The sequence below is a fragment of the Paenibacillus sp. FSL R5-0912 genome, assembly GCF_000758605.1.
GTDB lineage: Bacteria > Bacillota > Bacilli > Paenibacillales > Paenibacillaceae > Paenibacillus_AQ.
Map to the genome: position 1 here is coordinate 173,015 of NZ_CP009282.1, position 230,686 is coordinate 403,700.

178 protein-coding genes, 2 tRNA genes, 1 other RNA gene, 4 pseudogenes and 1 riboswitch (2 of these 186 cut by a window edge) are annotated in these 230,686 nt (G+C 51.2%); of the genes and pseudogenes, 123 read left to right on the top strand and 62 right to left on the bottom strand.

The window, feature by feature from the left end; all coding sequences use genetic code 11:
• Both clpP and R50912_RS00865 read right to left on the bottom strand, forming a co-directional pair.
• Positions 1-593, bottom strand: the 5' portion of a protein-coding gene (gene clpP, locus R50912_RS00860; protein WP_042132753.1) for an ATP-dependent Clp endopeptidase proteolytic subunit ClpP. Its footprint begins 4 nt before the window's first position; only the first 593 of its 597 coding nucleotides appear in the window; the start codon lies at positions 591-593; its stop codon lies beyond the left edge, outside the window.
• 193 nt (positions 594-786) lie between these two features.
• Positions 787-861: transfer RNA gene (locus R50912_RS00865), tRNA-Arg, on the bottom strand.
• Between the two features lie 333 nt (positions 862-1,194).
• Between R50912_RS00865 and R50912_RS00870 the strand changes: the two genes are divergently transcribed.
• The 15 genes from R50912_RS00870 to R50912_RS00935 all read left to right on the top strand — a co-directional run bounded on the left by R50912_RS00870 (position 1,195) and on the right by R50912_RS00935 (position 20,899).
• Positions 1,195-2,247 carry a sugar-binding transcriptional regulator gene (locus tag R50912_RS00870; protein ID WP_042231592.1) on the top strand — a complete coding sequence of 351 codons (1,053 nt, stop codon included), beginning with the start codon at positions 1,195-1,197 and terminating at the stop codon, positions 2,245-2,247.
• A 116-nt stretch (positions 2,248-2,363) separates the two neighbouring features.
• On the top strand, positions 2,364-3,374 hold the full coding sequence (gene gap / locus R50912_RS00875) for a type I glyceraldehyde-3-phosphate dehydrogenase (RefSeq protein WP_042231594.1): 1,011 nt from the start codon (positions 2,364-2,366) through the stop codon (positions 3,372-3,374).
• Between the two features lie 117 nt (positions 3,375-3,491).
• On the top strand, positions 3,492-4,673 hold the full coding sequence (locus R50912_RS00880; protein WP_042231596.1) for a phosphoglycerate kinase: 1,182 nt from the start codon (positions 3,492-3,494) through the stop codon (positions 4,671-4,673).
• 33 nt (positions 4,674-4,706) lie between these two features.
• Positions 4,707-5,462 carry a triose-phosphate isomerase gene (gene tpiA / locus R50912_RS00885; RefSeq protein ID WP_039302428.1) on the top strand — a complete coding sequence of 252 codons (756 nt, stop codon included), beginning with the start codon at positions 4,707-4,709 and terminating at the stop codon, positions 5,460-5,462.
• A gap of 2 nt (positions 5,463-5,464) precedes the next feature.
• Positions 5,465-7,009 (top strand): 2,3-bisphosphoglycerate-independent phosphoglycerate mutase, encoded by a 1,545-nt coding sequence (gpmI, locus tag R50912_RS00890; RefSeq protein ID WP_042231600.1) that lies wholly within the window; start codon positions 5,465-5,467, stop codon positions 7,007-7,009.
• 58 nt (positions 7,010-7,067) lie between these two features.
• Positions 7,068-8,354: a phosphopyruvate hydratase gene (eno, locus tag R50912_RS00895; protein ID WP_039302434.1), complete on the top strand. Its 1,287-nt coding sequence runs from the start codon at positions 7,068-7,070 to the stop codon at positions 8,352-8,354.
• Positions 8,355-8,507: 153 nt separating this feature from the next.
• Positions 8,508-8,771 carry a YesK family protein gene (locus R50912_RS00900; RefSeq protein WP_042231601.1) on the top strand — a complete coding sequence of 88 codons (264 nt, stop codon included), beginning with the start codon at positions 8,508-8,510 and terminating at the stop codon, positions 8,769-8,771.
• A gap of 145 nt (positions 8,772-8,916) precedes the next feature.
• Positions 8,917-9,150: a preprotein translocase subunit SecG gene (secG, locus tag R50912_RS00905; RefSeq protein ID WP_039302440.1), complete on the top strand. Its 234-nt coding sequence runs from the start codon at positions 8,917-8,919 to the stop codon at positions 9,148-9,150.
• Positions 9,151-9,381: 231 nt separating this feature from the next.
• Positions 9,382-12,390, top strand: a complete 3,009-nt coding sequence (rnr, locus tag R50912_RS00910; RefSeq protein WP_042241269.1) for a ribonuclease R — start codon at positions 9,382-9,384, stop codon at positions 12,388-12,390.
• A 225-nt stretch (positions 12,391-12,615) separates the two neighbouring features.
• Positions 12,616-13,095: an SsrA-binding protein SmpB gene (gene smpB, locus R50912_RS00915; protein WP_039296783.1), complete on the top strand. Its 480-nt coding sequence runs from the start codon at positions 12,616-12,618 to the stop codon at positions 13,093-13,095.
• A 202-nt stretch (positions 13,096-13,297) separates the two neighbouring features.
• Positions 13,298-13,662, top strand: a transfer-messenger RNA (tmRNA) gene (gene ssrA, locus R50912_RS33795).
• A gap of 415 nt (positions 13,663-14,077) precedes the next feature.
• A riboswitch (cyclic di-GMP riboswitch) is annotated at positions 14,078-14,173 on the top strand.
• A gap of 71 nt (positions 14,174-14,244) precedes the next feature.
• Positions 14,245-17,115 (top strand): bifunctional diguanylate cyclase/phosphodiesterase, encoded by a 2,871-nt coding sequence (locus R50912_RS32950; protein ID WP_052415854.1) that lies wholly within the window; start codon positions 14,245-14,247, stop codon positions 17,113-17,115.
• Between the two features lie 298 nt (positions 17,116-17,413).
• On the top strand, positions 17,414-18,667 hold the full coding sequence (locus tag R50912_RS00925; protein ID WP_042231604.1) for a mechanosensitive ion channel family protein: 1,254 nt from the start codon (positions 17,414-17,416) through the stop codon (positions 18,665-18,667).
• Positions 18,668-18,855: 188 nt separating this feature from the next.
• Complete coding sequence (locus tag R50912_RS00930) at positions 18,856-19,698, top strand: IS91 family transposase (protein ID WP_081956331.1); 843 nt, start codon at positions 18,856-18,858, stop codon at positions 19,696-19,698.
• A 316-nt stretch (positions 19,699-20,014) separates the two neighbouring features.
• Positions 20,015-20,899 (top strand): M23 family metallopeptidase, encoded by an 885-nt coding sequence (locus R50912_RS00935; RefSeq protein WP_042231610.1) that lies wholly within the window; start codon positions 20,015-20,017, stop codon positions 20,897-20,899.
• 376 nt (positions 20,900-21,275) lie between these two features.
• Here R50912_RS00935 and R50912_RS00940 read toward each other — a convergent pair.
• Together R50912_RS00940 and R50912_RS00945 are read right to left on the bottom strand one after the other, a co-directional pair.
• A pseudogene (locus tag R50912_RS00940) lies at positions 21,276-21,587 on the bottom strand (VOC family protein); the annotation flags it as partial.
• A gap of 58 nt (positions 21,588-21,645) precedes the next feature.
• Complete coding sequence (locus R50912_RS00945) at positions 21,646-23,976, bottom strand: AraC family transcriptional regulator (protein ID WP_042231612.1); 2,331 nt, start codon at positions 23,974-23,976, stop codon at positions 21,646-21,648.
• A gap of 253 nt (positions 23,977-24,229) precedes the next feature.
• Here R50912_RS00945 and R50912_RS00950 point away from each other — a divergent pair, with 253 nt between their 5' ends.
• The 7 genes from R50912_RS00950 (at position 24,230) to R50912_RS00975 (ending at position 35,821) form a co-directional block, all read left to right on the top strand.
• A complete protein-coding gene (locus R50912_RS00950; RefSeq protein WP_042231615.1) occupies positions 24,230-25,168 on the top strand; it encodes an ABC transporter permease in 939 nt (312 codons plus the stop codon).
• 10 nt (positions 25,169-25,178) lie between these two features.
• The gene (locus tag R50912_RS00955) at positions 25,179-26,063 is read left to right on the top strand and encodes a carbohydrate ABC transporter permease (RefSeq protein WP_042231617.1); all 885 of its coding nucleotides are present in this window, start codon (positions 25,179-25,181) and stop codon (positions 26,061-26,063) included.
• Between the two features lie 78 nt (positions 26,064-26,141).
• Positions 26,142-27,674 (top strand): extracellular solute-binding protein, encoded by a 1,533-nt coding sequence (locus tag R50912_RS00960; RefSeq protein WP_042231619.1) that lies wholly within the window; start codon positions 26,142-26,144, stop codon positions 27,672-27,674.
• Positions 27,675-27,705: 31 nt separating this feature from the next.
• Positions 27,706-28,752, top strand: a complete 1,047-nt coding sequence (locus tag R50912_RS00965) for a glycoside hydrolase family 130 protein (RefSeq protein ID WP_042231622.1) — start codon at positions 27,706-27,708, stop codon at positions 28,750-28,752.
• 246 nt (positions 28,753-28,998) lie between these two features.
• Positions 28,999-33,699 carry a polysaccharide lyase family 8 super-sandwich domain-containing protein gene (locus tag R50912_RS32955; RefSeq protein ID WP_052415856.1) on the top strand — a complete coding sequence of 1,567 codons (4,701 nt, stop codon included), beginning with the start codon at positions 28,999-29,001 and terminating at the stop codon, positions 33,697-33,699.
• 570 nt (positions 33,700-34,269) lie between these two features.
• Positions 34,270-34,467, top strand: coding sequence for a hypothetical protein (locus R50912_RS34650; RefSeq protein ID WP_156122895.1), 198 nt, complete (start codon positions 34,270-34,272; stop codon positions 34,465-34,467).
• 100 nt (positions 34,468-34,567) lie between these two features.
• Positions 34,568-35,821, top strand: coding sequence for a mechanosensitive ion channel family protein (locus R50912_RS00975; RefSeq protein ID WP_042231624.1), 1,254 nt, complete (start codon positions 34,568-34,570; stop codon positions 35,819-35,821).
• 265 nt (positions 35,822-36,086) lie between these two features.
• Here the strand turns inward: R50912_RS00975 and R50912_RS00980 are convergent, their stop codons facing one another.
• Entirely contained in the window at positions 36,087-36,581 is a 495-nt protein-coding gene (locus R50912_RS00980; RefSeq protein ID WP_042231626.1) for a TOTE conflict system archaeo-eukaryotic primase domain-containing protein, read from the bottom strand.
• A gap of 532 nt (positions 36,582-37,113) precedes the next feature.
• Between R50912_RS00980 and R50912_RS00990 the strand changes: the two genes are divergently transcribed.
• The 11 genes from R50912_RS00990 (at position 37,114) to R50912_RS32965 (ending at position 51,399) form a co-directional block, all read left to right on the top strand.
• Entirely contained in the window at positions 37,114-38,073 is a 960-nt protein-coding gene (locus R50912_RS00990; protein ID WP_042231631.1) for an ABC transporter permease, read from the top strand.
• A gap of 25 nt (positions 38,074-38,098) precedes the next feature.
• Positions 38,099-38,986, top strand: coding sequence for a carbohydrate ABC transporter permease (locus tag R50912_RS00995; RefSeq protein WP_042231634.1), 888 nt, complete (start codon positions 38,099-38,101; stop codon positions 38,984-38,986).
• 37 nt (positions 38,987-39,023) lie between these two features.
• The gene (locus tag R50912_RS01000; protein ID WP_042231635.1) at positions 39,024-40,673 is read left to right on the top strand and encodes a type 2 periplasmic-binding domain-containing protein; all 1,650 of its coding nucleotides are present in this window, start codon (positions 39,024-39,026) and stop codon (positions 40,671-40,673) included.
• A 176-nt stretch (positions 40,674-40,849) separates the two neighbouring features.
• A complete protein-coding gene (locus R50912_RS01005) occupies positions 40,850-42,688 on the top strand; it encodes a sensor histidine kinase (protein WP_052415858.1) in 1,839 nt (612 codons plus the stop codon).
• Positions 42,685-44,289, top strand: coding sequence for a response regulator transcription factor (locus R50912_RS01010; protein WP_052415860.1), 1,605 nt, complete (start codon positions 42,685-42,687; stop codon positions 44,287-44,289). The genes R50912_RS01005 and R50912_RS01010 overlap by 4 nt, the downstream gene beginning before the upstream one ends.
• Positions 44,286-45,872: a glycoside hydrolase family 3 protein gene (locus R50912_RS32960; protein ID WP_052415862.1), complete on the top strand. Its 1,587-nt coding sequence runs from the start codon at positions 44,286-44,288 to the stop codon at positions 45,870-45,872. The genes R50912_RS01010 and R50912_RS32960 overlap by 4 nt, the downstream gene beginning before the upstream one ends.
• A gap of 67 nt (positions 45,873-45,939) precedes the next feature.
• A complete protein-coding gene (locus R50912_RS01020; RefSeq protein ID WP_231637871.1) occupies positions 45,940-46,212 on the top strand; it encodes a class I SAM-dependent methyltransferase in 273 nt (90 codons plus the stop codon).
• A 63-nt stretch (positions 46,213-46,275) separates the two neighbouring features.
• Positions 46,276-46,527 (top strand): VOC family protein, encoded by a 252-nt coding sequence (locus R50912_RS01025; protein ID WP_331281923.1) that lies wholly within the window; start codon positions 46,276-46,278, stop codon positions 46,525-46,527.
• A 151-nt stretch (positions 46,528-46,678) separates the two neighbouring features.
• Entirely contained in the window at positions 46,679-47,752 is a 1,074-nt protein-coding gene (locus tag R50912_RS01030; RefSeq protein WP_042231641.1) for an SGNH/GDSL hydrolase family protein, read from the top strand.
• Positions 47,753-48,303: 551 nt separating this feature from the next.
• On the top strand, positions 48,304-50,442 hold the full coding sequence (locus tag R50912_RS01040; RefSeq protein WP_042231645.1) for a pectate lyase family protein: 2,139 nt from the start codon (positions 48,304-48,306) through the stop codon (positions 50,440-50,442).
• Positions 50,443-51,024: 582 nt separating this feature from the next.
• Positions 51,025-51,399: a VOC family protein gene (locus tag R50912_RS32965; RefSeq protein ID WP_197073022.1), complete on the top strand. Its 375-nt coding sequence runs from the start codon at positions 51,025-51,027 to the stop codon at positions 51,397-51,399.
• Between the two features lie 18 nt (positions 51,400-51,417).
• Here R50912_RS32965 and R50912_RS01050 read toward each other — a convergent pair whose 3' ends face one another.
• Together R50912_RS01050 and R50912_RS01055 are read right to left on the bottom strand one after the other, a co-directional pair.
• Positions 51,418-52,254 carry a WYL domain-containing protein gene (locus tag R50912_RS01050; RefSeq protein ID WP_042231646.1) on the bottom strand — a complete coding sequence of 279 codons (837 nt, stop codon included), beginning with the start codon at positions 52,252-52,254 and terminating at the stop codon, positions 51,418-51,420.
• Positions 52,241-53,554, bottom strand: a complete 1,314-nt coding sequence (locus R50912_RS01055) for a helix-turn-helix transcriptional regulator (protein ID WP_042231648.1) — start codon at positions 53,552-53,554, stop codon at positions 52,241-52,243. Before R50912_RS01055 ends, R50912_RS01050 begins: the two co-directional genes overlap by 14 nt.
• A gap of 178 nt (positions 53,555-53,732) precedes the next feature.
• On the opposite strand from R50912_RS01055, the gene R50912_RS01060 reads away from it, so the two are divergent.
• The 5 genes from R50912_RS01060 to R50912_RS01080 all read left to right on the top strand — a co-directional run bounded on the left by R50912_RS01060 (position 53,733) and on the right by R50912_RS01080 (position 59,446).
• A complete protein-coding gene (locus R50912_RS01060) occupies positions 53,733-54,524 on the top strand; it encodes a nucleotidyltransferase domain-containing protein (protein ID WP_042231650.1) in 792 nt (263 codons plus the stop codon).
• A gap of 30 nt (positions 54,525-54,554) precedes the next feature.
• Positions 54,555-55,820 (top strand): class I SAM-dependent methyltransferase, encoded by a 1,266-nt coding sequence (locus R50912_RS01065; RefSeq protein ID WP_042231653.1) that lies wholly within the window; start codon positions 54,555-54,557, stop codon positions 55,818-55,820.
• A 3-nt stretch (positions 55,821-55,823) separates the two neighbouring features.
• Positions 55,824-58,421, top strand: a complete 2,598-nt coding sequence (locus R50912_RS01070) for a metallophosphoesterase (protein WP_042231656.1) — start codon at positions 55,824-55,826, stop codon at positions 58,419-58,421.
• Between the two features lie 172 nt (positions 58,422-58,593).
• Entirely contained in the window at positions 58,594-59,043 is a 450-nt protein-coding gene (locus tag R50912_RS01075) for a LytTR family DNA-binding domain-containing protein (RefSeq protein ID WP_042231660.1), read from the top strand.
• Positions 59,036-59,446 (top strand): hypothetical protein, encoded by a 411-nt coding sequence (locus R50912_RS01080; protein WP_042231662.1) that lies wholly within the window; start codon positions 59,036-59,038, stop codon positions 59,444-59,446. Before R50912_RS01075 ends, R50912_RS01080 begins: the two co-directional genes overlap by 8 nt.
• Before the next feature lie 114 nt (positions 59,447-59,560).
• Here R50912_RS01080 and R50912_RS01085 read toward each other — a convergent pair whose 3' ends face one another.
• Positions 59,561-61,942, bottom strand: coding sequence for a glycoside hydrolase family 94 protein (locus R50912_RS01085; protein ID WP_042231665.1), 2,382 nt, complete (start codon positions 61,940-61,942; stop codon positions 59,561-59,563).
• A 251-nt stretch (positions 61,943-62,193) separates the two neighbouring features.
• On the opposite strand from R50912_RS01085, the gene R50912_RS01090 reads away from it, so the two are divergent.
• From R50912_RS01090 to R50912_RS01100, 3 genes are all read left to right on the top strand, one after another.
• Complete coding sequence (locus tag R50912_RS01090; RefSeq protein ID WP_042231667.1) at positions 62,194-66,387, top strand: S-layer homology domain-containing protein; 4,194 nt, start codon at positions 62,194-62,196, stop codon at positions 66,385-66,387.
• Positions 66,388-66,549: 162 nt separating this feature from the next.
• On the top strand, positions 66,550-67,272 hold the full coding sequence (locus tag R50912_RS01095; RefSeq protein WP_042231671.1) for a GntR family transcriptional regulator: 723 nt from the start codon (positions 66,550-66,552) through the stop codon (positions 67,270-67,272).
• A gap of 310 nt (positions 67,273-67,582) precedes the next feature.
• A complete protein-coding gene (locus R50912_RS01100; protein ID WP_042231674.1) occupies positions 67,583-69,967 on the top strand; it encodes a phosphoketolase family protein in 2,385 nt (794 codons plus the stop codon).
• A 119-nt stretch (positions 69,968-70,086) separates the two neighbouring features.
• Here R50912_RS01100 and R50912_RS01105 read toward each other — a convergent pair whose 3' ends face one another.
• Both R50912_RS01105 and R50912_RS01110 read right to left on the bottom strand, forming a co-directional pair.
• On the bottom strand, positions 70,087-70,950 hold the full coding sequence (locus tag R50912_RS01105) for a TIGR03915 family putative DNA repair protein (RefSeq protein WP_081956335.1): 864 nt from the start codon (positions 70,948-70,950) through the stop codon (positions 70,087-70,089).
• Complete coding sequence (locus tag R50912_RS01110; RefSeq protein WP_231637872.1) at positions 70,950-72,263, bottom strand: putative DNA modification/repair radical SAM protein; 1,314 nt, start codon at positions 72,261-72,263, stop codon at positions 70,950-70,952. Before R50912_RS01110 ends, R50912_RS01105 begins: the two co-directional genes overlap by 1 nt.
• Positions 72,264-72,487: 224 nt before the next feature.
• On the opposite strand from R50912_RS01110, the gene R50912_RS01115 reads away from it, so the two are divergent.
• The 3 genes from R50912_RS01115 (at position 72,488) to R50912_RS01125 (ending at position 77,124) form a co-directional block, all read left to right on the top strand.
• Positions 72,488-72,649, top strand: coding sequence for a hypothetical protein (locus tag R50912_RS01115; protein ID WP_231637753.1), 162 nt, complete (start codon positions 72,488-72,490; stop codon positions 72,647-72,649).
• 289 nt (positions 72,650-72,938) lie between these two features.
• Positions 72,939-75,725, top strand: coding sequence for a glycoside hydrolase family 3 C-terminal domain-containing protein (locus R50912_RS01120; RefSeq protein WP_042231680.1), 2,787 nt, complete (start codon positions 72,939-72,941; stop codon positions 75,723-75,725).
• 112 nt (positions 75,726-75,837) lie between these two features.
• Positions 75,838-77,124 (top strand): glycoside hydrolase family 18 protein, encoded by a 1,287-nt coding sequence (locus R50912_RS01125; RefSeq protein WP_042231682.1) that lies wholly within the window; start codon positions 75,838-75,840, stop codon positions 77,122-77,124.
• Between the two features lie 102 nt (positions 77,125-77,226).
• Here R50912_RS01125 and R50912_RS01130 read toward each other — a convergent pair whose 3' ends face one another.
• Positions 77,227-77,610, bottom strand: a complete 384-nt coding sequence (locus R50912_RS01130; RefSeq protein ID WP_042231686.1) for a hypothetical protein — start codon at positions 77,608-77,610, stop codon at positions 77,227-77,229.
• A 189-nt stretch (positions 77,611-77,799) separates the two neighbouring features.
• On the opposite strand from R50912_RS01130, the gene R50912_RS32970 reads away from it, so the two are divergent.
• Both R50912_RS32970 and R50912_RS01140 read left to right on the top strand, forming a co-directional pair.
• Complete coding sequence (locus R50912_RS32970; protein WP_052415875.1) at positions 77,800-78,696, top strand: GNAT family N-acetyltransferase; 897 nt, start codon at positions 77,800-77,802, stop codon at positions 78,694-78,696.
• Positions 78,697-78,769: 73 nt separating this feature from the next.
• Positions 78,770-79,675: an AraC family transcriptional regulator gene (locus tag R50912_RS01140; protein ID WP_042231689.1), complete on the top strand. Its 906-nt coding sequence runs from the start codon at positions 78,770-78,772 to the stop codon at positions 79,673-79,675.
• 62 nt (positions 79,676-79,737) lie between these two features.
• Here R50912_RS01140 and R50912_RS32975 read toward each other — a convergent pair whose 3' ends face one another.
• The 3 genes from R50912_RS32975 to R50912_RS01155 all read right to left on the bottom strand — a co-directional run bounded on the left by R50912_RS32975 (position 79,738) and on the right by R50912_RS01155 (position 82,714).
• Positions 79,738-81,534 carry a helix-turn-helix domain-containing protein gene (locus tag R50912_RS32975; protein ID WP_052415878.1) on the bottom strand — a complete coding sequence of 599 codons (1,797 nt, stop codon included), beginning with the start codon at positions 81,532-81,534 and terminating at the stop codon, positions 79,738-79,740.
• A gap of 154 nt (positions 81,535-81,688) precedes the next feature.
• Entirely contained in the window at positions 81,689-82,342 is a 654-nt protein-coding gene (locus tag R50912_RS01150) for a hypothetical protein (protein WP_042231690.1), read from the bottom strand.
• A 48-nt stretch (positions 82,343-82,390) separates the two neighbouring features.
• On the bottom strand, positions 82,391-82,714 hold the full coding sequence (locus R50912_RS01155; RefSeq protein ID WP_042231693.1) for a hypothetical protein: 324 nt from the start codon (positions 82,712-82,714) through the stop codon (positions 82,391-82,393).
• 426 nt (positions 82,715-83,140) lie between these two features.
• On the opposite strand from R50912_RS01155, the gene R50912_RS01160 reads away from it, so the two are divergent.
• Positions 83,141-83,224 (top strand) — tRNA-Leu (locus R50912_RS01160).
• A gap of 109 nt (positions 83,225-83,333) precedes the next feature.
• Positions 83,334-84,722, top strand: coding sequence for an MATE family efflux transporter (locus R50912_RS01165; RefSeq protein ID WP_042241298.1), 1,389 nt, complete (start codon positions 83,334-83,336; stop codon positions 84,720-84,722).
• 111 nt (positions 84,723-84,833) lie between these two features.
• Here R50912_RS01165 and R50912_RS01170 read toward each other — a convergent pair whose 3' ends face one another.
• Positions 84,834-86,120 (bottom strand): Gfo/Idh/MocA family oxidoreductase, encoded by a 1,287-nt coding sequence (locus R50912_RS01170; RefSeq protein ID WP_042231696.1) that lies wholly within the window; start codon positions 86,118-86,120, stop codon positions 84,834-84,836.
• A 127-nt stretch (positions 86,121-86,247) separates the two neighbouring features.
• Between R50912_RS01170 and R50912_RS01175 the strand changes: the two genes are divergently transcribed.
• Together R50912_RS01175 and R50912_RS01180 are read left to right on the top strand one after the other, a co-directional pair.
• The gene (locus tag R50912_RS01175) at positions 86,248-87,063 is read left to right on the top strand and encodes a helix-turn-helix domain-containing protein (RefSeq protein ID WP_231637754.1); all 816 of its coding nucleotides are present in this window, start codon (positions 86,248-86,250) and stop codon (positions 87,061-87,063) included.
• Between the two features lie 120 nt (positions 87,064-87,183).
• Positions 87,184-87,609 (top strand): HIT family protein, encoded by a 426-nt coding sequence (locus R50912_RS01180; protein ID WP_042231700.1) that lies wholly within the window; start codon positions 87,184-87,186, stop codon positions 87,607-87,609.
• A 105-nt stretch (positions 87,610-87,714) separates the two neighbouring features.
• On the opposite strand, the gene R50912_RS01185 is transcribed toward R50912_RS01180, so the two are convergent.
• The 7 genes from R50912_RS01185 to udk form a co-directional block, all read right to left on the bottom strand.
• On the bottom strand, positions 87,715-89,049 hold the full coding sequence (locus R50912_RS01185) for a 6-phospho-beta-glucosidase (RefSeq protein WP_042231702.1): 1,335 nt from the start codon (positions 89,047-89,049) through the stop codon (positions 87,715-87,717).
• Between the two features lie 6 nt (positions 89,050-89,055).
• Positions 89,056-90,051, bottom strand: a complete 996-nt coding sequence (locus tag R50912_RS01190; protein ID WP_042231706.1) for an N-acetylglucosamine kinase — start codon at positions 90,049-90,051, stop codon at positions 89,056-89,058.
• Positions 90,052-90,151: 100 nt separating this feature from the next.
• A complete protein-coding gene (locus tag R50912_RS01195; protein ID WP_042231710.1) occupies positions 90,152-91,141 on the bottom strand; it encodes a LacI family DNA-binding transcriptional regulator in 990 nt (329 codons plus the stop codon).
• Between the two features lie 108 nt (positions 91,142-91,249).
• On the bottom strand, positions 91,250-92,638 hold the full coding sequence (locus R50912_RS01200; protein ID WP_052415881.1) for an ABC transporter substrate-binding protein: 1,389 nt from the start codon (positions 92,636-92,638) through the stop codon (positions 91,250-91,252).
• Positions 92,639-92,678: 40 nt separating this feature from the next.
• Positions 92,679-93,557, bottom strand: coding sequence for a carbohydrate ABC transporter permease (locus R50912_RS01205; protein WP_052415883.1), 879 nt, complete (start codon positions 93,555-93,557; stop codon positions 92,679-92,681).
• Positions 93,554-94,411, bottom strand: a complete 858-nt coding sequence (locus R50912_RS01210; protein WP_042241310.1) for a carbohydrate ABC transporter permease — start codon at positions 94,409-94,411, stop codon at positions 93,554-93,556. Before R50912_RS01210 ends, R50912_RS01205 begins: the two co-directional genes overlap by 4 nt.
• Positions 94,412-94,939: 528 nt before the next feature.
• The gene (udk, locus tag R50912_RS01215; protein WP_039296931.1) at positions 94,940-95,569 is read right to left on the bottom strand and encodes a uridine kinase; all 630 of its coding nucleotides are present in this window, start codon (positions 95,567-95,569) and stop codon (positions 94,940-94,942) included.
• Between the two features lie 192 nt (positions 95,570-95,761).
• Between udk and R50912_RS01220 the strand changes: the two genes are divergently transcribed.
• On the top strand, positions 95,762-96,853 hold the full coding sequence (locus R50912_RS01220; RefSeq protein ID WP_042231713.1) for a threonine aldolase family protein: 1,092 nt from the start codon (positions 95,762-95,764) through the stop codon (positions 96,851-96,853).
• Positions 96,854-96,941: 88 nt separating this feature from the next.
• Here the strand turns inward: R50912_RS01220 and R50912_RS32980 are convergent, their stop codons facing one another.
• The 6 genes from R50912_RS32980 to R50912_RS01250 all read right to left on the bottom strand — a co-directional run bounded on the left by R50912_RS32980 (position 96,942) and on the right by R50912_RS01250 (position 104,380).
• On the bottom strand, positions 96,942-98,261 hold the full coding sequence (locus R50912_RS32980) for a glycosyltransferase family 2 protein (protein WP_052415885.1): 1,320 nt from the start codon (positions 98,259-98,261) through the stop codon (positions 96,942-96,944).
• A gap of 368 nt (positions 98,262-98,629) precedes the next feature.
• Positions 98,630-100,168, bottom strand: a complete 1,539-nt coding sequence (locus tag R50912_RS01230) for a lipopolysaccharide biosynthesis protein (protein ID WP_042231716.1) — start codon at positions 100,166-100,168, stop codon at positions 98,630-98,632.
• Positions 100,158-101,291, bottom strand: a complete 1,134-nt coding sequence (locus R50912_RS01235; protein WP_042231719.1) for a polysaccharide pyruvyl transferase family protein — start codon at positions 101,289-101,291, stop codon at positions 100,158-100,160. Before R50912_RS01235 ends, R50912_RS01230 begins: the two co-directional genes overlap by 11 nt.
• Positions 101,288-102,343: a glycosyltransferase family 2 protein gene (locus tag R50912_RS01240; RefSeq protein ID WP_042231722.1), complete on the bottom strand. Its 1,056-nt coding sequence runs from the start codon at positions 102,341-102,343 to the stop codon at positions 101,288-101,290. Before R50912_RS01240 ends, R50912_RS01235 begins: the two co-directional genes overlap by 4 nt.
• A 30-nt stretch (positions 102,344-102,373) precedes the next feature.
• Complete coding sequence (locus tag R50912_RS01245) at positions 102,374-103,309, bottom strand: glycosyltransferase family A protein (protein ID WP_331281891.1); 936 nt, start codon at positions 103,307-103,309, stop codon at positions 102,374-102,376.
• 195 nt (positions 103,310-103,504) lie between these two features.
• Positions 103,505-104,380: an aldose 1-epimerase family protein gene (locus tag R50912_RS01250; protein ID WP_042231726.1), complete on the bottom strand. Its 876-nt coding sequence runs from the start codon at positions 104,378-104,380 to the stop codon at positions 103,505-103,507.
• Positions 104,381-104,671: 291 nt separating this feature from the next.
• Between R50912_RS01250 and R50912_RS01255 the strand changes: the two genes are divergently transcribed.
• On the top strand, positions 104,672-105,901 hold the full coding sequence (locus R50912_RS01255) for a Zn-dependent hydrolase (protein WP_042231729.1): 1,230 nt from the start codon (positions 104,672-104,674) through the stop codon (positions 105,899-105,901).
• A 393-nt stretch (positions 105,902-106,294) separates the two neighbouring features.
• On the opposite strand, the gene R50912_RS34655 is transcribed toward R50912_RS01255, so the two are convergent.
• A complete protein-coding gene (locus R50912_RS34655; protein WP_156122898.1) occupies positions 106,295-106,795 on the bottom strand; it encodes a hypothetical protein in 501 nt (166 codons plus the stop codon).
• A gap of 193 nt (positions 106,796-106,988) precedes the next feature.
• On the bottom strand, positions 106,989-107,438 hold the full coding sequence (locus R50912_RS34660; protein WP_156122899.1) for a hypothetical protein: 450 nt from the start codon (positions 107,436-107,438) through the stop codon (positions 106,989-106,991).
• 430 nt (positions 107,439-107,868) lie between these two features.
• On the opposite strand from R50912_RS34660, the pseudogene R50912_RS01260 reads away from it, so the two are divergent.
• Together R50912_RS01260 and R50912_RS01265 are read left to right on the top strand one after the other, a co-directional pair.
• A pseudogene (locus tag R50912_RS01260) lies at positions 107,869-109,019 on the top strand (IS110 family transposase).
• Between the two features lie 469 nt (positions 109,020-109,488).
• The gene (locus R50912_RS01265) at positions 109,489-110,232 is read left to right on the top strand and encodes a class I SAM-dependent methyltransferase (protein WP_052415892.1); all 744 of its coding nucleotides are present in this window, start codon (positions 109,489-109,491) and stop codon (positions 110,230-110,232) included.
• 68 nt (positions 110,233-110,300) lie between these two features.
• On the opposite strand, the gene sigJ is transcribed toward R50912_RS01265, so the two are convergent.
• The gene (sigJ, locus tag R50912_RS01270) at positions 110,301-111,164 is read right to left on the bottom strand and encodes an RNA polymerase sigma factor SigJ (protein ID WP_042231733.1); all 864 of its coding nucleotides are present in this window, start codon (positions 111,162-111,164) and stop codon (positions 110,301-110,303) included.
• A 290-nt stretch (positions 111,165-111,454) separates the two neighbouring features.
• Between sigJ and R50912_RS01275 the strand changes: the two genes are divergently transcribed.
• A complete protein-coding gene (locus tag R50912_RS01275) occupies positions 111,455-111,934 on the top strand; it encodes a carboxymuconolactone decarboxylase family protein (RefSeq protein ID WP_039296948.1) in 480 nt (159 codons plus the stop codon).
• Positions 111,935-112,061: 127 nt separating this feature from the next.
• Here R50912_RS01275 and R50912_RS01280 read toward each other — a convergent pair whose 3' ends face one another.
• The 5 genes from R50912_RS01280 to R50912_RS01300 form a co-directional block, all read right to left on the bottom strand.
• Complete coding sequence (locus R50912_RS01280) at positions 112,062-112,889, bottom strand: carbohydrate ABC transporter permease (protein WP_042231737.1); 828 nt, start codon at positions 112,887-112,889, stop codon at positions 112,062-112,064.
• A 12-nt stretch (positions 112,890-112,901) separates the two neighbouring features.
• Positions 112,902-113,783: a carbohydrate ABC transporter permease gene (locus tag R50912_RS01285; RefSeq protein ID WP_042231742.1), complete on the bottom strand. Its 882-nt coding sequence runs from the start codon at positions 113,781-113,783 to the stop codon at positions 112,902-112,904.
• 235 nt (positions 113,784-114,018) lie between these two features.
• Positions 114,019-114,822, bottom strand: a complete 804-nt coding sequence (locus R50912_RS01290) for a response regulator (protein ID WP_042231745.1) — start codon at positions 114,820-114,822, stop codon at positions 114,019-114,021.
• Between the two features lie 27 nt (positions 114,823-114,849).
• Positions 114,850-116,622: a sensor histidine kinase gene (locus R50912_RS01295; protein WP_156122900.1), complete on the bottom strand. Its 1,773-nt coding sequence runs from the start codon at positions 116,620-116,622 to the stop codon at positions 114,850-114,852.
• A gap of 274 nt (positions 116,623-116,896) precedes the next feature.
• On the bottom strand, positions 116,897-118,228 hold the full coding sequence (locus tag R50912_RS01300) for an ABC transporter substrate-binding protein (RefSeq protein ID WP_231637756.1): 1,332 nt from the start codon (positions 118,226-118,228) through the stop codon (positions 116,897-116,899).
• 289 nt (positions 118,229-118,517) lie between these two features.
• On the opposite strand from R50912_RS01300, the gene ald reads away from it, so the two are divergent.
• From ald to R50912_RS35780, 3 genes are all read left to right on the top strand, one after another.
• Positions 118,518-119,651, top strand: a complete 1,134-nt coding sequence (gene ald, locus R50912_RS01305) for an alanine dehydrogenase (protein ID WP_042231749.1) — start codon at positions 118,518-118,520, stop codon at positions 119,649-119,651.
• 223 nt (positions 119,652-119,874) lie between these two features.
• Positions 119,875-121,143 carry a PucR family transcriptional regulator gene (locus tag R50912_RS01310; RefSeq protein ID WP_052415894.1) on the top strand — a complete coding sequence of 423 codons (1,269 nt, stop codon included), beginning with the start codon at positions 119,875-119,877 and terminating at the stop codon, positions 121,141-121,143.
• A 1,158-nt stretch (positions 121,144-122,301) separates the two neighbouring features.
• Positions 122,302-122,643 (top strand): PucR family transcriptional regulator, encoded by a 342-nt coding sequence (locus R50912_RS35780; protein WP_042231754.1) that lies wholly within the window; start codon positions 122,302-122,304, stop codon positions 122,641-122,643.
• On the opposite strand, the pseudogene R50912_RS36375 reads toward R50912_RS35780, so the two are convergent.
• A pseudogene (locus tag R50912_RS36375) lies at positions 122,601-122,702 on the bottom strand (sigma-70 family RNA polymerase sigma factor); the annotation flags it as partial. The gene R50912_RS35780 and the pseudogene R50912_RS36375 overlap by 43 nt on opposite strands.
• Before the next feature lie 258 nt (positions 122,703-122,960).
• Here R50912_RS36375 and R50912_RS01325 point away from each other — a divergent pair.
• Both R50912_RS01325 and R50912_RS01330 read left to right on the top strand, forming a co-directional pair.
• On the top strand, positions 122,961-124,670 hold the full coding sequence (locus R50912_RS01325; RefSeq protein ID WP_042231757.1) for a DUF4127 family protein: 1,710 nt from the start codon (positions 122,961-122,963) through the stop codon (positions 124,668-124,670).
• A gap of 84 nt (positions 124,671-124,754) precedes the next feature.
• Complete coding sequence (locus R50912_RS01330; protein ID WP_052415896.1) at positions 124,755-125,480, top strand: hypothetical protein; 726 nt, start codon at positions 124,755-124,757, stop codon at positions 125,478-125,480.
• 9 nt (positions 125,481-125,489) lie between these two features.
• Here the strand turns inward: R50912_RS01330 and R50912_RS01335 are convergent, their stop codons facing one another.
• Both R50912_RS01335 and R50912_RS01340 read right to left on the bottom strand, forming a co-directional pair.
• Positions 125,490-127,109, bottom strand: coding sequence for a response regulator (locus R50912_RS01335; RefSeq protein ID WP_042231762.1), 1,620 nt, complete (start codon positions 127,107-127,109; stop codon positions 125,490-125,492).
• Positions 127,084-128,940, bottom strand: coding sequence for a cache domain-containing sensor histidine kinase (locus R50912_RS01340; RefSeq protein ID WP_042231765.1), 1,857 nt, complete (start codon positions 128,938-128,940; stop codon positions 127,084-127,086). The genes R50912_RS01335 and R50912_RS01340 overlap by 26 nt, the downstream gene beginning before the upstream one ends.
• 128 nt (positions 128,941-129,068) lie before the next feature.
• Between R50912_RS01340 and R50912_RS01345 the strand changes: the two genes are divergently transcribed.
• From R50912_RS01345 to R50912_RS01380, 8 genes are all read left to right on the top strand, one after another.
• The gene (locus tag R50912_RS01345; protein ID WP_042231768.1) at positions 129,069-130,541 is read left to right on the top strand and encodes an ABC transporter substrate-binding protein; all 1,473 of its coding nucleotides are present in this window, start codon (positions 129,069-129,071) and stop codon (positions 130,539-130,541) included.
• 204 nt (positions 130,542-130,745) lie between these two features.
• Positions 130,746-131,732, top strand: a complete 987-nt coding sequence (locus R50912_RS01350; RefSeq protein WP_042231770.1) for an ABC transporter permease — start codon at positions 130,746-130,748, stop codon at positions 131,730-131,732.
• Between the two features lie 16 nt (positions 131,733-131,748).
• A complete protein-coding gene (locus R50912_RS01355) occupies positions 131,749-132,642 on the top strand; it encodes a carbohydrate ABC transporter permease (RefSeq protein WP_042231772.1) in 894 nt (297 codons plus the stop codon).
• 54 nt (positions 132,643-132,696) lie between these two features.
• Positions 132,697-134,250: an ABC transporter substrate-binding protein gene (locus R50912_RS01360; protein ID WP_042231774.1), complete on the top strand. Its 1,554-nt coding sequence runs from the start codon at positions 132,697-132,699 to the stop codon at positions 134,248-134,250.
• Positions 134,251-134,384: 134 nt separating this feature from the next.
• Complete coding sequence (locus tag R50912_RS01365) at positions 134,385-137,891, top strand: carbohydrate-binding domain-containing protein (protein ID WP_042231776.1); 3,507 nt, start codon at positions 134,385-134,387, stop codon at positions 137,889-137,891.
• Positions 137,892-138,885: 994 nt separating this feature from the next.
• A complete protein-coding gene (locus R50912_RS01370) occupies positions 138,886-140,604 on the top strand; it encodes a glycoside hydrolase family 3 protein (RefSeq protein ID WP_042231778.1) in 1,719 nt (572 codons plus the stop codon).
• Positions 140,601-141,704, top strand: coding sequence for a glycoside hydrolase family 88 protein (locus R50912_RS01375; RefSeq protein ID WP_231637757.1), 1,104 nt, complete (start codon positions 140,601-140,603; stop codon positions 141,702-141,704). Before R50912_RS01370 ends, R50912_RS01375 begins: the two co-directional genes overlap by 4 nt.
• Before the next feature lie 2 nt (positions 141,705-141,706).
• On the top strand, positions 141,707-143,443 hold the full coding sequence (locus R50912_RS01380; RefSeq protein ID WP_042231780.1) for a DUF8769 domain-containing protein: 1,737 nt from the start codon (positions 141,707-141,709) through the stop codon (positions 143,441-143,443).
• Between the two features lie 140 nt (positions 143,444-143,583).
• Here R50912_RS01380 and hflX read toward each other — a convergent pair whose 3' ends face one another.
• Positions 143,584-144,861, bottom strand: a complete 1,278-nt coding sequence (hflX, locus tag R50912_RS01385; protein WP_042231784.1) for a GTPase HflX — start codon at positions 144,859-144,861, stop codon at positions 143,584-143,586.
• A gap of 837 nt (positions 144,862-145,698) precedes the next feature.
• Between hflX and R50912_RS01390 the strand changes: the two genes are divergently transcribed.
• Positions 145,699-146,019 (top strand): hypothetical protein, encoded by a 321-nt coding sequence (locus R50912_RS01390; RefSeq protein ID WP_042231786.1) that lies wholly within the window; start codon positions 145,699-145,701, stop codon positions 146,017-146,019.
• Positions 146,020-146,053: 34 nt separating this feature from the next.
• A complete protein-coding gene (locus tag R50912_RS01395) occupies positions 146,054-146,320 on the top strand; it encodes a hypothetical protein (protein WP_197073023.1) in 267 nt (88 codons plus the stop codon).
• A 6-nt stretch (positions 146,321-146,326) separates the two neighbouring features.
• On the opposite strand, the gene R50912_RS01400 is transcribed toward R50912_RS01395, so the two are convergent.
• Positions 146,327-149,359: a DEAD/DEAH box helicase gene (locus R50912_RS01400; RefSeq protein ID WP_042231790.1), complete on the bottom strand. Its 3,033-nt coding sequence runs from the start codon at positions 149,357-149,359 to the stop codon at positions 146,327-146,329.
• Positions 149,356-150,993, bottom strand: a complete 1,638-nt coding sequence (locus R50912_RS01405) for an SWIM zinc finger family protein (protein ID WP_042231792.1) — start codon at positions 150,991-150,993, stop codon at positions 149,356-149,358. Before R50912_RS01405 ends, R50912_RS01400 begins: the two co-directional genes overlap by 4 nt.
• Before the next feature lie 231 nt (positions 150,994-151,224).
• On the opposite strand from R50912_RS01405, the gene R50912_RS01410 reads away from it, so the two are divergent.
• The 4 genes from R50912_RS01410 to R50912_RS01425 all read left to right on the top strand — a co-directional run bounded on the left by R50912_RS01410 (position 151,225) and on the right by R50912_RS01425 (position 156,780).
• On the top strand, positions 151,225-153,543 hold the full coding sequence (locus R50912_RS01410; RefSeq protein WP_042231794.1) for a helix-turn-helix domain-containing protein: 2,319 nt from the start codon (positions 151,225-151,227) through the stop codon (positions 153,541-153,543).
• A gap of 171 nt (positions 153,544-153,714) precedes the next feature.
• A complete protein-coding gene (locus R50912_RS01415; RefSeq protein WP_042231796.1) occupies positions 153,715-154,728 on the top strand; it encodes a tripartite tricarboxylate transporter substrate binding protein in 1,014 nt (337 codons plus the stop codon).
• 183 nt (positions 154,729-154,911) lie between these two features.
• Entirely contained in the window at positions 154,912-155,916 is a 1,005-nt protein-coding gene (kdgT, locus tag R50912_RS01420) for a 2-keto-3-deoxygluconate transporter (RefSeq protein ID WP_042231799.1), read from the top strand.
• Between the two features lie 231 nt (positions 155,917-156,147).
• The gene (locus R50912_RS01425) at positions 156,148-156,780 is read left to right on the top strand and encodes a stalk domain-containing protein (protein WP_042231801.1); all 633 of its coding nucleotides are present in this window, start codon (positions 156,148-156,150) and stop codon (positions 156,778-156,780) included.
• Positions 156,781-156,785: 5 nt separating this feature from the next.
• Here the strand turns inward: R50912_RS01425 and R50912_RS32985 are convergent, their stop codons facing one another.
• The 3 genes from R50912_RS32985 to R50912_RS01440 all read right to left on the bottom strand — a co-directional run bounded on the left by R50912_RS32985 (position 156,786) and on the right by R50912_RS01440 (position 159,192).
• Positions 156,786-157,679: a copper amine oxidase N-terminal domain-containing protein gene (locus R50912_RS32985; RefSeq protein ID WP_081956338.1), complete on the bottom strand. Its 894-nt coding sequence runs from the start codon at positions 157,677-157,679 to the stop codon at positions 156,786-156,788.
• Positions 157,680-157,826: 147 nt separating this feature from the next.
• Complete coding sequence (locus tag R50912_RS01435) at positions 157,827-158,705, bottom strand: AraC family transcriptional regulator (RefSeq protein WP_042231803.1); 879 nt, start codon at positions 158,703-158,705, stop codon at positions 157,827-157,829.
• 91 nt (positions 158,706-158,796) lie between these two features.
• Positions 158,797-159,192 (bottom strand): VOC family protein, encoded by a 396-nt coding sequence (locus tag R50912_RS01440; RefSeq protein WP_042231804.1) that lies wholly within the window; start codon positions 159,190-159,192, stop codon positions 158,797-158,799.
• An 894-nt stretch (positions 159,193-160,086) separates the two neighbouring features.
• Here R50912_RS01440 and R50912_RS01445 point away from each other — a divergent pair.
• Genes R50912_RS01445 through R50912_RS01455 form a run of 3 tightly spaced genes read left to right on the top strand, consistent with a single transcriptional unit; the run spans position 160,087 to position 162,116 of the window.
• Positions 160,087-160,656 (top strand): bifunctional transcriptional activator/DNA repair enzyme AdaA, encoded by a 570-nt coding sequence (locus R50912_RS01445; RefSeq protein WP_042231806.1) that lies wholly within the window; start codon positions 160,087-160,089, stop codon positions 160,654-160,656.
• A gap of 1 nt (position 160,657) precedes the next feature.
• A complete protein-coding gene (locus R50912_RS01450; protein ID WP_042231808.1) occupies positions 160,658-161,236 on the top strand; it encodes a methylated-DNA--[protein]-cysteine S-methyltransferase in 579 nt (192 codons plus the stop codon).
• Entirely contained in the window at positions 161,217-162,116 is a 900-nt protein-coding gene (locus R50912_RS01455) for a DNA-3-methyladenine glycosylase family protein (RefSeq protein WP_042231810.1), read from the top strand. Before R50912_RS01450 ends, R50912_RS01455 begins: the two co-directional genes overlap by 20 nt.
• A gap of 113 nt (positions 162,117-162,229) precedes the next feature.
• On the opposite strand, the gene R50912_RS01460 is transcribed toward R50912_RS01455, so the two are convergent.
• On the bottom strand, positions 162,230-162,655 hold the full coding sequence (locus R50912_RS01460) for a VOC family protein (RefSeq protein ID WP_042231812.1): 426 nt from the start codon (positions 162,653-162,655) through the stop codon (positions 162,230-162,232).
• A gap of 115 nt (positions 162,656-162,770) precedes the next feature.
• Here R50912_RS01460 and R50912_RS01465 point away from each other — a divergent pair, with 115 nt between their 5' ends.
• Positions 162,771-163,730: a helix-turn-helix transcriptional regulator gene (locus tag R50912_RS01465; RefSeq protein WP_042231814.1), complete on the top strand. Its 960-nt coding sequence runs from the start codon at positions 162,771-162,773 to the stop codon at positions 163,728-163,730.
• 74 nt (positions 163,731-163,804) lie between these two features.
• Here the strand turns inward: R50912_RS01465 and R50912_RS01470 are convergent, their stop codons facing one another.
• Together R50912_RS01470 and pdxR are read right to left on the bottom strand one after the other, a co-directional pair.
• Positions 163,805-164,341, bottom strand: a complete 537-nt coding sequence (locus tag R50912_RS01470) for a hypothetical protein (protein WP_042132872.1) — start codon at positions 164,339-164,341, stop codon at positions 163,805-163,807.
• Positions 164,342-164,384: 43 nt separating this feature from the next.
• On the bottom strand, positions 164,385-165,806 hold the full coding sequence (pdxR, locus tag R50912_RS01475) for a MocR-like pyridoxine biosynthesis transcription factor PdxR (protein WP_331281892.1): 1,422 nt from the start codon (positions 165,804-165,806) through the stop codon (positions 164,385-164,387).
• A gap of 104 nt (positions 165,807-165,910) precedes the next feature.
• Here pdxR and R50912_RS01480 point away from each other — a divergent pair, with 104 nt between their 5' ends.
• Positions 165,911-166,465 carry a GNAT family N-acetyltransferase gene (locus tag R50912_RS01480; protein WP_042231819.1) on the top strand — a complete coding sequence of 185 codons (555 nt, stop codon included), beginning with the start codon at positions 165,911-165,913 and terminating at the stop codon, positions 166,463-166,465.
• Between the two features lie 80 nt (positions 166,466-166,545).
• Here R50912_RS01480 and R50912_RS01485 read toward each other — a convergent pair whose 3' ends face one another.
• A complete protein-coding gene (locus R50912_RS01485) occupies positions 166,546-167,253 on the bottom strand; it encodes a DUF2569 domain-containing protein (RefSeq protein WP_042132875.1) in 708 nt (235 codons plus the stop codon).
• 364 nt (positions 167,254-167,617) lie between these two features.
• Between R50912_RS01485 and R50912_RS01490 the strand changes: the two genes are divergently transcribed.
• From R50912_RS01490 to clpB, 4 genes are all read left to right on the top strand, one after another.
• The gene (locus R50912_RS01490; protein WP_042231820.1) at positions 167,618-168,088 is read left to right on the top strand and encodes an Hsp20/alpha crystallin family protein; all 471 of its coding nucleotides are present in this window, start codon (positions 167,618-167,620) and stop codon (positions 168,086-168,088) included.
• Positions 168,054-168,299, top strand: coding sequence for a hypothetical protein (locus R50912_RS01495; RefSeq protein ID WP_042231823.1), 246 nt, complete (start codon positions 168,054-168,056; stop codon positions 168,297-168,299). Before R50912_RS01490 ends, R50912_RS01495 begins: the two co-directional genes overlap by 35 nt.
• Before the next feature lie 162 nt (positions 168,300-168,461).
• Positions 168,462-169,469, top strand: coding sequence for a DnaJ C-terminal domain-containing protein (locus tag R50912_RS01500; protein WP_052415900.1), 1,008 nt, complete (start codon positions 168,462-168,464; stop codon positions 169,467-169,469).
• A gap of 96 nt (positions 169,470-169,565) precedes the next feature.
• Positions 169,566-172,202 carry an ATP-dependent chaperone ClpB gene (gene clpB, locus R50912_RS01505; protein WP_042231826.1) on the top strand — a complete coding sequence of 879 codons (2,637 nt, stop codon included), beginning with the start codon at positions 169,566-169,568 and terminating at the stop codon, positions 172,200-172,202.
• Between the two features lie 249 nt (positions 172,203-172,451).
• On the opposite strand, the gene R50912_RS01510 is transcribed toward clpB, so the two are convergent.
• Together R50912_RS01510 and R50912_RS33800 are read right to left on the bottom strand one after the other, a co-directional pair.
• Complete coding sequence (locus R50912_RS01510) at positions 172,452-174,017, bottom strand: transposase (protein ID WP_052416668.1); 1,566 nt, start codon at positions 174,015-174,017, stop codon at positions 172,452-172,454.
• A 319-nt stretch (positions 174,018-174,336) separates the two neighbouring features.
• Positions 174,337-176,463, bottom strand: a complete 2,127-nt coding sequence (locus R50912_RS33800; protein WP_063840057.1) for a glycosyltransferase family 2 protein — start codon at positions 176,461-176,463, stop codon at positions 174,337-174,339.
• A 235-nt stretch (positions 176,464-176,698) separates the two neighbouring features.
• Between R50912_RS33800 and R50912_RS01525 the strand changes: the two genes are divergently transcribed.
• The 9 genes from R50912_RS01525 (at position 176,699) to R50912_RS01565 (ending at position 183,755) form a co-directional block, all read left to right on the top strand.
• Positions 176,699-176,917: a hypothetical protein gene (locus R50912_RS01525; RefSeq protein WP_042231828.1), complete on the top strand. Its 219-nt coding sequence runs from the start codon at positions 176,699-176,701 to the stop codon at positions 176,915-176,917.
• Complete coding sequence (locus tag R50912_RS01530) at positions 176,914-177,360, top strand: peptidylprolyl isomerase (RefSeq protein WP_042231830.1); 447 nt, start codon at positions 176,914-176,916, stop codon at positions 177,358-177,360. Before R50912_RS01525 ends, R50912_RS01530 begins: the two co-directional genes overlap by 4 nt.
• Before the next feature lie 121 nt (positions 177,361-177,481).
• The gene (locus tag R50912_RS01535; protein WP_042231834.1) at positions 177,482-179,101 is read left to right on the top strand and encodes an ABC transporter substrate-binding protein; all 1,620 of its coding nucleotides are present in this window, start codon (positions 177,482-177,484) and stop codon (positions 179,099-179,101) included.
• An 87-nt stretch (positions 179,102-179,188) separates the two neighbouring features.
• On the top strand, positions 179,189-180,139 hold the full coding sequence (locus R50912_RS01540; protein ID WP_039300002.1) for an ABC transporter permease: 951 nt from the start codon (positions 179,189-179,191) through the stop codon (positions 180,137-180,139).
• A gap of 4 nt (positions 180,140-180,143) precedes the next feature.
• Positions 180,144-180,989, top strand: a complete 846-nt coding sequence (locus tag R50912_RS01545) for an ABC transporter permease (RefSeq protein WP_039300005.1) — start codon at positions 180,144-180,146, stop codon at positions 180,987-180,989.
• Positions 180,990-181,003: 14 nt separating this feature from the next.
• On the top strand, positions 181,004-182,017 hold the full coding sequence (locus tag R50912_RS01550) for an ABC transporter ATP-binding protein (protein ID WP_042231835.1): 1,014 nt from the start codon (positions 181,004-181,006) through the stop codon (positions 182,015-182,017).
• On the top strand, positions 182,010-182,927 hold the full coding sequence (locus tag R50912_RS01555) for an ABC transporter ATP-binding protein (protein WP_042231837.1): 918 nt from the start codon (positions 182,010-182,012) through the stop codon (positions 182,925-182,927). Before R50912_RS01550 ends, R50912_RS01555 begins: the two co-directional genes overlap by 8 nt.
• A 71-nt stretch (positions 182,928-182,998) precedes the next feature.
• A complete protein-coding gene (locus tag R50912_RS01560) occupies positions 182,999-183,448 on the top strand; it encodes a hypothetical protein (protein WP_042231839.1) in 450 nt (149 codons plus the stop codon).
• Positions 183,449-183,533: 85 nt separating this feature from the next.
• A complete protein-coding gene (locus R50912_RS01565) occupies positions 183,534-183,755 on the top strand; it encodes a hypothetical protein (protein WP_042231840.1) in 222 nt (73 codons plus the stop codon).
• On the opposite strand, the gene R50912_RS01570 is transcribed toward R50912_RS01565, so the two are convergent.
• The gene (locus R50912_RS01570; RefSeq protein WP_042241342.1) at positions 183,734-184,090 is read right to left on the bottom strand and encodes a hypothetical protein; all 357 of its coding nucleotides are present in this window, start codon (positions 184,088-184,090) and stop codon (positions 183,734-183,736) included. The two genes, R50912_RS01565 and R50912_RS01570, sit on opposite strands and share 22 nt — an antisense overlap.
• Positions 184,091-184,241: 151 nt before the next feature.
• On the opposite strand from R50912_RS01570, the gene R50912_RS36380 reads away from it, so the two are divergent.
• A complete protein-coding gene (locus R50912_RS36380) occupies positions 184,242-184,454 on the top strand; it encodes a transposase (RefSeq protein WP_081956339.1) in 213 nt (70 codons plus the stop codon).
• A gap of 573 nt (positions 184,455-185,027) precedes the next feature.
• Here the strand turns inward: R50912_RS36380 and R50912_RS01580 are convergent.
• Positions 185,028-185,819 (bottom strand): hypothetical protein, encoded by a 792-nt coding sequence (locus R50912_RS01580; protein WP_042231843.1) that lies wholly within the window; start codon positions 185,817-185,819, stop codon positions 185,028-185,030.
• 255 nt (positions 185,820-186,074) lie between these two features.
• On the opposite strand from R50912_RS01580, the gene R50912_RS36385 reads away from it, so the two are divergent.
• Positions 186,075-186,317, top strand: a complete 243-nt coding sequence (locus R50912_RS36385) for a transposase (RefSeq protein ID WP_081956340.1) — start codon at positions 186,075-186,077, stop codon at positions 186,315-186,317.
• Positions 186,318-186,386: 69 nt separating this feature from the next.
• On the top strand, positions 186,387-187,220 hold the full coding sequence (locus R50912_RS01585) for an MBL fold metallo-hydrolase (protein ID WP_042231845.1): 834 nt from the start codon (positions 186,387-186,389) through the stop codon (positions 187,218-187,220).
• 8 nt (positions 187,221-187,228) lie between these two features.
• Here the strand turns inward: R50912_RS01585 and R50912_RS01590 are convergent, their stop codons facing one another.
• A complete protein-coding gene (locus tag R50912_RS01590) occupies positions 187,229-188,068 on the bottom strand; it encodes an SDR family oxidoreductase (RefSeq protein WP_042231847.1) in 840 nt (279 codons plus the stop codon).
• 217 nt (positions 188,069-188,285) lie between these two features.
• Here R50912_RS01590 and R50912_RS01595 point away from each other — a divergent pair, with 217 nt between their 5' ends.
• Positions 188,286-189,314 (top strand): AI-2E family transporter, encoded by a 1,029-nt coding sequence (locus R50912_RS01595; protein ID WP_042231849.1) that lies wholly within the window; start codon positions 188,286-188,288, stop codon positions 189,312-189,314.
• Positions 189,315-189,477: 163 nt separating this feature from the next.
• On the top strand, positions 189,478-190,494 hold the full coding sequence (locus tag R50912_RS01600; RefSeq protein ID WP_042231851.1) for a S66 family peptidase: 1,017 nt from the start codon (positions 189,478-189,480) through the stop codon (positions 190,492-190,494).
• Between the two features lie 608 nt (positions 190,495-191,102).
• Here the strand turns inward: R50912_RS01600 and pyk are convergent.
• The gene (gene pyk, locus R50912_RS01610) at positions 191,103-192,533 is read right to left on the bottom strand and encodes a pyruvate kinase (protein WP_042231856.1); all 1,431 of its coding nucleotides are present in this window, start codon (positions 192,531-192,533) and stop codon (positions 191,103-191,105) included.
• Between the two features lie 611 nt (positions 192,534-193,144).
• Here pyk and R50912_RS01615 point away from each other — a divergent pair.
• The 5 genes from R50912_RS01615 (at position 193,145) to R50912_RS01635 (ending at position 198,785) form a co-directional block, all read left to right on the top strand.
• Positions 193,145-194,191: a LacI family DNA-binding transcriptional regulator gene (locus tag R50912_RS01615; protein ID WP_042231858.1), complete on the top strand. Its 1,047-nt coding sequence runs from the start codon at positions 193,145-193,147 to the stop codon at positions 194,189-194,191.
• Complete coding sequence (locus R50912_RS01620) at positions 194,188-195,633, top strand: extracellular solute-binding protein (protein WP_042231859.1); 1,446 nt, start codon at positions 194,188-194,190, stop codon at positions 195,631-195,633. Before R50912_RS01615 ends, R50912_RS01620 begins: the two co-directional genes overlap by 4 nt.
• 93 nt (positions 195,634-195,726) lie before the next feature.
• Complete coding sequence (locus tag R50912_RS01625; RefSeq protein ID WP_042231861.1) at positions 195,727-196,602, top strand: ABC transporter permease subunit; 876 nt, start codon at positions 195,727-195,729, stop codon at positions 196,600-196,602.
• 2 nt (positions 196,603-196,604) lie between these two features.
• The gene (locus tag R50912_RS01630) at positions 196,605-197,477 is read left to right on the top strand and encodes a carbohydrate ABC transporter permease (protein WP_231637758.1); all 873 of its coding nucleotides are present in this window, start codon (positions 196,605-196,607) and stop codon (positions 197,475-197,477) included.
• A 15-nt stretch (positions 197,478-197,492) separates the two neighbouring features.
• Complete coding sequence (locus R50912_RS01635; RefSeq protein WP_042231863.1) at positions 197,493-198,785, top strand: CehA/McbA family metallohydrolase; 1,293 nt, start codon at positions 197,493-197,495, stop codon at positions 198,783-198,785.
• A gap of 494 nt (positions 198,786-199,279) precedes the next feature.
• On the opposite strand, the gene R50912_RS01645 is transcribed toward R50912_RS01635, so the two are convergent.
• Complete coding sequence (locus tag R50912_RS01645) at positions 199,280-199,690, bottom strand: hypothetical protein (protein ID WP_231637759.1); 411 nt, start codon at positions 199,688-199,690, stop codon at positions 199,280-199,282.
• A gap of 246 nt (positions 199,691-199,936) precedes the next feature.
• On the opposite strand from R50912_RS01645, the gene R50912_RS01650 reads away from it, so the two are divergent.
• From R50912_RS01650 to R50912_RS01725, 16 genes are all read left to right on the top strand, one after another.
• The gene (locus tag R50912_RS01650; RefSeq protein WP_052415911.1) at positions 199,937-205,786 is read left to right on the top strand and encodes an S-layer homology domain-containing protein; all 5,850 of its coding nucleotides are present in this window, start codon (positions 199,937-199,939) and stop codon (positions 205,784-205,786) included.
• A gap of 256 nt (positions 205,787-206,042) precedes the next feature.
• The gene (locus tag R50912_RS01655; protein WP_042231867.1) at positions 206,043-206,738 is read left to right on the top strand and encodes a response regulator transcription factor; all 696 of its coding nucleotides are present in this window, start codon (positions 206,043-206,045) and stop codon (positions 206,736-206,738) included.
• Positions 206,735-208,201, top strand: a complete 1,467-nt coding sequence (locus tag R50912_RS01660) for a sensor histidine kinase (protein WP_042231870.1) — start codon at positions 206,735-206,737, stop codon at positions 208,199-208,201. The genes R50912_RS01655 and R50912_RS01660 overlap by 4 nt, the downstream gene beginning before the upstream one ends.
• Before the next feature lie 95 nt (positions 208,202-208,296).
• On the top strand, positions 208,297-209,418 hold the full coding sequence (locus tag R50912_RS01665; RefSeq protein ID WP_042231873.1) for a TolB family protein: 1,122 nt from the start codon (positions 208,297-208,299) through the stop codon (positions 209,416-209,418).
• A 222-nt stretch (positions 209,419-209,640) separates the two neighbouring features.
• Complete coding sequence (locus R50912_RS01670; RefSeq protein ID WP_042231874.1) at positions 209,641-210,183, top strand: MarR family winged helix-turn-helix transcriptional regulator; 543 nt, start codon at positions 209,641-209,643, stop codon at positions 210,181-210,183.
• A gap of 101 nt (positions 210,184-210,284) precedes the next feature.
• Positions 210,285-211,739 carry an aryl-sulfate sulfotransferase gene (locus R50912_RS01675; protein ID WP_042231877.1) on the top strand — a complete coding sequence of 485 codons (1,455 nt, stop codon included), beginning with the start codon at positions 210,285-210,287 and terminating at the stop codon, positions 211,737-211,739.
• A 49-nt stretch (positions 211,740-211,788) separates the two neighbouring features.
• On the top strand, positions 211,789-212,817 hold the full coding sequence (locus R50912_RS01680; RefSeq protein WP_042231880.1) for an ABC transporter substrate-binding protein: 1,029 nt from the start codon (positions 211,789-211,791) through the stop codon (positions 212,815-212,817).
• 22 nt (positions 212,818-212,839) lie between these two features.
• Positions 212,840-213,616: an ABC transporter ATP-binding protein gene (locus R50912_RS01685; protein ID WP_042231883.1), complete on the top strand. Its 777-nt coding sequence runs from the start codon at positions 212,840-212,842 to the stop codon at positions 213,614-213,616.
• 16 nt (positions 213,617-213,632) lie between these two features.
• The gene (locus R50912_RS01690) at positions 213,633-214,412 is read left to right on the top strand and encodes an ABC transporter permease (protein WP_042231884.1); all 780 of its coding nucleotides are present in this window, start codon (positions 213,633-213,635) and stop codon (positions 214,410-214,412) included.
• A gap of 106 nt (positions 214,413-214,518) precedes the next feature.
• On the top strand, positions 214,519-214,956 hold the full coding sequence (locus R50912_RS01695) for a MarR family winged helix-turn-helix transcriptional regulator (RefSeq protein WP_042231887.1): 438 nt from the start codon (positions 214,519-214,521) through the stop codon (positions 214,954-214,956).
• A 168-nt stretch (positions 214,957-215,124) separates the two neighbouring features.
• A complete protein-coding gene (locus tag R50912_RS01700) occupies positions 215,125-216,129 on the top strand; it encodes an alpha/beta hydrolase family protein (RefSeq protein ID WP_231637760.1) in 1,005 nt (334 codons plus the stop codon).
• A gap of 288 nt (positions 216,130-216,417) precedes the next feature.
• Positions 216,418-217,524 carry an ABC transporter substrate-binding protein gene (locus R50912_RS01705; protein WP_042231895.1) on the top strand — a complete coding sequence of 369 codons (1,107 nt, stop codon included), beginning with the start codon at positions 216,418-216,420 and terminating at the stop codon, positions 217,522-217,524.
• A gap of 89 nt (positions 217,525-217,613) precedes the next feature.
• The gene (locus R50912_RS01710; protein WP_042231898.1) at positions 217,614-218,537 is read left to right on the top strand and encodes an ABC transporter permease; all 924 of its coding nucleotides are present in this window, start codon (positions 217,614-217,616) and stop codon (positions 218,535-218,537) included.
• Positions 218,534-219,334 carry an ABC transporter permease gene (locus R50912_RS01715; RefSeq protein WP_042231900.1) on the top strand — a complete coding sequence of 267 codons (801 nt, stop codon included), beginning with the start codon at positions 218,534-218,536 and terminating at the stop codon, positions 219,332-219,334. The genes R50912_RS01710 and R50912_RS01715 overlap by 4 nt, the downstream gene beginning before the upstream one ends.
• A gap of 20 nt (positions 219,335-219,354) precedes the next feature.
• Positions 219,355-220,398, top strand: coding sequence for an ABC transporter ATP-binding protein (locus R50912_RS01720; protein ID WP_042231902.1), 1,044 nt, complete (start codon positions 219,355-219,357; stop codon positions 220,396-220,398).
• A gap of 135 nt (positions 220,399-220,533) precedes the next feature.
• Positions 220,534-220,770, top strand: a complete 237-nt coding sequence (locus tag R50912_RS01725; protein ID WP_042231904.1) for a DUF6953 family protein — start codon at positions 220,534-220,536, stop codon at positions 220,768-220,770.
• Between the two features lie 194 nt (positions 220,771-220,964).
• On the opposite strand, the gene R50912_RS01730 is transcribed toward R50912_RS01725, so the two are convergent.
• Genes R50912_RS01730 through R50912_RS01740 form a run of 3 tightly spaced genes read right to left on the bottom strand, consistent with a single transcriptional unit; the run spans position 220,965 to position 224,327 of the window.
• Positions 220,965-222,047 (bottom strand): mannose-1-phosphate guanylyltransferase, encoded by a 1,083-nt coding sequence (locus R50912_RS01730; protein WP_042231906.1) that lies wholly within the window; start codon positions 222,045-222,047, stop codon positions 220,965-220,967.
• Positions 222,040-223,146, bottom strand: coding sequence for a hypothetical protein (locus tag R50912_RS01735; RefSeq protein ID WP_042231908.1), 1,107 nt, complete (start codon positions 223,144-223,146; stop codon positions 222,040-222,042). Before R50912_RS01735 ends, R50912_RS01730 begins: the two co-directional genes overlap by 8 nt.
• The gene (locus tag R50912_RS01740) at positions 223,146-224,327 is read right to left on the bottom strand and encodes a glycosyltransferase family 4 protein (RefSeq protein WP_042231910.1); all 1,182 of its coding nucleotides are present in this window, start codon (positions 224,325-224,327) and stop codon (positions 223,146-223,148) included. Before R50912_RS01740 ends, R50912_RS01735 begins: the two co-directional genes overlap by 1 nt.
• A gap of 199 nt (positions 224,328-224,526) precedes the next feature.
• Between R50912_RS01740 and R50912_RS34665 the strand changes: the two genes are divergently transcribed.
• The 3 genes from R50912_RS34665 (at position 224,527) to R50912_RS01755 (ending at position 226,402) form a co-directional block, all read left to right on the top strand.
• Positions 224,527-224,823, top strand: a complete 297-nt coding sequence (locus R50912_RS34665) for a helix-turn-helix domain-containing protein (RefSeq protein ID WP_042231912.1) — start codon at positions 224,527-224,529, stop codon at positions 224,821-224,823.
• Positions 224,789-225,736 carry a DUF1861 family protein gene (locus R50912_RS01750; protein ID WP_042231914.1) on the top strand — a complete coding sequence of 316 codons (948 nt, stop codon included), beginning with the start codon at positions 224,789-224,791 and terminating at the stop codon, positions 225,734-225,736. Before R50912_RS34665 ends, R50912_RS01750 begins: the two co-directional genes overlap by 35 nt.
• Before the next feature lie 84 nt (positions 225,737-225,820).
• Positions 225,821-226,402 (top strand): 50S ribosomal protein L25, encoded by a 582-nt coding sequence (locus R50912_RS01755; protein ID WP_042231916.1) that lies wholly within the window; start codon positions 225,821-225,823, stop codon positions 226,400-226,402.
• Between the two features lie 127 nt (positions 226,403-226,529).
• Here the strand turns inward: R50912_RS01755 and R50912_RS01760 are convergent, their stop codons facing one another.
• Together R50912_RS01760 and R50912_RS01765 are read right to left on the bottom strand one after the other, a co-directional pair.
• Positions 226,530-227,408, bottom strand: coding sequence for a carbohydrate ABC transporter permease (locus tag R50912_RS01760; RefSeq protein WP_052416817.1), 879 nt, complete (start codon positions 227,406-227,408; stop codon positions 226,530-226,532).
• 206 nt (positions 227,409-227,614) lie between these two features.
• Positions 227,615-228,499: a carbohydrate ABC transporter permease gene (locus tag R50912_RS01765; RefSeq protein ID WP_042231917.1), complete on the bottom strand. Its 885-nt coding sequence runs from the start codon at positions 228,497-228,499 to the stop codon at positions 227,615-227,617.
• A 93-nt stretch (positions 228,500-228,592) separates the two neighbouring features.
• Here R50912_RS01765 and R50912_RS01770 point away from each other — a divergent pair.
• A pseudogene (locus tag R50912_RS01770) lies at positions 228,593-229,237 on the top strand (BadF/BadG/BcrA/BcrD ATPase family protein); the annotation flags it as partial.
• Entirely contained in the window at positions 229,234-230,562 is a 1,329-nt protein-coding gene (locus R50912_RS01775; protein WP_042231919.1) for a 6-phospho-beta-glucosidase, read from the top strand. The pseudogene R50912_RS01770 and the gene R50912_RS01775, both read left to right, overlap by 4 nt.
• Before the next feature lie 87 nt (positions 230,563-230,649).
• On the opposite strand, the gene R50912_RS01780 is transcribed toward R50912_RS01775, so the two are convergent.
• A protein-coding gene (locus R50912_RS01780) for a UvrD-helicase domain-containing protein (RefSeq protein ID WP_042231921.1) crosses the window boundary here: on the bottom strand, positions 230,650-230,686 show its 3' end. 2,300 nt of this gene lie beyond the right edge of the window; the window shows 37 of its 2,337 coding nt (coding positions 2,301-2,337); its start codon lies beyond the right edge, outside the window — the gene reads right to left on this strand; it ends in the stop codon at positions 230,650-230,652.

Genomic DNA, 230,686 nt, shown 5'->3' on the forward strand with positions numbered 1-230,686 from the left:
ACGCCAGTCGGCAATGTCTTCTCAATGACTTTATCGACAATACCATATTCAGCTGCATCGGCAGCACTCATGAAGTAGTCACGGTCGGTATCCTTCTCGATCTTCTCGATCGGCTGGCCCGTACGTTCGGACAGGATACGGTTCAGCTTCTCGCGCAGCTTGATGATGCGGCGGGCGCGGATTTCGATATCTGAAGCCTGACCCTGGGCACCGCCGAGTGGCTGGTGAATCATAATTTCGCTGTTCGGCAAGGCAAAGCGTTTGCCCTTGGCGCCGGCGTTCAGCAGGAAGGCTCCCATGGAAGCGGCCATCCCTACACAGATGGTGGATACATCCGGTTTAATGTACTGCATTGTATCAAATATAGCCATACCCGCTGTAATGGAACCGCCAGGGCTGTTCACATACAGGTGAATATCCTTATCCGGATCCTCGGCAGCCAGGAAGAGCATTTGTGCGATGATGGAATTGGCTACCACGTCATTAACCTCCGTTCCAAGGAAAATGATGCGGTCCTTCAGCAGGCGGGAATAGATGTCATAAGCGCGCTCACCGCGGTTGCTCTGTTCTACTACCATAGGAATATAACTCACGTGGAAAACCTCCTTGAAATTGGTGCTTCGAATGTGTTCATTTTTTACTGTTACCGTATTAACCACATGATAAACAAATTCAAACAAAAAGTCAAAGAAAGTCAAACTTAGTTTCAAAAAAAAGAGCCATCAATTGGCTCTTTGGTTAAATGTAGTATAAGCATTGCTAAATTATGTACAAAAGTGAACATAATGGCGCGCCCGCCAAGAATCGAACTTGGATCTCAGGCTTCGGAGGCCTACGTCATATCCATTGGACCACGGGCGCAACAGAAATTATTATAATACACTTCTCGCATAAAAGCAATGTGTAAAACCCATCGTTCAAAAAATAGTTTTTTCCGACCTTCACAGGCAGATACTAGCTTCCAACCTGACAGTCAGGTGCTGGAGGTTATCAGTCATGCAATTAAGGTCATGGTTACCTCTTACAGACCGGCAGATGTATAAGATGAAACCAGTCTGAGAATTATAGTCTCGGAACACTTGCACTCCGCGTCAGTTTTGGGTAGAATATGGGTGGGACTTAAAAAGTTAACCCGGGACATTTTGAGACCACGAACAAGGGAAAAGAGAAAGACGAAGTTGCAGGAGTGAAAGCATGCGTAATTTATTGGAAATCCAAAAGCAGCTTCTGCCTGATCTCATGGAAACCCTTAAGAGACGGTATACGATTCTACATCAGATCATGCTGTCCGATATTATTGGGCGCAGAACGCTTGCCGCCTCGCTTGATATGACCGAGCGGGTGCTGCGCGCCGAGACGGATCTTCTGAAATCGCAAGGGCTCATTGAGATCGAGAGCGTCGGCATGCGCGTTAGCGAAGCCGGGCGCAGACTGCTTGACCTGATGGAGCCGATCGCCAAGAGCCTCTTCGGCCTGGATGATCTGGAAGAGAAAATTCGTACTACGTACGGTCTCAGTAAAGTAGTTGTTGTACCTGGCGACTGCGAGACCTCACTGTTCACCAAACGTGAACTGGGGCGTGCAGGTTCGAAGGCACTGCTCAGTGTACTGCGCAGTGACGACACGATTGCTGTCACAGGCGGATCGACCCTGGCCGAAATGGCCGATCAGTTGACCCCGCCGCTATCCCTTTCCTATAAGAACGCCTGGGTAGTTCCGGCGCGTGGAGGATTGGGAGAGAGCATGGAGATCCAAGCCAACACCATTGCTTCGACCATGGCTAAACGGATTGGTGCCAATTACCGTTTGCTGCATGTGCCTGATCTACTCAGCGGCGATGCCTATCAGTCGCTCGCACTGGACTCCAATATTGGAGAGATTGTGGAGATTATCCGCAGATCGCGTATTATTGTGCATGGAATTGGCGATGCCATTGAAATGACTCACCGCCGCAAGCTGGACCCCGCTACAATCTCAGAGATTCAGGACGAGGGTGCGGTAGCCGAATCGTTCGGATATTATTTCAATGAGAATGGTGAGGTGGTTCATACCATGATGACCATGGGGCTGCGCCTGGAAGACATTATGCGTACAGAAGTCGTTATCGGTATTGCCGGCGGCAAACGCAAGGCTAAGGCCATTCATGCGATGCTGCGGTTCGGCCAAGAGGATATTCTCGTAACAGACGAGGCGGCGGCTGTCGAAATTGGCAAAGAAATCGACAAACAGTTGCAGCAAGTCCTATAGCTTCCATTTTATGGGGCGCGCGCAAAGGTATTATGCATTATACTTAACCTTGTTGTCTTGACGAGCCTCACGGCTTGTCTTGAATAAATAAAACGAAATCTAGGAGGAACTATTCAATGAGTGTAAAAGTTGGTATTAACGGTTTTGGACGTATTGGACGCCTTGCATTCCGCCGTATTCAAAATGTAGAAGGTATCGAAGTGGTAGCAATCAATGACTTGACTGACGCTAAGATGCTTGCTCATTTGCTTAAATATGATACAACTCAAGGTAAATTCCAAGGCGATGTTGAAGTTCACGACGGCTTCTTCAAAGTTAACGGCAAAGATGTTAAGGTTCTTGCTAACCGCAACCCTGAAGAACTTCCTTGGGGAGAGCTTGGCGTTGATATCGTTCTGGAATGCACAGGGTTCTTCACAACTAAAGAAGCCGCTGAAAAGCACCTTAAAGGCGGAGCTAAGAAAGTAGTTATTTCTGCTCCAGCTACAGGCGACATGAAGACTGTTGTTTACAACGTTAACGATGACATCCTTGACGGAAGCGAAACAGTAATCTCCGGCGCATCTTGCACAACGAACTGCCTGGCTCCTATGGCCAAAGTTCTGAACGACAAATTCGGTATCATCGAAGGCTTGATGACTACTATCCACGCTTACACAGGTGACCAGAATACACTTGATGCTCCACACGCTAAAGGTGACTTCAGACGTGCCCGCGCTGCTGCTGAGAACATCATTCCTAACACTACCGGTGCTGCTAAAGCAATCGGCCTGGTAATTCCAGAACTTAAAGGCAAACTTGACGGTGCAGCACAACGTGTGCCTGTAGCTACTGGTTCCCTGACTGAGCTGGTTACTGTTCTGGATAAGAGCGTAACTGTTGAAGAAATCAACGCAGCAATGAAAGCTGCTTCCGATCCGGAAACTTATGGCTACACTGAAGATGAAATCGTATCTTCCGACATCAAGGGTATGACTTTCGGTTCCCTGTTCGATGCTACACAAACTAAAGTTCTGACTGTTGGCGACAAACAACTGGTTAAAACCGTTGCTTGGTATGACAATGAAATGTCCTACACTGCACAGCTTGTTCGTACTTTGGAGAAATTCGCTAAACTTGCTCAATAATACCGATTTCATATAAGCAGTACAATTGAGCGGAAACAATGAAAGTCTGTTTCCGCTCTTTCTAAATGAAATGGATTCGTGAATGAACCAATTTTGGGTGTGGAGGAAATGTTAATCATGAACAAAAAAAGTGTCCGTGATGTAGAAGTAAAAGGCAAACGCGTCTTCGTGCGTGTGGATTTCAACGTGCCAGTGGAAGACGGTAAGATCACTGATGATACCCGTATCCGCGAAACCCTTCCAACAATTAAATACCTGATTGAGAACGGTGCAAAGGTCATTCTGGCCAGCCATATGGGCCGTCCTAAAGGTGAATTCGTCGATTCCATGCGGTTGACTTCCGCAGCTGTACGTCTGTCCGAATTGCTCGGCAAACCGGTAGCCAAAGCAGATGAAGCGATTGGCGAAGCGGTAAAAGCACAAATTGCTGAACTGAACGAAGGCGACGTGCTTGTGCTTGAGAATGTCCGTTTCTATAAAGGGGAAGAAAAGAACGACCCTGAACTGGCTAAGCAGTTCGCTGAACTGGCAGACCTGTTCGTCAATGACGCATTCGGCGCGGCTCACCGTGCCCATGCTTCGACAGAAGGTATCGCTCACTTCCTGCCTGCCGTATCCGGCCTTCTGATGGAGAAGGAATTGTCCGTTCTGGGCAAAGCCCTGTCGAATCCGGAACGTCCCTTCACTGCCATCATCGGCGGTTCCAAAGTTAAAGACAAGATCGACGTGATTGACAACCTGCTGACTCTGGCTGACAACGTATTGATTGGCGGCGGCCTTTCTTACACCTTCACCAAAGCTCAAGGCTTCGAAATCGGCGAATCTCTGGTAGATAATGAAAAGCTCGAAGCTTCGCTCGGATTTATCGAAAAAGCTAAAAAGCTCGGTAAAAACTTCCTGCTTCCTGTAGACGTTGTTGTCGCTGACAAGTTCGGTGCAGACGCTAATACCAAAGTGGTAGACATTAACGAAATCCCTGAAGGCTGGATGGGTCTGGACATTGGTCCTAAGACTCGTGAAATCTATGCTGATGTGATCAAGAGCTCCAAGCTGGTTGTATGGAACGGACCTATGGGCGTGTTCGAAATCGACATCTTTGCTGAAGGAACCAAGGCTGTAGCTCAAGCTTGCGCAACTACCGAAGGTTACACAGTAATCGGCGGCGGTGATTCCGCAGCAGCAGCAGAGAAATTCCACCTCGCAGACCAAATGGATCATATCTCCACTGGCGGCGGCGCATCACTCGAGTTCATGGAAGGCAAGGCACTTCCAGGCGTAGAAGCACTGAACGACAAGTAAGACGTAGAAGGTAGAAGGAGGCAATCCATTACTATGAGTAGAACACCTATCATTGCCGGCAACTGGAAAATGTTCAAAACCGTTCCGGAAGCCGAAGGCTTCATCGCTGAAATCAAAGGTCAGGCGGAAGTTGAAGGCGTAGAGACTGTAATCTGCGCACCATTCACTAACCTGCCTGCACTTGTTGCAGCGGTACAAGGCACCAGCATCAAAATTGGTGCTCAGAATCTTCACTTCGAAGATAACGGTGCTTACACAGGCGAGATCAGCGGCGTAATGCTGAAGGATCTCGGTGTGGAATACGTGATTATCGGTCACTCCGAACGCCGTGCATACTTCGGTGAGACGGACGAAATCGTCAACAAAAAAATGCATGCGGCATTCCGCCACGGCATTACACCAATTGTCTGTGTAGGCGAAAAGCTCGAAGAGCGCGAAGCAGACCAGACTAAAGATGTATGCAAAGTGCAGACTGAAGCGGCATTTGCCGGTCTTAGCGCGGAACAGGCAGCAAGCGTAGTTATCGCTTATGAGCCTATCTGGGCTATTGGTACAGGTAAATCCTCTACTTCCCAGGATGCTAATGAAGTTATTGCTTACATCCGTACCCTTGTAAAAGGCCTGTACGATGAAGCAACTGCTGAAGCTGTCCGTATCCAATACGGCGGCAGCGTGAAGCCTGAGAATGTAACGGAGTACATGAGTCAAAGCGACATCGACGGCGCTCTAGTCGGCGGTGCCAGCCTGCAGCCTGCTTCCTTCGTTTCACTCGTTGAGGGGGCGAAATAAGAATGTCAGCACCAAAACCTGTAGCTCTAATCATCATGGACGGTTTCGGTTTGCGTAATACGGATGAAGGCAACGCAGTTGCCCAAGCCAACAAACCGAACTACGATCGTTACCTGAAACAATATCCGAATACTACACTTACCGCTTGCGGTGAAGCTGTAGGTCTGCCGGAAGGACAAATGGGTAACTCTGAAGTAGGGCACCTTAACATCGGCGCAGGCCGGATCGTATACCAGGATCTGACCCGCATCGATAAGTCGATCCGTGATGGGGAATTCTTCGAGAACGAAACGCTGGTTGCTGCGGTGAGAAGCGCCAAAACAACCGGCAAAAAGCTTCACCTCTATGCACTTGTATCTGATGGCGGCGTACACAGTCACATTAACCACCTGTTCGCGATGCTCGATCTGGCCAAAAAAGAAGATTTGCATGAAGTTTATATTCATGCCTTCATGGATGGCCGCGACGTACCACCCGACAGTGGACAGAAGTTCATTCAGGACCTGGTAGCCAAGATCGAAGAGGTTGGCGTAGGTACGATTGCTACGGTATCCGGACGTTATTATGCCATGGACCGTGACAAACGCTGGGAACGTGTAGAGAAAGCTTATCGTGCAATGGTTTACGGCGAAGGCCCTAAATATACCGATGCACTTCAGGCAATCACTGGATCTTACCAGAATTCTGTGTATGATGAATTTGTAGAGCCAAGTGTGATTGTAGATAGTCTTGGCAACCCGGTTGCGACAGTGGAAAGCGGCGATTCCGTCATTTTCCTGAACTTCCGTCCTGACCGTGCGATCCAGCTGTCGCAAGTATTCACGAACTCCGATTTCCGCGGCTTCGACCGTGGTCCTAAGTTCCCGGAGAACCTGCATTTCGTATGTCTGACTACCTTCAGCGAGACGGTTCAAGGCTACGTGGCTTATTCCCCGAAGAACCTGGACAACACCCTCGGTGAAGTGCTTGTTCAGCAGAACAAGAAGCAGCTGCGTATCGCGGAAACTGAGAAGTATCCGCATGTTACCTTCTTCTTCAGCGGCGGACGCGATGAGGAGCTTCCTGGCGAAACCCGTATCCTGATCAACTCACCGAAAGTGGCAACCTATGATCTGCAGCCTGAGATGAGCGCATACGAAGTGGCGGCGGCCTGCGTAGCGGAGATCGAAGCAGACAGACAAGATGCCATTATCCTGAACTTTGCTAACCCTGATATGGTTGGACACTCCGGGATGCTGGAGCCTACCATCAAGGCAGTTGAAGTAACGGACGAATGCGTAGGTAAAGTTGTGGATGCAGTAGTTGCCAAAGGCGGCGTTGCGATCATCATTGCCGACCACGGTAATGCGGATATGGTATTCGATGAGAATGGTCGTCCATTCACAGCCCATACCACCAACCCGGTTCCTTTCATCGTTACAACTGAGAATGTTGTATTGCGCGAAGCTGGTATCCTCGCAGATGTGGCACCGACAATCCTGGATCTGATGGGACTTCCGCAGCCTGCGGAAATGACCGGACAATCCATGATTGCCAGCCGCAAATAGGCAGACCCCAAGTTTCATTGTTACACTAAACTTAAAGTTAAAAGGAGATTAAACTTACATGACTATTATTTCTGATGTGTACGCTCGCGAAGTCCTCGACTCCCGCGGTAACCCTACGGTAGAGGTTGATGTTTATCTGGAATCCGGCGCTAAAGGCCGCGCGATCGTTCCTTCCGGCGCTTCCACTGGTGCTCATGAAGCTGTAGAGCTTCGTGACGGCGACAAATCCCGTTACATGGGTAAAGGCGTTCTGAAAGCTGTTGAGAACGTAAACGAAATTATCGCTCCAGAAGTAATCGGTATGGATGCTCTTGACCAAGTGGGCATCGACAAATTGATGATCACTTTGGACGGAACTCCTAACAAAGGCAAGCTGGGCGCTAACGCGATCCTGGCAGTATCCATGGCCGTAGCTCGTGCAGCTGCAGCAGCTCTGGATATTCCTTTGTACGTATACCTGGGCGGATTCAACGCCAAAACTCTTCCAGTACCAATGATGAACATCATCAACGGTGGTGAGCATGCCGATAACAACATCGACGTTCAAGAGTTCATGGTTCTTCCTGTAGGCGCTACAAGCTTCAAAGAAGCTCTTCGTACAGGCGCAGAAATCTTCCACAACCTGAAATCCGTACTTCAGTCCAAAGGCCTTAACACAGCTGTAGGCGACGAAGGCGGCTTCGCACCGAACCTTGGTTCGAACGAAGAAGCAATCACTACAATCATCGAAGCGATCGAAAAAGCCGGTTACAAACCAGGCGTTGACGTATTCCTCGGTATGGACGTTGCTTCCACTGAGTTCTACAAAGACGGTAAATACACACTTGCTGGCGAAGGTAAATCTTACACTTCCGCTGAGTATGTTGACCTTCTTGCTTCTTGGGTTGAGAAGTACCCAATCATCACAATCGAAGACGGTATGTCTGAAGACGACTGGGATGGCTGGAAATTGCTTACTGAAAAATTGGGCGACAAAGTCCAATTGGTTGGTGACGACTTGTTCGTTACGAACACTGAGCGCCTTGCTACAGGTATTGAAAAAGGTATCGGTAACTCCATCCTGGTTAAGGTTAACCAGATTGGTACACTGACTGAAACTTTCGATGCTATCGAAATGGCTAAACGCGCTGGTTACACAGCAGTTATCTCCCACCGTTCCGGTGAATCCGAAGACAGCACAATCGCTGACATCGCTGTTGCGACTAACGCTGGTCAGATCAAAACGGGTGCTCCTTCCCGTACAGACCGTGTTGCTAAATACAACCAGTTGCTTCGCATCGAAGATGAACTGGGTGAACTCGCTCAATACAACGGCCTGAAATCCTTCTACAACCTCAAAAGATAATTTCTTTTGACTCTATATTTAAAAGGCCTGCCGAACTTCGGCAGGCCTTTTTTTGGATGATAGACCCACAAAGTGCAATGCGAACAGCGAGGTTGCCTCTGATGCTTCTAGTGGGTTATTCTATAATTGTAGATAACTGGAAGGAGTGTGGGCATGAACGCTATTGTTGCGGGTATAGGTGTGGGAATATTTTTAATCATTCTCAGCTGGGTGCTGTCGCGGACCGGGCGCATGCGGAGCAGAGCTGTTTTTTATCCGGGGATCACTGGTTTACTGGGCAGTCTGATATTACTGGTTCTAAGTTTCACTGTAATTGGAGGCTGGGAGGGGATCGGGTATGCCTTCTTCTCTGTGCCTATATTATTAATCTCTGGTCTGCTGCTGCTCGTTCTTGTTTCCTATAGAAAACAAACCTGAGAATATTAATAGTAGGATATTGATAGAATGCAGTTTGTAAGGTTGTATTCAATCTATGGCTATGATAAAATAAGAATGCTGTTTATGAAACGGAAATTCCAATTTAGCATAGATAGTGATGCTTGGACGTAGGAGGTGGAAGTGAATGGATATCTTTTTGAAAGTGGTGCTTCTGATTTTTGCCGTAGGTCTGATTGCGGTCGTTCTTCTGCAAAAAGGGAAAAGCGCGGGTCTTTCCGGTGCCATCTCCGGCGGTGCTGAGCATCTCTTCGGTAAAACAAAAGCACGCGGTATGGAGCTTGTATTGCAGCGTGTAACGGTTGGATTGGCAGCCGGATTCTTCATTATGTCAATCGTTGTAGCCATTGTTATTGAGTAGTTTGCCTACTGTAAGCCTTCGCTCTGTTCTGAATGGAATAGGCGGGGGCTTTTTTGTATGCAGATTTGAGTGTTTGCACATCATAACAGGGATGCCCGGGATTGATTTCGTGTATACTAGGGTATGAAGTATATAAAGGTAAATTTTACTTGGATTTATTTGATGTGGGATAGGACAAGACATACATATATGCCAGCGGCATGAATGCTGCGGAGGGCCGAGGTGACGAAGATGATAACACAAGAAATTCTACTTGATTACATGCGGGAAACCGCTTATAAACCGCTAACGTATGAAGAACTGGTGAGCCATTTCGCAATTGAGGATAGCGAGGCGTTCAAAGCCTTTGAGCGTCTGCTGATTGAACTGGAAAAGGACGGCCGGATTATTCTGACCCGGGGTAGCCGTTATGGCGTACCGGAACGTATGGATCTGCTGCGCGGACGGCTGCAAGCCCATGCGAAGGGGTTCGCTTTTCTGATACCCGATGACCGTGATCATCCCGATGTATACATCCATGCCAATGATCTGAAGGGTGCAATGAACGGTGACATCGTACTGATCCGCATTACCTCGAAGAGCCCGTCTGGCGGGCGTATGGAAGGCGAAGTAGAGCGGATCCTGATCAGAGGCGTATCGCAGACGGTTGGCGTATTCCAGAGCCTGGAGACGTATGGCTTCGTGCTGCCGGATGATAAGCGGATTAACCGGGATATTTTCATTCCGAAGCAGTCCTTCAAGGGAGCGGTTGACGGGGAAAAGGTCGTTGTCCGCATTGTGAACTATCCGGAAGGCCGTGCTGCGGCTGAAGGTGAAATTATTGAGATCCTCGGCCATAAGGATGACCCGGGCGTGGATATTCTGTCGGTTATCCGCAAGCATCAGCTGCCGGAGGCTTTCCCTGCTGAGGTGATGAAGGAAGCGGAGCAGGCACCCGATTCCATTACCGACGAGGAGATTATCCAGCAAGGCCGCCGCGATCTGCGCGGACTGAACATTGTCACCATTGACGGCGCGGATGCCAAGGACCTGGATGATGCGGTGAATGTGGAGCGTCTGGAGAACGGTCATTATAAGCTGGGCGTTCATATCGCCGATGTAGGCTATTATGTGCGTGAGGGCTCTGAGCTGGATAAAGAAGCCTATGACCGCGGCTGCAGCGTGTATCTGGTTGACCGGGTCATTCCCATGCTGCCGCACCGGCTGTCGAATGGGATCTGCAGCTTGAACCCGCAGGTAGACCGGCTGACCATGTCCTGTGAAATGGAATTCGACGAGCACATGAAGGTTGTGAAGCATGATGTGTTCACGAGTGTAATCCGTACTAAGGAGAGAATGACTTACTCCGATGTACGCAAAATTGTTGAGGATGAAGACCCTGAGCTGCTGGAGCGCTATGCTCCCCTGATCGGTGATTTCCGCCTGATGAAGGAACTCGCGATGAAGCTGCGCGATGCCCGGATGCGGCGCGGAGCCGTTGACTTCGACTTTGAAGAAAGCAAAATCATCGTAGATGAAGCAGGTAAGGCTATCGATATTGTGAAGCGTGAGCGTTCCGTGGCCGAGCAGATTATTGAGGAATTCATGCTCGCGGCTAATGAGACTGTAGCGGAGCACTTCCACTGGCTGAAGGTGCCATTCCTGTACCGGATTCATGAAGATCCGGATCCGGAGAAGCTGCAGAATTTCATGGCCTTCGCCGCTAACTTCGGTTACCACGTCAAGGGTCGCGGCAATTCCGTTCATCCGCGTGCGCTGCAGGATCTGCTGGAGCAGATTCAGGGAACCAAAGAGCAGACGGTCATTAGCACGATGATGCTGCGCTCCATGAAGCAGGCGAAATACGATGCCGAGAGTACGGGTCACTTCGGACTGGCTGCAGAATTCTATTCCCACTTCACCTCGCCGATCCGCCGTTATCCCGACCTTGTCATTCACCGCGTCATGCGTGAGGTGGTGGAGAATGGAGGAGCTCTGACGGAGAAACGTCATGAGTATCTGGCTTCGCGGATGCCGGATATCGCCCAGCAGTCCTCCGAACGCGAGCGTGTAGCGGTAGAGGCTGAACGTGACACTGAGCAGCTGAAGAAAGCGGAGTTCATGCAGGATAAGGTAGGCGAAGAATTCGATGCCATGATCAGCAGCGTGACCAGCTTCGGAATGTTCATCGAGCTGGATAACACGGTAGAAGGTCTGATCCGGCTCAGCGCACTGAGCGATGATTATTACCACTTCGATGAAGCCCACATGGCCCTCATCGGTGAGCGTACCTCCAAAGTGTTCCGCATCGGAGACGAGGTGAAGATCCGTGTGGCCAAGGTCAACATGGACGATCATACGATTGACTTCGAACTGGTTGATATGAAGCCGCGCGCGGCTGGCGACCACCGGAACTACGGCGGACGCGGCGGCAAGGCCGGACGCCCTGGTGCCGGCGGCTCCGGCAAGCCATTTGCGGGTAAGGCTGGCGGCGTTGGCAAGGGCCGCGGAGGTAAGGGTAAGCCTGGCCGCGCAGCGGCTGGTGCGGCTAAAGGCGCCGGGAAGGGCAAGAACGGCGGTGCAGCTGCCGGTGCGGCTGGATTCGGCGCCAAAGGTAAAGGCAAGAGCGGCAGCGCTGGCGCCGGTGTCTTTGGCGGTGCAGTTAAGGGCGGCGGCGCTGAGGCTGGCGCTGGTGAAGAGCCGCGCGCAGGTGTAGCGCCGGCTGAAGACGGCGGCGCAGCAGGCGGCCGTAAGCGCGGCCGCGGGCCGGAAGCGGCCGCGCGGCGTGCACTTGCAGCCGCCTCCGCAGCGGGCAGCGCGGCGAAGGCGGACCGCCGGGGCGAAGCCGGCGGATCAGGTGCTCCGCGCGAGCGTGAGCGCGGCAGAGGCCGCGGCGGAGACGGCGGAGGCAGTGCCGGGGGACGCGGCATTGCCTTCGGCTTCGGCTCCGGCAAGGGCGGCTACGGCGCGCCAAGCGGGGGCGGAGCCGAGCAGGCGGGCGGTGAGCTGCGCGGCGTGGACGCGAGCACACGGTTCCGCAGCCGCGAAGACCTCGGCAGCGGCCTCGGAAGCGAAGGCAACGGCGCAGCGCCGGAGGGCAAGAGCCGCCGCAAGAAGAAGAAAGGCGGCGTCTTCATCGGCACTTCTGTGACTCCAGGCAACGTGGAGACCACTAATCCGGCACCGGCAGGCGCTGGCGACAAGAGCGGCAATCCGGAGGGCGGCGGCCGCAGAAAGCGGAAGAAGAAACCTCAGGCCTAGGCAGAATTAATAGAAGGCACTGTTCCTTTAGGGGGACAGTGCTTTTTTAGAATATAAGGGGACTTCTATTTCACCTGAAACGTAGCACTTCCTGACACCCATATGTCAAAATGATTGCTCGGGATAGGGTGATCCTTCCTTGCACTGCCTGCTTGGCTTTTGATACAATATAGACCTGGTGTCCGTTCATAACGGGCCGGGAATTCAATTCAAGGAGTGACTTTCATGGGTAAAAAAGCAGACGGGAAAGTGCTTGCCCAGAACAAAAAAGCTTCCCATGATTATTTTATTGAGGATACGTATGAAGCGGGTTTGGTTCTGACGGGTACAGAGATCAAATCGCTGCGTAACGGCCGCGCTAACATCGGGGACGCTTTTGCTACCATCCGGAACGGTGAGATTCATATTCACAATATGCATATCAGCCCTTTTGAACAAGGGAACCGCGCCAACCCTACCGATCCAACGCGTACACGTAAGCTGCTCATGCATAAGGAACAGATTCACAAGCTGCTCGGTTCCTCGAAGCGGGATGGCTTCACGATTGTGCCGCTGAAGATTTATGTGCGCAATGGCTACGCCAAGCTGCTGATCGGCCTTGGTAAAGGTAAGAAGGAATACGACAAGCGCGACTCCGCCGCGAAGCGCGATGCTCAGCGTGATATCCAGCGTGTGCTGCGCGACAAACAGAAGATCGCCCGCTAGACTGGTAACCACCTGGCGCCCAATTGTTCCAGATTCGACCTTCAATTCCTTTAACCTACGTGTTAAAGTGTTGATAAATGTGCTATACTGTGTAAGTAAAACTTATTGCTTCTGAACAGCCATCTTGATCAAGATAGCTGTGAACCGGATCAGCATGTATGCTTGTCATTGATCCGTTAATCCGAAGCGCCCTTTCTAATGAGGGGCCGTTCTTGGATTCGACGGGGATAGTTCGAGCATGAGTAGCGAGTAGTGGGGACGCGTCCGCTTCATCAACGCTAAAGCCTATTAAACGGCAAACAACAAAACAACTACGCTTTCGCAGCCTAAGAAACTGTGCGCGTGCTTCTACCCTGCATCGCCCATGTGACAGGGATAGGGGCTAACAAGTAGTGGGATACGCTGTCTCATCTCCGCCTGCGGTGAGCTGAAGAAGACAATCAGGCTGACCCAACGTATAGCCGGTTACGGGGCGATACTCGGGTGACATCAAATCCGTGACTACACTCGTAGAAGCTTATGTGCCGTTATCTTCGGACAGGGGTTCGACTCCCCTCGGCTCCATATGGAGTATCAGTGAAGACACCTTTAGGGGTGTCTTTTTTCATTTCGGCGGCTGTTTTGGACTATACGTGGTGGTTAAAAGGCTTGCTGTGACGCGGTTTCGGGGGCTTGCTGTTAATGGATACAGTGAGTTTCACTGAGGCTATACGGAGACCGGTGGCTTTGGCCTCCACGTAACCCGTGATAAATATGCTCCCCCTTCGGCGTGTGTTTTCGCCTTCCATACCCATCATCCGCCCTTCGATTTTGACCAAAGAAGAGATCGTTGCAGTCTGAGCACTCCTACCTGCTATAAGTTGATATGAACGGTGCCATACGGAAATGTAGAAATTGGTTGTAACACCCAGCAGTATCAACTATAATTAGTGTCAGCTTGTAGATTAATGTCGAATAATGTATTGTCTTTCAGATAATCTCAATAATAATAGGGCACACTCGTTGAAAAACGGGGTCGCAAAACTACAGGGGCTATCACATGTCCAATTTGGATATGTTATGCCAGCCAGTTACCGAAGGCAAGGAAACCTCTCCTTTTCGGGAGAGTTTTTTTGTTGCAATGGGCCTGATTCATAAGGTGGGAGAACAGTGAGTATATTTAATAAGTCGATTGTATTTATCATAGCTCTGATTATTTTTGGACTACTAGGTAATATGCTCAGCCTATCCCTATTGCTGGGGGTCAATTTTATCTTCGGTAGTATATTCACCTTTTTGATATTGCGGATATATGGTCTTAAATGGGCTTTAGTGGCATCGGTTATTGTAAATGGTTACACGTTGTTTCTTTGGAATCATCCTTACGCTATGCTTGTTTTTGTGCTGGAAACTTTATTTGTCGGCGTCTTCTACAGAGGGAAAAGGATTGTTCTTTTTGATAGCCTATATTGGATGATTTTAGGGATGCCTCTCATATGGGTATTCTATCGTTATGCCCTGGATATGAATTTTACCGCTTCCCTGCTGGTTGTGCTTAAGGATGCCGTGAATGGTATTTTAAATGTATTGATTTCCAGTTTAATCTTTACTTATCTGCCTCTTCTTAAATGGCCATCATTCCAAAAACGCAAGATGTCGAGCTCTCTTCATGATGTGCTTTTCAACATATTTGTCACGTTTACCTTTATAACTTTGCTTCTGGTGACGGTGATGATCGGTCATGAACAGTATCACAACATGAATGAAAAAATAAAGTCAGAGACTGAACGAGATTCCGCTATCATCCGCAATGATCTTACAGAGTGGGGAGAAGTTCATGTTGCCGCAGTGAATACTTTATCGATGGCGGCGGCTGAGAATAGGATGGAAGAGATCGATTCCTTGCAGCGCCAAATGGCTTATCTACTGGCGTTATATCCGGATTTTACTACTTCATACATTGCTGATCGCAACGGAGTTACAAAGCTGTTCTCTCCATTACTAAATAACAAAGGAAAGTCAACGATTGGCTTAAACTTCTCGGATCGGCCTTACTTTGAATATATGAGAGAAAAACACCAATTCGTTGTTTCCGATGTGTTTCTTGGAAGAGGTTGCGTTAACGAACCCATTGTCGTTGTGGGCTCCCCTATTATGATTAGCGGCGAATTTACAGGGGCGGCCGTAGGTGTGCTCAATCTTAACTATGTTACAACGGAGTTAAAAAAGCTGGCGAATAATAGACTAATGAATGTCACAATCGTAGACCGGAATGACAGGGTTATTGCGAGTACTCGTGATGATCTGGCCGTTATGAACCCGTATAACTGGGCAGAAAGGGGCGAAGCAAGTGAAATAATTGGCGGTTTGTATCACTGGTTCCCGGATGCTATCAGAAATCCAATGAACAGATGGGGAGAATCCTCCTATTTCAAGATCATGACAATTCCGGAACTGGGTGATTGGAGTGTTATTGTCGAGGCACCAATTGCCCCCTATCGTGACCGCTTGTATAGCTACTACATAAAAATATTCAGTGTTTTATTGGCCTGTGGATTGATATTTATTTTTATTTCTAATGTGATCAGTGAAATCATTGTTCGACCGATTAAGCTTTTAACCCACACAACCACTAATTTACCTGAGAAAATAGCCGAGAACCAGAGCGTGAACTGGAAAGGCAGCTTTATACAAGAAATTAATACGCTTATATCTAACAGCAAGGATACGGCCACCAGACTTCAAAGCATGTTTGCTGAGATTCAACTCCTCGCCTATTACGACTGCTTGACCGGTTTACCCAATAGAGTCAACTTTAATCAACGGTTACAAGCTTACTTGAAGGAAGCCGACGACCATGGTCACACAGCCGCAATCCTGTTCATCGATGTCGATCGGTTTAAGATGGTAAATGATACGTTCGGTCATACAAAGGGCGATCAGTTATTAAAGCTGGTAGTTGTGAGGGTTCAAGAATGTCTTGGTCAGGATGCGATCCTCTCAAGAATGGGTGGAGATGAATTCATCGCCTTACTTCCCAATGTGACCCGTGAACAATCGGAACAAATTGCCCAAGCTGTTCTTGCGGCATTTAAGATACCCATTTCGCTAAGTGATCACGAGGTGTATACTACACCAAGTATTGGTATCAGCCTCTTTCCAACGGATGGAGACAGTGAGATGGAACTTATTAAGAATGCAGATCAAGCGATGTATATGGTTAAAAAGACAGGGCGTAATGGTTACAGTTTCTATGAGGGGAAGCTTAATACGTCATTGTCAAACCAAATGAGCTTGGAGACGATGCTTCATAAAGCTTTAGATAATCATGAGTTTGAACTATTCTATCAGCCCCGGATGGAATTGAAGACAGGCCAAATTATCGGACTAGAGGCTCTGATTCGATGGCGCCATCCAGTTCAGGGCATGATTAGCCCCGCGGAATTTATACCGATTGCCGAAGAAAGCGGACTGATTAGCCCCATTGGAGAATGGGTGTTACGGACAGCTTGTTCGCAAAACAAAGCTTGGCAGAATGAGGGCTACAAGCCAGTCTGTGTCTCCGTTAATCTATCCGTAAGGCAATTTAAGGATAAGGATCTGGTTCGGAACATCTCTGGCATCTTGAACGAGACCCAGCTTGATCCACGATACTTGGAGCTGGAGATTACTGAAAATATAAGTATGAACAATGAAGAACAGGTACTCTCCACTTTACAGGAGATAAGAAAGTTAGGCGTTAAGATCTCCATTGATGATTTTGGCACTGGGTATTCTTCATTGAACTATCTTGTGAACTACCCAATCGATTTCCTTAAAATTGATCAGTCCTTCGTTCGTAACATTCAGAGCCAATCCAACGATGTGTCCATTGTGAAAGCTATCATTTTCATCGCTCATAGCATCGGTTTAAAAGTTGTCGCGGAAGGCGTCGAAACGGAGGAACAATTGAACTTGCTGCGTGAATTGGAGTGTGATGATGTCCAGGGATATTTAATAAGCAAACCGGTACAATGTGAAGAGGTAAGGAATTTCTTATAAGGGAGTGCCGATAAGCTGCCTTTCTATGTATTATGGTGTCGTACGGGGGGCTTCTAGGGTGACATCAAAACTGTAACTACACTCGTAGAAGCTTATGTGCCGTTATCTTCGGACAGGGGTTCGACTCCCCTCGGCTCCATCTTATTATCAGTGAGATCACCTTCTTATGGTGGTCTTTTTATTTTTAGCAGAACTGCTTGCTCTATCGTCTAACCAGATTGTTTTTGTTTTAATTTTGCTTAATCCCTGACAATAATCTATAATTGTAGGCTAATATGCACTCTGTCAGGAGGAAATGATGAATTTTATTAGAGAGCACCTAGCAGGATATGGAGCGAGCGACCAAATGGTTGTGTATCTCTCGAACATCATCATGGTCTTATGTATTGCTGTACTCTCTGTAACGGCCAATCTTGTAGCCAAAAGAATCGTACTTAAGATCATTATTCATATTATCAATAACAACCGGTATACGTGGGATAATATTTTTTTGGAGAAAAAAGTATTTCACAAGCTGTCGCATCTCGCTCCAGCCTTTATCATCTATTACGCTGCGCCTATTTTTCCGCTGTATCAATCTTTTATTGTAAAGGTTGCCTTAGCTTATATGATTATTGTAACGATCAGGGTACTCAATGCACTTCTTGATGCCATTGATACTATTTATCGTACGTATGAAGTGTCCAAGATTAGGCCGATCAAGGGCTACATCCAGGTTGCGAAGATTTTTCTGTATATTATTGGTGCGATTGTGGTGATTTCTAACCTCATGGGTCAGAATCCGCTGATTCTTCTTAGTGGACTGGGAGCGTTATCCGCTGTTCTTATGCTAGTCTTCAAAGATTCGATACTGGGCTTGGTGGCAGGTGTTCAATTATCCTCTAACGATATGGTTCGTGTAGGGGACTGGATTGAAATGCCTAAATATAATGCCGACGGTAATGTCATAGATATTACGCTAAATACGGTAAAGGTGATGAATTTCGATAAAACCATTACCATGATTCCAAGTTATGCCCTGATATCAGACTCTTTTAAAAATTGGCGGGGCATGGAAGCCTCTGGGGGCAGAAGGATGAAACGAAGTGTCTGTATTGATACTAGCAGCATATGTTTCTGTACAAAAGAAATGATTGAGGAGTTCCGTAAGGTTCACTACCTTAGCGATTACATCACTACAAGAATCGATGAAATTAACGCCTATAATATCGAACATCATATCAATATGGAGAGCAAGGTTAATGGGAGACAGCTAACGAATATCGGGGTGTTCAGAGAATATGTCCAAGAATATCTGCGCAATCATCCTAAAATCCATAAGAATATGACGCTCATTGTCAGACAGCTGGAAGCAGGAGACAGCGGACTGCCCTTAGAAATTTATGCGTTCAGCAATGAGACTACCTGGGGTGTGTATGAGGCGGTCCAGTCTGATATCTTTGATCACATTTTTGCGATTATCCCTTTGTTTGGACTTCGTATTTTTCAGAACCCGACGGGCCAAGATATCCTTAACTTAAAAGAAAGAAGAGAGTATTCGATAGGATACTGAAGATATGATTGCATCCGTAAAGGCTTGTGTGCCTTTATCTTCGGGCAGGGCGGCGATTCCCTACGGCTCCGTCTGAAGGTGGGCTGATCAACTGCCGGGATTATTGAGGGTAAGCTTCATCAACGCTACGCTAAAGCCTATTAAACGGCAAACAACAAAACAACTACGCTTTCGCAGCCTAAGAAACTGTGCGCGTGCTTCTACCCTGCATCGCTTTAAAGTTTAACCCGCACATCCATTCACTCATTACAGAAGGTGCGCTGGACCGGAACAAGGAGTGGAAAAAGGCAGAGTTTATCTCGTATGAGTACTTACGAAAGTCGTGGCAAAAGCTACTGCTGGATCTCATGATGAAATGGTATCCGGAGGACGAACGGGTAAGAAGACTGGTGAATCAGTTGTACCAGCGTTACCCGAAGGGGTTTTGCGTGAATGCGGAGCAACGGATGATAGATGCGCGGGGAGCCGCAAAATATATAGGACGATATTTAGCACGTCCAGCGATCGCGGAGTACCGGGTCGTCAGCTATGATTACCATAAAGTCCATTATTGGTATGCAGATCACCGAACGGGTAAACGGGTATGTGTGGTCTCGCCCGTGATGAAATTTACTTACGACCTGGTGCAGCACATCCCGCCGAAGCATATACGGATGGTAGGGCGCTACGGTCTATACAGCCGTGGAAAAAACAAAGAGTCGCAGAAGGTCATAAATCTGTGGCGGTTCATGGTACATAAACAAATGGAGATGATCTTTCCAGCCAAAGAACGGAGGAAGAAGAGTTACCGTGAGCGAATGCTGGAGAGTTATGGTCAAGATCCGCTGATCTGTCCCTGCTGCAAGCACCGGATGTTGCTTGTGGTGATTTGGCATGCAGAATATGGCCGAATTTATTATTATGACGAAGAGCGAGAATATGCAGACCAAAAGAAATGGGGGATAAGGAAACATGGGAAAGGCGAAGAGAACAAACCGGATAAAATGAAGGATGGGGACTTATGGGAACCGTGGGCAGAAGAAGAGCCATAGATATGGATTGATTATGTCTGTGTGGAATGTGGGGAGTTAGACCCGGTGCCTGAGTTTATCGTGGTCGAGTGTTCGTATGGACTGGAGGTCGGAGAATCGCCGGAGTTTTTCTGTCCTTCTTGTAATGGAACCTTGGTAAGAAAAGAAGAGCCAACGGACAAATGACCGCTGGCTAGTAAGTCTATTCACCTGCTAGGGTGATTTTGTTCTGCTACTTCCTCCGCACCCGGAATGCAGTGTTCCTACTGTAGACGTCGTCTAACGTAGAAATTGCAAATTTCATTTTTTAATTCTTAGGAGATGAAGCTAAATTTTCATGAAAAAAACTAATTCTGTTTCGATGTTATTATTGCTGCTGACGTTAGGGGGATGGGCCGGTGCGCTGTGGATTCATGGCATGATCGGTGTGTATGCGTGGTTGGTGCTGAAGTTCATTTTGCCGGCTGCCGGAGCCGTATGGGCTGTAATGAATCTGATTTGGCTGGCCGTAAAACTTGTGAAGCGAGCACCCCTAAATAAACTGTTGCTGAATTTGGGGGTGTCGGCTGTACTAATTGGCCATTTTCTTTTGACGGTCAATGTAATCCCATTAGCATACCCAGTTGCCATTGTAGATACTAAGCCAGGGCTTACCGTGAAAATGCCGCTTCATACAGCAGCAGTCGTCGGCTGGGGTGGAGATTCCGCCGAAGATAACGCACCGCATGCGGTATGGTCCTCCGAACGCTGGGCTTATGATCTGGTAATGGAACCCTATAACACCGGAAGCAGCCATGCGGAGGATTACGGCATATGGAATCAGGAAGTGTACGCACCGCTGGATGCCGTTGTCATTGCTGCTTATGACGAGGAGGCTGACCTTACGCCCGGATCGGAGGAAGTTCTCTCTATGGAAGGCAATTATGTCTACCTGAAGGTTCCGGATACAGGCACCTACCTGCTTTTGAATCACCTGAAGCAGCACAGTATTACTGTAGCTGTTGGAGACAAGGTACAAGCAGGTGATCTGTTGGGACACGTAGGCAACAGCGGCTCGAGTTCCGAGCCTCATCTGCATGTTCACCATCAGCGACAGGATCCTACTCAAACATGGCTGCCCATCTTGGCCGAGGGGTTGCCGCTTTACTTCGGGGATATAGATAGTGCCACTATGCCTGTTAAAGGCGATCTGATTACCCCAACTGTTGTACATCAACCTTAGGGTAAAGGGGAAATTCTGAATATTACTTATAGGTAGCTTGCATGGCTTGAGAAAATTGATCGGAACTATGCTGTTTGTAGTGTCATGTGCGTGGAACTCTGCAATTGATAAGGTCTTAGCGCCGCCTGATTTCCGCTCAAGGGAGCAGCGTTCGTGACTGACTCTTATATGAAGGAGTAAAGGTGAGTTATTTCGGACTGTTTTTGTTTAGGTCAGGTTTGGACCAATATACTCTAGCCCGACAAGATCAGAACGATAGGTCGGTTCAGATTGCCATTCATCCTACAGAAGAGGCAGACGCACGGGAGATTTTTGCTGCACTGGAAGACGGCGGAGGGCGTATCTAAGTCCTTTGTTTCTGCCTGATTGAGTGAACTTATTTGGCCTGCTTATCAGGCTGATGAATCCCAAATAGATTACCTTCTGTATCATGGTAATATCCCTGCCAGGCCATTCCCGGCAGAGCATACTTCGGCATTGCGAGCTTGCCCCCAAGTTGCAGAATCAGAGCTTCAGTAGCGTCGTAATCCCCCACGCCCAGGGTACAAGCGTATCCATTCAGAGCTTGTCCGGGCCCTGGAGCAGCGCCTTGGCGTTTAATTAAGGCCCCATCGATTCCGGGCTGACTTGGATCCCCCGTAGTAGCTCCGAAATAGGGCATTCCGGCATACTCGCTCCAATCCTCGAAATACATTTTTATTAAATATATAAAATTTGATCAGGAATCAAGACTTTACAGAGATTCTTTATAGCTTCTCAATAGTATTGCCACCTCTATACTTCTTCCGATATTGGGCCGGTGTCATTGCGTACACCTTTTTGAAGCTGGAATAAAACGTGTTAAGCGACGAGAATCCGAAATTTTGGACGATGGGCTCAATCGGAGAGTCGGAGGCAATGAGCTCCTGACAGATGAAGCTTAGGCGCTTCTCCGAGATTTTGTCCGTAATGGACTGGTTTGTCTCCGCTTTATATAAACTGCGGAAATAATTAACGGATAACCCCAAATGATCAGCGAGCATTTTTGCGGACAAGTTCGGATCGGTTAATTGTGCTTCAATGAACCGGTCCGCCTGCTCGATCAGTGTCACATTCTTGGACAGCCCGCGGGCAGCTGCTATGTCTTCGAGTGTCTTAGTGACCAAGGCTTCCATCCATGGCACCACTTTGTCCATCGTCTCCTGCTGAATAATCTGTTTCTCAATAGAAGTCAGCCCCCATGAACTGGGCAGAGGCTGAGCGGAATGCTCCTGCATGAGCCGGCGTATATCCATAAACAAGGTAATTAACGACATTTTACATTCAAAATAGGGCATTTCCCGCAGCTTGACTACGGCTGAGCGTATGACTTCCAGAACCGTCTCTGCATTCCCCTTGGGAAGAGCCTGAGCGATATGCCGCTCTTTGTTCACAGGCAGGTGGTACAGCTCTCCGGGCGCACCTGGCAGCCATGCTTTTACGATGAGCGCCCTGTGTCCGAAGCGGAACCGTTCCTGCGTCAACTCATACGTCTCCATATATATCTCATGCATGTCGGTCAGGCTGGGCAGCGTCCTGCCCCAAGCGACAGTCGTTCCAACTGACAAATACTGCTCTATTAACTGTTGGGAGCCTTGCAGCTTCCGTGCATATTCTTCGGACAAGGGGGCGGATAGGACAACGGCCACGTGATCGTCACCCATATCCACCGTTTGCAGCTTGTGCTTGGACGATTGCAGCGACTCTTGAATAATATTGGACATGGCGAACCGGAGCAGACGCCGGTCCTTCTCCGGGTAGGTCTCCGAGAATTCCGAGAAATGGTCAATCCGGAAGATGGCCACCGACAGCTGATCTATCGGCAGGTCAATGCCCCACTCCAGAAATTGAGAACCTATCTCCTCTGCTGAATGGTAAGTCTCCCCCAGGAAATCTCGCAGGAACCTTTCTCTGCCCAAAAATTTATTAAGCCGCCATTGCTCGGTCAGTTCGTTGATCTGATTGTGCTGGGCTATAAACACATTGGATAAGTAGTCAAGTTCATTGGTGCTGTATCCGAGACCGGGCTTTTCCGCTTGATGCTGCCGCATTACTCTGGTAATCAGTTCTTGAATGGGCGAGTATACCCGTTTGGAGATCAGCACGATCACGGTCCAGGAGGCCCCGAACAAGGCAATGAACAGGACCAGGCTGGTGTTACGCAGAACCGTTATTTTCTCCAGAATGACAGACTTCGGTATCGTTTCGATGAAGGTCCAATCCTGAATTCCTTTGATGGAGATGTCTGCGTAAACCATTAGCTGCTCTCCCTGAGTTCGGGGATGAAAGAGCTTCCATCCGCTTTCGCCCTTAATCACGTGATTCCTGAGGTCCGCAGTTTGTTCCTGATTCAGAGAAGTGCTGCTAAAAACCGTCTCCTCCCGGTCATTCAGAACCGCAACCGATCTGTCGGCATCATTCGAATTGTCCTGAAGCAGGGTCATGAGATTATCCGTATCTATATTCATAACGAAAGCGGAGATGGAGCTGCCTCTTTCGTAAAATCTGATGATGGTCATCACCTCTTTGGGCGTATTCCCGGTAAGAGGGAGAGGCAGGGTTCTTGGAATGAGCACGCTGTGATTCGCGGTAACCGGGTCCTGTAAGCGCTTAATGATATCTTGGTCGTAGAACGTATCCGCATCATTCAATCCCAGTCTGGAATCAACAACTGTATCCGTGTAATCGTTAATGAGGTATACCGAATCGATCGACGGATTGGCGTTCTTGATGTCCATAAGCCGGCTCCATACCTCGAAAGTTTCAAAATCGCTGTAATGATCTGAAAGGGCATATACCTTGAGGGCGCTGTCATCACTGGAGGAGAAGCTAAATTCCAGCGCCCATTCCATCAGCCGTGCGGTGTTCTGGGCGCTGTTCACCAGCAGGGATTCGGAATGATCGCCGATCTCTTCCAGAAGCGTCTTGGATGACTGCCAATAGAGCAGCGCAAAGGATATACCCAGCACCAGAACGTTTGCACTGACAAAATAAAAAATAAGCTTCATATAAGTAGGATGCTGCTTCAGCGATGCGAGGAGTGGACGTCTGATTTTCATTGCTGGAACCTCCGTAATCATAACTGCCGGGCTCATAAATTGTAGATTAATTATAGCATACCGATTATTTTCGTCTTCAGAATCGTTTGTTTTCGCAATAGTGTTGTTTTTGGGAAGTTTGTAAATCTGCGCTTGCAGGAAGGATTAGAGCTTTTCGGAATTGCCGTAGCAGTGAGGGCTTGATAAGGTGACGGCATAGATAACGGCGTGCTCATGCAATTGCCGGTCTCGATGAAAGGGGGGATATAAACAGATGCAATACCCAATTAACACCAGTAAAAAGTCTAAAATGAACCATATTGTCCAAAATCCATTTCTTTATGTTATGGCCGTGCCGGGGTTGTTGTTTTTTCTAGTGTTCAGTTATTTTCCCATATACGGGATTATGATTGCCTTCAAAGACTATAATTTTGCCAAGGGAATCACAGGAAGTGATTGGGTCGGTTTTAAAAATTTCGATTACTTTTTTACTTCAGGTGATTTCTGGACCATTCTGCGCAATACGCTGGTACTGAACATACTGTTCATTGTGTTTACTACGGTGGCTGCGGTTATGATTGCTCTTATGTTTAATGAGATTCGTAATAAGTATTTCAAGCGAATATCGCAGTCTTTCATTTTTCTTCCTTATTTTATGTCTTGGATTGTAATAGGAATGATTGTCCAATCCTTATTCGGCGGGGAAGAGCCGATGATCAATAACTGGCTGCAAAATATCGGTATGGAGCCGGTGAACTGGATGTTTGAGTCGAAGCTTTGGCCCTACATTCTGACGGTAATCCGTGTATGGCAGGGAGCCGGTTATCTTTCGATTATTTTCCTGGCCGCGATTACCGGGATATCGGAGGATTTGTACGAGGCTGCCCGGATTGACGGGGCGTCCAAAGTGCAGATTGTGCTGCGCATTACGCTGCCACTGCTCGTTCCTACCATCATGATTATGACTTTGCTGGCCGTAGGCAAGATTTTCAATGGTGACTTTGCCATGATCTATGCCATCATTGGAGATAATTCATCGCTCTATCCGACTACCGATGTCATTGACACCTTCGTGTTCCGCTCTATGAGACAGCTGCATGACTTCGGCATGTCCTCGGCGGTTGGCCTGTTCCAGTCGGTGATGGGTCTAATCTTCGTCATTACCGCCAACTGGATAACCCGAAGGGTGTCCAAAGAATCTGCTTTATTCTAGGAGAAGAACTATGAGACAGAAACAGAGTGCTGCGGATCGAACGTTTACGATATTTGCCCATACGTTCATTTTGTTGTTTACCTTATTTTGTGTGTTTCCTTTTCTGCTGATGATTATCGGCTCTTTTACGGATGAACAGGAACTGATTGCGCACGGCTATACTTTATTTCCGCAAGCATTATCCCTGGATGCGTATAAGGCGGTTTTGCAATCGGATGTACTGTTCAATGGCTATGCGGTTACGATCTTTATCACTGTCGTAGGCGCATTAACCGCACTGTGCATTTCCGCAATGCTCGGCTATTCGCTGGCTAACAAACGGAATGTCCTGCAAACACCGTTTCTGTTTTTTTGCTATCTGCCAATGCTGTTTTCCGGAGGCATCATTCCATTTTATATTGTGGTCAGTCAGTGGCTGCATTTGCAGAATACCATCTGGGTGCTCATTTTGACGATGTTATGCCAGCCGTTCCTCGTCTTTTTGTTGGTCAGTTTCTTCCGTACCATTCCCGAGGAATTGGAGGAAGCTGCAAGAATAGACGGAGCGAATGAAATGAGGGTCTTCTTTCAAATTATGATTCCGATCTCGACGCCGATTCTGGCCTCCGTCGGTCTCTTCTATGCCCTGAGCTACTGGAATGACTGGTTCATGGGACTGATGTTCGTGGATAATGAGAAGTTGTTCCCGCTGCAGCTGATTCTGCGCCGGATGGTCTCCAATATGGAAGCGGCCAAGAATCTCATTCCCGCTTCAGCAGCCATTGCCGTGACGCCGCCGACCTATGGCGTGCGGATGGCGACAACCGTGCTGACGATCGGCCCGATTGTCTTGCTGTATCCCATGCTTCAGAAGTATTTCGTCAAAGGGCTAACGGTAGGAGCAGTAAAAGGATAAACGAAGAATATCCGGCATTAACCGGATTAGTCCGGGGGAAACATAGATTGTTAGCCATAGATATGGGAGGGTTAAGGAATGAGATTAAAAAAATGGGTTGGCACGACAACAGCAACGGTATTGGTATCTTCACTGATCCTGGCAGGCTGCGGAGGTAATACAAAGACTGGCGGCAATGAAGCGAATTCTCCAAAGAATACGGAAAGTGCTGCACCCGCATCTAAGGAAACGGTGACATTGAAAGCTTATTTTCCGGGGGATAAGCCGGTGGGCTTTGACGATGTGCTACAGGCGGTCAACGACAAATTGAAAGCGGATAACGTCGGAGCGGCCTTGAACATCAATTTCTTGCCGTGGACCGATTACGGGAATGCGGTATCCGTGAAGATGTCTGCCGGGGAAGATTTCGATATGTATTTGGATGCCCCATGGATATCCATGAATCAGATGATCGAGGGCAATTCATTAATGGAACTGGATGCCGCGGTGGCCGAACGTCCGGAGCTCAAAGCATCCATTCCCGAGGAAATGTGGGAGTACAACAAATTCGGCGGAAAAATTATGGGGATTCCGCTCGGTACCACCCAGGGCCAGCTATATGGCCTTCTAATCCGCAAAGATTTGCGCGAGAAGTATGGACTTCCCGAGTTAAAAACCTTGGATGATTTAGAGAAATTCTTGTATATGGTCAAGGAACAAGAGAAGGATGTCAAGCCCTTCGTCATTAACGGCATCAAAGCGGATAAACTTCCGTTTATCTTGAGCGAATCCGCTAATCAGGCGCTGGATGAAGTGCTCGAAATCGGTGTCAACATGTTCGCCTATTCCATCAAGGACAAGAAAGTAATCGGCCAATGGACCAGCCCGGTGATTGCCGATGGTTACGATCGTGTCACCCAATACTACAAGGACGGCATCATTTCCAAAAATATCGCCCAGGAGCAAAATGCAGAAACACTGTTCAAGCAGGGGAAATATGCGGCCACTTATTATGCGGCGGATGGTGTGGAGGGATTGAAATATTCGGAAATGCTACAGGACGGCAGCGACAAGCTTGAGATTTTCATTCCGAACGGGGATAAAGCCAAGCCGTATACCGCTTTTCAGCAATGGAATTTCCTGTGTATCCCGGCGGCTTCCAAGCACGCTGATTTGGCAATGGATGTAGCCAATTGGTTGTCCATTAAGGAAAACCACGATCTGATGGAATACGGCATTCAAGGGAAGGACTGGGAACCGGTCGGGGATTCGAGCTATAAGGTGCTGTCCAGCTATTCATTCCCGGGGTACGTGCTAACCTGGCGGCCAACGCTGAACCGCACGCCGGACACGATGATGAAGGATGACAAGAAGTGGTTCGACTTCTCTACCAACCCGGCCAATTTCACACTTAGTCCAACGGCGGGCTTCAACTTTAACGCTGAAAAGGTGAAGACGGAATATGCCAAAATCACTCCGCTTCACGATTCGACCTTCCTGCCGTTTAGCCAGGGCCTGGTGCCTGCTGCTGAAGGCAAGGAGATGATGGAGAAAAAAATGGCGAGCCTCGGCGGACAAAAAGTGATCGAGGAAATTCAGGCGCAAATCGACGCTGTCACATCCGGTAAATAACGGCCTAAAAATACTGAAAGAGGTACTTCACATGAACATACAACGCAGCGCGCACAATCCTGTTATACGAGTCCGGGACGTTGTCCCTTCCCGCCCCGATTTTCGGGTGCTGGGGGCGTTTAATGCAGGGGTGGCGCAGTTAGGGGATGAAACGATCCTTTTACTGCGCATTGCGGAGGCGCCGATATCGGACCGGGCGGATGAAGTGCTGGTCCCCCGGCTGAATGAAGCGGGTACCGATGTCCTTGTAGAGCGCTACGACAAGGCTGATCCGGACTATGATTTCTCCGATTCGCGCTTCATCGCAAGGAACGGACGAACGGTCATGCTCACCTCCTTATCCCATCTGCGGGTGGCGCGAAGCACAGACGGCATTCATTTCGAGATTGAGCCGCAGCCGGCCCTGTTCCCGGAGCACGCTCTGGAGGCGTGGGGAATTGAAGATCCGCGCGTGACCCAAATCGGAGATATCTATTATATTACCTACAGCTCCGCTTCCGCTCACGGCGTTGGCGCCGGCCTGGCGGAGACCCGGGATTTCCGGACCTTCAAGCGCCGCGGGCTGATGCTGGCTCCTGAGAATAAGGACGTCATCTTATTCCCGGATACAATTAATGGCAAATACTATGCGCTGCACCGTCCGGTACCGAACTCGTTCGGCTCTCCCGAGATGTGGATCGCCGAATCGCCCGATCTCGACCATTGGGGGAATCACCGCTTCCTGATGGGGCTTAGCGAGCAAGGCTGGGATTCGGCCCGTATGGGCGGCGGGGCGGTTCCGATTCGAACCGAACGCGGCTGGCTGGCGCTGTACCACGGAGCGGACAGCAAGCACCGCTATTGTATGGGCGCGGTGCTGCTTGATCTGGAGAACCCGGCCAAGGTCATCGCGAGATCCCGTGTACCGATTTTGGAGCCGGAAGCTGTCTATGAGGTGAATGGATTCTTCGGCAAGGTCGTGTTCTCGTGCGGAGCCTTGCTTCTGGATCAGACGGTCCGCATGTATTACGGTGCCGCAGACGAAGTGATGGCAGTGGCGGACATACCACTGGAGGATATATATAATACGCTAGTGTAGAAGGCTGAAGGCAGTGCAAGCTGCCTTCTTCAACCCATATTTAGGAAAGCGCTATCATAAACGATTGAATTTAGATAGACAAAGGAGCGCATGTACATGACTGACAAAAGGCAAAGGGTTGTAAAGAGGTGGACATGTCTTGTTATTGTTTGTTTGTTGATATCCTCCATAGGGTTATATTCGCCCGTATCTGCGAGCACGCCCGGGGCGACCAACGTTTCTCCAGAGATCGCTGAAATAAAATTGATGAAAAGCCGGACGGCGGCATTTTATGTCTCCAAAGATATCATCAACGATGGAACGAACGGCCGGGTCGAATGGACCTACAAATCTCAGGCCGGCACGTACTTATCCAATCAAAATTCCAATGGAAGCTGGGGGGATGTAGATTATGCGAGTACAGCCTCCAGTGCCAATGGGAGGGCCTGGTCGCCTTATCTCGCCTTAGACCGGCTGCAGTCAATGGCTCAGGCGTTTGCTGATCCGAAGGGTCCATACTATCATAATGAAACCCTGTTAGGAGGCATTCAAAAAGGGCTGGACTATTGGTTTACGGTGAAGCCGACATCCACCAACTGGTGGGAGACCGGAATCGGCAAGCAATTAAGGCTGGGGAAAATCGCGCTTTTATGTGAAGGCTATTTAACTGAAGCGCAAGCTTCCAATATAATCGGTACGCTGGACAGCAGCCCGAACACTGTCGATGGTGCCAATTCGTCCTGGTACAACCAGAATTATATGATCCGCGGCTTATTGCTGGAGGATGCCCAGATTGTCCGGAATGCTGTGGAAGCGTTTAACGTGCTGTCTAATGTGACGGCGACAGTGACGGGGATCCAGTCGGACATGTCATTTTTCATGCATGGCAAAACAAATTATACGACGGGATATGGAAGAAGCTTCGCCAGAGATATGTCATTCTGGGCGTATGTAACTTCGGATACCTCATTCTCGTACAGCAAGGCGGCGATTGATTCGTTATCGTCCTACCTGCTGGACGGCACCAGGTACCTCGTGAGAGGCGATGTTGCCGATCTGGGGATGGGGATGAATGGACCGGAGTGGCCAGATTATGCGAGTGCAGCTTTGACCTTCTATGAAGATCCGCTGCAGTGGATGCAGGCGGCCAATCCGAAGCGCGCAGCCGAGTTTGCGGGTTTTCTTGAGAACATCCGCAGCATTGGTACGAGCACGAGCAACGGACTGGACGTTAACAATATGACACAATGGCAGACGCTGGTCTCCTCCCATATGCGGAATGATTATGGAATTACGGTCAAGATGTCTTCCAGCACGGTCAAAGGCGGTGAATGGAGAACCATTAATCCTAGCGGATATAACCTGCTCTACTGGACGCCGCAAGGAGCCACTGCCATTCAGAGAACCGGAGATGAATACAGGACTGTTTACCCGCTGATGGACTGGGCTCATGTTCCAGGTTCGACGGCTCCGTATGTACTCACGAAAGATGGGAATTTCAACAATCCCAAAACATTTGTAGGCGGTGTGACCAACGAGCGTTATGGAGCCACAGCGTTTGATTTCAACAAGCTGAGTACCAGCGGCAAAAAAGGCTACTTCTTTTTCGATGATGAAATGGTGGCGCTGGGAACAGGTATCGCTTCAACTAATGCTGCGCCGGTCCATACGACATTGAACCAAAGTCTGGCGGCAGGAGATGTGCTCGTAGACGGCGAGATCATGGCGGACGGAACGAAGCAAGTTAACGGGCGCTGGGCATATAACGATAAGATCGGCTATGTTTTCCCGAATCCTACCGGCTTTCAAGTGAATCGGGAGACGAAGACGGGAAAATGGGGCGACGTTATCACCGGAAGCTCAACGGAGCCGATCACCAAGCCGGTTTTTTCAATATGGCTCGATCATGGCGTGAAACCGACTAACGCTTCCTATGAATACATCGTATTGCCGAATAAAACCCCTGAAGAGGTCAGCAGCTACGCAAGCGCAAGCCCGGTCAGTATTCTTGCGAATACACCGTCGGTTCAGGCAGTCCGGCACAATCCCCTTGGCATTGCAGAATTGCTGTTCTATCAACCCGGGACGGTGACGCTAAGAGACGGTTTGACGGTCACAGCTGACAAACCATCCATGGTGATCATTGACGAATCCGTGACACCTGTCCGCATCTCGGTGGCGAATCCCGAAACACCGGGGATTACAGTGAACGTAACGCTGAACCGTAACGGAGAAAAAACCACAACAACCTATAGACTCGGCAAGGATACGTTTACCGGCCGGAGCATGACCCTAACCGAGGGGACGGCTCTTGACGACAGCGGATTCGATCTCGCTTACAGTAAAGGAGCGACTGCTTCCTCCAGCCAAGGCAAGCAATTTGCCTCGAATGCTACGGATCTGTACAGAAGCTCCTCTTGGAGTTCAAATGCTTCGGACAACGAGTGGATCTATGTCGATCTGCAGAATTCCTATATGATCAATAAAGTAAGGCTAAACTGGCAAAAGGCCTATGGGAAAAGCTATAAAATTCAAGTGTCGGAGGACGCTGTCACCTGGACGGATGTTTATACAACTTCCATGGGGGATGGCGGAATCGACGAACTTTCCTTCGGTAAAGTTCCTGCCAGGTTTGTGCGGATGCAGGGCGTTCAGCAGGGCACCGGAGACGGCTACTCGCTTGCTGAATTTAACGTATTTGAGGCGGTGGCGCCTAATCTCGCCGAAGGCATGCAAGCAAAGGCGAACTCATCCAGAGCCGCCGATGTGTCTCCTGGAAATGCGGTTGACGGGTCATTGACGACCCGCTGGGGATCTAACTATGCTGATCCGCAGTGGATTTACGCCGATCTTGGCTCCAGCCAACCCATCGCGAAGGTCATGCTGCATTGGGAAAGTGCGTATGGGAAGGAGTATCAAATCCAGGTTTCCGACAACACGGCGGACTGGACGACAGTATACAGTACCACCACCGGAGACGGAGAAATTGATGAGATCTCCTTCGAACCGGTGAATGCAAGATATGTTCGGATGTATGGAACGAAAAGAGCGACCACGTACGGCTACTCGCTCTGGGAATTCAAAGTGTATGGTCCAGAGAACGTACAAAAGGTTCCGGCCCGGGTTGAACTAGAAGCAACGCCATCTTCCGTGGCGGCTGGAGGCAAAGTGTCCGTTACGGGAGCCGTCTACGATGGCGACGATCTTCCGGTCCCGGGCGTGGAGGTCGAAATTGTGTCTGCATCGGGCAGCATCGAAACGGCTAAAGCAGTAACGGACGTTAACGGCCGGTTCAACACGGTCTATACGGCGCCGTCTGCAGCCGGAGACGTGACGATCGCGGTTGTCCTGCCTGCAAGTCCGACCGTGACGGATACGGTTACCGTATCCGTGAACAAGGACGTACAAGTACCCGCCCGAATCGAACTCCAAGCAACGCCGTCTTCCGTGACATCCGGAGGCATCGTGTCCGTTACGGGAGCTGTCTACGACAGTGACGATCTTCCGGTATCCGGCGTAGAGGTCGAAATCGCGTCTGCATCGGGCAGTGTCAATGACGCCAGTGTGGTAACGGATGCGAACGGCCGGTTCAGCACGGTCTTTACAGCGTCGTCTGCAGCCGGAGAAGTGACGATTACAGCAGTCTTGACCGCGAATCCGTCCGTGAGAGGGACGACTGCCGTTTACGTAGAAGGGGTCGTACAAGTGCCCGCCAGGATCGAACTCCAGGAGGCACCGTCTTCCGTGATGGTTGGAGGCAAAATGTCCGTTACGGGAGTCGTCTACGACGGCGACAATCTTCCGGTCCCGGGCGTGGAGGTCGAAATCGCGGCTTCGTCAGGCAGCATCAAAATGGCTAAAGCAGTAACGGACGCGAACGGCCGGTTCAGTACGGTCTTTACGGCGCCTTCTGCAGCTGGAGAAGTGACGATTACAGCCGTTTTGACTGCGAGTCCGGCCGTGACGGATAAGATTACCGTCTCCGTAATTAAGGCCGCACAAGTACCCGTTCTAATCGAACTCCAGGCGACGCCGTCTGCTGTGACGGTGGGAGACGATGTATCTGTTGCGGGAATCGTCTACGACAGTGACAATCTTCCGGTCTCCGGGGTGGAGGCCGAAGTCGCGGCTTCGTCGGGCAGCTTCAACACTGCTAAAGCAGTAACAGATGCGAACGGCCGGTTCAGCATGGTCTTTACGGCGCCTTCCGCAGCCGGAGAAGTGACGATTACAGCCGTCTTGACCGCAAATCCGTCCGTTACGGGGAAAATAAACGTTTCCGTAAACGAGCGTTCAAACGGCGGAAGCGGAGGCAATTCGGGAGGAGGAGCTCCGGTGAGTCCGCCGGTAACTCCTAATAATCCTAATGTTAATCCAAGCGATGATCCAAACGATGGTCCTGACACGCCGGACGTACCGGTACCCGGTCATGCCTTCGCGGATATTGGCGGTCATTGGGCCGAATCCAATATCCTGGAAGCAGAACAGAGGGGAATGATCACAGGTTATCCGGACGGCTCGTTCCGGCCCGATCGCACGGTAACGCGCGCTGAATTCGCGGTAATGCTGGCGAAAGCGCTGAAGCTTCAGAACAAAGAAGCTGTCCTGTCCTTCAAGGACGCGGACCGGATCGGGCAGTGGGCCAAGGCAGCTGTTGCGCGAGCCGTAAGCTTGGGTCTTATTCAGGGCGATAAGAACAGTAACTTCCGTCCAGATGCGTCCTTGACGAGATCGGAAATGGCCGTGCTGCTGGCGAGAGCCTTAAACCTGGCACCCGAAGCTCGTTCCGCCGGATTCGCGGATGACCGCGACATACCGGTCTGGGCTGCCGGAGCGGCAGCAGAGATGAAGAAGCTGGGGATTATGCAGGGTAAGGGTAACAACAGCTTCTTCCCGAAAAATGCCGCGACAAGGGCGGAAACGGTCACGGTTCTGCTCAGAATGCTCACAGCGAAGGAGCAGGAATAATAAACAGGGGGATTGTTCATTCCCGGATACTTATACAATTCCAGCAGCAACCCCCGCCGGATTGTGGCTCTGCATGTCCACGCTTCGGCTCTATTCTAAAACCCGCTCCCAGAGCGGGTTTTTTACGTATGGCGTGCCCAGAGGCACGCATTATCTGGTTGGTGCAAGCCCAACCCAAGGAGGGGCCAAGCCACCTTGGTAGCCAGGATGCTTGCACATGGCGAAATCTGTGTGTAAAAGTGCATCGACAAAAGTACCTGTCAGAGACAGGGCGAGCGACAATCCAGGCTGCAACATGAAAGGCCGGTTATTTGGGACTTAGACGTAAAGAGATTGTAGGTGCAATGACGAAATAAATGCAGGCGGTGTTTGAGAAATAATTGGTGGCGTAGCTGAGGTAATTAGTGGTATGACTGTAGTAGTTGGAGGAGGTATTGCGAGTATTCCGACAAACTAGCTTTCTGATCTGTTTGTGTGCAAGAAGGTAATTATGCCTTCATGCACAATTTTTTGAACATTAAAAAGACTTTGAGTGATTGAAATCCTAAGTTTTGAGAGGTGATGAAAATAATGGAGAAAAAAGTTAAAACTTTAAGAGTTTCTCTTTTCTTTTCTATACTATGTGTTATTACATCGGGAATCAACTACTTAAATAATAAATTGCCTGTAGTTGGAGTATTGCTTATTGTAGTTATAGTTGCGTTTCTAATTCAAGTTGTGGCTTATACAATAGAAATGAAAAACATTAATAATAATAGTGTGAGATAAAAGTTGGCGGGGCTTTGGAGATGGGATCCCGGCTCTATCCTATTATCAGTGAGACCACCTTCTTATTGTAGGCTAATATGTACCTTGCCAGGAGGAAATCATGAATTTTATAAAAGAGCATCTAGCAGGGTATGGCGTGAGCGAACAAATGATTGTTTATCTCTCGAACATGATCATGGTCATATTTATTGCTTTACTCTCTATTGTGGCCAATTTCATCGCCAAAAAAATCGTGCTGAAAATAATTATTCATATCATCAATAACAACCGGTATACGTGGGATAATATCTTTTTGGAGACAAAAGTATTCCACAAGCTGTCGCATCTCGCTCCAGCCTTTATCATCTATTACTCTGCGTCTATTTTTCCGTTGTATCAGTCTTTCATTGTAAAAGTCGCCTTAACTTATATGATTATCGTAGCGATCACGGTGTTTAATGCGTTACTTGATGCCACCAATGCTATTTATCGTAAGTATGAAGTGTCCAAGATTAGGCCGATCAAAGGCTACATTCAGGTTGCGAAAATTATTCTGTTTATTATTGGTGCGATTGTGGTGATTTCTAACCTCATGGGTCAGAATCCACTGATTATTCTTAGTGGACTGGGAGCGATATCAGCTGTTCTTATGCTAGTTTTCAAAGATTCTATATTGGGCTTGGTGGCAGGTGTTCAATTATCATCTAATGATATGGTTCGTGTAGGTGACTGGATTGAAATGCCTAAATATAATGCTGACGGTAATGTAATTGACATTACTCTTAATACGGTTAAGGTTATGAATTTCGATAAAACAATTACCATGATTCCAAGCTATGCCCTGATATCAGATTCTTTCAAAAATTGGAGAGGCATGGAAGCCTCTGGTGGCAGAAGGATTAAACGAAGTGTCAGTATCGATACAAGCAGCATATGTTTCTGTACAAAAGAAATGATTGAGGAGTTCCAAAAGGTTCATTACCTTAGTGATTATGTCACGACAAGATTAGATGAGATTAGCACCTATAATATCGAACATCATATCAATATGGATAGTAAAGTTAATGGAAGACAACTCACGAATATTGGCGTGTTCAGAGAATATATCCATGAATATCTGCGGAATCATCCTAAAATCCATAAGGATATGGCGTTGATCGTCAGACAGTTAGAACCAGGAGATAGTGGACTGCCTTTAGAAATTTATGCGTTCAGCAATGATACGACCTGGGGTGTGTACGAGTCGGTCCAGTCTGATATCTTTGATCACATTTTTGCAATTATACCTGTGTTCGGGCTTCGCGTTTTTCAAAACCCAACGGGCCAAGACATCGTTAACTTAAAAGAAAGAAAAGAGTATTCGACGGGACACTGAAGATATGACTGCACTCGTAGAAGTTTATGTGCTGTTATCTTCGGACAGCAATTCGACTCCCCTCGGCTCGATATGGAGTATCAGAAAAGAGACCCTTCGGGGTCTTTTTTATGTAGCGTTATGCGTTGTGGTTAGAGAAACTGTGAAGTATCGGATTTTTGTATTCCTGCACGCTGTTATTAATCATGGCATCAAAGGATAACAAGTCCGGAATGCGCTTTCCGCCTGGAAGGTATGGGTTGGTGCTCTTGTTTTCTTTGTGTGTTCACAGGTGCAGAATCCCTCTGCCTCTGGGTCTAATCCAATCGTGTTTGTCAAAATCCAAGGCCAAAAACCAGCAGGTCTCGTCCTGCAGCATGGGATGGATCCCAATTGTGCGGTCTTGCCGTGCATCTAAATGGGCTGACAGCACTTCGCTTGTAAGGGGCAGGAAGTTCTGGTGTTTGCAAACGGAGCATTTCACCCTAGGTTTCTCGCAAACGCAAGTCCATTCATTAGCGCAAGCGGACGAGTATCCGGACTTGCCTTGCTTGTTGCTCCAGCGAATCGGATAAACATCGTCTCTGCCGCGAAAATAACTTTTATACAGGGCGAGCTTATCCTCTACGGTAGAGTACTGGTGGGCAGCGGATTCTACAACAGTTATTCCTGGGTTCTCTTGTTCCAAAGCCCCCAGCACACCTCTCAACCGGCTGATTTCAAGTTTAAGTTCCTCAATATGAGCCAGAGCCGCGTTATATTTGTCCTCGATATTGTCCATCTATAAGCCCTCATGTTTCAACCAATAAGGGGCAAATTGCCGAGCTGATGATTTTTACAGTGGAATGTGGAGTAGACTTTACGCTCTCATACGGAGACATAGACGAAAGATTCTATCTTACGATTTTAAGCATATTTGAACAAGCTTTAATATATATTGTGGACAATCAGTTAGAAGAAGAGTTTGTAGATTTATGCAGCGAATCGGCCAAAAGCGATGAACAAGACCTTGAATAGTGTAGCGAATATTTGCTACTCGTATAGTTCCAGTATCCATTCCCACCGCATAGTGGCTCTGCACGTCAACGCCGCGGCTCCATTTAAAAAAAACCGCTATTCTATTAGCGGTTTTTTTGCTTTGTCTGGCAGAATTGTAGACCTCATCTACAAGCTGCCATACAGTGGTCTGCTGCAACGTCCAAAAAAAAGAAACCAAACGTAAAATATGATACCTACTGTCAAATTGAGGCATGACCTATAATGGGTTAACAGCAGGAAACAAACAAACAAACATAATAGGAGGGTATGATTGAATGAAGGCTGGAGTGGTGGAACCCATAGCAAACCCCGAGATAAACCAGAAAAAACGGGGAATCCTGCGCAGAATGTATAAACAACGTTATTTACAGATTATGGCCTTGCTTGGCGTGATCTGGATGCTTGTATTCAACTATTTTCCAATGTATGGAATTGTGATCGCTTTCAAAGATTACGATATTATCGGATCAATAGGCAGTGCCCCTTGGGCGGGGCTGGAGCATTTTCGGGAGTTCTTTGAAGATGAGAATATGGGGTACGTGGTCAAGAACACGCTGGGTATCAGCGCGTTACGCCTTTTGATCGGGTTTCCTTTACCGATTCTGTTTGCCATTGTACTTAATGAGATGCGATCCGTTCGTTTTAAGAAGAGTGTTCAGACGATTTCCTATTTACCGTATTTTTTATCCTGGGTCATTCTGGGGGGGATTTTGACAACCTGGTTGTCGGATGTAGGGATTATTAACCACCTGCTGTCCAAACTGCATCTTATTCAAGAGCCAGTGAACTTTCTTGCGGAACCCAAATATTTCTGGGGCATTGCCGTAATTTCAGGTATTTGGAAGGAGCTGGGCTGGTCAGCAATTATCTATCTGGCGGCGATCTCAGGAGTCTCACCCGAGCTTTATGAAGCAGCAAAGATTGATGGCGCCGGACGCTTTCAGCGGATCAGAAGCATTACGCTTCCTTCTATCGCCGGAACGATATCCATCCTGTTCATTCTGGCAGTCAGCGGAATTCTTAATTCCAACTTTGATCAGATTATGGTTCTCCGCAACTCACTCAATGAAAGTGCAAGTAGTGTTATTGATATTTATATTTATCAGACCGGTCTGCAAAATGCCCGTTTCTCTTACTCTACAGCGGTGAGTCTCGTTAAGTCTGTCATTGCATTATTACTCCTGCTGGCAAGCAACAGCTTCACCAAGCGGGTCAATAATACATCGCTGTTCTAATATGAAGAAAAGGGGAGATTCAAGTATGTTCCGACTAAGCCGGAGAACGGGCAGCGAAATCGTGTTTGATATATGCAATAACCTGCTGATGCTGTTAGTCTGCTTTGCCACGCTGTATCCCGTGTGGTATGTACTGGTCAATTCGTTCAATGAGGGCATGGATGCCATGCTGGGCAATATTTACTGGTGGCCGAGGGTCTTCATTCTCGACAACTACAAGGCGGTTTTTAACAATAATGGAATCATGACGGCTATGGGAATCACCGTGGCCAAAACTGTGGTGGGAACGGTTATTCATGTATTCTTCACCGCCATGGTCGCGTATGCCTTATGCAGTCAAGAGCTGATCGGGCGGAAGCTGTACATGATCATGGGAACCATTACGCTGTTCTTTGGAGGAGGCCTCATTCCGACCTATTTGTTGATCCGTGATCTTGGATTGCTGGACAATTTCTGGGTATACATTTTACCCGCCGCGTTCAGTTTCTATGATCTGATCATTTTCATGTCCTTTTTCCGGGAGATTCCGAAAGGGCTGGAGGAGGCGGCTAAAATTGACGGGGCGAATGAGCTTACGATTTTCCTCCGGGTGATCATTCCCGTCTCTATGCCGGTTATCGCTACAATCGCTTTGTTCCACGGTGTTTATCAATGGAATGATTATTTTGCCGGCGTAATCTATATCAACAATTCCAATCTACAGCCGATACAGACGTACTTATACAGGGTGGTTGCGGAATCCAGCTCCAATCAGATGGTGTCGGCGATGGCTGGCTCGGTGCAGAAGTCGGTTACCTCCCAGTCAGTCAAGCTGGCAACTATGGTGGTCACGACTGTTCCGATCGTTATGGTATATCCGTTCCTGCAGAAGTATTTTGTCAAGGGTATGATGATCGGTTCAATCAAGGGCTAAGCTCTTCTATAAAACTTACGAAAAGGGGAATTCATTTATGATTTATTCAAAAAAATGGCTGCCATCCATACTGGCACTTGCACTTACAGCCAGCCTGACTGCTTGTGGGGGCGACGGGAATAACAAAGACAATACAGCAAAGACCGATAATAATACTGCCGCACCTGCTGTCAACGCGGATGAGCCGGGGTGGAAGAGCTCTACAGATCCGATTACATTCGATTGGTATTTGAATTACTCCTGGTTTGCCGACAAGTGGGGTACTGACAAAACCACTCAATATATCACGAAAAAAACCGGTGTTGACATCAACTTTATCGTTCCAGCCGGAAACGAGAATGAAAAGCTGAATACGATGATCGCTTCCAACAATCTGCCTGACTTTATTACGCTGGACTGGAACTCCGATGCCATTGATAAAATGGTTCAAGGCGGCTTGGTATTGCCACTCAATGAGCTTGCCGATCAATATGATCCTTATTTCTTCAAAATTGCTGATCCGGACAAGCTGAAATGGTACACGGAGAAAGATGGAAATGTATATGGATATCCGAACCAGTCCAGTTCTCCGGCCAATTTCAAAGAAAATGGCGATAATTTCACCTCTTCCAATACCTTTCTTGTGCGTAAAGACATTTATGAGGCCATTGGCAAACCGGATATGAGAACACCGGAAGGCTTCCTGAATGCGCTCAAAGCCGCCAAAGAGAAATTCCCAGAGGTAAACGGACAACCGCTTATTCCCTTCGGGACACAGGAGTTTACGGATATGGGAAATGGCTCGTTTGGAGCAAATCTGATGGATTTCCTAGCTATTCCGTATGAAAAAGACGGTAAGCTATATGATCGCTCTACGGATCCGGAATACATCCGCTGGCTGAAAGCGTTCCGTCAGGCCAACGAACAGGGGCTGATTGCGAAGGATATTTTCATTGACAAGCGTCCGCAAATGGAAGAGAAAATTGTGCAAGGCCGTTACTTCTCTATGATGTTCCCGCGTTCCGATCTTCAGAACCAGAACATTACCCGTTATCAGCAAGACCCGAATTCGGTCTATATTGCTGTTGACGGGCCGGCGAATTCCAAGCAGGAGCAGCCGAAGCTGAGCGGACCGTCCATTGCGGGCTGGGCGCTCACCCTGATCTCCAAGAAAGTGAAGGATAAAGAAAGAGCGATCGAATTCTTGACTTATATAATCAGTGAAGAGGGCAACAAGGATTTGTTCTTTGGTGAAAAGGGCACCACGTATGATACTATTGATGGAAAAGAGCAATTTTTGCCGGAAGTTCTGAACATGTATAACAATGACCGTTCCACCTTTGCCAAAACATATGGAGCCTCCTACACATTCTGGATGATGATGGACCCTGCACTCAACTTAAAATGGGCTCCGGCATCGGTAGAACCGATTAAACAGCCGGAGGACTGGACCCGCGGCAAAGTGGTCGATAACTCCATCTATGCGAATCTGGACCCGGCCGTTTCCTCTCCGGAGGGAATTGCACTTGGAAAGATTAATACCCAATGGGGAAAGACATTGCCTAAGCTCATTCTGGCTGTGTCAGAGGCTGATTTCGATAAGGCATGGAATGAATTCCTGCAATACCGCAAGGAACATGATTGGGACAAAATTCAAGCCTATCAGCAGGATGCATTTGAACAAAATGCTGCTAAGCTCCAGAACTGACAGGCCTGAGCAGATAGCTGATTAAAACTGGGGGAGATCGGCATTAAGCCGGCTCCCCGAGTTTCGTCCAAACCATCGGGAAACGGAAGTGAAGACAACTGGGGAATTACATCAAAGTAAGGTTTCGTTTTCTCTCCGGTTCTATAGGGCGTCTTTCTATTCAGGCTAAGCTGATTTTGACTTATATTATTGTTATTCTGATTCCGACAACGATATTCTCCGGTTATATTCTTGACGTCAACTACCAAAACAGCATCACAAGTATCATCACCAAGAATGAGTATTTACTTAATATGGAGAAGAAAAATATCCAGAATCACATGGAGGCCATGGAACTAACTTCGCAACTCGCGCTGTCTGACCGTGATGTGCTGGATTACATGCTCAGCAACCGGGAGTTTTCGGCTGAGGAACTGATTAAATTTAACAACTACTCATATCATAACCTGCAATATATTATGTCCAACAATCCTAATATCAGTAATTTGCGGTTCTTCACCGGCAATGAATATGCCCGGGAAATCTGGCCGATTATCTATAACGAGCGCCGAATCTCCGGCGAGGTCTGGGCCAAAGAGTTCTACGAACAACCGGAAGAGGTATGGTGGACGATCTATAGCGGCCCCGAAGAGCTGCGCAGCAGGGTGGGAGCGGGGAGCCAGGATTACTTGAACTTTGCCAGTCTGGTCCGGGAAATCAAATATCCGCTGGAACAGCATTTAGCATTAATGCAGGTTAATATGCGGCTGGACGTGTTATTCTCGAATATTTACAGCAACCTGCAGGAAGCTTCTACGCAGCTGCTTGCGATGGATCGGAACTCCCGGCTGTACTTCAACGATACCTCCGTCTTTTATACAAAAATTCCCACTAAGGAAATCAGAAATGAATTTATGCTTAAATCCAGAGGAGATGAGGGGGACTTTCAGTTTACCTATGGGGGAGTTCCATATTTGTGTGTCTATATCGGCATAGACAGGCTGGATAGTAAGCTGCTGAGCGTCGTTTCATTGGAAACGTCCTACAATGATATGAATAAAACCAGGCTGTCCATCGGCGGGGCCACCCTGCTGCTGGTGCTGATTCTCTCGCTGATTACATATAAGCTGCTGTCTGTGATTCTGAAGAGGCTGCATCTTTTGCGTGATTCCATGAAGAAGGTCCGTCAGGGTGATTTTAATGTAGAGATTCCTCAGCTTGGCGGCGATGAAGTGGGAGAACTCGGCAATCATATCCGCCAAATGCTGAATAAAATCAATGAACTGATTGCAGAAGCGGTTATCAAGCAAGCTTCTTCAAAAGAGGCCGAGCTAAACTCTCTCAAAAACCAGATCGATGCCCACTTTCTGTATAATACTCTGGAAAATTTGAAGATGCTGGCGGAAATAGAGGGACAGCTGGTCATTTCCGATACGCTAACCTCCCTTGGATCAATGCTGCGCTATAATTTGCACTGGACGACGCACTATGTGCGTTTATATGAAGAGATTCAGCATATTCAGAATTATATTGCGGTTATGAATATTCGTTACGGCGGCAGATTACAGCTGCAGCTTGATCATCATCAGCCACACCGGCAACAGGAGATCCTCAAGATGTCGCTCCAGCCTATAGTGGAAAATGCGCTCAAATACGGAATGAATGCCCCCGGAATGCGAAAACGCGGGCTGATTATTTCGATTCACACGTATAAGCAGGGAGATTTCATGTATATTGAAATCCGGGATAACGGGGCGGGGATCTCCGCTGAACGCCTGGATCATATTAATTCAACGCTTAAGTGGGAATCCGGTGTTCAAGCGGTGTACACGACCAACGGCAATGCTGCCCGCTCGGGTAAGGAGTCCGCCTTTGATGCTTCAGGGGGCGGTATCGGTCTGCGAAATGTTCATTTGCGTATTCAATTGCATTACGGAAAGACCAGCGGTCTATGGCTAGAGAGTGTCGAAGGTGAATATACAAAGATTATGATTAAAATTCCTTATTTAATTCTCTCGGGGGGACTGGCGGAATGAAGCGCAACTTGCTCATCGTAGATGACGAGGAGAATATCCGTATTGGCATTCGGGCCATGCTGGAGCGGGAGTATCCAGGAGACTATAACTATTTCTTTGCCGAGGACGGGGAGGAAGCGCTGCAGCAGTTAAACCGGGAGGCCTTTGACATCCTGATGACTGATATTCGGATGCCGGTCATGGACGGTCTCTCCCTGATCGAGCGCATCCAACAACTCGAGCATCATCCTGCCGTGGTCATTATCAGCGGTTACGACGACTTCGAATACGCAAAGCAAGCCATACGGTTTGAAGTCAGGGATTATTTATTGAAGCCCATTGTGCGCAGTGAGCTGCGCCAAACCTTTTCCCGGCTGGAGCAGACCCTGCAACGGGAGCAAGAAATCAGCGGCATGCTGAGTAAGGCAACGCAGAGAGAGCAGGATTACCGGCAGAATGAAATGTACTATATTCTGATGAATCCGGAAATTGATGGGGAGGAATTAAGTAAACGGCTGGGTTTCGCGGGGCTTGAGAATCTGCAGGCAGGATGCTTCGTAGTCCTGATCCAGGAAGCCGAGGCGAGTGGCGGAACAAAGGGAAGCGGCATGCTGTATGCACGCGTTGAGGAATTTATTCGTACGGGACCATCGGCAGACGATCGCCATTTTCTGGACAAGGAGGGCAGGTCTCTGGCTATTATTCATGATGAGTTACGGTTAGCGGAGCTATCGGAGCTTCTTCGTCAAGACCGCCTGATTTCTTGTCAGATCGCTATCAGTGACCGGATGTACCAGCCGGAACAGTTCAAGACAGCCTATGCTCAGGCATTGAAAACACTGAGATACTTTTTTCTTAAATCGGCAGCAGGCATTCTTCATTACGGGCAGCTCAAGGATAAGTCCGGAGACTTTGTAATTCCGACGGAGGATATTATCAAGGTCGGCAATATGATTGGTACCGGCCGTGAACAGGAAATGCAGCGGCTGCTGTCTCAGGTACTGGATTATCACACAATACTGGACAATGACATTTCCTACCTGGAGAGAATTAGCACTGCAATTAATGAATTGATTTTCGACAAGGTCTTTAATGATTACGGCAAGGAAGCGGTTGATATTATTAAAGTGTACCGGCGGATTGGCTACTTGTACAACTCCCGGAATTTTCAGGATTATTATCATGGAGTAGAGAATCTCCTGAATCAAATGAATGATTTTATCATGGGAATCAAATCGGCCCATCTGAACCGGAAAGAAATGGAAAAGGCGCTGCATTTCATTGAACAGAACTTTAGCCGCAGTGATTTCAATCTGGCGCTGGTCTCCAACCATGTTTCATTCAATTATTCGTATTTCAGTTCAGCGTTCAAGGATTATATGGGGATGAGCTTCAGCCAGTATCTGAAGAAGGTAAGACTAGTCAGGGCAAAGGAACTGCTGGAGAGCAGTACTTATAAAGTATACGAGGTCAGCGCAAAGGTGGGTTTCGAGAATCCAAAGCATTTCAATAAGGTATTCCGGGAAGCTGAAGGGATATCTCCGCTGGAGTTCCGCTTGACTGCCGGCTTAAAGAACCACTCGATCTTGCCGGAAAATATGAAGGAGGATAAGCAGGAATGAAATACATTATTGAGCCTTCCCGGAAAATGCGTGAATTGGCAGAAGGATGGGACTTTCGCAGGCTGCTGAATCAGGTGTGTTGTCCCACTAACGCCCGGATCGGGAAGCAGATGTCTGAATTTGGCGCGATGTTCTTTTTTGCCGGAGATAAAGATGCCTTAAATGAAGAAATCGCATCCTTCCGTGCGAGTTGCGAAATCCCGCCGTTTATTGTAACGGACTTGGAAAATGGTCCCGGCGAAATGATACAAGGCTCGCAGCGCTTTCCTCATATGATGGGGATAAGCCAGACGGATTCGCCTGAACTGGCATATGAAATTGGCCGTGCAGCCGCTCTGGAAGCCGGACAAATCGGCTATAACTGGACCTTCTCCCCTGTGGTGGATCAGGCAATGGTTCCGGATAGTCCGGTGGTTTCCAGCCGCAGCGCCGGGCAAAGACCTGAGCAGATTATCAAGATGGCCGGAGCCTATATGCGGGGACTGCAGGACAACGGAATGATGGCTACGATCAAGCATTTTCCGGGAGACGGGTATGATACAGTGGACCAGCATTTAACAACACCGGTGAATCATCTGTCGCGGGAGGCATGGCTCCAGGGACCTGGACGTGTTTTTAGGGAGCTGATTGAATCTGGTGCTATGGCTGTGATGCCGGGACATATCGCCTTGCCGGCGTTTGACAGTCCTGATGAGCGGGGAATGTATCCTCCGGCCACAGTATCCCGTGCTTTGCTTCAGGACCTGCTGCGCGGAGAACTTGGTTTCAAGGGGCTGATTGTGACTGATGCGATGGAAATGGGCGGGATTGCCGGATTCATGAATTACTATGATGCCTGTGCGGCAGCGCTTGAAGGCGGCTGTGACATGCTATTGTTCCCCCGGATTGAGGAGCGGTTCTACCTTGAAATGGAACGCCGCTACAATGAGGGCAAGCTGACACGGAGTACATTAATCGAGCGCGCTTGCCGTGTGCTATCGTTGAAGGAACAACTGGGATTGATTGCGGCGGATTCTTCGCAGGTGCGTGATCGGGAGCAGCCCGACCGTAAAGCGATCTCGCGCTTAGCTGAACGGGCGGTTGCAGAGAGTCTGACACTGGTGAGAGACCGCCCTGCTCTGATTCCATTTCCGCTGAATCCTGGGACACGGATATTGCATGTGGTCATCATGAACTATCATAATCGTTATACTGAACTATATGAGCGGATCAAATATGAGCTTGAACAGTACTCGGATCATGTAGATCAGTGGATAGACCCCGGCCCGGGAGAATTATTCACCGCAGCGCTGCCCGGAACCTATGACCTCATTCTCTGTTCAATCGGCAGTCGGCAGGATTACGGTCTAAATGTCACCCGTCTGCACGGGGAGGTTGCCCGCAATATGATGGGGGGATGGACCAAGCTCGGTACCCCGGTTGTTTTTATATCCCATTTCCATCCGTTTGTTCATAAAGAATTCAACGCGTCCATAGATACAATCATTAATACTTATGGAGATATTGAGTGCACCGCTTCCATGGTGGTCGCCGCCATTGCAGGGGAGAGGCCCTTCCGCCGGGAGCTCGCCGTCCACGACTGAGAGGAATATCCCAACCCATACCGGGTTGGGAATTTTTCAAATTATAGTATAATAGACTTTGCTGATGATGCTTCCTCTTATAGGGATTGACCGCGACGCTGCTTTTATTGAATACGCCAGACAAGAAGCTCAAGAGCAAGGCATGAATCATATTACATACATACAAGGCGATATTCTACAAATCCCGCTTTATGATTATGGGGTTCCGGTGACGTTGAATACTCATGATTTGCTGATCTTTAATCAGAGTGTCTCACAGGAATATATGAATCTGTATAAAGCGAGGCTAATGACTGCAGAAGAGCTGAACGAGATTCGGCTGGGAGGACTTGGTAGATAAAAGGATCATAGGTTCGCAAAACCGATTCTTACCAATGCGGAAGGTGAAGAGCGGCCTGCTATAATCCCGTCGTTTCAGCAAGGAACTCTTGCCCGCTATCCCAAAGGCCCGGGGCCTGACCAGGAAGGAACCATTATGTTCGCTGATTTCATGCTTGAGAATCAGTGGTTCTCCGCAATGGATAGTGCACATGATCATCAATTCAGCTTCAATGAGGCTATCTCCTTTATGGCGAAGTGCGACTTGCAGGAGGCGATTGATTACTACTGGATAAGCTTTCTGCGGTTCCCGAAGCCGAGCAGTGCGGCTGCCTGACAGATAAGCATGGATTATCATGGCAGATTGTTCCGGGTGAGATGGGCGAGATGATGGCTTAGGATACTCCGGAGCAGCTTACGCGAGTTACAGAGGCTTTTCTTAAGTTACTGTTCCTGGTAGATAAGTAAAGTAGAAGGAAGGTTATAGTGTGTCAGAGGCAGTTCAAGTTTTCCCGGCAACGGACAGGTATGTGAAAATCATCGGGCGGACCCACTTTTACAATGAAGTATTGTGGCTGGCGCTGTCCGGTGGAGGCGTGGAATTTGTATTCTATGGTACAAAAGCGGAAATTACAGTAAGGGGAGATCAGATAGCTTCCACACTTACGAATCAGGCCAGAATCAGCATTTACGTAAACGGAAAACAGATCATTGATGATCTGGTAGACCAGCCAACGAAAACCTATACGGTTTTCGAAAGTGATACCGAAGAGAATGTCACTGTAAGAATCATCAAATTATCGGAGGCGCCTATGTCAACGGTTGGGATTCAGAAGATTACCGTCGATGCCGTTCAGGGAATCAAGCCTACCCCGGTGAACGTACATAGGATTGAATTCATCGGCGATTCCATTACCTGCGGTTATGGGGTTGACGATGAGGATGCATTACATTCTTTTTCCACGGCTACGGAAGATGTCACGAAAGCTTATGCTTATCTAACGGCTCAAGAGCTTCAGGCTGACTACAGCATGGTGGCGTACAGCGGTTATGGCATCATTAGCGGCTACACGGAGAACGACCGGAAGCTCACTTCGCATCTTGTTCCAGATTATTACGAAAAAGTGGGCAAATCGGAAGGGAGGTTTGACGATACGCTGGACCCTCAATCCGTAAGCTGGGATTTCAGCAAATTTGTGCCCGATCTGATTGTCATTAATCTGGGGACGAATGATGATTCCTATACCCGGGAGGATGCTGACAGACAGGCAGAATATGCCGGACAGTATGTTGAGTTTCTAAAATTGGTCAGACGAAATAATACACACGCCCCGCTCCTGTGCACCTTGGGCATTATGGGAGACAGACTGTACCCTTTGGTTGAACAAGCGGTCAGCAGCTATATACAGGAAACAGGTGATTCCAATATCACTTCAATGCGGTTTGCCGTCCAACTGGAAGAAGATGGTTATGCAGCGGATTGGCATCCGTCGAAGCTCACTCATTACAAAGCGGCGAAGCAGCTGGTTGCTCAGATTAAGGAGCTTATGAAGTGGGAATAACTAATTCAGGAGAGGACAAGATCAGATGGCGGCGAATTGGTGGTTGGCACTCATAATAATGGTTGTGTTAAACGGAATTCTGGTTTGGACTTTGTTGGTGGATGGAGAGTCCACAAGCCGCAGGGCCAAAAAGTGGTTTTTTATCATAGTCAATGCCATCGGGCTTGTCCTTGCAGTCTCTCAATTTTTCTGGATGAAGTTTTAGCTCCATATAGAGCATCAGTGAAGACACCTTAACGGGTGTCTTTTTTTGTTCTGCGCGTACCAGACATACCTGACTTATACAGTCCGGCACGGATTACACAGAGTATCACTTCCCTGCAAAATAATCATTAACCCATAATAACGCATCAACTCTACTGATATGAGCAAATGATTGTTTCTGCACCCTTTTCACATTTGATATGCTCGGGTTGTCCGAGAGGGTTCATCTCATCCTACTTCAGCGGTTCGGATTAGCCGGTACAAGAGGAGGTGCAGAAGGAGCATCACAGATTATTGCAAGCGGTTACAGAAGGAGCTGCAACAAATTAAAATTAGGAGGCAATGAAATGAAAAGGACAGTTGCAAAGGTAACCAGTATAGTTTTGCTATTTTCTCTTGCACTATCTCTGATCGCCGGCGGATGGGGAACTACGGTAGCACACGCTGCGGGTCTTACGATAACGGGCAGTGGAGGCGGAAATGAAGCCGCTTATGTGGAGTGGTCACCAGTAAGCAATGCATCGGGATATAATGTATATGTTAAAGCAGCGGGCGCAGCGGACTCCCAGTATCAGCAGATTAATAACGAGTTGATCCGCAAGTATTCTTCCTATTGGAGAGCTGATGCGGTAGGGCTTGCAGCCGGAAGTTATGTGTTGAAGGTTGAGGCCGTATCGTCAGGCGCAGTGACGGCAAATGCTGTCTCAGGAACGCTGGCGGTAGCGGCGTATGACCGGTCTGGATTTGCTTTTTCAGCCCATTCGCAATTTGGTACAGGCTCAGGTGCTTATAATGATAATGGGACGCTCAAAAGCGGGGCACAGGTGCTGTATATCACTTCCCAGAATGCGCAAACCGTAACGCTCGATGTGAAAACCAGCAGCTCGGGTACCGTACAGACCGGGGTGGGTCTTGGCGGAATTCTGACACTGAGACAAAAAGGCTATGATACATCGCCGCTGGCCATCCGGATTATCGGAAAAGTAACAGCATCTGATCTGAGCGGACAGCTCAACAGCAGCGGTTATCTTGAAGTCAAAGGTAAAAACAATTATACGGAAATGAATATTACCATTGAGGGTATCGGGAAAGATGCTTACGCCTATGGCTGGGGAATGCTGCTTAGATATACCGGGAATGTGGAAGTAAGAAACCTGGGCGTGATGTTATTCCCTGACGACGGTATTTCCATGGATACAGGCAATGCGAATGTATGGGTGCATAATAACGATATTTTCTACGGATCTGCAGGGGGTGATGCGGACCAGGCTAAGGGTGACGGTTCTACAGACCTCAAGAAGGGCTCAACGTATATCACTATCTCCTACAACCACTATTTTGATTCCGGAAAAGCGGCTCTAGTCGGACTTAGTGAGTCGGCAGAATTCTTTGTTACCTTCCATCACAACTGGTTCGATCATTCGGACTCCCGTCATCCGCGGATCAGAGTGGCATCAGTTCATGTCTACAACAACTTCTATGATGGAGTCTCGAAATATGGTGTGGGCGTTACAACCGGAGCTTCGGCTTTTGTAGAATCCAATGTGTTCAGAAATACTAAAGATCCAATGCTGAGTTCCTTACAGGGTACGGATGCTATAGGGGAGGAAGGCACATTCTCTGGCGAAAATGGAGGGATGATCAAAGCCTACAACAATAGCATTGTTGGTGCGGCAAGTCTGATCTATGCCAACTCCAGTACCGGAACTGCTCCGGCAAATGCTACCTCGTTTGATGCCTACTTAGCTTCTTCGAGAAATGAGACCGTCCCAAGCTCATACAAAGCTCTAGTCGGCGGAACGGCTTATAACAACTTTGATACTAGCGTCGATACTGGTGTCAGTGCATCTGATGTTGATAACGTAAGCACAGTTGAACAGGTCGTTACGGCAAAAGCCGGACGCCAGGGCGGTGGAGACTTCATATGGGCTTTTAATGACGCTGTGGATGACGCATCGTACGCGCTGAATGCAGCACTGATGTCCGCAATCAGAAATTATACTACGGGTCTTGTATCGGTAGGCGGCAATTCCAGTCCGGTTGGACCGACTCCGACTCCATCAGCAACACCTGTACCAACGGCAACGCCTGCTCCGACGGCAACACCTGCGCCAACGGCAACTCCGGTGCCGACTGCAACACCAACGCCCACTACCGGGGCAATTGTTCATAACTTCACTACATCCGGAACAACCAGCAGCTTCTTCTCTATTTCGGGGAATCTCTCCACGAGCAAGGGAACTGTGGTGTATAGCGGTCTGACCCTAAGCCAATGTCTGAAAATCGAGAGCGCAACCAGCATTGGGTTCACAGCAGCCCAAGCTTCAACCTTAACGTTAGTGTTCAACTCGGAAGGAACGAAGGTCAAAGTGGATGGAACCAGCTATCCGATCACGAATGGTATTGCTACAGTCTCGCTCGCAGCGGGTGCGCATACAATTACGAAGGATAGTACTGCGAATTTGTATTATATGGAGCTGAAATAGAGAGGCGATCCCTTTCGCTTTATATGGGGAACATAGTTCAAATAATGAGAAAAATGAGTGGGCTATCCTAAAAAGGGTGGCCTTAAAATTTACCGTTACAGACGATGCGGGGATGCGTATCGTGCACGCTGGTACAGCAAAAAGTTGAGTTAAAAGTATTGATGGTTCTGAATCAATAAGTGAGATGTGGCAGTATCGCTCAAATGCATTGATTTTAATGTCTCTGTACGTTTAGGTGTATTATTAGTCTAACAGCATTAAGTTTCAAGGGGGCATCCAATGAACAAAAAAGACCGATTATTAGCCATCGTGCTGGAGCTGCAAAGCAGAGAAGTGGCCTAGTTAACCTCTTCGAGCCGATGACCGAGGAAGCGATCAAACGGTTTAGCGGTAGGGGTTGACGGACAGTTAAAGTGAGTGATGCCTCAGTTCCGTACATTCGACACATGTGGAGTGTACAGTAAGATTTGAAAGAAAAGACACAGCCGATTAAACTGTATCTTTGTTTTGTGGAAGAGGGTTGGAAAGATGGTATATTAGAGCATATGGAGATCTTGCGAATATATGAAAGGGGACGGGCTTATGGTTTGCATGGGATTCGGCTTGATTACCGAGGATGTGCGCCGTCTGCGGGAATTTTATACAAAGGTGCTGGGTTGCCCTGCAGAGGGCGATGATATCCACACCGAGATGCAGTGCGAGGGCCTGCCATTTGTACTGTACGATAAGGCGGCCTCCATCGCAGATATGGCATTTTCTTATGATGACTCCATGGGGCATGGGCACACCACCATCTCCTTCCGCGTGGAGGATGTGGACACCGAATACGCCCGGCTGCAACAGATGGGCGTTGCCTTCATGACGCAGCCATATACCTACCCATGGGGTGCGCGCAGCGTGCATTTCAGGGACCCGGACGGAAATATCGTGACCTTGGTTACTCCGCCGAAACGGTAGGCATTCGTGGATATCGATTTAATCAAGCTCTCGCTGCTGCGTGAATTCCTGTTTCCCCGCCTCCCCATACCGCTCAACCGCCATCTCCGCCGACATCAGCATACGCCGCTTAAGCTGCCCGCCCTCCACGATTTTAACCCGCAGGCCCAGGAAGCGGATTCGGGATAACAGGAACTCGCTGTCGTCTCTCATGTAGTTGACATGAATCTGGTAGATGCCGTTAGCCTCATCGAAGGACACGGATTTATCGAAGCAGGAGAAGGCGGATAGTATCCGTGACAGCTCCGCATTATAGGTAGGAATGACTTGGATGCAGGCCGATTCCTTGAGACCTTCTAATAAGCGCGCTATCCGTGCCTTCAGGTCATCCATCCGTTTGGCAGGAATGGGGAATACTTCGACCGAAACAATATTTCTTAGTTTGGTAGACATGAGCGAACGCTGCCGGGTGCTGTACCATTGCAGATACCACTCCCGCTTGTACATGTTGTACTCCAGCTTGTGAGGGAAGCCGGCCTGATCCGCTCGTTCGCCGCCATGCTTAATCTGATAAGTAATCAGAATGCCTTGATTCTGCATAATCATGCGGCGGAGTGTGCGGAGCAGCGGATGATAGACCTGGCGCTCTTTACTGCGGGCTTTCTCCATAATAATCTCCCGCACTTCTATGGATGCTTCAGCCTCCAGTATAGAATCCAGTTTCATTAAAGTTTCCGGTGTAAAAGCCGCCTCTGAAGCCGGGTGTATTAACATCGTTTTCAGCCATGAACGTTCCTGCGAGGTCAACGCAAGTGACCCCGCTTCATCGAGGCGTGAGATGATCTGGAAATTGAATATTTTCTCAAATGGATTCATAGTAGCTCCGGAGCTCCTTCCATTCCGCAATAAATTGCTTACGAAGCCAACGGGGTCCTAAGATCTCACAGCTCGAACCGAAGCTCCGTAGCCAAGGCTTGATTTCATAAATCTCGTTCACTTCGATCTCGTACAGGAACGTTGTATCGGACTCCTCTGTAATCACGCCCCATTGTCCCTGCGCCTCAACCCGCTCCCGGATGAAATTAGCACCGGACCCGCTGGGATTATAGAATCTGACAGCTACCTTAACCGTACGATTGGTATCTGTGACCCAGCTGTTCTTCAGCTGCGCTTCCAGAGCTTTAAGCTTCTCCGCATATTCTTCTTCTTCCACGGGTTCGCCCTCTTCAATCTGCGTAAGGCCCTCCATCCGGAATTTCTTGATCTCCATCCGGGCATGATGTCCGATTAAATACCACCGCCCATACTGATGGTCGTAAACGACGCGTAGCGGAAGGATACTATCTGTAATACCCGCAGACTCCCGCTCAAAGAGAGGGTTCGTGTTCTGGGAGGTGTAGTTCATTCCTTTTTTCGGGGACAGATAGAGAAACCGGATTCTCCGGCGCTGTTGAATAGCACCGAATATCGTGTAGAGATGAGCCTCATCAAGAATACGTGAATGGTAATTGTATTTATATCTATGGGTCTCTGTAGCTTCGGGGTTAAAGCCCCGCTTCCGCAGAACCTTCTTCAGGGTGTCGCGCAGCAGGTAGCCCTGTACAGACGGAATCTGTGTATTAGCGATGACATCCACGTAGTCATAGAGGTCCAAAAGCTGATCATCTGTTAGCTGGTCAATCAGGTCGTTGGCAGCCTTGTACCGGTAAGGACGCCGCTCATTGACACGGAGAATGACACCAACTTCCTCCAGGTATTTCAGATCTCCCCGGATGGTCTTCTCATCAGGCAGCGGCGAATCGGCGGGCATCTGCTCACTGCATAGATCCTGCAGATCCTTGGCAGTCCGCTCCTGGGTCTGGAGTGCTGTTAAGAGTAGGGTAAGCCGGATGCTCTCCGTTTCCTTAAGCGACTTCGCCCGGAACAGGAACAGTAGCAGCGGATCGGCAGATTCATAGTAGTTGTAACGGAGCCACTCGGAGAGCTCGGTTCCTTGCTCAGCAGGCAGATCCTGCTGCAGGACAGTAACCATTTCCTTCAGGTTGCGCAGCGTTTTGTCATAGGTATGTACGGAAATGCCGAGCCGGTCGGCGAATTGTTGTCTGCTGTAGGCTCCCCCGGCTAAAGACAGCATGCGAAGAAACTGAATTTCTTTATCAAAGCTTTCCTTGGCCATTTGTAATCCTCCAGCCTGTAACGAATTCATTAGAAGTGATAGTACCTATTTATATTAAGCACCAGAGTTGAAGAAAATGGAAGGTTTTTTGCCTGCCGCCATACTTCCGCCCTGTTCGTGAATGGGAAAATGAGGGAAGATAGGTTTCATGAAGCCGAGTTGAACTGGAGTGATAACAATGACCTTTATAAACAAACTTATCCTGGAGCAGCTGGAACAGATTGAACAGGAAGAGCAGGTTACCATCCTCTATGCCTGTGAATCAGGCAGCCGGGCGTGGGGTTTCCCCTCTCAGGACAGTGATTATGATGTGCGGTTCATTTACCTACATAAGCCGGAATGGTATTTGTCTATCTACGATAAACGGGATGTCATAGAGCGTCCGATTAACAATAGGCTGGATATCAATGGGTGGGATTTACGTAAGGCGCTTAATTTATTCCGTAAGTCCAATCCGCCGCTGCTGGAGTGGCTGCAATCGCCGATTCAGTATGCAGAGAAGTTCAGTGTAGCCGGGCAGCTTAGAGGAATATCGCCATATACTTTTTCACCTAAATCCTGTATGTACCATTACTTGAATATGGCTAAAGGCAATTACCGTGATTACCTGCTGGGCGAGCAGGTCAAGATCAAGAAATACTTTTATGTGCTGCGCCCGGTTCTGGCCTGTGAATGGATTAACCGGTATGAAGAGATGCCGCCGATGGAGTTCGATGTGCTGGTAGACCGGCTGATTCCGCAGGATGGAGAGCTATGGCAGGCAGTGCAGCAATTACTGGCACGGAAGAAATCCGGTGAAGAGCTGGATGTTGAGCCGCGGTTAAGCGCGATTAACGATTATTTGGAAGAGCAGCTTGGGGTGCTGGAGAAGGTGGCAGCGGCGGCCTTGAGTATCAAAGAGGATAACCGGGACCAGCAGCTGGATGCCCTTTTCCGGGAGGCGCTGCAGGAAGTATGGGAAAGTGACTAAGACAGGAAGACTGACAGGAGGAAGATCGTAGTGGCTATTGTACAACTGAAATCAACAAACCCGAAGTTCACCTTTTTGATCAAAAAAAATCCGCAGAGCGGCATGCAGCTTCGCCCGGTCCGCAAAGGGATAGCCTACGGCTGGTATTCGGATGATGCTACCTATAACGTTTTTTTCAAGGATGCAGATAATGAACTCTCCTATAAGCAGAGCGACAGTGACAGCTTTGAGTATCTCAATGTCTCCCGGTATAACACCCCGCTGTTTCCGCTGAATGCGGTGAATGAGTTCTTCTCCACGCCTGTTAAGGCGCAGGATGAGCGGGACATTGAAGGCTATGAGCATACCTTTTATATCCATATGGTTCAGGTGGAGCGGCTGCATTATATTGAATTTTTCAACAAGCATCTGAAGGATTATACCTTCTCCCTGCAGCATCAGGCGCATAAGAGCTATTCACTAACCATTACCACACATAAAAGCCTGTATCACCTCCTGCATGTGACTCAGGTGCTGTCCCTGTTCTTATCCATTTTTGGTGATGAGTATATTGATATTTCAGACCGTATTCTGGATAAATATATCCGCAGCCTGAATGTGATTGATGCACCGTTCTACATCCGCAGTCTGTTTGCACGGAGCTTCCTTACTACCCGGGAACTGTTCAAGCGCTACAAAGCCTCCATTGAACAAACGGAGCAGGCCTCCATCGGGCTGGAGTATGGCGGTACGGCGATGCAGCGGCGTACGTTTATCTCAAGTGTGCTTCCATTTAACAAGCCGATTCTGGATATCGGTTGCGGGGAGGGCTTCTATGCCATTCCGTTTGCCGGGAAAATAGAGAGTACCTATTACGCGGTGGATATCAATGCAGAGCTGCTGGAGGTTGTGAACCGGAAGGCAAAGGCCAAGCAAATCGATAACATCGCCACCTTCGGCTCGCTGGATCATTTTCTGGAGTCGTATAACGGGGAGCAGGTCGATGTGATTCTGACCGAAGTGGTAGAGCATATGAGCGAGGATGAAGCGGCTGCGCTGATCCGGCAAATTATCGGAAGTGTAGATTTCGCACAGCTGATTGTGACCACGCCGAATGCCGACTTCAACCGGTATTATGAGCTGGAGGGATTCCGGCATGAGGATCATAAGTGGGAAATGGGTATTGATGCGTTCCGCGAGTGGTTCACAGATACGATTCAAGGCCTGGCCGTTGAGGCGGAGTACGGGATGGTCGGTGACCGGGTAGATGAGATCCGGACGACGCAAAGCGCGATTGTGCGCAGAAAGGAGGAATAGACAGTGGACATTGGAACCCGGGTACACACGATATTCATGCTGGTGGGGGCAACGGAATGCGGAAAAACGACATTTGCCAAGGAAGTCCTGATCCCGCAGCTGAAGCTTGCGGATAACTCCAAAGGGCTGCGCACGAATGTGCAGTACCTGTCCTCGGATAGCATCCGGCAGGACATCTTAGGCTACGATTACGACAAATATGATCAGGTGATGCTGGAGGCGAGCTCGCATACGTTTCAATTGCTGTTTGAGCGGCTGAAGCTGGTGACCTCCTGGCCGATTAATGCGGAGTTTGTGATTATGGATACGATTGGACTGGCTGAAGATTACCGCAGTAAAGTCCGCGCTATTGCCCAGGAGAACAATTACAATCTCGAGGTTATACTGTTCGATTACCGCAAACGGGAGGATTATTACGCCTCGGAGCGGTCGAAGAAGCTGATCTCGGGTCATCTGAACCGGCTGAGAAAAGAAGTGCTGCCTGTACTGTCCCGCGAAGGCTACAACAAGATCCATAAGGTGCGCGCCAAAGATTTCCTCCTGGAAGGGGAGGCTGAAGGTCAAGGGCTGCCTAATCCGGACTACCGGGTGATCATTCAGGATTGGGAGACTTACGCAGCCTCGGTACTCCCACAGGATCAAGAGTATATTGTGGTCGGCGATGTCCATGAGTGTGTTCAAGAGCTTCAGGGGCTGCTGCGCAGCTATGGATATAAAATAGAAGAAGGTATGTTAAGCGCTACAGATAAGCTGGGCAACACAAAGGTCATTCTTGTAGGTGACTGGATAGATAAAGGCAAGCAGACCCGGGAAATCATAGAGTTTCTATATGACTACCGTGAGCATTTCCTGTTCGTGATCGGCAATCATGAGAACTTTGTCTATAAGTATATAAAGGGTGAAATTCAAGGAACCGATCCGGAGCTGCTAAGAACATATTTCGATTCAACCCAGGTGCTGCAAGAGGACGCTGAGCTCTTCAGTAAATTCTCGTTACTGGTAGAGGATTCTAAGCCCTTTTACCGTTATATCGGTATGCAGGGTCCTTCCTTCTATGTTACGCACGCGCCTTGCCGCAATAAGTACATTGGGAAGCTGGATACGAATTCGCTGCGCCATCAGCGTAACTTCCGGCTGGACCGTGAAGCTGCATACGAGCAGCAGCTTGATTTCCTGAAGCAGGAGGCGGTGAGTAATCACCCGTTCCATCTCTTTGGTCATATTGCCGCCAAGCAGACGTTCCGGATCAAGAACAAGCTCCACCTCGACACGGGAGCCGTACAGGGAAATGGGCTGACGTCTGTCCGCATGTCGTTCAAGCCGTTCTACAAAAGCCATAAATCTCATCAGATTGTGCTGCAGGAAGAGCTGCCAATGTTGTTCCAGGAAGAGCAGCCCGTATCGCTGCAGGAGCTGGACTACGAAGCTGTGCGCAGACTGCAATATTCTTCACGGAACCGGGTGAACTTTATCTCCGGGACGATGTCACCTGCCGATAAGGATGTGGCTGCGGGTGAGCTGGAGTCGCTGCGCAAGGGTCAGGATTATTTCGCTGACCGGCGCGCTTCTGAGGTTGTCCTGCAGCCCAAGTACATGGGATCACGCTGTAGTGTATACCTCTACCGGGAGATAGAGCAGTGTTATGCGGTCAGCCGTAACGGCTATAAGGTCAAGGCGGTTGACTTGGCTCCCATCTACGAAGGTTTGCTGCAGAAATTCGGACCGTATATGGCTGAGCAAGGCATTCGTGTGCTTCTGCTGGACGGGGAGCTGCTGCCGTGGAAGGCGCTGGGGGACGGGCTGATTGAACGCCAGTTCAAGCCGATCGGGAAGGCGCTGGAGACAGAGCTTGAATTCCTCAGACAACACGGGTTCGAAGAGTCGCTGGGTAAGCTGATTCAGGATTATGAGGCGAGCGGATTTGAGCAGGATCAGCATCATCTGACCAAAGAAGCACTTAATAGCAGCTATGGATCTCATGTGTATCAGACGTATAAGAATGTCCGTGACATAAGGGATTCCTACGTGGACCTGGACCAGCGGGACGAAGCTTACCGGGTATATCAGCAGCAGCTGGAGCTGTATGCGGGTGACGCGGAGCTGGACTACAAACCTTTTGCCATCCTGAAGGAAGTGCTAGAAAGTGGAGATGAACGGATGCCTGACGGCCTGACTTCGGAACAATACCGTTTCCTAAATGTCGACGAAATTCTGGTGCTCGACTTGAATGAGCCGGATGCCTACAGTAAGGCAGAGGCGTATTTCGCAAAAGTAACAGTGGAGAAAGGTATGGAAGGTATCGTCATTAAGCCGGAGCAGGAGCAGCAGGGGGTGGTCCCTTACCTGAAGGTCCGTAATCCGGGCTACCTGTCGATCATCTACGGATATGACTACAAGTTCCCCCATAAGTATGCCAAGCTGATGAAGCAGAAGAATATCGCTCCCAAGCTGCGCACGTCCTTAGCCGAGCACCGGCTGGGCCGGCAACTGCTGGAGGTAAAGCTGGAGGAGATTTCGGCCGATAACGCGGTTTATAAGCAGCTTGCGGCCAACCTCTTGTTTGAGGTAACGAAGGAGAAGGAGATGGACCCGCGGTTGTAGCGGGGAGGTTAGGGCAGACTGCCGGGAACTTCCCGGCGGTCTTATTTGTGTCTGGGGAGCAGGAGGAATGTCTCTCCTGAAACAAACAGACGAATATATGCAAGAAAACGTAGAATGGTGGTCATTGCTCCTTTTTGATACTAATATGAAATCTGAGAGGAGGCAGCGCAGCTTGGATATTATTTTTGAAGCGGAATCAGGTATGGGGCAAGGAATTGCGAAAATAGTCACCCACCCGGCTGAACAGGGGCTTTGGGGGAATATCGAAGCAGCCATTCAGGCGGCGGAGAGACGGATCGTGGTAATCAACGCCAAGAACGACCGGAATGTTACGATTGTGACCAGCACCATTGCAGTTATAGAGCCGGAAGGCCGGATGTGCAGTGTACGTGTTATTACCGGAGAAATGTTTCTGCTGAATACACGGTTGAAATTCGCATTGGAAGTGCTGGATTCACCCCGGTTCATGAAAATCAATAATCAGACCATCATCAACACCAGCTACATTAAAGAATTCTCAGCGACAGATAATGCCCGGATAAAAGTGAATTTGACAGATGGTTCATATTATTATGTCAGCCGTTACTATATGAATAATTTCAGGAGGAGTTATCATGGCTAATCAATTGAAACAGTCGTTTTTTCAGGTGTTCACCTTAACTTCGTTATGGATCACGCTGCTGCTTACGGTCTTCTTCAGGGAGCAATCACTGGACATGCTGTATCTCTGGCGGCTTGCGGGTATCGCTGTTATTGCTGCGGGGATCTTCGGAGTTATGTACAATGTGCTGTGGAATCATTTCACGCTACGGCCGCTGTGGAACATTCTTATTTCTTCGACCCTCAGTATAACAGGCGGAATGGGTATGGTGTGGCTGTTCTCTGTAGATATGTTCAACCATATCAGACCATGGCTGCCTGCAATGCTGCTGTTATCCGTTGTCCTGCATACAATTGCGTTCTACTTCTATGCCAGAGTGAACAGTAAGAAGCAAGCTGCGGAGTTAAATAAGATATTGAAGTAGACCGGAGCCTACGGGGGGCACAGAGAAAATGTCTGCTATACCGCAAAAAGAAAGAGAGCGTCCGTAACCGGTCCGCTCTCCTTGTCGATCCCTAACGTTATTCCATAACAAACGTTACCCCATAACAACCAGGACATCGTTCTCTGCCGCCAATTGGGAAGCCGGAATCAGGTCGCCCTGAATTTCTACGCCGTTAATGACGATATGCGATACCCCTTTTTGCACGCCGTTCTTGTTCTCAACCTGGATGTTCAGCTTCTTGCCGCGGAATTCCCGTACCATAGAGAATTCTGTCCAGTCGGAAGGGACGCACGGATTCAGGCGGAGGCCATCCTTCTGCGGTTGAACCCCCATAATGCCTTCTGCCAGAGCGACCATCACGGTTGAGGCGGTGCCGGTGAGCCAGTGCACATGCGCCCGTCCTTGGTACGGGCTGTCTTTGGATTCAACGAACTGGCCATGTACGTAAGGCTCCAGCTTGCGGATTTCGGCCTGATCGTTCATGCTGGCCGGACTGCAGTTCAGGAAATACTCGAACGCGCGTTCACCGTTGCCGATCATCGTCTCCGCCAGAATGAGCCAGCCCTGCGGTTGGCTGAAGATGCCGCCGTTTTCCTTAGTTGAGGCGTTGAACAAGGCCATCAATGCTACCGGCAGACCATATTTCCGGAACGGTGGATAGAACAGCATTGTGCCGTAATCTGTCCGTAGATTCTCGTACACTTTATCCATGGAGAGCTTCGCCTGTTCAGGGCGGGCTGCACCGCTTAATACAGACCAGCTTTGCGGATTCAGCCAAATTTTACCTTCATCGTTCTCCCAGGAACCGATAGTATAGTTATCTTCAGTGAAGCCGCGGACGAACTGATCGTTCTCCCAGGCATGCTTTTGAATATTCCCGTCCAGTTCGTCGAGCAGGCCTTGTGCCCACTCTACATCTTCAGGTTTGTTCTTATTCTGCGCGATGTCCATGAATATTTTGAAGCCCATGTACAGCTGGAAGGCGACGAACAGCGATTCACCCTTGGCGCCGAGACGCAGACAGTCGTTCCAGTCGGCATGCAACCCAACCGGCATACCATGTGCTCCCATACGGTCCAGACTGAACTGAAGGGCCTGGCGGAGATGTCCGTAGACCGTATCCTCGCCTTTATCCGAATAAGGCACCACTTCATCCGTAAAGTCCCAGTTACCGCTTTCGTTTAAGTATTTGATAACCGTCGGGAACAGCCACAGGGCATCATCGGCGCGATAATGGGGATGACCGGTCTCCCGCACGTATTCCGGATCTTCCGGGGTGCCTTCATGGCCCGGATTGTGATCAAATTTAACGAGTGGCAGGCCGCCGCCGTTGGAGACCTGGGCAGAAATCATCAGTCTCAGGCGCACAAGCGCCATCTCATGGTCCAGATGGATGATGCCTTGAATATCCTGCACGGTATCCCGGTAACCGAGCCCGTTACGCAGACCGGAGTACTGGAAGGAGGCTGCACGCGACCAGATGAAGGTAATGAAGCACTGGTAAGCATTCCAGGTGTTGATCATATGGTTCAGATTGTCGCTCGGGGTCTGGACCTGGAAACGGTTAAGCTTGCTGTGCCAGAACGCCTTCAGTTCTTCGAGCTCCTTCTCTACCACAGACAGATCCTTATAGTGGCTGAGAATTTCAGCCGCACCCTGCTCATCATACTGTCCCAGCAGGAAGGCGACTTCCTTCTCTTCTCCCGGCTGCAGCTCCACATTGATCTGCAGGGCGCCGCAGGCATTGGCGTTGTAGTTCAGCGAGTTCGAGCATTGACCGTTCTCCACGGAGACCGGATTCCCGTAACTGTGGTAATCACCCAGGAACGTGTCTCTGTCTCCGTCGTAACCGGCAACCTCCGCACCGGCAGCGCCGAAGAATCTCCAGCTCTGCTCTCCCTGTATATTCTCATTGATTACCTGGAGGATCTTATTGTTCTTGTAATAGGTCCGGGAAATAAACAGAGTGTACTGCAGGTTGACGGTATCCTGCTCATAGTTGTTATCGTTAGTGAATTCAGCGAAGCCGAAGAGGGCCAGCTTCCGGGCAGCGGGGCCATCATTGCGGATCTTCATACGCCATACTTCATAGGTTTTGTTCAGCGGTACATAGTATAAGGACTCTGTATGAATGTTATCGTAGTCTGAGACGATGTTCGTGTATCCGGTTCCATGATGGCATACGGACTTATACTGGTCCAGGTCTTTACCCACCGGCTGCCAGGAACCGGACCAATAGTCCCCGTTCTCTAAATCTTTGACGTAAATGTAGCGTCCCGGCTCGTCCTTCGAGTTGAAATGGTAGCGGAGATGCCGTCCGTTGGCCCCGGATTTCACGAAGCTGTAGCCTCCGGCATTTCCCGAGATAATCGCGCCGTATTCTGGCGAGCCAAGATAGTTGGCCCAAGGTGCAGGTGTATTAGGCTTCGTAATGAGATACTCTTTGTTTTTTTCGTCAAAATGACCGTATTGCATAACCATTCCTCCTACAAAGTGGATGACAGGCAGGAGTATGAACGCGCGTTCACAAACAGCCGAAGAACCCCGCCTTATTCCATTATAATACAATTCTTGCTCGCCTATGAATCTTTTTATAGCTGTTTAGTATGTTGGAGCTGGGTAAGCTCAAGGTTATGATTACATGGAGATTAAGCATAGAAAATATTGGTGTTATATCGTATGATCAAATTTGGTGAATAACCAAAAATGTGTAAGGGGCGTCGTTCATGAAAAAAGGAAAGAATGTTTTGGTTTTACTGCTAGTATTGCTAGTAATGGTTAACACACTGGGGGTTGGGGCTCCAGCAGCCAGTGCAGATTCATCAACGGCGTCCCTGGAACTTTCCCTTCCTGCTAATTTGACAGACTGGATTTTGGACGAAGATGCGGGTTATATCTATGCGATTTCCAGCACCGAGAACACTCTTTATTTTATCCGGCTCAGTGATCTCAAGATCGAGAAAACGCTGAACGTAGGTTCTAACCCGTCCTATATTGCAAGGGATGGACATTCTTTGCAGGTTGTACTTTCCGGAGCAACGCTGATCAAGACAGTTGACCTCTCCACGCAACAAGTTTCGGATACGATTATTACCACCGGAATGCCTGATTCGGTAGCGGCCACTTCCAATTATCTGTTCTATAGTACTAATTCAGGGCAAATATATAAATATGATAAAACTACAAAAGAAAACTGCTTACTATTGTTTGATCCTTCTATGTACTCTGATAATTTGGCTTTAGCAGTTGATGAGGTGTCTAGCACCTTATATGTGGGACAGTTAACGTCATATGCAGGGATAACAGCGATTAACGCCGAGACGGGTGCAAAGCTAAGTGAAGACATTGATGATGATATGGAGATCGGAGGGTCCGCTTACTCTATCAAACATATTTTTATGGATGAGCACTCTGTATATTTTGGGGGCCATCAGTTTAATAAACAGAATTTGACTGAGACGACCGGCACCTATATTAGAGCAAATGACGATTATACTTATCTCGAATCGGTTATATTGGGTATTTCAGATGCCTACGTCCTCACCACACAAGGGGTCTATGATAAAAAGACGTATATGCCGCTGTCTTTATTTCCAACGAATCAAAAGTTTGCCTTGCTCGATTCAAAAGGACATGCGTATATTGCAGGGGAAGCCAACTGGTATGATAATGCCAAAAAAATCACACGGATGGATATAACACTACCGCAAAGCACCACCGCACTCTTTACATCAGATGCTTACTCCATCGGAAGCGATCAAGCCATTACAGATTGGGCCACTACGGATAATTCTCCTTATATTTATGCTATTGTGGCAAGCACCAATGAACTTGTAGTTATCAATAAGAGCAATATGAGTGTAGTACAGAAGATATTCATTGGTTCTAATCCAACTGCTATTAAAATCTTCGAGAACAAAGCTTATATCATCTTTAAAGGTGAGAACCACATAACTATCGTAGATTTACAGGAGGGTATTCTCTCGCAAGCGGCGATTGCTAAAATTACTACAAAGCACTATCCGCTGGATGTCCTCCCTGATCACAAGAATCGAATTCTGTATGATGGTGGAATATTTGCCGGTGGTGTCAGTGTGACGTCAACTGTTTACACCTCGGTTATGGATGCAGTTTACAACGAAAAGAATGCAGGAATTAGGAATCCGGACAGCTATATATTGGATCCGGATCAAGAGATTCTCTATGGAGCAGATAGCTTCTCTCTCTATAAATTTGACAGTCAGAATTTTGAGATGAGTGAAAGAAATGACATACAAAGCGGATATTATGAATCGAAGCTCCTTCTTGATGACAATAATCTTTATTTGGGCGGTAGAAGGTACGATGCTAGCAAACCTTCCGTACTACACGGGACCTACCCGGAAAGAGTTATTTACGCGCGTGGTAACCTTGTATTCAGTCATAGTTCTGTTTACGACAGGGATAGTTTTGTAAAAATGTCTGATTTATTAATGTTTGTCCAGCACGCATATGTTGATGACGATCATACCCTTTTCGTATCAACGGGTAACCGGTTGTACAAATTTCATAGCTTAGAAGAACTGCAGACAGTCATGAACGAGACACGTTCGCCTTCCAATGCCGTTTTCGTGGATGAAGATTTGACCGCTGGAAGGGTTAAAGGGTATTTGTACATTGAACCACCGGTTAATCAGGATGGCATTACAGGTTATGCTGCTTACTATCTTGACCAGAATGGCACACGGCTTAATCGACTAGGGATTTATAAGAAAGAGAACTTATCAAATGACTCCCTTTTTGTTTTTGAAGTAAGTAATTCATACCTGCCCGCAGAAGCAGCAGGCATCGGAGTATATCCTGTTATCCGTAGCGACAATTACGGAAGTGACGGTACGCTTGGTGTTCATGCAATGACTCCGATCTATGATGCGCCGAGTTATCTGCCTGTAGACTTTTCAGTTACAGATACGAATCCGGATAACAGTATATTCTCGGGTACAGTCACATGGAAGTCCGGAATAGCAGAGCTGCCGGGTGTCCGATATTCGTTGTATTTTATTGGTGAAAAAGGTGCGATTGGAGAGGGGCTTGCCTTGGTGAACGGGGGGGAGAAGAGTTACTCCCTTACGATTCCCGCAACGAATGTACCGGAGGAAGCTTTGGCGCTTGGTATTTTCATTGAGAATGATGAGTTCAAATCACCATTCTATAGCATTGGAATACTGGAAGATAAAGTGACAGCGGATATTCCTGTATCGTCTATTACTGTACACAAATATCAGGTGAAGTCGGATGAGATCGTTGTGAATAACCTGGCTGCCGGAGATATTATTCGTGTATACAATGAGCAGCTAACCAACTTGCTGGGTTACGGTATCGTTGAACCGAATAAGACTACTGTTACAATTACTATTGTGAACCTTGGAAATCCCGGGCAGAAGCTCCGTATAACCCGGCAAACACTCGATCGCATTGAAAGTATGGGAACTTTAGTCGTTATACCTGCTGTTATTGATGACAGCAAAGGAGAAACTGGCGGCGGTGGAGGAACTGGCGGTGGTGGAGGAACTGGCGGTGGTGGAGGAACTGGCGGCGGTGGAGGAACTGGCGGCGGTGGAGAAACTGGCGGCGGTGGAGAAACTGGCGGCGGCGGAGGAACTGGCGGTGGCGGAGGAACTGGCGGTGGTGGTGTCAGCACAGCCCCTGTCTCTGCGGATGACGCCAAGATCGTGACCACAGTTAAAGAAAATACTGATGGAACCCGTTCATCTATGACAGAAGTGACAGAGGCAATGATCTCTAAGGCATTGGACGATCCGGAATTTAAGAAGAATCCAGTAATCACTATTAAGGCAGATGAAAAAACGGCAACTCAAAGCAGTCGATTCCAGATAGATTTGAGTTCATTAACAAGCATTAATAATAACTCTAAGGAAGCTATACTTATAATAGAATCTTCATCCGGCAAGCTTCAGATTCCTGTGAATTCCTTATTTTCGGCTGTTGCCGGAACGATTAGTCCTGATCAGAAGGTCATCATTACGGTTGCACAAGCGGCAAGCGAATACCAGGCCAAATGGACAGCTCAACTGGGCGGCTCTAGCAGTGTTATGTTGGGGAGACCTGTGGACTATGAGGTTAAACTGGTTGGGGGCGGCCCGGATCGTGTTATTTCCAGTTTCTCTGACTACGTAGGTCATATGATGAGTTTCAAGGTAGCCCAAGATGCAAACGCCGTTTATTCAGGCTTAACCTATGATCCGTTGACCCAGGTCTACGTTCCGGTTCCGACCACCTGGGAGTGGAAGGATGGAATTCTTCAGGTGACAATGAAGCGCAAAGGGAATTCTGTATATACCGTTGTCCAGAATCATGCCCAGTTTAATGATTTGAATAACAGCAATCCTTACAAAGACAGTATTTTAGCCTTAGCGAACCGGAGCGTAATTAACGGTTATGCCGATGGGAGCTTCAAAGCGGAATCGGTTGTAACACGTGCTGAATTCGCCGCCATGCTTAATCGTGCTTTAGGTATTTTACCGAAACAGCAGGCTGCAAAAAGCTTCAAAGATGTTAAGGCTGAAGCCTGGTATGCATCGCAGGTAAATGCAGCTGTCGATGCTGCCCTGATTAACGGCTTTACGGATGGTACTTTCCGGCCAACTCAAGAAATTACGCATCAAGAGATGATTGTTATGCTGGTCAACGCATTGAAAAATGGTGAAATAAGCACAGGTGTAAATAAGTCCGCTAAGGCATCAGTTCCCGGGAATGTACCGGATTGGGCAAAACCTTATTATGTTATTGCCTTGGACCATGGGTTACTGCCGGCAAACGGTCCATTCCAATTCCAGACCGGGAAGAAAACGGAGCGCCAGGAAAGTGCATTGTTACTCTACAATTTGATGAAGGTATTGAAGCTTACGAATGAATTGTAAATTCGGTGAATTGAAATTTTTTAAGCTTCCGCGCTTTATGGAGATCATAAAAAGGCACCTTTAGGGGTGTCTTTTTAATTTCAAGTTTGAACGCCATCATTCTCCCTAATATGATATATTTAATATTGAACTTTAATGCAGGGTCCGACGAAGGAGTACTACATGACACAATTTGTCTACAAGCAAATTATTGATGACCTCAAGATGAAGATTTTTGCGGGACGGTTTGCTGATATGAGATTGCCGGATGAGCGCAGCCTTAGTGAAACGTATCAGGTTAGCCGCAGTACCATTAAACGTGCGCTAACCAAGATGGAGAGTTACGGCATTATTTTCAAGAAACGCGGATCGGGAACCTTTATTAACCCGCTGTACATAAAAAATGATTCGATTTTTAATTACGAAGGCTCTAATCTCGGGGTCTCCGACAACTTTCAAATGCATGGCAAGAAGCCGGAGATCAAGGTACTGAACTTCGAGGTTATCCGGCCCACGGAAGAGCTTCAGCGTGATTTGTTCCTGCAGCCTCATGATTTCGTATATAAGATTGTCCGCCTGCGCCTGTTTGATGAGGAGCCCTTTATGATTGAGACCGGATATATTCCGATTAAAATCGTACAGGATCTCGATATGGCGATTATCGAAGGATCGATCTTTCATTATCTGGAGGAGTCGCGCAATCTGGCGGTTACCAAATCCTTTTTATCTATTTTTGCCGAGCCGTCATTGCCTAATGATCAGGAATTGCTCCACTTGAAGGAGAATGAGCCTGTTGGAATCATGGAAGGGATCTTCTTCCTGGATAACGGGACCCCGTTTGAATTCTCGCATATGCGGTTCCACTACAAATATCTGAAGTTCAATACGTTCGTATCGGTTCAATAAGGGAACAACTGAATAATGTCGCGAAAGGCCGGGATTGTATCCCGGTCTTTTGCGTCTGCTCCCGGAGAAAGAGCCGGCAACGAAGCTAGTGAATTCCGCCCCTGAAAACAAATAACAAATACATACATAATTATAATAATAATGCTTATTTTATAATTAATTAGCTACGAATTTCATACTATGTTCAAAATTTCACAATATTGGACCGTATCAATTGTTAAAAAGATTGAATTTATTAAATGCAGGAGTATGATGTAACTGTAGAAGTGATACATTCAAAATACAAAGAAAAGATTAGGGAGTGGAAGACATGGGATTATCAATCGCACAGGTGGATTATTCTTCTAAAACTTATTTGGCCAAGCTTGACGCCTACTGGCGCGCAACGAACTACATCTCCGTGGGTCAGCTCTATTTGAAGGATAACCCGTTGTTAAGAGAACCTTTGAAGGATGCAGACGTAAAAGTGAAGCCGATCGGACACTGGGGTACCATCCCTGGGCAGAACTTTATCTATGCGCATCTGAACCGCGTAATTACTAAATATGATTTGGATATGTTCTATATTGAAGGTCCGGGCCACGGCGGTCAGGTTATGGTATCGAACTCCTATCTGGACGGAAGCTACACTGAGATCTACCCGCAGATCACTCAAGATATCCCTGGACTGAAGAAATTGTTCAAACAGTTCTCATTCCCGGGTGGAGTTGCTTCCCATGCTGCTCCAGAAACACCAGGATCGATTCATGAAGGCGGCGAACTGGGTTACTCCTTGTCTCACAGTGTGGGTGCAATTCTGGATAATCCGAACCTGATCTCGGCAGTTGTTGTAGGTGATGGCGAAGCGGAAACCGGCCCGCTGGCGGCTTCCTGGTTCTCCAACCGGTTCATTAACCCGATTACAGATGGTGCGGTGCTGCCGATTCTGCATTTGAACGGCTTCAAGATCAGCAACCCGACCATTCTGTCCCGGATGTCCAGAGAAGAGTTAACGGCTTATTTTGCAGGAAATGGCTGGGAACCGTTCTTCGTGGAAGGTGAGAATCCTGATCTGATGCACCCGGAAATGGCTAAGGTTCTGGACACCATCATTGAGAAGATCGCAGCGATTCAGAAGAATGCCCGTGAAAATAACGACACCACACGCCCTGCATGGCCAATGCTGGTCTTCCGTACACCTAAAGGCTGGACTGGTCCGAAAGCGTGGGACGGCGTGCCAAATGAAGGCTCCTTCCGTGCTCATCAGGTGCCGATTCCGGTAGATCAGAAGAATATGAAGCATGCACCCGCATTGCTCGAATGGCTGAACAGCTACAGACCTGAAGAATTATTTGATAAGAACGGCCGTTTGAACGCTGATCTGGCTGAGATCCTGCCTACTGGCGACAGACGTATGGGAATGAACCCTGTAACCAATGCCGGTAACCTGATCAAAGATCTGCACAAGCCGAATTTCCGCAACTATGCGCTGGATAATTCCGTACCAGGTCAAGTGGTTGCGCAAGATATGGCAGTACTGGGCAAATACCTGAAAGAGGTTGTAATGCTCAATGAAGAGAACCGCAACTTCAGAATTTTCGGACCGGATGAAACGATGTCAAACCGTCTGGGACCTGTTTTTGAAGTAACAAAACGCCAATGGATGGATTCCATCCAGGAACCTCAGGATGAATTCCTGGCTCCTTATGGCCGTGTAATTGATTCCCAACTATCCGAGCATCAGGCTGAAGGGTTGCTGGAAGGGTATGTATTAACTGGACGCCACGGTTTCTTTGCAAGCTATGAAGCTTTCCTGCGCGTTGTCGATTCAATGATTACCCAGCACTTCAAATGGCTGCGCAAGGCTACGGATCAGACCTGGCGCGCAGATATCCCATCCTTGAACGTTATTGCCACATCAACCGTGTTCCAGCAGGATCATAACGGTTATACTCACCAGGATCCGGGTCTGCTGGGTCACCTGGCTGATAAGAAGCCTGAATTTATCCGTGAATATTTGCCAGCCGATGCCAACTCCTTGCTGGCAGTCTTCGATACCATTCTGAACGACCGTCAGAAGATCAACCTGATTGTATCGTCCAAGCACCCGCGTCCGCAGTGGTTCTCGGCAGATGAAGCTCAGGAACTGGTGGACAAAGGCCTCAAAATCATTGACTGGGCAAGCACCGACAAGGGCGGAGAGCCGGATGTGGTTATTGCTTCGTCGGGTACAGAACCAACGATGGAGAGCCTTGCTGCGATCTCGATCCTGCATGAGAAATTGCCTGAGCTGAAAATCCGCTATATCAACGTGGTAGACCTGCTGAAGCTGAGAAGCCAAAAGCTCGATCCGCGCGGCTTATCTGACGAGGAGTTTGATCAATTTTTCACAAAGGATAAACCGGTGATCTTCGCATTCCACGGCTATGAAGGCCTGATCAAAGACCTGTTCTTCGACCGCCACAACCATAACCTGCATGTACATGGATACCGCGAGAATGGCGACATCACTACACCATTCGATATGCGTGTGCTTAATCAGATGGACCGCTTCGACCTTACGAAGGAAGCCGTGCTGAGCTTGCCGGATGCCGGCCAATATCAGGCGATTGCTGATGAAATGGATGCCATGGTGAAGAAACATAACCAGTACATCCGTGAAGAAGGTATCGATCTTCCAGAGGTTGAGAACTGGGTATGGAAGGCTTTGAACTAACTGTTATCTGATGTAAATATATTATAGTAGGCTTTTACAAGGGAGTGCTCCGCAGGGTCATGCAAAATGGCTACGGGGCACTCCTTTTGCGCTGGGTAATGTGAAGCTGCCGACTATGCTTAAGTATGAGTATTTGTTTGTCTGAGTGAGGCCGGGAGAGAGTCGATTGTCTTCGGCGGCTCCGGCTGTAACGCCTTCTTCCGCTGCGGAGCAGCGAGTGCAGGGACGCCATTGCTGCCGTTCATCTCTAGCATGTGCTTCCAGTACCGCTTGGGCATCAGCGAGGAGCGCAGGCGGTCGTTGCGGCGTTCTTTGATCCCGATCGCATGATAAAAGCCTGTCCATAAGCGGCGATAGGCTTCTTCTGCTTCATCCGGCTCGGGTGCAAGCCATCCGCTAAGCGGTATGATAGCCTCCCGTCCGGGTTCGTGAATCAGCGCCGCCTCGTGGGTCTGATCGTAGATCATGAAGCTCTCATTCTGAAACCGGTCGCAGAAATGCTCCTGAATCACAGGGAGGATGTATCCCTGCGGCTCAATGACAGCAGCCATGACCGGACCGTACACGGAGAAGCGGACAAATCCCAGATACAGGTGACCTTCCCGCCGAAGCTGCTGAACGGCCTTCATTAGAGCATTAACCGTGTCATCGGCAAGCATGTTCATTACCTTGCGGCCATGCTTGAAGCCGAGATACAGGAAGTTCAGCAGCAGCAGCTCCTTCTCCGGCGTACATGACCAGAACCCCAGACGGACCAGTTCCTCGGCTTCAGGGCTGATCCGGAGCGGGATAGACTTCAGTACTCTCCCCGCTTTGGCGTGGTCGGTTTCGATCCACTTCGATTCCAGCAGCAGGCCTTGCTCCTGACCTTCTGAATGAACAGCAAGCGGAATCTCCCTCCAGGTATAGCTCTCAAAAACACAGCATAGTAAACCTTCAAAGCTGCCATCATAGGTATAAGCCAGAGCGGACGGCTTGAACATCAGGCTTCCGCTCCTTTCTTGAACCCGGCCCATCTTTCTGCTGCCGGCAGGGCTGCCAGGTTATGGTCCTCGAACAGCGTCATCTGCTCGTATTGCGGGGGCTGAAAAGGGGCCAGCTGTTGGCCGGACATTAGTGAACGAAGCAGCGTATGTTCACTGACTTTCAGCCCTTCCAACGGTCTGCCTTTGCAGGTGATGAAGAATTGGGCACGCTTGAGCACGACACCCAGCTTCTTGAGTGCCTGGAAATCCAGTGTTCCTGCCCGTCTTGCCTTGACTATCCGCTGTGCGCTCCTTACGCCGATACCGGGTACACGCAGCAGCATTTCATATGGTGCGCGGTTGATCTCAACCGGGAACTGCTCCCGGTGGTTAACGGCCCAGCTACATTTCGGATCAAGCAGCGGATTGAAGTTGGGGACTGCTTCATCCAATAATTCGTTCGCCTGGAAGCCGTAGAAGCGCAGCAGCCAATCGGCCTGATAGAGCCGGTGCTCGCGCAGCAGCGGGGGTTTGGTGTCCAGCGAAGGCAGCAGCGAATCCTCGATCACCGGGGTGTAGGCAGAGAAGAACACGCGTTTCAGTGCGTACTTCCGGTATAGGCCTTCCGTCAGATTTAGAATCTGGTAATCCGTATCGGGCGAGGCGCCAACAATCATCTGCGTGCTCTGGCCGGCGGGAGCGAAGCGGGGAGCGTGATTATATTTGACGATATCTGAGCGGTTCTCCTTGATCTTATCTTTAATCAGTCCCATCGGCTTCAGGATGGAAATCTTGCTCTTATCGGGAGCGAGTACCCCAAGACTCTCCTGCGAGGGCAGCTCGATATTGACGCTCATGCGGTCAGCAAGCAGTCCGAGTCTGGACAGCAGGGCGTCGTCAGCTCCAGGAATCGCTTTTACATGAATATAGCCGTTGAAATGGTACACATTCCGCAGCAGCTCCAGCGCTGCTATCAGTTGCTCGGTTGTATAATCCGGATTGCGCATAATCCCTGAGCTGAGGAATAGTCCTTCTATATAGTTGCGGCGGTAGAATTGCATGGTAAGGTCCGCGATCTCTTCGGGTGTAAAAGCCGCTCGGCGGACGGGATTGGATTTGCGGTTAATGCAGTAGGCACAATCATATACACAGGCATTGGTCATAAGTACCTTCAGCAGCGAAATGCAGCGTCCGTCCGCCGCGAAGCTGTGGCAGATGCCCACTGCAGCAGTACTGCCCAAACTTCCGGCCTGGCCTTTGCGGTCTGAACCGCTTGAAGTGCAGGCTACATCATATTTGGCTGAAGCGGTTAGAATCTCAAGTTTCTCCATAACATCCACGATCACAAACCCCCTCATAGAGGAAGTATATACCGAACACGTGTTCTTGTCAAAAGGCTTCGCTATGTACGTGTTACCCGGTCAGAATGTATGCGTATTCCTTAATATGCTATAATAGTTTTTAATGGTTCATAGCATTTAGAACTGTACTGTTTCTGAAAATAGGGTTAGGGGTGTTGCTGGGAATGAGAGGATACAACATTTGGCGGCCAATCATGCTGATTGCAGTTGCGTTGCTTACGAGAACCTTGGTTTCAAGTATTTGTCTGATGTTTGGGATGTCGCAGGAATCGGCAAGCAGCGTCGCCATGCTTGGTATGGTTGTTGCCGCTCTTGTGATGTATAACCGTATGATGAAGAGCCGCCGCCGCAAATAAATAGAAGATCCGTAAGTTCCCCGGGTGAAACGAATCGTATGCGAGAACATTTGAAGACACCCGTATGGTGTCTTTTTTATTTAAGAGGGGTTCCGGGCGAAGAGAATAAGGCTGCCCGGTTTTGCTTTTTAAGCTGCAGAGCTTGTATATTAGGGCTGTAGCTTTTATTCTTAGAAGGTTATGTTATATAAATAACAACAAAGGTTCAAGATATCGTGAATCCCGTAAGGGAGGATGCTATCTATAGAATCAATACACGTTGGGAAACGAACAAACAGGAGGAAGCCAATTGAGTACACAGAATATCGGAGTGCCATTAGAGGGTTTTGCAGAATTTAGCCGGGTAGTAGCCGCAGAGGGCACGGTGTTGCTTAAGAATGAGGGGCAGGTGCTTCCGCTTAGAAACGGCGAGAGCGTTGCCATTTTTGGCAGAATACAAGTGAATTACTACCGCAGCGGTACAGGATCAGGCGGAAGTGTTCATGTTGCATATACGACTAATCTGCTGGACGGCCTGCGCAGCAAGAAGAACATTAGCGTCAATGAAGAGCTGGCAACAGCATACGAGGACTGGATTGGACTTAACCCGTTTGATGACGGCGGAAAGGTATGGGCGGCTGAGCCGTGGAACCAGAAGGAAATGCCGCTTACGGATGAGCTGGTGAAGAAAGCAAGAAGCCAGTCGGGCAAGGCCGTTGTGGTGATTGGACGTACCGCCGGTGAGGATCAGGACAACGCCGATGCACCGGGAAGCTACCGGTTGACAGAAGATGAGAAGGCTATGCTTACGCAGGTTACGGCTCACTTTGAACAAACTGTTGTTGTGCTCAATGTCTCCAATATTATGGATATGAGCTGGGTTAACGATGCCGGATATGTACATCCCATCTCTGCTGTGATCTATTCCTGGCATGGCGGTATGGAAGGCGGCAATGCGATTGCCGATGTACTGGCCGGAGAGGTGACGCCAAGCGGCAAGCTGACAGATACGATCGCGTATTCCATTGAGGATTACCCGTCCACAAGCAACTACGGCAATGAGTTCAAGAACTTGTATGAGGAAGATATCTATGTAGGATACCGTTATTTCGAGACCTTCTGTCCGGATAAGGTTCAGTATGAATTCGGCTATGGCATATCCTACACAACCTTCAAGCTGGAGCCGGAGGAAGCGAAGCTGGTGGACCAGGCGGGTGAACCACAGATTCAGATCGGTGTAACTGTAACCAATACAGGAGATACCTATTCCGGTAAAGAAGTGGTGCAGGTGTATTATGAAGCGCCGCAGGGACAGCTGGGCAAACCGGCCAAAGCGCTGGCGGCATTCGGGAAGACCAAGCTGCTTGAGCCTGGAGAGTCCCAGCAGGTTACGGTAAGCTTCCCGCTCCATTCTCTGGCTTCGTATGATGACGCCGGAGTGACAGGGCATCCCTCCGCTTATGTACTGGAAGCTGGAACCTACCGCTTCTACGTAGGAACCAGTGTTAAAGCTGTAGCAGAAGTTAGCGTAGATGGACAAGCAGGTTATGTTCTGGATGAGCTTAAGGTTGTAGAGCAGCTGCAAGAGGCGATGGCGCCGACCGAAAGCTTCAAGAGAATGAAACCGGGGGTCCGGAAGGAAGACGGTTCTTATGAACTGATCTCTGCTGAGGTGCCGGTACGCAAGGTAGATATGGCAGCGCGGATTGAAAGCAATCTTCCGGAAACGCTGGTACAGACCGGCAATCAGGGCCATACGTTGAGAGATGTCCATGAAGGTAAAGTCAGCATGAATACGTTCATTGCCCAGCTCAGCGACCAGGATCTGGCGGCCATTGTCAGAGGCGAAGGGATGAGCAGTCCGCTGGTTACGCCGGGTACGGCTTCGGCCTTCGGCGGAGTCAGCGACAGCCTGTTCAGTTACGGCATTCCGGTTGCCGCTACAGCAGACGGCCCATCCGGTATCCGTATGGACAGCGGACAGAAGGCGACCCAGGTGTCGATTGGAACCCTGCTTGCCGCTACCTGGAACGCAGAGCTGGTTGAAGAGCTGTATGTTATGGAAGGTCAGGAATTGTTACGCAACCAGGTGGATGCATTGCTGGGACCGGGTCTTAATATCCGCCGCAGTCCGCTGAACGGGCGTAACTTCGAATATTTCTCTGAAGATCCGCTGATCTCCGGGATCTTCGCTGCCGCATGCACGCGCGGTATTATGAAGGGCGGCTCCAATGCCACGCTGAAGCATTTCGCCTGCAATAACCAGGAGAAGCACCGCAGCAAGGTGAACGCTGTCGTATCCGAACGCGCGCTGCGCGAGATTTACCTGAAGGGCTTCGAAATCGCTGTGAAGCAGGGCGGCGCGAATTCGATCATGACCTCCTACAATCCGGTCAACGGACATTGGGCGGCTTCCAACTATGATCTGAATACCACGCTGCTTCGCGGTGAATGGGGCTTCCGGGGAATTGTAATGACTGACTGGTGGGCAATCATGAATGATGTCGTGAATGGAGGCACTGCGGACCGCAAGAACACGAACTGGATGGTCCGGGCACAGAACGATCTGTACATGGTAGTATCCAATTATGGTGCGGAAGTCAACGCCTATGATGACAATACGCTCGAATCCTTGGAGAATGGGACGCTCACCCGTGGCGAGCTTCAGCGCTCGGCCATCAACATTTGCGAATTCATCATGCAGGCACCGGTCTTCTCCAGAAAGCATGAGATTGTAGAAGCTGTTGAGACCTTTAAGGCAGACTCTTCCCTGGTGGCTGAGCAGGTTCAGGTGTTGGGCCAGAACGCCCAGGTTGCACCAAGTGTGTCTGGACCAACCTATATCCAGGCGGATGAAGCCGGTGAGTACCGGATCTTTGTCAGCATCATGTCTCCGGAACCTGAGCTTGCCCAAAGCGCCTGCAACGTGACCCTGAACGGACAGCCAGTGACCACCATTCAGACGAACGGGACAGAAGGCAAATGGATCAGACAGAAGCTGGTCAAGATCGGACTTGAAGCCGGTCTGTATGAAATGAAGCTGGACTTCGTCAAACCCGGCCTGGAGATTGAGTGGATTGAATTCAAGCAGGTGTAACAGCTTTTAATATCAGGACACCCTCCGGGGTGTCTTTTTGCATCCGCATACCTGCAGCACTCCCGAATAAAATAAGGTATAACTGCTACTATGAAGGGGTGAGCATGAAAGGATGCAAATACATGTGGTGCAGCCGAAACAGACGCTGTATGGGATTGCTGATGCTTATGGCGTGAACATGGATACGATAACTGAGGCGAATCAGTTGTCTGCGCCAGGGAGGCTGGTCATTGGACAAACGCTGGTGATTCCGGTCGTAGGCCAGTATTATTGGGTTCAGCAGGGGGATAGCTTCTATAGTATCGCGAAGAGGTTCGGCCTGAAGGCCAGCTCGCTGGCGGAAGTGAACGGGCTGACGCTGAACCAGCCGCTGCAGACCGGGTTCCGCCTGTACATACCTCCTGTGCCAAGGCGGCAGGCAGAAGTGAATGCCTATATTGAGCCGAGAGGGGAAGCGGTCTCCCAGGCGCTGCAGAATGCTGCCGCAGAAGCTGCCCCTGAGCTTACGTATCTGGCTCCGTTTAGTTTTCGGATTAAGCGGGACGGTTCGCTGCAGGCACCGCCGCTGGATAATCTGGCTTCAATCGCGGCGCAGAACCGGGTCACGCTGATGCTGGTCGTCACGAATCTGGAGGATGCCCAGTTCAGCTCGGAGCTGGGACGGATTATACTGAATGATGTAGCGGTGCAGGACCGGCTGCTGGAGAACATTGTGACAGAGGCGAAGCGGCTGAATTTCAGAGATATCCACTTTGACCTGGAATTCCTCCGGCCGGAGGACCGCGAAGCGTATAATGCCTTTTTGCGCAAGGCAGCGGACATCATTCACAGGGAGGGGTTCCTGCTGTCTACTGCACTTGCACCCAAAACCAGTGCCTCCCAAACCGGGGCCTGGTATACGGCGCATGACTATAAAGTGCACGGCCAGGTTGCTGATTTTGTCATTATTATGACTTACGAATGGGGATACAGCGGAGGTCCGCCGATGGCTGTTTCGCCTATAGGACCGGTGCGTCAGGTGCTGACGTATGCGGCAAGTGAAATTCCCCCCGGCAAAATTATGATGGGCCAGAATCTGTACGGGTACGATTGGACTTTGCCTTATACGGCTGGCGGAGAGTATGCCAAAGCACTTAGCCCGCAGGCGGCAATTGATCTGGCGCGGAATAGGAATGCCGCCATTCAGTACGACTATAAAGCCCAGGCTCCGCACTTCGATTACACCGATGACGCAGGCCGGCAGCATAAGGTATGGTTCGAAGATGCCCGCTCGATTCAGGCCAAGTTCGATTTGATCAAGGAGCTCGATCTCCGGGGCATCAGCTATTGGAAGCTTGGGCTGCCTTTTCCGCAGAATTGGCTGTTAATCGAAGATAACTTCAATGTGGTCAAAAAATAAACCGGCTATGTCCCCTTTTTTGGGCAGAAAAGCTGCTGCAAAAAAACGGCTGTACGCCCCCAAAAGGAGTGCACAGCCGTTTCTGCTTATACCGTTACAGCGTTAGCCCATTAAGCCCTTGAGGCCGCCAAGGAAGGGCCGGATCGACTTAATCATATTGTAGCCCATCTTCATGACAGGCATCGCCTTCTGCACTATTCCGAACATCCCCATGAATTTCCCCAGACCTCCGATACCGGCAGCTCCGCCTGCCCCGCCCATGAACGATCCTAGTAAAGGCATGAAGCCGGAGACCTCTGCCTTCCGGGCACCTGAAGACGATTTCCGTTTAGATTTATGAAGCGTGCTTGTTCTGGAGAGGATTACTGCTTCTTTATTAAGGTCTGTTATCCAGCCTACATATGAACGTCCATCGTGTAAAGTAATGCAGACCGGCCGGCCCTTCAACTGCTGTGCCCGCTTGCGGATTTTTGTTGAATTTGCCATTCGTCACTCACCTCATTGTTCTATTTACTATATTTTACTCAGAACCCGGGAGGCGGCTTGTGCAGGTATGGAGTTTCCCGGAAATAAATTGAACAACCATGTGCTGTATTTTCCATAAAAATATCGTAATATCAATATAGGGTGGTATAATATTCCATTTCTATATTCTAATCCAAGGGGGAGAGCCGTTTGACAAACATCCGGAATCTGGCGGCATTTATCTGTGCCCGTAATTCGGAAAGCCAGCAATGCGGGTACGTGGGCAGCACACTTGATGATATTATTCATGACCTGAGTGATGGTATGGCAGAAGCAAGCTTCGTGTTGTATGAGGGAGAGGAAATCAGGGGTGCAATTATATTGGACACCTATGACGTAGGCGGTGGACAAGAGGATATAGAAGTGTGGGGACCTTATTATTCCGCCCGCCCTGAGGATGAACTCCAGCTGTTATTCAGGTATCTCAGCGAAGCCGCCGGCTCAGCGGCGATCCGGTATATCCATTTGTTCACCCGTGCGGATAATGTTCCGCTGATTGAATATGCCGCCCGCTATCGTACCGAGAAGGTTAGAACACACTATCATTATTCGATGGATACTGCATTACCGCTTAGTAACAGCAGTTATGCGGATCTGTCCATTGTGCCCGTCACAGAGCCTGAGTCAGAGTGGCTGAAACAGATTATTGAACTACATAATCAAGGTTTCCAGGGGGCTACATTGACACAAGAGGATATCACAGCGGATATAGAGGATAGCGGCAACAGTGATTATGATATCTACGCCGTCCTTAACGAGGGTTCTTTCATAGGATACATAATTGTTAGAAGAAACGTCCTGACCGGCATCCTCCATCTGGAGTACATCTGTATCCGCCCTGATGAGAGAAGCAGGGGAACGGGCAGGAAGTTGATTGCCTATCTGGCGGAGACCTATAGAGGTCTGGGTTATACGCGCATTGGACTGGATGTCAGCGAGGAGAATGAAGCTGCAGTCCGGTTCTATGACAAGAACGGGTTCAACAGGGATAGTGTAATGAAGCATATCATTATTGGCGGGAGGATGGAGCCGGCGGTGCTGGCGTAAGGACAGTGCAATTCAGATCAAATATGGGGAAATGCTCTTTGTTATGATTCTTGATGAAAGGAGGAGAACCTCATTGTACGAATGGAACGAGATGGTTCAGCTCATGATTGACTGGATCGAAGAAGACCTTGCGGCTTCGCCTACGCTGCTGAAGATGTCCGAACAGCTGGGATATTCGCCGTATTATTGCACCAAGCAGTTTCATGCTTTGACCGGGATGACGCTGCGGGATTACATCTGGCAGCGCAGAATCGGCCGGGCGGCCCTGGAGCTGAGGGATACGGATACGCGGATTCTCGATATTGCCGTGAAGTTCGGCTTTTCTTCACAGGAGGCATTCTCGCGGGCGTTTCTTAGAGCCTTCAAGGTTACTCCCCATGCCTACCGCAAAGCCCCGCGGCCGATTCCGCTCGCCATTCGTGCCGAGGTGTTCTCCCCTTATCAATATCTGATCAGGGAGCGGGATAGAATGAGACAAGTGCATTTGCAGGAAGCACAGATCAAGCTTGAATTCATACCGGCGCATAAATTCATCGGCATCCGGGATATCGGCTCGAACAATTACGGCGGGTTCTGGGAGAACGGGCATGACTGCGATGAGGTCTCCGGAACGCTGGAGAGCATGTCGCATCATACACTTCCAGGGCAGCTGGGCCAGACTGCAGGCTGGTTCTATCAGGATGGGCGCAAGGGTTACCTGTACGGCATTCCTGTTGCAGCAGACTATGATGGTGAAATACCGGAGGGCATGGAGTGCCGTGATGTGCCGGAATCGGAGTATCTGGTCTTTTTTCACCCGCCGTTTGATTATTTGCAGGACAACGGGCAGGTGATGCGTATCGTAGAGGAAGTGGCCTGGAATTATGATCCGGCGGCGATGGGCTATGCGTGGGACGAAGAGGTCAAGCAGGACTATCAGCGCCATTTCCCCGAAGGGTACGGCTATGCGGTGCTACGGCCGGTCCGTAAATTGGGTTAGTTCGCGGGCTGCCGCCCAAACAAGGAGAAGCGCCCAGCGCTTCTCCTTGAGCCATTTTCAGTTCAATTCTCTGTTAAGCCAAGCACTGTCTCTGCAAGTGTATCTCCCCGGCGCTCCAACGACGCTACCAGCGTCAGTAGCTCTGCCTGCTTTTCCCGCTGCCGGGCCGTCCAGCTAAGTCGGGGTGAGGCTCCTGTCTTCCGGACTACAGCAGGATCGGCAAGATTCTTATAAAAGTCTTCGAGCAGAGCAGCCATTTCAGCATATACCCCGGCCATTTCCGACAAGGCTGTCAGCTTACGCTGATCCTGCACCAGCGGCAGAGATTCCTGCAAATAGGCGGCGGCGCTTCTTCTGGCATCGGCCAGCGCCATCATGCAGAAGTGGTTGACTGAAAGCCTGCGGTTGTACGCTTCATCCTCCGCTGCAGCATACCACTGATGGTCCAGCAGTCCCTCGCTCCATACTTCTAGAGCCTTGTAGCCGGCTGTATAACAGCTGCTGCCTTCGGTCTCCATATGCATAGAATCCAGCTTAATCCGAAGGGAAGCATACAGATTATCCAATGCAGAAGGGGGCGCCGTCTGTTCGCCAAGACGGATAACCCTATAGGGCCAATGGTCGACATGGAGGTAACCCTTGCTTACTTCCATATGCATCTGGAATTCGGAGTCTGCTTCAAGCGCTTCAAAGGTCTCATCGTCAAAATAACTCCGGCACAGCAGGGTCAGGCCATCCTCCAAATATCCGGTAATCACTCCCCATTCAGGTGCCACCCGGAGATTAATGGCTATAGGCAGCCTGCCTGCACGAATATCCTCCAGAATCGCCAGCTTCTCGGCTGTGCGCTGCTGCGGTTCCAGCCGGTTGGCCTGAATGGCGTGTATTCCATAAGCCGTGCAGGCTGGCACGGAGTAGTCATAGACGACTAGCGCATCCGCAGAGCTGTAATCCCACACCGGTTCAAAGGCGGCCCTCCAGCATGCTCCTGAATAACCCATAACCCGCTCATAGGTTGTCTCTATCCCTCTGGCGGCAAGTGAGAGCGTCATTGCTCCTGCCCAGGAGCAGTCCATCCCCCGGCCGAATCCCAGCCGGCTGATTCCCTCTACAATGCACTGCTGATCGGCAGGATCACTTTGGCAGAGAGAGGCCCGGTCCGGACTGTAATGAATCTGTTCGCCTTCTGCACAGCTAATAGCATGAATGCCATGACCATTCAGATACACCAGCAGCAGGTAGTCATTGCCTTCATTGTCAATCAGACTCGGAAACAGCTCATGCGAGGCGGTGAAAGAATTCCACCGGAAATGCTCATAATGCTTCATTTTCTGTAAGACGCTGCGGTTCGCCTGTTCATTACCGTAATTGGCTTCGAGAATCTGCAGCTCATTGCCGCCGGAGACATAGCCGGTAGAATGAACATCTATCACCAAAAGCTGGTCCTTCAGCACATACGTAGAATAGATTCCCGCTGGGGTCTCATAGGTAACGAGCAGCAGCTTTAGACGGTCACCCTCTAAAGATTGGGGAAAGACCTGATCCCCGGCCATTAAGCTTAGGCGATTCGAGGTAACAAATTGATTCACGAAATGAGTAACATCCAGCTCCTGCCGGCCATCCGTGTAGATGGCTGAGAGCACCACAAGCTCTTGAGGCAGCAGAATGCTGTCGATCGAGTGGCTTAATGCAGCGGATAGCAGGGGGAGGGTCGCGGTCTCCGGCAGGGATTTACCGGTTTCCCATTTGGATACCGCCTGGGTGCTGACATGCAGCTGCTGCGCTAATTGCTCCTGTGACAGGCCTTTTGTTTTGCGAAGTGTGGCTATCCTTTGTCCAACCTTTTCGCTACTAACCATACAAAGTACAACTCCTATAATGGATTTCGACGTCGTAACTCTATTATAATCTGAACTCCTGAAATGACCATTTATTGGAGTATAGGTTCGGAGATGGGAAAATCAACTGTAGGTTGAAGCACGGGTTTTTTCGGATGCCCGCCGGATGCCGCTGTTATAGTCCTTTGTTCCTGATTTCCGCTAATAACTGCTTTACAATGGCCGAGTGCCAGGAATAGAGTTCCTCCGGGTTTAAGATTAGGAGCTTTTCCTTGTCTACTATTATGTGTTCCTGTTGAACCGAAGCGAACCGGATAAACGGTTCACCTGAGAGAACGGATAGGCTCATGCGCTTCGTCCATTCTTGGACAGGGAGCGGATTCTCCGAGAGCAGCAGCTTCAGCAGATCATAGAAGGTCACATGCATCACATTAAGCTGATACTCCGGGCGCTCCATGCTGATGATATAAGCATCGACTTCTTCCCACACATGATCAATGGCAGCTTGCCGCGTGATCAGGCTCTGCCGGGAGAAGTCCCCGGTGCCCATGATGGCAAGGAGACGTGCTTCCCAGTCCGGCGGTGTCCAGGCCAGCGATCTGCTGAAATGGATAAGCCATTTCTCATGGGGCACATGTTCACAATTGGCAGAGAATAAGGCTTCAATCAAATGGGTTGCCGCTTTATTCAGTATGGCATGGCCCTGGACAGTATCACCTCTGTGGATCCAAATATCACCGGCAAGCCGGAAATACCACCAGCATTGAAATAACGGACCTTCTGCCTGCAGGCGCCGGGGCGGATCAGCCAGCTTCATCTCCATGAACAAAGCGATTTTTCCACTCGGGTCGTATAGGATGCGGGCATAAGATAAATCCTAGAGCGCCACGCTATCCCATTGCTTCTGCTGCTCCTCCTTGAGATCGAGGATCTTGATGTCATACAGGTAGTCTCCAATCCGGGTAATCCCAAGGGGAAGCGGCGATTGTCCGCCAGACCACAGCTGATAGCTGCCTGTCTCCAGATAGAATACCAGATCAATCTCGGATAACTCATCACCGTAGCCGCGGGATAACCCGCCGTTCAGAGTGATACCGGTGACTCCGTCCAGTGATGAGAAGTAGTCCAGCCTGCGGCTGATCTCGTTCTGGAAATCTTGAATCCGGTTCTTGCTTGTCAGATTTACATAGGGTCTTGTCATATCGATCACCTCATAAATAGTATGGGCAGCCGTACCATTTCCGTTCATAGTCAACACAAAAAGCCGCAGATTTACTCTGCGGCCCCGCTAGAAGAAGAGAAGACAGCCAGAGAGTAAAATAAAATCACATTTCTGCAAAAAGGCAACTCAAAATCACCTGGTGTTATGACAGGCTTGCCAATTTACACAAACAATTGATTTTATTCTAACTCTCCGCGTTAAATGATCCCTCGGATTACCGGGTATCCATCTAACCGAAATAGCAGTCCGCCCTTCAGAATGAAATGATAAGGTTACTCCACTAATATATAGATGGATAGGTTTTCTTCCTATGATAAATATCTTGAACAAAAAAATAAAAAAACTCTTGTTCTTCCAGCGAAATCATGATATATTAATTCTTGCATTGCATTGAATCTTTTCTTTGCGGTCATGGCGGAATTGGCAGACGCGCTGGCTTCAGGTGCCAGTGATAGCAATATCGTGGAGGTTCGAGTCCTCTTGACCGCATACAGCTTTATACGTAGTGCAAGCGAAAGCTCTTCTTCCTGAAGGGCCTTTTTTTATTTTTGCGGAAGTTTCCCGCAACAAGTCTAAACATAAGAGAAGTGAATTTGTAATGGAGCCCAGCAGCAGTATGAAGCCAAGCCAGCGATTCCTTGAGAAGCATTTCTCCGGAGAATCCATTGACTATCGCCAGATCATAGCGTTATTCCTCCCTGTACTGGTGGACCAGGCCTTCGTGGTCGGGCTGAACCTCGTCAATACAGCGATGATCAGTTCCTCAGGGCTAGCAGCAATCAGTGCGGTGAATATGATAGATTCGCTGAATATTTTTCTGATCAGTGTGTTCATCGCCGTATCCACAGGGGGCACGGTCGTTGTAGCCCAGTACAAGGGGAGCGGCAACGAGCTTATGGTCTCCAAGGCGACCGCCGGAGCGGTATCTTCCGTTTCTTTGATGGCTTTGTGCATCGGCTTATTCGGAATTGTGTTCCATGGTCCACTGCTGCATTTATTGTTCGGTGCGGCTTCGCCTGAGGTGATGGCCAATGCCCGGACGTATCTGATCGGCAGCAGCTTATCCTATCTGGGGATTGCTGTGATGGAGGCAGTATGCGGCGCGCTGCGCGGCATCGGGCGGACGAGGGCATCGCTCGTACTGTCACTGATTATGAATTTCTCCTATGTACTGCTGAACTTTGTCTTCATTAACGGGATGCATATGGGTGTGTTCGGAATGACCATTGCCATTAATATATCGCGGTATCTTGCGGCCGCCTGCTCGCTGATCTATCTCTTCCGGCTGGACAGCAGTCTGCATGTGAAGATCCGTGATCTGCTGGTGCTGAACTGGACGATGCTCCGGAGAATCATGTCAATCGGCCTGCCGTTTGCGGCGGAGCAGATGTTCTTCAACGGCGGGAAGATTCTCACGCAGATCTTCATCGTCAGCCTGGGCACCTATGCGATTGCTACCAATGCGATCAGTTCTACGCTGGCGGGAGTGATGCAGATTCCGGCGAATGCCCTGTCCCTGACGCTGATTACGGTGGTCGGTCAATGCATAGGGAGCCGCAATGTCAAAGATGCACGCAAATTCGTGAAGTCCTTCCTGTGGCTGTCTTCGGCCTCTTTTATCCTGATGGGACTGCTGATCTTCCCGTTATTCCATCCGCTGGTATCGATGTTCCATCCGCCGCAGGAGATTGTCCGGGATATCTTCATCGTCTTCCTGATCAACTCGCTGGCCCAGATTCCATTATGGTCGATCAGCTTCATTACCCCTTCGGCGCTTAGAGCGGCGGGGGATTCCAAGTTCACCTCGATTGTGTCTATGCTCTCAATGTGGCTGTTCCGCGTAGTGCTCGGATATATTCTGGGGATTGTGCTGAACATGGGAATAATCGGGGTGTGGCTGGCAATGAACTGTGAATGGGGGATACGCGGCTTCATCTTCATGCGGCGTTTCCTCGGCGAGAAGTGGCTGCAGCACAAGGTCATATAAGCCAAACCTGTCCCGAGCATCAGCTGAAAATAAACAAGAACCCAATCTCCGCGTTCAGGCGGAGGATGGGTTCTTTGGTCTGCTGCATATTAACGGATGCCGGCCGGTGAACTAAGCCTTCCAGATATCGTCAACCTTCACCGGCTGGCCGGTCTTGATGGAACGGTTGGCGGCTATGCCGGTCATGATCGACATCGCGCCGTCCTTGTGCGAGGCTGCGCGGTTAAAGCGGTCTTCCTGCTTCTTGTCAAAAATATCGCGCAGCAGCACCGGATCACCGCCGCCATGACCGCCTGCGCTGCTCTCGAACTCCACGCGGTAAGGCTCTTTGAAGTGCGGATAGATCATGATATTCACGCCTTCCAGGGCACCTTCGTTCTCTTTTTTGCCGCCGGAATTGACGTAGGATTGCTCGGTAATCCGCACCTCCATCCGTCCCTGCGTGCCGTTGAAGACGATGATGAAGCCTTCCCAAGGCATATAGGCATTAAGCGAATAGTTCATCACCGTCTTATTCTTATATTTGACCATAACATTCATCGTATCCTCGATGCTGATATTGTCCCCGAATACGCTCTGGTCGCGCTGGTAGCCGTCTTCATGCTCGGCATCCAGGTACATGCTCTTCAGGTGCTCGTTGCGGTCCAGATGGAGCGCGAACGGGTCGTTCTCGGCAGCCTTGCTGCCGTAGGCACGCTGGTAGAACTCGGTGATGCCGCGTTTCTCGGCATTCTCCTTGCCGTAGAAGCGCAGATCGCCCATGGCGAACACTGTATCCGGCTGTGAAGCCAGCCAGAAGTTCATCAGGTCGAAGTGATGTGTCGATTTATGCACCAGCAGGCCGCCGCTGTTCCGCTTATCGCGGTGCCATCTGCGGAAATAGTCCGCTCCATGCTGGGTGTTCAGCAGCCATTCGAAATTGACGGACAGAATTTCGCCCAGCACACCGTCCATAATGACCTCACGGATCTTCGTGTTATGCGGCGCGTAGCGGTAGTTGAAGGTTACACGGAGATTCTTGCCGGTGCGCCGGATGGCATCGAAGATCTCCTGGCATTTCTCTTCGTCAATCGTCATCGGCTTCTCAGAAATGACGTCACAGCCAAGCTCCATTGCGCGGATAATATACTTGTGATGCGTGCGGTCAATCGTGGTTACCAGTACATAGTCAGGCTTGGTTTCGGCAATCATCCGGTCGAAATTTTCGGCTTTGTAGGTAGGCACCTCATGATAGCCGTATTTGTCAGTCAGCATCTGATTAGCGAAATTCATCCGCGTCTGATTGACATCACAGATAGCGACCAGCTCGGACGTTTCGTTGTAAACGGTAACAAGAGCGCCATAGAAAAATTCGGCCCGGCCACCGGTGCCGACGATTACATATTTCTTTTTGGACAAGGGGATCACTCCATTTACTTGGATTTGATTCTATTTTATAGTATAGGAAATGCAGAAAGTGAACGGTATTTAGTCTATTTAACCCGAAAATATGCGTATCTTATCCTGGTAGGAGGCCTGATGCAGAGTGGAGCCCATCTTTCAGATTGAGCAGCTTAAGCGGAGCGGATATTTCAATATGGACATCGACCACTTCCATGATTTCTACGAAATCTACTATCTGTTGTCCGGAGAACGGCACTACTATATCGGCAACCGTATTTACGCGCTGGAAGCCGGAGACCTGGTGTTTATTAACAAAAATCATCTGCACCGTACAACGGGCGGAAACCACCAGCCGCATGAGCGGGTCCTGGTCAGCTTCGATGATTCGTATCTGGAACCGGCTGCACCCGGGCCGAACTGGATGAATGTCTTTGCGGGGGAGAGCTTTCTGCTGCGGCCTACGGCGCATGAGCAGGGAGTGATTGCGGATTTGCTCCATGCCATGCTGGGGGAACAGAAGGAGGCTAAGCTGTGGGGCAGTGAATATACCAGGACGCTGCTGCTGCAGCTGCTGATTCAGCTGGAGCGGATACGCAAGGCGAAGCCCGCCCTGGTCTCTCCCGAACAAAGCGAGGGGCAGCGCCGGGTGTACGGCATCATTGAATTTCTGGATGCCCACTACGGCGAGAAGCTTACCCTTGGCGGGATTGCCGAGCAGTTCTTCATCAGCTCCACGTATTTGTGCCGGACGTTTAAGCAGACGACAGGCTTTACGATTATCGAGTACCTGAATTATGTCCGTATCCGCGAGACGAAGACGCTGCTGACGGATACAGATTGGCCGATCACCCGGGTCGCAGAAGCGGCAGGCTTCGACAGCATCGCTCATTTCGGGCGGATGTTCAAGGGAATTACGGGGCGCTCTCCGCTGCAGTACCGCAAGCAGCACCGGGCGTAACCAGGAGCTTCGAATTTGATAGAGTGTAACCGTTTTAATAGTCGGCAGCGGATTTGTGGAGCAGTATAGAGCGTGTACTAAGATAACGCAGTGTATCCAGAGGCGAAAGGATCTGAAGGCATGGAGAAGAATCAGGAGTGTATGTACTGTATGGAGGATGAACGGCGGGACAACCTGATGATTGAAATCTGCGAGCTGGGGGTTTCGACAGTTTTTCTGTTCAAGGAGCAGACGTATAAGGGAAGGTGCAATGTGGCCTACCGCGATCATGTAAAAGAGCTGTTCCAGCTAACCGCAGACGAATTGTCCGCATTCATGAAGGATGTCGCACAGGTAGCGGAAGCGGTGGACAAGGCCTTTGGGCCGGATAAAATAAACTATGGCGCTTACGGCGACAAGCTGCATCATCTTCATATGCACATCGTTCCGAAGTATGACGGGCAGGCGGACTTTGGCTCCACGTTCCAGATGAATCCGGGCCAGACCTATTTGACGGATGAAGAGGTTCAGGAGATGGTCGGGAAGATTAGAGCTTATCTTCAATAAACTGGTAAAGCTACCGCTATATCATTGTAAAATAATGCAAAAGCCCGTTCCAGCCGCAAGGGCTCATTTGCGGTCAGCACGGGCTTTTTATATGACTTGATACTTTTATAAGACAGAAGCAGCGGGGACCTCATGCCCGAAGAATGTCGGCAAATACTCCTTATTCGCTTCAAGCATCTCATCCAGCATAGCGATAGCCACTTCGACAGAAGGGACAAGCGGATGATGCGCCAAGGCTTGAATAGCCAGGCTGCGGTCTCCGGTGACGGCGGCGTCGATGGCGAGCTGTTCGTAGGTCTTGACCGCATGGATCAGCCCTTTGGCCATCGGCGGAATCTTGGTCAGCGGCAGCGGCAACGGGCCGGTCTTCGTAACGACACAGTTGACCTCGATGCTGGCATCATCCGGCAGGAAGTCCAGGATGCCGCGGTTCGCAACATTCAGCGTCTGAATGTCATTGGTACCGTTATACAGCGAGCGCATCAGGTTGACGGCAGCCTCTGAATAGAAAGCTCCGCCGCGCTGCTCCAGCTGCTTCGGTTTCTCGCTAAGCTCCAGGTTGCCGTAGATTTCGAACAGCTCTTCTTCCACACGCTTAACGACTTCTGCGCGGTTCTCGCCTTTTGAGGCCGAGGCCTGCTGCTCTTCAAGCATCGCATCGGTCATATAGAAATATTTCAAATAATAGGAAGGCAGGGCGTGCAGCGATTGCAGGAACTCCGGATTCCACTCGCGCGCCGGAACATTTTTCGCGCTGTAGCCGGCGGTATCCTCCAGCATGTCATCCAGCTTGTCTTCACCTTCGACATCAATGCGGGTGATCCAGTGCAGGTGGTTGAGGCCGACGAACTCGGCATAGATCCGGTCTGGGGCCGCATTATATTTGGCTGATACCTGCTTAATCAATCCAATAGGGGCATTGCAGAGGCCAATGCTCTTCACCTTCGAATACCTCAGTACCGCTTCGGTCACCATACCTGCCGGATTAGTGAAGTTGAGCAGCCAGGCGTCCGGAGCCAGCTCCTCGATATCACGGCAGATGCCGAGGATGACGGGGATCGTGCGCAGCGCTTTCAGCATTCCGCCGGGCCCGGTCGTTTCCTGGCCGATCACACCGTATTTCAGCGGAATCGACTCGTCGCGGGCGCGGGCATCCAGCATCCCGACGCGGATCTGGGTGCTGACGAAGTCTGCACCGGCAATGGCCTCGCGGCGGTCGGTGGTGAGGCGGACCTCTATAGGGAGGCCGGATTTCTCGACCATCCGCTTGGCCAGAGCGCCCACGATGTTCAGTTTATGCAGGCCGGCTTCAATATCCACAAGCCATAGCTCGCGGACCGGAAGCTCCTTATAATGCAGAATGAAGCCTTCTACCAGTTCCGGGGTATAGGAAGAACCCCCGCCGATAACGGCGATCTTAAGACCTTGGTTAGCTGCCAAGATGAATCACTCCTGTCTTGTTGTGATAGGGATATATTCAAACTCTTCAAAGGGGCGCATTTTCTTATAGAGTTCATCGCTTATCGTGATGCCGTCACTCTCCAGCGCAGACCAGAGGGCGCCGACGACTGGCTCCGTAGACAAAGTAACTACAGCTGCGGCCGGTGCGGCTTCCCGCACAGCCCGTTCGATCGGGCCGCGGATCCAGCCGCGGTCGCCCCGGGTCAGCAGGCTTCCGGCCAGCACTACATCAAAACCATCGTTCTCCATGCCTAATCTATGGATAACGGCGGCTGCCGCCTTGCCCAGTTCCACGCCCTGACGGTGCAGGATGGCGAGCGCCGCAGCATCGCCTGCGGCCGCCGCCGGGAAGAGCAGGCGGGCGGCATCCAGCGGCACATGCTTACCGTGATCCAGGAAATCATCGTACATGTCGTCTACCCGTTCATAGCCGAGCAGCTTCAAGAGCGGCCCGGTCATGAGGGTTGCGGCCTCCCGGCCGTCCCAGGCGCGGATGACCGTACGGAAGACCTCGATATTCAGCGCTCCGCCGCCGCCGAAATCGCCGTACATATAATCGAAGCCGCCGCACTGGAAGTGCTGGCCCTGCGGGTTGCGGCCGGCTGCGTTGGTGCCGGTGCCGCAGATCAGGGCTACCCCGTAAGGGCGGTCCGTACCCGCCCGCAGGCCGATCATCGGGTCACCGCTGATCGTATATTCTGTGAATCCGATTCCGCGTATCATCGGATGAAGGATGTCATAATCCGTCTTGCGGTCGGCCCCGGCAAGCCCCAGATAGGTATGCCGGATCTGATCCAGCCGGAGTCCGGCTTCAGCCAGTGCGGCAGAGGCGGCTTCGCGGATACTTACCGCCGCCAGCTGCGCTCCGGTCTGGTGATTGCCGTTGCCGCTCCTGCCTTTGCCGAGGATATGGCCATGTTCATCGCTTAGCAGGGCGTAGGTTTTGCTGCCTCCCCCATCGATCCCCAAGTAGTAAGCCAATGGTCGTCACTCCTAAAGTTTTATAGCCTAACCTTCTTCGATGTTCACTTCGCAAAACTCGCCTCGGAAGCATATGCATAGTTTTGATAGTATCCCATCATCAGGATTTCAGCGTAGATTCCCGTACGATCAGCTCCGGATCGATCCGGATGTTCGAGCCGCGCTTCATCTCGCCGCTCAGTCTGCGCAGCAGCATATCAGCTGCCGCCACACCGATCTTGTCCGCCGGCTGGCGCAGGGTGGTCAGATGCGGGCGGAGCTGGGAAGCAATATAGTGGTCGTCATAGCCGACCACTGCGACTTCCTCAGGCACCCGCACCCCCGCTTCCATCAGGGCGTTGATGACGCCAAGAGCGATATTGTCATCTCCGGCGAATACAGCCGTGGGGAGTGTGCCCGCTTGCAGCCAGCGTCTCGCCGTGCTGTAACCCATCTCGATCTCGAATTCGCCGGAGACGATTTCGAACGGGGTAATCCCCCGGTCCTGCAGTGCCTGCTGGAAGCCGGCGCGCCGTTCCCGCGTGCTGCGGAACATTTCCTGCCCGCAGATATGGGCGATGGAGGTATGCCCCAGCTCCAGCAGGTGGCTGGCCGCGGCATATCCGCCTTTGAAGTTATCGATGGTAATCGAGTAGGTATCGTTCTCCGGCAACTGATTGTCAATCAGTACATAGGGGATACCCCGCCGTTTCAGCTCCATGATATAATTGTCTTCTTTCATCGGCGAGAGCAGGATAAGCCCGTCTACACGGTCTTCCTGAATCAGATAGTGATTCTCGTCCGAGCCGATGCCCGTAGAGATGGAGATGGCCAGGAAATAACCATGCAGGGCCAGCGTCTCATTCAGCTCTTTGACCACCGCATCGAAGAAGGAATCCTGAAGTGTCGTTACAATCAGGCCGATGATGCCGGTCTTGCCGCTGGCCAGACTGCGTGCAGCTGCATTAGGGCGGTAATCCAGCTCTTTGATCGCATCAAGCACCTTCTGGCGGTTGTTCTCCCGCACAGATCCGGCACCATTTAATACCCGCGATACGGTGACCACGGACAGCCCTGATTTTTTGGCTACATCAAAAATACTTACTTTCATCTCAAACGCTCCTTGCGGCGGATTTTCCGGTGCTAGTATCTATCTTCAGTATACAGGGAGCGCCGGTGTTCCGCTAAACGTATAATTGCCACAGCGGCTGAAGCCGCCTTATCTTTTGATAATCTCCGTTACTTTCTTCTGAATCACCGGCATAACCTCTTCCAGCGTCTTGTGTCCGGTCTCGACAGGCTGCAGCTCATTAATGAACATGTCGTTGATCTGCGAGTAGTTGGTGATCAGATGGTTATAGGATTCATAGCCGTATTTGACTGCACCCTCGTAGACCTTCTTCACATCCGCCGGATCAATGCCGTCAAAATGCTTGTAGTAAACCTCAGCAGCTTCAGTGTTGACCGGCGGATTGCCGCCGCTAAGCTCAATGGACTTCTCCTGGACCTCGGTGGTCATCAGGTATTTGATCCATTCAAAAGCCTCCTTCGGATGCTTCGAATCCTTCAGAATCAGCAGCGGATCGACGAACAGTGTGCTGCGCACCTGCTCATTGCCGCCCCACGGCACTGCGGCTACGCCGATTTTGAACGGAAAATCGTTAGCCCCAGCGAGGTTCCAGGAACCGCCGATCGACATCCCGATCTTGCCTGCAACGAACGGGTCACCGTTCTGTCCGGCTACGCTTTTACTCCACTCGGAAGTGGGGGACACCTTATCCTTGAACACAAGGTCGAACAGCTTCTGGTAAGCGGCAATGACCTCAGGGGAGTCGAAATGTGTCTCGGAAGGAACACCGCCGTTGGTCCAGGTATCCGCGGAGTAAGGCTCTGCCCCGAAGTACAGCGGCCGCATATCCCGTTCCGCCCAGGTGAAGTCTACGCCGTATTGCGTTTTGGCGATATCCTCGGAGACGAGGGTCATCTTCTTGGCATCCTCAACCATCCGCTCAAACGTCCAGCTCTTATCTTCATAATCGCTTGGCGGATAGGCGACACCTGCCGCATCGAACATATCCTTGTTGTAGAGCATCAGGGTGACATACATATTGACCGGTATACCGTAGGTGCGGTCGTTCACCGTGTAGATTTTCATCAGATTCTCAGGGATATTGTAGTCCTCCGCCTTGAAGCCGTCTTCCTGAATAAGGTCGGTCAGATCAAGCAGCATGCCCTTGTTGTAATACTCGGCGAAACCGCCGTATCCGTAGTGGCTCGTAACATCCGGAGAATTACCGCCGGCAATCAGTGTCTGCAGCTTGCTGTCGAATTGCTCATAAGGTGCTTTCTCTACCTTGACCTTGATATTCGGGTGCTCTTTCTCGAAGTCTGGAATCAGCTTCTCAATGAACGTGCGGTCCTCCGAGTCAATCGTATAATGGGATATGGTCACCTGTTCACTTGACCCGCCGGAGTTCCCGGCTCCGCTGTCCCCTGCTGTGACATTCCCTGCTGATTTGCCGCCGCCGCAGCCCGATATAGCTACCATTGCTGTCAGGGCTGTTGTAAGCAGGACGGCCGACCTCTTGCTCTTCATGATCTTGTTCATTGTTCATTCCCTCCATGATTTCAAGTATTGTGGACCCGGATTACTTAATGCCTGTCAGCACAATGCCCTCCACAAACTGCTTCTGGGCGATAGCGAACAGAGTGACAATCGGAACCATAGCCAGGACAGAGGCGACCATCAGCAGATGCCACGGCGGTATGCGGAAACGTGATGAGGTGAGCGAGGCCATGCCGACCGGAAGCGTGAATTTGTCCGAAGAGCTTAAGTAGAGCACAGGAGTCAGCAGATCATTCCAGCTGTAGATAAAAGCAAAGATCGCCACGGTCGCCAGCGCCGGTGCAGACAGCGGAAGCGCGATGGTCCGCCACATCCGCAGCTCGCCGCAGCCGTCAATCCGTCCGGCGTCGAACAATTCCTCGGGCAATGTAGAGAAGAACTGCCGCAGCAGGAAGATGTTATACGCCGAGCCGAAGAAGGCGGGGACGATCAGCGGCAGGAAGGTGTCGATCCACTGCATTTTGGAGAACAGCACGAACTGCGGAATCATAATCGCCGGATAAGGCAGCATCATGGTGCTCAGCAGCAGGATGAACCAGAAGTTGTTGCCGCGTCCCCGGTATCTGGCGAACCCGTAAGCGACCAGCGCCGAAGAGAGCAGGGTGCCGAAGACGGAGAGGCCGGCGATAATCAGGCTGTTCTTGTACAGTGTGCCGAACTGTAGAGTCTCGAAGATTTCGGTATAGTTGCTCCAGGCCCAGCTCTCCGGCAGGAAGGTCGGCGGGAACTTCAGCATTTCCCGTTTCGACTTCAGCGAGGTGGAGACCATGAAGAACAGCGGCAGCAGCATGAGGAATGTGGTGATTATCAGTGTGATGAAGCTGGCGATCTTCACGGGATCCGCCCTCCGGCGCAGCCGGGAAGGCGGGCCGAGCGGGCTCGCGGCCTTAACGGTACTCATCGGCGGCTGCCTCCTTCATAGTGGACATAACGGTTAGACAGCTTCATAATAATGGCCGTGAACAGCATGACGACAATCAGCAGGACCCAGGCGAGCGCGGAAGAGTAACCGGCCCGGTATTCCTTGAAGGCACTGGTATACAGATTGTAGACGTAGAACCAGGTGGAGTAGTTAGGCCCCCCTTGGGTCATGACGAAGGCTTGCGTGAACACCTGGAAGGAGTCGATCAGACCCATAATCAGCTGGAACAACAGGACTGGTGAGATCATCGGCAGAGTGATATTCATGAAAATGCGGAAGCGTCCTGCCCCGTCCAGGTTAGCGGCTTCAATCAGGCTGGCCGGGACCCCCTGCAGACCAGCGAGGAAGAGAATCATGCCCGAGCCCGCTGTCCAGAAGGACATGATAATCAGGGCGTAGAGCGCCGTATCGGGATTCATCAGCCAGGCCGGGCCGTGGATGCCGAACCAGGAGAGCATATAGTTGAAGAGGCCGATCTGCGGGTTGAAGATCCAGTACCAGAGGAGCGACATCGCAACGCCGGAGACCATGCTCGGGAAATACATCGCTGTCCGGAAGAAACCACGCCAGGGGATGGTCTGATGCAGCAGCAGAGCGAACCCGAGACCGAGCAGCAATTGCACCGGCACGCTGATGAAGGTATATCTTAGCGTGACTGTTACGGACCGCCAGAACAGCTCGTTATGGAACATTTCCGTGTAATTGGCGAGACCGATGAACTTGGGCGGATGAATAATGTCATAATCGGTGAAACTGTAGTACAGCGACGACAAGATAGGATAGAGGGCGAAGATAAGGAAGCCAATCAGCCATGGGGAAATGAACAGATACATGTAGAACGTCTGCCGCCGGCTCTCACTCTTAATCACGAACACACCAGCCTTTCTTTCTTAAAAGTATAAGCGCTTTAACTTTAATGATAAATGAAAGTAGAAATTCGCCCATTTAATAGAGATAAATAATAATAAGTTTAACCGCTTTAACTTTTAGGCCGCCCTGTTGCACTAATCATAGTGGATGGAACGGAAATAATCAACAGTTATTTCGTTAATAAAGCGCTACCAGTCAATAAATATAACAAGATAAAGGAATGTGTTGCTGAAAATGCAGAAAATTTCATTGCGTGCATGAAAATTATGTAAGGTAATATAACATAGATAAAGGGTTTGAGGTTTGCATCTGAGCCTGTTGGCTCTATATTTCATAAGTCTGCTGGAAGTGATGTTATGTATTCTTCGTATGGAAGAATCGTTGGTGACTCCGGAGAGCCACTGCATCCAGCCACCAGCCACAGCAAAAAGCCGCCCGGCACGGCCGGACAGCTCTCATTCAACTAAGGTATAGGCAGATTGCTGCTCTGCTTACGTCCACTGATGATCGCCGGACAGATATTTCTCGGTCAATACGGACAGCAGCTGAATCCCTACTTCATTCTGTCCGCCTTCCGGAATAATCAGGTCAGCGTATTTCTTGGACGGCTCAATAAAAGCTTCGTGCATCGGCTTAACCGTGGTCAGATATTGGGTGTGGATCGAACGGATCGTCCGGCCGCGTTCCTCGATATCGCGCAGTACCCGGCGAAGGATACGCACATCGGGGTCGGTATCCACGAATACCTTAATGTTCAGCTGCTCGCGCAGCTTCTCGTCGGAGAGGACATGAAGCCCTTCAAGGATGACGATATTGTTCGGTGCAAGCCGAACGGTCTTCTCGGTAGAGCGGGCATGCACGGTGAAATCATACACTGGGGCAAATGCGGCTTGTCCGGCTTTCAGACAATCTAAATGCTCTATCAGCAGTTCCGTATCAAAGGCCAGCGGGTGATCGTAATTAATCGCACCGCGTTCAGCCATGCTGAGGTAAGAATGGTCTTTATAGTAGTTATCCTGAGATATGAACGTCACTTTGTCAGATCCAAGACGGTCAATAACGGAGCGCGCTACCGTCGTTTTGCCGGAACCGGTCCCGCCGGCGATACCAATAATAAGCATGGTGTTTTTATAAACCTCCCTAAGCGATTGCCTTTGCAATTCCAATATTGTAGCACAGCGGTCAACTTATTTCACCTTGGATCAGGGGAATATCATGTGAACTTTCAAATAAATCGGGTATTTTAGCGGAAAATGATATAATTTCAAGTATTCGTACAGATCGAGCATATTTAAAGGGAGCGGATTAGCGGAATGAATGAGCAGAATGCTTTACTGGAAGCTTATAACGGGACAGAAGTGCAGCTGGCAGGCCATGGAAAAAGAGGGATATCCGTGCTGAAAGAAGCGCTGGCCGGAGTGGAGGAGCATCTCGCTGCCGACTTGTATGGGTCAGGCGCAGTAATAGAGGATTTCCAGGCGGAGATGGCCGGGGTGCTCGGCAAGGAAAGCAGTGTATTCTTCCCCAGCGGCACGATGGCCCAACAGATCGCCCTGCGGATCTGGAGTGACCGTAAGGGCAGCAGAAGAGTGGCCTACCACCCGCTCTGCCACCTGGAGATTCATGAGCAGGACGGGCTGAAGGAGCTGCATCATCTGGAGCCGCTGCTGCTGGCAGATAAAGACCGCCTGATCACAATGGATGATGTGAAGAATATGGGGCCGGGTATTGCTTGTCTGCTGCTTGAGCTTCCCCAGCGGGAGATCGGCGGGCAGCTGCCGGAATATGCTGAGCTGGAAGCTATTTCGGCCTATTGCCGGGAGCAGGGAATCATACTTCATTTGGATGGGGCGCGGCTGTTCGAAGTGCTGCCATACTACGGCAAGACAGCTGCCGAGGTCTGCGGGTTGTTCGACAGCGTATATATTTCCTTCTACAAAGGCATCGGCGGAATTGCCGGAGCGATCCTGGCCGGAAGCCGGGAATTCACGGAGGCGTCGAAGATCTGGAAACGGCGCCATGGCGGTGACCTGATCAGTCTCTATCCGTATATCCTGACAGCTAAGTATTATTACGGGCAGCGGATCGGCCGGATGGCCGGGTATTATGAGCAGGCCAAGGAGCTGGCTGCCTTATTCAACAGCTGCCATAAGGTGTCTACGCTGCCGGAGGTGCCGGTCTCGAATATGTTCCATGTACATTTCGCGTTATCCAGGGAGCAGGTTGCTCCGGTATTGATTCAGGTGTACACAGAGACGGGAATCGGGCTGACCCCGCGGTTGAAAGAAACAGGGGAAGCTTCATGCTCGTATGAGCTGAACATCGGGGATCTTTACAGCGGAGTGTCCAAGCCTGCGCTGGAAGAAGCCTTCCGGCTGCTGGATACGCTGCTGCAGGAAGGCTAAGGCGGGCAGAACAAAAAGCAGCTTCCTTATAAGGGGAAGCTGCTTTTTGTGTGGAGAGTTACACCTTCCATCTAGCCGGTCTGTCCCGTCACCGGTTCATCAGCGCCCGTACGAAGGAAACGCGGAGCAGCTGTTTTTTCATCAGCTTGGTGCGGAACTGGCGCTTCAATTGATTGTAGGCCTGAGGAGAGTGATTGCTCGCCCAGCTGTACATGAACTTGAAGTCGCTGTGGCTTTTGGCGGAGTTCATCAGGTAGTAAGAGATCGTATCATAGACGTTATGGTTGAACCACTCATTCATTTCCGCCTTGCTGTAGCCGAAGCGCTCGACGGCCATATTGCGGATGTTGCGCTTCTCCTCCAGATTCTCGATCAGGAACGACTGGCTGAGATTGAAGGTGATATTGTTGCCGTGAATCCGGTACACGCCCGCCAGCGTATCAATAAACCCGGCATCGCCGATCAGCAGCGCCCGCAGGTATATGGAAGCATCGTTGACCATACTCATATTCAGAATATCCATGCTCATCAGTGCCTCACGCTTGAATATGGCGGTTAAAGTTGATGCCGGCTTGGGATAGTTCTTCCGCTCGAAGTTCATGAAATAGTCGTGTTTGTCCGTGACGGGACTCAGCTCCAGACTGGAGATAGTGAGCTTCTGCGACTGGGAATACTCCAGGAATACGTTTGCGGCGACAAAAGACAGCTCCGGATGCAGCCGGTGAACCTTCACGGCTTTGGTGAAATAGCTGCGGTCAATAAGATAGTCATCATCGTCCAGGAACAGGATGAATTCCCCGTCGCCATGTGCGGCCAGCGCTCTGCGGCGGTTATTTCCGGGTCCGCTGTTGGTCTCATTCTGCATGAAGATGACGCGCGGCTCTGCTCCGAAGGTGGCGTTCATCATCTCCTGCGTACCGTCGCTGGAGCAATCGTCAATGACGATAATTTCGGTATGCGGATAATCCTGCCGCAGAATGCTGTTCACTGCCTGCTGCAGGAAATCTTTTCTATTATAAGTAGTAATAATTACACTGACCTTCGGATGGCTTGCGGAACCGGCGTCCAGGTTGAGTGTAGACTCCTGCGTATCAGGCACGCTGCTGCTGAGTGCGGAAAGCGCCTGCATGAACCCGTTAATTTCATCGATCTGAATATTAAATTGAGTGCTGACATAATACTGGAGCGCGTCATCCGAAGCCCGGCCTGCCAGAAAGGCATCCAGGACACCGTTCAGCGTCTCCAGATGTTCTTTGATTCCGGCATCACTCTCGCTGCTGCTGATATTCCTGGCCTGGCGGATCAGCTCCTCACGGGTCAGACCCCCGGCGGGCGGATGATGAATATCGTCACTCAGCTGATGCAGCAGATGCAGTCCTGCTTCATGTAAGTCCCCGCGGTGATCCATAATCAGTCCTCCTAAAAGTTTTATGGAGCAATGCTTCCTGGTTCGCTTCGCAATAAAACTCGCTTCGGAAGCATAGGCTAAATGTTGTGAAAATCATCAGCGTAATTTAAATAGTTGGATTTTCTCCATTTATGTTCCCGATTGTGAGGATCATTCTAAAGTTAGTTGGAAAAACTCCACTTAAAAATGCACATTTCGCGGGAAGAGGGCTGGAGGGCAGCAAGTAAATGCCTTTTTTCCAACTATTCGCGTACAGAGTGCGAAAAACGGTAAATTAAGCTACGTTTTTCCACTTAAAAAACTGGGGGAGGTGTTCTGGCAGCTTGCATGCGGCTGGAATGGGAATCTGCACTACCCCATTTCCAGCATTACAGCGTCTGCCCGGCCGCAACCTTCCGCTTAAGCTTGAGCTTCGTTCTGAATTTCTTGGCGTAGCTCCAGGTGTAGAGGAAGACCTCGCGTTCCATCAGAGAGCCCACCAGGAAATAGATCGGCAGGATAATCACACCCAGCAGCGCGCCCCAGAGGATTACGCCGGTGTAGGAGGTGATGCTCAGATTCAGCTTGGTCGTAATGAACACGATTGCCGCGAAGACGGCGACGTTCGTAAGCCATCTGCGAAAGGTGATCCACGGGCTGCGCTCCAGCAGCACTCTGCTGGCGTAGACCACAATATCGATCGAACGGTAGAGCAGAGCGACAATAGTTCCCATCAGCACACCGTAGATTCCGAAGAAGATTACGAACACAATCGAAGCTCCGAGGTTGATCGCTGACTCCAGAATCGAACGGAACTGTGTGTTGCGGAAATGTCCGGCAATGGTGATCAGATTGTTCGACGACGTGCGGGCATTGGTCAGAAGCTTGATCGCCACGAACAGAACCGGCAGCCAGACATTGATATAATTCACATCGTTGACCCCGGCGGTGTACAGCCGCATGAATGGCAGGATCAGAATGTAGACCACCGTCAGGATGGAGAAGATCAGGCCCATAAAGTAGACCTCGTAAGCATCATAGAATTTGATGAAGGCCTCCTTGCCCTCATGATAGCTCTGCCCCAGCGCCGATTTGACGCTGCCGTTGACGGTCTGGACGATGTTGTCGACGATGGTGAAGATCATATTGTACATGACATAGATGCTGACAATCTTCAGGTTGGTGAAGATCGTCAGGATCAGCACGTCCGTATTACGGAAGACGAGATAAGAAATCTCATGCACCATAACGGAATTCTTCTGCCCGATCGCAGTGAAATCCGGCTTCATGCTGAGGTCCATCCATTTGTAATGCCGTTTCGCATAAATGTAGAACGCAACAATCTGCAGCAGGGTCAGCACGAAGAACGAGGCCTGGACGGCGATGATGTTCACGCCCTGCAGCAGCAGGATGATCCGCACCACGTTGTTCAGAATGTTCGCTACTGTGACGATAGAGGTCTCAATATAGCTTTTACCCTCAGCAATCAGGAGGACCCTGAATTTGCCCTGGAAGTAATAATTGATTGCTCCGCCGAGGCCGGAGAACAGGATAATCGCTGCAATGCTAATGCTGCTGATCTCCGAATGGATAACCAGCGGATAGATGACCGACAGCAGCACGACCGAGATGAAATAGTAGATCCCGGTTTTTTTGTAGTAGCTGGAGGTAGCGGCCAGGATGGAGTTGATATGGCCCCGGTCGTTGCCGGCCACCGGCTTATAGAGTGCCTGCAGCGATGCCGCACCAACCCCTGCCTCAAGCAGGGCGAAATAACTGATAATCTGCACAATCGAGGCAATCAGTCCGTTCGCTTCCGAGCCGTAGTTAACCATGATCAGGCGGGGGATGAAGAAACCGAGGATAATGGTAATCACCTGGCTGGTAAGCCCGAAGCCCAGGTTCAGCATGCTCCGTTTAGCTTTCATAGCTTCTTCTCCCTTCCAGCAGCGGTTCGGGTGTCAGATAAGCATCCAATTGCTTGAAATGCTTCTCCGCCTGGTTCGCCTGCAGCGTTACATCGAGCGTACCCGCAGCCATACTCTCATAGACCTGCTCGGGTGTAAGCTCAGCCAGATGGGCGAAGTCCGTATACGCTCCCCCGAAATAAGCATCCTGCATCACGTTGATCATCTTGTTGCTGTAAGCTACGGGAAACACCGGTTTGCCGAATACCCAGCCTAGGATCATTGCATGGAATCTGGAGGCGACGATGCAGCTTGCCCCGGACAGCACGGCGAGAATCTCATCCATATCTGTTTTGTAGAGATGAGCGTGGGTGTGGGCCTGAAGCTCCGCCGGAATCAGATTCAGGATCAGACTGATCGCTTCCTGGTCCCCTTCATGCTGGCAGAAGGACATGAAATGCACATCATACCCCTGCTGAATGAAATAGATTGCAACATCTTTCATTTTTTCATAATAGAGGTTGTCAAAACCGTCTAAAGCTTTGGACGAAGGCTTGATCACGGAAATGGCAAGGGTCTTACCCGTCACGACCGGAGCTTTTCCGCCGCTGTATTTCAACTGAAAAATAATATCCGGCGCAAGCCGCACATTGTCCAGATCCTTAAACAGGTCATAGGAATATTGCTCCCGGAAAGAGACATCGGCATAATTCTGGAAGATTTCCCTATATTGCTGGTAGTAGGCCTCATCCTTATACGGACCAAAGTTCGCGCCCATCAGGTAGTAGGGTTTGCTTTTATTGCGGAGGGCTTCAGCACCAGCCACATATTCTTCCCACTGTTCACCCTGCATAAAAATAGACCCGCCGATATGCACGGTTCCGTCGCCCTGATCCGTCAGCAGCTTCTGTACGAAGTTCGGATGAAGCTTTAGTTTGCGGAAAATATAGTTGATCCCCCGCAGCAGCACGGAGTCCGAGGCATACACCTTGAGGTTGTGGAGATCTTTGAAGACGAGCTTATATTGCTGCGGGGCAATCAGCATAAACCGGGTACCGGGGTATCGCTCACATAACACTTTTATGAACAAATCATCGCCCAAATTGAACTCTGTATATGCATTGATCATCATCGTCTTCTTCATATCTTGATTTCCTTTCTGCCCATCACGGTTTTGAGCTTATGTTTGAACTGGACCCAGTTTCTATCAATAACAATCAGCGCTCCGTACAAGGACGGGGAGATTAAGAAGGCTCTGATCTGCAGCGCGAGCTGGCGGTCGTCCCCCTGGTATTGACGTATGATCGGCCGCATCTCCTGGGGAAGTCCGGGATAACGGGCATCTATATCCTGAAGCAGACGCCTCACATCCATCCCCGCAGTGCCGTTCAGACAGGTCTTCAGATTGTAAAAGTAGTTCTCGGTCAGCTCCCGGTTCAGCAGTAATTCGGATATCTCAGATGTCCCGTCAAAGGGATGGGCTCTGAAATAATCAGCCACCCGCTTGAATGCATCGACCATGTCGAATTTATTCACGTTATACGTATTGGAGATGGAGGAGGTTCTCTGCAGATAGAAGGACAGCACATCCGGGATGGATATGGTCCGCGAGGCCCGCGACAGCGCTTTGTAGATGAATTCCTGATCTTCCCCGTTCACGCAGCGTTCGGTGTAGCGGATGCCGTTCTCCAGCAGAAAGGTCCGTTTGAAGGCGATGCTGCCGGTCCAGATTCTGAGGCTTCGATGCACAAAAATATTCTTCAGCGCTTCGCTCCCCGTAGTGTCGCTTGCCGCTGAAGTGAAGTTTACAATGGTGGACTTGTCTTCGCGGACCAGACTGTACCCCCAGCAGAGAATATCCGGAGCGGCGCTCCAGGTATGGGCTTCAATGCTCTGCACCAGTCCGCTGGCGATATAATCATCCCCGTCCAGGAACAGCACATAGTCGCCGCTGGCCGCTGCAAGCCCGGTGTTTCTGGCCGCGCTCACTCCGGCATTGGCCGTGCGGATCAGCTGGGCTCTCAATATGGGATGCCGCGCCAGAATGGCTTCGGCCACTTCGTACGTACGGTCTGTAGAACCGTCGTCGACCATAATCACTTCGAACCGCTTCTCGCTCTGGTCCAGGAGTGAATCCAGCAATGGAGCCACATAACGCTCTAAATTGTACATGGGAACTACAATGCTTACACTCATAACTCCACTCCCTTCCTGAGTTTTGACGGGTTACCCGGCGGTCTGTCTGTTAAAAATCTCCTTCAGCCCCTTCTTATATCCTTTGATCGCGGCGACATTCTTCTTGGGCTGCTCGCGGAGAATGAGGTAGAGCGTGGTCCACATCAGGGCGAGATAGCCGATGGGGCCCGACCGTTTATCCTTGAGCAGATGCACATGATTGAGCACACGGGTATAGGCGACATCCTCGAGATTGTCCCTGGAGGCCGGAGATTCATGATGCAGCAGCTTGAGTTCAGGATTGATATACAAAGGTCCGGAGCTCCGGGCGATGCGGGACATGAGAATATCTTCACCTACGCTGTAGCTGGTAAGCCAGGGAACGGGCTTCAGGTCCTGAATTGCCGCTTTTTTGAAGGACATGTTGCAGCCATGCTGGAATTCAGTCTTGAAGATCTTCCGGGCTTTATGCCAGTTGTACATGGACCCGGCTTGACCGCTTAAGGAGAGCTTGCCGCTCGACAGGGATTGCTGGAAGGACAGCAGGCAGCGGATGGTTCCAAGGAAGCTGTTCCGCATCCCGATGGCGATACCGCCGACTCCTGCGCAGTTAGGATAATCATCGTAGGTTTGAATCAAGGTAGACAGGTAATGGGCGGGGATTTCGACGTCATCATCCAGGAAGAGGATCTTGTCCATAGTGGACAGCTCCACGGCTTTGATCCGGGACAGCCACAATCCCCGGTCCGTCTTCTTGAAATAAGTTAAAGGATAACCGTATCCGGTAAGTAAAGCTTCAAATTCAGTAAGTACACGGGCTGGTATTTCGCCGTCATCTATAAGTATGACCTCAATGGGGTATGTCCTGCCTATGTCTTGTTTAGTTATAGAATGAATGCACCGTGTCAGGTCCTGTACCCGATTCCTCGTGCAGATAGCCACTGACAATCCTTGCATATACTCCACTCCCTTATCCATTTCTCCCATTCTATGTGTAGTGAATTAACTACCTTAAGCTTACTATTGGCAGCAAAAGGTTGTATATACTACTTTAGTTTACTTATTGGACGGCCTGCTTCCGTAAGCGTAGGATATGGATTCTAATTTGACACAAAAAGCCGCACCCACCGTAAGGTGGCTGCGGCCTTTTTGTTCTTCAGGAAGCGGTGGAGCAACAACCGGTTAGTTGAACGTAATCGTAAGCGAGCTTGTAGACTGGCCGCCCGGCGGCAGGGAGATGACTCCCGATTTGTCCCGGATTTCTCCGGTGAAGCCTTCACTGTCTGCTACACCATGCCAAGGCTCGATGCACAGGAACGGTGCGTTCTTCGGCTGCCAGATCCCAAGATCGGGGAAGTTGTGGTAAGCCACGCTTACGCTTTTGGCAGAGAGCTTGCTCTTCAGCGCTACGGACTGCGAGCTTACATTCTTGAAGACGAGTGCGTCATGCTCAAACATCTCATGGTTTAGCGGCAGAATGTTCTCATTCTGTAGAAGCGGGTCAGTCTGCCCGTTAATGAGCTGGCCGGTTTTGTTCAGGAACAAGCGCTCCAGATTCTCCGGCTGCGCGAATTCAAGATAATAGTCGCTGAATGCTCCGCTGCCGTCAATCGGGCAATTAAATGCAGGATGGGTGCCAAGCTGGAAGAAGATCTCCTGTTCATCTGTATTTTCCACACGGTAGCTGATCTCAAGGGTGCTTCCGCTCAGGATATAGGTGAGGAACAGGTTGAATTTGTACGGGTAGACCGCCAACGTGCTCTCACTATGGGAGAGAAGGAAGACTGCCTGGGTATCGCTTGCCTCCTGCAGCGTGAATTCACTGCGTCTGGCGAAGCCGTGATTGGCAATCTTATAAGCCTGCCCGTCCGCTTTGATCTCGCCTTGGATGGCTGCGCCGATAATCGGGAAAAGTACCGGTGAACGGCCTGTCCAATAGGCGGCATCCCCGCTCCACATATATTCGGTCTCCGTATCCGTTCTTCTGAAGCTGATCAGCTCGGCTCCGAGTGAACTGATCACAGCTTCGGCTGTGCCGCTGCGCAAAAGGGTATTCATATGCTTAGCTCCTCTCAAATTATGCTTCCTACCAGCTCATATTCTATCAGACTTCCCCAATCGCGTTATAACATAACGTGAACAAAACCAAAAAAAATTATTACAGTCTGTAAAATGAAAATAATACGGAATGGTATAACATATATAGAAAGCAATAATTCTATATAAAACGAACTAAACTTGCGAATGGGTGAGAGTGACGGAGGGCTACCGCAGTCGCGAACAACACCCAAATCGGGGACTTCAAGTTCGTTTCATATAAATGAGCGTTCGAAACGGAGGAATAGGGCCATGCAGCTGCAGCAGATATTCGTGAACGGTGAGAGATTGAAGAATACGATCGAGACCTTCGCCGATTTCGGGCGGACGGACAACAACGGGGTCACCCGGTTATCGCTGTCGGAGCAGGATGTGCAGGTGCGCGGCTATTTCACTTCCTGTTGTGTTGAGTTAGGAATGGCTGTGAAAGTAGATGACATGGGAAATATGTATGCCACACTTGCGGGAAGCGAAGAAGGTCCGCCTGTAGTGATCGGATCGCATCTGGATACCGTCAAGAAAGGTGGCAGATTCGATGGGGTGCTCGGCGTAATCACCGGTCTGGAAGTGGTAAGAGCCCTGGTTGACCATGGCATTAAGCCGCGCTTGCCAATAACAGTGATGAACTTCACCAACGAGGAAGGTGCCCGCTTCGAGCCGTCGATGATGGCTTCGGGTGTCTTGGCGGGCAAGTTCGACAAGGCAGAGATGCTGAAGAAGAAGGACCCGGAGGGTACGACCTTCGGTGAAGCGCTGCAGGCCAGCGGCTATGCGGGCGATGCGGAGAACCGGATCAGCGAAGCAACGGCTTATCTGGAGCTGCATATCGAGCAGGGTCCTGTGCTGGAGAGAGAGAATCTCAAGATCGGCCTGGTCGACTGTGTAGTCGGGATGGCCTGCTATGAGATTGAAGTGACAGGCGAATCGGATCACGCCGGTACTACGCCGATGGATATGCGGAGGGATGCGCTTTTTGCCGCTACAGATATTATTACGGAGCTGCGGCGGAAGCTGGCTGTACTGGACTCCGAACTGGTCTATACCATGGGCAGAATGAACGTGCTGCCTAATATTCATACCGTTATTCCGAACAAGGTGATCTTCACCGTGGAAGCCCGGCATAAGGACATGGATATTGTCCGTGAAGTAGAGGCAATTATTAATGGTCTGCCTGAAGAACTGCTGGAGTGTAGTGTATCGAAGACGAAGCTGTGGGGACGCGATACCGTATGGTTCGATCCGGAGGTCTGTGCCCTGGTGGAGCAAGCAGCGCAGAAGCTGGGTTACAGCAGCAAGAAGATGGCCAGCGGAGCGGGGCATGATGCCCAGTTCGTGGCCGGCTTCCTGCCGTCGGCGATGATTTTTGTACCCAGTGTGAAGGGGAAAAGCCACTGCGAGGAAGAGCTCACTTCTTATGATGAGTGCGAGATGGGCGTGAATGTAGTGCTGGAGACGGTGCTGGCGGTGTTGGCAGGCTCCTGACAGATGGCTTGCAGGCTGGGCGAATTGCATAGATTGATGTCAAAGACTTTAAGACACTTAACCGGTGTCTTTTTTTATTTATGTAGGAAATTTATGGTGCTCGATGAAACCCTCTAATTCCGCTGAAAGTGGGAGGTACGGGGATGCGCCGAATGTACACGAAAAACCGAGTACATTGTGCCAACGATAGGCTAGATGAGCCAATGTATGCGAAAAACATAATACAATGTGCCAACGATAAGCTAGACGAGCCCAATGTATGCGAATAACCGAATACAATGTGCCAATGATAGGGTAAACGAGCCGAATGTATGCGAAAACAAACATGTCTTTCAAGGCACAACTCCAGCATGAAAATGAGCATGGCTAAAAAACAGAATATCGTCTTTTCATTTATTTAACATATTTTAACGAAAAACCGAACACAATTGGACTGGGTGCACCGCGTAGGCCGAATGTAATCGAAAAACCGAACACAATTGGACTGGGTAAGCCACGTAAGCCACGTAAGCCAAATGTAATCGAAAAACCGAACACAATTGGACTGGGTGCACCGCGTAGGCCAAATGTAATCGAAAAACCGAACACAATTGGACTGGGTGCACCGCGTAGGCCAAATGTAATCGAAAAACCGAACACAATTGGACTGGGTGCACCGCGTAGGCCAAATGTAATCGAAAAACCGAACACAATTGGACTGGGTACGCCGCTTAAGCCGAATGTAATCGAAAAACCGAACACAATTGGACTGGGTAAGCCACGTAAGCCAAATGTAATCGAAAAACCGAACACAATTGGACTGGGTGCACCACGTAAGCCAAATGTAATCGAAAAACCGAACACAATTGGACTGGGTGCACCGCGTAGGCCAAATGTAATCGAAAAACCGAACACAATTGGACTGGGTGCGCCGCGTAGGCCGTGCGTTTATCGCAGTGCCAGACGTATTTTCACAGAAAACCGAGTACATTGTGCCAACGATAGGCTAGATGAGCCAATGTATGCGAAAAACAAACATGTCTTTCAAGGCACAACTCCAGCATGAAAATGAGCAGCGTGGCTAAAAAACAGAACATCGTCTTTTCATTTATTTAACATATTTTAACGGAAAACCGAACACAATTGGACTGGGTAAGCCACGTAAGCCACGTAAGCCAAATGTAATCGAAAAACCAAACACAATTGGACTGGGTGCACCGCGTAGGCCAAATGTAATCGAAAAACCGAACACAATTGGACTGGGTGCACCGCGTAGGCCAAATGTAATCGAAAAACCGAACACAATTGGACTGGGTGCACCGCGTAGGCCAAATGTAATCGAAAAACCGAACACAATTGGACTGGGTACGCCGCTTAAGCCGAATGTAATCGAAAAACCGAACACAATTGGACTGGGTAAGCCACGTAAGCCAAATGTAATCGAAAAACCGAACACAATTGGACTGGGTGCACCACGTAAGCCAAATGTAATCGAAAAACCGAACACAATTGGACTGGGTGCACCGCGTAGGCCAAATGTAATCGAAAAACCGAACACAATTGGACTGGGTGCGCCGCGTAGGCCGTGCGTTTATCGCAGTGCCAGACGTATTTTCACAGAAAAACATAATACAATGTGCCAATGATAAGCTAGACGAGAATGTATGCGAATAACCGAATACAATGTGCCAATGATAGGGTAAACGAGCCGAATGTATGCGAAAACAATCATGTCTTCCAAGGCACAACTCCAGCATGAAAATGAGCAGCGTGCGTTTATCGCAGGTTGTGCCATCCCATACTTTTAGTACCATGGTGAACACTACGCTACGGTTAATGGTGGTTTACCCCTGTGCGAAAACTGTAAGGATCGAACTCTGTGTACAACTCCTTGCTAGCTTCAAATCGCCCGTTTGGAGAACTGCGAACAGAAAAATGGTTAAGCTCGAGTTCATCCTCACCATGGAATTTAGGTTGGAGCTGATGATATGGAAGTCATGTATTCACGATGCGCCGGAATGGACGTCCATCAAGAAACCATCGTAGTATGCGTCCTCACGCCCGGTGAAGAGGATCAAGTCGAGAAGGAAACACGTACGTTTGGCACGATGACGAAACATTTGTTTGAGCTCTTAAAATGGCTTGAACACAAGGCGGTCACCCATATTGCCATGGAAAGCACGGGGGTGTATTGGAAGCCGGTGTATAACATCTTAGAAGGTTACTTTGATGTTACGGTGGCTAATGCACAACGAATCAAGAATGTCCCGGGCCGGAAAACGGATGTATGCGATGCCGAATGGATTGCCAAATTGCTTCGTGTAGGATTAATCGAGCGGAGTTTCATTCCTTCCGAGGATGTGCGGGAACTCCGTGATTTATGCCGGCTTCGTAAGAAACGCCTGGGCCAACTCACGGCGGAAAAGAATCGTATCCAGAAATACCTCGAATGCTCGAATGTGAAATTGGGAACGGTGGTTTCGGATGTATTTGGGGTGTCCGGCCGGAACCTGCTGGAAACCTTGATTACGAAAGGCTATGTCGATGCGGAGGATGTGGAGGAAAGTGTAAAAGGCAAACTTCGAAGCAAGAAGGAAGCCATTAGAGACTCCATGCTCGGCACGATCACTCGCCACCAAATGGATTTGATCCGCGACTGCTGGGACCACATCGAATACCTGGAGAAGTCGCTCAGCCAGTTAGAAGAAAAAATCGATGCTCATCTAGAACCGTACCGGGAAGAATACGAGCTGCTTCAGACGATCCCCGGGGTGAGCGAGGCCACAGCAGCTGTTCTTATTGCAGAGATTGGAGTCAATATGGATCAATTCCCATCGTCCGATCATCTCTCTTCATGGGCAGGGTTGGCCCCCGGTAACCACGAAAGCGCTGGTAAAAAAAAAGTACAAAGAGCTTAAAAGGAAATTCACATACAAAAGTAGCATTATGCGAAGCGGCTTGGGCAATCGCTCGTACAAGAAACAACGGTTTATCCACAAAATTTTGGAAGATCGCCTCTCGGCGGGGAAAGAAGAAAGCTTGCATTGCGATGGCACGAACGATACTGGTCATAGCCTATAGCATGCTAAAAAACAAACAAGCTTACCTCGAAGGCGGACCCCAAAAACGAGCAAGTTAATTCGTGTTACCAACTCATTGATCGTCTAAACACGGACTCATGGAAATGGAGATCCCGGGCATTGTATTGCCCAAAAACAGAAATTCGTTCATTCGCCTGGTTACCTTTATTTTCACAGAAAACCAAATACAATGTGCTAACGAGCTGTATGAGAAAAACTAAAGGGATAGATCCCTGTAATTTCACCGGATGCGGGGCAAAGGAGGGAATGAGGAGTATTAGTCCGCTTGGAGCAAGGTGAGGTCGTCTTAAAGTAACATAAGCTCCAAAGCTTCAGCTTGATTCGCCCGTTACATAGAGTGAACTTAATAATCTAACTCGGCATTCCAGGGTATTGGTATGAGCGGCCCTGACAAATCCCAGCTATGTGGGATGGCGGTTCCGGGGTGCAGCCCTGATAATGAACCATATTCATTATCGGGGTTGACCGGCAGGTTCCGCTCAACCAACCGATTCCGGAGGGGATGTAATGAAAGACAGCATAAGCAGTACAGGCAGCTCAGCTAGCTCAGGCAGTCTCTGGGAGCAGGCGGACGCAGATCAATACGTTCAGAATATAAGCCGCAAAATCCCCGGCTATCAGCTGCAGTATGATCTGATGGATACGCTGATAACGGCGCTGATGGATAAGCTGAACCATCCCGAACTGCTGATCGTCGGAGCAGGCGGAGGACAGGAAATTCTGCAGCTCGGCCGTTCCCATCCTGATTGGATCTTCAGTGGGCTGGATACTTCGCAGGGAATGCTCCTGGCTGCTGAACAGCGGCTTGGCGCAGCAGGTATGGTGGACAGAGTACGACTGCATCATACGGAGATAAGTTCCTGGAATTGTAGCAGACAGTACGATGCTGCGACCTGCATGCTGGTGCTGCATTTTGTGAAAGGGTGGGAGAACAAGCTGGCGCTGCTCCGTTCCATTGCCGGGCGGCTTAAGCCGGGAGCGCCGCTGTGTCTTTCCGCAATCAACGGGGAGCCGGCTTCCCCCGCATGGCGGATTCAGATGGCCGGCTGGAGGCTGCATATGCTGGGTAACGGCATTGAACAAGACCAGTGGCAGGCCTTCGAGCAATCGTTCGGCGTGACCTCGCACCCGCTTCCGGCCGAAGAGATGGAACGGCTGCTGCGGGAGGCCGGGTTCACGGGGATGTCACGATTCTTCGGCTCCTATCTGATTGACGGCTGGGTGGCCGTGAAGGTGCCGGACAATGCGTGACCTGAACGGGGTTCGTTACTAGTTGGAGTCTACAGGGGGCGGGGGCTTGCGGAAACCCGTTACCCGCCCTAACTCCCCGCATAATGCAGCTTATCCGGATTGCGGACAATGTATAAATTCCGGATCAGATTGTCCCGGATATGCAAAAGTCCTATGGTATGAACACCCTCGTCCGAGCGGAGGATCAGGCCGGGCTGTCCGTTAATCCGGCCGGTTTCAATAGTCACCTCACCGTGAATTGTAGCTGCCCTGCGGAAAGGCCCCAGCAGGAAGCTTGCTACAAGCTCGCGGGTGATTACCGGTTCGGCAGCAGCGCGTACTTTGCCTCCGCCGTCAGAGATCAGCTCGACTGCCGGATCAAGCATCGTCAGAATCTGGTTCATGTTGCCCTGCTTCAGGGCGGCCAGGAACCCGTTCACCCATTCCTCTGTAGCCGCCTCCGGCTGGACAGGCTCCCCGGAGATGAGGCCCATCTTGGCACTGGCCCGGCTGAAGAGCTTGCGGCAGTTCGGTTCACTTTTGTCGACCAGTCCGGCAATCTCCTGATATTCAAAGCCCAGCGCCTCACGCAGCACAAACACGGCCCGCTCCGCAGGGGTCAGCCGCTCCAGCAGGACAAGCATGGCATAGGATAAGAGATCATCCTGAACTACGGAGTCCATGGAATCCCCGGCTGTACCGGCAAGAGGCTCGGGCAGCCATTCGCCGAAATATTCCTCCCGCTGTCTGCGCGCAGATTTGTGCAGATCCCGGCAGCGGTTCGTGACCATTTTACACAGATAGGCTTTCGGTTCGGCCAGCCGCTCCGGCGGCACATCATACACCTTCAGGAATACGTCCTGAACCGCATCCTCGGCATCGGCGGCTGATCCGGTTAACTGGTAGGCAAGTTTAAACAATAGGTTCTTATACTGGGCATACAGCTCCTGCATAACGCCACTTCCAATCCTTATATATAGTCAATCTAACTCCGCTATAATGTAGACAATATAAAGAGGAGAGGTGTGACAGGAGAGAGCGGGGATGCGTGAAGTTGCCTATCATTCATGGGGGGTACGTTCGAAAACTGGACCGGACAAAAAATCTGCTGCTGTATTGTCACAGAACGAATAGCTGTCTCGTTATATGTCCGAAGGGCGGAGCAAGGCCGGAAAACGCCAGGCGGAAGACAATGTCTGGACCGGACCTTAATTACAACCAGCCCAATAGGAGGAGTATAGTTATGGCACAACGTGTGAATTATATGCAGCAGTCCCCGGAGCTTTTCAAGAAATTTCTCGATTTCAGCATGGCCTTGAAGAACAGCTCTATTGAGGAGAAAATTGAAGATCTGGTGTCCATCCGGGCTTCCCAGATGAACGGCTGCGGCTTCTGCCTGGACATGCATGTGAAGCAGGCCAAGATTAACGGCGAGAGTGAACTGCGTCTCTATCACATCTCTATCTGGCGGGAATCAACACTGTTCTCTCCGCGTGAACGGGCTGCACTCGCCTGGACGGAGGTACTGACCAAGCTGCCGGAGCATGGCGTGCCTGATGAGCTGTATGACCGTGTCCGTGGACAGCTGTCCGAGCAGGAAATCTCTGATCTGTCCTTCTCGGTTATGGCGATTAACGCCTGGAACCGGGTGAACGTGGGCTTCACAACCGTGCCGGGTTCATCTGATGCGGCCTATGGCTTGACTAAGGCTGGATTGTCGTAACTCAGGGGCCAGAATTGACGGCAGCTTAACGCGATAAGCCTCAATCTTGAATCGAGATCCACATGTATTTAAAAGGAGCTATGCCACCGTACGTTCTGTGGCATAGCTCCTTTACTTATAGGTGGGGTCAGCCCTTGACCGCTGAGCTGGCTACACCTTCAATAATGTATTTCTGGCCGAGCAGGAAGACGAGGATCATGGGCATGATTCCGGCTGTTGCAGCGGCCATCATGCCGTTGTAGTCGACATTGTTCTCCAGGATGAAATTCTGCAGCCCGAGCGGGACGGTGAACAGATCATGGTCAATCAGGAAGACGAGGGCATTCTCATAATCATTCCAGTGCCAGGAGAAGTCGATGATGGCCAGTGTGGCCAGTGACGGCTTAGCCATCGGCAGGATAATGCGCGAGAAGATACGGAAATGCCCTGCGCCGTCGATGAAGGCGGCCTCCGAAATTTCATGAGGCACTGAGAGGAAGAACTGCCGCATCATGAACACGCCGAAGATGGTGAACATTCCCGGCAGGATCAGCGCCCAATGGGTGTTGTAGATGCCGGCCCAGTCGAACATGATGAATTTGGGCACGAACAGCACCTGCGGGGGAACCATCATCATGGACAGATAGACCATGAACATGGTGTTCCGCCCTTTGAACTCAATTCTGGCAAACCCATAAGCAGCTAAGGCGGATAAGGAAACGGCACCTATAGTGCTCAGAATAGCCACCTTAAGGGAATTCAGATAGTAAGGCACGAAGCTGCCCTGACCGGTCCAGACCTTAACATGATGGTTCCAGTTGAAATGGCTTGGAATCCACTGGACCGGATATTGAAAGACCTCTGCTGGTGTCTTAAATGAAGTGCTGATCATCCAGATGAAGGGTACAATCATGACGATGCTGAAGAACAGCATGATGAGGGTGGCAATGCTTTTGGTAACTACGGCTTTATTCATGTTCTCAGCTCCTTAGTAGTGAACCCAGCGTTTCTGGCCCAGCCATTGAATCACGGTGACAATCAGAATGATCAGGAACAGGGCCCAGGAGACCGCTGAAGCATAGCCCATTTCGTAATAGCGGAAGGCATTCTGATAGATGAACAAAGATAACACGGTGGTGCTGTTCCCCGGTCCGCCTTGCGTGATCGCCTGAATGATCCCGAACTGCTTGATCGACATAATCAGTCCGGTAATCAGCAGCAGGAAGGTGGTCGGACTAACCAGCGGCCACAGGATACTGCGGACGGTCTGCCAGGTGCGGGCGCCGTCGATTTTGGCGGCTTCCAGCAGCTCGCCGGACACTTCCTGCAGGGCGGCCAGATAGATAATCATGTTATAGCCGAGCATGAACCAGATCCAGATGATGTCAATCGCATACATGGAGGTTTCCATGGTTGACAGCCAGCCGGGTGGATTCGCGATGCCGACCGAGCGGAGAATACCGTTAATCGGCCCGTTGTTCGGATGAAACAGCAGCATCCAGACAAAGGCTACAGCGACGCCGCTTGTAATATAAGGCATGAAGTACAGGGCGCGGAGCAGCTTTTTCAAATACACGGATCGGTTCAGCACAACGGCAACGATGAACGCGAGGCCGATCGATACCGGGACGGAGACCAGGAACAGCAGTGTGTTCTTGATGGCGATATAGAATACCTCATCCCCCAGCATCCGCTGAATGTTGGCCAGCCCGATGAATTTGGTATGGGTACTCATAAACTTATAGTCTGTAAACATGAGATAGAAAGAATAGACGGCAGGTATGATGAAAAATAAAATCACGCCAATCATATTTGGCCCGATAAACAGATAGCCCAGGTACTGCTGCCGCTTCATCCAGGATGCCTTCACATAGCCCCACTCCTTTTAGGTCTTTTGATTACTTTGATCACACTACAAGCATAACAAGCGGCCTCAGGGGGGTTAAGGAACAAAACCAACGACTTCATGCTACAGAAATATACATTTGCTGAGCGGCGGCGGGCGGTGCTATCTTAGTTTTGTTCTATTCCTGTCCACAGCAAGCAGCGGCATTCCCGGAAGGAAGGCCGCTGTATAGGAGAGCTAAGCATTTATTGGAGCCAAGCTATATGCTTACGGATTCTGTATTATGCCGCTGAGTATGCCGGTACTGGCTCGGCGTCTGCGCAGTGAGGCGTTTGAAAATTTTGATGAAATAGTTATCGTTAACGAAGCCGACCCGGTTGCCAATCTCGTATACCGGCAGATCGGAGTGGATCAGGAGCTGGATGGCCTGGTCCACCCTGATCTGATGCAGATAATGGATCAGGGTCTGGCCGGTTTTCTTTTTGAACAGGGTGCTGACATAATTCTCGGCCATCATGACATACTGGGACATCGACTTGACGGTAATATCCTCATCATAATGGGCGTGCAGATACTGGAGGATCTTCTGAATCTCGGGATGGCTGGTAAGCTCCTCATGAGGCAACGGCGGCAGGGGAACAGCAGAATTGGACGGGCCGGCACTTACCTTGCGGTTCTCCTGGCTCTTCACCAATTCATTATTGATCTTGCGCAGTGTGTCACGGAGTGAATTCACACTCATGGACAGCTTCAGGATATAATTGGAGGCCCCGTATTCCATCGCCTGCCGTACATTCTCGAAATCGCTCATGCAGGTAAGCATCACGAAGCGGGAATCGAATCCTTCTTCACGGGTTCTGCGCAGCAGCTCGACACCATCCATCTCCGGCATGACAATATCCGAAATCACCAGATCGGGAGCATCCTGCCGGATCATCTCCAGCGCTTCTGCACCATTGCCCGCTTCTCCGCTGACGATGAACCCCAGCTCTTCCCAGGCAATGATCTCACGGACGCTTTCCCGTACAAAAACCTCATCCTCAACCAGCAGAACTTTCCACATGTGTGATTCCCTCCCGTATAAATGCGCTTAAGCCGGATGTCCGTTGCCGTAAGGTGCAGACAATAGAAGCGGTATAGTGAAGCGGACAGTGACACCTTCCCCGGTGGAGAGAACCTCCAGCGTCCCTTCTTCCCTGAACAGCAGCCGCAGCCGCTCCTGAATATTACTCAACCCGATGCCCGGACGCTTGCGCGGGGCTTTGTTCAAACCTGCCTGCTCCATGCCTACGCCGTTGTCCCTGATCTCTACACTCAGCCGGTTCTCTTCGCGGTGTACGATCAGCTCGATCAGGCCGTTGCCGGGCAGTCTGCTGATCCCGTGAATAATGGCGTTCTCGACCAGCGGCTGGAGGCTGAGCTTGGGAACCAGCGCATATAGAACATCCTCGTCATAGCGGCAGGTTAATTCGAATTTGTGGGCGTAGCGGACCTGCTGGATATGAACATAGGCTTCAACAAGCTCTATCTCATCCTTCAGATGGATCAGATCCTTATCGGTATTCAGACTGGCCTCCAGCAGCTTGCCGAGCGACAGGGTCATGTTCGTAATATCCTCATTGTGCTCACGGATGGCAATCCATTTAATTGTATTCAGCGTGTTCAGCAGGAAGTGGGGATTCGTCTGGGCCAGCAGCATCTGGAAATGGACAGCCTCCTTCTGGCGCTCCTCGGCCTTCAGCTTCTGGATCAGCAGGTGAGTATCGTCAAGCATGGTATTGAAGGTCCGGGTCAGATCCAGGATCTCCCCGCTGAATTTATGCTCCGGCAGGCGGATCTTGAGACTCTTCTGCACGGCCGCCTTCATCTTGTTCTGCAAATGGGACAACGGGCGTGTGATGGTCGTAGCGATCACGAAGGTCATCATCAGGAAGATGCTCGTCAGGACAAAGAACGTAATAAAGTACTGCTGCTTCAGCCCTTCGATCTCCACGAACAGCACAGACAGCGGAATCCGGTTGACGATATACCAGTCCAGCGATTCGACATAAATATAATTAATCAGCGAATTCGAATCCTTGTCGATAAAATACTGCTGTCCGGGCTGCCCGGCGAATCCCGCCTTAACCTTCGCAGATAAAAGACTGCCCGGAACGGACTGTGAGATATCTTCTCCCGAGCGGGTAATCAGGAAATACTGCTGCTCCAGATCCGACTGCTTATGAATGGAGCGCAGCCAGTACGTATAGTCAATGCTGATCCGGGCCATCCCGTAAGGTTTGTTCCGGGCATCCTCCAGATAAGCGTACAAGGATAGAAGATAGGCACTGGTGGAGACATCGCGCAGCACGTAGTTAGTATCATTGGGTACCCAGTGATAAGAGCTGGTATTCATCTGGCCCCGGTCGAACCCGGGATTGGCCTTTAGATCCGAGTAGATCAGCGAATCCTTAGGCGGATAAGAGGTGTATGCGCTTTCAGTTAAGTCCAGAATCATGAAATAGACCGAAGGATTGTACAGGAAGAAGCTGTTGTTCAGGTTCTTGAAAATATTCTCCATCAGCCGTTTATTCTCCAGCTCATTACGCTGTCCGGGATGGAGCAGCACGGACTTGACGGTGTCATCCTGCTTCAGGAACAGCAGCGTCTTGAAGGCGATGCTGATCTGATCCTCCAGCGTGCGGTACATCTGCTCCAGCTGGTAATGGCTTTGCTGGCTGATTTTCTTCTGGACCAGTGTCTCAATGCGCTGGTAGTTATACATATTCAATGCGCCGAAGGGCAGCAGAATCAGGCATACAAAGGCGGTAAACAAGCGGTATTTCAATTTCTGGGGAATCAGAATTCGCATGAGCTTTGACACACGGCTGCACCTCCAAACACAATTGCACCTGCCCGGTCCGGGAGGATAAGGGTCTCTATGGTTTAGATTATAGCATAATAAAAAAGCAGCACAGCCAATACCTTAAATTGCATGGTTTTGTTCCAGCGGGCGCTGGTTGAAGGCTGCAAATGCGTAGTTTTGTTCTATTGCTGTTGCTTGACAAAAAGAAAAGGAGGCGCCATTGATCCTATGGCAATCCCCCCTGGTTATACATGTGCTTTCTCAATTTTAACTTCTATTTCTTTTTCTAATTTTACTTATTCTGCTTCAGATACTCGTTATGCCGGGTTACCATCGCCTGCACCGTCTGATCCAGCGACTGTGAATCAAGGAAGTATTTCTCGTATTCCTGTGAGCGCAGATCCATAACCTCCTGAGGCAGGCTGCGTACATAGGTCGGCGTCTGATTGTCGAACATGACATACATCAGGGAATCCAGATCGTAGGAATCGCTTTTGTCGCCAATGAGACTTTTCAACGCATCATCCTGATTGGCATCCTTCGAAGCCGGCAGTCTTCCGCCTGCTGCCATCGGCGACATGCCGCCATCGGAATACCATTTCAGGAATTCCCAAGCCGCTTCCTGCTTCTTGGACTTGGCATTAATGGAGATATAATCGCCTAATCCCCCGCGGGACACATAATCATCCGCAGCTTCGGTGAGCCGGGGTACCGGCGCGAAGGCGATGGTGAAATCACGCGGGAAATCCGTGAAGTTATTCGAGCTGCGCAGCAGCCACGCCCCGATATTGAGCATCGGTACCTCTCCGCTGAGGAACACCTGCTCGACCGGCATTTTGGACGTCAATTGCTCGCCAAGCGGCGGTGTGGTCTTATCGTCCTTCATCATTCCGTTCAGGGTTTCCAGCCACTGCTTGACGAGCGGATGATCCAGATTGGAGGTGCCGTCCGCCTTAGTGTAGCCCTCCTGGGAGAGCACGGAGTCGATAGGGTCCACGAACGGCTCCATATTCTGAATGAATCCGTACTGGTCGCCGGTCTTCAGCTTCTTCGCGTATTCACGCAGCTCATTCCAGGTCCATTCCTTCGGAACCGGCAGGTTAGCCGCGTCAAGAGCCTCTTTGTTCAACGCGATGAAGAACGGGCTTTTGGTAGTGGGAACGCCGTAATACTTGCCGTCAATCTTCCAGCTCTCCGCGTCAACGCCCATTTTCTCGTCGATATTGTAATCGGTAAAGGTACTTAGATCCAGCGCCAGGCCCGATTCTACCCGTTTGGAGGCATGGGAGATCGTGTAATTCACGAATAAATCTACATCCTGCCCGGTAATCATGGCTGTATCCAGCTTGAGGTTCCCGTCGTCGTCATTAACATAGCGTACATATTCTACCTGGATTTCGGGATGCTCCTTGTTCCAGTTATCAATGACCTCCTGCGGGCCGGATTCCGGCGGAACGCCGCCCCACATTTTGAGGGTTACCGGGCTTGCAGATGTTGCCCCATTGCCTTTGGCAGGGCTTTCATTATTGGCTGCAGATGAATTGCTGCTGTTACCGCAGCCTGTAGCCAGGCCCATTATAAGAACGAGTGATGTAATTCCGGCGATCCAGCGTGTTTTTTTCAAAAGCGACAACCTCCCTGTATAACTGTATAGGCTTGCAAATCAAGAATAGCAGATCGCAAAATGCCTCAGAAGTAACAAAAAACCTGAGAATATGGAACATAACTTTACATTTCACCGGCCGGATTCTGCTCCTGTGCAAGGAAACGTTCTATCTCACGGTTATATCATCCCATTGTGTAAAAACACAATCATGGCAGATATAGTTTTTCTTTTTACCCAAAATGCGGCAGGAACTCGTATGTTATGATTCTTTACATAAGAGATCCACACAAGACGGGAGCGAATAACAATGATTATTGGTGTACCTAAAGAAATTAAGAATAATGAAAACCGTGTAGCGATTACCCCTGCTGGAGTGGTAAGTCTGGTAGCCGATGGACATAAAGTACTGGTTGAAGCCGGAGCCGGTGCAGGCAGCGGATTCCTGAATGAGGAATATGCCGCAGCCGGAGCAGAACTGATCGCAGAAGCCGCAGCTGTCTGGGCGGCTGCTGAAATGGTAATGAAAGTTAAAGAGCCGCTCGAAAGTGAATATGGTTACTTCCGTCCGGCCCTTATTCTTTTCACCTATCTCCACCTTGCTCCAGAACCAGCCCTGGCAACTGCCCTCAAAGACAAAGGCGTATTCGCCATCGGCTATGAAACAGTAGTAGATGGACGTACACTGCCGCTGCTCACACCCATGAGCGAAGTCGCCGGACGCATGTCTGTACAGCTCGGTGCACAGTTCCTGCAGAAGAATTACGGCGGACAAGGCATTCTGCTCTCCGGTGTTCCCGGTGTAAGCCGCGGCAAGGTTAGTATTATCGGCGGTGGTGTAGTAGGTACTAACGCAGCTAAGATGGCGATCGGCCTTGGCGCAGAGGTTACTATTGTCGACCTGAGCGCGGACAGACTCCGCCAGCTGGATGATATCTTCGGTTCACAGATCAGCACCCTGATTTCGAATCCGTATAATATTGCCAAAGCGGTAGCTGAAGCAGACCTGCTGGTAGGCGCAGTGCTGATTCCGGGCGCTAAAGCTCCTAAGCTGGTTACTGAGGAAATGGTCAAAGCCATGAAGCCGGGCTCCGTCATTGTAGACGTGGCCATTGACCAGGGCGGTATCGTAGAAACGATTGACCGTGTAACTACACATGATCATCCTGTATTCGAGAAACATGGCGTACTGCACTACTCGGTAGCGAATATGCCGGGTGCCGTGGCCAAAACCTCGACCATTGCTTTAACCAACGTTACGGTTCCATATGCGCTGCAAATTGCAAATAAAGGCGTGTTCCAGGCGATCGAAGACAATGCCGGCCTGAAGAGCGGTGTTAACGTAGCCAATGGAAAGATCACCTGCCAAGCCGTGGCAGAAGCTCTTGGGGAAGAGTACTTCACGGTAGAGAAAGCAGTAGAACAAGAGTTCACTCTGATCTAGCATATAGAGCTTACAGACTTACACAAGAGTAGAGGGGTACCACCTTACAGTCCGGCGGGCAATCGCCGGGCTATTTTTATGCAGGCTGAATGTTCATGTTAGGTTTCCTCCGCATTTCTTGGATATTCCTATAGGCAACTGCCAAGCGGTGTAATATAATGTAATCACTTCTACAGCGAAATTGATTAAAGCTTCTGTTATTCTTCAGGTTGGGGTGGGCACATTGACAGAATCAGAGCAAACATTTGACCGTTTTTTTGACAGCATGGAATCCCTGGCGGATACCATCAGCGAATCGCTTCAGTCGCAGGTGACGATTGAGGACAGCAACCATCATGTGATCGGGTACAGCTCCCATCAGTTTGAGAGCGACCCGGCGCGTATCTCGACCATTATCGGCAAAAGAGTTCCGAATACGGTGATTATAGGCCTCCGCAAGAAAGGGGTCATGCATGATCTGGAGAATACCAGCCATCCCATCCGCATTCCCGCAGTCATGGAGGTGGGTCTGGGCCCCCGCTTAGCCATGTGCATCAAACACCAGCAGGAGATTCTCGGCTACATCTGGGTGGTCGACCGCGGGAATCTCACCGAAGGCCATGCCGAACGAATTGTCGAAAAAGCCGCAGGCATTGCCGGGCGTTATCTGCTGAAGCAGCGGGGCTGGAAGATGAAGCAGGAGAAGACGTTCGAGGATTTCTTCTGGAAGCTGCTGACCTCGCATTATGAGAGTGAGCTGCGCATCCGCCAGGAGGCGGAGGCTGGTTCCATTCTGCTGCCGGAGAGCTATTATATCGGGGTACTGGAGAGCGACAAGCCGGTGGATGAGCATTTCCTGCAGAATTTCCGCCGGATTATGGATGCCTATGCCGGACAGCGGCTGCTGTTCCAGACTGCTGAGCAGAACCGGCTGATTATTCTGTTCTCGTTTGTATTTCCGGTGGAAGGGACGGAGCGGCTGTCCTCGTTCGTGCAGAAGCTGCTCCGCGATATGGGCACAAGCGAAGGCTGCAGGCTTACAGCCGGCTGCAGTCCGGGCTACCGCGAATATACTTCTGCGGCGGCGGCTTACCGCGAAGCGCTGCAGATTCTGGAGATCAAGAAGCTGCTGCCTTATCACGCCCGTGAGCTGCTGCTCTATGAAGAGATTGGCTTCTGGGCCTACCTTCCGGCCATTCTGGAGCAGAAACGCAGCCGGACACGGCGCAGCGCTCTGCTCTACCCGCTGAAGGAGCATGACCGCGAGCATAAGAGCGATTTCCTCAAGACCCTAGCCGTCTACCTGACGCTGAACGGGAATCTGAAGGAATCGGCCGCCTTTCTGCATATCCATACCAACACATTAATGTACCGGCTGAACCGGATCGCCGAGATTACAGGCAGGAGCCTGAAGGAAACGGATTACCGTACATCCATTTATCTCGATATTCTGACCGAGGAGACCGCGCAGGTGAATGGCTGGTTCCAGGAGGCCCCTGGGTTCAAGGAGTAATGGCCTCTGCTTCCCATTTTCACAAATATAGATTGAACTATAGAACATATTATCTAAGAAAATATAAAAAAAACCAATCCATTCCGCCTGTTTTCTGTCAGTTGCTTCTGTGATGTTAAGGTTCTCGAATGCATGAATGGTATGAGCGGCTGGGCTGTCTTCGCAGTCAGAGCTTATTTCATCGCTGCTCAAGTAGCCGGTGCCTGCTCATAATAGCTCTATATAACTAGAGAAGCAAGGACCAGGATGTATTATCATCCTATCCTTGCTTCTTTGTGCTTACAGTCAGGGGCCGAGCAATAGAGTACCGATAAACATAAAGGCGAAATAGATAAACAGGGCAGATATGTTGGCAAATATAAGTAAACCGTCAATTCTTGATTCAGTTTTCCGGTAAGCTAGCACAGCAGACAATATCCCCACAGGAGGTAGTACAAAAGTGGATATTATACCAGTTCCGTTGAACCAGGGATAATCAAAAACAAAAACCGTATCGATGATGAACAGGAGAACGGCCACACAAAATGTAATTACCGCTATATTTCGGAATAATCTGGCGTTCATCAAGCTTCAACCCTCTCTTTAAATTCCTAATTATGTAAAATCATAACATTAATCACTCCAGCAGTCTATTCTGAGTAGGGATTCAAGCAATACAAAGCAGCCTGATCATTGAAGTCCGATATCGAACATCATGGAACAGGCTGGCTCTTTATTGAATGACGACTATGCTTAATCCTTAATCTTCTTGAATGTTTCATTAAGTTCATTGACAGAACGATCTAGTTTATCAAGCTTTTCACCTAGGTTCTGCAGAATATATCATTGAAGGCAATGGTCTGCTGAATTTATCCAAAAGCTTTGGATAATGCTTTAAGTGTTCCCAAGCATATATGCACAAAAATATCCTATACTATAACTTGGAAACGTCTTTACTCATGCGGCATTCCTCATATCCACCAAACAGCGCATGATCAGCCCGCTCCCTCAGCTCAATGGTAAAAGTCTTGACCAATGCATTCGCGGCCCAAGCCTCTATTCCTCTTCCGCTAAATTAAACCTTTTAGGATCAGTTGGCGAATCTTTCGCATATGTATGTAATCTCAATATCACATACAAATTTGATAGTGCTAAGAATGAATTCATTTCCAGGAATTGTTGAAGTTATTCGAACTCCGCGAGTATAAGAGCGATTTCCTCAAGACCATTGCCGTCTACCTAACGCTGAACGGCAATCTGAAGGAATCGGCCGCCTTTCTGCATATCCATACCAACACATTAAAGTACCGGCTGAACCGGATCGCCGAGATTACAGGCAAGAGCCTGAAGGAAACAGATTACCGCACCTCCATTTATCTCGAAATTCTGACTGAGGAGACCGCGCAGGTGAATGGCTGGTTCCAGGAGGCGTGGATGATCTTCTTTTTCCATTTGCTCACCGCCTGTTGGCTCATATTGAATTGCTTGGCGACCTCCGCTTCGCTGTACCCTTTCAGATAGAGGTTATATAAGATTGATTTTTCAAAAGCAGGCAGGCCTTCTGTGAGCTGCTCAATCATTATTTTGTTCTCGGAAGCCTGAGTAAGGTTTGTTCCAGCCTGTATGTTGTCAAAAAGCGGAGATTCCAGCCTTAGATGGATGCCAATAATGGGAAATTTAATATTTTTTTATTTTTTGGTTGTATTTTATCTGACTAAATTACCTTATAAGTGAAGGCTCTAAACAAAGAAAAACGAAATGGATGTGGGAAGAGATCCATTTGTTTCTCTTCCCCTTCTGCCCGGGCCTATCTGCAACTCAGAGGGAGCTGGATACAAATGAAGAAGGTGCTGTACGTACCATTGGATGATAGACCCGTCAATCTGGACGATGTTATTACTCAAGGGAAATCGGCAGGAATTCATGTAATCACCCCGCATGTAACCGATCTTAGAAATCGTCTGGATTCGCACAAGACTTCATCGGGGACAACGTTATTAACGACATCTTCACCGGTATATGGGGACACCGCCCGTATCCGGAAATTTATTCTTCATCATGCAGCGTCTGCAGACGGCTTTATCATCTCTACTGATATGCTTGCCTACGGGGGCCTGATCGGAAGCCGCCGTCTCCGGGCGGACGCAGGGGGAGCTTATCCGGCCTACGATCCTGAGATCACGAACCTGCTGGAAGTGATCCGTTTAGTGAAGCAGACTTATCCGGACAAGCCGGTGTATGTGCTGGATACGATTATGAGGCTGGCTACAACGTCTTTTGCAGAAGGTCTGAACTTGGCGGCCTATACAGAATCACGCAATTTCATGCTTCAGCCGCGAAGAAGCTTTACGCAGTTTGCCGAGATTCTCAGCGGATATAACCTGTCTCCAGCAGGTTCCTATGGCAGCACGGCCACTTTCGATAAAGAACAGTATTACAATACGAGACGGCATAAGTTCAAAACGAACCATTACATTCTGGAAAAGCTCGCGCAGGAGGGAGCTATTGATTTTCTCGTGGTAGGTGTGGATGATGCCAATACTCAGGGAGTGCAGATTAACGAGATTCACTTTGTAGAAGAGTGCATTAATCGCTGGCTCGGCGGCATGAATGGTCAAAATCCGGAGCGTGCAATCATTCTGCCGGATGCAGACGGACTGGGACAGGCGTTATTGGCACGTATGGCGAATCAGCTCTATCGTAACGGGGCGAAGACGGAGTGTGCCGTTCAATACTTCGGACCCCATGGCTCTACCATTACGAGTCCGTATGAATATATGGACGTACATCAGAACATTCTGCGTCATGTGGACATTGTGGGTGCAGCGTCTGAGTCTGAGAGCGGTTCAGCAGCCTTGGAGATTATCGCAGTTACCGCTGCGGATCAGACGCCGGCTGCGGTCAACCGCCTTGCAGCTAACCACGCCAATGGTGTTCTGTCTGTAGTGATTGATTTTGTCGGCAGCGGTGCAGCGGATGTAACTGTAACTGAAAGCCTGCTGGGCAGCCGGCATACCGGAAGTATATTAGGATATAGCGGCTGGAATACGCCGGGTAACAAAATCGGGATAGCGCTGGGCATGGGCCAGGCCCGGTATGCATTTTTGGTTACGGAGACAGATGCGGCGGCGCTCAGCTCTGCTGTTAACGCTCACGGGTCGCTTTTATTCAAACGCTTCTTGAAAGATTACTATTACAAAAGACTGGCTATAGGTGAAATCCGGGAATATTCAAGATCCCATTCGTTATATGATAATGTTGCTGCGATTGCAGATCAAAATATGCGTTTGTTTAATAGTGCGAAAGATTACTCACATTTACAAGCCCTGCTGAGAGAGCGGATGCAGACACATACAGCCACCCTTGCCGGGACGAATGCATTCCTTATCGGCAGTCCTGAACCGGCCTGCAGTATCCGTCAGATTAACGGAGCAGCCTGGTTATTTGCGGAATATGCCAGTGCAACACTTCATTACCATGATCCCGCTTATATTTGGGGTCGTGCTTTTGAAATTACTTTGAAGCCTACCGTAACCTTTTTGTGCTGAGCGCAAACTCCCACGCACCAATATGCGGCCCGACACGTACAATAACCTATATTTCATGACAAGAAGATGAAGGGGGGAAGCAGGATGGGGTATGGATACACGGCTCCTGCGAATCCGGCATTCGAGATTAAAATGCGTGGGGAGATTATCGCGGCAGCCAGATCAATGAACGCCGGGGGGACGGACTTCTCGACATTCAAGAACTCCCGCTGCAATCCAAGATATTGGAATCGTACGGCGGGCGGCGGTTTTGAATTGAAGGCAGGGGTTAGTCCTTCTGCAGCAATCAATGATATTTTTGTAAATGGACAGCTGTATGCTTTTGAATGCGCAATGGCGATGGTAATGATTCTATATAGAGCGACCATCAGTATGATCGGGGAGAATGCCTTCGACCGTTATTTCACCGATCTGTACCTGTGGGACTGGAACTATGACAGCAATCTGAAGATGATCACCACCTTCAATCTAGCAGAATTACAGCCGGGGGATGTAGTCTATTTCAAGAATCCCGATCATGATCCGGATAAGCCGGAGTGGCAGGGAGAGAATGCGATTATGCTGTCGAATGACCGCTTCTACGGGCACGGGCTGGGTATTAAGAGCGCCTCCGAGATGATCGCTTCGCTCAACAAGGAAAGAGTACCGGGCAGCCGGACTTCGGCCTACCTGGCGGATGAGGGGCTTCACCCTGACTTTGCCTATATAGCTACATTAACAACGCGCTCTAACCTGCCGGTATCCGGGAATCGCAAAGCCAACACGGCCATCTACTCCAGAATAGGCGTCAGATCCTATATCATCAGATAGAGATCAGCATCACTGATTTTGTTCAGAGCGGTATTTAAGCGGGTGCAGGCCAACGGTTTTTTTGAAAACCGTACTGAAGTAATGGGGATTCTCATAGCCCACGAGTTCGGAAATCTCCATTACTTTCAGGTCTGTGCTTGTCAGCAGCTCCTTCGCTTTACCTATACGGATCCGGGTAATGTAGTCGGTAATCGTCTCGCCGGTCTCCTTCTTGAAGATCAGACTGATATAGTTAGGCGTCAGGAATACCTCCTCGGCAATTCTGGAAATGGAGAGCTCAGAGGCGTAGCCTTCCTGGATAATAGAATGGATTCTGGTGATGATCCGGCTGTTCTTGGAGGTGTTCTTGCCTGCTACATATGCACTTAAGTCATGAAAAAGCGACAGCATATACGCCTTCAAGCCGGTAATATTCTTATGAAGGTACAGCTTATCCATAATTGTAATTCGGTCACTCAGTACCAGCCGGGTATCCTTATCAATCTCATACAGGGCCCTGGCGGAGGTGAAGATCATCTCGGCACAGATACTCTGCACATACTCAATCTGCAGCTTGGGCCCGGCCAGTCTGGTGAACAGCTGCTCCATCAGCTCCATGACGGTGCCCGTATGGCCTGCCTTCAGTTCATTCATGAGCTTGGCCTGGAATTTATAGAAGTAAGTGCTCTCCAGTGTCTCCGTTTCCGGCTGGATATCCTTAATGTAGAGGACAGAGCCGTGCCCGGTATAGAATGTGTACACCAGCGCGGCCAGCGCATCCTTGTATGAGTCCTCCAGCTGGCCGGCCAGGGGACAAGCTCTGCCAATGCCGGCCGAGGCATCCAGCCGCAGATACTTGCGGATATTACTGATGATCTGCCCGCATACTTCTGAGATGGAAGAGGGCGAGGGAACGTCTGCCGGGCAGAAAAGCATAATGAACTCGTTCTCGCTGGCGACGAAGCTGATAGAGCACGGGTGGCTGACCAGACACTCGTTGATAATATTTTGAATGGAAAAGTAAAGCAGCTGCTTGTATTCCTCCGAGAATTTGTCCACTGCGCTCTGGTATTCATCCAGCTGCAGTACACAGGCAGTCAAAGCTGTCCCCCGCTTGAAGGGAAGGGCGAAATAATTGATTTTCTGCCAAATTTCATCCTCGTTCCGGTATAGGCCGGCAATCAGATTCTGCAGGAACTTGTCGCGGATCACCGGCATGCTGTCCTGCAGCTGCTTCCTCAGCTGCTCCACATCCATCTGATGCTCACGTTCTCCCTTAAGCTTAGCGACAACCTGATGGAAGACCTCACGGACCTCGGTTAATTTCACCGGCTTCAGAATATATCCCTCGGCACTCACCTTCAGCGCGTCCCGGGCATAGGAGAAGTCCTGGGCGCCGCTGATAATAATGATCCGGGTAGGACTGCCTGCTGCCCGCAGCTTCTCCGCCACCTGCAGACCGCCCATCAGCGGCATCATAATATCGGTGAACAGAATATCCGGCGTAAGCTTCAGGCATAATTCATAGGCCTCCAGTCCGTCAGATGCCTCCCCTATAATCTCAATTCCGAATTCTTCCTGCCATTTGAATACGTGGATCAGGCTGCTGCGGATAAACGGCTCATCATCCGCTACGATCATCGTTAACATCTTCACTCACCTCATCCCATGTAGTCACCACCGGAAACCGGATCACCGCCAGCAGGCCGCAGCCATCCTCGGTATTAGCGTAATAGCGGATTCCGTAAGACTCTCCAAAAAACTGCTGAATTCTCATATGCACATTGCGGATACCATAGGACTGGTTGCCCGGCTGCGGATGGGTTAGCAGCAGGTTCAGCCGCTCCGGGTCTGCCCCCACGCCGTCGTCAAACACCGAGACGCTGAGAATCTCCTGTGAAGTCTCGACTCTGATGCGGATTCTGCCTTGACCCCGCCGCTGCTGAATGCCATGAATCAGGGCATTCTCAACCAGCGGCTGCAGGCTGAGCTTGACCACCAGGCATTCCTCCAGCAGCTTGGGGTCCGTCTCCTCGAGTTCATATTCCAGCCTATCCCGGAAACGGAACTGCTGAATCTCCAGATAGCTCTCCACCTGCCGCAGCTCATCGCGGAGCGGGATGATATTCCGTCCCTTGCTCAGGCTGTACCTGAAGAAATCCGAGAGGGAGGTAACCATATTGCTGATCTCTGGAATATCGTGATTGATGGCGATCCAGTTGATCGAATCCAGGGTGTTGTAGAGAAAATGCGGGTTGATCTGGGCCTGCAGGGATTGGAGCTCGGCTTCTTTCTTGCGCAGCTCGGTCACATAGAGCTTGTCAATCAGCGCCTTAATCTGCTGGAGCAGCTTGTTATAGCGGTTGAACAAGTAGGCGAATTCATCCTTGCGCCTGTAGCGGATGGTAATGTTGAAATTTCCACTTTCGGCATGCGACATCGACTGGATGAACTTACGGATCGGCGCTGAGATATTCTCTGACAGCAGCAGGGCCATCATGAGCGAGACCAGCATACAGATGCCGATCACGATATACATCACCCGGCGGAAGGCGGCTAATTCTCCGTTAAGCTCACGGACAGGAGAGAACGAGAGAATGGTCCAGCCGGTGTTGTCGATGGTCCGGTAGGAGACAAGCATATTCTCGCCGCCGATCATCTGGTGAAAAGAATGCAGACCCGCTGAACCGGCAGCCGGAGCGTTCATCTTGCTGTAGTAGTCCTGTGTGTTGATGTTCTGCCCGATCAAGGCCGGCTCCGGACTGATGGCGATCGTGCCGGTTCCGTCTGCGATATAGACCTTGCTGCCGGGCGTAGGCTTGTAATGCTCCAGCAGTGTGCCGAATTCAGCTACAGGAATGTCGATGGTCAGAAGTCCGACAAAGGGCAGCTGGGCATGCCGGATGCCGAACAGACGCCTTGCGAATTTGAGGGTGTACTTGGAATCCAGAGAGCTGAGTCCGACGACAGTGAAATCGGATTGGGCCGGAATGCCCAGATACCAGGGCTTCAGAGAGATGAGATCGATATTGAATACGCGTCTGGAGAAGTTATATTGGGTATATTCCGGGCGGTTCAGCATATAGAGCATAGGGACAAAGCTGCTTCCAGACGTACCGTTCGCGGGGAAGTTCTCGAGAATTTTGCTTAGGGCAGCCAGCTCATTAATGATTCCGCTGCTGTCTGTGGGCCGGTTAGAGGAGATGAGGTCAGCGAATTCTGAATTAAGATAGAGCGATACCATGGATTTATTGGCGGCCTCGAACCGCTGGGCCAGATTGTCCTGAACGAGATTGAAGTTGTTCTCAATGGATGTATTAACATTGCGGGTGATAATATCGGCTGATTTGTTATATACCGTCACCGATATAATGGTTGTCGGAAGCAGGACGAGGAACAGGAAGTAGAGAATCAGCCGGCTGCGGATGCTGAAATTATACAAGAAGAGGGTCCGCGACAACGTATCATACAGCTTCCTCATTGGAGCCCTCCCCGGCGTCCCGATATTTGCGGCTTGCCATTTATCGGGTATTGGTGGAAAATACCAATCAATAGCTGGTATACATTGTAAAACGCAACGAGTCTTGATGTCAACGCAGGAGGTGCAAGATGAAACGGTTCCTGTTCTATATCCTTGCCTTACTATTATGCGGGACTGCAGCGTATGCCATTGCTTATGACCGTCCGCTGCTGGTGGACTTCCGCCCGGATCCTGCGGAAGCACCGGTGCAGCCCATCCGGATAAAGATTGCCCTGTATGACTGGACGGAGAACCTGGAAGTGAAGAATGCCATCAGTCAATATAACAAAACCAATCCCGATCATATCGAGATTAACGTTATGGATATCGCTGCAGATGTCTACGATGACACCTTAAATATGCTGATGACCTCGGGACAGGGTCCGGATGTGTTCAGTGTGGATAATACCTGGCTGGCTACCTATGTGAACAAAGGGTATTTGGCTAATCTGTCCGCAGAGCTGAACACTGCTGACTTAAGCAGATTCCCGGCATGGGCCAGGAATTATGCACACAGTTCTTTGTTCAGAGGGGGGATCTACTTCATGCCCTCCAGTGTCGATACCGTGCGTCTCCTCTACAACAAGCAGCTGTTCCGCGATGCGGGACTTGACCCGGAGCCGCCGCCGCTTACCTTCGAAGCGGTGAAAGAGGCTGCCGCCCGGATCAGCCAGGCAGGAGAGGGCGTGAATAAATATGGCTTCGCGCTTCCTGCAGGAGACAGCCAGGATAGCCTGCAGACCGGTCTTGAAATCTCCAATACCTCTAGCGGTTACTATCTTTATAATTACCAGACCGGGCGTTATGAGCTGAGTGTATACAGATTCTGGCTGCAAATGGTGCTGGACATGAAGCGTGAGGGGAGTCTGTATCCGGGTGAGGCACTGCTTAAGCGTGATAGTGCCCTGCGGCAGTTCGCGGACGGCAATATCGGCATGATGTACGCCACCAGCAAAGATTATGTAAAGCTGCAGGAATATATGCCGAAGGACGATTGGGGAGTTGCAATGCCTCCCGTGGCGGACGCCTCCAAGCGGGACGGCGGAGCGCTCATGATGATCCCGCACTCTCCGCTGGTAGTGAATGATTCAGCGCCAAGCCGGGAGGCGGCGGTTAAAGTGTGGAAATTCCTGCAGTCCGGGGAATTCCTGACCATTCTGTTCCAGCAGGCGCTGGCCCTGCCGGTGGTGGATGGTATTCTCGATGTTCCGGGTCTTGCGCCGGGGCTGGGGCACTTCAAGGAATTTATTCCGACTGCTGCTGAGTCTATATATCCGCTCTCGCCGCAGATTATGGATCAATATGATCCGAGCACGGTATCCATGGAACCGCGTGATTCCGGGGACCGTCCGAGGATGCAGCTGTATCTGCAGATTCTCTCGGGAGAGAGGCCGCTTGACGAGGGGCTGCGCAGCGAAACGGAGCGGCTGAATCAGATGCTCGACATTGCGGATACGGGGTACTCTTTTCAGCGCGAGGAGTATATCTATCCTGACTTTGATCCGCATCATCCCCTAAAGGCAGAGAGTCTGGAGAGCCAGCTGAGTAAGGGACAGGAATAGAATAGCCCGTTTAGGATTAGGGACTTGCCCGGGCCGTGGCGGCTTCGGGGGAGTCCTTTTTGTGCTGGCGGGTACCTCACAATCCCAAACTCCGTAGGATTTTGAACTTTTATTATAGATGGCCTTATTTAGCATCAGCCGTTCTCCGGCTACACTTAAGTCATGGAAGAGAGAGACTGCTGAAGGAATCAGGAGGCGGAAGGAATGATTACAGAGGAGAAGAGAAGCGTAGCCGATGCAGGCAGCGGCCTGCCGGTACACAGGAGCACGAAGCGGGGCACCATGCTGAGACATCTGCTGAAGCACAAAGTTCTGCTGCTGATGCTGCTGCCGGGTGTGCTTTTTTTGCTGGTCAATAATTATCTGCCGATGTTCGGGATCATTATTGCCTTCAAGAATATTAACTATGTCGACGGCATTCTCGGCAGTCCGTGGGTGGGGCTGGATAACTTCAGATTCCTGTTCGCAACCTCGGATGCCTGGATTATAACCCGCAATACGGTGCTCTACAACTTTGTGTTTATTATTCTCAACCTGGTGATTGCCGTGTCCATCGCGATTGCCCTGAATGAGCTGAAGAATAAGCTGGCCGCCAAATTTTATCAGAGCATCATGTTCTTCCCGTACTTCTTGTCGATGGTTGTGGTGAGTTATCTGGTGTTCGCCTTTCTGAATGTTGAATACGGTTTCATTAATAAAGGGATCTTCGCCCTGTTCGGGCTGGATGAGCTGAACTGGTATTCCGAGCCGAAATATTGGCCGTTCATTCTGCCGCTGATCAACCTCTGGAAAGGGGTGGGCTATGGTTGTGTCATCTATCTGGCGGCCATCATCGGCATTGACAACGAATACTATGAAGCGGCCCTGATCGACGGCGCCAGCAAGTGGAAGCAGATCCTGCATATCACGATTCCGCTGATCCGTCCGGTCATTATCATCACAACGATTCTGGCCATCGGCGGGATCTTCCGCTCCGACTTCGGGCTGTTCTACCAGACCACGCTGAATTCCGGAGCACTGTACCCGACCACGCTGGTCATCGACACCTACGTCTATAACGCACTGATTAATATGGGGAACCTGGGCATGTCCGCAGCAGCGGGATTGTATCAATCGGTGGTCGGCTTCTTCCTGGTCCTCGGCTCGAACTGGATCGTGCGCAAGGTCGACAAGGACCAGGCGGTATTCTAAAAAGGAGTGGAAATCCGTGGCTAATAACGAAATATCCAGATTTACCAACCTCATTCTCCATGTTATTTTTATCATCCTGTCCATTACCTGCCTGCTGCCGATTGTGCTCGTCTTCATGATTTCCATTACCGACTATGATTACATTGTGCTGAATGGCTATCAATTTATCCCGGAGAAGCTCAGCCTGGAAGCCTATGCGTATATCTTCAAGGATTACAGCGTTGTGTTAAAAGCGTACGGCGTATCCTTCTTCGTCACCATCACCGGAACGCTGGTCAGTGTGTTCATCTCTTCACTGTATGCTTATCCGATCTCACGGACCGATTTCAGATACCGCGGCTTTTTCGCCTTCCTGATCTTCTTCACCATGCTGTTCGGCGGCGGGCTGGTGCCCTGGTATATGGTCTATACGCAAGTGCTGGATCTCAAGAACTCCATCTGGGCGCTCATCGTGCCGATGCTGCTGTCGCCGTTCAATGTGCTGATCATGAAAACATATTTCCAGATGAGTGTACCGCCTGCGCTGATCGAAGCCTCCACCATCGACGGGGCCGGGGAGCTGCGGACGTTCTTCCAGATTGTGTTTCCGCTGTCCCTGCCGGTATTCGCCACGATTGGGCTGTTCAATACACTGCATTACTGGAATGACTGGTTCAACAGCATGATCTTCATCACCGATACAGACCTCTATTCCCTGCAATATCTGATGTACAAAATGATCTCCCAGGCGGATTACCTGAGCCGCAACGGCGCACTCATTCAGGGCTCGGCCACCGAGCTGGCCAAATTACCGGGGGAAACGATCCGCATGGCGATGGCGCTGATTGGCATTGGTCCGATTGTGCTCGCGTATCCGTTCTTCCAGCGGTATTTCATCAAAGGCTTGACGCTTGGCTCGATTAAAGGCTAACCTCGGAATCAACCGATTAGCATATATTGTTCCATCAAGGGGAGGAAACAAAGTATGGCAGGTAAAAAAGTCACGGGTCTGCTGCTGTCGCTTGTACTTATGGTTGGGTTCACCCTAGCCGGCTGCTCCGGAAATAACAACAATACCGCTGCTCCTTCGGAGAAGGCAGGGGAGAGCACCGCGGCTCCGGCTGCCACTAAGGAAGCCACTGCAACGGATGCGGCCGGGACGGAAACGCCAGATGCGCTGGAACCGGTGGAGCTGTCGCTCTATCTGCCCGGCGGGCCGGATAAGGATGTGGCTTCTGTAGAGCAGGAGATCAATGCGTATCTGAAGGATAAAATAAATGCCACGATCAAGATTAACCAGCTGAGCTGGGATAAACCGGCCGATAAGGTCAACCTGATGATCCAGTCCGGCGAAGTGTTCGATATGGTCTATACCTGGAACTTCATGACCAATGCCGCCAAGGGAGCGTATCTGCCGCTGGAAGAGCTGATCGAGGAATACGCTAAGGAAACGAAGGCACAAATCAATCCTGCATACCTGCAGGCGGCTACTGTTAACGGACATTTGTATGCGATTCCCACAGAGAAGGAGCTGGGGCAGTCTGTCGGGTTTGCTTTTGACAAAGCGATTGTCGATAAATACGGCTTCGATGTGAACAGCATCAAGAAGCTGGAGGATATTGAACCGATGCTGAAGACGATTAAGGAGAAAGAACCGACTCTCTCCCCGCTGTTCATGAATCATACCGACAGTCTGAACTGGTTCACCGCATATCCGGAAAGTGAAGACCTCGACGGCAGTAATGAAATTCCGACACTGCTCGATTACAAAACGATGAAGGTATTCAACGAATATGATACGCCGGAAATGGTGGAACGGCTGAAGCTGATCCGCAGCTGGTATGAAGCGGGCTATATTAACAAGAACGGTGCCACAGACAAGACCGAGCTGAAGGATGCGGTCAAAAGCGGCAAGGCCTGGTTCGTCTACGGCAATATGAATCCGACCTCCACCAATGACTGGACCCGGCTCGCCGAGAAGCCGATGATCATCAAGACACTGCTGCCGGTTGGCGTCAGCACCAAGAGCCTGCAGGGCTCCATGCTCGCCATCTCCAGAACCTCCAAAAACCCTGAACGGGCCATGATGTTCATGAACCTGATCCATACCGATCCGGTGCTCTACAACCTGCTGACCTTCGGAATTGAGGGCAAGCATTATAAGAAGCTGGAGAACAACACGGTGGAGTTCATTCCGGACAGCGGCTACAACTCCGTATCTTCCTGGATGATCGGCAATGTTCTGCTGAACTACCTGAACAAAGACGAAGATCCTAACCGCGTACAGCTGTACACCGACTGGAACAAGAACTCTGCCGTTTCACCGGTCATCGGCTTTGTCTTCGATTCGACCAAGGTGCAGTCGCAGATCGGCGCACTGATCAATATTACGAAGCAATATAAGAACACCCTGTACTCCGGGGAAAAGGACCCTGAACCGGTCCTGAAGGAAATGAACAGCAAGCTGAAGGCCGCAGGCCTGGATGCTGTGATTACAGAAATTCAAACGCAACTGGATGCTTTCCTGGCCGCCAAATAAGCAGCTAAGGCCATAGCACGCCCGGTATTCATAGCAGGCAGTCCCAGCGGCCGCTTGCCGGATACCGGGTATTCTCATTCGCTGAACCAGCATTTGGGGAGCCCTTATCTTATTCTCAAGAAGAGGGTGTTAATGTGCGAAAACAGAAGATAACAGGCAAGTTGCTCATTACTGTTCTGGTGCTGATGTCCGTTCTGGCGCCTGGCGGGCGAATTCTGTCCGCCGGACCGCCAGCGGCACTGACTGCTGTACAAGAAATGAAGTCACCTGCGGTGCTGTCGCTGCCTGCCGCTGAATCGTCCTATGACAGGACGGTCACAGAGGATACCTATCAGCCGCCCACGCTGCTCTGGCAGGTTGGGGAGCAGGATAACAGCTCGGCAGAATTTACGGTATTTCAAGATGTGTACAGTGAGAATATTACCCTCCCCGCAAATCCCATGAGCTGGAATACCCTCTCCAAGGGCATGAAAGCAGACCACAACGGTACCATGAATCTCACCTTTAATTTAACCGAAATCCCTCTCTACGGCGTGGAGTTCAGCTTCAAGGTTATAGATGCAAGCACCGCTATTCCGCAGCTGGCCGTATTCGCAAACGGCAGCTTCAGCGGGCTTATTCAGATTACCGGCTTGAATGATGGAGAGACTCCGCTTACGCGCACATGGAAGCAGACCTATAAGCTCTACATTCCCAAAGAACAGCTGAAGATAGGGCAGAATGAGCTTAAGCTCACCGTTGACCGGGGGTTATACGCAGATCCGCAGTCTCCCGGTTATGACGGGGACAGGTATCTGTGGTTTGAGTGGGATTATTTCAGGCTGGATGCGCTGGAGGAGCAGGCCGCCGAGCCTATACACGGGCGGTATATTCATCTGGGAAGCACAATTGCCGCATCCACCTTCAGGTATGACGAGAATGCAATCCGCCATCTGGCGCCAATGACCAAGTGGTTGGGCATAGCCTACAGCGGCAACTGGATGCGCACCTCCTTCTGGTCCGATACCAGCGCAGGCTGGGACCCGCTGGGGCGGACTTATCTGGAGACGCTGCGCGATCTTAATCTGGAGCCGATGGTCAATATCATCGGCGGGAACTGGAAGAGCAATAGTGAACTGGCCGCCGGAACCATCAGCTCAGCGCTGCGGAGCTATTATGCCGGGTTCGTCAGCAAATTCGGCGATCTGTACCAGTATGCGGAAACGGGCAATGAGCCGGGATTATTCGGCTGGGCACAGAAGGCGGTGCTTGCGCTTCATGAGCTGATGGATGAGGAAAGGCAGACCAATAGCCAGCCGTACCTGAAGATTGTTGCCCCCGGCTGGGCGTACTGGCCGTATAACGGAATTCCCGACGGCTGGGAGCGGGATGCCAGCCAGCGGGCAGCGATTGAAGCGCTGTCGGATGTGACCAACGGCCACAGCTATGGCGGCACCGGGGTTCAACCCTTGCCGGGCGGAAGCCTGTATGAGAATTTGCGTGTTTATGGCGAAGCGGATGAGGGTTTTGGCAAAGAAATGGCGATGAGTGAGACCGGCAGCAATGACAATCATTCCGACAATACGAAATATGGAACGTATGCGTACAGGTTCGCCTCAGCTTTTGACCGGGAGCTGCGGGGGGATATCGGCTATGTAGATCATATTATGCAGCACGCCGCCTTCTTCAATGACGGGACGGAGTTTGGGCTGTTCGATTCCGCGATTAACTGGAATACGCACCGCTATGAGGATACGGCAGCAGTGCCGGCCAATATCAATGAATCCGGGGAGACCCGGCTGAAGACGTTCCGCAGACTGGCCGCCGCTTATGCGACCCATGGAAGCCCGCTCAGCTACGAAGTTCTCAATGCGGCTGCATTAACCGGGCAAAAGGCTTATTTCCGCGCAGTGGATACCTCGGCGCTGGGGGTTACAGCCATAGGCGCTTCGTCCGATAAAATTCTGCTGAACTTCGTCAACTTTGAGAAATCGCCGGTAACCATGCAGGTACGGGTTGCGATGCCGTCCAGCGGAACGTATACGGGGGAACGCTTCGGTGCAGGAGATACCTATGCTGAAGCACATTCGAAGGTCCAGCTAACAGCAACGCCTTATATTATGCAAACGGTTACATTAGAGGCGGGCGAAACTGTCCAGTATATTCTGGATGAGAAGGAGAACACCCTGCCATCTGCTCCGGCCAGTCCGGCGGCAGTAGCAGTAAGTCATGAACAAATCAAGCTAACCTGGAATGCCTCCTCGGACAACGATGCGGTAGTCAGCTATAATGTGTACCGTGACGGCGGAGCGGTCCCGGTAATCAATGTTCCTGGACGCCTTACCTTCTGGAGTGACTATACCGTTAACCCCCAGACCACTTATAGCTACACGGTTCAAGCGGTGGATGACTCCGGCAATGTATCGCCGCTCAGCACGGCTGTATCCGCCACCACACCGGTAATGCCGGTTACGCCGCATGTCACGGGAGATCCGGCCAAATTCGAGGCGGAAGCTACCTCCTTTACCCTGCCGCTGAAGACCAGCAATAACAGCAGCGCCTCGGGAGGGAAGGTGGTCGAGCAGACACATGGCGGGGGACTCGCCATTCAGGGCTTCTATTCCGCGAACGGCGGCAGCTACACCTTAACTATTGCATACGCTTCCAATCAGGAATCGAAGAAGAATATTCTCGTTAACGGAGTGAAACAGTCCACAGTTACGCTGCCCTCAACAGGAAGCTGGACTGCCAATATAACCGCACGGCAGTATGGGATTACACTCCAGGCAGGCTATAACACAATCAGCTTCACCTCGGCAGGGAACGGGGCCAATATCGATTATTTCAGGCTGGAAGAGGGGCTGTATGTTCCGGTCTCCGCGTGGTACCCTGTTGCGCATAATCATACTTACATCGACTATACCGGGTTCGAGACCGCGCCGAATGGGGTCTCCCATGTGACCTATGGAACGGATGCTTTGGCAGGGTTTAGCTTTAACGGCACCGGCGTCCGCTGGAGATCGGATATCAAAAGCGATATGGGCAGTGCTGACGTCTATGTCGACGGCGAATATATGGAGACGATAGTGATTCCGCAGGCCGGACTTGAGGGGGATCATAAAATCGTCTATGAGCTGACGGGCCTGGAGTATGGTCTGCACCGGATTGAAATTTCAGGCACTCAGGGAAAAGTCATGGTGAGCGGACTGGAGTTCCAGAGCTATGAATCGGTATTGCCGGCTCCGGGGCCGGATCTGACCGTGACGGATATCGGCTGGGATATCGTGAACAGCGACGGCAGCCCTTCGGCGCACAGCACTCCGCAGCTGGGGGATTCGCTGATTTTCTGGGCCAAAGTGAAGAACATTGGCGTCCGCCCTACACCGCTGAACACATCAACCGGAGTCGGACAGATCACCGGCGGCGCCTTCTCGGTGAATGGCGGGGTTGTATCCTGGTCGGACACGAACACCAGCGTGATCCAGCCGGGCGAAGAGATCACATTAACAGCCAACAGCAGCGCCCAGGGAACGCCCCGCTGGACAGTGCCGACCATTGGCAGCTTCACCATCAGCTTCTTTGTGAATGATATCTGGCGGTATGTCGAGATGAACAAGGAGAATAACAAATTAAGTGAGGCCCTGCTCATCAGTCTGCCCTGACGGGCGGAGTGGGGCACAGGCTTGCGTTTACTGAGGGGCGGATTAATGCAGACCTGGGCTCATGAATGAAGGCTTATACTCCCCGTGTGCTTTGAAGTGTGAAGCGGCGGGGAGTTTCTATTTCAGGGTAATCATGGTATCCGTCTGGAGGACGAATGTGTCCTGTGTCAGGGATCCCTCTGAATCCGCCGAAAATGGGCGACAGGAGAAAATGAGGAGCAGAAGTGCCCTTGAATCCGCCGAAAATGGGCAGCAGAAGGAAATGAGGGGCATAAGTGCCCCTGAATACACCAAAAGTGGGCAGTAGAAGGAAATGAGGGGCATTAGTGCCCCTGAATCCGCTGAAAGTGGGCAGCAGAAGGAAATGAGGGGCAGAAGTGCCCCTGAATACACCAAAAGTGGGCAGTAGAAGGAAATGAGGGGCATTAGTGCCCCTGAATCCGCTGAAAGTGGGCAGCAGAAGGAAATGAGGGGCAGAAGTGCCCCTGAATACACCAAAAGTGGGCAGTAGAAGGAAATGAGGGGCAGAAGTGCCCCTGAATACACCAAAAGTGGGCAGTAGAAGGAAATGAGGGGCATTAGTGCCCCTGAATATGCCGAAAGTAGGCAGCAGAAGGAAATGAGGGGCATTAGTGCCCTTGAATATGTCGAAAGTAGGCAGGGGGACGGAATGAGTAGCATTAGTGCCATAATTTCACCGGGGCAGCCCGGGAAGTAGTCTGAATGAAGTTATGTGAAGTGGACTTACAATCTGCACAAGCTGCACAAGCCGCAAAGCTGTATAAGTTCCAGCATGAATCACCCGTTAGGGTGATTTTGTTTTTGTATAAGTATTTATTTAGGGTCCCGGCCGAAAGCTGAGTAATCACCGAAGCTAAGACCCGCTTTGTGAGGTGATTATAGAATTTTGAACTTATATTATAGTTGGCTTTATTTAGAGCGGTCCCGCTTTTCGGTACACTTGGAATAGAAATTACCGGGAGGAATCGGGACTATGCAGAGGCCGCTAAGCAAGGAAGAGCAGGACTGGGTAGAGCGCACGCTGGAGGCTATGAGCTTGCGGGAGCTCATCGGGCAAACTATGCAGGATCATGCAGGCAGACTGCCGTTCAAGGGGGATGACGAGGCCGCTCTTCGCGGGTATCTGGCACAATATCCGGTGGGCAGCTTCTTTATCGGCGGAGAGGTCATTCAGAAGGCTGCGGGTAAAGCGGAGGATTACCGGGACTGGACCGTGATGCTGCAGAGAATCAGCAAGTTCCCGCTGCTGTTCTCCGGTGATCTGGAATTCGGGGCCGGCTCTGCAGTCAAAAGCCTCACAGCCTTCCCGCCCCTTCTTGCCCTTGCTGCAGCCGATGATGAAGCGCTGGCTTATGAATACGGTAAATATACAGCGTTGGAAGGCCGGGCAGCCGGTTTCACCTGGGCGCTGGCACCGGGGGTTGATCTTCTGCTGAACTGGATGAATCCCGTCATTACTACCCGCTGTCTCGGGGATGATGCCGGGCGGGCGGCACGCCTGTCTGCAGCCGTCATGCGCGGGATGCAGGATTATGGCATCGCGGCTTGCGCCAAGCATTTTCCCGGAGACGGGGTGGATTACAGGGATCAGCATATCATTACTACGATTAACAGCTTATCTGAAGAGGAATGGTTCTCCACTTATGGACATGTGGCTCAGAGAATCATCGATCAGGGGGTGATGTCCTATATGACCGGCCATATTTCCCTTCCCTGGATTGAAGACGAGGATGCTGCCGTGAAGCCTGTGCCTGCAACCGTATCGGAGCATATCACTACGGAGCTGCTCCGGGAACGAATGGGCTTCGATGGGGTGGTGCTGTCGGATGCGCTGGATATGGGCGGGTTTCTGGCCTGGGGAGATTATGAGAAGCGTATGATCGATTGTTTCAATTGCGGCACGGATGTGCTGCTCTGGCCGGGCGTGAGATATTTTGCGGTGATGGATCAGGCGGTGGCAGACGGGCGGGTAAGCCGGGAACGGCTGAAGGCCAGCGTCCGGCGGATTCTGGAGATGAAGGCCCGGCTTGGAATGCAGTTTACCGGCGCTGCGGGAGAAGACGGGCTGGCATTGCCGCTGCTGGAGGATAAGCTGCCGCCCGGGCTGGACCGGCAGGTTAGACAATTCAGCCGGGCGCTGGCCGGGCGCTGCATTACGCTGGTCCGCAACCGGACCGGCCAGCTGCCTCTGAATCCGCAGACAGTGCGCCGAGTGCTGGTGATCATGCTGAACAAGGTGACGGAGGGGCGCAAATATGAGCGGATGAATCTTTTCGTTGAACAGCTTAAGGCAAGAGGGCTGCAGGTCGATATCCTCGATGAATTCGAACCGCTAACTACACTGCGGCAATGGGAGCTGTCCGGGGTGGCCTGGGACGCTGCTTTTGCCCCTTATTTCCTGCCGCTGCACGGCATGATGAATACGGCCCGTCCGGTAGGTGAAGCGGCCAAAGCCATCTGGGCCATGCAGCATGCAGAGACGATCAAGCCGGTCGGCATTTCATTTGCGTCGCCGTATTTGCTGCAGGATATTCCATTCCTCGATACGCTGGTGAATGCTTATTCGCTGCATGAGGATACGGTAGAGCTTACGGTCAAAGCGCTGTTTGGCGAAATTCCGTTTCAGGGCAACTCTCCGGTCAAAGCGGATTTCGAGGATTATCACGGTTCAAGGAGGCTTCGGACGTTTTGAATACAAAACAGGAGTTAGAAGAGAAGCTGGATCTTATCTTCAAATATATGAGTTCCGTCCGGCATCAGGGCAATTGGGGGATGGATATTCATCACTGGGACTGGGTGCCCGGCGTTGGTGTAATCTCCTTGATGGCATACGGAACTGCCACCGGCGCAGACAAGGTAATTGATTATCTGCTGCTCTGGGTGAACCGGAATAAGCGTAAGGCAGAGGGGGTTCGGGTCATCAACTCCCTGGCTCCATATGCTCTGTTTCCTGGGCTGTACCGGCTGACCGGGGACACCTGGTTTCTAAGCAGGTCTCAGGAAATTGCCTCTTGGATGCTGGAGACTGCGCCGCGAACCCGGGAAGGGGCGCTGGAGCATACTGTGACGGAGGCTGTAGACTTCCCGGAGCAGGTGTGGGCGGATACGGTGTATATGGCCGTGCTGTTCCTGGCACGGCTTACCGGGCTGACCGGCGACCGCGGGCTTGCAGAGGCCGCCCTGCAGCAGACCCTGCTGCATCTGCGCCTGCTGCAGGACCCGGTGACGGGACTGTTGTTCCACGGCTGGAACTGCCGGGACGGCAGCCATATGTCGGCTGCCCGCTGGGCCCGGGCCAACGCCTGGGTTACGCTGGCCGTTCCGGAGATTGCGGCGGAGACCCGGCACACCGTTGCCGTTCCGGAAGAACTCTACAGCCGCTACCGTACGCTCGCCTCCGCCCTGCGGCAGGTTCAGGGAGAGAATGGACTCTGGCATACTGTGCTCGACAGGCCGGATTATTACCAGGAGACGTCGGCCAGCGCGGGCATCGCCTGCGGTTTCCTCAAGGCGGTTAAGGGCGGCCTGCTGGATGATTCTTATCTGGAGAGTGCCGGAAAGGCGCTTGAAGGAATCCTGCCGCTTATCCGTGAAGACGGCGAGGTGCAGGGAGTCTCGGGAGGCACCCCGGTAATGCCTTCAATAGAAGCGTACAACGCCATTGAGAGGTATCCGGCGCTGTACGGTCAGGGACTGGTGATGCAGCTGTTGACAGAGGCGCTGAATCACCAGCACCCGCAACACCTGCCGCAGGCGGTTCCGCTGAACTCTGAAGGTAAGGGAGGAAGATGACCGTGAAGGAAACCGCAGAGCCTGTAAATAAAGAGATGAACCATCAGCAGCTGCTGATTCATAAAATGTCCGGACTGGAGTCCCGCTATGATCCGGGCATCTGCATGCTGCGTTCCCCGTTCAGCAGCCCGGGTTATCATACAACCCTGAAGCAGGCGGAGTTCATCCATTCCACCAGAGATTCCCTCTCCTATGCACTCGGACTGCTTGATACGGAGCTGGCCCGTTATGAACAGCGGGCATTCGATATCATCCGGCAGGTGATCTCCCTGCAGGATACCGACCGGAGCCATGCTACCTTCGGGATCTGGTCCTGGTTCTATGAGGAGCCGCTGCACCAGATGGCCCCTCCGGACTGGAACTGGGCCGATTTCTGCGGCAGCCGGCTGGTTCAGGCGATCGCACGCCACGGCCACCGCTTCCCGGACGATCTGAGGGAAGATGTGCTCCGGTCCATCGATTATGCCTGCGAGGCGATTATCAGGCGGAATGTGGGTCCGGACTATACCAATATTGCGATTATTGGAGCTTTTGTTACGAGAATTGCCGGGGAGCAATTGGGGCGTGAGGATTATGCGGCATACGGTCTGGAGCGGCTTCGGAAGCTGCACGCCCATACCATGCAGCATGGGGCTTTTCAGGAATACAACAGTCCGGTCTATACCTATATTGCCATTCTGGAGCTGTCGAAGCTTCAGTCCGAGACCACGGACAGCGCGGTCAAAGCACTGACCAGAGAACTGCTTGAGCTGACCTGGAAGACCGTCGCGGGTTATTATCACCCGGTCACGGCCCAGTGGTCCGGGCCGCATTCCCGCAGTTACGGGGCGCTGCTGAATGAGCAGAGCAAGGCTTTTCTGCAAATGGCGACGGGAGGAGCGGTGAGGTTCTTCCCCCGGGAGGAGCTGCCCTACGAGGAAGAATGGTATAGGAGCGGCATCCACTGCCCGCCTGCTTATCTGGCTGGCTTCACGGTTCCTGAGACGAAGGAAGTAAGACAGCTCTTGGATGGGCAAGGGGAGGGGGAGGGGCAAATGGACGGCGGCAAATGGGCGGTCACTTATATGACCCCGCAGTTTAGTATCGGTTCCTTCACACATAGTGATCTGTGGAATCAAAGACGGCCGCTGGTGGTCTATGTTGACAATCATGGCCAGCCGGCCTATATTCGGCTCCGCTGCCTGCATGACGGCTATGACTACTGCTCTGCACGCTTCAAATCGCTGCAGGAAGCAGGACATTTGCTGTTCGGTGTAGATTTCATTACGGACGGCGGCGATACTCATCCGAATCTCGACCGGACCGGGGGCATCATTGAGGCCGCTGATCTACGGCTGCGGCTGGAGATTGGCGGGTGCCTGGATGGGATCATCGCCGGACCTACGGAAGAAGGGGCGAGCATCATCATTGGGGAAACTGCGTTTAATCTGACGACCTGGTTCGCGGCGTTCAGCGGGCATGCAGGCGCGGTGCGCAGCTGGGCGTGGGAAATTCATAACGCGGAAGACAGCATAAATATCGATATGATTCTCTATACGGGTCCGCGCAGAAGCATTGATTTCACCACTCTACAGCAGGCGGCGCTGGTATTCTCGCTGGAGGTACAGCCGGAGGAGGAAGAAGAGGTTTATGCTGAACCGGTCCTGGAGATGACGGATGACAGCAGGGCGCTGCGGGTGAACAGCAGCGGAAGGGACGGAGGGTTCTTGCTTCAATTAAATCCCGGTCCGGCAAAATAAGGCGGACAGATCGGCTGTCCGCGGGTCCTTACGGAGTTTACTGCTGGAAGTATTCACTGCTTCCGGTGCTTCCATATACAACAGCAGGAGCAGGCCCGGTAAGAGTTACCGGGGCCTGCTCCTGTTACATAGAGAAGATTCTATTGCGAAAGCTCAACAAAATCACTCCGGAACCGCTCATAATCAGCGGCCCGGCACTCCAGCTTAAGACGTGTGCCCTGCTCTTCATAGCTGACGGATTGCACATCGGCATGCTCATTGAAGTAAGAAACAATGCTGCCCCGGTCGAACGGGACCAGAATCTCACACTGAATATAATCAGTAAAGATCCGGCTGCGGATCAGCGCCGTAAGCTCGGGAATTCCGCGGTTCTTCAGCGCAGAGAGCGTTACAGAATTCTCCTGGACCTGCGGATAAGGCTGGTCCGTCAGATCGGCTTTGTTGTAAGCATACAGGGTGGGAATGCCGTCAGCGCCCAGCGCCTTCAGGGTCTCATCCGTTACAGCCATATGCTGCTCATGCTGCGCATCGGAAATGTCGACCACATGGATCAGCAGATCCGCTTCCGTGACCTCTTCCAGTGTCGAGCGGAAGGCCTTGACCAGATGATGGGGCAGCTGGCTGACGAACCCGACGGTATCTGTCAGCAGGAAGGTTTTGTGATCGGGCAGTTCGATACTGCGCACCGATGTTTCGAGAGTGGCGAACAGCATATCCTTGGCGAAGACCCCTTTGCCCGAGCCGGGATGATAGGTCTCCACCAGCGTATTCATTAAGCTAGACTTGCCGGTATTGGTGTAGCCCACGAGACAAACGACAGGCACCTCATTCTTGTGGCGCTGCTTACGCTGAATCTGGCGCCTTGAGACCTGTGCTTGCAGCTCTGTCTGGAGGACGGAGATGCGCTCCTCAATTCTTCTGCGGTCCAGCTCCAGCTTCGTCTCCCCGGCCCCTCTGTTCTTCAGGCCGGTCCCGCCTCCGCCGCCTTGTCTGCCCAGAGATTCGCGCAAGCCCGTCAGGCGGGGAAGCATGTACTGGAGCTGTGCTACTTCCACCTGCAGCTGGGCTTCCTTGGTTTTGGCCCGCTGCGCGAAGATGTTCAGAATCAGAATCGTCCGGTCAATGACCTCATGGTCAAGCGTTGATTCCAGATTACGGATCTGGGACGGCGACAGCTCGTCATTGAAAATAACGATAGGCGCATCATGCTGCTCCATCAGCAGTGCCAGCTCCTGGATTTTGCCGGTTCCAATATAATGCGAGGGGTTCACCCGGCTGGACTTCTGGCTGAGCTCAGCCACGACCTCAATATCACAGGCAGCTGCCAGATTGCGCAGCTCCTCCATGGCGTAATCGAAGTTATTGTCATTCTGCAGCTGTACACCGACGATGACTGCTTTTTGTTGTATGGATTCCATATATAGTTCAACCTCCATGATTAAATTTGGACATAAAAAAGCACAGGCAGACTGCCTGTGCTAAAAGGATTGTGAGGAACAACAGAATAGGGTCCTGTAGAGCCGTTACACCAATAACAAACAGCTCTACAGCTATGGCACTCCCATAAATAATATGAAGCGAAGCACCGGCAGTGTTAGGGAGGAATAGTTCTCTATTCCGGCCATGCCGGGCTGCGGTTCAGTATATTCTCTATGGGGATGCAATTCCTAAAGGCATAAGCGGGCCGGGCGGAGCAACCTCGGTTCTCCGTTCAAATACAAGGGGATTTATAGACTTCACGCTATAAATCATCCTGTTGTCCCGCGTATAAGATCAAGCTATGGGCTGCCTCTAAAAATGGATAGACCTATCCTGAGTCCTCTGCACAAGGCAGAGCTTTCGCGCTATGAAGCTGTAATTAGCCGCGTAAGTTACGAATCCGGATATAGTCTATCACACTGAGCCCTCCGTTCTAAAAAAGTTAAGTTGATTTTAGCACAGCGGGTATAAAATGGCAACTGCGCCCAGTTACGGAAGCGTCTGAGGGCTGTGGAGTGTCTCCCGCTGTCAATAAACCAGAAACTTCAAATCTGCTCGGCATATGATATATGAAATAGCTTGAATAGGAGGGTGAAGAGCTGTGCCTGTATTGACAACCAACATGTTAACAAAGAACCCTACCTTGGGAGCAGGGCCTATCAGTCAAGCGGTCGTAAAAGTAGTGAACAATGGAACCTCCAGAGGAGTGGTCTATTTAACCGGGCTGAATACTGATTGTAAGTCCAGCGGCGCTATTCGCCCAGGAGCTATCCGAGTTGAATTACAGGGAAGTCGTAACCAAAATATATAATGTGACACAGACGTTTTTCCTATTCAATGTAGTGTACTCACAGGAGCAGGTTCGTGTCCGTGTGTTCCTGATTGACAGCAGCGGGGTCTGGATTCCCGTTCCTCTGCTGCCGATTGCTGTAAGCCGGATCACTTCGGAATTCCGTGGCAATATCACCGTTACTGATAACGATTTCGCGGCCATCAGCTTCCGCAGAAGTCCCGCAGTGACCATTCCTGAAGCAGTGGCTACCGAGATCAAAGCGGATGGACTGGAGATTCTGGCCTCACCCCCCCATCCGCTATAAAGTGATCGCCGGCGGAAGCGTAAACGGAGCCTTTGTGAACTATCCTACGCCGACTACAGCTATTCCTGTAACTGAAACCACCCTGCAAGTGAACTATACATGTACTGCTGTTACTGGTGGAAGGGTCATCACTCAAGGAAACGGCTCAGGCATATCGGGTGCGTACCAGAATGTTGCCATGAATCTGGTAAATCAGCAGCTGCTCCACGACATGCAGCAGGAGCCAATCACGCTGGTGGTCAGCTCACTAGCCGGGGAAGACAATCTGGCTGCAACCTTTAGAATGATAGAGCAGTGGTGAATTTAGTTAACCGACCCATTCCCTCCGCAGCGTAAACAGATCCTTCAGCGCGTCCGTAGACAGTTCGGTGATCCAGCCCTCGGAGCCGGAGATCACATCGTCGCTGAGCTGTTGCTTGCTCTCCAGCATCTCGTCAATCTTCTCCTCCAGTGTGCCGAGCGAGATGAACTTATGCACCTGCACGTCCCGGGTCTGGCCCATGCGGTAGGCACGGTCAGTGGCCTGGTTCTCCACCGCCGGATTCCACCAGCGGTCGAAGTGAAAGACATGATTGGCGGCGGTCAGATTGAGACCGACACCGCCCGCTTTGAGCGAGAGGATAAATACATTCGGCTGATCGGACGGCTGGTACCCGGACGCGGCATCGGCTTCACTGGCAGGCAGTGCGGGGGCCTGGAACCGCTCAATCATGCGGTCACGGGTGCTCTTCGGGGTGCTGCCGTTCAGATACAGCACCGGTTCCTGCAGCTCCTGCTGGAGCACTGCCTGCAGCATCTTGCCCATGCCGACATACTGGGTGAAGATCAGGCAGCGCTCATTCTCTTCGCGCAGCTCGCGGACCATGGCCAGCAACCGTTCCAGCTTCGCAGACCGTTCAATCAAGGCGCTGGTGTCCAGAACGTCTCCGGCCTCCGGCTCGGGCAGCGCCTCTTTGGTCAGCAGCATTGGATGGTCGCATAGCTGCTTAAGGCTGGTCAAGGCGGCCAGAATGGCTCCCTTGCGTTCAATACCCTCCAGCTTCTGCATCCGTTCGAGCAGGCTGTTCACGTTCTGGTCGTAGAGCGCCGCTTGCTCTGCTGTCAGATTAATGTAGGTTTTCATTTCATTCTTATCCGGAAGATCGAGCTGAATGGCCGGATCCTTCTTCTTGCGGCGCAGCATGAACGGCTTGACCAGCCGCTGCAAGTCTGCGGTTTTTTCGGCATTCCGCTCCTTCTCGATGGCGTTAGCGAACCGGTCCTGGAACCCTTTCGGACTGCCGAGATAACCCGGTGTGATGAAATCGTAGATTGACCACAGCTCGGACAGCCTGTTCTCAATTGGCGTTCCGGTCAGGGCAATCCGGTGCAGGGCCGGGAAGCTGCGCACTGCGGCGGATTGCTTCGTTCCGGCGTTCTTGATATTCTGCGCTTCATCAAGGCAGACGGCCGCCCAGGTGAACTGCTTCAGCAGCTCCTGGTCCAGCGCGGCGGTAGCATAGGAAGTGAGGACCACATCGGCCTGCGAAGCAGCGCCGTAGAAATATCCGGCATCCAGCCGTCTGCTTCCATAATGAAGCATCACGTTCAGGGAAGGGGCGAAACGCTGCAGCTCCTTCTGCCAGTTGCCGAGCACGGAGGTCGGGCAGATGATCAGCGAAGGCCAGCCGGCCGGCTCTGTCTGCCGCCGGGCTACCGGTGCGCCCGAAGCTTCCGCTTCCGCCTCCTGCTCCTTCAAGTGGAGCAGGTAGGAGATCAGCTGCACCGTCTTGCCGAGGCCCATATCATCGGCCAGGCAAGCGCCAAGGCCGAAGCGGCGCAGGAACACCAGCCAGGCATAGCCTTCATGCTGGTAGCTGCGAAGCTCGGCATGGAGGCCGGCGGGAACCTCCGGCTTCGGCCACTGGCTGCGCTGTCCAAGCTGGCCGATGATTCCGACCAGATGCTCGTTCAGCTCGACCTCCAGCCGGACGCGGGCTGCTTCTTCCTCGGCGCGCTGCGCTTCGGCCTCCTCCGCGTCAGCGTCCGCACCGCTGTTCAGCAGGTGCAGCTGCAGCACATCCTGGAAGGACAAGCCGCGTGACTTGTCCATTCCGGCCATGGCCCGCTGAATCTGCGCCAGCAGCGCAGGGTCCAGCGGAATCCACTTGCCGCGGAACTGGACGAGGCGTTCCCCGCGCGCGACGAGGTCGGCGAACTCCGCCTCGGACAGGTCGGCGTCGCCGATGGAGATGCGCCAGTCGAAGTCGACGAGCGCATCGAGGCCGAACAGCGACTGCCCGCGGCCCTCGGCGGTGCCGGAGCTGATCTTCGCGCGCAGGCGCGGCTTCCTGCGGCTGGCGGCTTCCCACCACGCCGGCAGCAGCACCTGCCAGCCGGCCTCCAGCAGGAGCCGGCTGTCGGCCGTGAGGAACCGCCACGCGACCGCGTCGCTAAGCGGTTCAGCCAGCACATCGGCGCCGCGCCCGATGTGCTCCGGAAGGCTGTCACGCAGCCGCGACAGCCACCCGGCCGCGCGCTCGTGGACGTGAGGCGTCCACGATGCGGGCCACAGGCCATGCGGCTCGCCGTCCCCGGTGAGCCGCAGCGGCACAAGCGCGGACTCGTCGCGCTTGTCCTGCAGGAGCAGCTGGAGCCGCCAGTGCGGCAGCTCTTCGTCCGGTTCAAGCAGCTGCAGCACCGGCCGGAACGGCGCGGTGTCTGCCTTCCAGCCGATGGACATCAGCCAGCTGTCTTCGTCCATCCCGGCCGCACTGCTGCGGCTAGCGCTGAACAGCAGCGGGAACTCACTGCGCAGGTCACCGGCTTCCGCATCGGTGCCGTAATAGCGCTGGAAGACCGCCGCAGAGAAGGCGGTCTGCAGACCTTCTGCGAACCCGCTGCGGTCCTGGAGACTGTGCAGCGCCGCCGCATCGTCCCAGTTGCCTTCGGCGGCTTCAGCCAGCAGCTTCTCCTCCCAGGCCCAGCGGAGCTGGCCTTCCCGGTAGGCGGAGAAGCTGGGCGCATACTGCTTGTTATCCAGCATTCCTGCCAGCAGCGGGGCCAGCCGCTTCAAGAGCTGGGCATCACCCTGCCAGCTCCAGCCGACATGCCGGAGCAGCCGCAGGCTGGCGAAGAACGGAATCACCTGCTCGGCAGGAAGCACCACGAGCTCGACTTCATCCGCCTTCGAAGTAGTAAGCTCCGTTCCATAGAAGGATTCTTCATGCCAGGCGAACAGCTTCTGCTTCAACTGGACGCCGGGTATATAATCATCCCGGTCATCTACACCGTAGATCAGCGCGTCGCCATATTGGCTTAAGGCGAGCTGGACCGTAATATTGCGCATCATTGTGTTCATGGAATTAGTTTTCCTTTCCGCAGTTCCTCCTGAAGAGCGCGCAGCCGGCTGTGCCGGTCCGTGAAGGCTTGGAGGAATTCCTCCCAGCGTGCTTCGCGTTTCAGCTTCTTGTACAGCTTGGACAGACGTTTCAGCAGCTTCACCGCTGCTTTGTAGCTGTGCCGGTTTTTGTCCAGCACGAATCGTTCCACAGCCTGATGATAGAACGGCAGGAGCAGCTCCGGCGCATTCTTCTCCACCGGCTGCAGGTCACTGACCCGGAAGTCGGCAGGCTGCCGCCCGGCCGATAACTGCATATCCATCCATTCCTGCCATTTGCCGTAGGTCAGCAGCTGCTCTTCATAGATCTCGCGCGATAGCGGCAGCATACCGGCCAGCGTATCCCACATCCGGGGCTCGGCTTCGGGCAGATGACGGACTGCTTCATCCCAGTACCCGGCGTACTCCTGCAGATTATACAGCCGGCTGCTGAGCAGCGGGCCAATCTCCGCCAGCCATGCCGTGAGGCGTGTCCACTGCCGGGCTTCTGCCAGCGGGGGCAGGAAGCTTATCAGTTCCTCCGGGTGCAGTCCGGGCCGCTCAGCTGCTGCACGCAGCTGTTCCATGGCGGCAGCATCATCATGCAGAGAATAATACATCCGGCTCTCGGCCAGCAGACGGGCATGGCGTGAGGCTGCAGCCCCCAGAGCTTGTCCGGCCGTCCGCAGGTGCTCCAGCTCTTCGGCATACAGCTCCGGTCCGCTTAGATTCGGCGTAATCCAATGGGTCCACAGCAGGTTATAGCAGTAAGAGAAGTAGGGCTGATCCCGCGAACGGTCGCGGGCTTCCGTCAGCATCTCGCCCCGCAGATAGGCGATTGTATCGTATACTCTGGGCCATTCTTCAGGGGCCTCCGCCAGCGGCAGGCTCTTCTTCATCATGTCTGTGATATGCTTCTGCAGCTCGGAAATCGCAATCGAGGTATAGTAGCCGACAGAATAACCAAGTGAGGAGAGGTTCGCCGCCAGCGGCTGTCCTCCAGGCTTAACTAAGCTTTCCAGTACACAGAGACGGGTATGAAGCTTGAACAGCTGGCCGGCAGCGGGAGACAGCTTGGGGCGGACCCCGGAGATGGCGGCCAGCGCCCGGTCGGCATACTGCGGATTTCGCACAGTATGGACCAGGGGTTCTATAAGGATTGCCATGTATTCACGCCACTGCTGCACAGTGGCTTCTGGAATAAGCGCCTCCAGCTTCTTCAGCTGTTCCCCGCGCCGTCCCGGAACTCCTTGAGCAGGAGCTGAAGGGATCTTGGGAATGTTCACAAGTGCCTTGGCATTGGCGATCGAATGTACAGGTTTGCCCTGAAGCTCTGCGTAGTACATCAGCACAGCGGCGATATGCTTGCACGGGCCGGATACCGGACAGTCGCAGTGGCTTTCCAGCAGATGCTCCAGCTGGGCGGCAACCATATAATCTTCCCGGCCTTCAACGATGGACATGATTTTCCTGTCCGTCCTCATCTGGAAGGCATGCACGCGTTTTTGTTTATAATATTGAAACCCCCGTTTAAGGGTCAGATCATCAAAAATCCGGGCCACATCCGAAATAAGCTTGTCCCATTCGGCATCATCCATGGCATAATTTGGTTGCATCGCAATCGTTCTCCTGTAGTAGATTGGTGTTGAAACCGTACTGCCCCTGCAAACAGGTCGGCAGCTTCGTCTCGGATAGAATCATTCCTTTCATTATATCATTTCTGCGTATTTTATCCGTAAATGCTTAAAATCTTAAAGGGTATGACATGCTCCATATTGAAGTATAGGTGAACATGCTACTCTAAGGTCTGGACCAAGAGAGAACGCTGGAAGGATGAAGTTAAGGAAATGCTGCGATTTAAATTGAAATATCTGCTGAACAACAAACAAAACCGGCTGATTCTGATGCTGACGGCAGGAGTCTCGCTTCTGATCACTTTGATCGGGTTATTCTCCTATAGAGAGTACCGCAACGCACTGGATACCGAGCTCAATACACCGAATGTCGAATTGCTGCAGATTAACGTAGATGTGACGAACCGGGCCTTCCGCGAATCGGATAACAAAGCGGTCGATTTATCCTTTCACCCGGCCGTACTGAAATATATAGAAGCCGCTACCGGGGACAATGCCGGCATTGCCGCAGAGCCGCAGGAATATCTCAAGACGCTGGCGACAGAGCCGGATGTGCATGCCATCAGCGTGATCAAGTTTAAGGATCATTCCGTCCTCTCCAGCGGCTTCGGCTACGTATCATCCTGGGAGCATGCGCCGGAGCATGCCTGGGAGTCCTGGATCGGGGAGATTAAGGAGAAGCCGCTTCTGATCAAAAGAAGGCTGTACACCGGCACCGACTCCCGTCTCCGGGAAACAGAGCTGCTGTCATTGGCCCGGCCGGTTGTAGAGAACGGGGAAGTGACCGGGGCTGTGCTGATCGATCTCGATTACGATATGCTTTTCTCCAAAATGTATACCCATCTCTCGAACTATCAGCTGGTGTATAACCTGGAGGGGGAGCTGATCTATCCCAAGCTGAACCTTCCGTTCCCGCTGGCGGACATGCAGAACGTACTGAAGGATATTAATGTCAGCCCGTTTGCCCATGTCCGGATCGGCGGTCAGGCCTATATGGCTAATCAGACCTTCTCCAATGTGACCGGCTGGCGGCTAATTTCGCTGGTGCCGATGGAGCAGCTGCTGAAGAATGTGAAGATCGCACGCAATATGATGCTGATGCTGTCCCTGATCTCGATTGCCGTAGGTCTATCCGCTATTTATTATTATAATTTCGCTGCCTTCCGGCCGCTCAAGCGGATTAACAAGCTGCTGCTTCCTGAACAGAAGGCGGCGGGGCAAGGCGGGCTGTATGATCTGGAGCCGGTCATCGGCAAGCTGGTCGGTGATTTCCGGAGTAAATCGCTGGTCGCGGACTGGAGCCTTCCTGAACTGCGTTCCAAGTTCGTGCAGGACCTGATTACGCGAAGTATCGGCACACAGGAGACGCAGACGAAGTTCGAACATTATTTTACCGGCTGGACGGAAGGTCCGTTCGAGACGCTCGCCTTGTCCATAGACCGGCATACCCAATGGGCGGCGGGGTTCATAGAAGAAGATCAGATGCTGCTCAAATACGCGATGATCAACATGGTTCACGAGTATTTCGAAGCTTCGTGGCGGACCGTCATCGCGGCACCGCAGAAAGACAGTCTGGTCGTATTGCTGCAAGCGAAAGACCGCGAAGAGAAGCAGTTATATGCAGATGCCCGTAAGCTGGCCGGCCTTATTCATGAAGTGCTGAATATATCAGTGTCCATTGGTATCGGCGAGCAGGCTGCGTCCATTGCCCAGGTGCCTAGTTCCTATTCAGAGGCGCAGCTGGCTGTATCCTACCGGTTATATGAAGGTTATGCCCATGTCCGTGTGTATTCACATGCGGAGAACACATATGAAGAGAGCAGCGGACCGGCTGATGATGCCTGGAAACAGGAAATGCTGAGTGCCCTGAAGTCTTCGGACGCCCAGGCTGCGCAGGAGTGGATCCGCAGATGGTCGGCTGAGATGCGTAAGAAAGGAATTCAGCCGCAAAAAGTATTCCGCACCGTCGATGACCTGCTGGAGGAAATTCTGCATATGGCAGCGGCCGGCGGATACCCGCTGCCTGCCGAGCTGGCTGACTACACCCGGCATCAGGTGTCGACGATGGAGCTTCATGAGATTGAGGACATGCTATGCAGCATTGCCGTTCATATGGCCGGGGCGTTCGGAGCACACCGGCAATCGAAGGAGTTCCTGCTCGTACAGAATCTGATCAAGTATATGGAAGAGAATCTGCAGTTCAATATCGGACTTCAGGATATCGCCTCCCATGTGAATATGGGTGTGTCTTCCGTGAGTACAATCTTTAAGGAAGAGACCGGAACGACAGTCTATGACTATCTGACCAACCTCAGAATTGATCTAGCCTGTGAATTGCTGCTGGACAGCACCCTGCGGGTCGCCGATATTGCGCTGCAGGTCGGCTACCAGAATGAGAACAGCTTCATCCGGGTATTCCGCAAGATTAAATCAACAACTCCGGGCAAGTTCCGGGAGAACAGCAAATCTTCCAAAGAGTATGCAGATCGGCCAAAACCGCGCCATTCCGGCGTTTCTGAGGATACAGAATAAGATTATACGATTGAAGGAACACCCCCGAATGCGATAAAGTTCTATTTGAGAAAACTTTCACAGCTTCCCGGAAGGTAGGCTGATGCTCAGAGAATTCGGGGGTGAAGCAGCGGGCGCAGGGCCAGCGTAAGATTCAGCAGGCTGCCCGATTACGGTTAATAGAGAAGAGGGATGGTTTTGAAGCGGACAACCAAAATAGGAATCTGGACGGCATCGGTACTCGCGGTTCTGTTAATCCTTAGAACCTTCATTCAACTGACGGGCGATGCAGATCACAAGAATGTCAGCACCGATTTTCCCGAACGGCCGATTACACTGATCGTGCCCTATGCGGCAGGCGGAGGAACAGATACCACGGCAAGAGCACTCGCCAAAGCGACAGAGAAGGTGCTGGGCCAGCCGATTATTGTGGTCAACCGGACAGGCGGCGGAGGTTCTGTAGGGCTGATGGAAGGCGCGAACGCTAAGGGTGATGGCTATACCGTCACTTTTTTGCCGGCCGAGCTGACGATTCTTCCCCATCTGGGACTATTGCCGATTACCTATGAGAAGTTCAAACCCATCGCACAGACGAATTTCGATCCTTCCGCCATTACCGTTAGACAGGACGCGCCATGGCAAGACGTCAATGAATTTCTCGACTTTGCGAAAGCGCATCCAGAGGAACTCAAAATGGGAAACGCAGGAACGGGGAGCATTTGGCATTTGGCCGCCGTAACCTTGGAACGGGAGACAGGTGTGAAGTTTGCACATATTCCTTTTGAAGGTGCAGGGCCAGCCGTTTCCGCTTTGATGGACGGATTCGTGGACGCGGTGCCGGTCAGTCCCGCCGAGGTGAAGAAGTATGTAGATGAAGGCAAGCTGCGGACACTGGCGGTTAACGCGGATAAACGTTCAGAGGCGCTGCCGGATGTGCCGACTCTGGAAGAGCAGACCGGAATACATGTGAACTTCACCAGTACATGGAGAGGGCTGGCTGTGCCGAAGGATACGCCCGATGCCATTGCGGAAGTGTTGGCCGGGGCATTTATCAAAGGGACCGAGGACAGAGCTTTCCGCGAATATATGAAGTCGAACGGACTTGGACTGCTGGTGAAGGACGGCAAAGCCTTCTCGAAACAGCTTAAGGAAAGCGATGATTTATTCGCCAAAATGATCCCGGAGCTCGGGCTAAGCCGCAGGTAAGCTGTACGAAGTGTGAAAGCGCCATCAGACAAAGTAATCTCAGGAAACCCGCTTGCTGACTAGCAGGATTGTAGTGAACGGGGAATTTGCTGGGGCTGGTTTGCTGCGCCTTCATAAGGAAAAATAATCATAATATTCAATATTATATAAACTCAATATGAGTAAGAGAGGTATGGTAATCATATGAAAATCAAAAAGACATTAGATCGGATTCCCGGCGGAATGATGCTGGTTCCACTGTTCCTGGGCGCGATCATTCACACCGCTTTTCCTGATGCAGGTGAATATTTCGGAGGCTTCACCAAAGGCCTGATGACAGGAACCGTGCCGATTCTGGCCGTATGGTTCTTCTGTATGGGGGCAGCAATTGATGTAAGAGCAACCGGAACGGTACTCCGCAAATCAGGTACGCTAGTATTGACCAAGATTGCTGTAGCATGGGTTGTTGCTGTAATCGCTATCCAGTTCCTGCCTGAGGGCGGTGTACAAACCGGCTTCTTCGCCGGACTATCGGTTCTCGCCATTATATCCGCAATGGATATGACCAACGGCGGCCTGTACGCTTCCATCATGCAGCAGTATGGTACCAAAGAAGAATCCGGAGCATTCGTGCTGATGTCACTTGAATCCGGCCCGCTCGTAACGATGCTTATTCTGGGCAGCACGGGTGTTGCCGTATTCGAACCGCATCTCTTCATCGGGGCTGTGCTTCCGTTCCTGATCGGCTTCATCCTGGGTAACCTGGATCATGACCTGCGTGCTTATTTCGGCAAAGCCACCCAGACACTCATTCCGTTCTTCGGCTTCGCACTGGGCAGCTCGATTGACCTCGGCGTTATCGTTGACACTGGCCTGCTCGGCATTCTGCTTGGTGTAGTGGTTATCATTATTACAGGTGTTCCGCTGATCCTGGCCGACAAATTCATCGGCCGCGGTAACGGCACCGCCGGACTTGCTGCCTCCAGTACTGCCGGAGCTGCTGTCGCCAACCCTATGCTGGTGGCGAACATGAAGCCGGAATTCCTGCCCGCAGCCCAGACAGCCACGGCGCTGGTAGCCGCCTCGGTTATCGTGACGTCCATTCTTGTTCCAATCATTACTGCCTACTATTCTGATTACATGAAGAAGAAGAACCCGCCCGCAGCAGAGGGTCCTATAGATGCTAAGATTCAAGAAGCAGCGGTGTAAGACATCGGATAACAACATATTTAATACACATATAAGTGATTGAGATCTATGTTCTTTTAAACCTCCGGACGCTATTACGGCTGCTCCGGGGGCTTTTTTGTGATTAGGCTAGAGCTGGAAAAAGGCATGGCTGCAATCAATCTACATTTTACATAAAATTGATTTTATAGAAACAAATATGATTGATTAGCGTCTAAATATAGAAATCTATCATCCTTGGAGAGATTAAAAATGAAAAAACTATTGAAAATAGGAATATCAGGATTGGCCTTGACCCTAGTGTTTAGTGCGGGAGCCTATGCGGCTACAGTAGCTCCAAAAATAATTGTAAATGGTAATCAAGTGAAAATTCAGACTCAGCTTAAGATTATTAATGGTACGGTCTATGTCCCGATTCGGGCCATTTCAGAAGGATTTGACGCCAGTATTCAGTGGGACAATAGAAGTAAAACCGTTTATGTAGATTCTGATCCGAATTTCGGAATGGAGCGCAGCAACGTTGCTTATGTAGCAAACCGGAACTTAGCATACAGATGGATTATGGCTTATGACGAACGAGACCATCAAGGAGTTCTCGATGTAGTTACGCCTGATTTTAAGACTGACATCTACAACGAAAGCTTTCCAATAGGTACGTACAATATGGGAACGATTGTTGATATGAAGGCTGTTGCAAGTACAGACACCACCCTAACTGTGCGGATTGTTCAGAGAGTGACTGCAGAAGATGAGTACAAGGTGAAAGTGGAACGATGGAATTTTGTTTTTGGACAAGGGAAAATTAAATCCATGAAAATTGTACCGGACACTGCAAAATATCTGGACCGGTACACCCTTTTCCCGGGAGCTAACTTTGGAATATAGGTTCCTTACTCCGGGATCGCCCGGATCAAATCAACGTAATTAAGTCCTGTGTATTTAAATGTTTGTACAGTGCCATCACTAAGGGTGTGATGACCACTATAAACACCGTTGCTAAAACTAAAAGAATCCTTAAACATTTCGGATATATACACTGGTTTCACACCGCCGAATGTAGTTGCCGGATAACCGGGGATATCTGCCTCAGAAACCTGCCATACGGCTGTTGCTGTTCCCTCTTTGATCTCAACGACTGTTGTTATTTCTCCATTGCTGTAAATGTAGCGGGTGGCGTCATCAGAAGCAAAGGAATACAGGTAGTAATCGGATTGATCACTTTGTGCACTGGTGCCAGGCTTAAAGGAGTACATAACCGGCAACGAAATGGCGGCCAGACGGGCCTGCTGTATATCCGCTGAATGAATGGCCTGAGGATCACGAGTGAAATTCCCGGATTGAATGAATACAATTTCTCTTATCTTTTCATAATGCACACTGTATCCAAAAGCCTCACTGACAAACTTTGCCGGAACCATGAGGCGCCCGTTATAATTATTGGCTTCACTGTCCATTTGCACAGGTTGTCCATTTTTATAAGCAATGGGCTGGCCTTGGGTCATTCGGAAGATATCCTTGGAGGAATTCGTGATCGTTACAGTATGATCTGTAGCATTCCATGAATATTGGAGTCCTAAGGAAGCAAGCGCCCGGATTGGCAGCATGATTCTGCCAGACTGAATAAACGGATTAGTATCGGTGGAAATAAAAGAACCGTTGATGTTGACTTGGATAGGTCTTGTTGTTGATTGGGCTGGGCTGGCAGCGGAGGAGGCGGGGTTACTACTGGGAAATATGAATAAGAGGATCAGACAGACCGGAACTAACCTTTTTAAGAGAGTCATGAGTCATTCATTCCTTCCATTTATTTGTATCTATTGATTATAACGTGAATTCAGGAGAATGTTAAAGATTGAGAATACACGGGCAAAGAAACAAGCCTTCCAGATGCCGTCAGGGCATAGGGAGGCTTTGTCAGGAACGCATTATTGTTATTTCTTCACCACAGGAATCCATACCTCACAGATCGATTCTTCATGGCTGTCATCCGTCCAGTAGTATTTCTCCATGCACGGTCCTTCCGCTTGCTCAAAGCCTGCCGAGGGGAACCACTCCGCATAAATTCTCCGCCACACATTCAGGATCTCCATTCCCATCTCAGTGTCCTCGGAATACGTATCACGGCTATCGAATACAGCATACGTCTGGTCAGGCACGCTCAGGTGGTCAAGCTCCTCCGGGACGTCCTGTCCTTCCGGCAACACGGTTCCCATCAGATACCGTTTCGTTCCATCCTCATTGAAGTCGTAATAATAGCCGAACAGCAGCGAACCTGCGGGTCTCCCGGCACATTCGTTAATCCGGTCATGCGTACCATCATTCCAGATTTTCTCTACGAACGCGGGTATTTCTGTGTAAGCATCCTTGTGAACGATAACCTCTTTTCCAATGACGAGGCAACCCTTCTCTTCCACCATCCGATAATTCATTTCAGTTTCTCCTTTGATCTGAATTTGAAAGGAGATGCGGGGAAACGATTTGAGCTTCACGTTCTGTTTCTTCGCCATATTCGGGGTTACCCCATGCACCCGTTGAAACGCTTTGGCGAAGGACTCCGGCGTCTCGTACCCATACTTCAGCGCAATGTCGATCACCTTGCCGTCCGTTCCGGCCAGCTCTTCCGCCGCCAGCGTCAGCCGCCTGTTGCGTACATATTCAGTAACGGTAAAGCCCGTCAAGGCATGGAACATCCGCTGAAAATGGTATTTCGAGGTCATCGCTGCTCCGGCGATATCCTCAACTCCTATGGCGGAGCTCAAGTTCTGCTCCACATAATCAATCGCCTGCTGAAGCAGCCGGATCGTCTCCAAATCCTCACCTTTCCTTTCAAGTTCATTGTAGAGAAACCGTCAGAGCGGTTCCTGACCGGGAATGCTTTGATTTGTCCATCCGTAGCTTCAGCTAAACCAGCTCCTGAGCAATCTCCCAAATATGTCCTGCGGGGTCTGCGAAGCTGGCTGTGCGGATGCCCCAAGGCCGGTTCATAGGCCCGCTAAGCAGGCTTACGCCGCATGCAGTTAATTCTGTGCATACCGCATCCACATCTTCTACGCGGATCGTGAACTGAAACCGTGATCCGGCCTCGCGGCTGGCAACGGCAGCGGGCTCAATCAGCCCGGGGGCTTCGGATATTTGCAGCAGATTGATGCTCATATTGCCGAAATCATAGACGGCCGAGTTCTCGTCCGCATACACATAGGCAAGGCCAAAGACCTCCTGATAGAACGCCATGGTCTGCGGCAGATCCTCAACGAACAACGTTACCACACTGATATTCCGTGATCCCAGGTTACTCATGTTTGTCATCGCTCCAATTCCTGTTCATATTTTACTTTCAAACACTCCTAGCGTTTTCCTCATATATTCCGTACGATGCGTTTCCTGAAACCCAAGGCTGTCATAGAGCTGTCTGCCCTCATTAGGCTGGGCAACCACCGAACCCGGGAAGCAGCCGACACGGACGCGCATTTCATGAAAAGCAGTGGCATACAACGAGTGGGCTGGAAGAAAATCTTCATCTGTATACAGCCTTACGGGAACCTCTTTCAGATATCCGCTATGAACGCTTCGGTAACAAGGACTACTCTACCGCCAGAGAATTATTAACCCAGGATGCGGAAGCTGGCACAGACCTCAGGTGCATTAGCCTCTGAGTCCTCCTAATTAAATTGAGACGTAGCTTATACATTTCAATGGAATTTAATTCTATTTATCGCCAGTGATTATTGCATAGAATAAGGGGTATTTCAACCAAATTGTACATTGAGGGCTGCAGACTGGATGTGGTGCGAACAAAAGCCAGGGCAGTTTCTCCGCTTGCGGACTACAGTTCCGTTATGTTGCTGAAATTACCTGCTGGGCAGCTGTCGCGGACTACAGAGTCTTTATTTCCCGGATTCCCCCGCAGATTGCCCCCTGCAACAGGGGATAAGGTCTTTTCAGTCCGCATGGTGCGGAAAAAGCCCTGATTTTGAAAATTAGCGGATTCTCAGTCCGCAAGTAGAGGCACGCGATTCACTACCCGATCAAAGTGTTTAACACCATAGCTTCAGCAGGCCAGCAAGCGTGCAGATTCAGGCCGATCTACATCTGCCGCTACCCCTGCCCACTGTCGTAATCTTGCTCTCCTATTTCAATATGCTGCATAAGCCAAAACGAATCGTTTATACTGGCGGTAAGAGGTGATGAGGGATGGAGCCGCAATTATTTGAGCGTATATATGAAACAGTGGTGCGGCGTGAGCCGACCTATGACGGTGTTTACTATACAGCGGTGCTGACGACACGTATTGTCTGTCGGCCTTCCTGCCGGGCAAGAACGCCGAAGGCAGCCAATGTGGTATTCTACGGCTCCTTGCAGGAGGCTGTCCGCGAGGGATTCCGGCCCTGCAAAAGATGCCGCCCCGAAGAAGGCGGCACCCTCAGGCCGGATGCCGTGCTGGCGGCGCAGGCGGATGCCATTATGGACGGGCAGTTCGGGAGCAAGCTGACACTGCAGTCGATGGCGGAGCAGCTGAAGGTCAGCCCGTTCCATCTGCAGCGGACCTACAAGCGGGTAACCGGCCTGTCGCCTGCTGCCAGACTGGATGATCTGCGCGCGGGGGAAGCCCGCAGGCTGTTGACAGAGACGGATACAGGCATTGCCGATGTAGGCAAGGCAGTTGGATTCCGCAGCGCGTCCCACTTCGCAGCCTGGTTCGTCAAGAAATCCGGTCTGTCCCCTACGGAGTATCGCAGTAAGCATAATGAGGGAGGAAATTAGGATGAATATGAATATAAACCAGAGTCCGAACCGGAACATGATATATCACCATACCCTGAATCTCGGAAATCGGGAATGGACCCTATGGGCCAGCAACAAGGGACTTATCCGCGTGTCCTATCCGCAGGATGGAGGGCAGCTGCCGGCCGCCTGGCTGAAGATGTATGCTCCGGACTATGAATTCCTGGAGGGTGCCAGGAGGTTTGAGCAGCTTGGGGTTATAGAGCTGCTGCGCCGTTATTTTGATGGAGAAACGGTCGATTTCAACAGTCTTGCGCTTGATCTATGGGGCACTCCGTTTCAGCAGGAGGTATGGCGGGGGCTGCTTACGATCCCGCATGGTGAGGTTGCAACCTACAAGGAGTTGGCTGCACGGATTGGCAGACCGCTGGCGGTCCGTGCTGTCGGTACGGCTAACGGACAGAATCCGCTGCCGGTCATTGTGCCCTGCCACCGGGTGATCGGTGCGAACGGCACATTAACGGGTTACCGGGGCGGTCTGCAGCTCAAGCAGGAGCTGCTTCAGCTGGAGGGAATTCTAAATGTGAAGGCGGCGGGCCATGAACGATTTGCTTTTTGAGCTGCCGCTGCCGGAGGATTTCAACCTGGACGCCTGTCTGGAGTACATGAACCGTTCGCCGCTGGAATGCCTGTTCCAGACGGATGACTCGGGAGTGACCCGGATGTTCAAGCTGGAGGACGGCCCGGTCCTAATCCGGTTAAGTGTGCCTGAAGGCAACAGGCTGAGCGTAACCCGGCTGCACGGCGCTGTCCCCGGCGTCCTGGAGCAGGAATGGCTGGCCCGTTATATTGTAGAGTGGTTCGATCTGGACCGTGATCTTACCCCGTTCTACCGGCTGGCGGAAGCAGATCCTCTGCTCCGGCCGCTGGCAATTCAGCACCGGGGGCTGCGGATTATCGGCATCCCGGATCTGTTCGAGGCATTATGCTGGGCGATTCTGGGCCAGCAGGTGAACCTGGCTTTTGCCTACAGGCTGAAGCAGCGGCTGACCGAAGTGTATGGAGAATCTCTGGAGTGGGGAGGCCGGACCTACTACCGGTTCCCCGGACCGGGGGTCTTCTCGGAGGTGCAGATCGAAGAACTGTGCGCCTTGCAGCTGACCCGCAGCAAAGCACAGACGATCCTCACGGTCGCCTCGCTGATCGCAAGCGGAGAGCTGAGCCGTGAAGAGCTGCTGGCGCTTCCGTCTCCGGCCGCCGCCGAGCAGCGGCTGCTGCAGATCCGCGGGATCGGCCCGTGGACCTCGCAGTATGTACGTATGCGCTGCCTGCGGGATAGCTCCTCATATCCCGTCGGCGATGTCGGCCTGCAGAACGTGATCAAGTTCCTCACCGGTATGGACCGCAAGCCTACGCCTGCGGAACTGCTCGTCCTGGCCCAGCCCTGGCAGGGCTGGGAGGCTTACGCCACATTTTATCTGTGGCGGGCATTATATTAGCGCGCGGCAGGTGCGGAGTCGTGACGGCCAAAAGCACTGTCTCACCGGATGATCCGGGAGACAGTGCTTTTTGTATCCTGCGCCTGAAGAGTTCACCTTAGCCGGCTTGAGCTTTATTGCGCCCGCTTCGTGAAGATCTGGAAGCATACGCCGAACTTATCGGTAACCATGCCATAGGCCGGACTGAAATAAGCCGGAGCCAGCTCGATATCAACCGTTCCGCCTGCCTTGAGCGAGTGATACAGCTGCTGCGCTTCTTCAGTGGTATCCACCGTGATACAGATGGTGATGCCATTGCCATGACTCAGCGGCTGGCCAACCTCCTGATCTGCAACGAAAAACTTGGTGTCACCCACCAGCAGGACGGAATGAGCTATACGCGCTTTTTCCTGTTCGGTCATCGGGAAGTCAGGGTTCTGCGGGCCTTCGCCCACAGTTTGCTTGAAGAGCAGCGTAGTACCCAGCGCCTCCTGATAAAAGGCAATTGCCTCACTTGCTGTACCGTCCACCAGAATAAAAGGGTTGATTTGCAGGGTCATGCCTAATTCGCTCCTTATGATGTTCAATTTGCCTTAGCTAACCGGCTTGATTATAGTGTAGTGTATGATAGTGACAGGTATTGTCATAGTTAGAATAATAAATGGAGTGAAGCTCATGTCTAAAGCCAAAAGACTGCTGGATCTGATGATGACAGTCAACCGCAAGCGGAAATTCACCGTCAAAGAGCTGGCCGACGAATTCAATGTATCCTCCCGGACCATCCTCAGGGATTTGCAGGAGCTGGGGGAGTTAGGCGTTCCGCTTTATTCCGAAGTGGGACCGCATGGAGGCTATCAGGTGCTGAACGAAAGAATTCTGCCGCCGATCGCGTTCACGGAGGAGGAGGCGGTGGCGATTTTTTTCGCCAGCCATGCCCTGCGCCACTACAAGTATCTCCCCTTCAAGGAGGAATCATTAGCTGCCCGGCATAAATTCTATAACTATATGTCCGGCGATGTCCGTGACCGGATTGACGAGATGAAGAACCGGATTGATTTCCTCACCCCGGCGAGACAGGCGGAGTTCCCCTATCTGTCTCTGTTGCTGGAAGCGGCCACCGGTCAAAAGGTGCTGCTGATCGATTATGAAACGAAGGGGCAGCGTAAGGAGAGATGGATTCAGCCAGTGGGCATCTACGCCCATAATGGCTTGTGGTATTGCCCGGCCTATTGCTTCCTGCGCGGCGATATCCGTGTATTCCGCTGCGACCGGATTCAGTTTGCCGGATACGGCGAATCGGGGCCGGAAGCGCTTGATCTGAAGCATGTCCATTTGGGAAATAAGGATGATTACAGCAGTCAAACTCAGCAGGGTGATAAAAGCATTGTCCGGCTGTTCGTTGAACTGGGGAATGGAGGCGTACAAGCCTGCGAAGCCGAGGTATGGTCCTCACCCCTGCTGCATATCCGCGGGGATGGCACGGGCTGGCTGGAAGGGGATATCCCGCAGAGCGATCTGGGCTTCTTCGCGCGTTTCGTAATCGGCCTCTGCAATGAGGCCACAGTACAGGAGCCGCCGGAGCTGGTGGCGGAGGTGAAGCGGACGCTGGCGGGAATGCTGGCGCAATATAAGTAGAGGGACAGGCTGATGATTAAGTATTTATGTATCCGGATGGACCCCGGGCGGACAAGATAGATAGAGTCTACACTTTATTTGGTAATAGTTATAAGCTGTTTATCTACAAATTCTATAGACTCTGTCAGCGGATCGAAGGATGGCAGATGAAGAGCCCGGTCAAGCAATGCATTGCGTTCCATCCACGTCTCACTATCCCAGCAGGAGTATATCTCTATACTTTCTCCTTCAGACAGATGTTCGTCCATGAGGGAGAGCAGCAGGTTTAGGCACTTTAAGTTTTGTTGGTAGAGTTCAGGATAACCCGCGCGGATTTCCTCAGTGATATTGCAAGCCTCGCCATTGAAGCCGTAGACATAGGGCTTAGTGATGATCTTGTTCTCTCTGAAGGGCGGGTAGAGGAACTCTCCAATCTCTAGCCCTACAGCATCCAGTTCGGTTTCATACACCTGTACCTTGGTGTCATTCAGATGAGATAAGTCTATAATATTATGAAGTGCGTTCTTGTCATCCGTCAGGTGAATTTCTGAGTACTTTTGGTACGAATAATGATAGCCGAAATATCCGGTCGGCAGCGGCCAATCCGCTCCTAGGAAATGTGCCAGTGTCATTGTAATTCCACCTCATCATAGGTAATTATGCATCGTTAAAATGCTATCCCAGCCACACTTCCGCCAGCCTGCGGATTCCCTCATCAATCAGATCCTCGGCAATCCCGCCGAAGCCCAGAATGAATTCCGGTTCATCGCAGTCCGGCTTATCACACCACGTATACGACATAGGCGTAACACGGATACCTTCGGCTTCCGCTGCTGCAGCAAGCTCCCGTGCACTGCCCGCTGCGGGCGGTTTCAGGGTCAGGAGAAGATGAAATCCGGCATCCCGTCCGCTGACGGCTGCTGCATCGCCGAAATAGCGCTGGACCGAGCGCAGAAGCAGGTCATGCTTGCGCTGATAGAGCAGCCGCATCCTGCGCAGATGTTTCTCGAAGTGCCCTCTTTCCATAAAATAATGCAGCGCAATCTGATGCAGCCGCGAAGCCGAGTGCTCCAGATACAGCTCGCTTCTCAGGCTGTGATAGAGCGGCAGCAGCTCCTCCGGCAGAACCATATAGTGAATGCACAGGGCAGGAGTTACCGATTGCGCGAAGCTGCACATATAGATTACCGGACTGTCCGCTTCAAGTCCCTGAAGCGCAGGAATGGGCCGTCCATGATAGCGGAACTCCCCGTCATAATCATCTTCAATGATATAGCCGCCCGCTGACCGGGCCCAATCCAGCAAGGCGAAGCGTTTGGCTACCGGCATCGCCATGCCTCTGGGAAACTGATGGGAAGGGGAGATGTATACGGCGTCAGCCCCGCTTCGGTACAGCTTCTCTATCATCAGCCCGTCTTCCTCCAGCGGAATGGGCATAATCTCATAACCACCGCGTTTGAATGCTGCGGGCAGCAGGTGATACCCCGGGTCTTCTATTCCGAGCCGCGTCACCCGTTCTTTAAGCATTAGGCATAACAAAGAGCACAGCGTATACTGGTCGCCGCCGACCACAATTTGCTTCTCTGTACAGCGCAGCCCACGGAACTGCCGCAAATGGGCGGCAATGCTCCCGCGGAGCGCCGGCTCCCCCTGCGGATCACCATACTGGAGCAGGTCCGGATTCGCGAGCTGTTCCTGGTAGAGGCTGCGCCATATTTTATGCGGAAATAAAGAGAAATCATTCCGTGACATGTGGAAATCATATGCGTATTGCCGCGAATCGCGCGGAGTAATGGGACGGACAGCCGGACGTGGCCGCTCTTCGGCTTCTGCAGGGCTGCCATTCCTATGGACTGGCAGGATAGTGTAACCGCTGCGCGGTTTGCTGGCGATGAAGCCCTCGGCAAGCAGCTGCTGGTAGGCAAGCTCGACAGGAGTGGCGCTGATACCGCATAATGCCGCCAGGCGGCGGATGGAAGGCAGGCGTGTACCACTGGGGAGAGCGCCGCCGATAATCTCTTTTGCAAAATAATCATAGAGCTGTATATAGTAAGGAATTTCGCTGTGATCATTCAGAGTAGGGACAAGCAGCATCATACACCTTCGAATCTGTCCTTTGAAATTAGACGTTTTTGTATATTTTATAGTATGCAGATCTGCATTACCATAAGAGCTATAACAACAGTCGGGAGATGACGGGAATGACCAGACATTCAGCGCTTGTAACAGGCAAAAAGGTATATCTGCGCCCGCTTAACGGGGAAGACGCCGAATTGTATTACCATATGTTCTACGGCACGGAAGTCCGCAGACTTACAGGTACGAAAAAGCATATCACCAAAGAGCAGATAGAGAATTATATCGCGCGCAAATCAGGGGACGACAGTACGGTGCTGCTGCTTATCGCCCTTAGGGAGACTGATGAGGTGATCGGCGATATCGCCATTCAGGATATAGACCCTGACAACCGCAGTGCAAATCTGCGGATCGCCATCGGTGAGGAGCGGCATCAAGGACAAGGGTATGGACGGGAAGCACTGCTGCTGATACTGGACTACGGCTTCGGCATTCTGAATCTGCACCGGATTGAGCTGGAGGTCTATAGCTATAATGCCCGCGCTGCGCATGTGTATGAATCAATCGGTTTTGTCCGTGAGGGTGTACGGCGCCAGACGCTCTATTATAACCATGAGTACCATGATGTGATTATGATGGGCATGCTGGATAGCGAATACCGTGAGCGGTATGTGAAATAGGGAGGGTAAAGCGGACCTGCGAAAGCTGATTCAACAATAACGCAGGTCCGGAAGAATTGAAGAGACTATGTACAAAAATGTTAATAAATAAACGTATTCTTGACTCTCTTTGACCGCAGGAAATAGGGGATCCAGATCACAGCATAAATGAAGGACCGGAAGATATCCGTATAAGAGGTATCATCCGGTATGATACCGGAAAGAGTAGTCTGTACATGGCTGAACATGAAGGTATCTATGGTATTAAGTAAGATGTTATATACAATGAAAGATATAGATATGTATTTGAATAATTTTTTATGTTTGAGACCCAGGTACAGAATGAACAGGATCATTACGACCTGAATACATACTAATACCGTTTCTATCACAAGACTAGGAAGCATTGAAGCGACGTAGTAGCTACTGTCAGGGTCGGTAAGAAGCTTAAGGCCTTCAGAGCCGAATAATGAGAAATTACCATAAAGCATTCGCACACCCGCGAAGAGTGAGAGAACAATACCTATTGCGAAAAGTCCTAACCAGCCTCCGGAGCCGGAAGGCTCTGATTCATCTGCGGGCTGGTCTGAGGATTCCAGGACCCCTTCGGAAGCAGCGGCGGCCTCATCATCAGCTGGTCTAGCTTTCTTGACGCGCAATGGCCTAATTAATCCGCCGGTCGCCCACCCGATAATTCCTCCAAGCCCTCCAATCACAATAGAAATAATAACGTTAGGATCTGCTGCATAAGTTCTATGTAGAATAAAACCTATGACGAAGAAGATAATGCCCAGTCCTGCTTTTGCCACTTCATCACCTCATCATATCCGCATTGGCTGCGGGATTTTTACTATGACGTTTATATCGACAATTCCCACTAGTTCCTTTAATTTACTTGTTATATTTTAGGCGCTAGTTCTTTATTTTTACTGTGGCGGTGAGGGTGTGGATAGTAATCATGTGAAATAAAGTATCAAGGTCAAATAAGGTCAAATAATTAATAATGTTAAAATTTATACTAAAAAACGAGCCGAAACGCCGGGATTTACGGGATTTTCGGCTTATATGAGTTTTGTCATCCGTGTAGCCGGCGACTATAATAAAGCCATAGGTCAAATAAAGTCAAAGTCAAACCAACAACAAATTCAAAGTCAAATGAGAGGAGAATGGATAATGTTTGATTTGGTTCCTTTTGGTAAACGCAGAGATGATGCTTTTGGTGTGCTGGCTAAGTCGCTTAACGAAGTGTTTAATGATGATTTCTTTGCACCGCTGACAAGCTCCACGCTGTCCTTCCGGACAGACATCCGCGAGAGTGAAGGGGCGTATCTGATTGAGGCCGAGCTTCCGGGCTTCAAAAAAGAAGAAATCGACATCGATTATACCAGCCCTTACTTGACGATCAAGGCAGTACGCAAAGAAGAGAACAGCGAGGAGAACAAGGAACATCAGACTGTGCGCCGGGAACGGCGGTATGGTGAGTATGTGCGCCGCTTCTACGTTCAGGATATTGCGGAGGAAGGTATCCGCGCTTCACTCAAAGACGGGATGCTGAGCCTGGAAGTGCCGAAACGGCAGAAGTCGCAGGGCAAACGGATTGAAATTCAGGATGGCGGACATTCTTCAGACGCGCAGCTTCAGTAAGCGGCAGGTGCAGCTTACTGGTGAACGGTCTCCGGGGGAAGCGGAGAGCCGGAGCGCCGGGGAAGGATGTAGGAAGGCGAAGGAAGCAGGACTTCCAAGTCTGGCTGAAGCAGCCGGGTTCAGCGGGGTTCCCGGGCTAAGCGGCTTCTGCCGCCGGCCTATCCGGTCCCCTGCGGCAGAGTGGTTTCGCCGGGCTTTTCATATAGCATGATCATACAGGGCGCATTGTAGTGGGGATACCGGCTATGATGCGTCTTTTCCCGGAGAAAGGGACTTGGTGAATAATCATCGGCACCGGGAATAGGCTTGTTACAGGGCGGAATGCTATAACCTATAGAATAAGCTTCCCAATATACGAAAGGAGGAGGTACCAGTGGCGGCAAATTATTACGAGACTCTGGGCGTCGGCAGGCAGGCCTCGAAGCAGGAGATCAAAAAAGCTTATCAGAAGCTGGCTAAGAAGTGGCATCCCGATGTCAACAAAGCCCCGGAGGCAGAAGCCAGATTCAAGGAAGCAGCCGAAGCGTATGAAGTGCTGGGTGATGAAGAGAGGCGGAAAATCTATGATGAGGAGCTGCGCTACGGGGCCGGCTACGCTGGGGCAAGGGGTCCGCGGAGCGGCGGGACAGCCTCCTCCGCGTCCTGGGAATCGCCTTTTGGCGCGGGCTGGAGCAGCGGCGCTGCTTCCGGCAGCAGTATTCCCGAAGAGGATCTGTTCGGGATGTTCTTCGGCAGCCGGGGGGCAGCGGACCGCGCCGGCTTCGATTTCTTCTCCGGCAGTGGCGGTGTCCGCCAAGGGGGAAGCCCTTGGGCGGATGAGTTCAGTACGATGCAGGCCCAGCTTGAGATTACGCTGGAGCAGGCATACAAAGGCGGAAATATCAGCGTTCAGGCTGCAGGCAAAGACCTGAGTGTGCAGATTCCGGCACGCTCGTCCGAAGGGACGGTGATCCGGGTTCCCGGCGGCGGAAGCGGGGCGGGACAGGGAGGCGACCTGCTGGTCTCGCTGCATCTCCTGCCCCATGACATCTATGAACCGGACGGCGGCGGGGATTTACTCGGCACGGTAGAGATTGCCCCCTGGCAGGCTGTGCTTGGCGGAGAAGCCAAGGTGGCCCTGCCGGACGGCAGCCAGGTGAAATTGAAGATCCCCGCAGGTATGGCAGGCGGCCGAACGCTGCGCCTCTCCGGCAAGGGGCTTAAGCGTCCTAATGGAACGAATGGTGACATCCTGTTCCGGATCGAGATCGTTATTCCGGCGGATACCTCGGAAGCGGAGAAGAAGCTGTACCGCCAGCTGGCCGATTCCGGCAGCTTCCAGGCCGGAGCCAAACGGCAGCCTCCCGGCGGGGCACAGCGGCGCAGAGCGACAACGGGGTAATGATGAATATATAACGTCGGTTATCCGGCTGACTGACATATGGAATGCTGCAGCTGGGGCTGCAGCGGCATAATTTTACGGAAAGGCGATGATCTTATGGATTTCAACAAGCTTACACAGAAGCTGCAGGAAGCCGTCGCAGAGGCCCAGTCCCTGGCTGCGGCCAGCGGACATCAGGAGATTGATAATCTTCATCTGCTGAAGGCACTGCTTCAACAGCATGAGGGCCTGCTGCCGAGGCTGCTGCAGAAGATGAATATTCCTGCTGCTGAGCTGCTGCAGGGTACAGAGGCGCTGCTTCAGCGGAAGCCCAGCGTAAGCGGAAGCGGAGCGGGCACGATGCGGCGGTATGCCTCGCCCGCGCTGATTGCCATGCTGGAGCAGGCCGAGAAGGAAGCGGCCAAGATGCAGGACGAATTCGTAGCCGTAGAGCATGCCGTGCTGGCGATGGTCTCGGATTCCGGCAGCGGGAACCGCGAGCTGCGCGGGCTGTTCACGGGCATGGGCGTTACCCGGGAGAAGTTGCTCGGGGTGCTGGCCGAGATCCGCGGACACCAGCGGGTGACGAGCCGGGAGCCGGAGGCCACCTATGAGGTGCTGGAGAAATACGGCCGGGATCTGGTGGCCGAGGTGCGGGCGGGCAAGATTGATCCCGTGATCGGACGCGATGCGGAGATTCGCCGGGTCATCCGTATTCTCTCCCGCAAGACCAAGAACAATCCTGTGCTGATCGGGGAGCCCGGCGTAGGTAAAACCGCGATTGTAGAAGGGCTGGCTCACCGGATTGTGCGCCGGGATGTGCCGGAGGGGCTGAAGGATAAGACGATTTTCTCACTGGATATGAGCGCACTGATTGCCGGTGCCAAATACCGCGGGGAATTCGAAGAGCGGCTGCAGGCCGTACTGAAGGAAATCCGTGAGAGTGACGGCCGGATTATTCTGTTCATTGATGAGCTGCATACGATTGTCGGTGCCGGTAAGACCGAAGGGGCCATGGACGCGGGCAACATGCTGAAGCCGATGCTGGCCCGGGGTGAGCTGCATTGTATCGGGGCGACGACGCTGGATGAGTACCGCAAATATATCGAGAAGGACCCGGCGCTGGAACGCCGCTTCCAGCAGGTGCTGGTCAGCGAGCCGGATGTCGAGGATACCATTTCGATTCTGCGCGGCTTGAAGGAACGCTTCGAGGTGCATCACGGGGTCAAAATCTATGACAGCGCTCTGGTAGCAGCAGGTGTGCTGTCTAACCGTTATATCACGGACCGTTTCCTGCCGGATAAGGCGATTGACCTGGTCGATGAAGCCTGCGCAATGATCCGCACGGAGATTGACTCCATGCCCGGTGAGATGGATGAGGTAACCCGCCGCCTGATGCAGATGGAGATTGAAGAAGCCGCGCTCAAAAAGGAAACCGACGATGCCAGCGCGCGCCGTCTGGAGATTCTGCAGCGGGAGCTGGCCGACCTCAAGGAGAAGCATCTGGGCATGACCGTCCGCTGGGAGAAGGAAAAGTCGGCGATCCAGGGCATCCGCGAGCTGAAGAAGCGGTTAGAGCAGGCGCGCAAGGATCTGGTCGATGCACAGGAGATCTATGATCTGAATAAGTCGGCTGAGCTAAGCTATGGGATTATTCCTGATCTGGAGCGGCAGCTGAAGGCCGCAGAGGAAGCCGCGCAGCAGGATCAGGAGACCCGGCTGCTGCGCGAAGCCGTGACGGAAGAGGAGATCGCCGATATCGTCTCCCGCTGGACCGGCGTTCCGGTCAGCCGCCTCGTGGAAGGCGAGCGGGATAAGCTGCTGCGGCTCGAAGATACGCTGCATGAGCGGGTAGTCGGGCAGGATGAGGCCGTCCGGCTGGTCGCAGATGCTGTGCTCCGGGCAAGAGCAGGCATCAAGGACCCGAACCGCCCCATCGGTTCGTTCCTGTTCCTGGGGCCGACCGGGGTCGGTAAGACCGAGCTGGCTAAGGCGCTGGCGGTATCGCTGTTTGACCGCGAGGACGGTATGATCCGTATCGACATGTCGGAGTACATGGAGAAGCACAGTGTCTCCCGCCTCGTCGGTGCTCCCCCGGGATATGTCGGCTATGAAGAAGGCGGCCAGCTGACCGAAGCGGTACGGCGCCAGCCGTATACTGTTGTGCTGCTGGATGAGGTGGAGAAAGCCCACCCCGATGTCTTCAACATTCTCCTGCAGCTGCTGGATGACGGTCGGCTGACCGACTCGCAAGGCCGGGTGGTCGACTTCAAGAACACGATCATCATTATGACCTCTAATATCGGCTCGCCGCATCTGATTCAGGGTACCGATGACAACGGTGAGCTGACCGAAGCTGTTAAAGACCGGGTGATGAAGGAGCTGAGCGGCCACTTCCGTCCGGAGTTCCTCAACCGGGTGGACGATATCGTGATGTTCAAACCGCTGACGCTGGGCGAAACCCAGCAGATCGTGGTTAAGCTGGTGAACGGTCTGCGCCTCCGCCTGGCAGAACGGGGCATTGGCCTTACGCTGAGTGACAAGGCCGTCCGCTTCATTGCCGAGGAAGGCTTTGATTCCGTGTACGGCGCAAGACCGCTGAAGCGGTTCATCCAGCGCAGTCTGGAGACCCGGGTGGCGCGTGCGCTGATCGCCGGAGAAGCAGAGGAAGGCTCAGTGCTGACGGTGGACGAAGCTGACGGTGAATTGACTGTCACTATAGTGAAACCGGAAACTGCGAAGACGGTTGGCTGACTCTAAAATGTGAACTGACCCGGCCGATGCCTCCGTAAGGCTGCAGCTGCAATCCGCAAAGAAAAAGCGTTCCGCCTTAAGGCTGGAGCGCTTTTCTTTTTATTTTCGACTTAAATCCTGCAGAAAATACAACATTTTCTTCAATAAATCGGCCCGAATCGAGAATTGTTGTAGGAAAGAGTCAATTTCATAATTCAGTTTGCTGAATAGTTAGACTCGGCCCCAAATCTGAGGTCATTTTTTAGAAAATTAGGCTACTTGCTGGGATTTGCTCAACTGTTTGTTCAACTTGTCCAATGCAAACTTACTAAGATTGTAAGCTAGTGTACTGAGCTGGAAATCGACACTTGCCCGTACGCCGCGGTGACGTGTGCGTTTCATGCCGAAATACTCTTTGAGATAGGCAAAAACACGCTCCACTGCCGTACGCTTTTTGTACAGCTCTGTAAAGCTTTCGCTCCCTCTTGCGGGATAGGTATGCTTACGCAAATCCGTTTGGATGCGGATTTTAAACACCTTTTGGCATCCGGAACCCAGTAGTGGGCAGCCTTTGCACTCGCTCGGCTGGGTATACTTCAGCGTTTCGTACTTGGCATCAAAACTGTCGTAGCGGTAGGCATGTCCTTGGGAGCATACCGGCGTGTAGTCCACGTTCATTCCCTCGGGCGGATCTTTGCGGTGAATCATGGGAATCGCCGGATAGGCACCTAACGAATGAATCAACTGGTAGATAGACGCGCAGTCGTACCCTTTGTCGCCCAAGATATGCTTTACCTTCAGTGTGGGAAACTTCAGGGGCAGGCCTTTGAGAAGAATAACGGCCATGCGCTGGTCATTCGGATTCGCCGAACTAAAGAGGCCGCTCAAGATATACTGGCAGTCCGTATCGACGAGCAGATTCGCCTTGAACCCGTAGTAGCTCGTCATTCGACCCTTCGTATTTTTCTTGTCACAACGCGCGGCATGCCGGGGCAGCGCGGCCAGCAGTTCGTCATACGTGTAAGGTAACATCGCTTCAATGGTTTTCTGAAACGGTCCGAGACTTTGGTCATACGCTTCCTGTTCCTGACGCCGGCGTTCCCTTTCCGCATTCGTTGGACGTCCACGCTTGTCGTAGACGGGTTTCTTCGGTGGTTCGTTCACAGCCGCCTCAGGCTCAGGCTCGGGAAGTTTGAACTGAAGTTGCTGGACTCCTGGAGCCTCGTTTGGCTTTTGCCCTCGGCGAGCCGCACGGCGCTTGGCGGCCGATTCGCTAAATTGGCAATCCCAAGCCTCGACCATGGAGGAATCCACGGCAAGATGTGTGCCGGTTACAAAGCCTTCTTCTAGGGCAGAGGTCACCAAGGTATCCTGCAGTTTTTCAAGCATCCCCGTTTGCTCCAGCGCATGAATCAAACGGGAATACGAAGATTCGCTCGGGATATTATCGGAGCCGGTAAATCGGCACTGCGCCCGAAACTCTTCGCTATGGGTAAGACGCCAGACCAGGGAAGAAACAAACTCGATGTTCTCCATTTTAGCGATGAGCAAGGAATAGATCATGGCAGGTACATTCAGTTGTTCGGGCCGGCCCCGGTTGTTCTTTTTCCGAAGAACGTGCAGAACCTTGGCGAGATCTAAGTGTTCAAAGATTTGGCTGTATTTATCTTCCGGGCGCATCAGGAACAATTCCTTGAAGGAAAACAGTTCTTCTTGTCGAATGGAATAGATAGGGATTACCTCTTTTCGTTCTCGGGTGTTGGTTTGGTCGCCTATATCTTCGAGAACTTGGGGAGGTACTCCTTTTTTTATGCCTAAAAAAAACAGTCCCAGCAAGGGTTTGGAATTATGAAATTGACTCGGAAATGCAGCATTCCATCTACTGCAAGCGGCTAACTGAAAGGATTATTGTAGTACCTACAACAATCCTCCCGTACCCCCGGTTATTTATGAATCCGGGTTGTAATATTTACAACATTTATACCTATTACCTGTATACTGCCCCATACAGAATGAACTTCAAAGTCCATTCGCCGTTTGGCGGGAGCACTGCCTCAGCAGCGATTAGCGGTCAATGGTTACTTGTTTGGCTGAACTCCTAAGTGTGGTTTATCCTAAAGTGTGGTTTATATAGAAACTCTACTATCCCCGCCGCCTATTCGCTCCAGGGCATCAGATGGGGATGCTGGTCGAGGATAGACAGGTATTGTTCCTTCCAGCCATATTGGCCGTCCGGGTCCAGCAGCATATAGCGCAGATATTTCTCCAGCCGATATTCCGGCTTCGACCAGCCGAGATGCTTCAGCCGCAGATTGCTTAACTGATGGGACAGCTCAAAAATATTCTCCGGCAGCCGCCCGCAATGCTGCGGCAGATCGTTCCAGAGATAAGTGAAGTCTTCCCGGTAGCGGAGCAGGAACGGCCGGTAGCTCTGATGGGACCGCCAGTACATATCTTCGCGGTAATGAGTGTCATCCCAGAAATCGTAGAGCCGGAAGCAGAACAAGTCACAATTGTCCGTACGCAGCAAGCCATCCACTTCTTCCGGGAATCCGGCCTCGAAAATTTCATCAGCATCCAGACTCAGAATCCACTCCGGATTCGTCTGAAGGACCGCCTCCCACTGCTGCTTGCGCAGCTCGGATTCATTGCTGAATCTGGAGACGTTGTTGCGTATCAGATGCAGCGGAATGCCCTGAAGTACCTCCCGGCAGATATCCGCCGTGTCATCCGTGCTGCCATCATCGATAATGACGGCTTCATCGATATATTTGCGGTGCTCCTGCAGAACCTGCCGCAGAAACCGCGAGCCCTCATTCTTGACGATCATCGTAAGCGTCAGCTTGGGCCGCCGGACAGCTGCTGAATTAGCAGCCGCTCCGGAGAAGCCGGTCGCCGCTCCATGCTCAGCGCCCCGCCTTGCTGCATCTGCACCGTCTGCCGCGTCCGCGCCTCCGGCCGCAGCCGCATCAGCGTCCGCTGCCGGACCGCTGCCCGGCAGCTCGATCTCGCCGCCGCCCTCTGGCAGCGGCTCCTTGGACAAGCGCCGCCGGGCCTCCGCCTCGGTCCACAGCGCATCCCACTCCGCGCTCGCATCCAGCGCTCTTTTGTCCGCGGGCGCTGCATCGGCAGCGCCATGCATGTCTGAACCGTCTGCCGCGCCGCTGCTGTCCGAAGGCGCAACCTCGCGCGCCGCGGCTTCAGCTTCCGCGCCGCCGGCCTGAGCGCCAGCTTCGTCCGCGTCACCCCGTCCCGCCCCCGGCGCATTCCGCGCCTCGTGCCCTAGCTCTGCCTCATTTAACTCGGCATCGCTCCGCTCCGCCTCGTGTTGCCCATTCGGCCTTGTGATCGCTTCGCCCTTCCCTTCCCGCTCAAGCTCCGCCCTATACCGCGCATCCCGCTCCGCTTTCCCGTCACCCCCCACCGTCTCCGGCGCATCCGGCGACTCCGGTCCCGCTCCAGCCTCCGCGCCTGAAGTCTGCCGGATGAACTCCGGCACCTTGAGCAGGTCGCTGTCCCTGTAGAGATGCAGCGCCGGGTAGTGGGTATCGACATACAGCGGAATGCCAAGCGCCGCTGCACGGATGCAGAAATGGCGGTCTTCTCCCCAGTAGGAGATGTTGTGAATCCGGTCGTAGCTGGCACCGGAAGCGATAGCACGGCTGCTGATCAGGGTGCAGGCGCCGAGCCCGCCGACTTCATAGATTCCCGGCTGCTGCATCTTCATCAGGAAGGCGTGGAAGCGCCGGTTGATCTCATCATGTGAGAGCTGCTCTCCCGGGAGCACCTCCCACTGGTTGTATTCGTCATGCATCCAGACCTGCGGCTGCAGCAGAGTACCCGGCTGCCACTGGGTCCAGAATACCTCAGAGATTATGTCCTTGTCCGTACGGATCAGATGCAGCAGTGTATCCGGATGAAGAATCAGATCGGAGTCGATCAGGAACAGATAATCATAGCCGAAGGCTTCGGCCCGCCGGATCATCAGGTTCTTGAACCCGGCCACCTTCCAGACCAGATTGGAATTCCAGAAATGGGTCGTATCATCGCGGATATAAGCATCATGAAATCCTGAAGATTGCAGGAAGACCGTTCTGCCGCTCTGGGCGAACTGCTGGAGCAGTTGACTCGAAGCTTCGTCCGGGTTGTCATCAATCAGATAGAAATGCAGCTCAATATTGGTCAGGTTCAGGCGCAGCAGAGAATTCAGGAATTGCTCAAGAATTGCCGGTTTTTGATGGATCGGGCTGCCAAGCAGAACTAGGGTCCGGTTCCCGTTCATAGCCAGCCACCCCAGGATAAGGTCAACATTAATAGAACATCCCCTTGGATTCGCAAATAGATGATATGAAGTATATGTATTCAATATATTAAGAGAAGTACGGGACTAATCCCGGTTTTTCAAAAAATAGAGACCCGAGAGGAAATATATGGATTGGTGTCTGCCTGAGAGCTGTTGTACAATACCGCATAGACAGGAATAGACATTCTGCAGACTGAAGGACAGGAGTGAGAGAATGGACAAGTCACCGTTAAAAGTACAGCAATTAATCAACCTGCTCCTGGCGATGAATCCGCGCGCCGGGGTTTTTCTGCATACTGCGGATGGAGAACTCCGGCCGCTGCTGGACGAGGATGTACAGGAGATCTATGCGCCTGAGCAAGCGGCCAAGACCGTGGCTCATATCGGCGTTCCCGCAGGCACTTCAGCCGGAGAGGCGGAGGAGACCTTATGAAGCTGGCTCGAATAAGACTGGAACAAGGACAAGAGATCCGGCTCGAATTATTTGACCAGGAGACCCCCGGAACCGTAGCCAATTTTGAAAAGCTCGCGAACAGCGGCTTCTACAACGGTCTGACTTTTCAGCGCGTTGTCCGCGGCTTTGTCGCCCAGGGCGGCTGTCCGGAGGGTACCGGCCGGGGCGGCACGGACAAAATCGCCTGTGAAACGCAAGGCAATCCGCATAAACATGTGCGCGGGGCGTTATCCATGGCCCATTTCGGGCCGGGCACGGGCTCCTGCCAGTTTTTTATCTGCTACGATGCGTTCGATTATCTTGACGGCTGGCATACGGTGTTCGGCAGAGTAATAGAGGGAATGGAGCATGCGGATGCCCTACGGCGCGGGGATCTCATACAGGAGATCAGCGTATGGGATGCCGGCATTCCTCAGCTGTAACAGCAGGCGGTTGTTCAAATTTTCACAGGTGGAAAATTAATACATTGTAATCCCGACTATTCCGATATATAATAACTTTCACAACGAGTGAGATAGCTCATAGACATGGAGGAGAGAGATAATGCGCAAAGGGATATCAGGGGTTGTCATTCTAGTTCTACTAACACTAATGATTAGTGCATGCTCTAATGGAAATAACGCGGCATCGACAAATGCGGGTGCAAGCCAGACACCGGCGGAAACGCAGCAGCCTGCTGCCAGCGAACCGAAGGATGGCGGAAGCTTGATTATAGGGGTCGCTTCTGATCCGGTTGTACTGAATCCGAACTATGCGGGTGACCGTGTCAGTCTGACGATTGACCAGGCACTGTATGCTCCGCTGTTCCAGGTGAATAAGGGGGAGAAGACCTTTTACCTGGCAGAGAGCCTGACACCTTCAGAGGATAATCTTACGTACACACTGAAGCTTAAGGATGGACTTACCTGGCATGACGGAGAGAAGCTTACGGCGGATGATATCGTGTTCACCATTGACAGCATTCTCGACGAGAAGCAGAACAGCTTCCTGAGAGCCAACTTCCTGATCGGCGACCAAGCCATCAAGGCGGTTAAAGTGGATGATCTGACTGTTGACTTCCAGCTTCCGCAGGTCAGCCCGGCTTTTGAAGCGACACTGGTACAGGTGTTCCCGATTCCAAAGCATATTTTTGAGAATGAAACCGACATTGAGAAGAGCACCAAGAACGCTGCTCCGGTAGGTTCCGGTCCCTTCAAATTCAAAGAATACAAAGCCGGTGAGTATCTGACACTGGAACGATTCGATAACTACTTCGGCGGCAAGCCGCATCTGGATTCGGTAACTTACCGGATTGCCAAGGATACCAATGCTGCGAACCTTGCCCTGCAGAACGGCGAGATCAACGTGCAGTATCTTGATCCTAAGGATGTAGCCACCATTCAGGCAACGAACAATTTCGAAATTCTGCCTTACAGTGAAGGCCGTCTGGCTTATCTGATGTTCAATGCGAACAGTGATACCGGTGCACTCGCCAAAAAAGAAGTCCGTCAAGCCCTGTCCCTGGCCCTCAGCCGTGATGAGCTGATCCAGACAGCGTACACTTCCAGTGAATATGCTGACCCGGCGAAGTCATTCCTGACTCCGGACGCGCTGTATTTCACGAATGAAGTAACTACCTTTGACAATGATGCCGCTAAGGCTAAGGAACTGCTGGCGTCTGCCGGAGAGAGCAACCTGAAGCTTCGTTACATTGTACAGAGCGGTAACAAGGCACAGGAAGCGATCTCGCTGTATGTGCAGCAGAAGCTGAAGGCTGTCGGCGTGGAAGTGGAACTGCAGAACATGGATTCCTCGGCCTGGGTGCAGAAGTTCATCGATCTGAAATCTACCGACTACGAACTGGCATTGACCGGTTATATCATGGGATATGATCCCGATGCTTACCGTATCCTGTTCACTACGGACAGCTCTTCCAACTACTCGCATTATTCGAACAGCGAGGTTGATAAGCTAATGAATGACGGTGCAGGCGAAGCTGATCCGGCACAACGCGCAGAGATCTACAAGAAAGCGCAGGAGCTTGTCGCTGAAGATGCACCGATCTACCCGATCGCGTATACTAAAACAGTTGTAGCTGTATCGAAGAACTACGGCGGCATAGATGAAGCTGTATTGAAGCCGGTCGTTATCTTTGAAGACCTGTCCAAGATCTACCAGAAATAATCCGCCCCAAAAAATAAGCACGGCAAAAAAATAAGCTGGGTTCTTCCAGCTTATTTTTTGCCTGTCAAGAGCTGGGAGAAGCTGCGTATGAGACAACTCATCGTCCGAAGGTTGCTGCAAACACTGCCGATGCTGTTTTTTGTATCCGTAGTGTGTTTTACAATGATTAAGCTGGCTCCGGGAGATCCGGTGCTGTCTTTCGTTACGCCCAATATGCATGCCGATGATATTGAGCGTATCCGCCATAATCTGGGGCTTGATAAGCCCGCCTATATTCAATATTTCATCTGGATCAAGGAAATGGTGCAGGGCAACTTCGGATATTCCCTGATCAATCACCAGCCGGTGCTGGGACAGATTCTGGAACGTTTGCCGGCTACAGCCGGGCTGATGGGCAGCGCCATTGCGCTGGCGGTTATTCTGGCGATTCCGCTAGGCCTCGTGGCCGGTGCGAACCGCAACCGCTGGGTAGACAAGCTGATTAACTTTATTTCCTATGTAGGGATCTCCATTCCGTTATTCTGGCTGGCGATCCTACTGATGTATCTGTTCGCCATTAAGCTACATCTGCTGCCGAGTATGGGGATGCGCACGATCGGTGTGGAATCGCCGCTGGATGTGCTGAAGCACGGGATCTTGCCCTGCTCGGTGCTGGCCTTCGGCTTCCTGGCCGGATATGTGCGTTATATCCGCTCCAGCACGATTGGACAATTGAAAGAGGAATATGTGCAGATCCAGTATGCTTTTGGCTCGAAGAAATCGACAATCCTGTTCCGTCATGTCCTGAAGCATGTGCTGCTGCCGGTCATTACCCTGCTGGGCATGTCTATGGGAGATCTGGTGGCCGGGGCCATCGTCACCGAGACGGTATTCTCGTGGCCGGGCATCGGGTCGCTGGGGATGACGGCGGTTAAGGGGATGGATTATCCCGTCATTATGGGAATCACCTTATTTTCTTCCTTAATGCTGATCCTCGGTAATATGGTGGCAGATATTCTCTACAGCTTCGTCGATCCGCGAATTAAATTAAAGGGGTGACCTCATGAATCGCAGTAAATGGAAAAATCTACAGTCAGAGCTGTTTACGAACGGTCTGGGTGTCGCTGCTCTTGCTGTATTGGCTATCTTTACGCTGGGGGCTATCTTTGCCTTCCTGTCCGGATATGACCCGAATGCTATGGATGCCATGGCCCGCCTCACCAAGCCGGGCGCCGGACATCTGTTCGGAACGGATGACTATGGACGCGATTATCTGTCCAGAGCGCTATATGGCGGCCGTGTCTCGCTGCTGGTCGGGTTTGCTTCCATGATCGTGGCTACCTTCGTGGGTGTGATGGTTGGTGTGATCAGCGGATACTTCGGCGGCTGGCTGGATAATCTGCTGATGCGGATGCTGGATATCATCATGTCGATTCCGTCCTTTCTGATCCTCCTGCTGCTCAGTGTCTATTTGAAGCCGAGCATCGGCAATCTGATTATTATTATTGCCTTGTTAATGTGGATGAACGTGGCCCGCGTTGTGCGAGCGGAGACCCTTACGATCAAGGAACGCGAATATGTGCTGTACGCCAAGGCTTCCGGCCAAAGCTCCTTCGGCATGATCTGGCGGCATATCCTTCCGGGCCTGGTACCGGTGATTATCGTCGGCGCAACGAATAATATTGCATCGGCCATTATGATGGAATCGTCGCTGAGCTTCCTCGGCTTCGGGGTACAGCCGCCGAACGCCACCTGGGGCAGCATGCTGAACAGCGCTCAAGGGTATATTGCAGAGGCGCCTTATCTGGCACTGTTCCCTGGGCTGATGATCCTGCTGACCGTTCTGAGCTTCAATGTGCTGGGTGATATTTTGCGGGTCGGCTTTGAACCAAAGCTGATCCGGAGATAGGAGAGTGGAACATCATGACTGAACGGCTGTTGACTGTTGAGAATTTGCAGGTTTCATTTGCTACCCGGGGCGGCGAGAATCAGGCCGTCCGCGGCGTTAGCTTCCATATAGATGCCGGTGAAACGGTGGGGATTGTCGGAGAATCGGGCAGCGGCAAAAGCGTTACCGCCAAGGCGGTCATGTCCCTGATCACGCCGCCGGGCCGCATGACTGCCGGTAAGCTGGAGTTTCGCGGCGAGAGTCTGAAGGGGCTCACGGAGAAGCAGTGGCGGACCCTGCGCGGCAACCGGATCGCGATGGTCTTTCAGGACCCGATGACCTCGCTGAATCCGGTCAAAAGAATAGGCCAGCAATTAACCGAAGTCATCCGCAGACACCGGGGACTCAATAAAGCAGAGGCGTATGCCGAGGCGGCGGAAATCCTCCGCCAGGTCGGCATACGTGATCCGGAACAGCGCCTGAAGCAGTATCCGCATGAATTCAGCGGAGGTATGCGCCAGCGGGTTATGATCGCGATGGCGCTCTCCTGCCAGCCGGAGCTGCTGATTGCCGATGAGCCGACCACGGCGCTGGATGCGACGATTCAAGCGCAGATTCTGGATCTGTTCAAGGAACTGAAAGAACGGTCGGACACCGCGGTGGCGCTGATCACCCATGACCTCGGTGTCGTGGCCCAGGTCTGCACGCGGGTCATTGTGATGTACGGCGGGCTTGTTATGGAGGAGGGCGCAGTGGAGGATATCTTCTATCGTCCCCAGCATCCGTATACCCAGGGTCTGCTGCGTTCCATTCCGAAGCGCGGCGGAGGATCACGGGAGCGGCTGATTCCAATTGAAGGCACACCGCCGGATCTGCTGAATCCGCCGCCCGGCTGTCCGTTTATGGACCGCTGCCCGCATGCTTTTGCCCGCTGCTGTGAACGTCCGCCGGTAATAGAGCTTGCACCTGGCCACCGCTCAATGTGCTGGCTGGCCGAAGGCGCAGAGCAGCAGGCGGCAGTTACAGTGGGGAGGGATTCCGGTGAGTGAGAGCAAGGTGCTCGTAGATGTGAACAATCTGAGGAAGCATTTCTCCAAGGGCAAGGATATACGCGGGCGCGATACGGCTGTGCTTAAGGCCGTGGACGGCGTCAGCTTCCAGATCCGCCAGGGCGAGACCTTCGGACTGGTGGGTGAATCCGGGAGCGGCAAGTCAACGGTTGGCCGCTGTCTGCTCCGCCTGTACGATTATACGGACGGCGAGGTATTCTATGACGGGCAGCCGCTGGGCAAGCTGGGCGAGAAAGGGCTGAAGCCGTTCCGCAGACGGATTCAGTCGATTTTTCAGGACCCGTACTCTTCACTGAACCCCAGCCTGAATGTGCTGGAATTGATCAGTGAGCCGATGCGTATCCATGGACTCTACCCAGGTGAAGAGCGCAAGGAAGCCGTGGCGGAGCTGCTGGAGAAGGTTGGTCTCAAAAGAGAGCATCTCTACCGCTTCCCGCATGAGTTCAGCGGGGGGCAACGCCAGCGGATTTCCATCGCCCGGGCGCTGTCGGTCCGGCCCGAGTTCGTCGTCTGCGACGAGCCGATCTCGGCGCTGGATGTCTCTGTGCAGGCCCAGGTCGTCAATATGCTGGAGGATCTGCAGTCCGAATTCGGGCTGACCTATCTGTTCATTGCCCATGACCTGTCGATGGTCCGGCATATCTCTGACCGGATCGGTGTCATGTACGGCGGCCGCCTCGTTGAGGTTGCGGAGAGCGATGAGCTGTATGACAATCCGCAGCATCCGTATACCAAAGCGCTGCTGTCTTCCATTCTGGAGACAGACCCGCTGAAGGCCAGCCAGCGAATCCGGCTGGATGCCTACTCGGTAACGCGCGGGGATGATGAAGGCGCTGTGCTGCGGGAAGTGAGCCCGGGGCATTACGTGGCTGGTGATTTTACGGACTGAGTTCAGGGAATGCCTGAGCAATGATCAATTGATCAGGATATGAGCACTCATATGGATAAGGAGGATCTAGAATGACAGAAACGAAGAACAAGGTAAAGTTATCGCAATGGGATGCCCTGCTGGTGGAATCGCTGCGCTCTCTGGGCTGGTCCGATGAAGAACTGCTGCGGCGGGTTGCCGAAGGCGATCTGCCTGCCGACGAGAGTGAATACGAGTTCGATTACGGGCAGCTGTCCACGCTCGCTGGTGAACAGCCGGAGCTGTTCCGCCAGGCCGTGACCGAAGGCTACCAGATCAAATACAACACGATCCGCGGCATCCGCAGCTGGATTGCCGTTGCGCTTCGCACCGAGCCGAAGCTGGAGCTGGAGGAAGGCCGCGAAGCAGTCGAAGCGGTGTTGTCGGAATCACAGAAGCAACGGCTGGAGGAAGTATTATCCTTCGGCTGGCAGATTACCGGCGGCGGAACAGCAGCAGATGGCGGCAACGCCACTTACCGGATCGAGCCGATCCAGCGGTAACAGCAGAGCTGAGCAGCAGAAACAAGCTGCATAATTAGGTGTATGTTAAGAATTAGCCCTTCGGCTTTGCCGGAGGGCTTTTTGCATGATGAATACAGAAACTCTGGGGCATTTCATAAAAGATACTGGTCTGTCGCTGTTGATCGGGAAACGGGGAATATTGATTTCAAAGAATATAAACAGAAGTTTTGATCAAACCGTTTGTGATGGATGGTTGACGCAAACTGTGAAGGAAGAGGAAAGCAGTTTGCGTTTCTCCTATCGCTTCGATTTAAGTTATTTAGACTATAGTTCGCCAATCGCTTGAACAACTAGTTTCAAAGCTTTAAGTCTTCTTTCTAAAAGCGTTCTTTGTGGACTACCAGTCTTTGACTTAGCATAACTGTTCTCAACTGATGGGGTTAAACCAATAATAACTTTGCGGGCTTCTGCTAAATCTTCATGTGTGTATTGATGAGGTTTTTGATTCCAGACGTTTTCTAGGATAGCTAAGCCGATGTAAACAGCATTGAGTCGTTTCTTTACTAGGGTAGTATTTACGGCATTTTGAGTCATCTGGGACAAGGCGTTCTCGAGTTTTTTGATTGTAGATTGCAAAGATCTTATTGATTCCAATTTTTCTACATTAGATACATCTTCCATGTAAACACTGTCCTTTGTTCGCTTCTGAATTATTATATTGGGCAATGTATTGCAATAAGTTCTCTTGGGCGTGTCTTAAAACTAGCTATTGCCTTAAAAGCGTAACATAGCATAATTTTACAAGGACGAAATCACGAGGAGCTTGTAAAAGATGCTAAGACGCCACGAAATCAAAGACCAGGACTGGGAACGGGTTAAAGAACTATTGCCACCTGAAAATAGAGGCGAAGGCAGACCGTCAAAATCCAACCGGATGATGCTTAATGGAATGCTTTGGAAAGTCAAAACAGGTGCGCCTTGGCGTGATTTGCCTGAACGTTTGGTCCTTGGAAAACTCCGCAGAAGGCGGTTGCCTTCTTCCTGAGTTAAGTCACGAACAAAAATAGTCATGCCGCTCACCTCGAGAGAGTTGGATTTACGTATAATTACCCGTTTTTCCAACTATGTTCTCGGAAGGGGCACTAGTTAAGTTTCATTTCTTCGTATAAAACTGAATCGAAATATCGATTATGTTTGTTCTAATTTTTGGTTATCTTGAAGTTTATTAAGAAAAAAGAAAAATTTAAAAATATAAATAGGAGCAAAAGATTCATATTTAGATCTTCAAATTTTACAACCCATGGAATCATAGGAGTGAAAAAATTCATTAAAAAAAGCATGAAAGAGTTTATATCTTTCTTTTTGGTAAATCTATATTTAATCCAATTATAAATAACATAGATCAAACCAACAGAATTTAAACATAAAATAGTAACATAGAAAACCGTTTGTTCCACCGAGAATTCCCTTCTGCTTTGTAATTAAACTAGGTTAGTTTATCACCAAGCTTGTATGGTTCCGGTACTATCATTCAGGAACCGTCAGAGCAATTGGAGAATGCAATGAGGGAGGAACCTAATTGACGAACAGCCCTCATTGTCACTTCGCTGGTTCTAAATCACATAGCTGATAATGTTTGATAAGCATTATTTATGGCAGAGTCACAATCCCTATTTGAATTATAAACCCCCCATATTGTGGCAGCAAAAGCTGGAGCAGATACAATAAGTGCTGGAATCGCAGCTAAAGAAATAACAACAGAAATTCCAGCCGCTTGAGCTGCAAATTGAAAAGCCTTCAACGAACTTAGAGATCCAGAAAAAGAATTAACATACATTTTGTAATCTGAAGCATGTGAATTAGACTGTGAAAAGTATTTACTTACGTTGTTCCCAGTTGGACCGTAGTCATAATGTTGGTAAGATGCTGCATAAAACGTACCGCCAGCAGTAGAAGAATAGTTATCATAATAACAGGACCCCTTATCACCACCCGCTTCACGTGTTTGAATTCCAGGTCTTGTTTGGATTTGCGTATCTTCAACTTTAACATTATTTAGATATACGGAACCATCATTTTTCGTTGTGATCACATCTACATTTGTATTATATGTATAAATTTTACTATACGATTCCATTCCTGGCTGTAATACATATGTTTTGATATCCGTAACCTCACCAGAAACACCGTCAGATGTAGGAATTGATTTAACCTGAATTGTTTCAGTTTGAGTGCCAATTAGTTCACCTTCAATAGTCCTTAGCTCAGTGGTGCTTGTAGTTACATAGGGAGCATTATTCGCCGCTACACCTCCTTCTGAATTGTTACCAGGTGCGGCCATTGAAGCCGTAGCACTAGTTAGAAAAAACACTCCACACAGTAATGGTAAAAAAATCGATTTCACTTTCAAATTAATTGACTCCTAGAAAATGGAATTTTAAGTACAGATGTACACTACTCCAGTTTCTGGAAAATGTAAATAAATATATTGTGAAGAAATACAAGGCTTTCATAATATTGATATGCGAAGCGTACTAAAGAAGGTGGATACATCTACTTTTCTAGACACCAAGTAGGACGAGAGTTGCATATGGCTGATATTCTACCAGAAAGAGAAAAGATGAAGATCTGAAAAGATTTTATTTAATATAAAAGCATTATACAGATGCTAAGACGCTACGAAATTAACGACCAGGACTGGGAACGGGTTAAAGAACTATTGCCACCCGAAAATAGAGGCGAAGGCAGACCGTCGAAACCCAACCGGATGATGCTTAATGGAATGCTTTGGAAAGTCAAAACAGGTGCGCCTTGGCGTGATTTGCCTGAACGGTTTGGTCCTTGGAAAACCGTGTACTCCCGATTTCGTTTGTTGAGTAACAACGACCTTTTTCAACCGAAACACTAGATGTAGAATAGTCGTAGGATAAGAATCGTAAACTATAAAGCGGGTGTATCGACTCTTGGGAGGTATTGGATGTTTAGATGGAAGCGTGGCCCTGTCACTCTGTTCCAAAGTGATCTGTACATGACGAATTCACTTGTTATGGAGACGGAGAATTGTGTGCTGGTAACCGATCCCTGCTGGCTGCCCCGTGAGGTGGAGGAAATCCGGCGGTATGTAGACAACATTCTTGGCGCGAGAAGGCTGCTCCTGTTATTCACCCATTCTGATTTCGATCATATTATCGGATATGGGGCCTTCAGAGGGGCTGAAGTCATTGCAAGCAGGGCATTCGCGGACAAAAGCGCCGGGGAACGCGAAGATATTCTTGAACAGATCCGGGCATTTGACGATAGTTATTATCTCAGGAGAGACTATGAAATCACGTATCCGCAGGTGGATCATGTGATGGAAGAGGAAGGTCAGACGCTGGTATTCGGGGATTTGAAGCTGACGGGATATGCTGCGCCGGGCCATACGGATGATGGGCTATTTACTATAGTGGAGTCTGCCGGGCTGTTCATTGCCGGAGACTACTTGTCTGACGTGGAGTTTCCCTATATCTACGACAGCAGTCTGGCTTACGAAGCAACGCTCGGCAAGCTGGAGCAGATATTGGCGCGGCACCCGTTCACGCTGCTGGTCCCCGGACATGGGGAGGCAACGGACAGCAGCGTAGAACTGGAGCGGCGCAGGGAAGAGAGCCTGAAGTATATCCACAACATGCGTACGGCTGTAGCTTCAGGCATCCAGGAAACGGTTGATGCTCTGATCGAAGGCTGTGCGTTCCCGCGCAATATGTCCAACTTCCACCGCAGCAATCAGGCGCTGATCGCGAAGGAGCTGGCCGGGAAAGCGGAAGACTGACGCTGCAGTTACATATCCAGCTGGATTTTGCGAATATGAAGAACACCATCAAGTCCTGTAGGGTCTGTACTGACCTTACGGGAGACGAATTCTTCGGCCCGTTCGGAGGTGCGCAGGCGCAGCGGCTTGGTCTCCAGCTGAACCAGATCCCACATGACGTCTGCTACGGACTCTGAAGTCTGCGGTTCTACATTCCGTTTCAGGAACGTCCCTGTGTAGGCATCGAGAATCGGCTTGTACTCATCTTCGAGGATGCCGCCGGTGTCCGCTACATGCCCAAGGACAGTCTTATTGAATTCTGTAGCGATGGCACCCGGCTCAAGCAGGGTAATGTCGATATTGAATTGCGGCTTGTAATAGGTAGCCAGACTCTCCAGCAGTCCCTCCACCGCGAATTTGCTGGCGCAGTAGATTTCGTTCATCGGTTGTCCAATGAGCCCGCCGACACTGGACGTAGCCACAATATGGCCGTAGCCGGTCTTGCGCAGCAGGGGCAGTGCAGCCCGGATCGTATGCATAACCCCGTACACATTAGTGTCGAATATGCGCTCGATATCAGTGAATGGAGCTTGTCCAAGCGCCCGGAGATAGCCGAACCCGGCATTGCAGAACAGTACATCCAGCGTACCGCGCTCCTGGTCAATCTGGTCGATAACCCGCTGAATACTGTCCGGCTGTGTAACCTCCAGTTCTACGAACTGCAGATTGTCCACATTGCGGTACAATTCCTGATCGCGCTCCAGATGGCGGGTGCCGGCGTAGACCGTCCAGCCTTCCTGTGCAAACTTCAGCGCGGACGCCAGGCCGATGCCGGATGATGCTCCGGTGATGCAGATGATTTTGCCCATAAGGGATACAGCCTCCATTAATTTGGAATTAAATTGCTTTAACCTTCACGAGATCGCACACATTATAGCATACAGCAGCCGATGTTCTGACAAGATGACATAAAGTTTGTTTTTTCGCGTATTTTTGACTCTGCCGAAGTTGCTATAATTGTTTTCGTTACGGTACACTATAACTAAAGGTCCTAATCGCCTGCGAATGGAGAGGAACAAGGAAACAATGGATGTATTCAAGCGTTACTTTGCAAATTTAACAGTCCGCCGCTTTTTAATTCTGGCACTGATTGGACTGCTGCTGTACAGTATTAGAGACATGCTGAATCTGGTGCTGCTGACGTTCCTGATTGCTTATGTAATGAACAGCTTTCAGGTGCTTTTGAGCAAAAGAATCGGCAAATATGTCAAGGTGAACAGCAAGGTAATTATTATTATTTTGTACTTAGCGCTCATCACTATGATCGTATTGGCCCTTGTCAAATATCTGCCCAAGGTCTTCTCGCAGATTAAGCAATTAACCGCGTTTCTCGGAACACTAACCTCTGACGACATCCCACAGAACGAGATTATGCAGTATTTATTCAGCATGGTTAAGGAATTGAACTACCAGAGCTATTTGAATCAAGGCATTGAATACGTGTTCAAAATCAGTGACTGGGGAACTACGTTCGTCCTGTCAACGATTCTGAGCCTTGTCTTCATCCTGGAGAAAAACAGAATTGTCAACTTCACCTCCCGTCTGAGAGAGAGCAAGATTTCCTGGTTCTATGTGGAACTGGAGTATTTCGGCAAGAAATTCATAGCCTCCTTCGGTAAAGTCATTGAAGCACAGATCCTGATTGCGCTGTTCAATACTTTGTTCACGGTTGTCGGATTATGGATCCTGGGCTTCTTTTTCGAACCCTTCCCGTATCTCTTTGCGCTCGCTATTATGATCTTCATGCTCAGTCTGATTCCAGTGGTCGGCTTTGTCATTTCGCTTATTCCGCTGTGCATCATCGGCTACAATACCGGTGGACTGGTGATGACGATCTACATACTGGCGATGATTGCCGTGCTGCATGTCATGGAAGGCTACTTCCTCAACCCTAAGCTGATGTCCTCCAAAATGAACCTTCCGATGTTCTACACCTTCATCGTGCTGTTATTCTCAGAGCATTATATTGGCGTATGGGGACTGATTCTCGGTATTCCGATCTTCGTCTTTTTCCTGGATATTCTGGAGATTAGCCGTGATAAGCCGGGTACCTGATTGGCAAGGATACAAGGTGGAACAACGATAAATGCACGATCTATAACGATCCAATAGATAAATGACATACACAAACATATAGGTAATAATCCAAATAGGTGATATTCAAACTGCTCATGGTTTGGGTATCCCTTTTTTATTAGGAAGAAGGAGGAGGCGCAAGATGATCAAATATCCGGTATTAGAGCCAAGAGCAGTTATAGGTGTAACAGCACCCTCATCAGGAGTAGGGGAGGAACTGCGTGAACTGCTCGAGCTAGCCTGCAGCCGGTTGCAGGAGCAGGGTTATGGCGTGGTATGCGGAGCAACGGCGTGGACGCAGGATAAGGCCAAGTCTGCACCGGCAAGCGTGCGTGCGGCTGAATTCAATGCCATGATGGCCGATGACAGCATCGGGCTCGTGATCCCGCCTTGGGGCGGGGAGCTGCTGATCGAGATTCTGGAGCAGGTAGATTTCGATCACATGAAGGTCAAATGGATTCTCGGCTACTCTGATATTAGTGTGCTGCTGCTGGCAGTTACTCTTAAGACGGGGATCGCCACTGCCCACGGTACAAATTTTGTTGACCTGCGTGGCGAAGAGACCGACCCGGTGACGGCCATGTGGGAATCAGTGCTGTCTACAGCAAGCGGGCAATCGGTACTTCAGCATTCCTCGCAGCAGTACCAGCTGGAATGGGGAGGCGCGGAGCCTTCACCCCATGTGTTCAACCTTACGGAAGTCACCAATTGGAAGACTGTAGGTAATCAGAACGTAACTATGCAGGGCCGTCTGCTCGGCGGCTGCATTGATGTAATCCGGCATCTCATCGGCACGCCGTATGGGGAGGTGCGGCATTTCCAGCAGCATTACATCCAGAATGAGCCTATCCTGTGGTATCTGGAGAACTGTGAGCTGTCGGTAACGGATCTGCGCAGGTCCCTGCTGCAGATGAAGCTGGCCGGCTGGTTCGAGAATTGCTCGGGTCTGATGTTCGGCCGTAGTGCAGCGGGTCGCCCTATGGAGAATTACACCGTAGAAGATGTCTACCAGGAGCTTGCCAGCGAGCTGGGGCTGCCGGTTGTGTATGATATCGATTGCGGCCATCTGCCGCCGCAGATTACGCTGGTGAACGGGGCGTTTGCGGAGGTGTTGGCTGGAGCTGGTAAAGGGACTGTGAAGCAGTATTTCCGGGCGTAAATGAGAAGTACTCGTGCTAAACTATATGTAGTGAACATTAATGTAAATGGCCCTTAGCGGGTTAGGAACTAGCCTATAAGCTTGGGTAAACTTGGAGCAGTAGCTCTATTGACCAAGAAGCACCCACCTCTTAGGTAGTGTGTAGTTCACGACCTGTGTTTTCCATACTTTCGATAAGTTCTTTGTTTGAATCATTTTCGCCATGATTACGGCCTCCTTCACCTCCATGCTATATCGACTATTTTGCTGTCCAGCCATCGAGTTAATACAATCTAAAGTGACATTCTTGTCATGTTGATTCATTAGGGTTACGCTTCGACCAATAGACTTCGGCTTTTTCAATCTTCTACGTTCCTTGCGAATACCTGCTAAATCTACACTCCTTCTTAAATCTCAAACGGGTAAGGGCATCGATTGCGCCGTCAGGCTGAATGAGAACATTCCCCGGGTGCTGGAACAACGATATCATCCCGATGGATAAACTGCAGCTGAAATTCCTCTGCATTCGGCAGCGCGAGCTTCATCATCAACGGCTCGAACAGGGACGCAGGGAAAACCAAAACATCCGTAGCAGGTGAGATAGGCTCCTGCCAAGGATGTTTTGGTTTTTAGAGCGATTCGCCTACTTGGTGAACCCGCAGCAGGTTGGTGGTTCCGGTGCAGCCTGCAGGGACACCGGCGGTGATGACTACCAGGTCGCCATCTTGCACGTAACCAGCCGACTTGGCCAGTACAACGGCGGCTGCTATGGCTGCATCAGTGCTGGAAGCGGACACGCTGCGGAGCAGCGGAGTTACACCCCAGGTCAAGGACAGGGCGTACAATACACTCTCTTTGGTGGATACGGCGATGACCGGTGCAGCCGGCTTGTGCTTGGCGATCATCCGGGCGGTAAAGCCGCTTTCGGTCAAGGCGAGAATGGCCTTGGCGGAGAGCACAAGGGCGGTACGGGCAACGGCTTCGCCGATGACGCTGGTTACGTTGGTGGCAGCCTCGTCATCCTTGCGGCTACAGCGGCCGTGGCGTCCCAGGACGGACTCGGCGCGGGCAGCGATACGGGCCATGGTCTCGACGGACTCCAGCGGGTACTTGCCTGCGGCGGATTCGCCGGACAGCATGACGGAATCAGTGCCGTCGAAGATAGCGTTGGCGACATCGCCCGCTTCCGCACGGGTCGGACGCGGGTTCATCTGCATGGACTCCAGCATGTGGGTGGCGGTGATGACTGGTTTACCTGCCAGGTTGCACTTCCTGATCATATCTTTCTGAACCAGCGGCACGTCCTCCACCGGCAGGTCTACGCCCAGGTCGCCGCGGGCTACCATCAGGCCGTCAGCTACGCTCAGGATGGCGTCCAGGTTCTCCACGCCCTCGTCATTTTCGATCTTGGCAATGACTTGGATATGGCCGGCCTTGTGCTCGCTGAGGATACGTTTGATTTCGAGAATGTCTTCGGCTTTGCGGACGAAGGATTGGGCGATGATGTCGATGTTGTGCTCAATGCCGAACTTGATGTGCCGGACGTCCTTCTCGGTTACGCCGGGGAGGCTGGTTTTGACGCCGGGAACGTTTACGCCCTTACGCTGCTTCAGCTTGCCGCCGTTTTTGATGAGGCAGGTGATCTCGGTGCCTTCGGCATGTACGACCTCCAGACGGACCAGACCGTCATCGATCAGGATGATGCTGCCGGGCTTCACATCTTGGGGCAGCTGCTTGTAGGTGACTTGAATGCGGTCCTTGGTGCCGGGCACTTCCTCGGTGGTCAGAACCACGGTTTCACCCGGTACCAGCTCCGCGTAGTCCGAGGCCATTTTACCGATCCGGATTTCCGGACCTTTGATGTCGAGCAGGACGGCAACGTACTGGTTCAGCTCTTTGGCTGCTTCCCGGATGCGCCGGATGCGCTCCGCGTGCTCGTATAGCTCTCCGTGGGCGAAGTTCAGGCGGGCAACGTTCATACCAGCTTGGATCAGCTTCCGGAGCATTTCTGGGCTTTCGCTGGATGGACCGATGGTGCAGACGATTTTAGTTTTGCGCATGACTTTTCTCTCCTTATATTTAACATTGAACTCTTGTGAAAACTTTCTCTAACCCATACAACACAGCATAACGCTTCATCAGAAAAAAATATATATTTTCGTTATTCATCAATTTTGATGTAGAAGGCAGGTCATCTTATGATTGGTTTTTTGTACCCAAAAACCATCCATACGCCGGGAAGGAAATTACATTAGCGGAAATAATGAAGGAATTGTTACGACGGGACATTGAGAAATTACTAATTTCTTGAAATTTACCAAGTAGCAGCGTTGGGCGATTTCATTTTTAAACGCAGAGGTCCATTTCGACGCGTTAATTTAGGCAAGAAAAAGAAGGTGCGAGAAGTATCCGGTGATGAACCGGCTTCTCGCACCTTCTTTTTTTAAGGCCCTGCATTACAGAAAAATGACTTCTCGTTAATATTAGTCGTACAAAACCGCTTTAATATAAAGCCTGTAAGACATAGTGCAGCACTCCGGGAACTCCGGCTCCATGCAAGACCAGAGACAGGGGGCGAAGGATGTCCATTCATTAAACCGGTTTAATAATATGCGGGATTAAACTACAAAAATCCGACTGCACGGGCAGGAGATAAGCGAGGTTTTCTTCTATGGCTACCATCGATGATGTGGCAAAAGCATCAGGCGTTTCTAAGGGAACCGTATCAAGTGTGTTCAGCAAAAAAAGACCGATCAGCAAGGAAGTCACAGAGCGTGTACTGGCGGCAGCCAAAGAACTTAATTACAAGCCTAATTATTGGGCCAGAAGCCTGGCGAACAAGTCGACCCGCATTGTAGGCCTTGATATTCAAGGAGAGAAATTCAAGTTTAGCCAGTTTCACCTCTCACTTCTAAATGGAGTGTTAAGTGTCTGTTATGAACAGGGTTACCGGCTGCTCGTCAATACGCTCTCCCATACGTATCAGAACCAGCTGGAGCATATGGTCACAGGCCCGGCCGACGGGGAGATTCTGCTGAATCCGGAGAGTGATGATGAGCGGATTATCGAACGGCTATCCGGGGATATCCCCATCGTGCTGATCGGCAGGCCGTCCGCTGAGTTCGAGAATCATGTTTCTTATGTGGACAATGACAACGTCAGTATGACTGAGCAGACTACCCGCTACCTGCTTGATCTGGGACACAGGAATTTCTTATTTCTGAACGCGCCGGCAGACCGGACTGTTGCGGTTGACCGGGCCAGCGGTTTTCTTGCTGCCATCCAGAAAGCAGGGCTTCCAGAGTCATCCTACAAAATCATATATAAGCCTGATCCGGACAATTCTTCGCTCGATTTCGGGTATAAGACAACGCTTGAGGAGCTTCAGGCCAATCAGGCAATTACAGCAGTTATCTCAGATACAGACACCATGGCGCTCGGTGTTTACAAAGCGGCGGAAGCGCTCAGTATCAGCATCCCCGGTCAATTATCTGTATTCGCCTTTAGCGACGATTCCATATTCTCACCAGAGTTCGCACCGCCGCTCACGGGTGTCCGCCTTCACGCCGAACGCCTGGGACGGGAAGCAGCAACTATGCTGATCGAACAGATGTCAGGGAACCTGAAGACCGTCAAAAGAACGATTGTGCCAACCGATATGGTCATCCGCAGCTCCTGTGCTGCACCCATTACAATCCATGGAGGAAATCAATCATGAGTATGAAGAAGAATGCAGCACTCTCAGTAGTTTTGGCCGGGACTGTTCTATTGTCCGCATGCGGAAGCAACAACGGCAACGCATCTTCACCATCAACAACAACAGTACCACCGACATCCTCGGAAAGTACGTCTCCGGCGGCAGCAACAGAGGGCATGAAGCTTGAAATTCTATCCGGTAACGTTGGAGGGAAAACGCCTGAGGGCAATACGGAATTCGCGCAGGCCATCAGCGATAAGACAGGTCTTGATGTGACACTGGACAAGCCCGCCAGCGACTATGACCAGAAGGTGCTGACCGCGCTCAGCTCGGGTGCGAAATACGATTTAATCGAGGTCAGTGACTTGGCCAAGCTGAATGCGTTCATTGACCAGGGTGTGGTTACCGATCTGACAAGCTTCGTGCAAGGCTCCAAGATCCTGTCGGATCCTGCGGTGATTCCCTCCGGTGAATGGGAGCAGCTGAAAGGCCCGGACGGTAAAATATACGGCGTGTTCTCCAAATTTCAAGGCGCAACCATGCCTATCGTGCGTAAGGACTGGCTGAACAAGCTGGGCCTGAAGGAGCCTAAAACACTTGATGAGCTGTATGCTGTCCTGAAGGCTTTCAAGGAAGAGGACCCGGACGGGAACGGGAAGGCAGATACCTATGGACTCAGTACTTCGGGACTTTATGATATCCAGGGGATTATGAGCGCGGCCGGGCTGAAATACAGATATGTGATGGAGGACGGTAAACGTACCATTCCTTATGCAACCGATGCGGCAATTCCGATGTATGAATGGTTCGCCAAGCTTGTGAAGGAAGGGATTATGGACCCGAATTTCATTACGAATGACACCGCCAAGATGCGCAACCTCTTTCTGACCGACCGTGTCGGGATGGTCACGTACTGGGATGCCTGGGTAGGAATGTTCAATAACCTGAAGCAGCAGGAAGATGCGGCTACAACCTTCCAGGCAGCAGGGATGGCAAGCCTCCAGGCAGCGGATGGTACGATCTTAATGCGCCGGGGAGACCCGGATTTCTGGATTATTCCGGCCAATGCGCCTCATCCCGAGGCTGCTAAGAAGTTCCTTGAATTCTGGAATACAGAAGACGGGATCCTACTCGGAAGCCTGGGCGTCGAGGATTACGACTATACCGTGGATAACGGACAATACACACTGACGGATACCGGCAAGGAAGCAAACATGGACCACGGTGTTCCCTATTGGTATAACTCCACGGTGAAGCCGCAATTCCCTGCTCTGCCTGGTGTTGAAGAGGCGATGGCGCTCTCCAGGCAGTACGCGACACTTGAGCTTTCACTGCCAACATGGCCGGATGCTGAGAAGATTGTGACGAATTACGCGCTTAAAGCAATGTCCGGCCAGATGCCGGCGGGAGACGCGGTAGAACAGATGCAGAAAGAATTGAAGGCGGCAAATTTAATCGATTAATTCATATCAGGAAGGCTTCGGGGCGGCAGGCGAAGATGCTACTGCCGCTCCCCGCGGGCCATAGGACTTCATGAGGCAGGAGGCGGAACAGCCATGAGATTGATCAAGAAAAACTCGATATTCTACGTCATGATGCTTCCGGTGATCGTTTACTTTGCAGTATTCTCGTATTACCCGCTAGCGAAAGGCCTGCAGACCAGTTTACAGGACTACAAGCTTATGGGCGAACGTCCTTACATCGGACTGGATAATTATAATCAGGTGATTCACGATCCGACCTTTTGGGATGCACTATGGAATACGGTATATATAGGCGGCGGGATTCTCATTACCGGTTTCATCGCTCCGCTGCTAATTGCCCTTTCTTTGAACGAAGTCATGAAGAGCTGGTTCAAGAGAACTGCGCAGCTGGTGCTGTACGTTCCGCATTTGTTATCCTGGGTGGTCATCGGCGGGATTTTTATTTTCCTTCTGTCCCCCGACAGCGGACTCGTGAATTTGCTGCTGGTCCAAATATTTGGTATCCAGCCGATTAATTTTATGGCGGATGAAGCCTGGGCAAGAATTATAATGATTGGTTCGGCCGTGTGGAAGGATATGGGCTACAATTGCATTTTGTTTCTGGCCGGCATTGCAGGGATTAGCCCTACTCTATACGAAGCCGCCCGGATGGACGGGGCAACAAGGTGGCAGCAGGTGCGCTATGTGACGCTGCCGCAGTTAATGAACACGATGAAGGTAATCCTGCTGCTGAATACACTGGGGATATTCCGGATATTTGACCAGATCTTCGTGATGCGGAATCCGGCAATTGCAAGCAAGGTCGATGTGCTCATGATGTATACGTTCCAGAAAGGAATTATGGAGATCCGTATAGGCCCGGCGGCGGCGGCCAGCTTCTTCGTCGTTTTATTTACACTGGTGCTAGCTTCTGTGGTTAGAAAAATGACACGTTTTGATGAGGTGTAATCATGAATATCGAACGCATGGAGAGAAGGGGATGGGGGAACAGGACGTTTGATGCTCTGAACGCGATTTTCCTGATCCTGCTGATGTTAACGATGATTATCCCTTTTGCCAATGTAGTCGCACTCGCCTTCTCTTCCGGGATGGCTTCCATGAAGCCTGAGATCATTCTGTTTCCCAAAGAATTCAGTATAGAAGGCTTCGGTACAGTGTGGAACAGTCTGGATCTAAGGCGTCCGTTCATGAACAGCGTAATTGTCACGGTCACCGGTACGCTTCTGCATGTGCTGCTGTCCAGCATGGCGGGGTTTGTACTTATCCAGCCGCAATTGCCCGGCAAGAAATTCATGGTTTCATTTATTCTGCTGACGATGATGATTCCGCAGGACGCAATTATGATTCCGCTCTATCTGGTGAATCAGGACCTGCATCTTATAAATACGCTAAGCTCCCTGGTCCTATCCGGTATGATCTCCGGCTTTTCAATTTTGCTGATGCGCAATTTTTTCCTGAGTGTTCCCTATGAGATGTGTGAATCTGCGCAGATTGACGGCTTAGGGATGCTGCGTATTTTCACAACAATCTATATGCGACTGGCAATCACCGGGGTCGCTACGGTCACCTTGTTTGAATTTGTGAGCCGGTGGAACATGCTGAGTGCTCCGGTTCTGTTTATTAACGACAGCCACAAGATTACCCTTCAGGTCGCCCTCAAGTCGATGATCACAGATGCGAGTGCCACATCCGGTAATCTGCTGATTACCACCAATGTCCGGATGGCCGGAATCCTCATTTCGATTATGCCGCTGTTGGCCGTATACCCCTTCATCCAAAGATATTTCATGAAAGGCCTCATGTTAGGCGCGAACAAAGAATAGAAAGGGTGAAATCACTTGCAGATCATCTCAGAGCTTTCCTTGAACAGAAGGATTGTAAAAGAAGAGGAGCAAACGTATATTGAAATCCCCTTTGCAGCCGGGGCGGCTGTGGAAAAGATTGAAGTGAACTATACGTACGAACGTCAGAATGGGGCGGCTGTCATTGATATTGGACTCCGTTCACCGGAACGGATAGTAGGCTGGAGCGGCGGAGCCAGAGAATCCTTCTTCACCGGACTCGGCAAAGCGACCCCCGGCTACCTGGCCGGTCCGATAGCTGCTGGAGAATGGAAGGTCCTTCTGGGTGCCTACCGTGTGCCCGAGGGCGGGTGTGAGGTCAGAATGGATGTGAAGCTCTTTCATGAGCATTCCCGCTGGATGAAGGGCGACTTGCATATGCATAGCGTTCACAGTGATGGTTCTTACACTACCCGGGAGGCCATTCAGTCTTGCAGGGACAAAGGGCTGGAGTTCATGGCCTTCACCGATCACAATAATGCTTCGCAGAATTTGGCCACACTGGCAGCCGATGAGCAAATTGTGCTTATTCCCGGGGTGGAATTAACCAGCTACAAAGGACATTGCAACCTGCTCGGGCATCCTGACGCACTGGACGACTTCCGTATCCTGACTCCGGAGCAGGCCAGAGGGGTATTACAGCGGGCGGCGGACAAGGGGGCATTCATTTCTTTAAATCACCCGTTCTGCTCGAACTGTCCGTGGGAATTAGGCTTTGACTTGCCCTACGATGCTATCGAGGTATGGAATGGACCCTGGCGTCCGATTAACGAGACTGCCGTGCGCTGGTGGCAGGAGCAACTGGCTTCCAGCCGGAAGATTATTGCTGTAGGGGGAAGTGACACGCATAGAATTGAGCCGTATGTCGCGCATGGAACGCCTACGACTTATGTCCGCTCGGAAGCAGAATCGAAGGAGGCGATTCTTCGTGGAATCAGGGCCGGGCGTGTAGTCCTGTCCTCCGGGACAAACGAGACTTTCATTGAGCTATCCATCGGGGAGGCAGGCGTTGGTGACACGGTAATCGTGGACAGTCAGCAGCAGGAATATGAATTGGTTATACAAGTGTCGGGTGCGGCAGGAGACCTCGTACAGCTATGGTCTGACCGCGGCGTAGAGCAGGAATGGAACGTGGAGAGCGGTGGAGATTATACATTTCCTGTGTTAACGGACCGCTTGTTCTACCGTGCAGAAGCAAGCCGTTACCGGGCGGAGGCGAATATGACGGTCACTACTTGCCTGACAAATCCCGTCTACCTTCGTAAGCTGCGGGAAGAGAAGATCGTTTGAGTGTCCGGGGCATCGCGGACACCCGTGTGAACGTCCGCACGAGGCTACCCATACCCGCTAAGACGTTATTGTCGGTGAACGGGTTAAATGGATTAGGCCTGAATCTGTCCACCTGCTCTTCGCACATTACTGCTCTTCGGAATTATGGATGCAGTTAGCAGGCCGGTTTTTGATACGCCTTTTAATACGCTGACTTACAATTATGTCAGCCAATTCAATCAAGGCGGCAGAATTAGCACAGAGCTTGTGGTATGGCGGGAATGCGCGCTCAGTGTGGGGCGGATATCCAGTGTCGGAATCCTGGTTATGCTGTACAAATGGACGGACCTCTGCTTGATACAATCATCCGTCTAATAATGAAAAGCCTCGGGACCGGAAGGTTCCGTGCAATATTTACCATCATTTATCGCAGAAACGGTACCGCCCTGAGGGCGGTACCGTTTCTGTTATGCTAAGTATTAGAGTACAGTTCCCGTCTGCCAGGTGATTCTTACTCAACCGAACGAAGTCAGCACACTCTGCGTCACGATCTCTCTTAGTTCAGCTTTCTGAGCGGTGTATTGCTGCCGGGTAATGCTACCGCTCGCCAATCTTGCTTCAAGCTGCTGCGTCAGCTGTTTGACTTGCAGATTGATGACGTTATTAATGTTACCGCCATTCTCTTCAGCGATGGTGCGCAGGGATTTGCCGTCGTACAAGGCGTCGTACAGCTCTTCGTCGGAGGATTGGCTCAGATTCAGGGCATCCAGCAGTTCATCGGTCTCGGCCACATCCGATGTGGACCATTTGGCAACGGGGATGGTATGTAACGCAGGCTTGCCCCAGGCTGTTCCTCCAAACGACATGGCTACGATCATCGTTCCAACAATCATTACCCGCTTAATATTCATATGTTTTATGTTCATGTCTAATATCCTCTTTTCATATTCAATGTCTGTCATTAGCTCAGAGATTCAAGAGCAGCTAGGTTCTGCTGTAAACCCATTATAAACAACTAACCTAATGGTAACCTTAACGAAACTTTAAAATTACCTAAAGATTACAATGTACTGACAGAGTGATTACAAACCCCCCGTATACTTTATGGATGGTTACCAGCTTGCATGTTTATGCAAGGAATTCATAACACACATACGGGGAGTGTTCACAAGTTGAGAATTACAGCAAAAGGTAAACGCCTGTTCTCCAGTTTGATGGCAGGCAGTCTTATGCTTGGCATCATGGTTCCTGGAAGCTACGCCCAGGAAATTCCGTCAGAGATACAGCGGACGTCATCAGAGATTGCAACACTAACAGACGGAGAGACCCTGCCTGAGGCGCAGTCTGGCAACGAATCAGTTACGTCTGCTGTATATGCCACACCATCACAGCCGGGGGCGCTGCTCATTACTGAGCTGGTTCCGGATACCAAGAATGTAGGCAGTGCGGATGGTTATGAATATGTAGAGGTCTACAACAATACGGATACATCGGTTAATTTCAATGACTACTATTTCTATTACAACGGCGCGAACACCTGGACTACCGGTGGTGATACCGTCATCCCGGCATTCGGGAATATTGTATTCTGGATTATGAACGGCACTAATCAGGCAGCAACTGCCAATGATTTCATAGCCAACTTCTCGCCTGAAGCGTCTTTACAGGAGGGGGTTAACCTATTCCGGATCAATGGAGGCGGAGGTATGGCGAATGGCTCACCTCGCAACCTGCAGATCAAGAGCAAAGCCGGGGATGCCCTAATTATCTCTGCCTCTTATGCCAAGGAGCAGGTCAAGGAGAACAACGGGATTGTTTACCAGTATCCGGTAACCGGAGGCACAGAAATGGTTCTGATGTCAGAGGCAGGCATAATCCCTGCCACACCCGGGACAGTAACGGCTGGTCAGATCCCGGAGCATGATCCCGGAGAGATGACCCCGGTAATCAGTCATACCCCTAAGAGCAGTACAGATCCAGCAGATCTGGTGATTAATGCAACAATCACCCATCTGCAGAATGCGGATGTAGAGGTTGCACCGGCCGTGGAGCTGCTGTACCGTACGACTTCGCAGCTGCGGGAGACCGTCATTACCATGACATCTGCAGGGGGAGAGGCCTATTCCGCGGTTATTCCAGCAGCTGCCCTGGAAGAGCCGGAGCTAATCTACAGCATTCGTGTGAAGAATGTAACCGAGAGCTATTCGGTGCATGTAAACCAGCCGGATTTCAATTCTGCATTGGTGCCGCCGCTGCTCGTCACAGAGCTGCTCCCCAACTCCTCGAATGCAGCGGGCACCACCTCAGATGCTTTCGAGTTTATTGAGGTTTATAACAATACGGACAAGCCGGTCGATTTCAAAAACTACAAGCTGTTTTACCGGTATCCCGATAAAGGCAATGCTGCGGATGTGAAGTGGCCGTCTACGCAGGAGAGCTTGAACATTCCTGCCCAGCAGTCGGTTGTATTCTGGGTGATTAACAGCGCAAATGCGGCCTATAAGGCAAGTGATTTCAATACAGCATTTAATACGGATCTGGTAGAAGGCACGAATCTGTTCTTGATCAAAAGCGACGGGATGTCTAACTCCGGCCGCCGGGGAATCGTAATTAAGAGCAATACGGAGAAGGAAATTTCAGCTGCTTATTATGATGCCGATACTCTATATAACGGCGGAACCAAAGGGGACGAGACAAAGGAGAGTAAGTCGCTTCAGTACAAATACCCTGTGAACGGTACAGGTAAAATGCTTAAGATCAGTTCCGGAGAAGCTGTTCCGTCACCTGGCAGTGCAGATCTAGCCCAAGTTCCCGTAACCCCTGTTCATGTGGAACTGGATACCGAAGCTCCGGAAGTGAATGATCTTACAGATATTTCTGAGATTGATCAGTCGGGAAGCCTGGATTTGAAGGCTTTTGCCGATGACAACAAAGGAGTTACGTCCGTAGAGGTGAGAGTAGCTTCGGACAAGCAGCCTGACTTCGTCAGCCACAATCTGGCCCAGGATTATAACGACAACCTGTATCACTTCAAATTATCTTCAGCCGAACTTATCGGCAGAACGGAGATTCAATATTACTTTGTCGTTTCAGACGGAAGTCAGGAAACAGAATCACCGTTGGCCAAGGTGAAAATAACGGGCGGACCGGACCGGTCCCCGCTGCGTTTGAATGTGAAGGATAACGCACTGCTGCATGGCAGCGTTACGGTCAAGGGAACCGCGGCGAGCGCCGAAGCAGATGAACTGGTGCTAAGCATTGACGGCAAAGAGACAGATGACACTCAGGTCTATCCTGCCCTTGAGAACGATGCTTATTTTGTCTTCGATGCCAAGAATGTCGATTATTATTTCAAGAACGGAATTACCATGGGGCCTGAGGAATTGGGAGACAAGAGTATTCTATATACATTTATGGATCCCATCACCTCCTATACCACGCTGTCCTTCCCGATATCTGCCGCTGCACTTAAGGCGGGGACGGATAACGTAATTTATATCAGGGCAGGCTCGAAGTCATCTCCATTTGATCCCCGTCCGGAAGAGAATAAGGATGATTTCGAGATAAAGAATGTCCGTCTTCTGTTGGCGGACGGAACAGAAGTATGGGATCCAGCTTACAGTGCGCGGGATAAAGAGATTAAGATGGGTGACTCTACAGGCAAAAATCCGTCGATTGGCTTCCGCTTCGAGCTGCAGTCGGAGCAACTGCGCTCCAAAGCGTATGACTGGAATACGGCGCAGGCAACTGACGGATCACATACGCTGATTCTTGCACATGGCCAGGAGCAGGTGAAATCCAAGGTCATTGTGGACAATACGCCGCCAACTATTCAATCCAATATGGAAGAGGGCCAGACTTACCGGGGCAGCATTGAGCTGAAGGCCGATGTTACTGATGAATATGCCGGTGTGGATCAGGTCAGTGTGAAACTGGATGATACGGAGATTGAGCTTCCCTATGCGACATCCTCAGGCATGCTGGCGGGAGGAGTGCACAATCTGTCCATTACTGCCACCGATAAGGCGGGGAACAAGGCCGAGAAGCTGATTACCTTCAAGGTACCTGAGGAGAATCCGTATGCTCCGCAGGTAATTGCTCCAATCAACGGGGCTAAGGGCGTAGGTACCAGCCCGAAGCTCACGGTGAAAGTGGAAGACCCGACCGGAGACAAGCTGGATGTCGCTTTCTATCAAGGATTTAAATATGATGGCAGTCATCCGGAGCAAGGGTTCACCGGATTTAAGAATGCCTCTGATACCGAACCGCCCAAACAGCCGGTTCCTGCCGGTGAGCAGGCGCTAAGCGGTGAGGAGTATAGAAGAATTAGTGCTGCGGACGGGGATTATCTCGTCAATGATGCGGTGGAGCAGTTCCCGTATCAACGGTATGAAATTAAGCTGGATGAATCGGTCAAAGCAACAGACCGTGTGGATGTAGAGTGGAAAGGCAACTCTCTTCCGGGCCGGAAGGTAAGTCTGTATGCCTGGAGCCCATCCGGACAGAACTGGGTGCTGCTGGACCACCAGATTGCGGGAACCACGGACTTTGAACTGAAGTCGACAGTGAGCGCCGGGGTTTACAGGGACGGGGACAAAGTCGCTGTTATGGTGCAGGATGAGATTGCCGCAGCGGCTGCATCCACGGTTACACAGGACACCTATGACTTTTCCTTTGTATGGATGTCAGATACCCAATATTATTCACAGAGCTATCCGTACATTTATCAGAAGAATGTGCAGTGGATTGCCGACAACAAGGACAGCCTTAACCTGAAATATGTCATTCATACCGGTGATGTGGTGGATAAATCCTATCAGGAATATGAGTGGGAAGAGGCTGACAAGGACATGCGGGTGCTGGAGGACGCGGGTATTCCTTACGGGGTGCTTGCCGGCAACCATGATGTGGGTCACCAGAACGGCGATTATACGAAATTCTGGGAGTATTTTGGTGAATGGAGATTTAAGAACCTGCCGACTTACGGAGGCTCCTACGATAATAACCGCGGACATTATGATCTCGTCTCAGCGGGCGGCAATGATTTCATCATTGTCTATATGGGCTGGGGTTTGGCTGAACAGGAAATTGAATGGATGAATGAAGTGGTTGCCCGATATCCGGAGCGTAAGGCGATACTATGCCTGCATGAATATATGCTGGTATCCAACAACCGTGCACCGATTGCCGACACTATTTTCGAGAAAGTCGTAAAACCGAACAAGAATGTCATCGCGGCATTGTCAGGTCATTATCACGATGCGGAGCTTAAGGTGGACCCGCTGGATGATAATGGAGACGGTGTGGCTGACCGCAATGTCTATCAGATGCTGGCGGATTATCAAGGGGCTGAACAAGGGGGACTAGGGTACATCCGTCTGCTTCAGTTCGATATTTCGAATAATCAGCTTCATGTGAAGACCTATTCTCCTTTTCTGGATGATTACAACTTCTATGATGAAGTTGAATTCCCGGGTAAGGACGAGTTCTCACTCCCGCTGGATCTTCAGCCGGTGACCAAACGTGTGGCAACAGATTATATTGGTGTGAAGGTGTACAGTGACCAGAAGATTGCCGTGAAGCAAGTAGTGGCAAGCGGCAACGAGGTAACGGTACCCTGGAACAACCTGAATCAGGATAGCTATTATCAGTGGTATTCGAAGGTGGAGGATGGAAATACAGGCAGCGTGCTATCGGATATCTGGGGATTCTACACCGGAAAAGAAGGGGTGGCGCCAACACCAACACCAACACCGGCTCCTGAAGGGACTGATCCGTGGCCAGTCGGAACAACCGGACCTGCTGCTACGCCGGCTCCATCGGTTACGCCGAGCCCTGCAGCTGTGCCCGGAGCGGACAAAGGCAGCATTAAGCTGGTTATGGGCCAGGACGGCAATTACAGCGCATCCCTTAAAGATTTTGAGACCCTGATCCGGGAAACCATTGACGGAACGATTCGGATCGCGTTAACCGAATCCGGCGTTAGCCAGGGGATAATTCAACTGGCGCTCGATGCGAAGGGTGTAGAGCAGGCAGTTCAGAACAAGAAGGCGCTGAAGATTGTCTCTTCCGGGTTCGAGCTAGCCATTCCGGCAGAATCGCTGCCGGATATTCCGGAAGGCAGTGATAAAGTGCTGCTAAGCATTCATACAGTGCTGACGCCGCAGCTTCAGCAGACCATTGAGGAGAACCGCAAAGGAACGGCGGGCTTAGGCGCTCCGCAGGCCGGGGTTACGCTTGAACTCAAAACGGTGTCCGGTGGTAAAGAAACAGCCGTTCATCAGTTCAAGAACAGTGTAACAGTAACCTTAATGCTGACTGCCGGCGAGTTTGGCGGGATCGATAAGGATTATGCCGGAGTTTACTACCTGGATGGAAGCAGCCTGAAGTATATGGGCGGTATCTTCAAGAACAATACTGTCAGCTTTACAACAGATCACTTCTCTTCTTATGCAATAATGGAATACCACAAGGTATTCAGCGATGTGAGCGGAAGCTGGTCGGAGCAGTACATTAATAAGCTGGCCGCGAAGCATATTATTACAGGAATCGATGAGAACCATTACGCCCCGACATGGAATGTCACACGGGCAGACTTCGCCGTACTGGCGGTGCGTGCGATGAACCTGAACAACACGGCGGGTGCACCAGCGGTAGGTTCCTTCGCTGATGTGCCGCAAGGAGCATATTATGCATCGTCTGTGGAGAAGGCCGCTGAGCTTGGATTTATGGAGGGCAGCGAAGGACGTTTCCGTCCGGATGACACGATTACCCGCGAAGAAGCGGCCGTGGTGCTTAGCAGACTGATGAAATCCGGTGCTAGTGCACAGTCACCGGCATCTGCTGCTGGGAATGCAGTATTTGCCGATACGGGCAGCATCTCCCTGTGGGCGAAGGAAGCGGTAAGTGAACTGCAGGCCAAGGGTCTGATCAGCGGCAAAGGCAATAATCAGTTTGACCCGCGCGGTGAAGTGACCCGTGCAGAAACCGCGAAGCTGCTGTATGGATTACTGAACCTCTAATCATTATCTGCCAGAGTGAGACCGCCCGGATTAGCCCGGAGGTCACCGCAACTATGGAAGCAGCGATTGTCCAATAACGGATAATCGCTGCTTTATTTTTTGGAGTAAGCGGCAGCTTGATCCACCAGACGGGAGCCGATAGGTTCTGGTGCCCCTCATTTGCAAAAAAAAACAGGATTGCTTAAAGTGAAGACGGACGCATCCACATGCGGGAAAGCTTAAGAAATGAAATCCATAGCAAGCAGGTGAACTTTCCATGAATAAAAAAATACTGGTCGTCGATGATGAACCGGCCATTGTGAGTGCAATTGCCTACGCGCTGCGGCGTGAAGGCTATGAAGTCGATACCGCCGGTGACGGGGAGGAAGCGCTTGGCAAGACGAATACCTTCCACCCGAATGTGCTGGTGCTGGATGTAATGATGCCGAAGCTGAGCGGTTATGACGTGTGCCGGAAGCTTGAGAACCGTGATGACATCGGAATTATTCTGCTGACCGTCAAGAATGATATTGTCGATAAAATTGTAGGTTTGGAGCTCGGTGCAGACGATTATATGACCAAGCCGTTCGAGATCCGCGAGCTGCTGGCCCGGGTCAAGGCGCTGCTGCGCAGGCTGGAGAAGAATACGGCCGAGATCCGAAGCGAGCTGATCGAATACGGCACGCTGCGGGTACATCCGGACCGGCGTAGCGCCGAGCTTGGGGAAGAACAGCTTGAGCTGACCCCGAAGGAGTTCGACCTGCTGTTCCTCCTGCTCTCCCACCCGCAGCGGGTGTATATGCGCGAGGAGCTGCTGGAGCAGGTGTGGGATATGGACTACGCGGGCGGCACGCGCACGGTGGACATTCATATTCAGCGCTTGCGCAAAAAGCTGGGCGAGCCTTACCAGAACATTCTGCAGACAGTCTATGGTGTTGGCTATAAAGCGGTACCTGCGGGGAACTACGTATGAGAATCAGCATTAAGCTGAAATTCAGCCTGTTCCTGGCCCTGCTGCTTATTCTTGCCATCAGTGTGCTGAGTTATTTCGTGCTGCGCGGCGTGGAGCGGAACCAGCAGGGACAGACGGAGAGCTATCTGGCACAGCATGTCAAAACCGTCAATCTGCGTGTGAAGCAGACCTTTTATATCGGTGTGCGCCTTGAACCGCAGGAATTCATGCAGCAGCGGGGCAAGGCGCTGGCCGCTGAACTGGCCGGGTTCACTGGCCTTGAAGTTACCCTGTATGACAGCCAGGGCCAGCAGGTAGGAACCTCGGCGCAAGGTGAGCCGGGGCCGGGCAGGCCGGATGTCCGCGCGGCGCTGGACTATGCGCTGAATAATAAAGTCGCCTATCAGAGTGAGGGCGACAAGCTGCTGTATCTCGCCCCGCTGCAGGGTCCGGAGGAACAGATGGGCGTGGTGCAACTGGAGTATTCACTGAAGGGTGCCCGGAGCTTCCAGCAGACGCTGCTGAATCTGTTCCTGACCACAGGCGGTGCGGTGCTGGTATTCAGCTTCCTGGCCGGATATCTGTACTTCAACCGTGCTGCGGCAGCGATCGGACGGCTGAAGAAGTCAGCGGAGGATATCCGCCGCGCCGATTATATTACGGCTCCGCCGCTGAAGCGCAAGGATGAGCTTGGGGAGCTGGCCGAGGGCATCTACTTCATGAGCCGGGAGATCGAGAGCAGTATTGCCGCGAAGGATGAGGAGCGCCGCAAGCTGCAGCTCGCAGTGGAGAAGCTTCAGGCGCTGGAGCAGCAGCAGAAGCAGTATATCGGGAATATCAGTCATGAATTCAAGACACCTTTGACCTCGATCAAAGCTTATGTTGATCTGCTGAATATGTATGACGATGACCCTAAGCTGCTGCATGATGCGAAGATCAACATTGCTAAGGAAACGCAGCGGCTGTACGAGATGGTGGAGAAGGTGCTGCAACTGACCGCGCTGGAGAAATATGATTTCGAATCCCAAGCAGAGGTGCTGGAGGTCGAGAGCACACTACGGGATATTTGCGGACGGATGAAGGGCAAGGTGGAGCGATATGGACTTACGGTCATGCTAGACGTTAAGCCGGCACATATTTGGATCGATAAAGAGAGCTTCATGCATATCTTCATTAACCTGCTCGATAATGCGATCAAATACAATGTCCCGCAGGGAAGCGTTCACTTGTATAACGAGGTCAGGGACGGGCGGGTATGGATTACGGTCCGCGATTCGGGAATCGGCATTCCGGAAGATTCGCGTGATAAGATCTTCGAGCCATTTTATACGGTCAACCGTGACCGTTCCAGAGCATCGGGAGGCACGGGACTTGGACTTTCCCTGGTGCGTAATCTGGTGGAGAAGCAGAACGGGACCATTACGCTGCTGGAGGGTACAGGCGAGGGTGCAGTGTTCCAGCTGTCTTTTCCCTTAGTGTCCTGAAGGACATATGTTTACATCTTGGAAACATTCTGTGAGTGGTTTGGAAATAAGCATCCGGTATGCTGAGAGCAACCAATAGCTGGAGGGAAGCCTATATGAATGATGGGAAGAATATCAGAGCGCGCAAGGCGTGGAAGGTTCTCCTATACGGTGCTGTTCTGCTGTCCGTCACTGCCTGCAGCGCAGAGAGTACAAAAACACGTCAGGTGGTTGAGGAATCCGGACAAAAAATCACGGTCATGGATAATACCAGCGAATCGGTCTACACCCAGCTGAAGCTGGAAGGAATCGATAAGGTCGAGGGTGTGCGGGGCACGGAAATGGTCAGCGAGGATGTCATTGTAGTGACTAAGGAGAACCGTGAGCTACCTCCGCAGGTGATAGAAGGCCAGGAACTTTATCCGAAGAATCTCTATCTGCACACATTGTCCACAGGGGAGGACACTCCGCTGCAGGAGGGGGAGCAAACTTACGGCTCGCTGAGTCTGTCGCCGGATAAGAAGCGGTTGTTTTATATGGAGGTATATGATATTACCGGTCTCGGCTATATTATGGATCTCGCTACGGGTGCTTCGGTGAAGGTGGGCGAGGCTGAGTTCCGGAGCGGGGAAGCGACATGGTCTGACAATGAGCATGTGATTTTTCCGGACATGGAAGGCAATATCATGAATACTGATGTAAATGGAAAGCAGGAGACTATTCTGAAGACCGGAATTCCTTATGTTCATGAGGTGATCCAGACCGGCAGCCGGATTCTGTATGTCTCAGGTGAAGACAGCCAGCTTAGCGCCTATGATACCGGCACGAAGCAAACTAAGATGCTGCAAAAAAATGTGGAATGGGTCATTCCCTCCCCGGACGGGAGCAGGCTGGCAATAGTAGAGCGGATAGGGCCCGGGGAGAGGGTGCTGCTCCTCTGTGACAGCGAAGGCAACGAGCAGTCCCGGCTTGCTGCCGGACAGCAGATCTTCGGCACCAGCTGGTCGCCGGACGGCAGCAAGCTGGCCTACGCGATTACAACAGCAGGTGCCACCGATGATCAAGAAGACCTGTTCATTACCGAAGCAGAGACGGGAGAGCAGACACCTATGCTGAATGACATCCACCTGTCTGACCAGCTGCGCTGGAGTCCCTCGGGCAAGAAGCTGCTGGCAGCAACCGCGGTGCTGAAGGATGATGCCTATCAGTTGATCACCTATGTGATCAGGTTGTCGTAGTAATCTTAAGTATATTCATACTTGACAGGTGGGTTTAAGGGGGTATATGATTACAGCAACAGTTTACTACTCATTAAATGAACGGTGAAATAATAACCGTGAAGATCATATCGAGCTGATTGGACTACCAAAGGCTCCCGCAAATATTCCCTTATGGGTATATTCCGGGGGTCTTTTTTAGATTCTGGTGGGTCTATGGATGTGTAGCAGAGGAGAGATAGCATGGATGATACACAGTGGGAGCGGCTGGAGGAGGCAGACTACCTGTTCCGTAAAATGGTACGCAGATTCGTCAAGGAACGAGACCGGGTAAGCGTGGAGGGGATTGCCTTGCCGGGCATGCTGATTCTGCAAAAGATTATCGCTGGCGGTGAGCAGCGGCTCGGCGATCTGGCGGAGCAGCTCGATTTCACTTCGGGCGCCATAACCGCGCTGAGCGACAAGCTGGAGGCTGGCGGATATACGTTGCGCAGGCGCAAGGAGGATGACCGCAGAACAGTGCTGCTTGATATTACAGCCAAGGGCCGGGAGATGGTGGAGCGCAACGGCAGCATCGGTGCCCGATGTATTACGCTTCTGTTCGAGGGCTTTACGGATAAGGAGCTTGAGCAGCAGAGCCGCTTCTATGAACGGATCATCGGCAATCTGGAAGGATTCTCGGATACCCTGTTGAAGCTGGCGCAGCACAATGCTGAAATCCCCGTTCCCAAAGACCCTGGACAGAAGCCGCGCACAGGCGCGAACAAGAAATATCTCAGCTATTGAAATGAAGTCAATGCTACAAAACTTAAGTGTGTGCTTCCGAAGTGAGTTTTGCGAAGGAAGTCAACGAAGTCAATGCTACAAAACTTTAAGGAGAGATGATCATGGGACATTCAACAATTTATCCGACAGGGGCGACGGTATACAAGCCCGCTAAGGCATGGAGCGGCTATACCGTATTTCAGGCAGGCGACGAAGGTGTCGTGCTGATCGATATGAGCGGCAAGGAAGTACATTTGTGGCAAGGGCTGATCGGGTTCCCTGCCAAAATTCTTCCCGGCGGCTACGTACTGGGCAGCACGGGCAGAAGAGATCCCAAATTCGGCATTCAGGATAATGTGGATCTGGTTCAGGTCGATTGGGACGGCAATGTGGTCTGGAGATATAACGGCTACGAGCATATCGAGGACCCGGGTTATGAGCCGCTGTGGTACGCCCGCCAGCATCACGATTATCAGCGGGAGGGTAATCCGGTCGGATACTATGCTCCCGGGCTTAATCCTTCAGCTAACAGCGGAACAACGTTAATTTTAGCCCATAAGAACCTGCATAACGCTGAGATTTCTGACAAACAGCTGCTGGATGACACGATTATTGAAGTGGACTGGGAGGGTAATGTGATCTGGGAGTGGGCGGCCAGTGACCATTTCGCTGAGCTGGGATTTGATCAGGCGGCGCGCAATGTTCTATTCAGAGATCCCAACACCCGCTCCTTCGGAGACCTGGGCGGCGGCGTAGGCGATTGGCTGCATATCAACTCCGCTTCTTACGTAGGGCCGAACAAATTCTATGATAACGGAGACGAGCGTTTCCACCCGGACAACATTATCTGGGATGCCCGCGAGGCGAATATTATCGCCATCACTGACAAGAGCAGCGGAGCCATCGTCTGGCGGCTGGGGCCGGATTATTCGCTGCCTGATGTGAAGCATATTGGCTGGATTATTGGCCAGCATCACGCCCACATCATACCGAAGGGTCTGCCGGGCGAAGGCAATCTGCTCGTATTCGATAACGGCGGCTGGGGCGGATACGGTCTGCCGAATCCCTCTTCGCCTTTTGGACAGAAGAATGCGCTGCGTGACCATTCCCGGGTGCTGGAGATCAATCCGGTAACACTGGATATCGAGTGGCAATATACCTCGGCGGAGGCCGGCTTCTCCGTTCCGACCGATTCCTATAAATTCTACAGTCCGTATATCAGCTCGGCGCAGCGGCTCCCGAACGGCAACACGCTGATTACCGAGGGTTCAAATGGACGTTTGTTCGAGGTGACCGCTAAGCATGAGCTGGTCTGGGAGTATATCTCCCCGTACACTGACCGCAGGAATACGAATATGGTCTACCGTTCCTACCGTGTACCCTATGCCTGGGTGCCGCAACTGGCGAAGCCGCAGGAGAATGCCATCGGGCCAATCGATGTATCCAGCTTCAGAGTGCCTGGAGCCGCGCCGAAGGGATCGGATTCAGTAGTAAGTGTAGCAACAACGCTTCCGTTTACAGAGGGGGCCGCTTGTGTGGCTACTGCGGAAGAGAGCAGCGTTCGGAGAACCAGTTAGATGATGGCTAGATAGCTATAGAAATTCATAGACGAAGAGGTGCGTAATTTTGAAAAAATCATGGTACGGCTCAGCCTTCCTGCTCTTATCCTTATCTCTCGTACTGGTTCTGTCCGGCTGCAGCTCCAAGGGAGACGCGGCGGCTTCCACTGGAACAGACAGCGGTAAGCAGAAGACCCTGAAGATTAAAATTGCCGATATCAACACGAATCCTACCTTCCGGGTAGCAGTCGATAAAGGCATCTTCGCCAACCATGGCATCGACGCAGAAATCATCAACTTCGGCACTCCGGCTGAGGGAGTGAATGCGCTATTCATCAAGCAGGTAGACGTGGCCTTCGGTGCCGATTTCCCGGTGCTCAATGCCGTCTCCAAAGGCGAGTATTCGATCATTGCTTCCGCCGGCCAGGCTACGGATCAGGCAGCGGCGGTATGGAAGCTGTACGTAAGGGACGAGATCAAGTCTGCTACGGATCTGAAAGGCAAGAACCTAAGCTTCATGCGCGGTACGTTTCTGCCGTATCTGTGGGATGAATACCTGAAGGAGCAGGGCATTGCGCTAAGCGATGTGAAGCTGACAGGACAGGGTGCGTTCGACGAAGCCTTCATTGCCCTTAAGCAGGGCGATGTGGATGCTGCCTGGTTCAGCGGTTCGGCGTTGACGGATAAGCTGGCTGCGCTTGAGGGCGTGCATGAGCTGACGGATATGTCTAAGACTCCGGTGCGCCTGGGGATGGGGATTGTCGCCGGGAATGACTTTGTGCAGGCCAATCCTGAGGGGATTGGAGAATTCCTGGCAGCGGTGGACGAGGCATCGGCTTATGCCCAGGAGCATCCGGAGGAAGTAGCCGATCTGATGTTCAAGGAATTGAAGCAGCCGAAGGAAGCGACGCTGAAGGACTTGCCGACGAATCCTTGGAGGGTTGGCTTCACCCAGGCTGCGTATGACAGCCTCGCCGGACAGAAGAAATATATGATCGATACAGGAATCATTGAACAGGATTTCGATCTGGACAGCAAGCTCAGTCTGGAGCCGCTAAAGCAGGCGCTGCCGGATAAAGTGACTTACACGAAATAACCTAACTTTCAGGAGGTGCCCCATGTCTTTATCTGCCAAACAGCATGCCATTCATATCGAGCACCTGCGTAAGAGCTACAGCGAGCCTGCGGCCGGGGACGTTCATTATATTATCAAGGATGTGAACCTGGTTATTAAAGGCGGCGAGTTCTTCGTGCTGCTCGGTCCGAGCGGCTGCGGCAAATCAACGCTGCTGAACATGATCGCTGGCTTTGTCTCTAAATCTGGCGGCAATCTGCGGGTGGACAACGTCGAGGTGGATAAGCCGGGCCGGGACCGGGCGGTTGTATTTCAGCAGGCAGACTCTTCCCTGTTCCCCTGGCTCACGGTGCGGGAGAATGTAGAGTTTGGACTGCGGATGAAGAAGACGGCCAAGGCAGAGCGCCGGGTCATATCAGACCGGTATATCACGCTAGTCGGGCTGAACGGGCATGAGGATAAATTTCCGAAGGAATTATCGGGAGGGATGAAGCAGCGGGTACAGCTGGCCCGGGTACTGGCGAATGATCCGGCGATCCTGCTGATGGATGAGCCCTTTGGCGCGCTGGATGCCATGACCCGGCGGACGATGCAGAAGGAGCTGGTGCAAATATGGCGTGAGACGCATAAGACCGTTATTTTCGTAACGCACGATATTCAGGAAGCACTGCTGCTGGGTGAGCGCATCGGCATCATGTCCGTGGGGCCTTCCTCCAATATCACCGATATATACGACAATGCGCTGCCGTTTCCGCGGGATGTGGCCTCGCCGGAGTTCTACTCGCTGTATAACCAAATTCAGAGCCATTTTGAAGAATAGAATCGGGGGGCAGTACATGTTGAAATGGGTGGAGAAAAAATGGGTCTCGGTCTCCCTGCTATGGATTGCCGCACTCTGCATCTGGCAGCTGGGCGCATGGGTGTATGGTCCGGATGTCATTCCGGGGCCCTGGGCTACGCTTAAGGGAGGGCGGGAACTGGTCCAAGACGGCACCTTGATGCAGTATATCGGTATCAGCTTTTACCGCGTGCTTGTCGGTTGGGTACTCGGCAGTATACTGGCTATTCCTGTAGGGCTGATCATCGGAAAAGTAAACGTCATCCGCATATTTGCCGAGCCGTTCCTGAATTTCATCCGCTTTATCCCGCCGATTGCCTTCATCACACTTTTTCTGGTCTGGTTCGGGATCGGGGAGCAGTCGAAGATTGCGCTGATTATGTACGCCACCTTCTTCATCGTCGTACTGAACACTTTAACAGGCGTAATGTCGGTGGAGGAGGACAAGATCCGCTCGGCCCGCAGCATGGGTGCGAGTGAATGGCAGATTCTGCTGTATGTGATTGTACCAGCTACGATCCCGTATATCTTCACCGGTGTGCGCCTTGCGATGGGGACCTCCTACATGGCGATCATCGGCGCAGAAATGATCGCTTCGAACGAAGGCATCGGTTATCTGATCTGGAATTCGCGGCTGTTCTTCCGGACGGACTGGATCTTTGTCGGACTGATCTGCCTGGGGTTCATGGGCTTTGCGACGGACCGGTTGTTTGGCTGGTTCGGCCGGAAGGTGCTCTACCGCTATGGTGTGGTCAGTATGGCTGCGCGGAGAAGATAATACGGTGAAGGGAGAAGGTTCTTACAGTCTGGAGGTATAAGTCCTTGACGGATACAAGTTGTTACAGCTATAGTAGCTGTAACAACTTGTTGGGGCGGGTGCGGTTATGGACAACGGATTTGATTATACAGAGCTGATTGGATTCCAGATTATCAAAGGCGAGGTACTCATCAAGCGCAGGATGCTGGCTATTTTTATGGAGAAGGGCTACGATCTGACCTTTGAACAATGGACGGTGCTGAATGTGCTGTATGCGGAGCCAGGAATCAATCAGAGCGAGATTGCTGCCAGAACCTTCAAGGACAAGACGAATGTTACCCGTATTCTGGATGTGCTCACGAAGAAGGGATATGTGGCCCGCGAAGCGCATGGCAAGGACCGCAGAAGCTATCAGATTTATCTGACTGCAGCGGGAAAACAGATATTCGCTGATCTTATTCCCCATGTGAAGCAGTTGAATAAACAATTTAAGCAAGACATCCCGGACGCGGAGTTGGCGCAATTCATCCATACCCTGGAGACAATTTGCCGGAACGCACAATAAATTTTTTTGTTCACATAGTTGTTATAGCTATTATATATATAACTACTAATTCTGAGTCCACGAAAGGAATGAGCGATTATGGTGGAATTAACGGTGAAGGAAAGATTTGCATTCCGGTTTATTTTTAATGAGAAGAGAGTGTATCAGCGCTGGTATAGCAGGTTTCTCATGTTCGGTACAGATTATGGGAGACTCCGGAGAGTGGTGGGGAGAATCAGCGATTGGCGCGAGTGGTGCGAGGTCTGGACGGCTGAGGGCGATGAGCTGTTCCGCAAAGCGGAAAAGGCACTCACGGAAGGCAGCCGGGGTATAGCCAGAGCCTTGTTCCATGAAGCGGTGGCCTGCTACCATGCGGGTCAGCATATCTTTTTTATCGACAGCCGGCAGAAAGATTCCACCCAGGCAAAGGCGAGGGAAAGCTATGCCCAGGCGATATGTTTATATAACGAAGCTGAGAAGCCTGTGCGGGTGGATATCCCGTATCGCGGAGTCTCTATTCCGGGCTATTTGCGAAGAGCAGATACAGAAGGCAGACACCTGATTATTTTCGTGAACGGCATGGATAACATTAAGGAGGCGGAGGGGCATCATTTTGGCTCAGTGTTTAACCGGCAGGCCTTTAATTTCTTTACGTTTGACGGACCGGGCCAAGGGGAGATGTGGAGCTCGCTGAAATTCGATGCCCGGAATTACCATACTGCTGTATCGGCGGTAATAGACTGGTTTGAACAGCAGCCGGCAAGCGGGATCGATCTCGGAAGAATTGGTCTCGTCGGCTTCAGCCTGGGCGGATATTTGGCGCCTGAGGCCGCAGCCCGCGATCCCCGGGTGAAATGTACGGCCGGCAACAGCGGTCTGGTCTATATCGGCGGGATTCAGGGGCTGAAGCAATTGAATCCCATCTGGCAGCGGGGGGTTACGTATATGACGGGCTGTGCAACGCTGGAGGAGGCGCTCCCGCAGTTCAATTATGACATTGAAGACGCTCCGGTCCTGCGCTCGCCCCTGCTTTTTTTTCATGCAGGCCGTGATGAGGTGATGCCTGAGCCCAAGACTCATGCAGATAAAATGATGAATTGGGCCAAAGGGGATGCTACGCTGAAATATATGGAGGATGCGGAGCACTGTACGATGAATTATCTGGATGAGGTTTTCCCGGAAATCCTGGATTAGTTCGAGATGCATCTGCGTAAGTAGCCTTGCCTTAACCGCTTATACAGAATTATTGAAGACAGCTGTCCGGAATCCGGGCAGCTGTTTTTTACAATTTATATGCTTTTGGGGTCCCCGTAAAGTACCTGAGTAATCATCGAAGCCAAAGCCCCACTTTGCGGGGGTATTTTACAAATCCTTCTATTCCGCTTGATTCCAGGGTAATAATGGAATCCTATACTTCAGTTGGGCAGCGTATAGCTTGGATCATAGAGCCCGTAAATCAGAAATAGGAGTGATAGGGAAATCATGAAAAAGAGATTCGTACGGCTAATGTCCATGTGTCTGATGTTGTCCTTGCTCGTCCTGCTGCTTGCCGCTTGTGCCAATTCAGAAGCTAAGGCCGATGAAGGAAACGGCGGCGTCAAAGAGCTGAGCTTAAGAGAAATCGAAGCTGAGGCTACCAAGGAAGCCGCTGTAGTCAGTGTGGGCATGCCGGACTCCTGGGCGAACTGGAAGGATACCTGGAATGATATTACGGGCAAGTATGAAATTACCCATACCGATACAGATATGTCGAGTGCAGAGGAAATTGCCAAGTTCGAAGCAGAGAAAGATAAACCGACAGCCGATATCGGCGATGTCGGCATCGCCTTTGGCCCGGTTGCAGTTGAGAAAGGCGTAGTCCAGCCTTATAAAACCTCCCACTGGGACGAGATCCCCGATTGGGCCAAGGACAAGGACGGCAATTGGGTCGTTGGCTATCAGGGCAGTATTGCCTTCCTGACCAATACGAAGCTGGTTGCAGATCCGCCCAAGAGCTGGGAGGACCTGAAGAACGGCAGCTATAAAATCATCGTGGGCGATGTAACCAAGGCAGCCCAGGCGCAAATGGCGGTGCTTGCTGCTGCCATCGCCTTTGGCGGTGATGAGTCCAATATTGAGCCCGGCATTGCCTTCTTCGAGGATCTGGCGAAGAAGGGCCGTCTCTCAAACGCCGAGGCATCCCTTGCGAATATCGAGAAGGGCGAAGTGGAAGTCACGCTGCTGTGGGATTTCAACGCGCTGAACTACAAGGACCAGATCAACAAAGACGGATTCGATGTGGCGATCCCGAAGGAAGGCAGTGTCGTGAGCGGCTATGCGACCATAATTAACAAATGGGCACCGCATCCGAATGCTGCCAAGCTTACACGTGAGTACATTCTCAGCGATGAAGGCCAGATTAATCTGGCTAAAGGCTATGCCCGTCCGATCCGTGACAGCGTGAAGCTTCCGGAGGATGTGGCCGCTAAGCTGCTGCCACAGGACGAGTATGCCAACGTGAAGCCGGTCGGGGATTATAAGGTTTGGGAAGAAACTGCCAAGGCCATTCCGCAGCTGTGGCAGGAACGTGTGCTTGTACATTTGAACTAATCCTCCTGTCGGACAGACTATAGACAAGAGATGAAGGGCGCCTTAGCTAAGGCGCCCGCTTGCTATTCTAAGCGAGAGGAGCATACGGAATGAAACACAGACAACGCAGCGTAATTCTGGCTCTGGTTCCCTTTGTGCTGATGGTGTTGGCTTTTCAGGTGGTGCCGGTCTTGTCTATGCTGACGGGTAGCTTCCGCAGAGCGGATGGAGCGGGCTTCACGCTGGGCAATTATCAGCATGCGCTGAGCAGTGCCTATTATATGCAGGCGATCAAGAACAGCCTGCTGATCTCAGTTCTCTCCAGCCTGATTGGGCTCGGGGTAGGGCTTGTATGTGCGTACTGTATTACACGCTTTGCTCCGGCGGTACGTGACCGGCTGCTGATGCTGTCCAATATGACCTCGAACTTTGCCGGGGTTCCGCTGGCTTTTGCCTACATTATTCTGCTTGGCAATAATGGTGTGTTCACGCTGCTGTTCAAGCAGTGGGGCTGGAATGTGTTTGACGGATTCAATCTGTACAGCTGGTCCGGTCTGATCCTGGTCTACGTCTATTTCCAGATTCCCCTGGCCTTATTACTGCTGTATCCGGCGTTCTATGGTATCAGGGAGCAGTGGAGGGAAGCGGCGGCTCTGCTGGGTGCAGGTCCTTGGCAGTTCTGGAAGACGGTCGGCCTGCCAGTGCTCTCCCCGGCGATCTTCGGTACACTCGGCATTCTCTTTGCCAATGCGATGGGTGCGTATGCTACCGCCTATGCGCTGGTTGGCGGCAACTATAATCTGCTGGCTGTCCGTATCGGCTCCCTGGTTGCCGGAGATGTGGTGACCCAGCCGCAGATGGGCAGCACGCTCGCGGTTCTGCTGGCATTAAGCACACTGCTGGCGGTATTCCTGAATCAGCGGATGGTGCGGCAGATGGAAGGGTACAGCGGCAGAAGTCCTGCCAGGCAGGAGCACCGCAGCGGGATATTCAAGCGGCGCTGGTCCGCAGTCCGGGAGGAGGCAGGAAGATGAATACACGCAAAGCGGGCTTTGCCCCGCGCACCTTCATGCTCCTGCTCATGATCTACCTGCTGCTGCCGCTGGTGGCGACAGGGCTGTATGCTTTTGCCCAAGACTGGCAGAATACGTTGCTTCCCGAAAGCTGGACACTAAGCTGGTTCAGTGGCATGTTTCAGGATATCCGCTTCCTTGAGGCGCTCTGGACATCGCTCTATCTGTGCCTCCTCAGCGTTCTGCTTAGTCTCGCGGTGATGCTGCCAGCCGTGTTTGTGATTACGGTTTATTATCCGCGCTTGGAGAGCTTCATGAAGTTCATTGTTGTTCTGCCATACGCTGTGCCGGGAGTAGTGGCTGCCGTTGGATTGATCCGGACCTATTCCTCTGGCCCCTTTGATATCTCTGGCACTGCCTATTTGCTGGTAGGGGCTTACTTTGTGGTCACTCTTCCTTATATGTATCAGGGCATCCGCAACAGTCTGCTGAGCGTATCTGCAGTGGAGCTGCTGAATGCGGCTGAGCTGCTTGGAGCAAGAAGACGGACGGCTTTTGTTAATGTGATTCTGCCGAATATCTGGCCGGGTGTTATGGTCTCTGCGCTGCTGTCTTTCTCCGTGCTCTTCGGGGAGTTCGTGCTGACCAATATGCTGGTTGGGGGTCATATCCAGACGATTCAAGTCTACTTGTTCCAGCGTGTAGGGGAAAGTGGACATTTGGCCAGCGCGATTGCGATCTCTTATTTTGTATTTATTCTGCTGCTGTCGGCGGTACTGATGAAGCTGGGACAGAAGATTAGCAGACTGTCGAAGTAAGGAATAGGGAGGATAAGGGTATGAATGATTATCTGAAGCTGCAGGGTATCCGCAAATTGTTCGGCAGTGCGCCGGTGCTGGATGGAGTGGACTTAAGCATCGCCGAAGGGGAACTAATCACTCTGCTGGGGCCGTCCGGCTGCGGCAAAAGCACGCTCCTTCGCTGTATCGCCGGGCTTACCGGTCTGGACAGCGGCAGCATTAGGCTTGCAGGCAAGGAACTGACGAAGCTGCCGCCGCGCAGCAGGGATGTGGGCATGGTGTTCCAGTCCTATGCGCTATTCCCCAACCTGACCGTCAGCCAGAATGTGGAATACGGAATGCGTATGCAAGGGGCGCCTCCGGCAGCGCGGCGCTTGCGGAGCAGCGAACTGCTGGCAATGGTTGATCTGGAAGACAAGCGTGATGTCTATCCGCAGTCGCTGTCCGGCGGACAGCAGCAGCGGGTCGCCCTGGCCCGCTCGCTTGCCGTTCAGCCGAAGCTGCTGCTGCTGGACGAACCGCTCAGCGCGCTCGACGCCAAGATCCGCAAGAATCTGCGTGCGGAAATCCGCGATATCCAGCGGCGTCTGGGGATGACAACGCTGTTCGTCACCCATGATCAGGAAGAAGCACTGATCCTCTCGGACCGGATCTGTATCATGAACCAGGGCCGTATTGTCCAGGAAGGCTCCCCGGAGCAGCTGTACACAGCGCCGCGGACGGAGTTCGCCGCCCGTTTCATGGGCAGCTATAACGTATTCAACCGGGCAGAGGCACTGGCGCTTTTCCGCAGCATTGATAGCCGTGCCGACCGTTTTGCCATCCGCCCGGAATCCGTTACCCTACTGGCAGAAGGTGAGCCGATACAGGATGATGCGGACGACATGATTGATGTGAGCGGGGAGGTGCTGGCCGTATCGGTTCTGGGCAATATCATCCGCGCTATTGTCGCGGCCGAAGGTGTCCATCTGACCGTAGATCTGCTGAATGACGGCCGCTTACTGCGGGTTCGTGAAGGAGAACGTGTTACCGTCCTTCTCGATCCCTCCCAGCTGCTGCATCTGGAGCAGGAAGGGGCATAGACAGGCGGGTACAGCTGCAAAAGGTGTGGCTGGTTCTATTCAGGATAGGCTGGATGAGCTCTCCGCTGCGGGTTATGGTTTCATGCTATAATGGGGTATCTATGAGCAGGATAAGCAGGAAGGAGCACTACCCCAATGGAAGTAACCGCACAGGAAGTGGCGGAATGGATGGTTAAGGAAATCAAATTTACAGGAACCCTGCACCAGACCGCAGCGATTGAATATGTGAAGGCGAATTTCGGCGAAGAGTTTGTCTTCGTGAATGAGAATGGAAATGCATCGCTATCCAAAGAGGTGAAGAAGGCTTTCCGCAAGCTGCACGGCGGCAGAATTGCCTGGGACCGTGACGGGTTCCTGTGGGCCTGGACCTAAGGGCTGACTCAGCATAGGAGAAACATAAGAACACAAGCAGAAACGGCTACGCCGTCCTTGAATAGGACGGCATTCGTTTCAGCGAGAAATAGAAGGATAAATTATCATGTGAAACATATAAATTCTTATATTTTAACAAAGGGAGCATTGCTGTAATAGCAGTGCTCCCTTTGTTATTACATAATCGTCATAGCCTATACATATTCCAGCATGCCTTTCTCCTTGAGCAGATCGACAATGTCTTTGACCGACTGGGCTTTATCCTTGGGACAGATCATGACTGCATCCCCGGTGTCAGCGATGATGAAGCCGTCTACGCCGATGGTGGTAATCAGCCGCCCGTTGCCATAGATAATAGAGTTGCGGGTATCGATGCCGACATGATTGGCCTTGATAATGTTGCCTTCATCATCAGGCGGGAAGATTGCACCGAGTGCATCCCAGCTGCCGATGTCATTCCAGCCGAACTGGCCGGACAGGACCACTACCTCGTCGGAACGCTCCAGAATGCCATAGTCAATCGAGATATTCTGCAGCAGCGGGTAGATCCGGTTAATGGTCTCCTGCTCCTGATCCGTACCAAGCGCTTCACTGATCGGCAGCATAGTATTATATAGCCGCGGCAGATACCGCTTGAAGTTATCGATAATGACCGAGGTCTTCCAGATGAAAATCCCGCTGTTCCAGAGATAATTGCCTGAGGCCAGATATCCCTGTGCCTTTTTGAAATCCGGCTTCTCCACGAATTCAGCTACATCGTATACGGCAACCGGTTTGACTGCGATCGGCTCTTTGTCATAAGCGATATAGCCGTAGCCGGTGGAAGGAAAGGTCGGTTTGATCCCGATCGTGACAATGGCATCACTCTCCATCGCGACGGTGCAGGCTTCGTCCAGCGTAAGCCGGAACTGCGGCTCATCGGTAATATAATGATCGGAAGGCAGGACCACCATTAAGGAATCCCCTTCGCTTATCTGCTGGATGGAGAAGGCGGCGAACAGGATGCTTGCCGAAGTATTCCGGGCCACAGGCTCGATCAGAATATTGCTCTTCTGCACACTGCTGTGCATAATGCTCTCCAGCAGGACCGCCTGGGTGCGGTTGGTTACGATCACGGTATTCTCCTGCGGGATGATGCCCTTGAAGCGTTCGATCGTATCGTTCAGCATAATATCATTGCCGCTGATGTTCAGCAGCTGCTTGGGAATTTCCTGTCTGGACAGCGGCCAGAAGCGGGTGCCGCCTCCGCCTGCAAGAATGGTTGCGAATTTATCCATGGTGAGTCACCAGATGGGCAATCGAGAAGGAGATGATGCTCTCCGATCCCTGATTGAGGTTCAGCCCCGAGCTGTGAATTCCGTCGTAGCAAGCCCCGGTCTGGGGATCAATCAGTGAGAGCTGCAAAGAATTATTCCCTGTATACCAGGCGTAGCATAAATCGGCCTGCTGCAGATAAGCAGGGTCCTTCAGCACCACAGCGGCTTCCTCGCAGGCCAGCAGCATTTCGCAGGCTTCGATCGGCTGTTCATCATATAGCGCAGGAGTGCCGCCGCGCAGCAGCCAGCCGTGGCTGCCTATGGGCTTGTAATAGCCTTCCGGCGCGAAGGTCCGGGAGATCAGGAAATCCAGGCTTTCTTTTGCTGTATATTTCAGCGCCGGATTGCCGGAAATCTTGAAGGCCTTGAGCAGCGCCCAGGGCAGCATGGAATTACCGTACGTAAGACTGTCTTCATACCAGTTCCAGCCTTCGCCCTTGGTGAGGTTGTATTGGTCATTCAGCCGGACGGCAACAGATTCAATAAGTTCTGTGATGAAGGCTTCCGGCAGGAAGGCCAGTTCTTCATCTGTGCTTGGCGTATGCGGATAAGGGAAGGAGTAGGTGAGCGCTCCGGGAGTTTTAAGCAAATAGCTGAGTCCGATAACGGCATAGGCTAAAGCCCGTGGAGACCGCAGACCTCCGATATGCGGCAGCGCCTGGTTAATTAAATAACGGCAGGTATTCAGCAGATTGTCCGGCAGTATGGAGGAATAGGAGAGTACGAAGCCCAGCGCCCAGAGTGTGCGCCCCTGGCAATCCTCGGAGCCGCGCTCCTCCAGGAAGGAACGGTTATAGTCCATGAAGTTCCTGAAGTTGCCCTCTTCTGTCTGTGCATGGTGGACGAAAGAGAGATACGTATGGATCAGGTCAAGGGAGGCGTTGTCCTGATTTTTTTTGTACATCAGAACGGCTGCGATTAGAGCCCGCGCATTGTCATCAGTGGTGTAGCCCTTGGCACGGTCGGGAACCCCGAATTTCGTATGCTGGAAAATCCCTGTATCGTCGGTAATCCGGCGCATATAGTCCGGTTTGAACTGCAACGCTGCGGATGTCTGCATCAAATCACACTCCGGCCAGCCGGTTTGGAGAGGGCTATTTTGTCCTGGAAGATGGCAGCGTAGGTTTTCGCGATTTCACTCCACATCATGGTACTGCCGAGCGCCTGTGTACGTTGCTCCATATCCTTGACCTTGGCCGGATCATCCAGCAGCTCCAGAATACAGGCTTCCAGAGAAGCTGAGTCACGGAAATTCGCCAGCAGGCCGCGGCCTTCAGCGAGCATCTCTTCAGCATAGCGGTAAGGAGTGGAGATAATTACTCTGCCATAGCCGACGCCGTATGCGAGCGTGCCGCTGACTGCCTGATCCTTGCCCAGATAAGGGGTCATATAAATATCCGACATTACCAGTGACTCGATGACCTCTTCCTGGGTCAGCAGCTTGTCGACGAACAGCACATTGTTGACCAGGCCTAATTCATGCACCAGATCGGTCAGTTTTTGACGGTAGACTTCACCTGTCTCCAGTTTGACGACCGGATGAGTCTTGCCCCAGATAATATAGAGCGCGTCCGGGTGCTGCTTCACTACTCCGCTCATAGCCTCAATGGCATATTCAATGCCCTTGCCGGGACTGAGGAAGCCGAAGGTCGAGAGTATTTTGCGGTCTCCGAACTTGTACTGGGTCTTTAGCTCCGCGCGGGTAGAAGTCTTAACGAAAGGCACACCGTGGTGAATAAAAGCAATTTTGGCGGCGTTAATATGATAGACAGAGATGAGATCATCTACCGTAGACTGGGCCATGGTGACAACCTTGACGCTTCCCTCGGCGAGCCGGGTAAGGATCTCATGCTGCTTGGGTGTAGGCTTGGTTAATACAGTATGGAAAATGACCACATAGGGTTTATGAAGCTCCTCCGTGAACTGCAGCAGATATTCGCCGCTTTCCCCGCCGTAGATTCCGAATTCATGCTGAATGACTAGCAGATCGGTATCGGACTGATTGATTTCCCTAGTTGCATCTATATAATCAGATAGCTGATGTTGGTTGATTTCCCTCATGACCTGGTCTGTGTAATGGTAATTTCCGTTGTTGTTCATGGCGATGATACGCGGTTTGTTGAAGCCTTGAAGCTTCGTGAACTCATCCAGGAGATCTTGGGTGAAGGTAGCAATTCCGCATTCTCTCGGCAGGCTGGTAGATAGGAAAACAATATTTTTATTGCGGTTGCTATGGTTCATGCGTAAAGCCTCCCTATTGATTATCGAAATTTGGGAACAAAAAAAGAAAATAAAGAGGACTTTATTTTCCGGAGATAAGTGGTATGAAATTTCGTTTCTGCAATTTATTTCCTGTTCTAACTATAACATGACCATTTTATCTTGTCAATTCATTGACTCCCCTCAAATCTCCGGATATAGTGATGTAGGAGGTGTAGGAATGCCGGTCATACGCAGTAAACTGAGTGAGGTTATGGAGAAGCATGACCCCAAATTATCGATCCGCAGGCTTGCAAAAGATATTAATTACCATTTTGATTCCGTCCGGCGGATGTACAAAGATGAGATGGTGCAGTATCCCCGGGATCTGCTGCTGAAGCTGTGCGCTTACTTCAATATTCAGCCCGGAGAATTGATCCGGATGGAATCAGATGAGAACGATTGGACAATAGATAAGGCAAATGAGTATGAGGAGGAAGGCAATGACAAGGAGCACCGCAAAGATAGCAACCTGTAATGAGCTGCTGGATACCTTTTATGCCTATCTCCGTACCGTGCACGTGGAGAAGCTGGTCTTCTCCGGTGTGGGCGGACGTGATGTATACAATATAACGGCTCCTTTTCTGCATGACGGGGAGGAAGTCATCTTGGGAAGAGTTGAGGAACGGGATAGTGAGTTCTCTCAAGTCTTCTTTTTTACATTCCGGGAGGATGGCGTTTGGGTACCCCGTGCACATACTCATACGTATAGTCTGCAGGATCCCTGCGTAACCCGGATTAAGGGTGAACTGATTGTCGGAGGAGTAGAAGTAATCACAGCCGGGGACAATCCGCAAAAGATAGTCTCGTGGGTCACACAGTTCTACCGGGGATACCGGATTGATTCGATGTACCATTTCTCCTCCGGTCCGGCAATGATGAAGGATATACGGCTGATTGAGCTGCAGGATGGCAGAATCGGCGTACTCACCAGGCCGCAGGGAGAGCGGGGAGGTAGAGGGCAGATCGGCTTCACCATTATCGATTCACTGGAAGAGCTGAATGAACAGACCTTTCTGGAAGCAGAGATTCTGCAGCATCAGTTCGTGCGGGAGGAGTGGGGCGGAGCCAATGAAGCCCATCTGCTGCGCAATGGACATGTGGGTGTGCTCGGGCATATCGCCTGCTTCGACCATCTGGGGAAGAAGCATTACTACTCCATGGTCTTCTCGCTTAATCCGGATACCTTCGAAACTACTCCACTCAAAATCATCGCGGCCAGAAGCGATTTCCCCATCGGTCCGGGTAAACGCCCCGAACTCCAGGATGTCATTTTCAGCGGGGGGCTGGTGCGCTTAGAGGGCGGCCGGGCGGTATTATCTGTAGGCGTCAGCGATGCCGAAGCTTACAGAATTGAGATTCCCGATCCGTTTACAGAATATGAAGCCTGATTCTCGCTGGTTTGACTAGATTCTATGGTCATGGTACACTTAGTATGACAAGAATTTATGGTCGAAGAGAGCGGGAACCAAGCAATGAGTAAATTTATTCAACTAAACAATCGTACGTCTGATACAAAGTCCAACCTGAATGTAGCAAGAAAGCAAGGCCGCATCCCGGCTGTACTGTACGGAATTGGTAAAGATACTCTAAGTCTTGAAGTGAGCGAGAAGGAACTGCTGGAAATGCTGAGAACCAATCCGCGTGCAATCCTGCAAGCGAAATTGTCTGATGGTACAACCGTTCCGGTGGTGGTTCAGAACATCCAGAAGCAGTCGATGTCCGGTAAAGTGCTGCATATTGATTTTCAGCATGTGAATATGAGCATCAGCATGGACAGCAAGGTTACGATTCATTTTGCAGGCGAAGCTGTTGGGGTCAAAGAAGGCGGCGTACTGCAGGTGGAAATATATGAAGTAGATGTCCGCTGTATGCCGGGCGATCTGCCGACTTCCATGGAAGTGGACATCAGCGGCCTTGCCATTGGCGACCAGTTGCTTGTGTCTGATCTGATTTTCCAGGATGGTATTGAAGTGCTGACCGATCCAAGTACAGTAATGATTCAGATCAAGACTGTGCATGAAGAAGCTGAAGAACCGGAAGTCACTCCGGCTTAAATAGAGGATAACGAATATAGCCCCTTTGGGCAGAACGTATTGGGAACTCATGATGATGTCATGATTCCGGCTACGTCTGCTGGAAGGGGCTATTTGTTGTTCTAACAGGCATATTTCCGGGAAGGAGCTACTTCAGTGCTCCCTCCGTCAGGCCGGCAACGATATAGCGGTGGAAGAAGAGGTATACGACAATCATCGGGAGCGTAATAATCGCCAGTGCGGAGAAAAGCAGCTTATAGTCGGTCATATATCGGCTGGAGAAGGCCAGCAGGCCGATCGGGATGGTCTTCAGTGCATCATTCTGGATGTACAGCATGGCCAGCAGCAGCTCATTCCAAGCATTCAGCGCCGAGAAGATCCCCACGGTAGCCATGTTTGGAACAAGCAGCGGAAGGATAATTCTGCTGTACATCACCCAGTCATTACAGCCGTCCATGCGGGCAGCTTCCAGCAGTTCTTTTGGTACGGAGTCTAAGTACGCCTTGAGCAGAAAGATAGCCAGCGGAAGTCCTGTTCCTATATAAGGAAGAATTAACCCCATATAGGAATCCTTCAAATTCAGCTGCTCAAAAATATAGCTCTGGGCAATGAAGAAGGATTGCAGCGGCATGAACAGTCCGAATACGAACATTAGCATCAGGAAGCTGCTTCCTCGGAATCGCAGCTTACTGAAGGCAAAGGCTGCGAGGCTGGCGAAGAGCAGAATGCCTGCTACGGTAGCCGAGGTGACGATTACGCTGTTGCTGGCATAGGTGCTCATATTGCCGACAGTCCACGCTTTGGACCAGTTCTGCAGATTAACCTGTTCCGGCAGCGCGAACGGGGTGGAGAAGATCTTACGGTTCTCACGGAATGAGGAGAGGATAAGCCAGAGGATCGGATAGAAATAGAAGCAGGAGATGAAGATCATGAACAGATAATACAGAATATGTGAGAGCGGTCTGCGTTTTGCCGACTCCCCTCCGCTGTAAGCGTCGTTCTTGATATCCAGGGCTGTGGTCGTCAAGGAGAACACCTCACTTTCTCATGATTTCAGAGTTTACATGTTTCGGTGGCCCCACAAAGTACCTGAGTCATCACCCGAAGCCAAAGCCCCGCTTTGTGGGATTATTCTAAAATATAAGAATTTTATATGTTGGACACTATAAATTATCCTTCTATTTCTCGCTGAAACGGTACCGTCCTTTGAGAGGACGGCAAAGCCGTTTCTGCTTAATACTCCAGCACACCGGAGTCTTTCTTCTTCAGTCTGCCGGCAACAAGCCCGATGATCGCAATCACGATTGTCATTATGACAGCGAGCGCAGAGCCGTAGCCGATGCTCATGTGGGTAAAGACTACTTTGACCAGATAGGTCGTAACGATTTCGGTCGAATTATACGGCCCGCCGTTAGTCATTACATAGAACAGGTCGAAGGACTGGAAGCCGGTAAGCACACATAGCATGATGCCTGTCTCTACCAGATTACGGATCATCGGTACCTTGATCTTGAAGAATATCTGTCCTTCCCCGGCGCCATCCAGATGGGCGGATTCATAGACTTCTTTGGAAATGCGCTGGATTCCGGAATAAAAGATGGTCATATAGAACCCTGCGTAGACCCAGCCGGATACGATGCAGATGGCGTAAAGTGCCGTATCGGGGTTGCCTAGCCAGACTCTGGTCCAGCTCTCCAGGCCGATCTTCTCCAGCAGGATATTGATAAGGCCGAAGTCGGAATTATAGACGAATTTCCATAAGTAGGAGACGACAATCATCGGCAGCATGACGGGCACGAAGAATGCTAGCCGGAATATTCCGCTGCCCTTGCGGCCCATCGTGATTAATCCTGCGAGTCCCAGTCCGACAAGGACTTCAACAACGACCGTGGCTACAATATAAATCAGTGTGTGTCCATAGGAATTAATGTAGATGCGGTCTTGAAAAGCCCGGATGTAATTGTCAAAGCCGGTGAATTTCATATGGCCGATCCCGTTCCAATCGTAGAAGCTGAATACGAATGTCATGAGGACCGGAATAAGTACAACAAAGGCAAACAGCAGGAGGGCTGGCGAGATGAACAGGTAGGGAGAGAGCTTATTGCTTCGGCCGGACATGGGACCACCTCCAATTCAAGATAAGATAAGGGGGACCGCCGCAGGGCGGTCTATAGTATAGAAGCATAAGAAACCGGAGGGGATGGGAGCCGGGATAACACGGGAGTGGTGCTTGTCTGTGGAAGCAATACGAACGCAGCGGGCCGCAACCGGCTCGGGCAAACGGTGCAGGTAGGCGGATTCGATACTTTGTTCGGTGACCGGGCCGGCGGCTTTTATCTCGCTGCACAGGCACTCGGCAGGGCTGTGCGCTGCTGGGAAGGCAGGGAACCCTACAGTGATCTGGTCGAGCGGATACCTCTGAGGCTTGGGTTTACAAGCTTCGGGGAGATGCTGAACCGGTATCTCGATGATGAGATCACTGCGGCGCCGCTGGAGCTGTCGCTGATTGTTCACGAATCGGCAGACTCGGGTGATTGGCTCTCCCGCCAGTTGCTTGCAGATATGGGCAGAGAGCTGGGGATTTCTGCATCGGCCGTAATCCGCAAACTGGGCGGCTTTGAAGAGGAAGCGGTGCCGGTCATCCTTACGGGGAGTATCCTTCAATCCGGCAGAAACCCGTTGCTGCTGGATGCGCTGCTTCAAGAGGTGAAGGCGGAGCATCCCCTTAGCACACTAGTAATCCCGGAGCTGCCGCCTGTATTCGGTGCGGTGATGCTTGCCATGGACCAGCTTGGCCTGCCCGTAACCACAGCAATAATAGAGAGTTTCAAGAGAGACGGAGGAAATCACAAATGAAGAAGAACCACTTGAAAATCGCAGTAATCGGAGGAGGCTCCTCCTATACGCCGGAGCTTGTAGAGGGACTGATCCGTTATTATGATGAATTCCCGGTTGCTGAGCTGTATCTGGCTGATATTAAGGCCGGAGCGGACAAGCTGAGAATCATAGGTGAACTGGCGCAGCGTATGATTGATGCAAGCGGCAAACCAATGAAGCTGCATACGACGCTGGACCGGCGCGAAGCGATTCGCGGTGCGGATTTTGTCGCTACGCAGATCCGTGTGGGCATGCTGGATGCCCGCTCAAGAGATGAGAAGATACCGCTGGCCCATCATTTAATCGGCCAGGAGACGACGGGCGCGGGCGGATTCGCCAAGGCGCTTCGCACCATTCCGGTAATTCTGGACATTTGCCGGGATATTGAGGAACTGGCTCCGGGCGCGTTCATGATCAACTTCACCAACCCGGCCGGTATTATTACGGAAGCCGTCTCGAAGCATTCCCGTGTCAAATCTGTCGGGCTGTGCAATCTCCCGATAAGCACGAAGATGCAGATCGCTGAGCTCTACGGGGTTCCGCAATCGGATATGTTTATTGAGATTGTCGGAATCAATCATCTCCACTGGACGACCCGGGTGCTGATTGAAGGAGAGGACGTGACGGAGGATTTCCTGAACAAGCTGTCCGGAGCCAAAGGACCTTCGATGGCCAATATACCCGATCTGGAGTGGGATTCCGAATTCATTCAGTCCGTGGGAGCACTTCCTTGCCCCTACCACCGTTATTATTATATGAAGGAGGAGATGTACCGGGAGATCTCCGGGCATTATCAAGAGACCGGAAAGACCCGTGCCGATGAGGTAAAAGAAGTAGAAGCCGAGCTGTTCGAGATCTATAAGCAACCTGAAGTGAACAGTAAGCCGGCTCAATTGGAGAAACGCGGCGGTGCCTACTATTCGGAAGCGGCTGTTCAATTGATGAAGTCCATCTATAATGATACCGGCGACATTCAGACGGTCAATGTGCGTAATCAGGGGACTATCCCTGATCTTCCGGGCGATGTCTCCATTGAGATCAACTGTGTTATCAAATCCGATGGACCGCATGCGCTTGCCCCGAGTAAGCCGCTCCCTCCCCAGATCAGAGGTCTGCTGCAGGTGGTGAAGGCTTATGAAGAGCTGACGATTGAAGCGGCAGTGAAAGGGGATTATGCCTCTGCACTACAGGCGCTGACGATCCACCCGCTGATAGGAGATGAGCGGATCGCCAAGGAGGTTCTGGCCGATATTCTTGAGCAGAATGCCGATTATCTGCCCCAATTCCAGGTGCGGGCAAGATGAACCCGGGAATAACAGCATCAGCCCCATTCAGCGCCGAGTAGCTGCTGAATGGGGCTGATGCTTGTGTACAGGCGGCCGTGTGTCCCGTTATACAGGGACTTCCCGGGTGCTTTTTTCCATCGGG

Excerpts from the sequence above, each read along its gene's own strand:
- R50912_RS01675 (WP_042231877.1), top strand. The coding sequence starts at position 210,285 with ATGGGACATTCAACAATTTATCCGACAGGGGCGACGGTATACAAGCCC.
- hflX (WP_042231784.1), bottom strand. The coding sequence starts at position 144,861 with ATGGAATCCATACAACAAAAAGCAGTCATCGTCGGTGTACAGCTGCAG.
- R50912_RS01535 (WP_042231834.1), top strand. The coding sequence starts at position 177,482 with ATGCGCAAAGGGATATCAGGGGTTGTCATTCTAGTTCTACTAACACTA.
- R50912_RS01495 (WP_042231823.1), top strand. The coding sequence starts at position 168,054 with ATGGCGGACATTCTTCAGACGCGCAGCTTCAGTAAGCGGCAGGTGCAG.
- R50912_RS01125 (WP_042231682.1), top strand. The coding sequence starts at position 75,838 with ATGCAAATACATGTGGTGCAGCCGAAACAGACGCTGTATGGGATTGCT.
- R50912_RS01245 (WP_331281891.1), bottom strand. The coding sequence starts at position 103,309 with ATGGGAGAAATGGATAAGGGAGTGGAGTATATGCAAGGATTGTCAGTG.
- R50912_RS01280 (WP_042231737.1), bottom strand. The coding sequence starts at position 112,889 with ATGAATAAAGCCGTAGTTACCAAAAGCATTGCCACCCTCATCATGCTG.
- R50912_RS01255 (WP_042231729.1), top strand. The coding sequence starts at position 104,672 with ATGCAGCTGCAGCAGATATTCGTGAACGGTGAGAGATTGAAGAATACG.
- R50912_RS01660 (WP_042231870.1), top strand. The coding sequence starts at position 206,735 with ATGAGAATCAGCATTAAGCTGAAATTCAGCCTGTTCCTGGCCCTGCTG.
- kdgT (WP_042231799.1), top strand. The coding sequence starts at position 154,912 with ATGAAAATCAAAAAGACATTAGATCGGATTCCCGGCGGAATGATGCTG.
- R50912_RS01205 (WP_052415883.1), bottom strand. The coding sequence starts at position 93,557 with ATGAGTACCGTTAAGGCCGCGAGCCCGCTCGGCCCGCCTTCCCGGCTG.
- R50912_RS00870 (WP_042231592.1), top strand. The coding sequence starts at position 1,195 with ATGCGTAATTTATTGGAAATCCAAAAGCAGCTTCTGCCTGATCTCATG.
- R50912_RS01550 (WP_042231835.1), top strand. The coding sequence starts at position 181,004 with ATGACTGAACGGCTGTTGACTGTTGAGAATTTGCAGGTTTCATTTGCT.
- clpB (WP_042231826.1), top strand. The coding sequence starts at position 169,566 with ATGGATTTCAACAAGCTTACACAGAAGCTGCAGGAAGCCGTCGCAGAG.
- sigJ (WP_042231733.1), bottom strand. The coding sequence starts at position 111,164 with ATGCAGGAGCTGTATGCCCAGTATAAGAACCTATTGTTTAAACTTGCC.
- gpmI (WP_042231600.1), top strand. The coding sequence starts at position 5,465 with ATGTCAGCACCAAAACCTGTAGCTCTAATCATCATGGACGGTTTCGGT.
- R50912_RS32985 (WP_081956338.1), bottom strand. The coding sequence starts at position 157,679 with ATGACTCTCTTAAAAAGGTTAGTTCCGGTCTGTCTGATCCTCTTATTC.
- R50912_RS00925 (WP_042231604.1), top strand. The coding sequence starts at position 17,414 with ATGAATTTTATTAGAGAGCACCTAGCAGGATATGGAGCGAGCGACCAA.
- R50912_RS01595 (WP_042231849.1), top strand. The coding sequence starts at position 188,286 with ATGGATGTATTCAAGCGTTACTTTGCAAATTTAACAGTCCGCCGCTTT.
- smpB (WP_039296783.1), top strand. The coding sequence starts at position 12,616 with ATGGGTAAAAAAGCAGACGGGAAAGTGCTTGCCCAGAACAAAAAAGCT.
- R50912_RS00955 (WP_042231617.1), top strand. The coding sequence starts at position 25,179 with ATGAGACAGAAACAGAGTGCTGCGGATCGAACGTTTACGATATTTGCC.
- pdxR (WP_331281892.1), bottom strand. The coding sequence starts at position 165,806 with ATGATGCTGCTTGTCCCTACTCTGAATGATCACAGCGAAATTCCTTAC.
- R50912_RS01345 (WP_042231768.1), top strand. The coding sequence starts at position 129,069 with ATGAAACGGTTCCTGTTCTATATCCTTGCCTTACTATTATGCGGGACT.
- R50912_RS01415 (WP_042231796.1), top strand. The coding sequence starts at position 153,715 with ATGGTTTTGAAGCGGACAACCAAAATAGGAATCTGGACGGCATCGGTA.
- R50912_RS01410 (WP_042231794.1), top strand. The coding sequence starts at position 151,225 with ATGCTGCGATTTAAATTGAAATATCTGCTGAACAACAAACAAAACCGG.
- R50912_RS01340 (WP_042231765.1), bottom strand. The coding sequence starts at position 128,940 with ATGAGGAAGCTGTATGATACGTTGTCGCGGACCCTCTTCTTGTATAAT.
- R50912_RS01620 (WP_042231859.1), top strand. The coding sequence starts at position 194,188 with ATGAGTATGAAGAAGAATGCAGCACTCTCAGTAGTTTTGGCCGGGACT.
- R50912_RS01490 (WP_042231820.1), top strand. The coding sequence starts at position 167,618 with ATGTTTGATTTGGTTCCTTTTGGTAAACGCAGAGATGATGCTTTTGGT.
- R50912_RS01040 (WP_042231645.1), top strand. The coding sequence starts at position 48,304 with ATGAAAAGGACAGTTGCAAAGGTAACCAGTATAGTTTTGCTATTTTCT.
- R50912_RS01735 (WP_042231908.1), bottom strand. The coding sequence starts at position 223,146 with ATGCAGACATCCGCAGCGTTGCAGTTCAAACCGGACTATATGCGCCGG.
- R50912_RS01465 (WP_042231814.1), top strand. The coding sequence starts at position 162,771 with ATGTCTAAAGCCAAAAGACTGCTGGATCTGATGATGACAGTCAACCGC.
- R50912_RS01590 (WP_042231847.1), bottom strand. The coding sequence starts at position 188,068 with ATGGGCAAAATCATCTGCATCACCGGAGCATCATCCGGCATCGGCCTG.
- R50912_RS32955 (WP_052415856.1), top strand. The coding sequence starts at position 28,999 with ATGAAAAGCCGGACGGCGGCATTTTATGTCTCCAAAGATATCATCAAC.
- R50912_RS01480 (WP_042231819.1), top strand. The coding sequence starts at position 165,911 with ATGACCAGACATTCAGCGCTTGTAACAGGCAAAAAGGTATATCTGCGC.
- R50912_RS01530 (WP_042231830.1), top strand. The coding sequence starts at position 176,914 with ATGAAGCTGGCTCGAATAAGACTGGAACAAGGACAAGAGATCCGGCTC.
- R50912_RS01750 (WP_042231914.1), top strand. The coding sequence starts at position 224,789 with ATGACAAGGAGCACCGCAAAGATAGCAACCTGTAATGAGCTGCTGGAT.
- R50912_RS36385 (WP_081956340.1), top strand. The coding sequence starts at position 186,075 with ATGCTAAGACGCTACGAAATTAACGACCAGGACTGGGAACGGGTTAAA.
- R50912_RS01570 (WP_042241342.1), bottom strand. The coding sequence starts at position 184,090 with ATGGAAGATGTATCTAATGTAGAAAAATTGGAATCAATAAGATCTTTG.
- R50912_RS00965 (WP_042231622.1), top strand. The coding sequence starts at position 27,706 with ATGAACATACAACGCAGCGCGCACAATCCTGTTATACGAGTCCGGGAC.
- R50912_RS01100 (WP_042231674.1), top strand. The coding sequence starts at position 67,583 with ATGGGATTATCAATCGCACAGGTGGATTATTCTTCTAAAACTTATTTG.
- R50912_RS32980 (WP_052415885.1), bottom strand. The coding sequence starts at position 98,261 with ATGGATCACCGCGGGGACTTACATGAAGCAGGACTGCATCTGCTGCAT.
- R50912_RS01665 (WP_042231873.1), top strand. The coding sequence starts at position 208,297 with ATGAATGATGGGAAGAATATCAGAGCGCGCAAGGCGTGGAAGGTTCTC.
- R50912_RS01775 (WP_042231919.1), top strand. The coding sequence starts at position 229,234 with ATGAAGAAGAACCACTTGAAAATCGCAGTAATCGGAGGAGGCTCCTCC.
- R50912_RS01470 (WP_042132872.1), bottom strand. The coding sequence starts at position 164,341 with ATGACACTGGCACATTTCCTAGGAGCGGATTGGCCGCTGCCGACCGGA.
- R50912_RS01715 (WP_042231900.1), top strand. The coding sequence starts at position 218,534 with ATGAATACACGCAAAGCGGGCTTTGCCCCGCGCACCTTCATGCTCCTG.
- R50912_RS34650 (WP_156122895.1), top strand. The coding sequence starts at position 34,270 with ATGGAGAAAAAAGTTAAAACTTTAAGAGTTTCTCTTTTCTTTTCTATA.
- R50912_RS01685 (WP_042231883.1), top strand. The coding sequence starts at position 212,840 with ATGTCTTTATCTGCCAAACAGCATGCCATTCATATCGAGCACCTGCGT.
- R50912_RS01240 (WP_042231722.1), bottom strand. The coding sequence starts at position 102,343 with ATGAGTGTAAGCATTGTAGTTCCCATGTACAATTTAGAGCGTTATGTG.
- R50912_RS00900 (WP_042231601.1), top strand. The coding sequence starts at position 8,508 with ATGAACGCTATTGTTGCGGGTATAGGTGTGGGAATATTTTTAATCATT.
- R50912_RS01250 (WP_042231726.1), bottom strand. The coding sequence starts at position 104,380 with ATGAATACCCTTTTGCGCAGCGGCACAGCCGAAGCTGTGATCAGTTCA.
- R50912_RS01625 (WP_042231861.1), top strand. The coding sequence starts at position 195,727 with ATGAGATTGATCAAGAAAAACTCGATATTCTACGTCATGATGCTTCCG.
- R50912_RS01200 (WP_052415881.1), bottom strand. The coding sequence starts at position 92,638 with ATGAACAAGATCATGAAGAGCAAGAGGTCGGCCGTCCTGCTTACAACA.
- R50912_RS00990 (WP_042231631.1), top strand. The coding sequence starts at position 37,114 with ATGAAGGCTGGAGTGGTGGAACCCATAGCAAACCCCGAGATAAACCAG.
- R50912_RS01455 (WP_042231810.1), top strand. The coding sequence starts at position 161,217 with ATGAACGATTTGCTTTTTGAGCTGCCGCTGCCGGAGGATTTCAACCTG.
- R50912_RS01655 (WP_042231867.1), top strand. The coding sequence starts at position 206,043 with ATGAATAAAAAAATACTGGTCGTCGATGATGAACCGGCCATTGTGAGT.
- R50912_RS01000 (WP_042231635.1), top strand. The coding sequence starts at position 39,024 with ATGATTTATTCAAAAAAATGGCTGCCATCCATACTGGCACTTGCACTT.
- R50912_RS01740 (WP_042231910.1), bottom strand. The coding sequence starts at position 224,327 with ATGAACCATAGCAACCGCAATAAAAATATTGTTTTCCTATCTACCAGC.
- rnr (WP_042241269.1), top strand. The coding sequence starts at position 9,382 with ATGATAACACAAGAAATTCTACTTGATTACATGCGGGAAACCGCTTAT.
- R50912_RS01265 (WP_052415892.1), top strand. The coding sequence starts at position 109,489 with ATGAAAGACAGCATAAGCAGTACAGGCAGCTCAGCTAGCTCAGGCAGT.
- R50912_RS34665 (WP_042231912.1), top strand. The coding sequence starts at position 224,527 with ATGCCGGTCATACGCAGTAAACTGAGTGAGGTTATGGAGAAGCATGAC.
- R50912_RS01180 (WP_042231700.1), top strand. The coding sequence starts at position 87,184 with ATGGAGAAGAATCAGGAGTGTATGTACTGTATGGAGGATGAACGGCGG.
- R50912_RS01700 (WP_231637760.1), top strand. The coding sequence starts at position 215,125 with ATGTTCGGTACAGATTATGGGAGACTCCGGAGAGTGGTGGGGAGAATC.
- R50912_RS00945 (WP_042231612.1), bottom strand. The coding sequence starts at position 23,976 with ATGAAAATCAGACGTCCACTCCTCGCATCGCTGAAGCAGCATCCTACT.
- R50912_RS01235 (WP_042231719.1), bottom strand. The coding sequence starts at position 101,291 with ATGAAGAAGACGATGATGATCAATGCATATACAGAGTTCAATTTGGGC.
- R50912_RS01165 (WP_042241298.1), top strand. The coding sequence starts at position 83,334 with ATGGAGCCCAGCAGCAGTATGAAGCCAAGCCAGCGATTCCTTGAGAAG.
- R50912_RS33800 (WP_063840057.1), bottom strand. The coding sequence starts at position 176,463 with ATGAACGGGAACCGGACCCTAGTTCTGCTTGGCAGCCCGATCCATCAA.
- R50912_RS01725 (WP_042231904.1), top strand. The coding sequence starts at position 220,534 with ATGGAAGTAACCGCACAGGAAGTGGCGGAATGGATGGTTAAGGAAATC.
- R50912_RS00950 (WP_042231615.1), top strand. The coding sequence starts at position 24,230 with ATGCAATACCCAATTAACACCAGTAAAAAGTCTAAAATGAACCATATT.
- ald (WP_042231749.1), top strand. The coding sequence starts at position 118,518 with ATGATTATTGGTGTACCTAAAGAAATTAAGAATAATGAAAACCGTGTA.
- R50912_RS01090 (WP_042231667.1), top strand. The coding sequence starts at position 62,194 with ATGAAAAAAGGAAAGAATGTTTTGGTTTTACTGCTAGTATTGCTAGTA.
- R50912_RS01010 (WP_052415860.1), top strand. The coding sequence starts at position 42,685 with ATGAAGCGCAACTTGCTCATCGTAGATGACGAGGAGAATATCCGTATT.
- R50912_RS01060 (WP_042231650.1), top strand. The coding sequence starts at position 53,733 with ATGACCTTTATAAACAAACTTATCCTGGAGCAGCTGGAACAGATTGAA.
- R50912_RS01405 (WP_042231792.1), bottom strand. The coding sequence starts at position 150,993 with ATGCAACCAAATTATGCCATGGATGATGCCGAATGGGACAAGCTTATT.
- R50912_RS01220 (WP_042231713.1), top strand. The coding sequence starts at position 95,762 with ATGAATGAGCAGAATGCTTTACTGGAAGCTTATAACGGGACAGAAGTG.
- R50912_RS01460 (WP_042231812.1), bottom strand. The coding sequence starts at position 162,655 with ATGACCCTGCAAATCAACCCTTTTATTCTGGTGGACGGTACAGCAAGT.
- tpiA (WP_039302428.1), top strand. The coding sequence starts at position 4,707 with ATGAGTAGAACACCTATCATTGCCGGCAACTGGAAAATGTTCAAAACC.
- R50912_RS01105 (WP_081956335.1), bottom strand. The coding sequence starts at position 70,950 with ATGTTCAAGCCGTCCGCTCTGGCTTATACCTATGATGGCAGCTTTGAA.
- R50912_RS01545 (WP_039300005.1), top strand. The coding sequence starts at position 180,144 with ATGAATCGCAGTAAATGGAAAAATCTACAGTCAGAGCTGTTTACGAAC.
- R50912_RS32965 (WP_197073022.1), top strand. The coding sequence starts at position 51,025 with ATGGTTTGCATGGGATTCGGCTTGATTACCGAGGATGTGCGCCGTCTG.
- R50912_RS01230 (WP_042231716.1), bottom strand. The coding sequence starts at position 100,168 with ATGAAAGCTAAACGGAGCATGCTGAACCTGGGCTTCGGGCTTACCAGC.
- R50912_RS01720 (WP_042231902.1), top strand. The coding sequence starts at position 219,355 with ATGAATGATTATCTGAAGCTGCAGGGTATCCGCAAATTGTTCGGCAGT.
- R50912_RS00995 (WP_042231634.1), top strand. The coding sequence starts at position 38,099 with ATGTTCCGACTAAGCCGGAGAACGGGCAGCGAAATCGTGTTTGATATA.
- R50912_RS01085 (WP_042231665.1), bottom strand. The coding sequence starts at position 61,942 with ATGCAATACGGTCATTTTGACGAAAAAAACAAAGAGTATCTCATTACG.
- R50912_RS01095 (WP_042231671.1), top strand. The coding sequence starts at position 66,550 with ATGACACAATTTGTCTACAAGCAAATTATTGATGACCTCAAGATGAAG.
- R50912_RS01690 (WP_042231884.1), top strand. The coding sequence starts at position 213,633 with ATGTTGAAATGGGTGGAGAAAAAATGGGTCTCGGTCTCCCTGCTATGG.
- secG (WP_039302440.1), top strand. The coding sequence starts at position 8,917 with ATGGATATCTTTTTGAAAGTGGTGCTTCTGATTTTTGCCGTAGGTCTG.
- R50912_RS01765 (WP_042231917.1), bottom strand. The coding sequence starts at position 228,499 with ATGTCCGGCCGAAGCAATAAGCTCTCTCCCTACCTGTTCATCTCGCCA.
- R50912_RS01080 (WP_042231662.1), top strand. The coding sequence starts at position 59,036 with ATGGCTAATCAATTGAAACAGTCGTTTTTTCAGGTGTTCACCTTAACT.
- pyk (WP_042231856.1), bottom strand. The coding sequence starts at position 192,533 with ATGCGCAAAACTAAAATCGTCTGCACCATCGGTCCATCCAGCGAAAGC.
- R50912_RS01710 (WP_042231898.1), top strand. The coding sequence starts at position 217,614 with ATGAAACACAGACAACGCAGCGTAATTCTGGCTCTGGTTCCCTTTGTG.
- R50912_RS01645 (WP_231637759.1), bottom strand. The coding sequence starts at position 199,690 with ATGAACATAAAACATATGAATATTAAGCGGGTAATGATTGTTGGAACG.
- R50912_RS01695 (WP_042231887.1), top strand. The coding sequence starts at position 214,519 with ATGGACAACGGATTTGATTATACAGAGCTGATTGGATTCCAGATTATC.
- R50912_RS01730 (WP_042231906.1), bottom strand. The coding sequence starts at position 222,047 with ATGGATAAATTCGCAACCATTCTTGCAGGCGGAGGCGGCACCCGCTTC.
- R50912_RS01050 (WP_042231646.1), bottom strand. The coding sequence starts at position 52,254 with ATGAATCCATTTGAGAAAATATTCAATTTCCAGATCATCTCACGCCTC.
- R50912_RS36380 (WP_081956339.1), top strand. The coding sequence starts at position 184,242 with ATGCTAAGACGCCACGAAATCAAAGACCAGGACTGGGAACGGGTTAAA.
- R50912_RS01325 (WP_042231757.1), top strand. The coding sequence starts at position 122,961 with ATGAAGAAGGTGCTGTACGTACCATTGGATGATAGACCCGTCAATCTG.
- R50912_RS01560 (WP_042231839.1), top strand. The coding sequence starts at position 182,999 with ATGACAGAAACGAAGAACAAGGTAAAGTTATCGCAATGGGATGCCCTG.
- R50912_RS01585 (WP_042231845.1), top strand. The coding sequence starts at position 186,387 with ATGTTTAGATGGAAGCGTGGCCCTGTCACTCTGTTCCAAAGTGATCTG.
- udk (WP_039296931.1), bottom strand. The coding sequence starts at position 95,569 with ATGCTTATTATTGGTATCGCCGGCGGGACCGGTTCCGGCAAAACGACG.
- R50912_RS01055 (WP_042231648.1), bottom strand. The coding sequence starts at position 53,554 with ATGGCCAAGGAAAGCTTTGATAAAGAAATTCAGTTTCTTCGCATGCTG.
- R50912_RS01195 (WP_042231710.1), bottom strand. The coding sequence starts at position 91,141 with ATGAAAGTAAGTATTTTTGATGTAGCCAAAAAATCAGGGCTGTCCGTG.
- eno (WP_039302434.1), top strand. The coding sequence starts at position 7,068 with ATGACTATTATTTCTGATGTGTACGCTCGCGAAGTCCTCGACTCCCGC.
- R50912_RS01370 (WP_042231778.1), top strand. The coding sequence starts at position 138,886 with ATGCAGAGGCCGCTAAGCAAGGAAGAGCAGGACTGGGTAGAGCGCACG.
- R50912_RS01110 (WP_231637872.1), bottom strand. The coding sequence starts at position 72,263 with ATGGAGAAACTTGAGATTCTAACCGCTTCAGCCAAATATGATGTAGCC.
- R50912_RS01330 (WP_052415896.1), top strand. The coding sequence starts at position 124,755 with ATGGGGTATGGATACACGGCTCCTGCGAATCCGGCATTCGAGATTAAA.
- gap (WP_042231594.1), top strand. The coding sequence starts at position 2,364 with ATGAGTGTAAAAGTTGGTATTAACGGTTTTGGACGTATTGGACGCCTT.
- R50912_RS00880 (WP_042231596.1), top strand. The coding sequence starts at position 3,492 with ATGAACAAAAAAAGTGTCCGTGATGTAGAAGTAAAAGGCAAACGCGTC.
- R50912_RS01020 (WP_231637871.1), top strand. The coding sequence starts at position 45,940 with ATGCTTCCTCTTATAGGGATTGACCGCGACGCTGCTTTTATTGAATAC.
- R50912_RS01155 (WP_042231693.1), bottom strand. The coding sequence starts at position 82,714 with ATGACAAGACCCTATGTAAATCTGACAAGCAAGAACCGGATTCAAGAT.
- R50912_RS01290 (WP_042231745.1), bottom strand. The coding sequence starts at position 114,822 with ATGTGGAAAGTTCTGCTGGTTGAGGATGAGGTTTTTGTACGGGAAAGC.
- R50912_RS01445 (WP_042231806.1), top strand. The coding sequence starts at position 160,087 with ATGGAGCCGCAATTATTTGAGCGTATATATGAAACAGTGGTGCGGCGT.
- R50912_RS01350 (WP_042231770.1), top strand. The coding sequence starts at position 130,746 with ATGATTACAGAGGAGAAGAGAAGCGTAGCCGATGCAGGCAGCGGCCTG.
- R50912_RS01275 (WP_039296948.1), top strand. The coding sequence starts at position 111,455 with ATGGCACAACGTGTGAATTATATGCAGCAGTCCCCGGAGCTTTTCAAG.
- R50912_RS01600 (WP_042231851.1), top strand. The coding sequence starts at position 189,478 with ATGATCAAATATCCGGTATTAGAGCCAAGAGCAGTTATAGGTGTAACA.
- R50912_RS01335 (WP_042231762.1), bottom strand. The coding sequence starts at position 127,109 with ATGTTAACGATGATCGTAGCGGATGATGAGCCGTTTATCCGCAGCAGC.
- R50912_RS01210 (WP_042241310.1), bottom strand. The coding sequence starts at position 94,411 with ATGTATCTGTTCATTTCCCCATGGCTGATTGGCTTCCTTATCTTCGCC.
- R50912_RS01630 (WP_231637758.1), top strand. The coding sequence starts at position 196,605 with ATGAATATCGAACGCATGGAGAGAAGGGGATGGGGGAACAGGACGTTT.
- R50912_RS32960 (WP_052415862.1), top strand. The coding sequence starts at position 44,286 with ATGAAATACATTATTGAGCCTTCCCGGAAAATGCGTGAATTGGCAGAA.
- R50912_RS01525 (WP_042231828.1), top strand. The coding sequence starts at position 176,699 with ATGGACAAGTCACCGTTAAAAGTACAGCAATTAATCAACCTGCTCCTG.
- R50912_RS01450 (WP_042231808.1), top strand. The coding sequence starts at position 160,658 with ATGAATATGAATATAAACCAGAGTCCGAACCGGAACATGATATATCAC.
- R50912_RS01540 (WP_039300002.1), top strand. The coding sequence starts at position 179,189 with ATGAGACAACTCATCGTCCGAAGGTTGCTGCAAACACTGCCGATGCTG.
- R50912_RS01705 (WP_042231895.1), top strand. The coding sequence starts at position 216,418 with ATGAAAAAGAGATTCGTACGGCTAATGTCCATGTGTCTGATGTTGTCC.
- R50912_RS01615 (WP_042231858.1), top strand. The coding sequence starts at position 193,145 with ATGGCTACCATCGATGATGTGGCAAAAGCATCAGGCGTTTCTAAGGGA.
- R50912_RS01440 (WP_042231804.1), bottom strand. The coding sequence starts at position 159,192 with ATGAGTAACCTGGGATCACGGAATATCAGTGTGGTAACGTTGTTCGTT.
- R50912_RS00935 (WP_042231610.1), top strand. The coding sequence starts at position 20,015 with ATGAAAAAAACTAATTCTGTTTCGATGTTATTATTGCTGCTGACGTTA.
- R50912_RS00960 (WP_042231619.1), top strand. The coding sequence starts at position 26,142 with ATGAGATTAAAAAAATGGGTTGGCACGACAACAGCAACGGTATTGGTA.
- R50912_RS01400 (WP_042231790.1), bottom strand. The coding sequence starts at position 149,359 with ATGAACACAATGATGCGCAATATTACGGTCCAGCTCGCCTTAAGCCAA.
- R50912_RS00980 (WP_042231626.1), bottom strand. The coding sequence starts at position 36,581 with ATGGACAATATCGAGGACAAATATAACGCGGCTCTGGCTCATATTGAG.
- R50912_RS01755 (WP_042231916.1), top strand. The coding sequence starts at position 225,821 with ATGAGTAAATTTATTCAACTAAACAATCGTACGTCTGATACAAAGTCC.
- R50912_RS32975 (WP_052415878.1), bottom strand. The coding sequence starts at position 81,534 with ATGGTTAGTAGCGAAAAGGTTGGACAAAGGATAGCCACACTTCGCAAA.
- R50912_RS01115 (WP_231637753.1), top strand. The coding sequence starts at position 72,488 with ATGCTGATTGCAGTTGCGTTGCTTACGAGAACCTTGGTTTCAAGTATT.
- R50912_RS01565 (WP_042231840.1), top strand. The coding sequence starts at position 183,534 with ATGATGAATACAGAAACTCTGGGGCATTTCATAAAAGATACTGGTCTG.
- R50912_RS01360 (WP_042231774.1), top strand. The coding sequence starts at position 132,697 with ATGGCAGGTAAAAAAGTCACGGGTCTGCTGCTGTCGCTTGTACTTATG.
- R50912_RS01670 (WP_042231874.1), top strand. The coding sequence starts at position 209,641 with ATGGATGATACACAGTGGGAGCGGCTGGAGGAGGCAGACTACCTGTTC.
- R50912_RS01130 (WP_042231686.1), bottom strand. The coding sequence starts at position 77,610 with ATGGCAAATTCAACAAAAATCCGCAAGCGGGCACAGCAGTTGAAGGGC.
- R50912_RS01425 (WP_042231801.1), top strand. The coding sequence starts at position 156,148 with ATGAAAAAACTATTGAAAATAGGAATATCAGGATTGGCCTTGACCCTA.
- R50912_RS00975 (WP_042231624.1), top strand. The coding sequence starts at position 34,568 with ATGAATTTTATAAAAGAGCATCTAGCAGGGTATGGCGTGAGCGAACAA.